Annotated in this window: 192 protein-coding genes, 5 tRNA genes and 2 pseudogenes (2 of these 199 running past the window's edge); 124 read left to right on the top strand and 75 right to left on the bottom strand. The window is 46.5% G+C overall.

Features of this window, described 5'->3' with window-relative positions:
* From H1A11_RS03925 to rplT, 12 genes are all read left to right on the top strand, one after another.
* Window positions 1–18 carry the 3' portion of a site-specific integrase gene (locus H1A11_RS03925; RefSeq protein WP_005827858.1) on the top strand. Its footprint begins 1,122 nt before the window's first position, so 18 of the gene's 1,140 nt are visible here — the last part of the coding sequence; its start codon lies off the left edge, out of view; the stop codon is at window positions 16–18.
* A 342-nt stretch (window positions 19–360) separates the two neighbouring features.
* Window positions 361–1,608 (top strand): hypothetical protein, encoded by a 1,248-nt coding sequence (locus H1A11_RS03930; RefSeq protein WP_005836064.1) that lies wholly within the window; start codon window positions 361–363, stop codon window positions 1,606–1,608.
* Window positions 1,609–1,621: 13 nt separating this feature from the next.
* Window positions 1,622–2,500 carry a DUF3869 domain-containing protein gene (locus H1A11_RS03935; protein WP_181757746.1) on the top strand — a complete coding sequence of 293 codons (879 nt, stop codon included), beginning with the start codon at window positions 1,622–1,624 and terminating at the stop codon, window positions 2,498–2,500.
* A 40-nt stretch (window positions 2,501–2,540) separates the two neighbouring features.
* Window positions 2,541–3,680: an OmpA family protein gene (locus H1A11_RS03940; RefSeq protein WP_005836065.1), complete on the top strand. Its 1,140-nt coding sequence runs from the start codon at window positions 2,541–2,543 to the stop codon at window positions 3,678–3,680.
* Between the two features lie 127 nt (window positions 3,681–3,807).
* Window positions 3,808–4,560: a YjbH domain-containing protein gene (locus H1A11_RS03945; protein WP_034523133.1), complete on the top strand. Its 753-nt coding sequence runs from the start codon at window positions 3,808–3,810 to the stop codon at window positions 4,558–4,560.
* A gap of 117 nt (window positions 4,561–4,677) precedes the next feature.
* Window positions 4,678–5,103 carry a Holliday junction resolvase RuvX gene (gene ruvX / locus H1A11_RS03950; RefSeq protein ID WP_181757747.1) on the top strand — a complete coding sequence of 142 codons (426 nt, stop codon included), beginning with the start codon at window positions 4,678–4,680 and terminating at the stop codon, window positions 5,101–5,103.
* Window positions 5,104–5,146: 43 nt separating this feature from the next.
* A complete protein-coding gene (gene def, locus H1A11_RS03955; protein WP_022402114.1) occupies window positions 5,147–5,704 on the top strand; it encodes a peptide deformylase in 558 nt (185 codons plus the stop codon).
* Between the two features lie 116 nt (window positions 5,705–5,820).
* Complete coding sequence (locus H1A11_RS03960) at window positions 5,821–7,881, top strand: tetratricopeptide repeat protein (RefSeq protein WP_181757748.1); 2,061 nt, start codon at window positions 5,821–5,823, stop codon at window positions 7,879–7,881.
* A 79-nt stretch (window positions 7,882–7,960) separates the two neighbouring features.
* On the top strand, window positions 7,961–9,901 hold the full coding sequence (gene thrS / locus H1A11_RS03965; protein ID WP_005836068.1) for a threonine--tRNA ligase: 1,941 nt from the start codon (window positions 7,961–7,963) through the stop codon (window positions 9,899–9,901).
* A 121-nt stretch (window positions 9,902–10,022) separates the two neighbouring features.
* Window positions 10,023–10,625 (top strand): translation initiation factor IF-3, encoded by a 603-nt coding sequence (gene infC, locus H1A11_RS03970; protein WP_119961672.1) that lies wholly within the window; start codon window positions 10,023–10,025, stop codon window positions 10,623–10,625.
* Between the two features lie 65 nt (window positions 10,626–10,690).
* Window positions 10,691–10,888 (top strand): 50S ribosomal protein L35, encoded by a 198-nt coding sequence (gene rpmI, locus H1A11_RS03975; protein WP_005827880.1) that lies wholly within the window; start codon window positions 10,691–10,693, stop codon window positions 10,886–10,888.
* A gap of 100 nt (window positions 10,889–10,988) precedes the next feature.
* A complete protein-coding gene (rplT, locus tag H1A11_RS03980) occupies window positions 10,989–11,339 on the top strand; it encodes a 50S ribosomal protein L20 (protein ID WP_004289896.1) in 351 nt (116 codons plus the stop codon).
* A 546-nt stretch (window positions 11,340–11,885) separates the two neighbouring features.
* Here rplT and H1A11_RS03985 read toward each other — a convergent pair.
* The 7 genes from H1A11_RS03985 to H1A11_RS04015 form a co-directional block, all read right to left on the bottom strand.
* Window positions 11,886–13,193: a phenylacetate--CoA ligase family protein gene (locus H1A11_RS03985; RefSeq protein ID WP_138346209.1), complete on the bottom strand. Its 1,308-nt coding sequence runs from the start codon at window positions 13,191–13,193 to the stop codon at window positions 11,886–11,888.
* 30 nt (window positions 13,194–13,223) lie between these two features.
* Entirely contained in the window at window positions 13,224–13,805 is a 582-nt protein-coding gene (locus H1A11_RS03990) for an indolepyruvate oxidoreductase subunit beta (RefSeq protein ID WP_117601463.1), read from the bottom strand.
* A gap of 4 nt (window positions 13,806–13,809) precedes the next feature.
* Window positions 13,810–15,402 (bottom strand): thiamine pyrophosphate-dependent enzyme, encoded by a 1,593-nt coding sequence (locus tag H1A11_RS03995; RefSeq protein ID WP_117966620.1) that lies wholly within the window; start codon window positions 15,400–15,402, stop codon window positions 13,810–13,812.
* Between the two features lie 76 nt (window positions 15,403–15,478).
* Window positions 15,479–16,516, bottom strand: coding sequence for an endolytic transglycosylase MltG (gene mltG, locus H1A11_RS04000; RefSeq protein ID WP_174646121.1), 1,038 nt, complete (start codon window positions 16,514–16,516; stop codon window positions 15,479–15,481).
* A gap of 66 nt (window positions 16,517–16,582) precedes the next feature.
* Window positions 16,583–17,494, bottom strand: coding sequence for a TolB family protein (locus tag H1A11_RS04005; protein ID WP_117601466.1), 912 nt, complete (start codon window positions 17,492–17,494; stop codon window positions 16,583–16,585).
* A gap of 168 nt (window positions 17,495–17,662) precedes the next feature.
* On the bottom strand, window positions 17,663–19,174 hold the full coding sequence (locus H1A11_RS04010; protein ID WP_117601467.1) for a glycoside hydrolase family 43 protein: 1,512 nt from the start codon (window positions 19,172–19,174) through the stop codon (window positions 17,663–17,665).
* 373 nt (window positions 19,175–19,547) lie between these two features.
* Window positions 19,548–19,620, bottom strand: a tRNA-Thr gene (locus tag H1A11_RS04015).
* 198 nt (window positions 19,621–19,818) lie between these two features.
* Between H1A11_RS04015 and H1A11_RS04020 the strand changes: the two genes are divergently transcribed.
* From H1A11_RS04020 to H1A11_RS04040, 5 genes are all read left to right on the top strand, one after another.
* Window positions 19,819–21,519 carry an SDR family NAD(P)-dependent oxidoreductase gene (locus H1A11_RS04020; protein ID WP_119961676.1) on the top strand — a complete coding sequence of 567 codons (1,701 nt, stop codon included), beginning with the start codon at window positions 19,819–19,821 and terminating at the stop codon, window positions 21,517–21,519.
* Window positions 21,520–21,631: 112 nt separating this feature from the next.
* Window positions 21,632–24,100: an SLBB domain-containing protein gene (locus tag H1A11_RS04025; RefSeq protein ID WP_117601469.1), complete on the top strand. Its 2,469-nt coding sequence runs from the start codon at window positions 21,632–21,634 to the stop codon at window positions 24,098–24,100.
* An 8-nt stretch (window positions 24,101–24,108) separates the two neighbouring features.
* Window positions 24,109–25,215 carry a Wzz/FepE/Etk N-terminal domain-containing protein gene (locus H1A11_RS04030; RefSeq protein ID WP_181757749.1) on the top strand — a complete coding sequence of 369 codons (1,107 nt, stop codon included), beginning with the start codon at window positions 24,109–24,111 and terminating at the stop codon, window positions 25,213–25,215.
* Complete coding sequence (locus tag H1A11_RS04035; RefSeq protein WP_005836079.1) at window positions 25,194–25,541, top strand: UpxY family transcription antiterminator; 348 nt, start codon at window positions 25,194–25,196, stop codon at window positions 25,539–25,541. The genes H1A11_RS04030 and H1A11_RS04035 overlap by 22 nt, the downstream gene beginning before the upstream one ends.
* Complete coding sequence (locus H1A11_RS04040; RefSeq protein ID WP_117601470.1) at window positions 25,538–25,999, top strand: WbuC family cupin fold metalloprotein; 462 nt, start codon at window positions 25,538–25,540, stop codon at window positions 25,997–25,999. Before H1A11_RS04035 ends, H1A11_RS04040 begins: the two co-directional genes overlap by 4 nt.
* Window positions 26,000–26,073: 74 nt before the next feature.
* Here H1A11_RS04040 and dnaJ read toward each other — a convergent pair whose 3' ends face one another.
* Both dnaJ and H1A11_RS04050 read right to left on the bottom strand, forming a co-directional pair.
* Window positions 26,074–27,246, bottom strand: coding sequence for a molecular chaperone DnaJ (dnaJ, locus tag H1A11_RS04045; protein ID WP_117601471.1), 1,173 nt, complete (start codon window positions 27,244–27,246; stop codon window positions 26,074–26,076).
* 11 nt (window positions 27,247–27,257) lie between these two features.
* A complete protein-coding gene (locus H1A11_RS04050; protein ID WP_117601472.1) occupies window positions 27,258–27,890 on the bottom strand; it encodes a nucleotide exchange factor GrpE in 633 nt (210 codons plus the stop codon).
* A 221-nt stretch (window positions 27,891–28,111) separates the two neighbouring features.
* On the opposite strand from H1A11_RS04050, the gene H1A11_RS04055 reads away from it, so the two are divergent.
* The gene (locus H1A11_RS04055) at window positions 28,112–29,731 is read left to right on the top strand and encodes an ABC-F family ATP-binding cassette domain-containing protein (protein WP_005827934.1); all 1,620 of its coding nucleotides are present in this window, start codon (window positions 28,112–28,114) and stop codon (window positions 29,729–29,731) included.
* A 116-nt stretch (window positions 29,732–29,847) separates the two neighbouring features.
* Here H1A11_RS04055 and H1A11_RS04060 read toward each other — a convergent pair whose 3' ends face one another.
* Both H1A11_RS04060 and H1A11_RS04065 read right to left on the bottom strand, forming a co-directional pair.
* Complete coding sequence (locus H1A11_RS04060; protein ID WP_181757750.1) at window positions 29,848–31,509, bottom strand: IS1182 family transposase; 1,662 nt, start codon at window positions 31,507–31,509, stop codon at window positions 29,848–29,850.
* A 310-nt stretch (window positions 31,510–31,819) separates the two neighbouring features.
* Window positions 31,820–32,872 (bottom strand): leucine-rich repeat domain-containing protein, encoded by a 1,053-nt coding sequence (locus H1A11_RS04065; protein ID WP_181757751.1) that lies wholly within the window; start codon window positions 32,870–32,872, stop codon window positions 31,820–31,822.
* A gap of 113 nt (window positions 32,873–32,985) precedes the next feature.
* On the opposite strand from H1A11_RS04065, the gene H1A11_RS04070 reads away from it, so the two are divergent.
* Window positions 32,986–33,882, top strand: a complete 897-nt coding sequence (locus H1A11_RS04070) for a CPBP family intramembrane glutamic endopeptidase (RefSeq protein ID WP_117601474.1) — start codon at window positions 32,986–32,988, stop codon at window positions 33,880–33,882.
* 39 nt (window positions 33,883–33,921) lie between these two features.
* Here H1A11_RS04070 and H1A11_RS04075 read toward each other — a convergent pair whose 3' ends face one another.
* Entirely contained in the window at window positions 33,922–36,057 is a 2,136-nt protein-coding gene (locus H1A11_RS04075) for a Tex family protein (protein WP_119961698.1), read from the bottom strand.
* Between the two features lie 120 nt (window positions 36,058–36,177).
* Between H1A11_RS04075 and H1A11_RS04080 the strand changes: the two genes are divergently transcribed.
* From H1A11_RS04080 to H1A11_RS04105, 6 genes are all read left to right on the top strand, one after another.
* Window positions 36,178–38,088, top strand: a complete 1,911-nt coding sequence (locus H1A11_RS04080; protein ID WP_181757752.1) for a HAMP domain-containing sensor histidine kinase — start codon at window positions 36,178–36,180, stop codon at window positions 38,086–38,088.
* Between the two features lie 26 nt (window positions 38,089–38,114).
* A complete protein-coding gene (locus tag H1A11_RS04085) occupies window positions 38,115–39,860 on the top strand; it encodes a bifunctional UDP-sugar hydrolase/5'-nucleotidase (RefSeq protein WP_181757753.1) in 1,746 nt (581 codons plus the stop codon).
* A gap of 45 nt (window positions 39,861–39,905) precedes the next feature.
* Entirely contained in the window at window positions 39,906–40,244 is a 339-nt protein-coding gene (locus tag H1A11_RS04090) for a hypothetical protein (protein WP_034525598.1), read from the top strand.
* A 151-nt stretch (window positions 40,245–40,395) separates the two neighbouring features.
* Complete coding sequence (locus H1A11_RS04095) at window positions 40,396–42,720, top strand: TonB-dependent receptor (RefSeq protein ID WP_057258986.1); 2,325 nt, start codon at window positions 40,396–40,398, stop codon at window positions 42,718–42,720.
* 74 nt (window positions 42,721–42,794) lie between these two features.
* Window positions 42,795–43,673, top strand: a complete 879-nt coding sequence (locus H1A11_RS04100) for an AraC family transcriptional regulator (RefSeq protein ID WP_005827957.1) — start codon at window positions 42,795–42,797, stop codon at window positions 43,671–43,673.
* Window positions 43,674–43,735: 62 nt separating this feature from the next.
* Window positions 43,736–44,497, top strand: a complete 762-nt coding sequence (locus H1A11_RS04105; RefSeq protein WP_117966601.1) for a creatininase family protein — start codon at window positions 43,736–43,738, stop codon at window positions 44,495–44,497.
* Between the two features lie 187 nt (window positions 44,498–44,684).
* Here H1A11_RS04105 and H1A11_RS04110 read toward each other — a convergent pair whose 3' ends face one another.
* From H1A11_RS04110 to H1A11_RS04125, 4 genes are all read right to left on the bottom strand, one after another.
* Window positions 44,685–45,107: a BT0820 family HAD-type phosphatase gene (locus tag H1A11_RS04110; RefSeq protein ID WP_181757754.1), complete on the bottom strand. Its 423-nt coding sequence runs from the start codon at window positions 45,105–45,107 to the stop codon at window positions 44,685–44,687.
* Window positions 45,108–45,129: 22 nt separating this feature from the next.
* A complete protein-coding gene (locus H1A11_RS04115) occupies window positions 45,130–45,363 on the bottom strand; it encodes a phage integrase SAM-like domain-containing protein (protein ID WP_117601480.1) in 234 nt (77 codons plus the stop codon).
* 144 nt (window positions 45,364–45,507) lie between these two features.
* Complete coding sequence (locus H1A11_RS04120) at window positions 45,508–46,092, bottom strand: Crp/Fnr family transcriptional regulator (protein WP_117966598.1); 585 nt, start codon at window positions 46,090–46,092, stop codon at window positions 45,508–45,510.
* An 87-nt stretch (window positions 46,093–46,179) separates the two neighbouring features.
* Window positions 46,180–47,529: an MATE family efflux transporter gene (locus tag H1A11_RS04125; protein ID WP_117601482.1), complete on the bottom strand. Its 1,350-nt coding sequence runs from the start codon at window positions 47,527–47,529 to the stop codon at window positions 46,180–46,182.
* Window positions 47,530–47,756: 227 nt separating this feature from the next.
* On the opposite strand from H1A11_RS04125, the gene H1A11_RS04130 reads away from it, so the two are divergent.
* The 8 genes from H1A11_RS04130 to H1A11_RS04160 all read left to right on the top strand — a co-directional run bounded on the left by H1A11_RS04130 (window position 47,757) and on the right by H1A11_RS04160 (window position 54,310).
* Window positions 47,757–47,846: transfer RNA gene (locus tag H1A11_RS04130), tRNA-Ser, on the top strand.
* 3 nt (window positions 47,847–47,849) lie between these two features.
* Window positions 47,850–47,922 (top strand) — tRNA-Lys (locus H1A11_RS04135).
* 15 nt (window positions 47,923–47,937) lie between these two features.
* Window positions 47,938–48,009: transfer RNA gene (locus tag H1A11_RS04140), tRNA-Glu, on the top strand.
* A gap of 648 nt (window positions 48,010–48,657) precedes the next feature.
* Window positions 48,658–48,786 carry a hypothetical protein gene (locus tag H1A11_RS19005; protein WP_255425209.1) on the top strand — a complete coding sequence of 43 codons (129 nt, stop codon included), beginning with the start codon at window positions 48,658–48,660 and terminating at the stop codon, window positions 48,784–48,786.
* Window positions 48,787–48,828: 42 nt separating this feature from the next.
* Entirely contained in the window at window positions 48,829–49,476 is a 648-nt protein-coding gene (locus H1A11_RS04145) for a DUF47 domain-containing protein (protein ID WP_119961682.1), read from the top strand.
* A gap of 12 nt (window positions 49,477–49,488) precedes the next feature.
* Window positions 49,489–50,502 (top strand): inorganic phosphate transporter, encoded by a 1,014-nt coding sequence (locus H1A11_RS04150; protein WP_117601485.1) that lies wholly within the window; start codon window positions 49,489–49,491, stop codon window positions 50,500–50,502.
* A gap of 93 nt (window positions 50,503–50,595) precedes the next feature.
* A complete protein-coding gene (locus H1A11_RS04155; RefSeq protein ID WP_117966592.1) occupies window positions 50,596–52,266 on the top strand; it encodes a putative transporter in 1,671 nt (556 codons plus the stop codon).
* Window positions 52,267–52,321: 55 nt separating this feature from the next.
* A complete protein-coding gene (locus H1A11_RS04160) occupies window positions 52,322–54,310 on the top strand; it encodes a fructose-1,6-bisphosphatase (protein ID WP_005828043.1) in 1,989 nt (662 codons plus the stop codon).
* A 1-nt stretch (window position 54,311) separates the two neighbouring features.
* Here H1A11_RS04160 and H1A11_RS04165 read toward each other — a convergent pair whose 3' ends face one another.
* The 6 genes from H1A11_RS04165 to H1A11_RS04190 form a co-directional block, all read right to left on the bottom strand.
* Entirely contained in the window at window positions 54,312–55,598 is a 1,287-nt protein-coding gene (locus H1A11_RS04165; protein ID WP_131226039.1) for an LA_2272 family surface repeat-containing protein, read from the bottom strand.
* A 21-nt stretch (window positions 55,599–55,619) separates the two neighbouring features.
* Window positions 55,620–57,278 (bottom strand): long-chain fatty acid--CoA ligase, encoded by a 1,659-nt coding sequence (locus tag H1A11_RS04170; RefSeq protein ID WP_131226041.1) that lies wholly within the window; start codon window positions 57,276–57,278, stop codon window positions 55,620–55,622.
* 101 nt (window positions 57,279–57,379) lie between these two features.
* Window positions 57,380–59,794: a TonB-dependent receptor gene (locus tag H1A11_RS04175; RefSeq protein ID WP_181757755.1), complete on the bottom strand. Its 2,415-nt coding sequence runs from the start codon at window positions 59,792–59,794 to the stop codon at window positions 57,380–57,382.
* 20 nt (window positions 59,795–59,814) lie between these two features.
* The gene (locus H1A11_RS04180; RefSeq protein WP_138346231.1) at window positions 59,815–60,891 is read right to left on the bottom strand and encodes a GDP-L-fucose synthase; all 1,077 of its coding nucleotides are present in this window, start codon (window positions 60,889–60,891) and stop codon (window positions 59,815–59,817) included.
* 26 nt (window positions 60,892–60,917) lie between these two features.
* Window positions 60,918–61,994 (bottom strand): GDP-mannose 4,6-dehydratase, encoded by a 1,077-nt coding sequence (gene gmd, locus H1A11_RS04185; RefSeq protein ID WP_131226046.1) that lies wholly within the window; start codon window positions 61,992–61,994, stop codon window positions 60,918–60,920.
* Between the two features lie 74 nt (window positions 61,995–62,068).
* Window positions 62,069–63,229 (bottom strand): dicarboxylate/amino acid:cation symporter, encoded by a 1,161-nt coding sequence (locus H1A11_RS04190; protein ID WP_131226048.1) that lies wholly within the window; start codon window positions 63,227–63,229, stop codon window positions 62,069–62,071.
* 128 nt (window positions 63,230–63,357) lie between these two features.
* On the opposite strand from H1A11_RS04190, the gene gnd reads away from it, so the two are divergent.
* Genes gnd through pgl form a run of 3 tightly spaced genes read left to right on the top strand, consistent with a single transcriptional unit; the run spans window position 63,358 to window position 67,059 of the window.
* Window positions 63,358–64,833: a decarboxylating NADP(+)-dependent phosphogluconate dehydrogenase gene (gnd, locus tag H1A11_RS04195; protein WP_131226050.1), complete on the top strand. Its 1,476-nt coding sequence runs from the start codon at window positions 63,358–63,360 to the stop codon at window positions 64,831–64,833.
* A 16-nt stretch (window positions 64,834–64,849) separates the two neighbouring features.
* Window positions 64,850–66,346 carry a glucose-6-phosphate dehydrogenase gene (zwf, locus tag H1A11_RS04200; protein WP_131226439.1) on the top strand — a complete coding sequence of 499 codons (1,497 nt, stop codon included), beginning with the start codon at window positions 64,850–64,852 and terminating at the stop codon, window positions 66,344–66,346.
* Window positions 66,343–67,059, top strand: a complete 717-nt coding sequence (gene pgl / locus H1A11_RS04205; protein WP_117966574.1) for a 6-phosphogluconolactonase — start codon at window positions 66,343–66,345, stop codon at window positions 67,057–67,059. The genes zwf and pgl overlap by 4 nt, the downstream gene beginning before the upstream one ends.
* Here the strand turns inward: pgl and H1A11_RS04210 are convergent.
* From H1A11_RS04210 to H1A11_RS04220, 3 genes are all read right to left on the bottom strand, one after another.
* Window positions 67,052–68,095, bottom strand: coding sequence for a DUF2776 family protein (locus H1A11_RS04210; RefSeq protein WP_131226051.1), 1,044 nt, complete (start codon window positions 68,093–68,095; stop codon window positions 67,052–67,054). The genes pgl and H1A11_RS04210 overlap by 8 nt on opposite strands.
* A 99-nt stretch (window positions 68,096–68,194) precedes the next feature.
* Entirely contained in the window at window positions 68,195–68,839 is a 645-nt protein-coding gene (gene pdxH, locus H1A11_RS04215; protein WP_117601492.1) for a pyridoxamine 5'-phosphate oxidase, read from the bottom strand.
* A gap of 212 nt (window positions 68,840–69,051) precedes the next feature.
* On the bottom strand, window positions 69,052–69,738 hold the full coding sequence (locus H1A11_RS04220; protein WP_117966565.1) for an energy transducer TonB: 687 nt from the start codon (window positions 69,736–69,738) through the stop codon (window positions 69,052–69,054).
* A 437-nt stretch (window positions 69,739–70,175) separates the two neighbouring features.
* Here H1A11_RS04220 and H1A11_RS04225 point away from each other — a divergent pair, with 437 nt between their 5' ends.
* The 3 genes from H1A11_RS04225 (at window position 70,176) to H1A11_RS04235 (ending at window position 72,602) form a co-directional block, all read left to right on the top strand.
* The gene (locus tag H1A11_RS04225; protein ID WP_117601494.1) at window positions 70,176–71,024 is read left to right on the top strand and encodes a mechanosensitive ion channel family protein; all 849 of its coding nucleotides are present in this window, start codon (window positions 70,176–70,178) and stop codon (window positions 71,022–71,024) included.
* 313 nt (window positions 71,025–71,337) lie between these two features.
* A complete protein-coding gene (locus tag H1A11_RS04230) occupies window positions 71,338–71,976 on the top strand; it encodes a porin family protein (protein WP_117601499.1) in 639 nt (212 codons plus the stop codon).
* A 110-nt stretch (window positions 71,977–72,086) separates the two neighbouring features.
* Complete coding sequence (locus tag H1A11_RS04235; RefSeq protein WP_117589281.1) at window positions 72,087–72,602, top strand: porin family protein; 516 nt, start codon at window positions 72,087–72,089, stop codon at window positions 72,600–72,602.
* A gap of 107 nt (window positions 72,603–72,709) precedes the next feature.
* Here H1A11_RS04235 and H1A11_RS04240 read toward each other — a convergent pair whose 3' ends face one another.
* Both H1A11_RS04240 and H1A11_RS04245 read right to left on the bottom strand, forming a co-directional pair.
* Entirely contained in the window at window positions 72,710–73,237 is a 528-nt protein-coding gene (locus H1A11_RS04240) for a hypothetical protein (RefSeq protein WP_117601496.1), read from the bottom strand.
* Window positions 73,234–73,485 (bottom strand): YtxH domain-containing protein, encoded by a 252-nt coding sequence (locus tag H1A11_RS04245; RefSeq protein ID WP_174646083.1) that lies wholly within the window; start codon window positions 73,483–73,485, stop codon window positions 73,234–73,236. The genes H1A11_RS04240 and H1A11_RS04245 overlap by 4 nt, the downstream gene beginning before the upstream one ends.
* A gap of 1,053 nt (window positions 73,486–74,538) precedes the next feature.
* Between H1A11_RS04245 and H1A11_RS04250 the strand changes: the two genes are divergently transcribed.
* The 6 genes from H1A11_RS04250 (at window position 74,539) to H1A11_RS04275 (ending at window position 81,191) form a co-directional block, all read left to right on the top strand.
* Entirely contained in the window at window positions 74,539–77,496 is a 2,958-nt protein-coding gene (locus H1A11_RS04250) for an AsmA-like C-terminal region-containing protein (protein WP_174646082.1), read from the top strand.
* A gap of 23 nt (window positions 77,497–77,519) precedes the next feature.
* Entirely contained in the window at window positions 77,520–77,657 is a 138-nt protein-coding gene (locus H1A11_RS04255; RefSeq protein ID WP_158562861.1) for a hypothetical protein, read from the top strand.
* A gap of 665 nt (window positions 77,658–78,322) precedes the next feature.
* Complete coding sequence (locus tag H1A11_RS04260) at window positions 78,323–78,649, top strand: hypothetical protein (protein WP_117600670.1); 327 nt, start codon at window positions 78,323–78,325, stop codon at window positions 78,647–78,649.
* Window positions 78,650–79,283: 634 nt separating this feature from the next.
* Window positions 79,284–79,565, top strand: a complete 282-nt coding sequence (locus tag H1A11_RS04265; RefSeq protein WP_117966556.1) for a hypothetical protein — start codon at window positions 79,284–79,286, stop codon at window positions 79,563–79,565.
* A gap of 1,181 nt (window positions 79,566–80,746) precedes the next feature.
* Window positions 80,747–80,929 (top strand): hypothetical protein, encoded by a 183-nt coding sequence (locus H1A11_RS04270; protein ID WP_117600658.1) that lies wholly within the window; start codon window positions 80,747–80,749, stop codon window positions 80,927–80,929.
* 19 nt (window positions 80,930–80,948) lie between these two features.
* Complete coding sequence (locus H1A11_RS04275) at window positions 80,949–81,191, top strand: hypothetical protein (protein WP_117600657.1); 243 nt, start codon at window positions 80,949–80,951, stop codon at window positions 81,189–81,191.
* 732 nt (window positions 81,192–81,923) lie between these two features.
* On the opposite strand, the gene H1A11_RS04280 is transcribed toward H1A11_RS04275, so the two are convergent.
* From H1A11_RS04280 to H1A11_RS04305, 6 genes are all read right to left on the bottom strand, one after another.
* Complete coding sequence (locus H1A11_RS04280) at window positions 81,924–82,625, bottom strand: LytTR family DNA-binding domain-containing protein (protein ID WP_117600602.1); 702 nt, start codon at window positions 82,623–82,625, stop codon at window positions 81,924–81,926.
* A complete protein-coding gene (locus tag H1A11_RS04285; protein ID WP_181757756.1) occupies window positions 82,622–83,689 on the bottom strand; it encodes a sensor histidine kinase in 1,068 nt (355 codons plus the stop codon). The genes H1A11_RS04280 and H1A11_RS04285 overlap by 4 nt, the downstream gene beginning before the upstream one ends.
* Window positions 83,690–83,957: 268 nt before the next feature.
* Window positions 83,958–85,178 carry an ABC transporter permease gene (locus H1A11_RS04290; RefSeq protein WP_117966550.1) on the bottom strand — a complete coding sequence of 407 codons (1,221 nt, stop codon included), beginning with the start codon at window positions 85,176–85,178 and terminating at the stop codon, window positions 83,958–83,960.
* 53 nt (window positions 85,179–85,231) lie between these two features.
* Window positions 85,232–85,978, bottom strand: a complete 747-nt coding sequence (locus H1A11_RS04295; protein ID WP_005828066.1) for an ABC transporter ATP-binding protein — start codon at window positions 85,976–85,978, stop codon at window positions 85,232–85,234.
* A gap of 16 nt (window positions 85,979–85,994) precedes the next feature.
* Window positions 85,995–87,224, bottom strand: coding sequence for an efflux RND transporter periplasmic adaptor subunit (locus H1A11_RS04300; protein WP_117966547.1), 1,230 nt, complete (start codon window positions 87,222–87,224; stop codon window positions 85,995–85,997).
* Window positions 87,225–87,236: 12 nt separating this feature from the next.
* Window positions 87,237–88,637, bottom strand: a complete 1,401-nt coding sequence (locus tag H1A11_RS04305) for a TolC family protein (protein ID WP_117600598.1) — start codon at window positions 88,635–88,637, stop codon at window positions 87,237–87,239.
* A 211-nt stretch (window positions 88,638–88,848) separates the two neighbouring features.
* Here H1A11_RS04305 and H1A11_RS04310 point away from each other — a divergent pair, with 211 nt between their 5' ends.
* From H1A11_RS04310 to H1A11_RS04320, 3 genes are all read left to right on the top strand, one after another.
* Window positions 88,849–89,070: a DUF4492 domain-containing protein gene (locus H1A11_RS04310; RefSeq protein ID WP_181757757.1), complete on the top strand. Its 222-nt coding sequence runs from the start codon at window positions 88,849–88,851 to the stop codon at window positions 89,068–89,070.
* Window positions 89,071–89,202: 132 nt separating this feature from the next.
* The gene (locus H1A11_RS04315; RefSeq protein ID WP_035449218.1) at window positions 89,203–90,765 is read left to right on the top strand and encodes a cytochrome ubiquinol oxidase subunit I; all 1,563 of its coding nucleotides are present in this window, start codon (window positions 89,203–89,205) and stop codon (window positions 90,763–90,765) included.
* Between the two features lie 32 nt (window positions 90,766–90,797).
* Window positions 90,798–91,946: a cytochrome d ubiquinol oxidase subunit II gene (locus H1A11_RS04320; RefSeq protein ID WP_117600596.1), complete on the top strand. Its 1,149-nt coding sequence runs from the start codon at window positions 90,798–90,800 to the stop codon at window positions 91,944–91,946.
* Between the two features lie 109 nt (window positions 91,947–92,055).
* Here H1A11_RS04320 and mtgA read toward each other — a convergent pair whose 3' ends face one another.
* The 7 genes from mtgA to H1A11_RS04355 form a co-directional block, all read right to left on the bottom strand.
* Window positions 92,056–92,760, bottom strand: a complete 705-nt coding sequence (gene mtgA, locus H1A11_RS04325) for a monofunctional biosynthetic peptidoglycan transglycosylase (RefSeq protein ID WP_117600595.1) — start codon at window positions 92,758–92,760, stop codon at window positions 92,056–92,058.
* 97 nt (window positions 92,761–92,857) lie between these two features.
* Window positions 92,858–93,532, bottom strand: coding sequence for an OmpA family protein (locus tag H1A11_RS04330; RefSeq protein ID WP_117600594.1), 675 nt, complete (start codon window positions 93,530–93,532; stop codon window positions 92,858–92,860).
* A gap of 100 nt (window positions 93,533–93,632) precedes the next feature.
* Complete coding sequence (locus H1A11_RS04335; protein ID WP_117964495.1) at window positions 93,633–94,961, bottom strand: MATE family efflux transporter; 1,329 nt, start codon at window positions 94,959–94,961, stop codon at window positions 93,633–93,635.
* Between the two features lie 32 nt (window positions 94,962–94,993).
* Window positions 94,994–96,331 carry an ABC transporter substrate-binding protein gene (locus H1A11_RS04340; RefSeq protein ID WP_181758073.1) on the bottom strand — a complete coding sequence of 446 codons (1,338 nt, stop codon included), beginning with the start codon at window positions 96,329–96,331 and terminating at the stop codon, window positions 94,994–94,996.
* Between the two features lie 44 nt (window positions 96,332–96,375).
* Window positions 96,376–97,167, bottom strand: coding sequence for an ABC transporter permease (locus tag H1A11_RS04345; RefSeq protein ID WP_005828082.1), 792 nt, complete (start codon window positions 97,165–97,167; stop codon window positions 96,376–96,378).
* Complete coding sequence (locus H1A11_RS04350; RefSeq protein WP_131226440.1) at window positions 97,164–97,937, bottom strand: ABC transporter permease; 774 nt, start codon at window positions 97,935–97,937, stop codon at window positions 97,164–97,166. Before H1A11_RS04350 ends, H1A11_RS04345 begins: the two co-directional genes overlap by 4 nt.
* A 115-nt stretch (window positions 97,938–98,052) precedes the next feature.
* Entirely contained in the window at window positions 98,053–99,438 is a 1,386-nt protein-coding gene (locus H1A11_RS04355) for an ABC transporter ATP-binding protein (RefSeq protein ID WP_181757758.1), read from the bottom strand.
* Window positions 99,439–99,781: 343 nt separating this feature from the next.
* Here H1A11_RS04355 and H1A11_RS19690 point away from each other — a divergent pair.
* The 5 genes and pseudogenes from H1A11_RS19690 to H1A11_RS04385 all read left to right on the top strand — a co-directional run.
* Window positions 99,782–99,933, top strand: a pseudogene (locus H1A11_RS19690) (mobilization protein); the annotation flags it as partial.
* A 274-nt stretch (window positions 99,934–100,207) separates the two neighbouring features.
* Entirely contained in the window at window positions 100,208–101,098 is an 891-nt protein-coding gene (locus H1A11_RS04370; RefSeq protein WP_181757759.1) for a DUF4377 domain-containing protein, read from the top strand.
* 99 nt (window positions 101,099–101,197) lie between these two features.
* Window positions 101,198–102,328, top strand: a complete 1,131-nt coding sequence (locus tag H1A11_RS04375; RefSeq protein WP_229135093.1) for a DUF4852 domain-containing protein — start codon at window positions 101,198–101,200, stop codon at window positions 102,326–102,328.
* Window positions 102,329–102,709: 381 nt separating this feature from the next.
* Entirely contained in the window at window positions 102,710–103,471 is a 762-nt protein-coding gene (locus tag H1A11_RS04380; RefSeq protein ID WP_117600585.1) for an SDR family oxidoreductase, read from the top strand.
* A 100-nt stretch (window positions 103,472–103,571) separates the two neighbouring features.
* Entirely contained in the window at window positions 103,572–105,776 is a 2,205-nt protein-coding gene (locus H1A11_RS04385; RefSeq protein WP_117600584.1) for an alpha-galactosidase, read from the top strand.
* 324 nt (window positions 105,777–106,100) lie between these two features.
* On the opposite strand, the gene H1A11_RS04390 is transcribed toward H1A11_RS04385, so the two are convergent.
* A tRNA-Lys gene (locus H1A11_RS04390) sits at window positions 106,101–106,173 on the bottom strand.
* 139 nt (window positions 106,174–106,312) lie between these two features.
* Between H1A11_RS04390 and ettA the strand changes: the two genes are divergently transcribed.
* The 12 genes from ettA to H1A11_RS04450 all read left to right on the top strand — a co-directional run bounded on the left by ettA (window position 106,313) and on the right by H1A11_RS04450 (window position 122,862).
* Entirely contained in the window at window positions 106,313–108,010 is a 1,698-nt protein-coding gene (ettA, locus tag H1A11_RS04395; protein ID WP_005828098.1) for an energy-dependent translational throttle protein EttA, read from the top strand.
* A gap of 224 nt (window positions 108,011–108,234) precedes the next feature.
* Complete coding sequence (locus H1A11_RS04400; RefSeq protein ID WP_005828100.1) at window positions 108,235–110,982, top strand: TonB-dependent receptor; 2,748 nt, start codon at window positions 108,235–108,237, stop codon at window positions 110,980–110,982.
* A 12-nt stretch (window positions 110,983–110,994) separates the two neighbouring features.
* Window positions 110,995–113,487, top strand: a complete 2,493-nt coding sequence (locus tag H1A11_RS04405) for a choice-of-anchor J domain-containing protein (RefSeq protein ID WP_226791141.1) — start codon at window positions 110,995–110,997, stop codon at window positions 113,485–113,487.
* Between the two features lie 97 nt (window positions 113,488–113,584).
* Window positions 113,585–114,874 carry a DNA/RNA non-specific endonuclease gene (locus tag H1A11_RS04410; RefSeq protein WP_005828102.1) on the top strand — a complete coding sequence of 430 codons (1,290 nt, stop codon included), beginning with the start codon at window positions 113,585–113,587 and terminating at the stop codon, window positions 114,872–114,874.
* 147 nt (window positions 114,875–115,021) lie between these two features.
* Entirely contained in the window at window positions 115,022–116,359 is a 1,338-nt protein-coding gene (locus H1A11_RS04415) for a DEAD/DEAH box helicase (protein ID WP_117600582.1), read from the top strand.
* A gap of 274 nt (window positions 116,360–116,633) precedes the next feature.
* A complete protein-coding gene (serC, locus tag H1A11_RS04420; protein WP_005828105.1) occupies window positions 116,634–117,701 on the top strand; it encodes a 3-phosphoserine/phosphohydroxythreonine transaminase in 1,068 nt (355 codons plus the stop codon).
* 110 nt (window positions 117,702–117,811) lie between these two features.
* Window positions 117,812–118,735: an NAD(P)-dependent oxidoreductase gene (locus H1A11_RS04425; protein ID WP_117600581.1), complete on the top strand. Its 924-nt coding sequence runs from the start codon at window positions 117,812–117,814 to the stop codon at window positions 118,733–118,735.
* 47 nt (window positions 118,736–118,782) lie between these two features.
* A complete protein-coding gene (locus tag H1A11_RS04430; protein ID WP_181757760.1) occupies window positions 118,783–120,030 on the top strand; it encodes a DUF1015 domain-containing protein in 1,248 nt (415 codons plus the stop codon).
* 130 nt (window positions 120,031–120,160) lie between these two features.
* Window positions 120,161–120,736 carry a flavodoxin family protein gene (locus H1A11_RS04435; RefSeq protein ID WP_117964488.1) on the top strand — a complete coding sequence of 192 codons (576 nt, stop codon included), beginning with the start codon at window positions 120,161–120,163 and terminating at the stop codon, window positions 120,734–120,736.
* Between the two features lie 18 nt (window positions 120,737–120,754).
* Window positions 120,755–121,156: an FKBP-type peptidyl-prolyl cis-trans isomerase gene (locus H1A11_RS04440; protein WP_022401504.1), complete on the top strand. Its 402-nt coding sequence runs from the start codon at window positions 120,755–120,757 to the stop codon at window positions 121,154–121,156.
* 64 nt (window positions 121,157–121,220) lie between these two features.
* Window positions 121,221–121,403, top strand: a complete 183-nt coding sequence (locus tag H1A11_RS04445; protein ID WP_181757761.1) for a hypothetical protein — start codon at window positions 121,221–121,223, stop codon at window positions 121,401–121,403.
* Between the two features lie 109 nt (window positions 121,404–121,512).
* Window positions 121,513–122,862 carry an MATE family efflux transporter gene (locus H1A11_RS04450; RefSeq protein WP_174646076.1) on the top strand — a complete coding sequence of 450 codons (1,350 nt, stop codon included), beginning with the start codon at window positions 121,513–121,515 and terminating at the stop codon, window positions 122,860–122,862.
* Here H1A11_RS04450 and H1A11_RS04455 read toward each other — a convergent pair.
* The 3 genes from H1A11_RS04455 to H1A11_RS04465 all read right to left on the bottom strand — a co-directional run bounded on the left by H1A11_RS04455 (window position 122,852) and on the right by H1A11_RS04465 (window position 125,569).
* Window positions 122,852–124,003 carry a glycerate kinase gene (locus tag H1A11_RS04455; protein WP_181757762.1) on the bottom strand — a complete coding sequence of 384 codons (1,152 nt, stop codon included), beginning with the start codon at window positions 124,001–124,003 and terminating at the stop codon, window positions 122,852–122,854. The genes H1A11_RS04450 and H1A11_RS04455 overlap by 11 nt on opposite strands.
* A 9-nt stretch (window positions 124,004–124,012) precedes the next feature.
* Entirely contained in the window at window positions 124,013–124,591 is a 579-nt protein-coding gene (locus H1A11_RS04460; RefSeq protein WP_181757763.1) for a DapH/DapD/GlmU-related protein, read from the bottom strand.
* 135 nt (window positions 124,592–124,726) lie between these two features.
* Window positions 124,727–125,569 (bottom strand): AraC family transcriptional regulator, encoded by an 843-nt coding sequence (locus H1A11_RS04465; protein WP_181757764.1) that lies wholly within the window; start codon window positions 125,567–125,569, stop codon window positions 124,727–124,729.
* Between the two features lie 184 nt (window positions 125,570–125,753).
* On the opposite strand from H1A11_RS04465, the gene H1A11_RS04470 reads away from it, so the two are divergent.
* The 3 genes from H1A11_RS04470 (at window position 125,754) to H1A11_RS04480 (ending at window position 128,256) form a co-directional block, all read left to right on the top strand.
* Entirely contained in the window at window positions 125,754–126,350 is a 597-nt protein-coding gene (locus H1A11_RS04470; protein WP_117990878.1) for a YigZ family protein, read from the top strand.
* A 157-nt stretch (window positions 126,351–126,507) separates the two neighbouring features.
* Window positions 126,508–127,632: an HpaII family restriction endonuclease gene (locus H1A11_RS04475; protein ID WP_181757765.1), complete on the top strand. Its 1,125-nt coding sequence runs from the start codon at window positions 126,508–126,510 to the stop codon at window positions 127,630–127,632.
* 60 nt (window positions 127,633–127,692) lie between these two features.
* On the top strand, window positions 127,693–128,256 hold the full coding sequence (locus H1A11_RS04480) for a nitroreductase (protein WP_117951893.1): 564 nt from the start codon (window positions 127,693–127,695) through the stop codon (window positions 128,254–128,256).
* 111 nt (window positions 128,257–128,367) lie between these two features.
* Here H1A11_RS04480 and H1A11_RS04485 read toward each other — a convergent pair whose 3' ends face one another.
* The 9 genes from H1A11_RS04485 to H1A11_RS04525 form a co-directional block, all read right to left on the bottom strand.
* Entirely contained in the window at window positions 128,368–130,698 is a 2,331-nt protein-coding gene (locus H1A11_RS04485; RefSeq protein ID WP_117880816.1) for a TonB-dependent receptor, read from the bottom strand.
* Between the two features lie 230 nt (window positions 130,699–130,928).
* Window positions 130,929–131,297 carry a GntR family transcriptional regulator gene (locus H1A11_RS04490; RefSeq protein WP_057097945.1) on the bottom strand — a complete coding sequence of 123 codons (369 nt, stop codon included), beginning with the start codon at window positions 131,295–131,297 and terminating at the stop codon, window positions 130,929–130,931.
* A gap of 3 nt (window positions 131,298–131,300) precedes the next feature.
* Window positions 131,301–132,095: a hypothetical protein gene (locus H1A11_RS04495; RefSeq protein WP_181757766.1), complete on the bottom strand. Its 795-nt coding sequence runs from the start codon at window positions 132,093–132,095 to the stop codon at window positions 131,301–131,303.
* On the bottom strand, window positions 132,092–132,916 hold the full coding sequence (locus tag H1A11_RS04500) for an ABC transporter ATP-binding protein (RefSeq protein WP_181757767.1): 825 nt from the start codon (window positions 132,914–132,916) through the stop codon (window positions 132,092–132,094). Before H1A11_RS04500 ends, H1A11_RS04495 begins: the two co-directional genes overlap by 4 nt.
* Before the next feature lie 117 nt (window positions 132,917–133,033).
* Window positions 133,034–133,696, bottom strand: coding sequence for a hemolysin III family protein (locus tag H1A11_RS04505; protein WP_225982616.1), 663 nt, complete (start codon window positions 133,694–133,696; stop codon window positions 133,034–133,036).
* Complete coding sequence (gcvP, locus tag H1A11_RS04510) at window positions 133,696–136,545, bottom strand: aminomethyl-transferring glycine dehydrogenase (RefSeq protein WP_181757768.1); 2,850 nt, start codon at window positions 136,543–136,545, stop codon at window positions 133,696–133,698. The genes H1A11_RS04505 and gcvP overlap by 1 nt, the downstream gene beginning before the upstream one ends.
* Window positions 136,546–136,576: 31 nt before the next feature.
* On the bottom strand, window positions 136,577–137,215 hold the full coding sequence (locus H1A11_RS04515; RefSeq protein WP_117600573.1) for an MBL fold metallo-hydrolase: 639 nt from the start codon (window positions 137,213–137,215) through the stop codon (window positions 136,577–136,579).
* A 35-nt stretch (window positions 137,216–137,250) separates the two neighbouring features.
* The gene (gene rsmG, locus H1A11_RS04520) at window positions 137,251–137,871 is read right to left on the bottom strand and encodes a 16S rRNA (guanine(527)-N(7))-methyltransferase RsmG (RefSeq protein ID WP_117880804.1); all 621 of its coding nucleotides are present in this window, start codon (window positions 137,869–137,871) and stop codon (window positions 137,251–137,253) included.
* Between the two features lie 37 nt (window positions 137,872–137,908).
* The gene (locus H1A11_RS04525) at window positions 137,909–138,775 is read right to left on the bottom strand and encodes a DUF3298 and DUF4163 domain-containing protein (protein ID WP_117600571.1); all 867 of its coding nucleotides are present in this window, start codon (window positions 138,773–138,775) and stop codon (window positions 137,909–137,911) included.
* 138 nt (window positions 138,776–138,913) lie between these two features.
* Here H1A11_RS04525 and H1A11_RS04530 point away from each other — a divergent pair, with 138 nt between their 5' ends.
* The 4 genes from H1A11_RS04530 (at window position 138,914) to H1A11_RS04545 (ending at window position 143,717) form a co-directional block, all read left to right on the top strand.
* Complete coding sequence (locus H1A11_RS04530; protein ID WP_057253292.1) at window positions 138,914–139,312, top strand: hypothetical protein; 399 nt, start codon at window positions 138,914–138,916, stop codon at window positions 139,310–139,312.
* An 83-nt stretch (window positions 139,313–139,395) separates the two neighbouring features.
* On the top strand, window positions 139,396–141,612 hold the full coding sequence (locus H1A11_RS04535; protein ID WP_181757769.1) for a TonB-dependent receptor domain-containing protein: 2,217 nt from the start codon (window positions 139,396–139,398) through the stop codon (window positions 141,610–141,612).
* 28 nt (window positions 141,613–141,640) lie between these two features.
* Window positions 141,641–141,952, top strand: coding sequence for a heavy-metal-associated domain-containing protein (locus tag H1A11_RS04540; RefSeq protein WP_035457917.1), 312 nt, complete (start codon window positions 141,641–141,643; stop codon window positions 141,950–141,952).
* A 70-nt stretch (window positions 141,953–142,022) separates the two neighbouring features.
* Window positions 142,023–143,717 (top strand): heavy metal translocating P-type ATPase, encoded by a 1,695-nt coding sequence (locus H1A11_RS04545; RefSeq protein WP_181757770.1) that lies wholly within the window; start codon window positions 142,023–142,025, stop codon window positions 143,715–143,717.
* A gap of 5 nt (window positions 143,718–143,722) precedes the next feature.
* Here H1A11_RS04545 and H1A11_RS04550 read toward each other — a convergent pair whose 3' ends face one another.
* Entirely contained in the window at window positions 143,723–144,556 is an 834-nt protein-coding gene (locus tag H1A11_RS04550) for an AraC family transcriptional regulator (RefSeq protein ID WP_181757771.1), read from the bottom strand.
* Between the two features lie 111 nt (window positions 144,557–144,667).
* Here H1A11_RS04550 and lipB point away from each other — a divergent pair, with 111 nt between their 5' ends.
* On the top strand, window positions 144,668–145,339 hold the full coding sequence (lipB, locus tag H1A11_RS04555) for a lipoyl(octanoyl) transferase LipB (protein ID WP_370528734.1): 672 nt from the start codon (window positions 144,668–144,670) through the stop codon (window positions 145,337–145,339).
* Complete coding sequence (locus tag H1A11_RS04560) at window positions 145,336–145,932, top strand: ACP phosphodiesterase (protein ID WP_181757773.1); 597 nt, start codon at window positions 145,336–145,338, stop codon at window positions 145,930–145,932. The genes lipB and H1A11_RS04560 overlap by 4 nt, the downstream gene beginning before the upstream one ends.
* Before the next feature lie 127 nt (window positions 145,933–146,059).
* Here the strand turns inward: H1A11_RS04560 and H1A11_RS04565 are convergent, their stop codons facing one another.
* Both H1A11_RS04565 and H1A11_RS04570 read right to left on the bottom strand, forming a co-directional pair.
* Window positions 146,060–146,899 (bottom strand): DUF4373 domain-containing protein, encoded by an 840-nt coding sequence (locus tag H1A11_RS04565; RefSeq protein ID WP_181757774.1) that lies wholly within the window; start codon window positions 146,897–146,899, stop codon window positions 146,060–146,062.
* A gap of 40 nt (window positions 146,900–146,939) precedes the next feature.
* Entirely contained in the window at window positions 146,940–147,287 is a 348-nt protein-coding gene (locus H1A11_RS04570) for an SH3 beta-barrel fold-containing protein (protein ID WP_120137090.1), read from the bottom strand.
* A 1,163-nt stretch (window positions 147,288–148,450) separates the two neighbouring features.
* Here H1A11_RS04570 and H1A11_RS04575 point away from each other — a divergent pair.
* Together H1A11_RS04575 and H1A11_RS04580 are read left to right on the top strand one after the other, a co-directional pair.
* On the top strand, window positions 148,451–148,987 hold the full coding sequence (locus H1A11_RS04575; RefSeq protein ID WP_181757775.1) for a UpxY family transcription antiterminator: 537 nt from the start codon (window positions 148,451–148,453) through the stop codon (window positions 148,985–148,987).
* 72 nt (window positions 148,988–149,059) lie between these two features.
* Window positions 149,060–149,545: a UpxZ family transcription anti-terminator antagonist gene (locus H1A11_RS04580; protein WP_181757776.1), complete on the top strand. Its 486-nt coding sequence runs from the start codon at window positions 149,060–149,062 to the stop codon at window positions 149,543–149,545.
* A gap of 10 nt (window positions 149,546–149,555) precedes the next feature.
* On the opposite strand, the gene H1A11_RS04585 is transcribed toward H1A11_RS04580, so the two are convergent.
* Entirely contained in the window at window positions 149,556–149,891 is a 336-nt protein-coding gene (locus tag H1A11_RS04585; RefSeq protein ID WP_227212729.1) for a hypothetical protein, read from the bottom strand.
* Window positions 149,892–149,946: 55 nt separating this feature from the next.
* Here H1A11_RS04585 and H1A11_RS04590 point away from each other — a divergent pair, with 55 nt between their 5' ends.
* The 32 genes and pseudogenes from H1A11_RS04590 to H1A11_RS04740 all read left to right on the top strand — a co-directional run bounded on the left by H1A11_RS04590 (window position 149,947) and on the right by H1A11_RS04740 (window position 186,601).
* Window positions 149,947–150,270, top strand: a complete 324-nt coding sequence (locus H1A11_RS04590; protein ID WP_008663197.1) for a UDP-N-acetylglucosamine 2-epimerase — start codon at window positions 149,947–149,949, stop codon at window positions 150,268–150,270.
* Complete coding sequence (locus tag H1A11_RS04595) at window positions 150,236–151,678, top strand: flippase (protein ID WP_181757777.1); 1,443 nt, start codon at window positions 150,236–150,238, stop codon at window positions 151,676–151,678. The genes H1A11_RS04590 and H1A11_RS04595 overlap by 35 nt, the downstream gene beginning before the upstream one ends.
* Window positions 151,675–152,811: a UDP-galactopyranose mutase gene (gene glf, locus H1A11_RS04600; RefSeq protein ID WP_008663203.1), complete on the top strand. Its 1,137-nt coding sequence runs from the start codon at window positions 151,675–151,677 to the stop codon at window positions 152,809–152,811. The genes H1A11_RS04595 and glf overlap by 4 nt, the downstream gene beginning before the upstream one ends.
* Window positions 152,808–154,010 (top strand): glycosyltransferase family 4 protein, encoded by a 1,203-nt coding sequence (locus H1A11_RS04605; protein ID WP_181757778.1) that lies wholly within the window; start codon window positions 152,808–152,810, stop codon window positions 154,008–154,010. The genes glf and H1A11_RS04605 overlap by 4 nt, the downstream gene beginning before the upstream one ends.
* Before the next feature lie 15 nt (window positions 154,011–154,025).
* On the top strand, window positions 154,026–155,225 hold the full coding sequence (locus H1A11_RS04610) for an EpsG family protein (protein ID WP_138298235.1): 1,200 nt from the start codon (window positions 154,026–154,028) through the stop codon (window positions 155,223–155,225).
* Window positions 155,226–155,395: 170 nt separating this feature from the next.
* Window positions 155,396–156,559 (top strand): IS4 family transposase, encoded by a 1,164-nt coding sequence (locus H1A11_RS04615; protein WP_181757779.1) that lies wholly within the window; start codon window positions 155,396–155,398, stop codon window positions 156,557–156,559.
* Window positions 156,560–156,652: 93 nt separating this feature from the next.
* Window positions 156,653–157,123 carry a hypothetical protein gene (locus tag H1A11_RS04620; RefSeq protein ID WP_181757780.1) on the top strand — a complete coding sequence of 157 codons (471 nt, stop codon included), beginning with the start codon at window positions 156,653–156,655 and terminating at the stop codon, window positions 157,121–157,123.
* A 21-nt stretch (window positions 157,124–157,144) separates the two neighbouring features.
* Window positions 157,145–158,305, top strand: a complete 1,161-nt coding sequence (locus H1A11_RS04625; protein ID WP_181757781.1) for a glycosyltransferase — start codon at window positions 157,145–157,147, stop codon at window positions 158,303–158,305.
* A gap of 17 nt (window positions 158,306–158,322) precedes the next feature.
* Window positions 158,323–159,339: a hypothetical protein gene (locus tag H1A11_RS04630; protein ID WP_009036924.1), complete on the top strand. Its 1,017-nt coding sequence runs from the start codon at window positions 158,323–158,325 to the stop codon at window positions 159,337–159,339.
* 2 nt (window positions 159,340–159,341) lie between these two features.
* Complete coding sequence (locus H1A11_RS04635) at window positions 159,342–160,154, top strand: glycosyltransferase (RefSeq protein WP_009036925.1); 813 nt, start codon at window positions 159,342–159,344, stop codon at window positions 160,152–160,154.
* A 2-nt stretch (window positions 160,155–160,156) separates the two neighbouring features.
* On the top strand, window positions 160,157–161,503 hold the full coding sequence (locus H1A11_RS04640; protein ID WP_181757782.1) for a UDP-glucose/GDP-mannose dehydrogenase family protein: 1,347 nt from the start codon (window positions 160,157–160,159) through the stop codon (window positions 161,501–161,503).
* A gap of 165 nt (window positions 161,504–161,668) precedes the next feature.
* Window positions 161,669–161,859: pseudogene (locus tag H1A11_RS19695) on the top strand (hypothetical protein); the annotation flags it as partial.
* 176 nt (window positions 161,860–162,035) lie between these two features.
* Window positions 162,036–162,881 (top strand): hypothetical protein, encoded by an 846-nt coding sequence (locus H1A11_RS04645; protein ID WP_133303531.1) that lies wholly within the window; start codon window positions 162,036–162,038, stop codon window positions 162,879–162,881.
* Window positions 162,881–163,750 carry an NTP transferase domain-containing protein gene (locus H1A11_RS04650; RefSeq protein ID WP_009036928.1) on the top strand — a complete coding sequence of 290 codons (870 nt, stop codon included), beginning with the start codon at window positions 162,881–162,883 and terminating at the stop codon, window positions 163,748–163,750. The genes H1A11_RS04645 and H1A11_RS04650 overlap by 1 nt, the downstream gene beginning before the upstream one ends.
* Entirely contained in the window at window positions 163,747–165,327 is a 1,581-nt protein-coding gene (locus H1A11_RS04655; RefSeq protein WP_009036929.1) for a phosphotransferase, read from the top strand. Before H1A11_RS04650 ends, H1A11_RS04655 begins: the two co-directional genes overlap by 4 nt.
* Before the next feature lie 43 nt (window positions 165,328–165,370).
* Complete coding sequence (locus H1A11_RS04660) at window positions 165,371–166,846, top strand: BCCT family transporter (RefSeq protein ID WP_227212733.1); 1,476 nt, start codon at window positions 165,371–165,373, stop codon at window positions 166,844–166,846.
* 20 nt (window positions 166,847–166,866) lie between these two features.
* The gene (locus H1A11_RS04665) at window positions 166,867–167,988 is read left to right on the top strand and encodes a glycosyltransferase family 4 protein (protein ID WP_009036931.1); all 1,122 of its coding nucleotides are present in this window, start codon (window positions 166,867–166,869) and stop codon (window positions 167,986–167,988) included.
* An 8-nt stretch (window positions 167,989–167,996) separates the two neighbouring features.
* A complete protein-coding gene (locus H1A11_RS04670; protein ID WP_009036932.1) occupies window positions 167,997–168,902 on the top strand; it encodes an NAD-dependent epimerase/dehydratase family protein in 906 nt (301 codons plus the stop codon).
* An 18-nt stretch (window positions 168,903–168,920) separates the two neighbouring features.
* Window positions 168,921–169,871: a glycosyltransferase family 4 protein gene (locus tag H1A11_RS04675; protein WP_181757784.1), complete on the top strand. Its 951-nt coding sequence runs from the start codon at window positions 168,921–168,923 to the stop codon at window positions 169,869–169,871.
* Window positions 169,872–170,077: 206 nt separating this feature from the next.
* The gene (locus H1A11_RS04680) at window positions 170,078–170,578 is read left to right on the top strand and encodes an HU family DNA-binding protein (protein WP_119979531.1); all 501 of its coding nucleotides are present in this window, start codon (window positions 170,078–170,080) and stop codon (window positions 170,576–170,578) included.
* Between the two features lie 32 nt (window positions 170,579–170,610).
* Window positions 170,611–170,706 (top strand): smalltalk protein, encoded by a 96-nt coding sequence (locus H1A11_RS04685; RefSeq protein WP_005828262.1) that lies wholly within the window; start codon window positions 170,611–170,613, stop codon window positions 170,704–170,706.
* A gap of 152 nt (window positions 170,707–170,858) precedes the next feature.
* Window positions 170,859–173,321, top strand: coding sequence for a phenylalanine--tRNA ligase subunit beta (pheT, locus tag H1A11_RS04690; protein ID WP_181757785.1), 2,463 nt, complete (start codon window positions 170,859–170,861; stop codon window positions 173,319–173,321).
* A gap of 45 nt (window positions 173,322–173,366) precedes the next feature.
* Window positions 173,367–174,104 (top strand): YebC/PmpR family DNA-binding transcriptional regulator, encoded by a 738-nt coding sequence (locus H1A11_RS04695; protein ID WP_117600561.1) that lies wholly within the window; start codon window positions 173,367–173,369, stop codon window positions 174,102–174,104.
* Window positions 174,104–174,349 (top strand): TIGR03905 family TSCPD domain-containing protein, encoded by a 246-nt coding sequence (locus H1A11_RS04700; RefSeq protein ID WP_005828266.1) that lies wholly within the window; start codon window positions 174,104–174,106, stop codon window positions 174,347–174,349. Before H1A11_RS04695 ends, H1A11_RS04700 begins: the two co-directional genes overlap by 1 nt.
* 126 nt (window positions 174,350–174,475) lie before the next feature.
* On the top strand, window positions 174,476–175,741 hold the full coding sequence (locus tag H1A11_RS04705) for an Nramp family divalent metal transporter (protein ID WP_008663224.1): 1,266 nt from the start codon (window positions 174,476–174,478) through the stop codon (window positions 175,739–175,741).
* 32 nt (window positions 175,742–175,773) lie between these two features.
* Window positions 175,774–176,538: an exodeoxyribonuclease III gene (locus H1A11_RS04710; protein ID WP_005828268.1), complete on the top strand. Its 765-nt coding sequence runs from the start codon at window positions 175,774–175,776 to the stop codon at window positions 176,536–176,538.
* On the top strand, window positions 176,538–177,008 hold the full coding sequence (locus tag H1A11_RS04715) for a C-GCAxxG-C-C family protein (protein WP_034532774.1): 471 nt from the start codon (window positions 176,538–176,540) through the stop codon (window positions 177,006–177,008). Before H1A11_RS04710 ends, H1A11_RS04715 begins: the two co-directional genes overlap by 1 nt.
* Before the next feature lie 150 nt (window positions 177,009–177,158).
* Window positions 177,159–177,359 (top strand): winged helix-turn-helix domain-containing protein, encoded by a 201-nt coding sequence (locus H1A11_RS04720; protein ID WP_005828272.1) that lies wholly within the window; start codon window positions 177,159–177,161, stop codon window positions 177,357–177,359.
* 124 nt (window positions 177,360–177,483) lie between these two features.
* The gene (gene lepA, locus H1A11_RS04725) at window positions 177,484–179,265 is read left to right on the top strand and encodes a translation elongation factor 4 (protein ID WP_117600558.1); all 1,782 of its coding nucleotides are present in this window, start codon (window positions 177,484–177,486) and stop codon (window positions 179,263–179,265) included.
* 39 nt (window positions 179,266–179,304) lie between these two features.
* The gene (gene nhaA, locus H1A11_RS04730) at window positions 179,305–180,624 is read left to right on the top strand and encodes a Na+/H+ antiporter NhaA (RefSeq protein WP_117600557.1); all 1,320 of its coding nucleotides are present in this window, start codon (window positions 179,305–179,307) and stop codon (window positions 180,622–180,624) included.
* A gap of 190 nt (window positions 180,625–180,814) precedes the next feature.
* Window positions 180,815–183,091 (top strand): PAS domain-containing sensor histidine kinase, encoded by a 2,277-nt coding sequence (locus H1A11_RS04735; RefSeq protein WP_181757786.1) that lies wholly within the window; start codon window positions 180,815–180,817, stop codon window positions 183,089–183,091.
* Window positions 183,092–183,199: 108 nt separating this feature from the next.
* Entirely contained in the window at window positions 183,200–186,601 is a 3,402-nt protein-coding gene (locus tag H1A11_RS04740; RefSeq protein ID WP_117600555.1) for a TonB-dependent receptor, read from the top strand.
* Window positions 186,602–186,700: 99 nt separating this feature from the next.
* Here the strand turns inward: H1A11_RS04740 and H1A11_RS04745 are convergent, their stop codons facing one another.
* From H1A11_RS04745 to H1A11_RS04765, 5 genes are all read right to left on the bottom strand, one after another.
* A complete protein-coding gene (locus tag H1A11_RS04745) occupies window positions 186,701–187,783 on the bottom strand; it encodes an endonuclease/exonuclease/phosphatase family protein (RefSeq protein ID WP_181757787.1) in 1,083 nt (360 codons plus the stop codon).
* A 100-nt stretch (window positions 187,784–187,883) separates the two neighbouring features.
* Entirely contained in the window at window positions 187,884–188,840 is a 957-nt protein-coding gene (locus tag H1A11_RS04750) for a D-2-hydroxyacid dehydrogenase (protein ID WP_117964449.1), read from the bottom strand.
* A 76-nt stretch (window positions 188,841–188,916) separates the two neighbouring features.
* Window positions 188,917–190,188 carry a replication-associated recombination protein A gene (locus tag H1A11_RS04755; RefSeq protein ID WP_117600552.1) on the bottom strand — a complete coding sequence of 424 codons (1,272 nt, stop codon included), beginning with the start codon at window positions 190,186–190,188 and terminating at the stop codon, window positions 188,917–188,919.
* A gap of 12 nt (window positions 190,189–190,200) precedes the next feature.
* Entirely contained in the window at window positions 190,201–192,786 is a 2,586-nt protein-coding gene (locus H1A11_RS04760) for a DUF5686 and carboxypeptidase-like regulatory domain-containing protein (RefSeq protein WP_117600551.1), read from the bottom strand.
* Between the two features lie 299 nt (window positions 192,787–193,085).
* On the bottom strand, window positions 193,086–194,180 hold the full coding sequence (locus H1A11_RS04765) for a UDP-N-acetyl glucosamine 2-epimerase (protein WP_117600550.1): 1,095 nt from the start codon (window positions 194,178–194,180) through the stop codon (window positions 193,086–193,088).
* 189 nt (window positions 194,181–194,369) lie between these two features.
* Between H1A11_RS04765 and H1A11_RS04770 the strand changes: the two genes are divergently transcribed.
* Window positions 194,370–194,996 (top strand): trimeric intracellular cation channel family protein, encoded by a 627-nt coding sequence (locus H1A11_RS04770; RefSeq protein ID WP_034528739.1) that lies wholly within the window; start codon window positions 194,370–194,372, stop codon window positions 194,994–194,996.
* Between the two features lie 191 nt (window positions 194,997–195,187).
* Here H1A11_RS04770 and H1A11_RS04775 read toward each other — a convergent pair whose 3' ends face one another.
* On the bottom strand, window positions 195,188–198,091 hold the full coding sequence (locus H1A11_RS04775; protein ID WP_117964446.1) for a pitrilysin family protein: 2,904 nt from the start codon (window positions 198,089–198,091) through the stop codon (window positions 195,188–195,190).
* 271 nt (window positions 198,092–198,362) lie between these two features.
* Between H1A11_RS04775 and H1A11_RS04780 the strand changes: the two genes are divergently transcribed.
* Both H1A11_RS04780 and H1A11_RS04785 read left to right on the top strand, forming a co-directional pair.
* Window positions 198,363–198,866 (top strand): RNA polymerase sigma factor, encoded by a 504-nt coding sequence (locus H1A11_RS04780; protein WP_117600548.1) that lies wholly within the window; start codon window positions 198,363–198,365, stop codon window positions 198,864–198,866.
* Between the two features lie 145 nt (window positions 198,867–199,011).
* Window positions 199,012–200,787, top strand: coding sequence for a biotin/lipoyl-binding protein (locus H1A11_RS04785; protein WP_117600662.1), 1,776 nt, complete (start codon window positions 199,012–199,014; stop codon window positions 200,785–200,787).
* Window positions 200,788–200,876: 89 nt separating this feature from the next.
* Here the strand turns inward: H1A11_RS04785 and H1A11_RS04790 are convergent, their stop codons facing one another.
* From H1A11_RS04790 to H1A11_RS04800, 3 genes are all read right to left on the bottom strand, one after another.
* Window positions 200,877–203,567: an ATP-binding protein gene (locus H1A11_RS04790; RefSeq protein WP_181757788.1), complete on the bottom strand. Its 2,691-nt coding sequence runs from the start codon at window positions 203,565–203,567 to the stop codon at window positions 200,877–200,879.
* 16 nt (window positions 203,568–203,583) lie between these two features.
* Window positions 203,584–204,774 carry a glycosyltransferase family 2 protein gene (locus H1A11_RS04795; protein ID WP_117600546.1) on the bottom strand — a complete coding sequence of 397 codons (1,191 nt, stop codon included), beginning with the start codon at window positions 204,772–204,774 and terminating at the stop codon, window positions 203,584–203,586.
* 204 nt (window positions 204,775–204,978) lie between these two features.
* Window positions 204,979–206,181: a BamA/TamA family outer membrane protein gene (locus H1A11_RS04800; protein ID WP_098032475.1), complete on the bottom strand. Its 1,203-nt coding sequence runs from the start codon at window positions 206,179–206,181 to the stop codon at window positions 204,979–204,981.
* 159 nt (window positions 206,182–206,340) lie between these two features.
* Between H1A11_RS04800 and H1A11_RS04805 the strand changes: the two genes are divergently transcribed.
* The 7 genes from H1A11_RS04805 (at window position 206,341) to nqrF (ending at window position 213,917) form a co-directional block, all read left to right on the top strand.
* Entirely contained in the window at window positions 206,341–207,741 is a 1,401-nt protein-coding gene (locus H1A11_RS04805) for a C1 family peptidase (protein WP_181757789.1), read from the top strand.
* Window positions 207,742–207,962: 221 nt separating this feature from the next.
* Window positions 207,963–209,312 (top strand): Na(+)-translocating NADH-quinone reductase subunit A, encoded by a 1,350-nt coding sequence (locus tag H1A11_RS04810; RefSeq protein ID WP_117600543.1) that lies wholly within the window; start codon window positions 207,963–207,965, stop codon window positions 209,310–209,312.
* Window positions 209,313–209,365: 53 nt separating this feature from the next.
* Window positions 209,366–210,535, top strand: coding sequence for an NADH:ubiquinone reductase (Na(+)-transporting) subunit B (locus H1A11_RS04815; protein WP_117600542.1), 1,170 nt, complete (start codon window positions 209,366–209,368; stop codon window positions 210,533–210,535).
* A 17-nt stretch (window positions 210,536–210,552) separates the two neighbouring features.
* The gene (locus H1A11_RS04820) at window positions 210,553–211,242 is read left to right on the top strand and encodes a Na(+)-translocating NADH-quinone reductase subunit C (RefSeq protein WP_117964443.1); all 690 of its coding nucleotides are present in this window, start codon (window positions 210,553–210,555) and stop codon (window positions 211,240–211,242) included.
* Window positions 211,243–211,246: 4 nt separating this feature from the next.
* Window positions 211,247–211,885, top strand: a complete 639-nt coding sequence (locus tag H1A11_RS04825; protein ID WP_117600540.1) for an NADH:ubiquinone reductase (Na(+)-transporting) subunit D — start codon at window positions 211,247–211,249, stop codon at window positions 211,883–211,885.
* A 113-nt stretch (window positions 211,886–211,998) separates the two neighbouring features.
* A complete protein-coding gene (gene nqrE, locus H1A11_RS04830) occupies window positions 211,999–212,625 on the top strand; it encodes an NADH:ubiquinone reductase (Na(+)-transporting) subunit E (protein WP_005828321.1) in 627 nt (208 codons plus the stop codon).
* Between the two features lie 17 nt (window positions 212,626–212,642).
* Complete coding sequence (nqrF, locus tag H1A11_RS04835; RefSeq protein WP_117600539.1) at window positions 212,643–213,917, top strand: NADH:ubiquinone reductase (Na(+)-transporting) subunit F; 1,275 nt, start codon at window positions 212,643–212,645, stop codon at window positions 213,915–213,917.
* Between the two features lie 127 nt (window positions 213,918–214,044).
* Here nqrF and H1A11_RS04840 read toward each other — a convergent pair whose 3' ends face one another.
* The 7 genes from H1A11_RS04840 to H1A11_RS04870 all read right to left on the bottom strand — a co-directional run bounded on the left by H1A11_RS04840 (window position 214,045) and on the right by H1A11_RS04870 (window position 223,488).
* Window positions 214,045–215,379 carry a nucleobase:cation symporter-2 family protein gene (locus H1A11_RS04840; RefSeq protein WP_131226106.1) on the bottom strand — a complete coding sequence of 445 codons (1,335 nt, stop codon included), beginning with the start codon at window positions 215,377–215,379 and terminating at the stop codon, window positions 214,045–214,047.
* Window positions 215,380–215,391: 12 nt separating this feature from the next.
* On the bottom strand, window positions 215,392–215,958 hold the full coding sequence (xpt, locus tag H1A11_RS04845) for a xanthine phosphoribosyltransferase (protein ID WP_117600538.1): 567 nt from the start codon (window positions 215,956–215,958) through the stop codon (window positions 215,392–215,394).
* Between the two features lie 13 nt (window positions 215,959–215,971).
* Window positions 215,972–217,204 (bottom strand): DNA recombination protein RmuC, encoded by a 1,233-nt coding sequence (locus H1A11_RS04850; protein ID WP_181757790.1) that lies wholly within the window; start codon window positions 217,202–217,204, stop codon window positions 215,972–215,974.
* A gap of 21 nt (window positions 217,205–217,225) precedes the next feature.
* Window positions 217,226–218,080, bottom strand: coding sequence for a type I methionyl aminopeptidase (gene map, locus H1A11_RS04855; protein ID WP_181757791.1), 855 nt, complete (start codon window positions 218,078–218,080; stop codon window positions 217,226–217,228).
* Window positions 218,081–218,181: 101 nt separating this feature from the next.
* On the bottom strand, window positions 218,182–221,604 hold the full coding sequence (locus H1A11_RS04860; protein ID WP_181757792.1) for an AAA family ATPase: 3,423 nt from the start codon (window positions 221,602–221,604) through the stop codon (window positions 218,182–218,184).
* A 15-nt stretch (window positions 221,605–221,619) separates the two neighbouring features.
* The gene (locus H1A11_RS04865; RefSeq protein ID WP_120178085.1) at window positions 221,620–222,831 is read right to left on the bottom strand and encodes an exonuclease SbcCD subunit D C-terminal domain-containing protein; all 1,212 of its coding nucleotides are present in this window, start codon (window positions 222,829–222,831) and stop codon (window positions 221,620–221,622) included.
* 27 nt (window positions 222,832–222,858) lie between these two features.
* Window positions 222,859–223,488, bottom strand: coding sequence for an HU family DNA-binding protein (locus tag H1A11_RS04870; protein WP_005836463.1), 630 nt, complete (start codon window positions 223,486–223,488; stop codon window positions 222,859–222,861).
* A 270-nt stretch (window positions 223,489–223,758) separates the two neighbouring features.
* Here H1A11_RS04870 and H1A11_RS04875 point away from each other — a divergent pair, with 270 nt between their 5' ends.
* From H1A11_RS04875 to H1A11_RS04900, 6 genes are all read left to right on the top strand, one after another.
* Window positions 223,759–224,841 (top strand): hypothetical protein, encoded by a 1,083-nt coding sequence (locus H1A11_RS04875; RefSeq protein WP_117600534.1) that lies wholly within the window; start codon window positions 223,759–223,761, stop codon window positions 224,839–224,841.
* A 93-nt stretch (window positions 224,842–224,934) separates the two neighbouring features.
* Window positions 224,935–225,264 carry a PAS domain-containing protein gene (locus tag H1A11_RS04880; protein ID WP_119961875.1) on the top strand — a complete coding sequence of 110 codons (330 nt, stop codon included), beginning with the start codon at window positions 224,935–224,937 and terminating at the stop codon, window positions 225,262–225,264.
* 16 nt (window positions 225,265–225,280) lie between these two features.
* Entirely contained in the window at window positions 225,281–226,150 is an 870-nt protein-coding gene (locus tag H1A11_RS04885) for an aldose 1-epimerase family protein (RefSeq protein WP_117600661.1), read from the top strand.
* A gap of 104 nt (window positions 226,151–226,254) precedes the next feature.
* Window positions 226,255–227,397 carry an MFS transporter AraJ gene (gene araJ, locus H1A11_RS04890; RefSeq protein WP_118936601.1) on the top strand — a complete coding sequence of 381 codons (1,143 nt, stop codon included), beginning with the start codon at window positions 226,255–226,257 and terminating at the stop codon, window positions 227,395–227,397.
* 57 nt (window positions 227,398–227,454) lie between these two features.
* On the top strand, window positions 227,455–227,874 hold the full coding sequence (locus H1A11_RS04895) for a hypothetical protein (RefSeq protein ID WP_117703950.1): 420 nt from the start codon (window positions 227,455–227,457) through the stop codon (window positions 227,872–227,874).
* Between the two features lie 5 nt (window positions 227,875–227,879).
* A complete protein-coding gene (locus H1A11_RS04900; RefSeq protein ID WP_131226110.1) occupies window positions 227,880–228,284 on the top strand; it encodes a hypothetical protein in 405 nt (134 codons plus the stop codon).
* Between the two features lie 66 nt (window positions 228,285–228,350).
* On the opposite strand, the gene H1A11_RS04905 is transcribed toward H1A11_RS04900, so the two are convergent.
* Window positions 228,351–229,262 carry an RluA family pseudouridine synthase gene (locus tag H1A11_RS04905; RefSeq protein ID WP_117600531.1) on the bottom strand — a complete coding sequence of 304 codons (912 nt, stop codon included), beginning with the start codon at window positions 229,260–229,262 and terminating at the stop codon, window positions 228,351–228,353.
* Between the two features lie 60 nt (window positions 229,263–229,322).
* A protein-coding gene (gene rlmD, locus H1A11_RS04910; protein ID WP_008663284.1) for a 23S rRNA (uracil(1939)-C(5))-methyltransferase RlmD crosses the window boundary here: on the bottom strand, window positions 229,323–230,686 show its 3' portion. Its footprint extends 58 nt past the window's final position; 1,364 of the gene's 1,422 nt are visible here — the last part of the coding sequence; the start codon falls outside the window, past its right edge — the gene reads right to left on this strand; it ends in the stop codon at window positions 229,323–229,325.

Below are 230,686 nucleotides of genomic sequence, written 5' to 3' on the forward strand. Positions count from 1 at the left end.
ATTCCTAATATATCATAGGGGTTGGTTAAATGCGAAGTGCAATTTGTCATTCTCTTTAATTCTTGCAGATATTTCTTCTATTTATCCTTTTTCAGAGAAAAGTGAATTAGCAAAAACATCTGAAAAATGACTATTTGGCACAAAAAACAACATTCTGTATAGTAATTATGCACAGCTATATTAAGGATTTTAAGATAGCTAATATACTTCATATAAACATTCTGAGTATTTGTTGGGGGCTTTTGAAGAAAAAACAACATTATTTCATTTTTTCATATAAAAATCTTTGGTATTATTAAAAATGTGTCTATTTTTGCAGCATATTTTGTGTTATACGAACACAAAAAATGGTTGAAAAAGATGAGGTATAAAAACTCTAACATAAGAAAGTGCCTAAATACTAAAACAATAGCACTGTGTGCAGCGTTCTTTTTATACTGTTTGCTCCCTTTAAAAGGGATTTGCCAAACGGGGGAAAGTACTGTAGATGCTTTAGTGGAAATGGGATTTGAAAATGTTGGATGGACAGAAGATGGCAATGAACGTGTGTATGTTCTGCAGAACTCTGCATATCGTTTGCAAGGCGTAGGCATAGGCAAAGCGGTGGATGTTATTCAAAAGATGGGTTTACCGGAAGAAAAGTCATGCCGGATAATAGTTCTGGACAATAATGTACCTCAGATTTCTCTTTATTATCATCCCATAAAGGGGGATTCGGTGCTCCAAGCAGAACGTGATGACTGGAATGTAAGCTATGAATTGGGTGATACTTGGAAAAATGCACGGAAAATAAAGTTGAAAAATAGTTCTTTGTTCAAGATTGATGTATTGGTGTATCCTCAATTAGCTTTCAAGAATCTGGTGATTACACAGATTTACCAGGTCTTGTTTGATTTGAGTCCTGCGATAGAAGTTTCGTTATGGAAAGGTATGAAATTAACGGCACAGTTGAAAATACCGGTTTATAATGATGGGTATGGAAGGTTTGAAGATAAAGTTCATCCAGGACATATTACAATTTCACAGCGTTTTAGATTACCGTATAATGTGTTTGGTAAAGTGACTGTGGGATGTTTTAGTGCTGACCAATATGGAGTGGACGCCGAATTTTATCGCCCTTTTAAGGATGAACGCTTTTCCTTAATGGCTCGGATTGGGTATACAGGAATGGGATATTGGAGCGGATTTCGCTATGTATATGATCCTTCGACAGCACTTGTTACTTGGTCTTTGGGCGGTAGCTTTTATTGGCCGCAATTTAACACTCAGTTTAATCTGAAAGCAGAACAGTATTTATTGAAGGAGAAAGGTGTTAAATTTGAAATGATTCGTCATTTTCGCTATTGTTCGATTGGTTTCTATGCAATGAAAGCAGAACATGCAAAGATGAATGGAGGCTTCCGATTTCAAGTGGCATTACCTCCTTATAAATATAAAAGGAAAGGATATATACCTCGTGTGAATACCTCTGCTAATATGGGCATTGTTTATAATGCAGGTAATGAAAGGTACTATTATAGACAGTATAAAGCGGAAGTTAGTGACAATATAATGGAAGAAAATAGTTTTAACCCATATTTTATTAAGTCAGAATTGTTAAATTTTTAATTAATTAATTGAGATGAAAAAGATTAAATTCTTAAACGGCATAAGTGCAGTATTTGCGTTAGCCGTAGTAGCTTTAGCTACAACTTTAACTTCTTGTGAGAAGGAAGAGTTCAACGTTAATGTAACTCCTACTAATGCACAAGCTGTTATTAGTCCGATTGTGCTTGCTATAGAGGATGGTGTTACTACAGATGTAACTGGCCAAGCCACTATCGCACCTGCAGAGTTGACATTTACTGGTAATCCTACTCTGGCTGCTAAGAGTGTTGATGTTACAGCTTCTTATAATGGTTTGAGTGCAACTGTTACAGTTAAGGTTCCTGCTTTGCAAGCTGGGCAATTTGCTACTCTGACTCCGACTATCATTCTTCAGGAAGAAGATGCTGAGACTAAGATTGTAGCAGTACCCACTACATCTACAGATGAAAAAACAAAAGAAAAAGTGTGGGATAATTATGAACTTTATTGGTATTCTATCCCTTCATTTACTTATGTAGAAAAGAGCGGTGCCAAAGTTGTAGAAGGTTCAAAAAAAATCAACACAGACGATCTTATTGAACGTGCTGCTATTGAATCTTTCTTCAATACGCTTGAAAATACCTATACGGAACATATTGAATCAACAAAAGATGGTGAATATTCTGTTTATGCTAACTCAAGAACAACGGCTTCTATAACTTATACAATTGTAACGACTGAGTATAATGTTGTGAAACAAGCTGTGACTAAGGCTGATGTTGATGCTTTGGGTTCTATTAAGGTTGATGATTATACTACTTCTAAATTGAGTGTCTCTGAAAATCAGGATATTCCTGGTCACGGTCATAGCCACGGTCATGGTCATGGTCATGGTGAAGGCAATGCCGGTGGTGGTGTTGGTGAACTTGATTAATAGAAGTTTTAGTTGTTATTTATCTTAAACTCAAGAGAAAATGAAAAGTAAATTAATGATAGCCTCCTTACTATTGGCAGGCGCTTGTGCAGCAAATCTGAATGCACAGGAAAAAACGAACTACTACACTCCGAAATGGAGCGATAATATTTTTGTCAGTGTAGGTGGTGGTATCCACGCCATCAACAATGACGGTTTCAATAAGATTGCTCCGCATTTCAGCGTGTCAGTTGGTAAGCTGATTACTCCGACTTGGGGGGTACGTGCTCAGGTAAACGGTATTACTCAGCATTTGTGTTTGGATGATGCATACTGGGAACACAACAAAACTTATGTAGGTGGTAACATTGATGCAATGATCAATCTTTCTACATTGTTTGCCGGTGCTAATCCTAACCGTTTCTTCGAAGTTTACGGTTTCTTGGGACCTCAAATTTCTGTAGCAAAATCTCAAAATGTGGATGTTACAATTAGTGCTGATGGTACTTCGCAGTCTATGGCTCCTGCCGGTGAAGCAGAAATGCGTGCACGTATCGGCGCTTCTGCCGGTTTGGGCTTGAAGTTCAATATCAACACCAAGTGGGCCATTGACGTAGAAGCTCGCGGTGCCATCGCTCCGTCCATTTTCGGTAATATCAGCAGCCATCGCAAGGCTGAAGGTACAGGTATGCTGACCGCAGGTGTTAGCTACATCTTCGGCGGTAAGAAGTTCGTTCCGGTTTCTAAGATTGACGAAGACGCAGTCAATGCGGAAATCAACAGATATAGAAGTGAACTGGCTCAGGCTCAGGCTGACCTGGCTAACTGCAAGAATGCACTGGCCAACGCTAAACCTGAAGTTAAGGAAGTGACCAAGGAAGTTGAAGTTGCCGGTCCGCGTGCCATCTTCTTCAAGATTGGCAGCGCCCGTCTGGACGACTATGGCAAGGTTAACATCGAACTGGCTGCCAAGATTCTGAAGGCTAATCCGGACAAGAAGTACAAAGTTGCAGGTTATGCTGACAAGGCTACCGGTAGCGCTTCTTGGAACCAGAAGCTGTCCGAAAAGCGTGCCCAGGTTGTTTACGACGCTTTGATTGCTCAAGGTGTTGACAAGGACCAGCTCGAACTCGTAGGATTCGGTGGTACTGAAAACATGTTCGGTAAGAACTTCCTGAACCGCGTAGTTATCCTGGAATAATACACTCCAAGTGACAAATAGACTCTAAAAATGAAGGCGTCTGGGACTCAGACGCCTTTTTTTGGTACTATGTCCGATGCATGTTATAAAGCAACCCATTTTTTATCAGCGACTGAATTTATATGTGATGATGAAGTTTAAGCTATTCTTTATTGTTCTGTTTTGCAGCCTTTCCCTTTCGGCCTTTTCCCAGTTGACGTATGGTACAACCGGGCTGTTGCATGCGCCCTCTGCGGAGATGCAGCGCGACAAGACTTTCATGGTCGGCGGCAACTTCCTGAACAAGGAGCTCACACCGCCCACCTGGTACTATCATACCTACAACTATTTCCTGAACGTCACCATCTTCCCCTTTCTGGAAGTGGCCTACACGTGTACGCTCTTCAAGGCGGAGGCGTTGGGATTGAAGCCATACGGGTACAGCGGATTCACGAACCAGGACCGCTACTTTTCCGCCCGTCTGCGTGTGTTGAAGGAGGGGCAGTTCTGGAAATACATGCCGGCTGTCGTGCTGGGGACGTCCGACCCGTTCACTTCTTCCGGCGGCGGCCAGGTAGGCACCACGGAAGGTAACGGCTATTACAGCCGTTTCTATATTGCCGCCTCCAAGCATATACCCGTTGTGGGTAAGGAGGAGATCGGTGTCCATCTTTCCTACCTTTACAACAACCGCAAGGAGTACAAACTGAATGGCTTTGCACTGGGTGTCACCTACAATCCCTCCTTCCATCCGCAGTTGAGGGTGATAGCGGAGTACGACTCCAAGGACTTTGCTTTGGGAGCCACTTATCTGCTGTTCAAGCATCTGCATGTGCAGGTCGAAATGCAGAGGATGAAATATTTCACGGGAGGGCTGACATACAAAATTCATTTGAAATAATTAATGAAAAAATCAGAAAAAGGGATGTTTGATACTATCAGACATCCCTTTTTTCTGTATTATATATGTAAGATTAACGGCGGAATTCAAATTTTAATCGTAATTTTGTAGCCCATTATGAGTAGAATAATAGCCATAGACTACGGTCGGAAACGTACGGGAATAGCCGTGAGTGATACATTGCAGATGATTGCGAATGGACTGACAACTGTGCCTACACACCAATTGTTGCAGTTTCTTCTTGATTATGTAGCTAAGGAGTCGGTAGAGCGTATCTTGGTAGGCCTTCCTAAGCAGATGAATAATGAGGCTTCGGAAAACATGAAGAATATCGAACCTTTTGTCCGTTCGCTGAAGAAGAAACTGCCTGACATGCCGGTTGAATATGTAGACGAGCGTTTTACTTCTGTTCTGGCTCATCGGACGATGCTTGAGGCTGGATTGAAAAAGAAAGACCGCCAAAATAAAGCACTGGTGGATGAAATCAGTGCAACTATTATTCTGCAAACTTATTTGGAGAACAAACGTTTCTCCTTTTTATAATGTATAGAAAATAATTTGTAATTAGTAATTTGTAGTAAAGGAAATGATTTTACCCATTTATGTGTACGGTCAGCCCGTATTGAGAAAGGTAGCAGAGGATATTGCCCCGGACTATCCGAATTTGAAAGAGCTTATTGAGAATATGTTTGAAACGATGGACCATGCCGAAGGCGTAGGACTTGCAGCACCGCAGATTGGGCTTCCCATCCGCGTGGTGGTAATCGATTTGGATGTACTTTCCGAAGATATGCCAGAATATAAAGATTTCCGCAAGGCGTATATCAATGCCCATATTTTGGAGGTGTCCGGTGAGGAGGTTTCTATGGACGAGGGGTGCTTGAGCCTTCCCGGTATTCATGAGTCGGTGAAGCGTGGCAACAAAATACGTGTGCAGTACCTGGACGAGAATCTGGAACCGCACGATGAGATTATCGAAGGCTACCTGGCACGCGTGATGCAGCACGAGTTCGACCATCTGGAAGGAAAGATGTTCATCGACCATTTGTCTCCGTTGCGCAAGCAGATGATTAAAGGAAAACTGAATGCCATGTTGAAGGGCAAGGCACACTGCACTTATAAGGTGAAAACCGTAAAGAAATAAGTCAACCATATAATATGGTATAAAAGGCTCAAAAAATATAAAAAGTGTTCCGCTAATCCCGACAAGTAAACGAAAAACGTTACTTTTGTTTCGTTTACAAGCATTTATAAAACAAGATGATAAGAAAAATACTGACAGCTATTTTGCTGTTACCCACATTGTTGTATGCGCAAATCAATACGGAACGGGTGATGACCATTGCTCGGAATGCATTGTATTTTGAGGATTACGTGCTTTCTATCCAATATTTTAATCAGGTAATCAACGCGAAACCTTATTTATATGAGCCTTATTTCTTCCGTGGACTGGCAAAAATCAATTTGGATGACTATCAGGGAGCGGAGAGTGATTGTGATGCTGCGATTCAAAGAAATCCTTTTGTGGTAGGTGCTTACCAGATCAGAGGATTGGCACGTATCCGTCAGAACAAGTTTGACGAGGCGATTGAAGATTATAAAACCGCTATCAAATACGATCCGGAGAATGTGGTGCTTTGGCATAATCTTTCCCTTTGCCATATTCAGAAAGAAGATTATGAGGCGGCTAAGGAAGATTTGGGTACGCTTCTGACAATTGCCCCCAAATATACGCGTGCCTATCTGATGCGCGGGGAAGTCTCCCTGAAACAGAACGATACGATACAAGCTTTGCGTGATTTTGACAAAGCTATTGATATGGACCGTTATGACCCGGACGGATGGGGGGCAAGAGCCATTGTACGTCTCCAGCAGGGAAAGTATAAAGAGGCTGAAGCTGATTTGGACCAGTCTATCCATCTGAGTGCAAAGAATGCCGGTAACTATATCAACCGTGCCTTGGCGCGTTTCCATCAGAATAATTTGAGAGGCGCCATGAGTGACTATGATTTGGCTTTGGATATTGATCCGAATAATTTTCTCGGGCACTACAACCGCGGTCTGCTGCGTGCCCAGGTAGGCGATGACAACCGGGCGATAGAGGATTTTGATTTTGTGTTGAAGATGGAACCGGATAATATGATGGCCACTTTCAATCGTGGTTTGTTACGTGCGCAGACGGGGGATTACCGGGGAGCTATCAGTGACTATTCCAAAGTGATTGCAGAATATCCTAACTTTATGGCCGGCTATTATCAGCGTGCCGAAGCCCGTAAAAAGATTGGCGACCGTAAAGGAGCCGAGCAGGATGAGTTCAAAATCATGAAGATGCAGATAGACAAGCGTAACGGTGTTTCTTCCGGTGACAAAAAGGAAGGTGGCGACAGTAAGGATGTTGCGGATAATTCTTCGGGGAACTCCAATGGAGATGGCGGGAAGACCCGTAAGAAATCCGACAAGAATATGGAAAATTATCGGAAAATTGTAATAGCGGACGATTCGGAAGTTGACCAGCGTTATAAGAGCGATTATCGTGGACGTGTACAAGACCGGAATGTGACCATCAAGCTTGAGCCGATGTATGCTTTGACTTATTATGAGAAACTGAGCGATGTGAAGCGTATCGTACATTATCATAAGTATATTGAGGAACTGAACCATTCGAAACTGTTCCCGAAGCCACTGCGCATCGCCAATATGGAAGCTCCGCTGACGGAGGAACAAGTACGCTTCCACTTTGCTTTGATAGACGCTCATACGTCTGATGTGGTGGCTGACGAGAAGAACGCCAAGAAACGTTTCATGAGAGGTCTGGACTTCTATCTGGTTCAGGATTTTGCCAGTTCCATAGATGACTTTACAAAGAGTATCTTGTTGGACGACACTTTCTTTCCGGCATACTTTATGCGTGCTTTGGTGCGTTATAAGCAACTGGAATATAAAAAGGCCGAAGCCACAATGAGTGAAGGCGCCACTTCGGGTACAACGGAAATGAAGAAGCCTGAAGTGACGGCCATCGATTATGAAGTTGTGAAGAATGACCTGGACCACGTTATCCAATTGGCTCCTGATTTTGTTTATGGCTATTATAACCGTGGCAATGTGTCTTCGTTGCTGAAGGATTACCGTGCCGCCTTGGCGGATTATGACAAGGCGATTGAGCTGAGCCCCGATTTTGCTGAAGCATACTTTAACCGTGGGTTGACGCACATCTTCCTGGGGAATAACAAACAAGGTATTGCTGATTTGAGTAAAGCCGGAGAGTTGGGCATTGTGTCGGCCTATAATATCATAAAGAGGTTTACAGATACACGGGAATAACATTTTTTTGCTAAAAAATAGAATATCAAAAAGAATTAGCTATTTTTGCGTTCTGAAAAATGAAATATACATATAAACTATGATAAAGATAACATTTCCAGACGGCTCTGTTCGTGAATATAACGAAGGAGTAACGGGACTGCAGATTGCAGAAAGCATCAGTTCGCGATTGGCACAAGACGTGCTGGCTTGTGGCGTGAACGGAGAAATTTATGATTTGGGGCGTCCTATCATGCAAGACGCTGAAGTGGTTCTTTATAAATGGGAGGATGAGCAGGGTAAGCATGCCTTTTGGCATACCAGTGCCCACCTGCTGGCCGAAGCTTTGCAGGAACTCTATCCGGGCATCCAGTTCGGTATAGGTCCTGCTATCGAAAACGGTTTCTACTATGATGTGGACCCGGGTGAAACGACTATCAAGGAAGCTGACCTGCCGGCCATTGAGAAAAAAATGGCTGAACTGGTGGCTAAGAAAGAAGCGGTTGTCAGACAAGACATTGCCAAGGCAGATGCTTTGAAGATGTTTGGTGACCGTGGAGAAACTTATAAATGCGAGCTGATTTCCGAATTGGAAGACGGTCACATCACAACTTATACGCAGGGTGCATTTACTGATTTGTGCCGTGGCCCTCACTTGATGACCACAGCTCCTATCAAGGCTATTAAGCTGACTTCCGTCGCCGGTGCTTATTGGCGTGGACAAGAAGACCGTAAGATGATGACCCGTATCTATGGTATCACCTTCCCGAAGAAGAAGATGCTGGATGAGTATCTTGTTCTGCTGGAAGAGGCAAAGAAGCGCGATCACCGTAAAATCGGTAAGGAGATGGACTTGTTCATGTTCTCCGACACCGTAGGTAAGGGACTCCCGATGTGGCTGCCCAAAGGTACTGCACTGCGTATCCGCTTGCAGGACTTCTTACGTCGCATCCAGGCCCGTTACGATTATCAGGAAGTAATGTGTCCGCCCATCGGCAACAAATTGCTTTACATCACTTCCGGACACTATGCAAAATATGGTAAGGACTCCTTTCAGCCCATACATACACCGGAAGAAGGGGAAGAGTACTTCTTGAAACCGATGAACTGCCCTCACCACTGTATGATTTACAAGAACTCACCCCGTTCTTACAAAGACCTGCCTTTGCGTTTGGCAGAGTTCGGTACGGTTTGCCGTTACGAGCAGAGTGGTGAGCTGCACGGGCTGACACGTGTACGTAGCTTTACGCAGGATGATGCGCACATCTTCTGTCGTCCGGACCAGGTGAAGGATGAGTTCCTCCGTGTAATGGACATTATCTCCATCGTGTTCGAATCTATGGACTTCGAGAACTTCGAGGCACAGATTTCCTTGCGCGACAAGGTGAACCGCGAAAAATATATCGGTAGTGACGAGAACTGGGAAAAAGCAGAACGTGCCATTATCGAAGCTTGTGAAGAAAAGGGGTTGAAGGCAAAAATAGAATATGGAGAAGCTGCTTTCTATGGTCCTAAACTGGATTTCATGGTGAAGGATGCCATTGGTCGCCGTTGGCAGCTGGGTACCATCCAGGTGGACTACAACCTGCCGGAACGTTTCCAACTGGAATATACCGGTGCCGACAATCAGAAGCACCGTCCCGTAATGGTTCACCGTGCTCCGTTCGGCTCCATGGAACGTTTCGTGGCTGTGCTTATTGAGCATACAGCTGGTAAATTCCCGTTGTGGCTGACTCCTGATCAGGTCGCTATTCTGCCTATCAGCGAGAAGTTCAACGACTATGCGCATGAAGTGAAACAATACTTGAAGCGATATGACATCCGTGCCATTGTGGATGAACGCAATGAAAAGATTGGTCGTAAGATTCGTGACAATGAGATGAAGCGTATTCCGTACATGCTGGTTGTAGGTGAAAAGGAGGCTGAAAACAAGGAAGTTGCTGTCCGCAAGCAGGGAGAAGGTGATAAGGGAACCATGAAATTTGAAGAATTTGCCAAAAAAATGAACGAAGAAGTTCAGAATATGATAAATAAATGGTAACTTTGCGCCCAATTGTAGAAGCATAGCATATATTAGATGTTCTAAAGATCGCTTTTACTTAACATAAAACATTAATTTGGGAATAGTAAATAAGAAACAAACTGGAAGTAAACGTTATTTAATGAAGAATGACAGCTTAAAAGGGCAACATCGGATTAACGAACAAATCCGGGCCAAAGAAGTCCGCATAGTGGGCGATGAAGTAGAACCAAAAGTGTATCCGATAGCGCAGGCTTTAAGACTTGCTGAAGAACATGAAGCGGATCTCGTGGAGATTTCTCCAAATGCACAACCCCCTGTTTGTCGTATTATTGATTATTCTAAATTTCTTTATCAGTTAAAGAAGCGTCAGAAAGAGCAAAAGGCAAAGCAGGTGAAGGTAAACGTGAAGGAAATACGTTTTGGACCTCAGACTGATGACCATGACTATAATTTCAAGTTGAAGCATGCCAAAGGCTTTTTGGAAGATGGCGATAAGGTGAAAGCCTACGTATTCTTTAAAGGTCGTTCTATCTTGTTCAAAGAGCAAGGAGAAGTGCTGCTGCTCCGTTTTGCCAATGACTTGGAAGATTATGCGAAGGTAGACCAGATGCCGGTTCTGGAAGGAAAGAGAATGACAATCCAGCTCTCTCCGAAGAAAGCGGCGGCATCGAAGAAGAACGTGGCTCCCAAGCCTGCAGAAGATGCGCCAAAGGCCGCGTCGGCTGAAACCGAAGGAGAATAAAGAATGAGTAACGCCATAGGTATAGTGCGTTGCCATATAATTTAATAATTAAAAAGTTAAAAAAGATGCCAAAGATGAAGACTAACTCCGGTTCTAAAAAGAGATTTACTCTTACCGGAACAGGTAAAATCAAAAGAAAGCACGCTTTTCATAGTCACATCCTGACTAAGAAAACTAAGAAGCAGAAAAGAAACTTGTGCTACTCTACACTTGTAAGTACAACAGATGTAAGCCAGGTGAAAGAGCTTTTAGCAATGAAGTAATTGAAAAGCGTACAAAAGTATTAAAGTTATTAACCGAATGCATTAGCTTTAAGTCCGCTGCGTGAAGTAACGGCGCTAACATTCAAAAACAAGTAAAACTATGCCAAGATCAGTAAATCATGTTGCTTCTAAAGCAAGAAGAAAGAAAATTTTGAAATTGACCAGAGGTTACTTTGGTGCAAGAAAGAACGTTTGGACCGTTGCCAAGAATACTTGGGAGAAAGGTTTGACTTATGCGTTCCGTGACCGTAAGAACAAGAAGAGAAACTTCCGTGCTTTGTGGATTCAGCGTATCAATGCTGCCGCTCGTCTGGAAGGTATGTCTTACTCTAAGCTGATGGGCGCTTTGCACAAAGCCGGTATCGAAATCAACCGCAAGGTGTTGGCTGATTTAGCGATGAACCATCCGGAAGCTTTCAAGGCTATCGTTGCTAAAGCAAAGGCTGCATAAAAACAGTTAGCAGATAAACTACGAGGTGCTGATTACTCTTTTGGTAGTCAGCACTTTTTGTTTTCTGATAGTCTTGGGAGGGGTTAAAACATTAAAAGGGCTTGAAACAATTTGCTGATTTTACTTGTTTCTTTCATAGAAACTCATTACCTTTGTTATAGAAAAAATAGCCGCATTGATTGGATCGGGAAACTCATCAATTTTTATGAAATACCGAGACAAGCTTCGCTTCTCAATGGCGGGCCACGCCCTTCGGGGTAACTCTTGAGTCGGTGGATTACAAAGAGGAGGAGCACTCAAATCATGTCATACGGAGTTTCATCACATCATCGGTGCGGCTTTCTATAAAAGAGGAACGGTAATCTGTCTGGATAACCCGTTCCTCTTTCTTTTTATGCGGATGTGGGTGATTGTGAAACAAATGATACGTGATGCTGAAACAGATGATGTATCAAGGGAAGATAGATGATACGTTTATACAAAACAGACCATCTGTATAGGGTGAACAGGAACAGATGGTCTGTTTTGAACAGAGGTTTTTACGGTTTATTTGTTGTTCCTCAGGTCTTTTACCCTGACGGCTTTTCCTTCGCTCTGCGGTAGGGAGCCTTTCTTCACCAACCGCAATTTCGGGGTTACTAGAATCTCGTCTTTCAACTGACGGGTGATTGCTTTGCGAATCTTCTCCAGCTCGATATAGTTATCGGTAGAGAGGTCGCTGAGTTCAACTTCTACAATCATTTCATCTTGATTATTAACCGTTTCAAGTGTGATGAGGTAATTACTGCCCAATTCGGGGAATTGTACCAGCACCTTTTCCACCTGCATGGGGAAGATGTTGACTCCCTTGATGATGAACATGTCGTCACTACGGCCTTTGATGCGGTCTATACGGATGTGGGTACGTCCGCAAGGGCACTTGCCAGGCAGAATGCGGGTAAGGTCGCGCGTGCGATAACGGATAAGCGGCATCATTTCTCTGTCTAAGGTTGTCAGTACCAGTTCGCCGATTTCACCTTCCGGTACGGGGTCGCCGGTTTCCGGATTAATGATTTCGACCAGGTAGCAATCTTCCCAGAAGTGCATGCCGTCTTGTTCGGTACATTCGAAGGCTACGCCGGGACCGTTCATTTCAGTCATACCGAAGCTGTTGTAGGCTTTGACACCAAGCATGCGCTCAATCTTTCTACGTTGCTCGTCTGTGTGGGGTTCGGCACCGATAACAAGCGTTTTCAAGCTTGTACTGGTAGGGTCTATACCTTCTTCCTGGAATACTTCGGCCAGACGGATGGCATAGCTGGGAATGGCATGTAGGGCAGTAGTCTTGAAATCGGTGATGAACTTAATCTGGCGCTTGCTGTTGCCGGCAGCGGCAGGAACAGTCAGTGCACCCAGACGTTCGGCTCCATACTGAAAGCCCAGTCCTCCGGTGAACATACCGTAGCCGGAGCTGTTTTGGAAAACATCCGTCTTACGGATGCCTACCATATAGAGGCAGCGTGCCACTAAGTTTGCCCAAGAGTCCAAATCGTGTTGGGAGTGTACGATGACCGTCGGCGTGCCCGTAGTGCCACTGGAAGAATGGATACGTACTCCGTCCTCACGCATATCGCCTGCTACTAATCCAAAAGGATAATTGGCGCGCATATCAGCCTTGGTGGTAAACGGTATCTTACGTATGTCTTCTATAGACCGGATGCTGCCGGCAGTGATGCCATGCTCTTGGAATACTTTTTTATAGTAGGGAGAGTTGGCGGCAATGCTGACAGTCTTTTTTAACCGTTGCAGTTGTAGTTCGCGCAACTGCTCACGGGGCATCGTTTCAATCTCTTCTTCCCAGTATTTGTTATTCATGGTATGTTGAAATTTAGAGTCAATTATAGTTTACATCAGTTTTTCAGCAATCTCTTTGCCGGCAGCCAACGCTTTGAGGTTCAACTCTACAATGGCGTCTCCCTTGCGTTGGAAGATTTCGCGGATGCTGTCTTGCACCTTTGCATAGTCAATGCCGAGAAAGGGGATGGTGGCGCCCAGCAGTACGATGTTCGCTACGCGGGGAGAGCCGACTTCTTTTGCCACCTCGTTTACGTTCAGCATGATTTTATGCGGCAGCTTGTTGATTTCGGCCTTGATGTCTTCTTCTGCCGGATAGTTGGGAATGTTGATGAAGGGAGCTTCATTGGTCACCAGCCAACCCTCAGGGCTGAGGAAGGGGAGGTAGCGCAACGCCTCCATCGGTTCCAAGGAGATGATGAGGTCGCATTTTCCTGTGGGGATAAGGTCCGAGGCGATGGGTTGGTCGCTGATGCGCAAGTTGGACTGCACGTCACCGCCTCGCTGGCTCATGCCGTGTACTTCTGCCTGCTTCATGTAGAGTCCGCCCTTGAGGGCTGCTTTGCCGATTACGGTGGCGATGGAGAGGATACCTTGTCCTCCTACGCCGGAAAGTATGATGTCTTTTTTCATGGCTTTACTTGTTTCTTTTTTTGCGTGCTAATGTTTGGATACATTCTCTGCGGGGGATGATGACGGATACGCCGTGGTATTCGATTTCTTCCCGGATGATTTGCTTCATCTCTTCGTAGTTCTTCTTCAAAGGAACTACGACGCGGATGTGTTCGGGAGCTACACCGATGCCGGCGCAGATGGCTTCCAAACGTCCGGTGCCGGCAGAGTCTTGTCCTCCGGTCATGGCGGTGGTTTCGTTGTCGGAGATGACGATGGTGACGTCGGCGTTTTCGTTGACGCAATCCAGCAGTCCTGTCATGCCCGAGTGGGTGAAGGTGGAGTCGCCGATAACGGCTACGGCAGGATGCAGACCGGCATCCGAAGCACCCTTCGCCATGGTGATGGAGGCGCCCATATCCACGCAAGAGTTAATGGCGTTGAACGGAGCGTTGGCTCCCAGCGTGTAGCAACCAATGTCGCTGAACACCTTATAAGTGGGATATTCTTCTTTCAATACTTGGGTCAGCACCGTGTACATGTCGCGATGGCCGCAACCCTCGCACAAAGCGGGCGGGCGCATCTCTACCAGAGAAGGAACGCTGAATTCAGCCTTGTTCTCTTTGCCTACGGCATGTGCCACGCTGTCCGGGTTCAGCTCTCCGTCTTGTGAAAGAGTGCCGTCCAAACGGCCTTTTACTTTGATGCCGATGCCCAGATAGCCTTTCAGCTGTTTTTCTACGAACGGTTGTCCGTCTTCCAGTACCAGAATCTCGTCACATGCTTCTACCAGCTGCATCAGCTGTTTCTTGGGCAACGGGTATTGTCCGATTTTCAGTACCGGATATTCGCAGCCTTCGGGATAGTTTTCCATCAGGTAGTTGTAGCCGATGCCGCATGCCACGATACCCAGCTTTTTGTTGGGACCGTCGGTATATTTGTTGTAAGCGGAGTTTTCAGAAGCTTTGATAAATTCGTCCTGGCGTTGCAGCAATGCTTTGTAACGTTTGCGTGCATTACCCGGCAGGAGGATGAACTGCCGTGGGTCTTCGCTGAAGGAAATCTCATTCTGCGGTTGTTGCTCCTTGCGCTCTACACCGGAACGGGAGTGTGCCAGGCGCGTAACCATGCGCATCAGGATGGGTTCGCCGGTCTGTTCGGAGAAGCTGAATCCGTTGTATACCATGTCGTATGCTTCCTGCTGGTTGCTTGGTTCGTACATCGGGATGAGGGAGAAGTCGCCATAGAAACGGCTGTCCTGCTCGTTCTGCGAGGAATGCATGCTGGGATCGTCGGCAGCTATGACTATCAGACCACCTTTTACGCCGGTAATGGCAGAGTTGATGAAACAGTCGGCAGCCACGTTCATACCCACGTGCTTCATGCACACTAGTGAACGCTTGCCTGCAAAGGACATGCCCAGGGCAGCCTCCATCGCAGTTTTTTCGTTAGAGCACCAGCGGTTATGAATGTTCTTTTCAGCAGTAACCGGTGCCATCTGAATATATTCGGTGATTTCCGTAGAAGGAGTGCCGGGATAGGCATATACGCCCGAAAGTCCGGCATCTAATGCAGCTTGTGCAATGGCTTCATCGCCAAGTAAGAGTTGCTTGCTCATATCTGAATATTTAAGTGTTAGTCATGGATTAATATTTGACGCAAATATAGGATTTTGCTTTTATTTTATCAGCAGATTACTTGAAAATCTTTCTTTCGTTTAATGCATCCCAATATCTTCTTGCATTTTTTATGTGCTCGGCATAATTGGATGCAAAGTTATGGGTGCCCGAGAAGTCCTCTTTGGCACACATGTAGAGGTAGTTGTGTTTCGTATAATTCAGCACGGCATCCAGCCCGCTGGGTGAGGGGATGCGTATGGGGCCGGGAGGCAATCCGGTATTGAGGTAGGTGTTGTAGGGGGATTCTACCGCCAGATGGCCATTCGTAATTCTCCGCAAGCCGAAGGCCTGCAAGGCAAATTTGATGGTAGGGTCGGCTTGCAGGGGCATGCCGGCGTGCAGGCGGTTGATATATAACCCTGCTACCATCGGTTTTTCAGGATTGTTGTTTGTCTCTTCCTCGACGATGGAGGCAAGGGTGCAGATTTCCGTCGGGGTCATTCCGATGGCGGTGGCTTTGCCTAGGCGTTCCTGGTTCCAGAACCTTTGGTGCTCTTTCTGCATTCTTTCGAAGAACTCTTCCACACTCATGTCCCAATAGACTTGGTAGGTTTCGGGGATGAAGAGGCAGGGCAAGGTCTCTTTGGTGTATCCCAGTTTTTGTTGGAATGCGGAGTCGTTCATCAGTCCGGCTATTTCGGCGGAGTCTATCATGAGCTGTTTGCTTATGCTGCGTGCCAGGCGGTCCAGCGTGCGTACGCTGCCGACGGTGAGGTTCATAGGTTCTTGATATCCGCGGTACAGACGGCTGAATACGTGATATACGTTTTCTCCCGGCCGGATAGCGTAGCGTCCGGTGTGTATGTTTTCGGAATATTTCTTGTATTGGGCCATCCAGCGGAAGCCGGTGAAGCTTCGGGGATGGCCTTGTTGTTTCACTTTATTATATATGGAGTCAGCGGTGTCGTCGCGGTCTATATAGATATAGACTGTCTTTTGCGGATGGAATTGCGGGGCAAACAGATAGTAGTATACTGTTCCTGCACAAGCTGCTCCAATAAGAATTAGTGTAACGAATGTTCCGATAATGATTTTCTTCTTTTTCTTTTCCATTTTGTTTTACTGCATCTTTAGTCGGGCAAAGTTAGTAAAAAATGGAGTGAAAATCATCAAGTCATATCAGTTAATTCGATAGCTGACAAAGGCTATGCGTTTGCTGTCCGGTGCCCATGAGTTGACATTGATGGTGCCTTGTCCGCCGAAAATCTTTAACAAAGTTTTGGGCTCTCCACCGTTTGCGGGCATTAGGCGCAGTTCTACGTTCTTGTTTGCCAGATGCTCTCCCGGTTCCAGGTCACCTTTGTAGTAGGTGATGAATACAACGGATTTTCCGTCGGGAGAGATGTGGGGGAACCAGGAGTTGCGGGTTTCGTCAAAGGTCATCTGGGTCTGTTCGGAGCCGTCTGCCTTCATGCGCCAGACTTGCATGAGTCCGGTGCGTACGGAGTTGAACCAGATGTATTGTCCACAGGGGGAATATTCCGGTCCGTCATCCAGACCCTCGGCAGTGGTCAGGCGGGTTTCTTCACCTCCTTCCACGGGGATGGTATAAATATCATAGTTGCCGTTTCGTTCGGCGCAATAGGCAAGTTCTTTACCGTCGGGACTCCAACCGTGGAGGTAGCTGGGAGCCATAGGCGTTATTAAACGGGGAGTGCCGCCCGTGATGGGAAGTGTATAAATGCGCGATTTATAGTCCTCTTTCGTCCCGTGGCTGATGGCTATCTGCTGTCCGTCGGCCGAGAGGACGTGGTCGTTGTTGCAGTTTTGGGCAAATCCGGTGTTTATCAGTTCCGGTTTGGCAGGCGAGGTGGGGGAAAGGCGGTAAAGCTTTCCTTCGCTGTTGTATAGCAGCCATTGCCCGTCGGGCGTCCAATTGGGGGCTTCAATCCGGTAGGGAAATTCTTTGACGACGGTCCGGTTACCATTGGTTACATCCAGTATTTCGAGGACGCTGGTAATCTCGTTTTTTTGTTGAGCGGTTGCGGTCAGTGCAACAGTTGCAAAGAAGGGGATTAAATAGGGTTTCATGTTTATATCGTATTTAATAAATCTCCGCAAGATACATTTTTTATTGGAAACTACATAGTCGGAGCATTTTTTTCATTAAAATCTGTAGTGCTGACCGAATGCGTAGTGCTTATCATATAAATAATTATTGCAATGAATATTTTTGAGGGCTACGGTAGATTATGCTTTTCAAAATCTCTCAAATATCCATTCATCTACCTTCAGTTCTTTGCCTTTAAATACGAAATAAAGGTTGTGAATACCGTCTTTGTCTGTGTTTATCTTTGTAGAGACAGTCTGTAAAGAGTCTGAATTGAAGGAGGTGGAAGCCAGTACTTCACCATCGGGGCGGTCAAGGTGCACTTCCAGAGTGCCGTGTCCTGCTGCTGTGGCACGGAATAGAGAGGGAAAGCCGGAGAAGAATACGCCACGTACGGATATAACTGATTTCTTTTGTTCACTGCCCACTGCAAGCATGTTGCCGGGTGTGGCTGTAGGCTCAAAGTGTATGCCTAGCGTAGCGGCTGTTGTTTCTGCTTGCTGATGAATGAACGGGTTCACTGGCTTTATCTGGTCCACACCCTTCAGTGTGGCTTCTCCCATTTCCAGCTTCACGTTTTTTTCGTCTACCTTCAGCTTGTTGACGCAAAGGCTGCGGAAACCGCCATTGGTGCCTTTGTGTTCTTGCAAGCACATGTTGTGATAAAATAGGTAATAGTCTCCTTTGTATTTTTGCAGATGGGTATGATTGTTGCTGAACCCCATACCATAGTCTCCGGGATTCTTGAAATAATTGTCCACATACTTCCAGCTGTCGGTGTCGAGAGGCGTGTGTGAAGTCATGTACGACATGCAGCAGATGCTGGGTTTGTCCACTCCCTCGTGGGGCCATTCGGTGCGCTTGTTCCAGTCGGTATTGTAGGTATAAATCCATGTGCCGTTCCAGTAGTTCAGCTCATTGGCTTCGAAGTGATAGGGAGCTTTTATCTCTACTATCTCGCTGTCCAGACTAATCAGGTCTTTGCCCAAGCGGACAATGCGGGCATCTCCAGGCATGTAGTCGGTGCCGACTTCCCCCTTTCCGCCTCCACCGAATGATAACCATCCTATACCTTCGTCATCTATCACGGCACCCGGGTCGAAGGGAGCTTTGCAGTGGCCTAATCCTTGGGTGAACTGGCTCACCAGCATACGCCCCAGCGGGTCGGTCCACGGGCCTACGGGAGAGGTGGAGGTTAGTACGCCTACGCCCGCACCGCTGTTGGAGTAGTAGAGGTAGAAGTGGGTTTTACCGTCCGATTCTATCCGCGATACAATGGATGGAGCCCATGAGGCTATACCCCATGGTGAGAGGGCCTTTACGTCAATCAGTCCGTGATAAGTCCAGTTTACCATGTCATCGGTAGACAACATAACCAGCGAATGGATGTATTGGTATGTGTTTTTGCCATCTTTCCCCACACTGTCCAGTTGCTGGGTGTCATTGGTTCCATACACATAGAGCCTTCCGTTGTATTCCATCGATGTCGGGTCGGCCACAAAAATGAAATCCGACAGTGGGTTGGCGTTTCCACTGAAGAATTTGGGTGATTCTACCGGATGCGTGTCTTTCTTTCCTGAAGTGGAAAGCGCCCACATATCGTTTCCTGCGGACATAGCCGCCAGCAGCAAAGCTGCTGTAAATAACTTGATTCTTTTCATTTTCTTATAGTATATTATAGAAATCTATGGTAACCTTTTGATTTTAGCTTGTGTTTTTTCGTCATCTCAATACTTCATTTAAGATTGAAAAATTTGGTTATTGAAAAGTTGCCACAAATATTGGGAATTACTATATATAATATAGGTGTATTATGTTTTTAATAGTGTATCTATATGTTTCAAGTTATCATTTTAGACTGTGGATGTAATCAGATGGTGCTGTTTTAAACCTATTTTGAGATAATCATGCGGCTATAGATTAAACTGTTTGAAAGGGCATTGTGTTTTATGCAAATATACTCGTAGAAGAGCGTTTTTTATTTTAGAAAAGAAAAAGCACTGATTATCTGGAATAATCAGTGCTTTAATATTGAGCCGCTAGCCAGACTTGAACTGGCGACCTACGCGTTACGAATGCGTTGCTCTACCAACTGAGCTATAGCGGCAATAAACTTTTGTTTACGGGGTGCAAAGGTACATCTTTATTTGAAAAGGCAAAAAGAATCCTTGTTTTTTTTAGAAATATTTTAGTAGAATAATTTTCTGTTTGAATGTTCTGAACTTTATTGCCTTAAAAATTGGATAATAAAACGAAAAGAAGCATCTTTGTCGTAGGTCCTATAGCAAAAAGTCTGATACTGATTATGAATTTTAGAACATATTATAAATATCTTTCTTCACGCATAGCGTCCAAATGGGTGGTGTTGTCGGTAGATGTAATTATCGTTGTGATTTCCATACTTTCTGCATGTTTTTTGCAATATAGGCTTTCGTCCGTATCTTATGAAATTTCTTTGTATGTATGGCTGACCATTTGGGCTGTATTGTGTAATGTCTGTTTCTTTCATATTTTCCGTACTTATGTAGGTGTCATCCGTTTTTCTTCTTTTGTAGATATTTATCGTGTGTTTTGGAGCCTTACGATAAGCTATGTTGTACTGTTTTTGGGGAATTTCTGTTGGTCTGTTTTGGGGCTTGAAGAAACTTTGCCGAACAGCATTCTGTTTATGGCATATATGTTTACTTTCTCTCTGATGGTTTGTATGCGCATTGCTGTGAAGATGCTTTATGAAGCTATTGCTTTTGATGCACGTCATTGCGTGAATGTTTTTATTTATGGATTCCATGGGACTGGAGTCGATGTTGCAAAATCCTTGAGAGTTAGTCGTAATAATCATTATCGCCTGCGTGGCTTTATTTCGGACGAACTTGATATGATAGGTAAACATACGATGGGATGCAGGGTATATCCCAACGATGAACAGCTGTTTGATCGTCTAAAGAAAAAGAAAGTGGATACAATCATTATCTCTCCAAGCAAGGTATCGGATTTGGAAAATTCCGGAATGCTGGATAAACTGTTCTCTCATGATATTCATGTAATGACCGTTCCTCCCTTAAGCGATTGTATGGATGATGGACTGATAAAGGACATTCAAATAGAAGATTGGCTTCGTGGAGAACCGGTACAAGTTGACATGCGTAAAATTGCGGCCCATATTGAGGGGCGTAGAGTAATGGTTACGGGAGCAGCGGGAGCTGTAGGAAGGGAAATCGTCCGCCAGTTGGCTACACTGAATCCTTATCAGTTGATTCTGGTAGATCAGGCAGAGTCCCCATTGTATGATGTACAGTTGGAATTGTCTGATCATTGGAAGAATCTGGAGGTCCGCGTATTGGTTGCAGATGTTGCTAACCGTACGCGTATGGAGGCTATATTTGAAGGAACACGTCCTCAACTTGTTTTTCATTCTGCTGCTTATAAACATGTACAACTGATGGATGATTTTGTGTCAGAGGCAATTCAAACGAATATATCGGGAACAGTGAATATTGCGGACCTGGCGGTAAAGTATAGAGTGTCCCGTATGGTTATGATGTCTGTAACTAATGCACGTCATCCGGAGAATGCTATGGAATATAGTAAGCGTGTGGCGGAAATGTATGTGCAGTCATCTTATTGCAGGTTGAAACGCGACAAAGGGGAAACTGATATGTTCATAGTACGTTTGGGTGAGATGTATCCGATGAATGCGCATTGTTTGATGACCTTGTCTGAAGCTTGTATGCTCACCCTGGAAGTGGGAGTCATGGGGGATGGAGGAGAAGTGTACATTGTAGGAGGGCCTGGGGATGGGCTTTTGGATTCTGTAATCAGTGAAAAGATAAAGCGTGAAAAGGCATCTGTTGATGATTATGAACATGTGCGGGAAGAAGTGCTGGCCTTGGTGCAACATAGTTATACCGAAAAAAAGGCTATTTTGATTGGACTAATGAAAAAAATAGTGCCAATTTTCTCACTTTCTTCTACCCAAGGAAAAGACGTGAAAATGACAGCTTTTTAATGCTTTTTCTGAAACTTAGAAGTGGAATAAATGTATATTATAAAATAATATATTACCTTTGTGCCCGATTTATATTTATTACAAGAACTCAAAAGATTAATCAGAATATTTTATGCGTAGATTAATAACACTATTCTTTTTGGTATTTACTTTGTCAGGAGTAGCTTTTGCTCAGCAGATGTCAGATGATCAGGTTGTTCAGTATGTAAAAAGCGCTCAGCAGATGGGTAAAAATCAAAAGCAGATTACTACTGAATTAATGCGGCGGGGAGTGACAAGGGAACAAGTTGAAAGAATTCAGAAAAAGTATGAAAATTCTAAATCTGGAAGTCCGCAGAGCAATACCCAAGATGAGAAACGTTCTCGTCAACGTGGTGAAATGAGTGGCGTAGTCAAAGGGTTGCGTACAACTTCGGAAACGTATTCTGCCAGGCAAACGGATGTTGCAGGGGATTCTTTACAAATGATGGATAATCGTTCCTTGTCTCAAGAGAAAGGGGCGGGGGATCCGACTTCGCAAATTTATGGTCATAATATTTTTACTAACGATAATTTGACTTTCGAACCTAATGTGAATGTTGCTACTCCCGAGAATTATCGTCTGGGACCTGGTGATGAGGTGATTATTGATGTGTGGGGAGCTTCTGAAACAACAATCCGACAAACAATATCTCCGGAAGGAAGTATTCTTGTGAATAATTTAGGACCGGTTTATCTGAGTGGTAAAACAGTAAGTGAAGCCAATAATTATTTGAAACAAGAATTTGCCAGAATATATTCTGGAGTAACTGGAAATGTTCCCTCTACCCAAGTTAAATTGACATTAGGAGAAATACGTTCTATTCAAGTAAACGTTATGGGTGAAGTTATGGTGCCCGGAACTTATACCCTCTCATCATTTGCTTCCGTATTCCATGCTTTATATCGTGCAGGTGGTGTGAATCCGATTGGTAGTTTACGCAGTATTAAAGTGATTCGCAATGGAAATACAATAGCAGATTTGGATGTTTACGATTTACTTATGAAAGGAAAAATGAAGGATGACATCCGTCTGCAGGATGGTGATGTAATTCTTGTGGATCCTTACCAGTCATTGGTACAGATATTGGGTAAGGTAAAACGTCCGATGTTTTATGAAATGAAACCCACTGAAACCGTAGGCACATTATTGAAGTATTCAGGTGGTTTTACGGGTGATGCTTATAAAAAAGCATTACGTATAATCCGTAAAAGTGGACGTGAGCATCAAATTTATAATGTGGATGAGATGGATTATTCTGTATTCCGCGTAGATGACGGTGATAAGATAACGGTTGATTCCGTTTTACAACGTTTTGAGAATCGTGTGGAAGTCCGCGGTGCTGTATATCGTGAAGGCTTGTATCAGTTGGACGGTACGATGAATACAGTGAAACAGCTGATTAAGAAAGCAGAAGGACTTCGCGGAGATGCATTCTTAAACCGTGCTATAATCGATCGTGAGCTTGAAGACTTGTCGCATGAGATTATACAAGTAGATGTGAAAGGTTTGCTGAACGGGACGGCTGCAGATATTCCTTTGCAGAAGAATGATATTTTATATATCCCAAGTATTCATGATTTGAAGGAAGAAGCTACACTTACCATCCATGGTGAAGTTGCCAATCCGGGTACATATCTCTATTCTGATAAAATGACAGTAGAGGATTTGGTGTTGCAGGCTGGTGGCTTGTTGGAGGCAGCGGCTACGACGAAAGTTGAAGTGGCACGGCGTATGAAAGATACGAAGAGTACATCTTTCAGTACTACAGTAGGCCAGAATTTCTCTTTTGATTTGAAAGATGGCTTATTGGTGGGAGAAGGAAGCCAGGATTTCCATCTTGAACCTTTTGATGAAGTTTATATTCGTAAGAGTCCGTCTTATTTTAAACAACAGAATGTTATGGTGGGAGGAGAAGTTCTTTTTAGCGGTAATTATGCACTATCGAAAAAAAATGAACGTTTGAGTGACTTGATAGCTAAGGCTGGTGGAGTGACTCCCGATGCTTATGTAAAAGGAGCGCGTCTTATTCGTAGGATGACCGAAGAAGAATTTCGCCGTAAAGAAGATGCCCTGCGTATGGCGCAAGCGGGAGGTGGAGATTCCATATCTGTAAAAAAATTGGATTTGTCTGATACCTATTCTGTAGGTATAAATCTGGGAGAGGCTTTGAAGAATCCCGGTTCAGATGCTGATATGGTGCTTCGTGAGGGAGATGTGTTATTTGTTCCGGAGTACGTAAGTACAGTGAAAATCAACGGTGCTGTAATGTATCCGAATACAGTTTTATATAAAAAGGGTGAAAGCTTGAAATATTACATCAATCAAGCTGGTGGTTTTGGTAATGATGCCAAGAAACGTAAGGTCTATGTAATATACATGAATGGTACAGTTTCTCGTTTAAAAGCAGGGAACAAGAAAGCCATTGAACCTGGTTGTGAAATAATTGTTCCAAGTAAAGAACAGAAAAAGAAGATGACTACTGCTGAAATTCTGGGAATGGGAAGTACGACAGCTTCTATTGCAGCGATGATTGCGACTATGGTTAATCTCTTTAAGTAATTTGAATTATGAGCGAAGAAAGAATACAAAACATAACCTCTCCACAACCTGAGGAACAAGAAATAGATTTGATAGAACTGGCCCAGAAAGTATGGGCTAGTCGCAAATTGGTTTTTAAGGCGTGTGGTATCGCTGCTCTTGTAGGACTGGTTGTTGCATTTAGTATTCCTAAGGAGTACTCTACAAGTGTGACATTGGCTCCGGAGAGTGGTGGTAAATCTGGTGGTGGAAGTATGGGAGCCCTTGCAGCCATGGCGGGTATCAATTTGGGCACTTCTTCTGGTGAGGATGCTTTGTCACCCGAACTTTATCCTGATATTGTAAGTTCTACTCCTTTTCTGATTGAACTGTTCGATGTTAAAGTCAAGGATCAGAAAGCAAAAGTAGACACGACTTTATATGCTTATTTGAAAGAAGAACAGCGTTCTCCTTGGTGGAGTGCAATTTTCTCCGCTCCTTTTAAGGTGTTAGGATGGACATTGTCTTTGTTTAAGGATGAACAGGAAGAGGGGGACGCAAAGCTGGATCCTTTTCGTCTTACTAGAGATGAGTCTGCCATTGCAGATGCTTTAAGTAAACGTATCTCTGTTTCCGTAGACAAAAAGACAGGTGTGACAACCTTGTCTGTTACTATGCAGGATCCTTTGATATCTGCTTCGCTGACGGATACCGTGATGCATTGCCTGCAGAACTACATCACAGATTATCGGACTAATAAGGCTCGTCATGATTTGGCATTTACCGAAAAACTTTATGGAGAAGCAAAGGCCAGTTATGAGGATGCCCAGAAGAAATACGCAAATTTTGTAGATGCAAACCAGAATATAATATTACTGAGTTATCGCGCAGAGCAAGAGCGTTTACAGAATGAAATGAATTTAGCCTATCAAGTATATACACAAGTGTCTCAACAATTGCAGATGGCAAGAGCTAAGGTGCAGGAGATTACCCCGGTATATACGGTTGTCCAGCCGGCTACGGTACCTTTGAAGCCTGCAAAGCCCAATAAATTGATGATTTTGATCGGCTTCATGTTCTTGGCAGGTGTCGGCAGTGTGGGATGGATATTATTTGTAAAAGATTTATTAAAGGGATGGAAAAAGCAAACAATATGATGACGGATAATGATATGATGTGCTGGCATGCATTGTACACAGCACCCAAGTCTGAACATAAGTTGATGCAGCGTTTGAATGCTGCGGGATATACTACATATTGCCCGATGCAGGCTGTGTTTGTAAAATGGAAAGGGCATACCCGGAAGGTGATTACCCCTCTTTTCTCCGGATGCTTGTTTGTTGCTGGTAATGTGGCGGAAGTTGCCTCATTGGCTTCCTCGCAGAAGGCTGCTATATTACTAGATAAAGAAGGAAAAAGTTTGTCTATTGAAGCGGGTAAAGCAGAACTTCCTGCCAAGTTTGCTCAATTGCTGAGGTTATGATGAAGCTGATAACAGAAGAGCTGCTGGATACCGTTACTTCACAAGCCAAGGAGAATTCCCGTTTACGTATGAATTATAATTTTCATGCGTCTATGGATGCCCCTATTCATCGGTTGCTGAATGCTTTGGAACCAGGAACTTATCTTCCTCCTCACCGTCATACAGATAAGGAAGAAACTTATCTGGTTTTGCGTGGAAGTCTGCTGGTATTTTTTTATGATGATGCCGGTAATGTAACAGATAAGGTATGCCTCAATCCTTCGGAAGGTAAATATGGTCTGGAGATTCCTTCTAATACGTGGCATAGTATTATTGCCTTGGAGTCAGGCACCGTTATTTTTGAAATTAAAAAAGGCCCATATCAGCCTCTACCCTCAGAGGATTTGGCTTCATGGGCTCCTCAGACTTCTGATGTGGAGGGAATAAAGGCTTTTATGAAGCGGATGTTGGAACTTTAATATTTTTTTGATAAAACAAAGAAGCCTCCCGATATTTTATTGTATATCGGGAGGCTTCTTTATGTACCATGTTATTAGTCAAACAGGTTCTTGAACTTCTTGAATATTTTCTCCTTAATCGAAGTGTTTGGCTTGAAGTTATCAGATTCTTCCATTTCCTCCAATGTTTTCTTCTCATCCTTGCTCAGCGTTTCGGGTACATATACGCTGACATTTACTAGCAAATCTCCCGTGCCGTATCCATTCACGTTGGGCAAACCTTTGCCGCGTAGGCGGAGTACTTTTCCCGGTTGCGTACCTGAGTCAATTTTTACTTTCACCTTTCCATCAATCGTGGGAATTTCTACCGCACCACCCAAGGCAGCTGTCGGGAAGCTGAGGAGCAGGTTGTAAATCAAGTCATTTTCGTCGCGTATCAGGTTCGGGTCTTGTTCTTCCTCTACAAGAATCAGCAGGTCACCCGGCACACCGTTGTGCTTGCCTGCATTTCCTTTTCCCCCCATAGAGAGCTGCATACCTTCTGCGACACCTTTCGGGATTTTTACGGTTACTACTTCTTCACCGTATACAATACCTTCACCGGCACATTCCTTACACTTGTTTTTGATGATTTTGCCTTCACCGCCACAAGTTGGGCAAGTGGTTCTTGTTTGCATGGTGCCGAGTATGGTTTGCTGGTTACGGATTACCGTGCCGCTACCGTTACAGGTCGGGCAGGTTTCGGCGCCGCCGTCGCCTTCGGCTCCCGTGCCATGACAGTGGGTACAAGGCACGTATTTCTTCAGCTTGAATTTCTTTTCCACACCGGTAGAGATCTCCTTGAGGTTCAGTTTTACCTTGACGCGCAAGTCCGAACCACGGTAACGGCGTTGTTGTGTGCCGCCACTTCCACCGAAACCTCCAAAACCGCCAAAACCTCCTCCACTGTGTCCACCAAAGATATCACCGAACATGGAGAAGATGTCGTCCATGGACATGCCTCCACTGAAGCCGCCGAACGGACCACCATTACCGGCGGCACCACCCAGTCCGGCATGGCCAAACTGATCGTAGCGGGCACGCTTGTCCGGATTGCTTAGTACGTCGTATGCCTCTGCCGCTTCCTTGAATTTCTCTTCGGCTGTTTTGTCGCCCGGATTCTTGTCCGGATGATATTGGATGGCTTTTTTGCGATAGGCTTTCTTTATTTCTTCTACCGTTGCTGTCTTTTCGACTTCCAATACTTCGTAGTAATCTCTTTTTTCCATACAGTTTTATGTTATTCTCCGACTACCACTTTGGCATGACGGATCACTTTGTCGTTTAGGATGTAACCGGTTTGTACGCAGTCCAGAATTTTGCCTTTCAGTGCTTCATTGGGTGCCGGAATCACGGCGATGGCTTCGTGATAGTCTGTGTCGAGCGGTTGTTCCTTTGTCTCTATCACCTTAACGCCGTTTTGTCCCAATACAGACATGAATTTGTTGTAGATAAGTTCAACGCCTTCTTTTACGGCAGCTACATCGGTAGCTGTCTCCATGTTTTTGAGGGCGCGTTCAAAGTCATCCACAATGGGTAGGATACTGCTGATACTCTTTTCACCACCGTTCAGGATGAGTTCTGCCTTCTCCTTCATGGTACGTTTGCGGTAATTGTCAAACTCGGCAGACAAGCGCAGATATTTGTCTTTCTGCTCTTCAATCTGTTCATTGGCCTTTTCCAGTTCCTGGGCGAGCTTTTCTTCTTCTGTTAGGGGAGCTTCGTTTTCTTGTGAAACTTCTTGTCCTACGGTTTCTTCGTCACATTCGTTAGGAGTAGCTTGAGTTTTCAGCTCCTCTTCCTGGTTGTTTTCTTTTTCTTTCGGATTCATATTGTTATGCTTATTATTCTTGTAAAATGATTTTGCTTTCATTGCTGTTAAGGGTTTAAGTTAATACGATATCAGTGCTCCAGCAAAAACTTTGCCAAAACGGATGTTTTTGCCGAAAACGCTGCAAAGGTAATACTTTTATGTCAGATTGACAGCGCTTCTCTGTGTCTATTCATGGAAAAATAACTATCTTTGCACTCGCAATTCGCAGACTAATAGGTATTAAATAGTAAATTGTAAATAAATAAATCGTAAATATAAAGATGATTACAGTCTCTAATGTCTCAGTACAGTTTGGTAAAAGAGTGTTGTTCAATGACGTAAACCTGAAGTTTACAAGTGGTAACTGTTACGGTATCATCGGTGCCAACGGTGCCGGAAAATCTACTTTCCTGAAAACGATTTCCGGGGAGCTGGACCCTACGACGGGTTCCATCATGCTGGCTCCGGGAGAGCGTCTTTCCGTTTTGAGCCAGGACCACTTTAAGTGGGATGCTTTTACGGTAATGGACACGGTGATGATGGGACACACGGTGTTGTGGGACATCATGAAGCAGCGTGAAGTGCTGTATGCCAAAGAGGATTTCACAGACGAGGATGGACTGAAGGTTTCCGAATTGGAAGAGAAATTTGCCGAGCTGGACGGCTGGAATGCCGAAAGCGATGCTGCCGCCTTGTTGAGTGGTTTGGGTATCAAGGAGGACAAGCATTATCTGTTGATGGGTGAGTTGAACAACAAGGAAAAGGTGCGTGTCATGCTGGCGCAAGCTCTCTATGGAAATCCTGATAACTTGCTGCTGGACGAGCCTACCAATGACTTGGATATGGAGACCGTGACTTGGCTGGAAGAGTACCTCTCCAACTTTGAGCATACGGTGCTGGTGGTAAGCCACGACCGTCACTTCCTCGACTCCGTTTGTACGCATACGGTGGACATCGACTACGGAAAGATTAACCTCTTTGCCGGTAACTATAGCTTCTGGTACGAGTCCAGCCAGCTGGCGCTCCGTCAGCAGCAGAACCAGAAGGCAAAGGCCGAGGAGAAGAAGAAAGAGCTGGAAGAGTTTATCCGCCGATTCAGTGCCAATGTGGCAAAGAGCAAGCAGACTACCAGCCGCAAGAAGATGTTGGAGAAACTGAATGTAGAAGAAATCAAGCCGTCATCACGTAAGTATCCGGGCATTATCTTTACGCCCGAACGCGAACCGGGTAATCAGATTCTGGAAGTTTCCGGTTTGACGAAAACGCTGGAAGATGGTACGGTGCTGTTCCGCGACGTCAACTTCAATGTAGAGAAGGGAGACAAGATTGTATTCCTTTCGCACGACCCGCGTGCCATGACCGCCCTGTTCGAGATTATCAACGAGAATATGAAACCGGATGCGGGTACCTTCAACTGGGGTGTGACTATCACCACCGCTTACCTGCCGCTGGACAATACTGCATTCTTTAATACAGACCTGAATCTGGTGGACTGGTTGAGCCAGTTCGGCGAAGGCAATGAAGTCTACATGAAGAGTTTTCTGGGACGTATGCTGTTCTCCGGTGAGGAGGTGCTGAAGAAAGCAAGCGTATTGTCGGGAGGTGAGAAGATGCGTTGCATGATTGCACGTATGCAGCTGCGCAATGCCAATTGCTTGATTCTGGATACACCTACCAATCACCTCGACTTGGAGTCTATCCAGGCATTCAACAATAATCTAAAGACCTATAAGGGCAATATCCTTTTCTCATCCCACGACCACGAGTTCATTCAGACGGTTGCCAACCGTATCATCGAATTGACTCCGAACGGTATTATCGACAAGATGATGGAGTATGACGAATACATCACTTCAGACCACATCAAGGAGTTGCGTGCACGTATGTACGCAACAAAGTGATAACGGAAGCTAAGGACTAAATAAGCATATTTTAAATCGTTCCATCATGATGAGGTTGTGTCAAAACGTTGGCACAACCTCTTTTATATTTTAAGTTCTGCTATATTTTCTTTTGGCTATGCTACTTTTTCCTCATGCATTTGGCAGCAAGTTGCTATATTCCAATTATATCGGGTTATAAATAGTCCCATAAACAAATATTTGGCAACTGTAATGAGCCCCTTTCCTTCTTTTATCAGTTTAGCACACATTTTTTTGATATTAAAGGCTATAGCAAAGAAAGCAAAGTCCATTGTAACCTTGTCTTCTCCCACATGCCGGAATCTTCTGTATGCCATGTTGTATTTCATTTGTCCAAACACAGCTTCTGGTTCTATACACCTCCTGCCTCTATGCTTGATACCTTCTTCTGAGAGCAACCTTTCCCGTGCCTGCCGTTTGTATTGATTTAATCGGTGGTTGACTTCTATAATACGGTTCCCCCGAGCTTTAAAACAACTGCCACGCAAAGGGCAACCTTCGCATCTTTTTGCTTTATACCGGGCACTTTCGGTGATGTATCCGCTCGCTGTCTTGTCACGTTTGGTTCCTATACGGTTCATGTGCTGTCCCATAGGACAAACGTAATAATCCTCTTGGGCATTGTAATGGAGACTTTCGGCATGGAACGGGTTGGGAGTATAACGGGGACGCTGTTCTTTATGGAAGTAATTGTACTTGATGAAGGCTTCTATCCCATTCTCCTGCATGAACCGGTAATTTTCTTCCGAACCGTAACCGGAGTCTGCCACGCAGATATTCGGTAAACGGTTATAGCGGTACTGGAAAGAGTGGAAAAAAGGTATGAGGGTCAGTGTATCGGTAGGGTTGGGAAACAGACGGAAGTCTGTGATAAATTGGTTTTCAGTACCTATTCGCAGATTATATCCGGGTTTGGTCTGCCCGTTCTTCATGGCATCTTCTTTCATGCGCATGAATGTGGCACCAGGATCGGTCTTGGAATAGGAGTTACGTTCTCCAAGGGTATCAAGGTGATTGTCATATTCTATCAGCTTGTCACGATACCCTTCAAGTTCCCTGACCTGCTTCTTCTTTTTGCGCAGGGCTTTCTTTTCTTCCTTATCCTTTGTTGCAGGCTGGCGTTCCAGGGCTTCTTTAAGTTCATCCACTATGTCAGAGAGCCTGCAGGAAGTAAACTCCACGGATGTGTCTTTTATAGAGTTCTCCTGTGCAATGGTTTCATCCACCTGCTCCAAGAGAATACGGATTTTATCCATTAGTCTCGTACGGTTCCGTTCGACTGTCTTGCGCCAGACAAAAGTATATTTGTTGGCTTTGGATTCAATCTTGGTGCCGTCAATATACTCCACATCAAGGCTGATGAAACCTTTATCGGCAAGGACAAAAATCAACTGGGTAAATACATTATTTATTTCCTCCTTTACACGGTTACGAAAACGGTTGATCGTGATAAAATCCGGATGCTCATTACCGGCAAGCCAAATATAATGAATGTCACGAAGGAGGTGCTTCTCTATTTTACGGCAAGAATAGATATTATTCATGTAGGCGTAGATTATCACCTTAAGCATCATTTTAGGATGATAAGGACAACGGCCCGTTTCCTTATAAAGCTTCTTGAAACTCTCAAGATTGAGGTTGTCAATAACAGCATTCACGATGCGGACCGGGTCGTTCGCAGCTATGTTTTCATCAATTCTTTGTGGAAAAAGAACGGTTTGGTTGGGAATGTAAGGACGAAAATGTAACTTTGCCATAACGAAAAACTTTATGCCTAAAGATACGAAAACTTTGGGTAATAACAAAGCCCGGGCTTGAGAAAGTCTGGGCTTTGCGCATAAAAAAAGGCTGTGTCAGCATTTTGACACAACCTCACCACGGTGGAACAATATTTCTGCCATGATGGAACGATTCTTCTTTCATATCTTTTTTGTTTAATAAAGGCTTGTGCGATATTGAAAAAAAGAAGAAGGTGTGTTAGAATGATTTTTAGCTATCATTCTGACACACCTTCTTTTGCTATTAAAAGAGTCTCTTTGTTCTTATTAAGGCGGGGAATAGTCTGGGTTATTGTTTCTCCTTATATATAATTTTGCCTTGGCTTTCGCCGAAAAGGTTGTCGCCCAGCGTGGTAATCTTATTCCCCGTGGCAAGCACATAGCGCAGGTTGTCGCATCCCATAAATGCTCCGTACTCAATGGCGGTTACACTAGCAGGAAGCACCAGCGTGCCGCACAAACGACCGCAGCCACTGAATGCACGCTGTCCGATGCTTCTAAGCTCTTGCGGGAGCCGTACGTTCAGCAGATACTTCTTTTGGGTGAAAGTATAGTCGGGAATTGCAGTGGCATTACTGTTGGTCATGTCGATGGAAACCAGATTGGGCATATAGTCGCGTATCAATGTGAAGTCGGCTTCGTCCATTTTACCTTCAACGGTCAGAAAGTTAACGTCTTTGGGCTGAAATCCGGCTCTTAGCAGTTCGCTGGCAAGGCTGCCCATTTTACCAATCTGCACATTTACTGTCAGTGGTTCTCCTTCAATGAATGCAAAGGTCTCCCATTTCTTTTTGGTACGGTAGGAGTCACTGCATCCCAATGGAACAAATATGGCTGTAACGCTATCAGCCAATGCTTCGGACAACAGATTGGGAGCCGTTTTCTTCCGTATCTGGCATATCTTGAGATTTTTGCATCCCTTAAAGGCAGCATCTTCGATGTTCTTGGTCTTGTCGGAAAGGATAACCCTAGTTAGTGTCTCCTTGCCAATGAAGGTACTGTCGTCCATTTGCTTGCAGAAGGCATATGCCGGAATGCAATTGGCAGGATATACGTAAAAACGGTTTGGATAAGTTCCGTTCTTGCCTGCATACGTGCTGATAGATGCGTTCGAGATGTCCAACTGCTGCAGATTCTTGAATTCATCTCTTAGATGCCTGAAGTCTATGGCATTCAGTTTGCCCAGCAGGGTTAGTTGGGTAATTTCATTAGCTTCCGCTTCAGTCATCAGCTCCACCAAGGTACCGGGTTTGGCTACGTAGTATCTTTTGGATTTTTGTGCCGAGGCATTCAGCATTAACGCCAGTCCGGCAATGGCTAAAAGTATTTTTCTTAGTTTCATGTTTATTGATTCTAGATTGATTTTTCAAATATAGGAAGAAAACGGCAGGAATACATGAGGTTTTTTCTTTTTATTATTATTTTTGTCGGATATTAATCAATATTGAGATACAAATGGAGACAGAAGAGACGGTAAAGGAAGGGCTTGTTACAGCAAGTAAAGCAAAAAGTATTTGGTTGGCATTCGTTGATATAGTACTGTTTGCTGTACTTTCAATGATTTTTCTGTTTTTGTTTGCCATACCTTTTGCATTAGTTTTTCCGGAGTTGAAGACGGAAGTTGGTGAAACAAACATTTACTTTCAGATGCTGAATGAAGTCTTGATGCTGGTCAGTGGGCTGATTGCCGCTTGTATGGTGTTGGGCTTTAGGAAGCTTCCTTTTTCGGGTTTGGGCTTGTCTTTGAAGGGATGGGGCAGGAGCCTGCTGAGAGGAGCTTTGTTTGTCGTGTTCTTGTATGTAGTCGGTTTTGGCTTGTCTTTGCTGTTAGGGGCAGTGGAGGTGGTAGGGTTCTTGTTTTCTCCCATATCTCTGCTGGTCAGTCTTTTGCTTTATTTTTTTGTGGCGGTTACGGAAGAAGTTATCGGACGCGGTTTTATTTTAGGGCGTATGCTGGATGGAGGCATCAATAAGTTTGTGGCATTGTTTATCTCTGCGGTGTTATTTTCGTTGATGCACCTTTTCAATCCTAACTTTGCCTTTGTCCCGTTTCTGAATATCATGCTGGCAGGTTGTTTCTTGGGGGCTTCCTATATATATACGCGTAACCTCTGTTTCCCCATTGCCTTGCATTGGTTCTGGAACTGGATTCAAGGTTCCGTTTTGGGATATAAAGTCAGTGGAAATGAATTCAGCAATGAGAATCTGCTGATTCTTCACTTTCCGGAAGAAAATTTGATAAATGGAGGAACCTTCGGGTTCGAAGGCTCCATTCTGTGTTCACTACTTTTAGTGCTTGGTACAGTAATTATCTTAAGACACTATTATAAGGGATTAGAGATTAAGGATTAATACGGAAACCATTAACCATTAATCCCTAATCCTTAATCCCTAATTCTGTTCCACTCCTTTCATTGTCAGCTGTATGCGTTTCCGGTCCATATCTATGCTGAGTACCTTTACGCGTATATGCTGGTGAATGGACACTACTTCATTAGGGTCTGATATGAATCTGTCGGCGAGTTGGGAGAGGTGTACCAGTCCGTTTTCCTTGATGCCTATATCGACAAATGCGCCGAAGTTGGTGATGTTTCCTACGATGCCGGGCAGTTCCATGCCTTCGCGCAGGTCGTTGATGGTGCGCACGTTCTTATCAAATTCAAATATCTTTATCGGTCCGCGCGGGTCACGTCCGGGCTTGTCCAGCTCTTGCAGGATGTCTTTCAGTGTCGGCATGCCCACGGTGGGGGAGAGGTAGCGTTCCGGATTAATCTTCAGACGCAGCTCCCGGCTGGCTATCAGTTCGGCTACGCTGCAATCCAAGTCCTTTGCCATCTGTTCTACGATGCAATAGCTTTCCGGGTGCACGGCAGTGTTGTCCAGCGGGTTCTTTGCCTGCGGAATGCGTAGGAAGCCGGCACATTGCTCAAATGCCTTGGCGCCCATGCGCGGCACTTTCATCAATTCTTTACGGGAGGTGAAGGCACCGTTTTCGGCGCGATAGTTCACAATGTTCTGTGCCAGTTGAGGACCCAATCCCGAGATATAGGTCAGCAGGTGGCTGCTTGCGGTGTTTAGGTTGACACCTACCAGGTTTACGCAGTTCTCTACAGTTTGGTCCAGCGACTTTTTCAGTTTTGTCTGGTCCACGTCATGCTGGTATTGCCCCACACCAATAGATTTCGGGTCAATCTTTACCAACTCTGCCAGTGGGTCCATCAGTCGTCTGCCTATGGACACGGCACCACGCACGGTGACGTCGTAGTCGGGAAACTCGTCCCGTGCAATTTTAGAGGCCGAATAGATGGAAGCTCCCTGCTCGCTGACGATAAATATCTGCACATCGCGGTTGAAGCGCTGATGCTTCAAGAACTCTTCCGTCTCGCGGCTGGCAGTTCCGTTACCTATGGCTACGGCATCTATTTTATAGGACTCCATCATCATTTGCAGTTTGGCGAATGCCTCCTTCTGCTTGCTGACTGGAGGGTGGGGGTAGATGTTCTCATTATGGAGTAGATTTCCTTGTGCATCGAGGCACACAACTTTACAACCAGTACGAAATCCGGGGTCTATACCCATCACACGCTTTTGCCCCAATGGTGAGGCCAGTAGCAATTGACGAAGATTTTCCGCAAACACTTTGATGGCTTCCTCGTCGGCGCGCTCCTTGCTTTGGGTCGCGAATTCCGTTTCTATGGACGGTTTTAACAGGCGTTTGTAAGCATCTTGCACAGCTTCTGCTACTTGCTGTCCACAGGCGTTGTTGCTCCGTACGAACTGCCGTTCTAGGCGCTCCGCACACTCTTCGTCATTGGGGCTGATGCTGACTTTCAGCAAACCTTCCGCTTCAGCGCGCCGGATGGCGAGCAGACGGTGGGAACTGCATCGCCGCAAGGATTCGGAGTAGTCGAAATAGTCGCGATATTTGGCCGCTTCTTCTTCTTTGCCTTTCACCACCTTGGCGGTCAGTGTGCCTTGGCGGACAAAGGAACTCCGGACGCTGTTTCTAGCCCGTTCATCTTCACTTACATGCTCGGCTATGATGTCACGGGCACCTTTCAGTGCATCTTCCACGTTCTTCACGTCTCCTTTCACATAACCGGCGGCGCGTTCCTCCGGATGGGGCTCACGTTGCAGCATCAGCAGGGTGGCGAGGGGTTCCAGTCCTTTTTGGCGGGCTGCTTCGGCACGTGTTTTCCGTTTGGGTTTGTAGGGAAGGTAGATGTCCTCCAGTAGGGTGTTCTCCCAGGTCTCCTCGATACGCTTCTGAAGTTCGGCGGTCAGTTTGCCTTGTTCTTGAATGGTGCTGAGGATGGTTTCTTTACGTTTGGCGGTTTCGCTCAGCTTTTCGTAGTGGGTCTTTATGGATTCAATCTGCACTTCGTCCAGTCCTCCCGTCACTTCCTTTCGGTAGCGGCTGATGAAAGGGATTGTCGCTCCGTTTTCCAGCAAGCCGAGGGTCTGTCTTATTTGTTTTTCTGATATGCCGAGAACGGCAGATATCATTCGATGAAAATCTTGTATCATTTTGTATCTCATTTTATAAATAGGGATCAAAAGTACAAAAAACAATTGTTGTTTTTCCTTTAGATTCCAACTTTTATCTATATTTGTCAAAGCTATGGAGCAATTAAACGAATCAATCAATTGAAACACATATATCGTACAATATTACCATGCGTGGTAGCGCTTTTCTGCTGCCTTTTGCCTGTTTTCTCAATTACGGGAGAGCATCCGGTATTGATTATCAGCTCCTATAATCCGGATGCCGGTCGGACTTCCAGCAATATCTCTGACTTTATGGAGGAATTCCAACGTTTAGGAGGGACAAATACCGTTGCATTGGAAAACATGAATTGCAAAAGTTTTTCCGAAGCTCCTTTTTGGGAAAAGAGAATGGCAGGGCTATTATCCAAATACCAGAATGATAAAAGTCCGGCATTGATTGTTCTTATTGGGCAGGAAGCTTGGGCTGCCTACCTTTCTTTGGAAGACTCTGTACGCGGCAATACTCCGGTAGTGAGTGCGCTATCCAGCCGGAACGCCATATTGTTGCCGGGAGATACCATCGATTTGAAAACTTGGATGCCTGAATCCGTAGATTTTTTCACGGATTTTCCGGATTCGCCTATCAAGGCCGGTTTCGTTTATGAGTATGATGTGGAGGCGAATATCAACATGGTAAAGCAGATGTATCCTGACACCGAGAATATCGCTTTTATATCAGACAACAGTTATGGTGGTGTTGCTATGCAAGCCTATGTAGTGAAGGAAATGAAGAAATTTCCCGAATTGGATCTGATACTGCTTGACGGACGTGTCAATACAATATATACTATTTGTGATAGGTTGCATGAACTGCCGGAACATACGGCAGTATTAATGGGGACGTGGCGCGTGGATATGAATGATGGCTATTTTATGCGTAATGCTACTTATGCCATGATGGAAGCTGCTCCAGCCTTGCCCACATTCTCTTTGAGTTCTGCAGGTTTGGGATACTGGGCTGTGGCAGGCATCGTTCCTGCCTACCGTGCTTTGGGCAAGGAGATGGCAAGGCAATCTTATCGTCTGCTGACTGACCCACAGGATGGGAATACTCATATGGAAGTCATTCCGAATGAGACCATACTGGACGGCAAGCTCGTGAAGGAAAAGGAACTGAATATTGCCAACCTTCCGGAACCGGTAAAGATGCTGAATGTAACCCCTTCTTTCTATGAACAGTACAAGTATCATATCTGGTCTGTCTGTGCTGTGCTATTGGTGCTGTTGGGCGGTTTGTTCGTTTCCCTTTATTTTTATTATCATACAAAGAAGTTGAAGGATGAACTGGAGGTATCCGAAGGTGCTTTGCGAGAGGCAAAGGACCGTGCTGAAGAATCCAGCCGCCTGAAGAGTGCTTTCCTTGCCAATATGAGCCACGAAATCCGTACGCCATTGAATGCGATTGTGGGCTTCTCGGACGTGCTGTCTGCCGGAGGAGCCTCGGAAGAAGAACAGCGTGGCTATTTTGAAATTATCAGGACCAACTCTGATTTGCTGCTTCGGCTGATTAATGACATATTGGATGTGTCCCGTTTGGAGGCCGACCGCGTCATCCTTTCTTTGGAGAGCTGCAATGTAGTGCAGATATGCCAGCAGGTAGTAGCTTCCGTGGCCCAGGCACGTAGGTCGACCAATCAATTCCTATTTGAGTGTGAACGTGAGGTGGTGGAGATGCGGACGGACGTGCAGCGTTTACAGCAGGTTGTGATAAATCTGCTTTCCAATGCGGACAAGTTTACAAAGGAAGGTACGATAACCTTGAAGCTGGAACTGGATACAGCAGGGAATGTAGCAGTATTTTCGGTGACTGACACCGGTTGCGGCATTCCTTTGGACAAACAGAAACGGGTGTTCGAACGTTTCGAGAAGCTGAACGAATATGTGCAGGGAACCGGCTTGGGCTTGTCCATCTGTAAGCTGACCGTTGAGAAGTGGGGCGGTGAAATTTGGATAGATTCTGCCTATACGGATGGAGCGCGGTTTGTATTTACCCATCCCATGAATTTATAAGGACTGACAAGAAATAAGGAAATATAATGAAAAGATTTAGTTGTTTTTTTATCTGGATTTTTGTCCTGACAAGCATACTGCCTGCGCAGGAAAGAGAGGTGAAACTGAAAGTCGTACAGACCAGTGATATACACGGAAACTACTATCCCTACGACTTTATACGCCGCCGGGAGGCAACCGGCAGTCTGGCACGCGTGCATGCTTTGGTGCAAAAAGAGCGTGAGACTTATGGCGAAAACCTGATTCTCTTGGACAATGGCGACATTCTGCAGGGACAGCCCACTGCCTACTACTATAATTACATAGATACTGTTGCTCCCCATCTGACTGCAGAGATGATGAATTTCATGGGGTATGATGCCGGTAATATGGGTAACCATGATGTAGAGACCGGTCGTGCCGTTTTCGACCGTTGGGCAGGTGATTGCCGTTTTCCGATATTGGGTGCCAATATTGTGGATATTGCTACCGGAGAAACCCATTTCAAACCCTATGAGGTGCTGGAACGTGACGGAGTGAAAATTGTGGTTCTCGGTATGATAACTCCTGCCATTCCCGTATGGCTTTCAGAGAATCTGTGGAAAGGGTTGCGTTTCGACGATATGGAGGAGACTGCCCGCAAATGGATGAAGATTATCCGTGAGCAGGAAAAGCCGGATTTGGTTATCGGTATGTTCCATGCCGGTCAGGATGCCCAGCTGATGGGAGGCAAGTTTCGCGAAAACGCTTCGGTGGAAGTGGCATGCAATGTGCCGGGATTCGATATTGTCCTGATGGGCCATGACCATGCTCGCGAATGCAAGAGGGTGTGCAACATAGTTGGTGACTCGGTACTGGTGATGGACCCTGCCAGCAACGGTGTCGTTGTAAGTAATGTGGATATAACCTTGAAATTGCGTGACGGCAAGGTTGTTGGCAAGAAGATAGACGGCATACTGTCCGATACGAAAGACTACGGTGTCAGCGAAGAGTTCATGCAGCGCTTTGCCCCCGAATATGCAGCTGTGCAGAATTTTGTTTCCAAGAAAATAGGTTCTTTTACCGAGACCATCTCCACACGTCCTGCCTATTTCGGCTCTTCCGCTTTTATAGACCTTATTCATGAGTTGCAGTTGGCAATCAGCGGAGCGGATATTTCTTTTGTGGCTCCTTTGTCCTATGATACGGAAATCCGTAAAGGAGACATTTTTGTGAACGATATGTTCAATCTGTATAAGTATGAAAATATGCTTTACACCATGCGTCTGACGGGAAAGGAGATACGCGATGCCTTGGAGATGTCGTATGATTTGTGGACCAATCGGATGAAGTCTCCGGACGACCATATCCTTCTCTTCCGTGAGAAGCGCCGCGAAGGTGCTACGGATAGGGCCTCATTCAAGAATTTCAGCTTCAACTTCGATTCTGCGGCGGGTATTATCTACACGGTGGATGTGACCAAGCCGGATGGCGAGAAGGTAGCCATTCTCAGTATGGCAGACGGTACTCCGTTCGATATGGATAAAATGTATAAGGTAGCGGTGAATTCTTATCGCGGAAACGGTGGCGGCGAATTGCTGACAAAGGGGGCCGGCATCTCGCAGGATGAATTGAAGGAGCGCATCATCCACTCTACGGATAAGGACTTACGCTATTATCTGATGCAGTACATTGAGCAGAAGAAGGTGATTGAACCGCGTGCGCTGAATCAGTGGAAGTTTATTCCCGAAGAGTGGGCGGCTCCGGCTTCCAAACGTGATTATGAGTTCTTGTTTGGCAAAGTTAAAGAATAATTCACTATCTTTGCGGCTCAAAATCTATAGTATAAGTTTTTGGACGTGAAGCAGAAGAAAAAAATTATAGGTGCATTGAGTTTGCTGGTACTGTTTATCATGTACCAGGCAAGTATCACTGCGTTCACTCACGTCCATTATGTGAATGGGGTGATGATAACGCACTCGCACCCTTTTCATGGCACACACTCTCACTCTCAGACTTCCCTTCTGGTTATCGGGCATCTGTCGGTATTCCACTCTTCCGGGGTGGATGTGTATGAGGTTCAGCACCCGATGCGTCCTTTGCTGTCCATGCTCAGAGCCAAACCGGCAACGCCTACTGTAAAGGGGGAAGTTATACGTACTCTTTCCCTTCGCGCTCCTCCCGCTCTTTTTTCATAGTCATTAGGTTTAAAAACGCCTGGATTTTTTGCATGTAGATACCAGGTGTTTTAGTCTCGAATGTCCGGTATTTCAGTGAAAGAAGTGCGGTATGTCGGATTATTATCTTTTTTCAGACTTGAATTATTTTTTTATTTAGAGCGCTAATTTGATGAAACAATACATTTTGGCGTTGGTACTTGCAGTGGTAAGTGCCAGCGTAGCTTTTGCCGTAAATCCTATAAAGGAAGGCAATATGATTTCCGGCCATGTGATAGTGAAAGGTACGGAGGAAAATATACCGTATGCCACGGTTTTGATTATCGGCAGCGGTCAGGGAACGGTTTCCAATGAAGAAGGACAATTTGAGTTCCGCAAGCTTCCGGCGGGAAAATACAAGCTCCGTGTGTCTGCCGTGGGCTATAAGACCCAAGAGAAGGAAGTGACGGTGAGCAAGGACTTTACTGCCGTCATACATTTCCCGATGGAAGAGGAGAGTTTTATGACCGATGAAGTGGTGGTATCTGCCAACCGCAACGAGGTAAGCCGCAAGGCAGCTCCGGTAGTCGTGAATGTGATGAGTACCAAATTGTTCGAGATGGTCAACTCCACCGACCTTGCCAAGACACTGAACTACCAGTCGGGCTTGCGTGTGGAGAACAACTGCCAGAACTGTGGTTTCCCCCAGGTGCGCATCAATGGCTTGGAAGGTCCGTATTCGCAGATATTGATAAACAGCCGTCCCATCATCAGTGCATTGAGCGGTGTGTACGGATTGGAGCAAATCCCCGTGAACATGATTGAACGGGTAGAAGTGGTGCGTGGCGGAGGCTCTGCCTTGTTTGGAGCTAATGCTGTGGGAGGCACCATCAACATCATAACCAAAGATCCCATCAACAATTCCTTCCAGGTATCGAGTATGTTCTCCAATATGGACGGCAAGTCCTGGGAGCAATATATGGGTGGCAATGTATCGCTGGTTGCCAAAGATAACTCCTACGGCATTGCCCTTTATGAGAGTTACCGCAACCGTAACCCCTACGACCGCGATGGCGATGGCTTTTCCGAGCTGGGCAAGCTGAACATGAATACCTTCGGTTTCCGTGCCTATTACCGTCCTACGCATTTCAGCCGCATCAATCTGGAATACCATACTACTAACGAACTTCGTCGCGGAGGTAATAAATTTGATTTGCAGCCGCATGAGACGGACATTACCGAGCAGACCAAGCATATCATCAATAGCGGAGGCGTGAGCTACGATTTATTCTGGAAAGAGTACAAGCATAAGATTTCAGCTTACACCTCCATCCAGCACACCGATCGCAACAGTTACTATGGTGCCCAAAAGGACATGAATGCCTACGGCAAGACGAAAGACTTGACTTGGGTTGCCGGTGGCATGTATGTAGGCAATATGGACAACTGTTTCTTTGCTCCCGCTACCTTCACCGGCGGACTGGAATATCAGAACAACTCCCTGCATGACATTATGACCGGCTATCATCGTGACATGGAGCAGGATGTCCGCATTGCCAGTGCTTTCGTGCAGAATGAGTGGAAAATGAATGTACTGACCATGTTGGTCGGCGCCCGTCTGGACAAGCACAACCTGATTGACAAGCTTATTTTCAGTCCTCGCGTCAACCTGCTCTACAAGCCGACAGATGATTTTCAGGCACGCTTGACTTATTCTACCGGTTTCCGTGCTCCGCAGGCATACGATGAGGACTTGCACGTAACGGCAGTAGGCGGTAAGGGTGTCCAAATCAAACTGTCCGACAATCTGCGTGAAGAGCGTTCCAACAGTTACAGCGGTTCGGTAGACTGGACTGCCCATTTGGGGCACTGGCAGGCAAACATTCTGGTGGAAGGTTTCTATACAGACCTGCGCCATGTCTTTGTGCTCGAAGATATCGGCAAGAACGAAGTAGGGGATGTTATTAAGGAGCGCCGCAACGGAAACGGTGCACGTGTATATGGTGCCAATCTGGATGCGAGGATTGCCCATGGTAAGGAGGCGCAGTTCCAACTCGGATTTACGGCACAGCGCAGCCGCTATACCCATGAGGAAGCTTGGACAAAGGTGGACGGAAAAGACCTTACCACTAAGCGCATGCCCCGTACACCGGATTATTACGGGTACTTCACTTTCTCTTCCGCACCGGTAAAGAATTTTGATTTCTCTCTTTCCGGCACTTATACGGGAAAGATGATTGTTCCGCACTACGCACCGGAAGATGCTCCCGAGGGTGCCTTCTGTAATATCACTTCAGACCGCATGGAGCATACTCCCCAATTTCTGGATCTGAATGTGAAGTTGAACTATACGTTTGTGCTTCACGACCATATCAAGCTTCAGTTGAATACGGGTGTACAGAATATCTTTAACAGTTTCCAGAAAGACCTGGATAAAGGGGAATTCCGCGATGCGGGTTATTTCTACGGACCGACGCAGCCGAGAACCTTTTTTATCGGTTTCAAGATAATGAACTAAAAGTTTCCATTTAAGAATTTTTAGAGCTAAATTCCGCAAAATAGTCCTACATTTGTCGCCAAAGCACAAAAACCATGGATACTAAGAGAATACGGAATGTAGACATTTCCCAGATACATCATTTGCCGATGATTGATTTCATCGGCAATGATTTTGCTATTTTTAATGACATCAAGGATATGCCTTTGAGCTCTTATCCCACCCGTTTGAATGCTGCTTGCCTGACTGTCTGTTTGAAAGGGTGGTGCAAACTGGAACTCAACCTGCAGCAATGTGAAATGCGGGAAGGTATGTTGGGCATTATTCTTCCCGACCAGATTGTTCTGCAACGGGAACGCTCCGAAGATTTTTCCGGACTTTTCATTGCTGTTTCAAAGGACTTTATGGATATGGTGATACCTACCATGCAGCAGCTTTTCCCTATGTTCTTTATGATTAAGGAACGGCCTTTTGTCCACATCACTCCGGAGGAATCCCAATCATTTCAGGAGTATCACTCTTTTCTTTGGAGCAAGGTGAAGCTGAAAGACAACCCTTTTCGTAAGGAAATCACTCAGGGGCTGCTGTTGGCCCTTTTTTATGAGATATATAACATTTATCAAGGACATGTCGTTCAGGAACGCATTCCCAAAAGCAGGAAGGAAGACTTGTTCGAGCGCTTTATCCGTGCCGTTTCAGAGTCTTATAAAGAAGAGCGAAGTGTGTCCTATTATGCCGATAAGATGTTTCTCACCGCCAAGCACCTCTCCACCGTAGTGAAAGAAATCAGTGGAAAGACGGCAGGCGAATGGATTGATAGTCTTGTAGTTTTGGAAGCCAAAGCCTTGTTGAAGTCTTCCGAAATGAGCATTCAGGAAATTGCGGACGAGCTGCATTTTGCCAACCAGTCCTTCTTTGGTAAGTATTTCAAGCATCACACTGGCATGTCACCTAAAGAATATCGCCGGCAATAGGTTCAATGTGACGGAATAATGTTTATTTTTGCGGTAAAGATTTACCCCCAAAATAAACTATCATGGAAAAAAGAGAAATTGACCTTACTGTTTCCTGCTATGGAAAGGTGAAAGGAGTGAAGTATGACGTTGTCATCTTGCCGTGGGGAGCTACGGAGCCCCATAATCTGCATCTGCCTTATCTCACTGATTGTATTTTGCCGCATGACATTGCTGTAGACGCGGCTGCGCTGGCTTTGCAGAATTCCGGTGTACGCTGCATGGTGATGCCTCCCGTACCTTTCGGTGCACACAATCCGGGGCAGCGCGAACTTCCGTTCTGCATTCATACGCGCTACTCCACCCAGCAGGCCATTTTGGAAGACATAGTTGCCTCCCTCTATGCACAAGGCATGCGCAAGCTGATTATTCTCAGCGGTCATGGCGGCAACAACTTCAAGGGAATGATTCGTGACCTGGCGTTTGTATATCCCGATTTTCTGATTATCGCTGCCGACTGGTTCAGCATCGTCTCTCCCAAAGACTACTTTGAGGCTGCTGTCGACGACCATGCCGGCGAGTCTGAGACTTCCGTCATGATGCATTACCATCCCGAGCTGGTGAATCTGGCTGAGGCCGGTGACGGAGAATCCCACCCATTTGCCATTCCTTCCTTGAATGAAAAGGTTGGCTGGGCTCCCCGCCATTGGGATAAGGCTACAGTCGACAGCGGGGTAGGGAACCCCAAAAAAGCTTCTGCCGAGAAAGGAGAACGTTATATGAAGCCGGTGGTGGAGAAGTTGGCGAAGCTCTTTAAGGAAGTCGGTCAGGGAAGTTTGTATTGATATACTTGGCTTCCGGCTATATATAAAAATAGGCAATAACCGTTGTGGATATTGCCTATTTTTTAAGTGCACCCTAAAAACTAATCTCTTTACTCTTACAAAAACTAATCTTTCTCTATTTCGAGTACAAAATTAGAAGGTTTTTACGGGTTATGAATTGACATAAGTCAAAAATCTCCTTTGGATATTATTTTTTCAAACGTGCCCAAAAGCCTTTCTTTTTCTGCCGGACCGGTTCACTGTTTTCGCGAAACAGTTCTTCGTAGGTCAGTCGGTCATGTATCATGCGGTAAATGCTTCCCCAGTCAGGCAGTCCGCCCAGGTTGCGGTCATCGATAAAGAAATCGGCTTTTACTTTGCGTGAAAAACCGGTGTGTGCGATGTCTTCTTCCGGATAGTCCCGGTTGACGGCATAGAATTCCACACCCCGTTCCCTGCACCATTCCACAGCTTCCTCCAGGAGCTTCCCTTCACGTACCGACCATAAAATCAGCCGGTGACGCTCGTTTATCAGCATCTTCAGCGTAGCGGTGGCAAAGGGAATTTCTTCTCCTATCCGGGGGTAGCGGTGTTCTACAATGGTACCGTCAAAATCAACGGCTATGGTCATAAATGAATAGCTTTTATTGGTTTCAGACTGTGGAGAAAATTATCCTTGACCGCCTGTGGCGCCGCCCTTCGCCGAGCAACCGGTCTTCGTATTGCTTGATGAGGTTGGGGGTAAGCTCTTCAAAGGTGATGGAACGGTTGCCGGTGAAGCGGAGAAAACTGTTCAGTGTACTGGTGTATATGCCGGAGGTGCTATAGCGTCCGGTTTGCCTTATGCTTCGTATCAGTGAACTTGTAAATGTATATATAGAAGTCATAATCTGAATTTTAAGTTTTAGAATTGCATATAAACGCTTCCGGGACTGAAAAGATTTCGTCCCGGTGGAACTTTTCTTCAGGAAGAAAAGAGGGGTTTCCGTATAAAACTCAGATATGTGGCCTTCGGGCAGACAGGAGGAGGGTTACAGTATGCCCGAACGTACCCGGCTCAGTGTTTCGGGGGTCATCAGCAGATAGGACGCAATATGCGACAAAGGAGCCCGCTTGATGACCTCGGGCTGTTGTTCCATGAGTTGGGTGTAGCGTTCGCGTGCAGTCTCAAATCGCCAGGAATCAGCCTTTATTTGTGAGACAATCAGGGAATATTCCAGAATCTTTCGGTAGAACATGTTTATTTCCCATGAAATTTCGGTGAGCGTCAACAGCTTGTTGTACGGCAACAGATATACGACGCTCGGCTCAAGCGCCTCAATCATGAGATGGGTGGGTTCCTGCTTCAGAGTACTTTCGATGCAGATGATGATGCAGCCTTCATAGGAAAAGTGCTCGGTGACGTCTTTGCCATTCTTATAATAGAATTGGCGCAGCATACCTTTTCCTACAAGTACGATATTATGGCTTACCTGCCCTTCATTGAGTAACAATGCGCCTTTCTCGACTTCCTTGCGGATGAGGATTTTCTCTATCAGCTTTCTTCCTTCGGGGGCCATACTCGGATAACGGGAATTGACAGTGGCGTCTACGGTTTCTTTCAATAATGCATCCATAAGACCATGATTTATTTGTTCGGTAAGCAAGACCGGTAAAGTTCGGTCCGCTTCTGCTTTCGGGGAGCAAAGATAGGACTTTTGGAATTAAAAACAATTTCGGATGAAGCTTTTGTTTACCCATTTCATGCCATACCAACGGCGGACGAAAATGAATCCACGGATATTCTCGTCCAATAGGAAGGCTACCCACATGCCGCAGATGCCCCATCCGAGGGGGATTCCGAAAAGGTATCCCGCTCCTACAGCCACGCTCCACTGCACTACCAGGCCTACATAGAAAGGATAGTTGACGTCGCCTGCCGCACGAAGGGCGTTGGTGGCGAAAATGTTGATGGGGCGTCCAATTTCGAGGAGGATATCTATAATAAGGATGGTGGCCCCCATGCGTATGATGTCGGGATTGGAAGTGAGCCAGCCAAAGATGGCATGTCCCGAAAGGGCGAGGATGCAAGACAACATGACGGTTATCATGACGGATTTCTTCATGACGTATTTCCCCATAAGGAAGGCTGCGTGAGGTTTCTTCTCGCCTATCAGATGCCCGATACAGATGGCGCCGCCCTGGGCCATGGAGATGCTGAACAGATAAGCGAACATGATGATGTTGACACAATAGGTACGGGTGGCGAGCGCTTCCACTCCCAGCATGTTGATGAAGTAGGTGATGACGACTTGCGACGAGCTGTACGACAATTGTTCGCCGGCGGAGGGCAGGCCTACCTTCATCAGATTCTTTAGTTCTATCCATGGGAAAGGGCGGAAGTATGCCACTGGGAAACGGTGGATGTGCTTGCGGAACAGTATGAGGAACAGGATAATCATGGAGACGCCCCGGCTGAAGGCTGTAGAGATGGCGGCGCCTTCTACGCCCAGTTCCGGAAAGCCGAAGCGGCCGAAGATGAGGGAGTAGTTGCCGATGATGTTGAGGATGTTGACCACAACGGTGACCATCATCGGGTAGATGGCTTTGTTGGCGCTGCGCAGGGAGGCGGAGAGAGTGAGGGATAATGCCTGGAAGAAGGCGAAAGCGCCTACGATACGCATATAGTCCGTGCCGTCCTGCATCAATTCGGCGGTGAGGCCCATCAGCCGGAGGATGGGACGGGCGCAGGAGAACAGTACCAGGCTGACCGTGATACCTACCGCCAGGTTGACGAGGATGGATACGCCGACCACTTGCACTACTTTCTTGTGTAGTTTCGCACCGAGATACTGGGAACACAGAACGGACGTTCCGAGATTGATGACTTCGAAAACGAGGAAAGTGAGCATGATAATCTGGTTGACTACCCCTACGGCGGCAACACTGTTGTCCGAGTGGCGGCTCAGCATGATGGTGTCCACCGCACCGAGCATCATGATGAGAAGTGTCTCTATAAAGATGGGGGCGGCCAGCTTGGCAAGCCGCTTTTTCAGGCTTTCTTGTTGTATCATTGTCCGTGTATGTGCACTATACTTTAAAAATCGCGCAAAGATAAGGAAAGGTTGAAAAGGACGGTTTGATATGTATCAAATTTTTTTTCTTGTTTTAGGGTTTGAGTGTTAACGTGTTATCTCAAATTGCATGAAAACGGTGAAAAAAATATGTAGGAAAGATTTGCACAGTCCAAAAGTTTGCCCTACATTTGCACCGCATTTGAAAAGAATGCTGGTTATAAAAAGGAAGTTTGGGTGAGTGGCTGAAACCACCAGTTTGCTAAACTGACGTACGGGTAACCGTACCGGGGGTTCGAATCCCCCAGCTTCCGCCAGATGCACTCTTAGCTCAGTTGGTAGAGCAACTGACTCTTAATCAGTGGGTCCAGGGTTCGAATCCCTGAGGGTGTACAAGACAAATGCGAGGGTGGGTTCATCTAACGGTTAGGATACATGCCTCTCACGCATGGTATACGAGTTCGATTCTCGTACCCACTACAAAAACAAGAAAGCGGTTGACTGATGAAACGGTTGACCGCTTTTTGTTTTTTATTTTTCTGTTGTAATCCGAAAATAGTTTCTATATTTGCACCCGCTATGGCGAAATGTATATTCTATATCTTGTTAGGGTTGTTCCTCATATCGAAGTTCACTTCCGTTTCTGATGATATGGAGGGATGTAAGACACTCCCTACCGCGGATGTGCATTATTTCTCCGGAACCCGGTACAACTTGTCGGGGGCAGATGGCAGACAATGCCAGGGAAAAGGGGAGGACGCGAATTACAATTGCCTGGCAGATGCCGGTTGCATAGGAAATACCTTCTCATTGCGGCATGTCTCTTGCTCGAAATTATTGAGGCTTAATCCTGACTTCATTGCTGTCAAGGTCGCGAGAACCCTGAAAACTCTGCTTCCGGAAGAAAAGACAACTTCTTTCCCTTTTACTTTCCATCCTCATAAGATTTCATATAGATATTATGTATATATGCTGAGGCGTATTCTTATTTAGTGCTTTTCCCCCTCTCTTTCGGGAGCCGGAGAGATTTCCCGTCTCCCCATGCCGAGTTTTTCTCTATTTTTAAGTACTGATAATCAATATATAATGGAATTTCTATTGGATTTTATTCTCCATATTGATCAGTATATGATTGATATAGTGCAGGAATATCATATGTGGGCGTATGTCATATTGTTTCTGCTGATTGTGGTCATTATTATGATTTCCATACTGCCGGCCGTGGTAGAAGTGCTGCGTGCAAGACTGAAACAATGAAAACAAAAATAAATTAATATACTTAGTACATTTTTATCCGTTATGAAGAATTCTTTTTTTAGCCGGTTCACACCGAAAGAACCGAAATTCTTTCCTTTGCTGAAGCAATTGTCTGAGATTTTATTGTCCTCGTCGGCTCTGTTGATAGAAATATTGGGCCATGACTCGCCTGAGAAGAGGGCGGAAGATTATAAACGAATCAAAGATTTGGAGCGCGAGGGCGATAAGCTGACCAATCTGATTCTGGATGAACTGGGCACTACTTTCATTACTCCTTTTGACCGGGAGGATATCCACGACCTGGCTTCGGGCATGGATGATGTGATTGATGGAATAAACAGCTGTGCCAAGCGTATCACTATCTATAATCCGCATCCTATTTCGGACAAGGGGAAAGAGCTGGGACATATGGTCCAACAGGAAGCGGCCCTCATTGACCAGGCCATGGATGAACTGGAGGCATTCCGCAAGAGTCCGGATAAGCTGCGCGCATACTGTAACCAAATGCATGACATAGAGAACCGGGCGGATGATGTCTATGAATTTTTCATCACCAGGCTTTTTGAAGAAGAGAAGGACTGCATTGAACTCATCAAAATCAAGGAGATTATGTATGAGCTGGAGAAAACGACGGATGCAGCCGAACACGTGGGCAAGATTTTGAGGAGCCTGATTGTGAAATACGCATAAACGGACGGACGTATGGAACTATTAGTGATTATCATTGTGCTGGCTCTGATATTCGATTATATCAACGGTTTTCATGATGCGGCCAATTCTATTGCCACCATTGTGTCTACCAAAGTGCTTACACCGTTTCAGGCGGTGATATGGGCGGCTTTCTTCAATTTTGTGGCCTTTTTTATTGCCAAGTGTGTCATCGGCGGTTTCGGCATTGCCAACACCGTATCGAAAACGGTGATGGAGCCTTACATTACTTTGCCTATTATTCTGGCCGGTGTGATTGCAGCCATTGCCTGGAATCTGTTTACTTGGTGGAAGGGGATTCCTTCCTCTTCTTCGCACACGCTTATCGGAGGTTTTGCCGGAGCTGCCATCATGGCACACGGTTTTGAGGCCATCCAGCTGAGTATCATTCTGAAGATTGCGGCATTCATTTTTCTGGCTCCCTTGATTGGTATGGTGGTGGCATTCGGTTTTACGTTGTTGGTCTTGTATATTTGCCGCAGGGCGCATCCTCATACGGCCGAGTTGTGGTTCAAGAAACTGCAGCTGGTGTCTTCGGCTTTGTTCAGCATCGGGCACGGTCTGAATGATTCACAGAAGGTGATGGGTATCATTGCTGCGGCCATGATAGCCGGGCATTCGGAAGGATTGGGAATGGGGATAAACAGTATTGATGACCTGCCGGACTGGGTGGCATTCTCTTGTTTTACGGCCATTTCACTCGGTACCATGTCCGGTGGGTGGAAGATTGTGAAGACCATGGGAACCAAAATTACGAAGGTGACGCCGCTGGAAGGGGTGGTTGCGGAAACTGCCGGTGCGTTTACACTCTATCTGACGGAGTATCTGAAGATTCCGGTGAGTACGACACACACCATTACGGGAGCCATTATCGGGGTAGGGGCCACGAAGCGGCTTTCGGCCGTACGCTGGGGAGTTACGAAGAGTCTGATGACCGCCTGGGTGCTGACTATCCCCGTCAGTGCTTTGCTGGCAGCAGGGATTTATTGTATCGTATCTCTTTTTTAGAAGTGCTGCCGCATAAAAAATAGACGGGTTCGTTTTATTTTGCATTAGGTTTGCACTATCTTTGCAGCTTGAAACTGTAAAATAGAATGCACATTGGACTGGCTATATAGTTTATTCGTTGAACACTCCGCCTTGCAGGCGGTTGTGGTACTCTCGTTGATTTCCGCTATCGGATTGGGATTGGGAAAGATACATGTTTGCGGCATTTCATTGGGAGTGACGTTTGTATTCTTTGCCGGCATCATTGCCGGGCATTTCGGGTTGTCCATAGACCCGCAGATGCTGAATTATGCGGAAAGCTTCGGGCTGGTGATATTTGTGTATGCTTTGGGCTTGCAGGTGGGACCGGGCTTTTTCAGTTCTTTCCGTAAAGGAGGGGTACAGCTGAATATGCTCGCCACGGGTGTAGTGCTCATCGGCACCCTGCTGACTGTAGTGGGCAGCTATGGATTGGGAGTATCCCTGCCGGATATGGTGGGCATACTTTGCGGTGCCACGACAAATACACCGGCACTCGGTGCGGCACAGCAGACATTGAAACAGATGGGATTGGAGACCAGTACACCTGCTTTGGGGTGTGCGGTGGCATATCCGCTGGGGGTGGTAGGGGTCATTCTGGCCGTACTGTTCATCCGTAAGACGCTGGCGCATAAGGAAGACCTGGAATTGAAAGAGAAGGATGATGTGAACAAGCCTTATATTGTTGCGTTCCAGGTGCACAATCCTGCCATCTTCAACAAGAGTATCAAGGAAATAGGCGGGCTGAACAGCTATCCGAAGTTTGTGATTTCCCGCTTGTGGCGGGATGGGAATGTGAGTATTCCTACTTCGGAAAAGATTATAAAGGAAGGTGACCGCCTGCTGGTGATTACCTCGGAGAAAAATACACCGGCACTGACCGTGCTCTTCGGCGAGCAGGAGCATACCGACTGGAACAAGGAAGATATAGACTGGAATGCCATTGACAGCCAGCTGATTTCGCAACGTATCGTGGTGACACGTCCGGAGCTGAACGGCAAGAAGCTGGGCTCTCTCCATCTGCGTAATCATTACGGTATCAATATCAGCCGGGTTTATCGCAGTGGCGTGCAGTTGTTGGCCACAGCGGAACTGACCTTGCAATTGGGTGACCGCCTGACCGTAGTGGGCGAAGCCGCTGCCATACAAAATGTGGAGAAGGTGCTGGGCAATGCAGTGAAAAGCCTGAAGGAACCGAACCTGGTGGCGGTATTTATCGGCATTGTCATCGGTCTGGCTTTGGGAGCGATTCCTATTTCCATTCCCGGCATCAGCGCTCCCGTACGGCTCGGATTGGCAGGAGGTCCTATCATCGTAGGTATTCTTATCGGGACATTCGGTCCGAGGATGCACATGGTGACTTATACTACGCGCAGTGCGAACCTGATGCTCCGCGCATTGGGGTTGTCTCTTTATCTGGCTTGCCTGGGACTGGATGCGGGTGCCCATTTCTTCGATACGGTATTCCGGCCGGAAGGACTGTTATGGATTGCCATAGGTTTTGCGCTGACTGTGGTTCCGGTATTGATTATGGGTATCGTTACCTTCAAGTGGCTGAAGATAGATTTCGGAACAATGGCAGGTATGCTGTGCGGAAGCATGGCAAACCCCATGGCGCTGAACTACGCCAACGACACCATCCCGGGAGACAATCCGTCTGTAGCGTACGCTACGGTCTATCCGCTGTGTATGTTTCTACGGGTAATCATAGCCCAAGTGCTGCTCATGTTCTTCATTAATGGATAATGGGGAATGGAGGGCACTATTAATTATCAACTATCAATTATTCAATTAAATAACTATGGGAAATATAACTCCGGAAAGTATTGTCAATGACTTGCGTTATTTGCAATTATTATCACGCAGTTTTCCTACCATTGCTGATGCCAGTACGGAAATCATCAATCTGGAGGCTATTCTAAATCTGCCGAAAGGTACAGAGCATTTTCTGACGGATATTCATGGCGAGTATGAGGCTTTTCAGCATGTGCTGAAGAATGCATCGGGGGCAGTGAAACGTAAGGTGAACGAAATATTCGGGCATACGCTGCGCGAAAGTGAGAAGAAGGAAATCTGTACGTTAATTTATTATCCGGAAGAGAAGCTGCAACTTATCAAGGAGCAGGAAACGGACCTGGATGACTGGTATTTGATAACACTGAACCAGTTGGTAAAAGTATGCCAGAACGTTTCGTCCAAATATACCCGTTCGAAAGTACGCAAGGCACTTCCGGCAGAGTTCTCGTATATCATTCAAGAGCTGTTGCACGAATCGAGCATCGAACCCAACAAACATGCCTATATCAATGTCATAATCAGTACCATTATCTCTACGAAGCGTGCGGATGACTTTATTGTGGCGATGTGCAACCTTATCCAGCGTCTGACCATCGACTCGCTGCATATCGTGGGCGATATATACGACCGCGGACCGGGTGCGCATATTATCATGGATACTCTCTGCGATTATCATAATTTCGACATCCAATGGGGTAACCACGATATTCTGTGGATGGGTGCCGCATCGGGTAATGATGCTTGTATAGCCAACGTAATCCGTATGTCGATGCGCTATGCCAATTTAGCAACACTGGAGGATGGTTATGGCATCAATCTGTTGCCGCTTGCGACGTTTGCCATGGATACCTATGCGGATGACCCTTGCACTATCTTTGCGCCGAAAATGAACTTTGCCGATGCGGAATACAATGAGAAGACCTTGCGGCTGATTACACAGATGCACAAGGCGATTACGGTTATCCAGTTGAAACTGGAGGCGGAAATCATCAGCCGTCGTCCAGAGTTCGGTATGGAGAACCGGAAACTGCTGCATCTGGTGGATTTCGAACGTGGTGTGTTTGTATACGAAGGTAAGGAATATCCTTTGCGCGATGTGAATTTTCCCACCGTAGACCCGGCGGACCCGTATCGTCTGTCGGACGAAGAGCGTGAATTGATGCATCGGATTCATTCTTCTTTCATGAACAGCGAGAAGATGAAGAAGCACATGCGCTGTTTGTTTACGTATGGCGGCATGTATCTGGTGTGCAACAGTAACCTGCTTTATCATGCTTCCGTGCCTCTGAATGCGGACGGCAGTTTCAAACATGTCCGCATCGGCCAAAAGGAATACTGGGGACGTAAGTTGCTGAAAAAGACCGACCAGCTGATACGTACCGCTTACTTTGACGAGGACGGTTCGGACGAGAAACAGTTTGCACTGGATTATGTCTGGTACATGTGGTGCGGACCGGATGCCCCTTCCTTCGATAAAGACAAGATGGCTACTTTTGAACGCTATTTTGTGGCCGACAAAACATTGCATAAGGAGACGAAAGGGCATTATTATGCTTTGCGCAACGAGGCTGAGGTGTGTGACCGCATTCTTGAAGAGTTCGGCGTGAAGCCGGGGCCACATTCGCATATCATCAACGGACATGTACCGGTAAAGACCATTAAAGGTGAGAAACCCATCAAAGCGGATGGTAAGCTGCTGGTGATTGACGGTGGTTTTTCAAAAGCCTATCAGCCGGAAACGGGAATTGCGGGATATACGCTGGTATATCATTCCCATGGCTTGCAACTGGTACAGCATGAGCCGTTCCAGAGCCGTCAGAAAGCCATTGAAGAAGGGCAAGACATCAAGTCTACAACCCTGGTTGTCGAATTCAATTCGCAGCGTATGATGGTGAAGGATACGGACAAAGGAAGTGAACTCGTTACGCAGATTCAGGATTTGATGAAACTGCTGGTGGCGTATAGGACGGGGCTGATTAAGGAGAAACAATAATTTATAATTTCAGTATCGTCACTCCGCCCTCTACAATGATGCCTTTGTCATAGGTTTTCCCTTGGGTGTAGTAGCGGCTGCCGCCATAACCGCCGGTGAGGAATATGCCAAAGCGCTCGGTCAGGTGGTATTCCAGATTGACACGTGCCTGGAGGGCATAGAGACGTGCCGGAATGCCGTAGTCCTTGTTCTTGAAGGTTTCTATATGTTGGTATCCCAGATCTCCGCTGATGAACAGCTGTTTGTAGAGTGGTAATTCAAGACCGGCACGGTAGAAGAGGGCAGCGGAAAACTTATCGCCAAAATCCAGATAATGGGTACCGCCACCGAGGATGGTATAGAAGAACCGGTTCTTGAAACGGGCACCTACATTCAGCTTGGTGGCATTACCACCGAAAAACATCAGTTGAACTTTTGTTTGGGGATTGGCATTGACTAATCCCAACTGGAAACCGTCTAATTTTTCTTTGTAGTAGTTGAATAGACCTATTTGAAGCCCTTTGGCGCGTATAGCCATATTGGCAGCACCTATTTGTAATCCTCGGGCTGTACCACCCACCACATTGCCCAGGCCGGAAACCTGAACACCGGTCATATCTCCGGCAGTGATGTTGGCAAGGGCGGACATCTGCATGCCATTCAAGTCTTCACCGATTACGCTTAGCAGGCCGGCTCCTGAAAAACCTTTGAAATTTCCACCGGAAATATTGGCGAGTCCGGCAAAGTGTATGCCGGAAGCACCTTCTCCGCTGATATTCAACAAGCCGCCTATGGAAGCGCCACGATTATAGTCTCCACTGATGTTTGCCAGACCGGAAATAATGATGCCTTGCGCATGATTTCCGTTGATACCTACCAGTCCCGAAACGGATACTCCGATAAGGTTGTTACCATTGATGTTGGTAATTCCTGCTATCTGCACGCCTCGCATGCTTCCCCCCACCATATTTGACAGACCTGCCATCTGTACACCGTTCACATCCCTGCCGGTTACACTGCCAAGAATATTCATGCCGAGACCATTCAGACGGTTCATGGAGGAGAACACACCCAGATTGAAGCAGGTGCTTCCTACGGTGTCAGTCCGCTGTGTGGAGATGTTTTTCCATAAGGAGATATTGATACCTACCGGGCCATGGTCTGTTCGTGGAGAGTGTTGTTTCCGGAAAGTATTTTCGGAGGATTTCTGAATCGTGTCCGGCTGTACGCTGCCCGGATTATGTTCTTGGGCAAGAGTTGTCCCTGCAATGAGCAGGGATGTAAAGAAGAATAAAAGGAGTTGTTTCATATTGGTTGAACCCTATTGGCTTTATCCTTTGGCCTCCTGATACAAGAAGCGCTTGATAGATTTCTTCGGCGTTTTTTCAAATTCTTCAGGATAGATTTTCATTTTGAATATCTGGCTGTATGCGGGCAGTTCTGCATTCAGTGCCACACGGTTTTCCTCCATGACGCGTTCGATGTCGTCATTGTTCAGCCCATGGGCAAAGGCATCATCGAAGTCGGGATAAACCAGACCTACCAGTTTCTCGTTCTGCTGCACGATGATGCTTTCGGCTACGTACGGCATATTGTTCAGTTTGTCTTCTATCTCTTCCGGGTAGATATTCTGACCGCTCGGGCCGAGTAGCATGTTCTTGCTGCGTCCCTTGATGCTAACGTTGCCTTCGGCATCCATCAGGGCAAGGTCTCCGGTGTGCAGCCAGCCGTCTTTGTCGAGTACCTGCACGGTGGCTTCATCGTTCTTGTAGTAACCCAGCATGATATTGGGACCACGGCAGACAATCTCTCCCGGAATGTTTTCGGGATCGGATGATAGGATTTTCACCTCCATACGCGGTGCGGCCTTTCCGCAAGAACCGGGTTTGAAGCGGGTCCAATCCTCGTAACAGATGATGGGGCCGCATTCCGTCATTCCATAGCCTACCGTATAGGGGAAATCTATCATCTTTAAGAACTGCTCCACTTCCTGGTTGAAGGCAGCTCCTCCTACAATGATTTCTGTAAAGTTTCCGCCAAAGGCTTGAATCATCTGGTCGCGTACGGTCGCTTTTATCTTGTCGTTAATGATGGGTACTTTCAGCAACAGCTTCATGGCGGGAGTTTCCAGCTTGGGCAGTACGCTCTTCTTTATAATCTTTTCGATAATGAGCGGAACAGCCACAATCAGGTTAGGCTTCACTTCGGTGAAAGCCTGGAAAATGATTTTGGGGCTGGGCATGCGAGTGAGGAAGAATATGTGGCAACCTACGGCGAATTCATACAGAAACTCGAATGCAAGTCCGTACATATGTGCCATTGGCAGCATGGAGACAATCTTGTCACCGGCTTTCAGCGGCAATACTTCGAAAGCAAAAGTGGTGTTTGACCAAAGGCTGCGGTAGGGCAGCATCACTCCTTTGGAGTAACTGGTGGTGCCGGATGTATAGTTGATGACCGCCAGTTCGTCGGGCTGGTCTTTGTGATAACTGACATGTTCCTTGCGGAAGTTCTTGGGGTATTTCTTACCGAACATTTCGTTGAGATGTTCGCGGGCATAGTCCAACTTTTCGCTGCGGGAGACAAGAATGTAGAAGTCTGCCATCATCATGATGCCCTCCAGCAGCGGCATGGCACTTTCGTTGAGGTTTTCCCAAACCTGGTCGCCTACGAAAAGCAGTTTGGCTTCGGAATGGTTCACGATGTTGTGTACATTGTCTGCCTTGAACTCGTGAAGGATGGGGACGATTACCGCACCGTAGGTCAATGTCGCGAGGAATGTTACGCCCCAGTGGGAACTGTTGCGGCCACAGACGGCAATCTTATCGCCTTTCTTGATGCCGCTTGCCTCGAAAATGATATGCAACTTTTCTATTTTGCGGGCTACGTCCTTATATTGTAGGGTTGCTCCCTTGTAGTCGGTCAGAGCGTCTAAATCCCAATTTTCCTTTATGCTATTCTCTATATAGGCGATAAAACTTTGTTCCATGATATTTAATTGCACATTTGATTGAAAATTGTGCAAATATAAGGGTTTATATATAGAAAGCAAACTTTTATAAGGAAAATAGTTTTTATGGCGGCTATTTGCTAAAACTCGACAGTTATACCTAAAGTAGGCAGGATAGTGCCGCTTTCCTGCTTGAGGTATTTCATTTTATAGCGCTGTTCGGCAACAGGAGCGGACGGATTTTCGATGATGCCCGTACTCATTATCACATCCGGCTGTTTCAGTTTGTTGCCGGTGATATTCTGTATGTCCAGGTAGATTCCTATCATGCAGTGATGGAAGTAGAAGGACTTGTCCACACGCAAGTCTAACTGGGCAAAGTTGGGCAGCCGCCCGGTATTATAGTACGCATAGTCGTAGTAGGGCTGTCCTTTGGCATCCCATGCTTCTACGAGTGATGATTTGTCTTCATCATAGGGAGTGTAGGGGCTGCCGCCTATATAGCTTAGCTTGCCTCCTATGCTCCAGCGCCGGGGCAGGTTGTATGTACCGCTCATGTTGAGTATGAAACGGTTGTCCCAGGCAGATGGAATGAAGTCTTCATTTGAACGGTTGCGGTATTCGCTGCGGTATAAGGTGAAGGAGGATACGAGATTGAACTTGCCGGATGCCTGCCAGCGGAACATGGTTTCCAGTCCGTAGGCCCTGCCGCTGGCTGTAGGGACGAGTGCTTCATTGCCGGTGACACCGTAATCGTTTCCTTTGCATGCCAACGGAATGTTGTCTTGAAGGGAAAGTGGCATACGGCTGTAACGCTTGAAGAAACCTTCTGCAGAAACCATGAACCGGTCTTGCAGGTGCCAGTCCAGACCGAGGCTATTTTCAAAGACCTGCATGTACTTCAGGCCTTTGTTGAGATATTGCTCTTCATTGTCTTTATATCCCAAAGCGGTGTAGGGAGGCAATTGGTGGTAGAGGCCGGTACTTCCGCTCAGGGTCCATTGTTCCGAGAGTTTGTAGGATGCAGAGAGGCGTGGGGAGAACTGTTTCCATAGCTGCCGCATCTTTCGGTTGTAAGTGTTGCCGTCCATACGGATACCGGCGGAAAGGGCGAGACGCTTGTCGGCGGTGGTATAGTCGGAAGAGAAGAAAGCACCCCAGCCGAAGATGTTGAGTGAGGTTTCGTAGATGGAAAGCGTACCCGAATGACTGCCGTATAGTCTTTGCCGGCTGTGGTTTGTATAGATGGAGTTGTTCAGTTCTGCTCCTTCTTTTAGGGTCCATGCTCCCAAGCGCGTCTGGTTTTCAAAACGCAGGGTGGTCTTTTGCTCTGTGGAGCGTAGGCGCAGGGTCAGGTTGTCTTCGGAAGAGTCATCGTTGTTGCGGTATTTCAGATTGCGGTTGTTCAGGTAGTTATGGCTCAGTATAAGGGATTGCACGTGTCTTCCATTGTAGTGTCTGTAAGAGGCTCCGAGAGTGAATGTTTCCTGATGGATGGTGGGGAGATAGCTGAGCAGATATTCGGCATCTTCTCCTTTTTCATCGGTATTCAGTTTCATCTTGTCAATGCCTACGAGACCAAGCAGGGTCAGCTCGCTGTGCTTGTTGAAACGGGTTTTTGTTTTGAATTGTCCGTCAATGAAATTGGGCAGGAAGGGCAGTCCCAAAGCCTTGAACAAAAGTTGCAGGTAGGACTGGCGTGCAGAGAACAGATAAGTGGTGCGTTGTCCCAGGTGTCCTGCTCCGCTGAGCGAGACTTCTGATGCACCGATGGTGGCTTTGAACGCCTGCTTGTCCGGATTGCCGTCCTTGAGGCGGAAGTCGAGGACGGAACTCAAGGCTCCGGAGCGGTTGGCGGGGAAGGCGCCCGTATAAAATGTAATCTCGCGTATCAGGTCGGCATTGACAATGCTTACCGGTCCTCCGGATGCACCTTGAGTGGCAAAGTGGTTGATGTTGGGAATTTCGATGCCATCCATATAAAAGCGGTTTTCGGAAGGAGAACCGCCCCGAACAATCAAGTCGTTTCGATAGCCGATGGGAGAGAAAGAGACACCGGGATAGGAGCGTACGATGCGCGAGACATCCCGGTTGGCTCCGGGACTTTTCTCTATTTCCTGCAGGCCGATGATACGCATGCTGACCGGGCTTTCGATACTTCGCCGGAAGGGGAAAGGCATCACCACTACTGTGTTCAGCAGATTGGCATCCTCTTCCATCTCTATCTCAATGAACGGAGTTGAGGCTGAAACGATATATTCGGGGGTGGAAACAGTCTGGTATCCTATGCAGGATGCCTCAAGGCTATAAATGCCTGGAGGCACCTGCTCTATCTTGAATGTGCCGAGTGAATCGGTGGAAGCCCCTTTCCCGGGGATACCGGCAACGAAAACGTTGGCGTAGGCCACGGGTTGTCTGGACTGTCTGTCGATGACTTTGCCGCGAACGGAATAGGTCACGGGAACCATCATGGCATGTACGGTTGGGCTGATACCTGATAAAAGTATCAGCAATATAAACAATACAGCTCCCACCTTGTGCCGCATGACATTCATGGCTAATCAGACGTCACTAATTACTTTCCCAAGTACCATCGGTACATGCGTTGCACACCTTCCTCGATATCAATCTTATGATGCCATCCCAATGCATGTAACTTGCCGGGATCGGTCAGTTTGCGCATGGTGCCGTCGGGTTTGGAAGTGTCGAAGGTCAGCCGGCCTTGATAACCTACGGTGTTGACAATCAGTTCTGCCAACTGGCGGATAGTGATTTCCTTGCCCGTACCGATATTGATGTGGCAGTTGCGGATTTCCTTGTCGTCCGGCTTGAAGGTATCTTTGAAGTCGACGTGTTCCATGACGAAGACGCTGGCATCTGCCATCTCCTCGCTCCAGAGGAATTCGCGCAAGGGGGTGCCGGTACCCCATAATCTCACTTCTTCTTCGCTGATGCCGTATTTCCGGAGGATATTCAGAATGTCCTCTTTGCTGCTGTCGCCGTTGATGCCTTCTACCGGACGCAGGTTCATGTCGTGGCGTACGGCATTCCAGTCGCCTTGTTTCAGGCAGTGGGCAAGGTGTATCTTGCGTATCATGGCGGGGAGCACGTGGCTGCGTTCCAGGTCGAAGTTGTCGTTGGGGCCGTAAAGGTTGGTGGGCATCACGGCAATGTAGTTCGTACCATATTGAAGATTGAAGCTTTCGCACATTTTCAGTCCGGCTATTTTGGCGATGGCATAGGGCTCGTTAGTGTATTCCAGCGGAGAAGTGAGGAGTGCGTCTTCTTGCATCGGCTGTTCGGCATTACGGGGATAAATGCAAGTACTGCCAAGAAAGAGAAGTTTTTTCACTCCGTGGCGGAAGCTTTCACCGATGACGTTCTGTTGTATCTGCAGGTTCTTGTAGATGAAATCGGCACGGTAGATACTGTTGGCCATAATGCCACCCACAAAAGCGGCGGCAAGGAATACATATTCAGGCTGCTCCTCATCGAAGAAGCGGCGTACAGCAACTCCGTCGAGCAGATCGAGTTCTTTGTGGGTCTTGCCGATGAGATTGGTGTATCCTTTCTCCTGAAGATTTTTCCAGATGGCAGAACCTACCAGTCCCCGGTGGCCTGCTACATATATTTTGGCATTTTTGTCTAACATTATTGTCTGAAAGTTTAATAGTTCATTCAAAGCTCTTTGCTTCTTAAATACAGTTTCTTCACAAATTTCATGTCGTGCTCTGCCATGATGCGTACCAACTCTTCAAAACTGGTCTGCCTCGGATTCCATCCCAGCAGTGTTTTTGCTTTGGTGGGGTCGCCCAGCAATTGTTCCACTTCGGCAGGCCGGAAATATTTGGGGTCGACTTCCACGAGGACTTTTCCGGTCTGTGTGTCGATACCCTTCTCATCCACTCCCTGGCCTTCCCAGCGCAGAGTGATGCCTACCTCCCGGAATGCCAGTGTCGCAAATTCGCGTACGGTATGCATTTCTCCGGTGGCAATGACGAAGTCTTCGGGGGTGTCGTGCTGCAGAATGAGCCACATGCACTCGATGTAGTCTTTGGCATATCCCCAGTCGCGCCGGGCATTCAGATTGCCCAGATACAGCTTGTCCTGGAAGCCTTGGGCGATGCGGGCGGCCGCCAGTGTGATTTTTCTTGTCACGAAGGTTTCACCTCGGCGTTCGCTCTCGTGGTTGAAGAGTATGCCGTTTACGGCAAACATGCCATAGCTTTCGCGGTAGTTCTTTGTAATCCAAAAGCCATACTGTTTGGCTACGCCATAGGGGCTGCGGGGATAGAACGGGGTTGTCTCGCTTTGCGGCACTTCCTGCACTTTTCCGAAGAGCTCGGAAGTGGAGGCCTGGTAAATGCGTGTCTTCTTTTCCATACCGAGAATGCGTACGGCTTCGAGCATGCGCAGGGTGCCTACGGCATCGGTTTCGGCGGTATATTCGGGCACGTCGAAGGATACTTTGACATGGCTTTGGGCGGCAAGGTTATATATTTCGTCCGGCTGCACACTCTGGATGATACGGATGAGAGAGCTGGAGTCTGTCATGTCTCCATAGTGCAGGTTAATGGTACGTTTCTGTTTCATGTCGCGTACCCACTCATCGAAGTAGAGGTGTTCGATGCGGCCGGTGTTGAAAGAGGAAGAGCGACGCAGGATACCGTGCACTTCATATCCTTTCTGCAGGAGGAATTCGGCAAGGAACGAGCCGTCCTGCCCGGTAATGCCGGAGATAAGGGCTTTCTTCATAATGTATGCTTTTTGTTATTATGTCTTTTCGGACTGCAATATTCGTTATTTTCCACGAGATGGCAAAATATAAACTATTTCTTTCCCATCACTTTGTCGATAATCAGTGCGATTGCCCCGTCGCCCGTCACATTGCAGGCAGTGCCGAAGCTGTCCATCGCTATGTATAGTGCGATCATCAGCGCTTGTGCCGACTCGTCGAAGCCCAGCATGGATTGCAGGATGCCCAGTGATGCCATGATGGCGCCTCCCGGTACCCCGGGAGCGGCCACCATAGTGATGCCCAGCATGAAGATGAATCCTGCAAATAGAGGGAAATCATGGGGCATGCCTTGCATTATCATCAGTGCCAGGGCGCATGCCACAATCTTCAATGTGCTGCCCGACAGATGGATGGTGGCGCAAAGTGGGATGACGAATCCGGCAATATCGGCAGAGACGCCGTTCTTCCGACTCTGCTCCAATGTTACGGGGATAGTGGCGGCACTGGATTGAGTGCCCAAAGCCGTGAAGTAGGCAGGTATCATCCGTCCCAGTAGTTTGAGAGGGTTCTTGCGGACAAACAGTGCCGCAATGCTGTATTGGAATACCAGGAGAAAGATGTGAAGCAGGAAGATTACACCGATAATCTTAATAAAGACCATCAAGATGCCGAATACTTGTCCACTGTGCGTCATGTTGAGGAAAATGCCGAAAATATAGATGGGAAGCAGCGGCAATATCACTGCACTGATCATGCGGATGACAATCTCTTGAAAATCGCGTGCCGCATTTTTCAGTACCTCACTTTTCAGATGAGCCAGACCCAGCCCCAGTGTGAAGGCAAGTACGAGTGCGGTCATAACATTCATCAAGGGCGGGATGCCCACGGAAAAATAGGGAAGAATGCCTTGAGATTCACTGACTTTTTCTAACGGTACCCCGGTTTCTATGAGGGAAGGAAATACCGCCATACCGGTGAAGTAGGAGAGAAAGCCGGAGAATAGGGTAGCTCCGTAAGCAATGAGTGCCGTAACGACCAGCATCCGTCCTGCTCCTTTGCCGATGTCAGCAATGGCAATCGTGACAAGTCCCACAATGATGAGGGGGATGGAGAAGTTCAGGAATTCACTGAAAATGGCATTGAATGTTACGAACAGCCGTACCAGCGAAGCCGGTAGGAAATTTCCGAAAAGTATACCTAAGATAATGGCAATGATGATGCGTGGCAATAATCCGATGTGGAAGTTCTTCATGAGCATTGGTTTTCTTTCTGGTTGAAAAATAGGCTTTCGCTGACAAAAGTACTATTTTATTTTCGTAATTCATACGAACAAATGCTGTTAGCATTTTGTTTCCATATAAAGACAAAATTTACATGAATATGAAGAATTTAAATAAAACAGACATTGGACTTATCGGTCTGGCAGTTATGGGCGAGAATTTGGCCCTCAATATGGCAGATAAGGGATGGAATGTTTCGGTATATAATCGTACGGTTCCGGGAGTGGAAGAAGGGGTGGTGGAACGTTTTGTGAACGGCCGCGCCAAAGGGAAAAAAATTGAAGGCTATACAGATATAGCCGAATTTGTAACTTCCATTGCCATACCCCGCAAAATAATGATGATGGTTCGTGCTGGCAGTGCGGTGGATGAGCTGATGGAACAGCTGTTTCCCCATTTGTCCGAAGGGGATATCCTGATTGACGGTGGCAATTCCAATTATGAGGACACCAACCGGCGTGTGGCATTGGCCGAAAAGAAAGGCTTCCGTTTTGTGGGAGCCGGAGTTTCCGGTGGAGAGGAAGGAGCACTGAACGGCGCGTCTATCATGCCCGGAGGCTCTGAAAGTGCCTGGCCTGAGGTGAAGCCTATCCTGCAGAGTATTGCGGCAAAAGCATCTGACGGTACTCCGTGCTGCCAGTGGATTGGTCCTGCCGGTTCCGGTCATTTCGTCAAGATGATACATAACGGTATCGAATATGGAGATATGCAGCTTATTGCCGAAGCTTATTGGGTGATGAAGAATCTGCTGGGTCTGGACAATGGACAGATGGCGGAAATCTTTGCTGATTGGAATGAGGGCAAGTTGCGTAGCTATCTCATTGAAATTACCGTCAACATACTGCGTCATAAGGACAAATCAGAAGGTTACCTGATAGATAAGATATTGGATACTGCCGGACAGAAAGGTACGGGCAAGTGGTCCGTTATCAATGCGATGGAGCTGGGCATGCCGCTGGGGTTGATTGCTACGGCTGTGTTCGAACGTAGTTTGTCGGCACAGAAGGGCTTGCGTGAAACGGCTTCCAAGCAATTTGTATGCCGACGCTCGCAGGCAGTGTACAACAAGTCGGAGATGGTGAAGGATATCTATTCCGCACTCTATGCTTCCAAATTAGTGTCATATGCTCAGGGATTCGCTGTGTTGCAGCGTGCATCCGACGCTTTTGCCTGGAACCTCGATTTGGCATCCATCGCCCGCATGTGGCGGGGTGGCTGCATCATCCGTAGTATTTTCCTGAACGACATAGCTACGGCTTTCGAGGCTAAAGACAAGCCCAAACATCTGCTGTTGGCACCTTATTTCAAAAATGAAATGCAGCTGCTGCTTTCCGGCTGGAAACATCTGGTGGCACAATCCATGAAAGAGGAACTTCCGGTACCTGCATTCTCGTCCGCCTTGAATTATTTCTATTCGCTGGTGTCTGCCAAGTTGCCTGCCAATATGATTCAGGCGCAACGTGACTATTTTGGTGCGCATACCTTTGAAAGGACAGACGAGTTGCGTGGACAGTTTTTCCATGAAAATTGGACGGGACACGGAGGAGATACGAAATCGGGTACATACAATGTGTGAGAAAGGGGAGAAGATGATGAAGAAATTAGTGATTGTTATATTCGGTGCTTCGGGTGACTTGACGAAGCGCAAACTGATGCCGGCGCTCTATACTTTATATAGTGGCGGGCGGTTGCCGGAAGGATTCTCCATTCTGGGGATAGGACGCACCGAGTATACGGATGCCCGTTACCAAGAATATATAATGGGTGAATTGGGTAAGTTTGTAGCTTCCAAAGAGCAGGTGGAAGATAAAATGGAGGATTTTTGCAGCCATCTGCATTACCAGACTTTGGACCCTGCCGAGGTTGAAGGCTATCATCTGCTGGACGGACGTTTACAAGAGTTTACCGGTGAGAAGAAACCGGACAACCTGCTGTTCTATCTGGCTACTCCACCTTCCTTGTACGGTGTCATTCCCTTGCACTTGAAGGCGGCCGGTCTGAACCGTCCTGATACGCGTATCATCGTTGAAAAGCCGTTCGGTTACGATTTGGAGTCGGCCAGAAAGCTGAATAGCATTTATGCTTCCGTTTTCAAGGAGCATCAGATTTACCGCATCGACCATTTTCTGGGTAAGGAAACGGCGCAGAACATTCTCGCTTTCCGTTTTGCCAATGGAATCTTCGAACCGCTATGGAACCGTAATTATATAGACTATGTGGAGATTACAGCCGTAGAGAATCTGGGTATCGAAGGACGTGGCGGATTCTATGAAGGTGCCGGAGCCCTGCGCGATATGGTACAAAACCACCTCATACAGCTTGTGGCGCTCACTGCATTGGAACCGCCTGCCGTTTTCAATGCCGATAATTTCCGCAACGAGGTGGTGAAGGTCTATGAGTCATTGGCCCCCTTGAAAGAGGAGGATTTGGAGGAACACATTGTCCGCGGACAATATACGGCTTCGGGCTCGAAAGCCGGGTATAGGGAAGAGAAGAACGTGGCACCTGATTCGCGTACCGAAACGTATATTGCCATGAAAATCGGTATTAACAACTGGCGGTGGAAGGGTGTTCCTTTCTATATCCGTACCGGCAAACAAATGCCGACAAAGGTGACTGAGATTGTTGTACATTTCCGTGAGACGCCCCATCAGATGTTCCGTTGCGAGGGTGGACATTGTCCCCGCGCGAATAAGCTGATTCTCCGCTTGCAACCTAATGAAGGCATTGTGCTGAAATTCGGCATGAAGACTCCCGGACCGGGATTTGACGTGAAGCAGGTGATGATGGACTTCAGTTATGACCAGTTGGGCGGGTTGCCTACCGGCGATGCCTATGCCCGTCTGATAGAGGACTGCATACAAGGTGATCCTACACTCTTTACCCGCAGCGACGCGGTAGAGGCTTCATGGCGCTTTTTCGATCCCGTGTTGCGTTATTGGAAAGAGCATACGGATGCTCCTTTATATGGGTATCCCGTAGGTACGTGGGGACCTTTGGAAAGTGAAGCAATGATGCACGAACATGGTGCTGAGTGGACCAATCCGTGTAAGAATTTGACTAATACAGATGAATATTGCGAGTTATGAAAAGTTATGTTTACCATTCGGCTACAGCTACGGCGCATGCGTTGATTGAACATTTGATTGCGATGATGGAGCGTGAACCGGAAAAGACCTTTTATTTTGCATTCAGTGGGGGAAGTACTCCTTCGCTGATGTTTGACATTTGGGCTAACGAATACAAGGAGGTGACTCCTTGGATGCGGATGCGGATTTATTGGGTGGACGAACGGTGTGTGCCGGCAGAGGATTATGAGAGCAATTATGGTACCATGCGCCGTTTGCTGTTGGATGAAGTAGGCATGCCCGATGAATACGTTTACCCTATTTATGGAGTGAACCGCCCGGAGATTGAAGCAAAGAACTATTCGACGCTGGTTTGCCGCACGGTTCCGCTTTGGGGTGGCTTCCCGGCCTTCGATGTCGTTTTGCTCGGTGCTGGAGACGACGGGCATACCTCCTCTATCTTTCCGGGGCAGGAGTATCTGCTTTCTTCCTTTCATCCTTATGAGGTGAGTGTCAATCCCTATAATGGGCAGAAACGCATAGCCATGACCGGCTGCCTTTTGTTTGCTGCGAAGAATCTTATTTTCTTTGTTACCGGCAAGAATAAGGCGGATGTGGTCCGCGATATTCTTGATTCCGGGGATACCGGTCCGGCAGCTTATGTGGCCCACCATGCCGAGCGTGTGGAATTGTTCCTCGATGCTCAGGCCAATGGCGGGAAAATGTTTACTTAGATGTGCCGCTCTCCAGAATGCTTACGATGGAGAATAATGTAAAGCAGATGCCTCCCAAACCAGCCAGTACACGTGCAGGTACAAAATAGGCATTGTGCAGGTTTGCCATCTCAAACAGAAAGGCGGAGAGAAACAGACAAGCCAGGGCCGTGAAGACCGGAATCAGCGGGATGCGGTTGGCCAGCTTGAAAGTGTTCCGCCAGATGGCGGCAAGCAGGATGACTTTGCTGGAAATGCTGTAGCATACCAGTCCCAGACCTATCATAATATATCCTGTGGAGGAGAGTGCCGGATTGCTGTTGGCTAAGACCAGAAGTCCCCAGAGAATGCTGATGCTGCCCATTATCAAAACAAGGGCCGGCCACCGTTTCCGTTCAGCCTTTGTATAGTTGTTGCGTATCTGGCGGACGATGGTTGCAACCAGCGCCACCAGGCTGGAACAGATACAAGCAAGTCCTGCCATGACATGGCCTGCTACATAATATGCATTGTGCCCGCTGCTTTTTGACAATAGCCAGAAGGCCCATATCCATGCCATTACTGCCATAAGGGTGGCAACTGCTATTAGGATATATCCCTGGGAGGAATTGAATGCATCGGCAGGTTGTAGCTGGTCGGTACGTTCCGAGTTGGCGGGAATGAGGGTGAAGCGGGTGGAGGCTGTGGCTGTGGTAGCTACACAAGCTGTGATGAAACCGACTCCGCAAATCACGTGTCCTGCTACGAAATTGCTTGCCGTGGCAGCTTCGTGCATATAATTCCAACCATAGATTACTGTGAGTACGGCTGCCAGGTAACCGATAACCGGAAGTGCGTATCTGACTATCGGATTGTAGGTATGAATAATTTGTCTAATGATTGTTGCCGCTGTGGCGAACAAGGTAATGCAAATCATCCCTAAGGAAAATACTACCGGACCGGCCACAAATTTTGCCGAGTCCACTCCTTCGTGGAGCACAAAGGCTCCGTAGCCGAAACAGAAAAGGGCCATCAACAAGGGTATGGCCCTGAAAAGAATACTGATACCGTAATTCATAACTGTTGTTTTTAGAGTTTCCCCTTCAAACAGCGTTTCTGCGGCTTTGTTCCTCCTTTTAAGATTTATTTGTGATGAGAAGTGCTTGTCTGTCCGTATTTAGGGAGCCAGCCTCTCCTTTTTCCAGCTGCCATCCGCTTGTTGGGAATAGAGGAAACGGTCGTGTAGCCTGCTTTCCCGTCCTTGCCAGAATTCAAAACGGAAAGGGGTGACGGCAAAACCTCCCCAGTTGTCGGGACGTTTGATACTTTGCCCTACCCATGTTGCCGCTTCGCGGACGAACGCGCGCATTATCTCCATACGGCTGCCAATGACGTGACTTTGGGGTGAAATCCTCGCCCCGATTTTACTTTTGTAAGGTCTGCTTGCAAAATAGGTGTCAGAATCGGCAGGAGCGCATCTTTCAGCTTTTCCTTCAATGTGTATTTGCCTTTCCAGTTTGTGCCATACGAAAGATAAGGATATATACGGATTTGCAGTCAGTTGCCGGCCTTTCCTGCTTTCGTAGTTGGTGAAGAAGATGAACCGGCCATTTTCCACCCCTTTCAGCAACACTGTGCGTGTAGAGGGATGCCCGTCTGTCGAGGCTGTAGCTACCGTCATGGCGGTGGGCTCGTACTCATCACTATGGATAGCATCGTTCAGCCAATGGTCGAATTGCTCAAGGGGATTGTCGTTGAGGTTACCCGGCGTCAGTCTGCCTTTCTTATATTCTCTTCTGATGTCAAAGAGTTGTGATTTCATTATCGTGTGGTTTTATCAAGAATGATGTTTTTCTATGTAACAGTCTGAGAGGGCTGAATGTTTTTGTTTCTCTGCGGAAAGAAAATATGGAAGAAGGAAATGGTTGTGTTGATACTTAAAAAAATGGCATCCCGATTGTGGTGGCTATCGGGATGCCGGATATTGGAGATTACTTTATGGAGACAAGTGGGAAGTGGACACTGGCATGTCTGCTATTGTAATTTAAACATTACGGGAACTGTGAATTTACAACGGACCGGTTTGCCTCGTTGCTCACCGGGTTTCCATTTGGGCATGGTGGAAATCACACGGATAGCTTCTTTATCCAGGTAGGGATCTACGCCTCTTACTACTTTTACATCTACGATGCTGCCGTCTTTGTTGACAACGAATTGTACTATTACGCGCCCTTGGGTTCCGGTTTCTTGTGCAATAGTCGGGTATTTTATGCTCTTACCCAGATATTGCATCAGACTCATGCCATTATAAGAAAACTCAGGATTCTTCTCTACAACTTCAAAAATCTCGTCCTCTACCGGAATCTCTTCATCTACGGTTGGAGATATGGGTTTGATGATTACAGCTTCACCGATTTCTTCGGAAGAGGCAATGGCTGTTTCTTTCACATTGTCATTATCATCCACAATTGTCAATACCTCGGCAATTGCAGGAGCTTGAGGGGGTGGCGGAGCTGCTAATTCGGGTTGCTCTGTGATAGGAATTTCAATTTCCTGCTCAAATACGTTCTCGGTAATAGCACCGCTCATGTCAATCCTAACATCACGCTTCGACCATTCAAATGCAACGAACATGAAGACCAGCACAATTACATAACCTACAAGTAGCCAATTTGACTTCTTGTTTTCCAGGCTTGCTTTGGATGTTTTCTTGATTTCCATAATTTATAAGATTATTACTGTATAATGGTTGTCGCGAAACTAATATTATACAGATGTGATTAGTAAAATCATAAAACATGCGTGCCCACTTGTTTCTGCATTAAAGATAAGAAAATGAATGTTATGTTGTTGTTTGATATATGGTTATATATAGTTTTTTAAATTTGCTTTGATAATTTTTCCGCTTATGAATTAAATAGTGTTGAGGTGCAAAAAAGCGCTTCCAATGTTCGCTTATGGAGAAAGGCTTCACACAAAAACAAATTGTATTTATAGTATTGAAATGCGGTTATAGCTTTTGTATCAATTCTTTAGTATGTTGGTTGGAATCAGATGCTGGCAATAAATATAGATTATATATGATAGCCATTTGAATTTGACTATCTTTGTACGCTGAATTTAACCCTATTTTATAATCTTATTTTATTTATACGGAAATGATTTTGTTTTTATTGAACACGTCTGCCGCTGGAGGTAAACTTGAACAGGCATTGGAAAAATTGGTGGATTTTGGTATGGATGCCGGTAAGGATATATTAATCGCTATTTTAATCTATGTAATCGGGCGTTTCATCATCAAACAGATAAGTGCATTAGTAGCTAGGATACTTGAAAAACGGAAGATTGAAACCAGTGTACAGACTTTTTTGAAGAGTCTGATAAAGATACTGCTGAACATGATTCTTGCTTTTGCCATAATCGGCAAACTCGGTGTGGAGACCACCAGTTTTGCGGCGTTACTCGCATCTGCCGGTGTAGCTGTGGGTATGGCGCTGTCCGGTAATCTCTCAAATTTTGCCGGTGGACTGATTATACTTATTTTCAAACCGTTTAAAGTAGGTGACTACATAGACGGTCCGGGAGTAAGTGGTACGATAAAGGAAATACAGATATTTCACACTATACTTTCCACTCTTGATAACCGCATGATTTATGTACCTAATGGAAGTCTCAGTGGTAATGCCGTCACTAATTACAGTAAGCAGGACAAGCGTCGTGTTGAATGGGTATTCGGTGTTGAATACGGTGAGGATGTAAAGAGAGTCAGAGCCGTTTTACAGCGCATAATCAATGCAGACAGCCGTATATTGGATACACCGGCTCCCCTTATTGTCTTAGGTTCATTGAGTGCAAGCAGCATCGATATTACAGTCCGTGTCTGGGTAAAAAGTGTGGACTACTGGAATGTGCTGTATGATATCAATGAAATAGTTTATACTACATTTAATGAAGAAGGAATAGGATTTCCCTTCCCGCAGCTCACTCTACATCACGCAAAAGATTGAGCTTATTATCTATAACAGTTTCCATTTATCAAGAATTTGAAGCTTTATGTTTGCTCTGAAAAGTATGCTATACTGTTCATTAATTCCGAAAAAGAAATCATAAACTCCTTTTGTTTGCTTTTAAACATTATCGGTTGCTAATTTATTGAAGCTTTATATATAGATTTGCAAGTATTTCTTAATTAGGATATGATATAAAAAGATTATTTTAACTGTTTCAGCTTTTATAGCTGTTAGTGGTGTTTATGACAAAAAAGCGGTAGAAGGTTTTGACAAGAATAACAACCTAATATTTTTTTAATTTGTAATTATGATGAAAAAAAGTTTCTTGACTGTTCTATTTGCGCTGTTCTGCACGATGGGATTTGCGCAATTGTCTTTCAATGTAAAGGCCGGTCTTAATCTCAGCAGTTACATCGGTGAAAACTCTGACCATTCCAAATTTAAACCAGGAGCACGCATTGGAGTGGGAATGGAATACCAATTCAGCGACCTTGTTTCCTTACAGCCCTCGCTATTCTTCTCACAGAAAGGTGCGAAATATTCAAGTGGATATAGCGGTAGCGTCGTAGATGCGGATGCAGATGTGAAGATCAACCAGCTTTATTTGGAATTGCCCATCAATGTACAATTCCGTTTCAATATTGCAGACAATACTAACCTGGTCATTGCGACAGGGCCGTATCTTGCCTGTGGGGTAGGTGGTAAAGCCAAGTTCGATGGCAAGGCATCTGTTGGAGGTATCAATATCAATGGAGATGAGAAAGTCGATACATTCAGTGATGACGGCTTGAATTACAATAGGTTCGATGCCGGTTGGAACATCGGTCTTGGGGTAGAGTTTGGCCGAATTCTTGTGGGGGTTGACACACAGCTTGGCTTCTGCAAGATTATGGATGGGGATGCTCCGCACAATGCGAATATCGGTATTACTCTGGGGTATAAATTTTAAATAGTTCCCTTACGATCCCTTGATTGAGTATATTTTTATTAATAGTTTAACTTTTTTATTGTAGACAATCTATAAATTATTTTATCTGTTTTAAAATAAAACGGTGTAGTATGAAAAAATTATTCATTTTATTAGGAACTCTTTTTTTGTTGTCAGTAGGTGCTTATGCGCAGAAAGGGAAACAAGCCATAGGTTTCGGTCTTGGTTATGGTACAGAAATTGAAAGTATCGGATTGGGAATCAAGTATCAGTATAATATAACCAATCCTATACGTATCGAGCCCTCTCTTAATTATTTTTTTGAAAATGACAATGTAAGCATGCTGGATGTGAACGTGAATTTTCATTATCTGTGTCCGGTAGCTAGCAATGTCAAGCTTTATCCACTGTTTGGGTTGACTTTGTCCAACTGGATGTTTGATATGTATGATGTTGACTGGGATGGGGATCATGTTCATGTGGATGGCGATGGGAATCATAATGAATGTCGTTTCGGTGTAAACTTGGGAGTTGGAGCCGAATTTGCATTGAGCCGTAATTGGGCCATGAATCTTGAATTTAAGTACCAGTTGGTCAGTGATTTTGATCAGGGTGTCATCAACATCGGGGCTGCGTACAGATTTTGAAGAAAATATCGGAACAGAAATCTCATTGATATAAAAGAGGGGATAGGCATAGTTTAATGCTTATCCCCTCTTTTTTAGTGTTTCAATGCTTGGATTTCAAAGCCAAATCAATCGTCATCATCATCATCATCGTCATCATCATCGTAATATCGATAGTGCTTCTTGTGGTGTCTCTTCGGTTTTTTATATTTGTGTTTCTTATGGTGAAATTTATCATGGCGCTCACAGTATGAATTATAGTATTCATGCCAGCAGTCACTATGGTGATGGACTCTGTCATAGAAAGGGGTATAATATACACTTCCCGGATTTATGCCAATCTCCACAAGAATACGGTTCCATCCGTAACGTTGATACCGGTTGTAATAATCGCATACATCATGCATCTTTTTTCCGGAAGTTCTGGCTACCTCAAGTGCAATCCCCACATTTCCCCAGTCTTTTCCACAGCGTTTGTAGTAATCGTCCAAGGAACGGCTTGAAATGTTGTATTCCAGACATAGCCGTTTCTTATAATCAGAAAGCTCCACGGCTGCGTAGCGGTTGGCTCTGCCAATAAAGATGGAAATACCATCCTGGGCAGACAAGGTGCAGGCTAATAGGAGGAAAAGCAGTAGTAAATTAATTTTTTTCATAATGTTTCTAAGTTAAATGGGTTCTTGTCTTTTGCTTTTTCAATTTCATCTCCAGCTTCATTCAGAGCCTTCTTTACATCATCTGTCTTTTCTTCAATCTGTTTCTGTGTCTTTTCAAGGTTTTCTTCGACGGATTCCTTTACATTTTCCAGATGCTCTTTAACTTTGTCTTTAGCCTTTTTCTCTCTGCATGATGCAAAGACAAGTGTAGCTGTACATGCCAACATGACAAATAATAACTTTTTCATATCCTTATATTTAGTGATACTATATAATTGGTTAAAATTCAAATGTAGAAATAAATATTGTTTTTAGCAAATTAGGGAAAAGCTTTTGAACATAATGTTGGGGTAAAATATCTTGTTTGTTAATGTATCCTATACTGGAAGTCTTTTCAAATCATCGGATGAATTAGAGATAAACCTGACTTTGAAATGTTGTTTGTGAATATATACAAAAAAGGCTATCTATCCCAGACAGCCAATCTTAGTTTAACCTTATATCTAATACTATGAAAAACACATTGCAAATGTACGGAATTGCAAGGACTGTGCAAATTTTCAACCTTTTCATTGCCATCTTATAACAAGGTTTAGCTGGTAAATATATTCGTTAACGATTTAATAGTGCAAATGTTAAATTTAAGCTCCAGATACGTTAAGGTATTGCTTTCTCAATTGCGGCACTGTAGAGCGATTCTGCAATATTGTGGAATATTCCGCACAATTCCACACTGGAGTAAAAAATAAAATTGTTTTATGTTGTTGAAAATGAGAATAATGTCGATGCGCTGATATTTTGGCATCAATTTTGTACTATGATTTATGTCCTAAAATTTATCAGTAACTTATAGTTGTTATGGTTAGACAATAGGTATTAGTTGCATTAAGGTTTAAAGCTATTTTGTTCATATTGATTTTCATTCGGAAACTCTCTTTGTTTAGTATTGCATCCCGGTCTGTGAAGCATCGGGATGTTTTTCATTTTGGAGGATTACAGTTTTCGACTGAATGCTGCAATCTTGTATAGTTAGTCAATACTGCTTTCATTATTCTTTGGGGGAATAATGAAAGCAGGCTTAGTCTATGAGGATTGGATACACTTTATTTAAAGGCTTTATATTTCTAATGAGGCAAGATATAAAAAATCAATCTGTGTTTATCTACTCTGAGAAGTATGCAGTACTGTTCATTAATTCCGAAAAAAAAATCATAAACTCTTTTTATTTGCTTTTAGACATTGTCGGCTGCTGATTTATCGATGCTTTATATGTAGATTTGCAAGTGTCTTTTTATCAAGATATGGAAAAACAAACTAGAAAAATTTTAAAAATATCCGGCATTATATCAGGAGGGCTGATTATAGCCGCCTTTATAGTAATTGCAATTGCTCTGAATTTTGTGTTTACTTCTGAAAAGTTAACTCCGGTGGTATTGAAAACTGCCAATCAGAATTTGAATGCAAAATTGGATATAAAAGATGTAGAACTTACTTTCTTTTCCACCTTTCCACGGCTCGGATTGAAACTGAAAGACGGAACATTGGTTTCAAAGGTTATCCGTGACACCATGTGGCAAAGGACTGACACATTATTGTCTTTCAAGAAAGCCGTATTGGTAATTGATGTAATGGATTATTTGCAACAGCAAAAGGTAAATATCCATCAGCTTGCCTTAGATAGTGCCAATATCTATGCATACAAGGACGGGACTGGAGCTGCAAATTGGGACATTTTGTTCCCCGACACGACAAATATAGCTTCATCATCAACAGATACGGCCAGGCATGTGAATGAACTTAATGTCGAACAGGTTGCCATAAAACATGCTACGGTAACCATGGATGACCGAGACACACATATCTTTGCCAATCTATGGGACATGAATCTGGACTTGAAGGCAAACATGAAAAAGGAACATTCTGTATTGGCTTTGGATTTCAAGAACAAGAATGTCCTTTTCTGGCAAAATGGGCAACTGATAACTAATCGTGTCGGCATTCATCTGAGGACTGACATTGAACTGGATGCCGTTCATCGCACTCTCCTTCTGCGTGACGCTCTAATCAATATAAACGGTACTAAATTAGGGGTAAAGGGAACATTGCGTCATGATGCAATAGCCCAAACCCTTGATTTAGACCTGCAATATGGGTTGCACGCTCCTTCGTTGGAAACCGTATTGCACATGATTCCAGAAAGTATTCTGCAAAAGAAAGAGGTATCTGTCAAAGGAGAGGTTGCTTTCAAAGGAGAGCTGAAAGGAACCTATGGAAAACAAAAATTACCATTGGCCACATTGGACATCAAAATTAAGGATGCCTCTGCCCGGTATGCCGGATTGCCTTATGGCATAGACAAATTAGAAGCCGATTTTTTTGCTCAAATAGATCTGATGCACGATAGCCCCTCCTATCTGAATCTGAAGGCATTCCATTTTAAAGGGGCAAATACCAGCATACAGGCTGATATGAAAGTAGAGAATCTGTTGGCTGATCCCGATATCACTTTCCATGCTGAATCAACCATAGACCTGAATGCGCTGAAGCATGCTTTTCCATTACAAGAAAGCATCAGTATGGAAGGGGAAATGGAAACCGATTTGGGAGTACGCTGCCGTATGTCCTCTATAAAGAAGCGGGATTGGGGACGTATCACGGCTGAAGGAAAACTCAAGACTGATAAATTCATGCTACGTGATACTCAGAGGAATTTTGAGTTCATAAGTAACGCATCTTTGGCCTTTGCCGGCAATGAATGGTTAGGGGGGCATGCCCAAATCAAGGATATGATTCTCCGTTCTCCTCAATTAGACTCTGATATGAAAAGTCTTGTGGCTACCGTCAGGACCATTCCTTCCAAAGACACAACCCGAATGGCTCAGGTAGAATGTAAAATGGAAATGCACAAGCTAAAAGTTGCTTTAGGGGATTCTCTTGGTTTGTTTTGCGGAAAATCCTCTGCTACATTGAAAGTACAGCCGGGGGAACATAATCCAAGCAAGCCCCAAATAGGACTTGTTATGGAGACAGACACCTTGTTTTGTCGCATGGGAGGAGTCAAAGCTGGAATGAACAAAGCAGGTATAGGAATCACCGCAGAAAAAATACGTGATTCATTGTGGATGCCCGATGGCATCGTGGGGTTTAATCATATGGCTGTCTGTATTCCGGAATGTGCACTTCCCATACATATGCAAAAAACCGCTGTAACAGTGGGAAACCGTACTGTCACCTTACGTAACGCTACCATGCGTATAGGTAGATCTGACATTACGGCAAGTGGGGTAATCCATGATTTGTATGGAGCTGCGAAACATCACAAAGTTTTACGTGCCAAGCTGAATGTTTCGTCAGAGCATTTAGACTGCAACCAGCTGATACATTCAATATCCTTTCCCTCGGATACAATTATGGCAGAAACAGATACAATTTCTACGAATCTCAAATTGTTTGTCATACCACCGAAGTTAGACTTTGAATTGCAAACCCATTTCCGACAAGTATTTTATGAAAAAGTGATCTTCAATGATGTCCACGGGGCCGTAGATATTCGTAACCAATCTGTGTACCTGAAGGAGCTTAGCATGAAGGGTATGGGTTCGGAAATGAACACTACGCTTGTTTATCAGGCAAAACGTCCGGAACAAGGATTTGCGGGTTTTGATTTCCGCTTGCATAACATTAACATAGGAAAGTTGGTCGACCTTGCACCCTCTTTGGATACAATCGTGCCCATGTTACGTTCATTCGAAGGAACTGTGGATTTCAATATGGCGGCAGCTGCGGCATTAGATTCCAACCTTAACATCAAGATACCGACCTTGCGCTCGGCCATTCATGTAAAAGGGGACAGTCTTGTACTGATGGACGGTGAGACTTTCGCTGAAATCTCAAAGAAATTCTTTTTCAAGAACAAAAAGAAGAATTTAATCGATAGTATTTCAGCAAATATTAGTATCAGAGACGGTAAAGTGACAATCTATCCTTTTGAAGTTTCGATGGACCGTTACAAAGCGGCGGTAGGGGGTACGCAAGGATTGGATATGAACTTTGACTATCATATTTCCATCTTGAAATCACCGGTACCGTTCAAATTAGGTTTGAACATATCGGGGACTTTGGACGACATGAAATTCAAGTTGGGCAAAGCCAGATACAAGGACGCTGTTACACCGGCAGAAATACATAAGGTGGATAGTGCTATAGTAAACATGGGACGACAAATTGAAATTGATTTCAAGAAAATAATGAAAAGATAACATAGACAAATTATCAAGTGGATATGGCGGTAATATCATTGATGTGGATGGCGAGGAGTTCAAGGCGGGAGTGCAACATGTTCATTCAGAAGTGGGTTTCAGAGAAGAAATGGCGATTTGTGAAACAGCTTGAACGGCTTCGTAAGGCGCAGGATGAATAATTGATGTTGAAAAAACTAATCTGGATTTAAAAATGGAGTTGGAGCTGAAACAGTGAGAGAAGAAGAAGCGTAGTGACAAAGAATCGCAAGATGGGTAATGATACGTGGAAAGGGATTGAAAAAAACACCTTCCTCTTGCGCTCAAAAGGAAGGTGGCCTTAAACGAAACATACAAAGCTTAAAAAAATGCGTTTTTTTGAAACTGCTACAGATAAAGGTGCTTTGATATGAAATTTTAGGCTAAAGTAGCTCTCTTTTTTCTTTTTCTCAAATATAGGCATAGAAAAATTGTTTTAATGTCCGTTTTATGTATCTTATTGTCTCTTTTTTGTAATTTTGTTCAGTCTTATGGAGGGAATAAGGCATAAGAAAGTTCCTTTTCCTTAGTCCAGACTTTCCCAAGTACGGACTTTATTGTTATCCAAGGTTTATGTAACTTTTAATGTCATCTCTCATTTCAGGAAATTAAAGCTATTCTACTGTGGTATTATTCCCCTTATGTGGTATTCTGTTCTACACATTTCTACACATGATAATTCCTTGCTTCTTTATTAAAACCCTATTTAATAGGTTATTATATTCTCATTTCTGTTTTGGCATTTGTTTTGTTCTATAATTACTGTAATGAAAGGCATAAAATTAATATCCATTTAAAAATTACGATTATGAAAAAAGTATTAGTAGCATTAGCAGTGGTTGTGGGATTAGGTAGTTCAGTAGCATTTGCTCACGTTACATCAGAAGTACAGTCTGTAATTCAGGCTTTGCAAGATCCCCAAGATGAATTTACAAAAATCGAAGTGAAAGATCTTCCCCAGGCTGTAGTAAACACATTGGCAAAGGACTATGAGAGGGCTACAATAAAAGAAGTGTTTGTTGCAGAGAAAGAAATCGGCAAGGTTTATAAAGTCGTATTGGTTCTTACTAAAGATGACCAGTCCGCTGAAGAGGTAACGGTTCTTCTGAACGAAAAAGGTGAATCTGTTGAATGACAATTTTCTTTTTCCCTATTGGGGAAAATTACATAATTGATGGAAATGAATGTCAATAAGTAATTGATATGAAAAATCGGTACCATTCATAAGATTGTGTAAATGATAACTCGGATATAAGATATCCGAGTTGTTTTTTACCTTTATAATTGAAAAAACGATGGATACTGGGTTAAAGAACACAAAGCTGTTTCTGCAGAACTATTGAGTAAAGAGTTTTAAGCCAGTTTAAGACTGAGTAGGAAGGCAGGCTATTGTCATAAATATTTGCAAGTCAGATATGTTAGAGAAGATGTTTGAGGGAAAGTTGGATGCTTATCTTGGTTACTTTCAGCCATTATTGTGTGCTTTAATTGATTGTATATATTGAAAGGAACATGCTGGACCTCAGCTTTTGTGTGGCTGAGGTTTTGTCGGAGATAAGAGAGCGTTGTTAAACGTGCGATAGTAGATATATGTTTTACTGATGATTAGTGGATATTTGTTGACTGTTTATGGAAAAGGCGACTGAATAGTCACTCTTTGGGTTTATAATTGTAATAATAGTTTGTTTCTTATTTGTCAGATATTTCTGTTATAGAGGGGTGTCTTATATAAATAATGTTTATATTTGTATTCTAATCTCTATTATGTTATGAATGACAAACAACGACTTCTAATTGATTGTATTTCCCTTCTTCCCGTTATAGGCATTCTGGTTTTGATAACTGTTGCCAATGACCAGTTTGTTACTATGGTTGCTGCCTATGTGCTTTGCGGAGAACTCTTATGTGTATTGGTTAGCAGGATATTAAATTTGTATTATATTGATGTGGCTTTTGTTTGGTTGGGTGGAGTTATGCTTTGGTTGTGGTATTGGTTCTGGTTGGAGTCAAGCCATGTAGTGATGGAAATTGTGGAAAAGACAGTTGGATGAATTGCTTCTTTTCATTGAAAAATCCCCGTAGCTTTCTGCATGTATTTGTTTATAATTTCTTTGGTTTACAGTGGGATAGAGAGTGCGGTTTTACTTTCACCGCTTTTGTTTCAAAGAAACAAATCTCATACAAGACATGCTGAGAAATAGAAAGTCAATGGCTTGTTTGAATTCTCTTGTAACCCGTCCAAGCCGTCACGGATAGAACGGGTAAAATACTTTTTGTCAATGCTGTCCGTTCATGGGGCAGACAACATAAAACCTAAACACTTAACTGGAATAATTGGCGGCATTACCCACCAAAAGCATCCGACCCTCACAGGCTGAGAATACTTTCATTATTCCAAAGAATAAAATAGTATTATATCGGCTAACTATACAAAGTTATAGTATTTAGTCGAAAACCGCAATCCTCCAAGGTAAAAACATCCCGATACTTCACAGACCGGGATGCAATACTAAACAAAGAGAGTTTCCGAATGAAAATCAATATGAACAAAATAACTTTAAACCTTAATGAAACTAATACCTATTGTCTAACCATAACAACTATAAGTTACTGATAAATTTTAGGACATAAACCATAGTACAAAATTGATGCCAAAATGGCAATGTAACAATGTTGCATTCATTTTCAGCAATATAAAGCAAACTCTTTTTTACTTCCTTGTGGAATATCGTGGCGCATTCCACAGTATTGTAGAATAACTCCACAGTTTTAAGTAAGAGCTACTGACTCCCATTCGCTCCAAGTAAACGCACGAAAGTTCTTATACCTCCGTTTCCTCCCATTGTACTCATAATTTGAGTTATCCAAGCAGGGGAATAACTGGTTGTCGCTATGAAGCTATATCCATTTGGAATTGGGCATTTAACAAGTTTATGACAAATGCGGTATTTTTTTATTGTATAGTGTGCCTCGGCTTATGTCGAGGCTTTTTGTTTCATAATGAAAGCCTTCTCTTCTTTAGATTGAGGAGGGAAGGCTTTATACAGCTAAACAAGAATCATAAGCCTCACGGCTTCATGTGTACAAATATAATGCCTGCTTTTATCTTTTTAAAGGATGAGTGTTCTGAATTTATAGTCAAGTCCTCTGTTTTTTTACTATGGAAATCACACTGATATTTTTTTATATTCCGAATCTCCTTACCTTTGTGTAATTATATCTGCTTATTTCAATGAAAACTGAATTGATAGAGAATATAGCTTTTACAAAGGAAGACTATATTCAAAAGACAACGAATGAGAGCATGCCTTCCTTTGATGAGCTCTTGGATACCATAGTTGCATTTGTGGAGGAGAACGGCGGTAGTCTGGAGGATGCCGTTGATATGGCGAACGATACGTATTTTCAATTATAAATGATTAGATAAAGCAATTATGGCAGAAGAGAGTAAATATGCATACGACGAGGAATCCGTCAAGGTAATAATTGAATGGGCACAAACAGCCCAATTACCCAAAAAGGTGATGCTAAGTGAGGCGGAACATATCTTTGACACCTCTCTGTATGTTAATGCGAATATCTGCGATATTAAGCAACATTATCCGGATGCATTCTATAATCCGGCCATTGATAGATTGTGTCGGTTGAAGGAAATAATAGAAGGAGCGGCTAAATAGTCGCTCTTTTCATATCTTAAGTATAATAAAAGTCATCCTCTCTTTTCGCTAAAAGAGAGGATGATACAAACAAAACAAACATTTTTTGTGTCTTCACAGACACAAAAGAATAAAAATGTAAAATGTTCAGGAGAACATTTATATATGCAAAAGTATGACATGTTTTTTTATAAAACAGGACAAAATATATAAAAGTCTACAAATAATATTTAAGTAAGGTAGAGCTGTGCATAGATTTTATTGCTTTTGAATAAATTATACAATTTATCAGCCTGATGTGCTACATTGAGAGATGGCCATTATGGATAACTGGGAGCTGATATTGGGTAATTGATATAAAAATCCCAGGTACGCTCGAATGGTCTAATTCCACTTCTGCAAATCGCCCTCATACTTTACAAATGTTTTTGATGCAGGTCTATATAGCTTTTCTGATTTATTTTTGTTTTTGCAATTTTTCGGCAATTATTTAGCCCCAAAAGTGAAACTATTTTTAATTTGCTTGTTTTTCGTAAGTACTTGTTGCACCTAAAAAAGCACTTCCAACGTTCGCTTACGGAGGAAGTGCTTCACACAAAAACTAAACTAGACTTAACTAAACTATTCTATTGGGGGAGTTTCACAACTCCTATCTGTTCAGCGCAAAGATAAAAAAACATATTTTAATCTGCAAAAGGATTCTATAATAAATCGACGGCTTTTCCGATTTTATCGACGGATTGGTCGATTTTTTTAGCTTCTTTGGTCTAAAAATTCTTGAAAAGCTTGTTTGTAGCTGTCGCTTATCGGGATGTAATTCTTTCCGAATACGATGCGACCACGGTCTATAATACGTATTTTATCCTTTTGGACAATGTAGGAACGGTGAACGCGCATGAAACGCGAGGTGGGCAGGAGTTCCTCCATAGCCTTCATGCTCATTAAAGACAAGATGGGCTTGGGGGAATCTTCCTCGTAGATTTTAAGATAGTCTTTCAGCCCCTCTATGTACAGAATTTTACTTAGTTCGATTTGTACCAGCTTATACTCGCTCTTTACGAAAATACTCTGAATTTCTTCCTTTGGCTGTTGCAGCAGTTCGAACCATTGTACAGCCTTGTTGGCAGCCTGCAGAAAGTCGATGTAGGAGATGGGTTTCAGCAAGTAGTCCAGCGCATTGACTTTGTAACCGTCTATGGCGTATTGGTCGAAGGCGGTGGTGAAGACTATGCGGGTATTGAAATCGACCATCTTTGAAAATTCGAGTCCGTTCAGTTCGGGCATCTGGATGTCGAGGAAAAGCAGGTCGATGTGCTTTTCGGGCAACTCCTTGATGGCTTGCACGGCACTGGAGTATTTACCGGCCAACTCCAGAAACGGGGTTTTGTTGACGTAGCTTTCCAGAAGCCCCAAAGCAAGGGGCTCGTCGTCTACAATGGCACACTTCAGATTCATATCTTTATGATTAAAACAGATTTATACTCTTTCATGTTTTCGCTCACTCCTTGCTTCCAGTCATAATGACCGGGATAGGTCAGCTCCAGGCGTTTGCGCACTTGCTCCAGACCGATGCCGCTTCCGCTTTTGTCCGCCATGCTTTTGGGATGGTAACTGTTGGTTATTTCACAGTATATCTCTCCGGGGCTTTCACTGAAATGGATGCGGATAAAGCTGGGCTCGGTGGGAGAGATGCCATGTTTGAAAGCATTCTCTATGAGGGAAATAAAGATGAGCGGAGCTATTTCCGTACGGCTGTCCGGTCGAACGTCTATCTTTGTTTCCACAGTGACGTTGGCGGAGAGGCGGATGCGCATCAGTTCGATGTAGTTGCGGATGAAGTCCATCTCCTTGTCTAGGGTAACGAAGTTCTGCTGATTGTCATACAGCACATGGCGTAGCAACCGGCTCAGTTCCTGCACGGCAGTCTGTGCCTTGTCAGTGTCAAAGGCGATGAGGGCGTAGATGTTGTTCAGCGTATTGAGCAGAAAATGCGGGTTGAGCTGGTTGCGCAGGTTCTTCAACTCGGCTTCCGTGCGGCTTTTCTCGGCTTCGCGGCGGGCGGCGTCCATCTGCGCCCAGCGGCGGCTCAGCTTGATGGCAGCGCTGAGGCCGGCGGTGAGAATCATGGTCGAGACATCGCGCAAGATGAATATCCATTTGGGAGGACCCATGTGCTGACCGTCATCATCGCCGCGCAGATGGTTCTGGAATGTGTATTCTTGCCAAAGGTGGGCGCCGGTGGTAATGCAGATGATGAGCAGTGTGTTCAGCAGGAGGTACTGCCGGATGCGTCCTTCGAACAAGTAGCGGGGAATGAGGAGACAGTAGTTGATGTAGAATACAAGGAAGAACGAGAGGGTACTGCTGCTACCGTGGCGCAGATAGTCCGCAAGGCTGATGTTGAAGCCACTGCGTGTCATCATCAGAAAGGGGAAACCGATGACGATACCCCAGACGATGATGTGTATCAGGATTTCGATGCCGCGGTGGCGTGGGTTAGGGAGCTGTTGTTTCATCATAATACAAAGATAGCGATTTTAGATGGATATTGGAAATATCCACCGCCTGCGAAGCAAATCTCTGTTCGCAGGTTGCGGATAAGCGTTTCCAGGTTGCGGATATGTATCCCAAGCTTGCGGATGTCTATCCCAAAGCTTGGGATAGACATTATCCTTAATTCGGCATAACTTTTCTCTTTATTGGCAGAAAGTTTTTTCTTAATACTTAGAAAGTTTTTCTTTAATACTTAGGACGTGTTTTGATAACTTCTGGCAAGAGAGAGATAGGTTATTCGTAGCGTATGGCCTCTATCGGGTCGAGGTCGGCAGCTTTCTTGGCGGGATACCAACCGAAGAACACTCCGGTGACGGTACATACGGCGAAGGAGAGGAATACGCTCCACGGCTGGATGAAGATGGGCCAGTGGGCAACGCTCTTCACTATCCAGCTGGCTCCGCATCCTATGATGACGCCGATGATGCCTCCGGTGATGCTGATAAGGATGGCTTCGATAAGGAACTGGCTCAAGATGTCGACACCGCGTGCGCCTACACTCATGCGCAGACCGATTTCGCGTGTACGCTCCGTCACCGATACGTACATGATGTTCATAATGCCGATGCCGCCCACTACGAGCGATATGCCGGCGATGCAGGCAAGCAGCGTGGTCATCAGGTCGGTAGTGGAGTTCAGCATGGTGCTGAGCTCCTGCTGGCTGCGGATAGTGAAGTCGTCATCGTCACTCTCCTTCAGCTTGTGGTTGCGGCGCAGTATCTCGGTGATTTCGTCGGTGGCATTGTCCGTCATGTCCTCGGTGAGGGCGGAGGCGAAGATGCCGCTAAGGTAGGTCTGTGCCAGCAGGCGTTTCATCACGGTGCTGTAAGGGGCAAGTACGACGTCATCCTGGTCCATGCCCATGGAGTTGTAGCCTTTAGATTTCAGTACGCCCACCACGCGGAAAGGAATTTGGTTGAAACGTATGATACGTCCTACGGGGTCTTCTCCACCGGGGAAAAGGTTGTCTTGGATGGTCTTTCCGATGACACACACCTTGGCGGAGGTCTGTATGTCGGTTTCGGTAAACATCTCGCCGTTCTCCACGCTGAGCTGCCGGATTTCGAGATAGTCCGTGCCCACGCCGCTCACGGAGGAGGGGTAGTTGTTGTTGCCTGCGATGAGCTGTCCGCTGGAGGAGACATTGGGGCTGACGGCAGCCAGGAAGTTGGTTTCATTACGCAAAGCTTCATAGTCGGTCAGCTTCAGTGTCTGCATGGCGCTGGGGTCTTGGCGGACACCGCCGCGCATGTCGGCACCGGGGTGAATCATAATCATGTTGGAGCCCATCTCGGAGATTTGCGCTTGGATGCTTTTCTTCGAACCTTGTCCGATGGCAAGCATCGTGATGACGGACGCCACACCGATGATGATGCCCAGCATGGTGAGGAATGCGCGCAGCTTGTTGTTGTTCAAGGCTCGCAAGGCTATTTTGAAAAGGTTTGTTCCGTTCATATCGTTTTAATGGAAAGTTTAAAATTAATCCCTAATCCTTAATCCCTTATCCCTCATTCCTCCTCTTGTTTAGGCAATGCTGCCAGGGCTTCGGCTGCATTCTGGATTTGGGTGTTGATGGTATCGTCCTTGATTTGTCCGTCGCGCAGCACGATGTTGCGGCTGCTGTACTGGGCTATTTCGGGGTTGTGGGTGACGAAGATGATGGTGCGTCCTTCGGCATGCAGCTTTTGGAACAGTACCAGAATCTCGAAAGAGGTGCGGGTGTCCAGGTTACCCGTGGCTTCGTCTGCCAGGATAACGGCGGGATTGTTCACCAAGGCGCGGGCGATGGCTACGCGTTGCATCTGACCGCCGGACATTTGATTGGATTTATGTTCCAGCCGGTCTCCCAGCCCCACGGCTTGCAGGGCTTCGATGGCACGTCTCCGCCTTTCGGAAGCCGAGACGGAGGAGTTGTACATCAGCGGTAGCTCTACATTCTCCACGGCAGTGGTTTTAGGCAACAGGTTGTAGCTCTGGAATACGAACCCGATTTTACGGTTGCGCAATACGGCACGTTGAGGCTTGCTCATGGTGCGTACGGAGATGCCGTCCAGCAGGTACTCTCCGCTGGTGGGCGTGTCCAGGCAGCCGAGCGTATTCAGCAAGGTCGACTTCCCGGAGCCCGATGTACCCATGATGGTGACAAACTCACCTTCACGGATGGTGAACGAGACGCCGCGTAGGGCATGTACAGTTTCGTCCCCCACCTGGAAGTTGCGTTTGATATTTTGAAGTTCAATGACTGCTTTATTCATAATTCTTTTCTTTGTATTATTTTCCGTTCTTCTTCTTACTTCCCGGAGGGCCAGGCATGAACGGACTCTTCTCGCCGCCGGGAGCTTCCTGACTCATGTCCGGAGCGCCGCTGCCGGGCATGCTGCCGATGGTGGCTTCGGTCACCACTACGGTACCTTCGTTAATGCCGCTGATGATTTCCGTGTTGACTCCGTTGGAGATACCGATTTTCACCGGATGGGCGGTAAAGGTGTTGCCTTCGCGGGTCCAGAGTTTATGCTCCCCTTCGCAATCCTTCACAATATCGTTGTCTCCGATAAGCGGTTTTTCGGGGTTGAAGCGCAGGGCACGGGCAGGAGCGCACAGTACGTCTTTGCGGTCGAGGGTGAAGATGGTGACGTTAGCTGTCAGGCGTGGTTTCAGTTTCAGGTCCGGGTTGTGGGCGGAGATGACTACTTCGTAGGTCACAACCGTGCTGGTGCTGGCGCTCGACGTGCTGCTTGAGCTGGCATCTCCTAGACGGATTTGTGTGACCACTCCTTCGAACACGTCATTCGGGTAGGCGTCTACGGTAAACGTGGCGCGCTGTCCCTCTTCCACACCGCCTATGTCGGCTTCATCCACGTCGGCCACAACCTGCATCTGCGTCAGGTCGGCAGCGATGGTGAACAGTGTCGGCGTCTCGAAGCCGGAAGCTACGGTCTGTCCTGCTTCCACGTCGCGGCTGATGACCACGCCGTCGATGGGAGAGGTGATAGTGGCGTAGGAGAGGTTGCGTTCCGCCTTTGCCAAAGATGCCTGGCTGCTTTCGTAGTTGCTCTTGGCCTTCTCATAATTATAGACGGACTGCTCATAGTCCGTGGCGGCGATGAGCTGCTTTTCGTTCAGCGTCTTGTTGCGTTCGTAGAGTTTCTTCTGGTACTCGTATTCGGCCTTTGCACCGTTGTAGGCGGCGCGTTGCGAAGCGAGTTCGCTTTGCAGTGTCACGCGGTCCATCTCGGCAATGAGCTGGCCTTTGGTTACTACAGAATTGTAGTCTACATGAATCTTGTCAATGATACCGCTCACCTGGGTACCCACTTCCACTTCCGTCACCGGTTCGATGGTTCCCGTGGCGGTTACGGATTCGGAAATCTCGCCTTTATGGATGGTTGCTGTGGCGTAGGTCACCTTGTGCTTGGCCTTGGCACCACCGAAGAGCCATACGCCTCCGCCCACTATGACAACGGCAGCTATGGCAATGAGGATGATTCTTTTTTTGTTCATATATATAAGGTATTATAATTCGATTTTTTCTCCTTGATAGAATTTCAGCAGTTGCATGTTCAGTATCGCCATGTATTTGGCTTGCAGTGTCTCCTGCTGTGCGCTGAGCAGATTGCTTTTTTCCGTCAGCAGTTCTACGGTATTCTTCATGCCTAGGTTGAACTGCTCCTGAATCAGTTCATAGCTGGTTTGTGTGCTTTTCAGCTTCTCCGTGGCAGCGGCGTAGCGCTGCTGGGCGCTGTTGGCATCGAGCCAGAGGGTTTCGATGGTCTTGTACAGCGTTTTTTGGTTGTCCAGCAGGTCCAGTTCGCTGGTCTGTTTCTGAATCTTGGCTTTCTCTACGGCACTCTTGGTCTGCCGGTTGCTGAAGATGGGCACGCTTACGGTGAAGCCCAGCGAGTTGTTCCAGTTCTGTTTGACTTGCTCGCTGAAGGTGAAGTCATTACCGTTGGCATGGCTGGTTCCGATACCAGCACTGAGGCTCAGTGTGGGCAGATAGCCAGCACGGGCAATTTTGATGTCGAGGTCGGATGTCTGTATGTTCAGCTTGCCGGCTTCTATTTCCGGACGGAGCACGAGAGCGGATCGGTAAACGTCCGTTTTGGTGGGCAGGGGTGCCAGTACATTTTCCGTGCCGAGGGCGGGGATGTAGAGGTTCATCTCGGATTCGCCGTCCAGTTCCAGGAGTTGTTTCAGTTGCAGTTTGTAATCTTGTAGGGTGGCTTGCGCTGTCACCAGTTGGTACTTGTCGGTGCTTACCTGCGCTTCCAGTTGTGCCAGGTCGCTTTTGGCGATGCTTCCTGCTTCAAGAAGTTGGCGGGCACGTTCGCATTCGGCCTGGCTCACTTCCAGAGTCGATTCATTCACTTTCACGGCTTCGGAGGCATAGAGTATCTGTACGTAGGTCTGTGCGATGCTTTCCTTAATGCTGTTTTCGCTTTGGGCCACGTTGAGCTCGGCAACGCGGTTGTTCAGTTGCTGCTGTTTGATGGTGTTGAGGCGCTTTCCGCCGTTGTAGAGGGTCCAATTGGCATCGATGCCGTAGCTGCCGTTGTAGGAAGTCTTGCTCTGGCTGCTGGTGATGTTGTCGCCGTCAATGATGGTGTTTGTCTTGCTCTTCGGGCGATTTACGACACGCTGGCTCACACTGGCTGAAAGATTGGGGAAGAGGGCGGCTCGGGCGGTCTTTACATCTACCTGGGCACTTTCCGCGCTGAGGCGGTTCTTGCGGATGGTGATGTTTTGTTGCAAAGCATAGTCGATGCAGGTCTGCAAATCCCATTGGGCGGGCAGGCTGTCGGCAAGCTGCCCGGAGCTGCCGGGCGTTTGCGCGGAAGTGTCGTTTTGGGCGGCCACTCCCATGCAGCTTGCCACACATAGCGCTATCACTGTCAATCTCTTTACGTTCGTCATATCTTCGTTATTCTATGGTTTTACATTGGCAAATGTAGTGGGGGGGGAGAGAGGATTGCAAAAGTGATAGACGTTGGGGGAATTTTCCTCGCCTAAAATCTTTTTTGTACCGATGAATGGGAGAAGTCTTTTTTCTGTTCAACTTTTCACCTTTTTATTTGTTCTTTATATAAAAGTATTTTATATTTGTAATCATTATAATTTTATCAGCATGAAACGAACTGCGGTAAACATTTGGCGTTTTTATCTGGAAGGTTTTCGAAGTATGACGTTAGGGCGTACTTTGTGGCTTATCATCCTTGTGAAGTTATTCATCACGTTTTTTATTCTCCGTCTTTTCTTCTTCCCACGGTTTCTGAATACTCCCGTGGTGGGTGACGACAAAGAAGGCTATGTTAGTAATGAACTTATCCACCGGAGCCTGGGTGACTAAATACGGAGACACAGAGCCACAGAGTTTATGTCCTTGCCTTTATAAATTCTCCGTGTCTCTGTGTTCTTACTCGACAACCCAATAACTTAGTAACTCAATAACTCATAACTTATAACTCATAACTTGATTCTTATGCTTGGACACATTGACACTTCTCTGATTGACTGGTCGAGAGCCCAATTTGCCTTGACCGCCATCTATCACTGGATTTTTGTGCCGCTGACACTTGGACTGGCGGTAATTATGGGCATCATGGAAACGGCGTACTACCGTACGGGTGACGAATTTTGGAAACGTACTGCTAAATTCTGGATGAAGATTTTCGGTATCAACTTTGCCATTGGTGTAGCAACCGGTATCATTCTGGAATTTGAATTCGGTACGAACTGGAGTAATTACAGTTGGTTTGTGGGCGATATCTTTGGTGCACCGCTTGCCATCGAGGGTATTTTGGCTTTTTTTATGGAAGCAACGTTTATCGCCGTCATGTTCTTCGGCTGGGATAAGGTGAGCAAGCGTTTCCACCTAGCATCTACCTGGCTTACGGGGCTGGGCGCCACGATTTCCGCCTGGTGGATTCTGGTTGCCAATGCGTGGATGCAGAATCCCGTAGGCATGGAGTTCAATCCCGATACGGCACGCAACGAGATGGTGGACTTCTGGGCTGTGGCCACTTCGCCGATGGCTGTCAACAAGTTCTTCCACAGTGTGCTGTCCGGCTGGGTACTGGCTGCCGTGTTTGTAGTGGGGGTGAGCTGCTGGTATCTGTGGAAGAAGCGCGAGAAGAAATTTGCGCTGGCAAGTGTAAAGATTGCCGCATGGGTAGGTCTGTGTGCCGCCGTGCTGTCTGCCTGGACGGGCGATGGCTCCGGCTATCAAGTGGCGCAAAAGCAGCCGATGAAGTTGGCTGCTATGGAAGGTTATTATGAAGGGCGGCAAGGTGCCGGATTGGTAGCGTTCGGGCTGCTGAATCCTGCCAAGCAGACGCCGCAAGACGGAGTAGACCCATTCCTTTTCCGTGTGGAAATCCCTAAGATGTTGTCGTTGCTTGCCGAACGGAAGACGGATGCCTTTGTTCCCGGCATCAATGACCTGCTGAAAGGCGGATACCCGTTGAAGGACGGTACTGTGGCGCTTTCGGCAGAAGAGAAAATAGAAAAAGGGAAAACGGCCATCAGTGCGTTTGCCGCCTATCGTGCAGCCAAGGCTGCGGGCAATGAGGCGGATGCGGAGGTGGCTGCCAAAGTGTTGAAAGATAATGTAGCCTATTTCGGTTACGGTTATATCAAGGATGTGAACGAATTGGTGCCGAATGTGCCTCTTACGTTCTACATGTTCCGTGTGATGGTGATGTTGGGTGGATATTTCATCCTCTTCTTTATCGTGGTGCTGTTCCTGGCCTATAAGAAAGACTTGTCGCGGATGCCGTGGATGCATTGGGTGGCCATGCTCACCATTCCGCTGGGCTATCTGGCCGGACAAGCCGGATGGGTGGTTGCCGAATGTGGTCGCCAGCCGTGGGCCATCCAAGACATGCTGCCCACAAGTGCCGCCATTTCCAAGTTGGATGTCGGTTCCGTGCAGACCACGTTCTTTATCTTTCTGGTACTTTTCACTGTCATGCTGATTGCCGAGGTGGGAATTATGCTGAAGGCCATTCGCAAAGGCCCGGAAACAGAAACGCATAATTCATAACATAACTCATAACTTATAATTCATAATTCACAATGAATACCTATATTTTTCTTCAACACTATTGGTGGTTCGTAGTCTCCTTGCTGGGAGCACTGCTGGTATTCCTGCTGTTTGTGCAGGGAGGTAATTCGCTTCTGTTCTGTCTGGGGAAGACGGAGGAGCAAAAGAAGATGATGATTAATTCTACGGGACGGAAATGGGAGTTTACGTTTACAACGCTCGTCACGTTTGGAGGCGCGTTCTTTGCTTCGTTTCCGTTGTTCTATAGTACGAGTTTCGGAGGAGCCTATTGGTTGTGGATGATTATTCTGTTCAGCTTTGTGTTGCAGGCTGTCAGCTACGAGTTCCAGTCGAAGGCGGGAAATCTGCTGGGCAAGACAACGTATCGCACGTTCCTGGTGATAAACGGAGTGGTAGGTCCGGTATTGCTGGGTGGGGCAGTGGCCACGTTCTTCACGGGGTCCGAATTTTACATCAATAAAGGGAATATGGCAGATACGGTGATGCCGGTCATCAGTCAGTGGGCCAATGCAGGACACGGGCTGGATGCGCTGCTCAATCCGTGGAATGTGGTGCTCGGGCTGGCTGTGTTCTTCCTGGCGCGCATCTTGGGGGCGCTCTATTTTATTAATAACATCAATGAGGACGACTTGGTGAGACGCTGCCGCCGGGCACTCTGGGGAAATACGGCATTGTTCCTGGTGTTCTTCCTGGCCTTCGTCATCCGTACACTGGTGGCCGACGGCTACGCTGTCCGTCCGGAAACGGGAGAGGTGTTCATGGAACCTTACAAGTATCTGACGAACTTCTTGCAGATGCCGGTAGTGCTGTTTGTATTCCTGATTGGTGTGGTGGCTGTGCTTTGGGGCATCATCCGTACGCTGTGGAAGCCGACGTTCGACAAGGGAATCTGGTTTGCCGGTGCAGGGACGGTGCTTGCGGTATTGGCATTGCTGCTTGTGGCAGGCTATAACAATACAGCCTATTATCCTTCCACCCACGACTTACAAAGCTCGCTGACGTTGGCAAACAGTTGTTCGAGCCAGTTCACACTGAAGGTTATGGCTTATGTCTCTATCCTTGTTCCTTTCGTTCTTGCCTATATCTTCTATGCATGGCGCAGCATTGATAATCGTAAGATTGATGCGAAGGAGATGGGAGAGGGAGGCCATGCGTATTAATTAAAAATTAAAGGGGATGTATCAACCCCCTTTGAACGCTTTTTTTTAGGCGCGGATTACGCAGAATAACATTATGAAAGTGCTCATGTACTTTGGGCACGTCCTATTTTTATTCTTTTGTCTGTTTCTCATTTAGCTGGAATTTGGGTATCAGTTTCATCAATCGTAGAATCTGTCCTTGCCTTTTCTTTATGTAAGGGGAGGGGTGTGCTGAGTCGAAGCGTATGGGGTTGGGTAGTGTGGCTGCTATCAGTGCACATTGTCCGGCAGAGAGTTTGGCTGCTGTAGTCTTGAACTTGTATTTGGCGGCGGCTTGTGCGCCATAGATGCCTTTCCCCATTTCGATGGAGTTGAGATAGACCTCCATGATACGTTCTTTGGACCAGAAGAATTCTATCAGTACGGTGAAGTAGGCTTCCAGTCCTTTGCGTACCCAGGAAGATTGGGGCCATAGGAATACATTCTTTGCCGTCTGCTGGCTGATAGTACTGGCGCCCCGTTTCCGTTTTCTTGTTTCATTCTCCTTTATCGCTTTCTGTATCTCAATGAAATCGAACCCGTTGTGTGTGGCAAACCGGTTGTCTTCCGAAGCAATGACGGCCATCGGCAGGTGAGGGGATATCTTGTCGGAAGATACCCAAGTATGGTGCCAACGGGGACTTTCGCCCTTGAAGACTTGCTGCACGCTGCGGATAACCATCAATGGCGTGATGTAGACGGGTACAAAACGATAAACCACTACCGCCAGGATAGTGGAAATAAAGAAGAATAATATGATGTTGCGGAGGAACCGCAAAGGTTTCGGGAGTTTCATGGAGAGAGTGCCAGTGTGATTAATGTACTAATATGTCAATGTGATTAATGTGTCAATATGCCAATTAGCACATTGGCACATTGATCACATTAGCACATTAATTATTCGCCTCCGCATTCTTAATCATCTGTTCGCTGGCATACATATATACCTCTACGCGTCGGTTCTGGTCGGCAGACAGACTTTCATCGTATTCGTTGTATCCCACGCCTTCCACTTTCTTGAACTGGGCAGGAGATACACCGCAATCCTGCAAATAGTTTTCTACAGCATAGGCGCGGTTCTTGGAAACCTTCATGTTGGCTTCGTAGGTACCCACCTTGTCGGTATGGCCGATGATGGCAATGTCCGTTGTCGGGTCTTCCTTCAGAATCTGTGCAAGTTCGCGCAGGGAGGCCTTTGCCTCGTTGCTCAGTGCTGCGGAGTTGAAGCCGAACAGAATACCTGCCGCAAAGGATACTTTGACAGCCGGCAAGCCGTTGGCATCCGTTACCTGCTCCACTTGGGCACCTTCAATCTTGGCAGCTTCGGCAGCCTTCTTGTCCATTTTGTGTCCGATGGCAACACCGGCACCTGTACCTACTGCCGCGCCTACTGCCGCGCCAATGGCTGCCCCCTTGCCTTTACCTATCAGTCCGCCGATAATGGCACCTGCCGCTGCGCCGGAACCACCACCGATTATTCCACCTTTTGCCTTGTTGTTCATGGTGCCGCAACTGCCCAGCAGCAATGCACTGCATAAAAACAATACTGTAAATTTCATTTTCTTCATAACTCTTTTTTCTTTAAAAGTTGATCTTATCTTTAATGTTGCAAATTTATGTATATATAACCATATTTCTCTTCCTAAAGTTCGTCAGTTCTGTTCTTTTTTAGAGAATTTTCCTTTTGATGGATATGAACCAGGCTGTCAGTATCAGACCTTTGGCAATGGTGGTTCCACTCACTGCCCACCAGATGGCGTCCACTCCCATACCCATATGTACCAGTAGCAATGCTACCGGAATGCGCATATAGTTGCATCCGATACTGACAATAGCAGGCGGTACCGTCCGTCCCAGTCCGTAGAACACACCTTGCATGGTGATTTCCATCATCATGAACATTTGTGAATAACCGTCGATGCGGAGAAAGTCACCTCCCACACGGTAGGCTTCGGCTTCGGGCACGAAGATAGAGAACACTTCACTGCCAAAGAAGATAAAGAGCAGTGAGCAGAGACTTCCGAATACGCCCGTCATCCATAGGGTGGTGTGCCATGCCTGCTTCACGCGCGACTTTTGCCCGGCAGCATAGTTCTGTGCAATGAATGTACTCAGTCCTGTAGAGAATCCTTGTGAAGTGTTCCAGGTGATGGCCTCGATTTGTCCTCCGGTAGTGAATGCCATCAGTCCGATGTGCCCTCCCTGCTCCGAAGCGGTGCGCGAGAGGAACATGTTGACGAAAGCAAAGAGTGTGTTCAGTGTGGCCACGGGCAGGCCGAGCTTGAAGATACGCCGGGTGTACTTCTTCTTCAGACGGACGAGGAAGGAGAATCCGCCGAGTACAGCGCTTTTCCCTCGGAGTTTGTAGACGAAGATGCCGAAGACCATGGCTTCGGACAGCCAGGTGGCAAGTGCAGCCCCTACCGTCCCCCAGCCAAAGCCGAAGATGAAAAGAGGGTCGAGGAGGATATTCATAATCAGTCCCGTCCCGCTGATGTAGAACGGAATCTTGCTACGTCCTGCCGCGTTGTAGATGCCCGTGAAGGCAGCGGAGAGAAAGACGAACGGCAGTCCCGTCGACACGATGCGCAGATAGGTCACGGCGGCGTCTGTGATATGCTGTTTCAGTTCGAAGATGTTCAGGATGGGGCGGGCGAAAAGAAACAGCAGTCCTCCCCAGCAGACGGAGATGAGCAGGGCAATTGTAATGTTGTGTGAAGCAAAACTGCGTGCATCCTCTTCGCTGCGTGCACCGATGGACTGGCCTACGCTGACTTCGGCACCTACCTTGTTCAACAAGGCGATGGAACCGGACATCCACGTCAGTATGCCTACCGCACCTACTGCAGCCACGGACTCACTGCCCAGACGTCCTACCCATGCCATGTCTGTCAGGCTGTAGGCCATTTGGATGAATGAGGTGGCCATGATGGGCATTGCCAGCGTGAATAGCTGGCGGTTGATGGGGCCTTGTGTCAAATTCTTAGTTCCTTGCACGTTGACGTTTTTTTAGATAAACAATGTATTAATCATCTCCTTTTTCGCTTTCTGCGGAGGCGGTGGCGGCGTTTCTGCTTGTACTTTCGTATCTTGGTATATACCAGCCAGATGAAGAGCAGACCGAAGACGGCGAAGATGAGCAGTACGATGCCCGTATTGAGATTGTCACCTTTCACGCGGCTCCACATTTCGAGCACCAGTTCCGTGCGGTCGCCGAAGTCGCGTATCATGGCGCAGCGCTCCACTACGCGGCGGTCGGGGTACTGGACCGGGTCTATCTGTAGGCTGTCGGCTCCGGACAAGGGACCGAAGAAGTAGCTGAGGTCGGAATGCACGTCAAGCGTGGTGTCGGTCTTCGCCTCCATGATTTCCGGTGTGGCGACGGCGCTGACGTAACCGATGGCATCCATGTTGCGCAGCGCCACGGAGGGCTGGCAGAGGTAGTTGATGAAATAGCTTGCTGCCTTCACGTTGCGGGCGTAGCGGGGGATTACCCAGCCGTCATACCAGATGTTGCTGCCTTCGCGGGGGACGGTGTAGTCCAGTTCCACACCCACGGCATCGGCCTCCTCGATGGCCCAGACGGCGTCGCCGCTCCAGGTGAAGTTGATCCACGCCTTGTTCTTGGTCATCATTTCCTTGCCGAAGTCGGCTTCCCAGCCGGCGATGTTGGGTTTCATCTCCTTGAGGTATTTCTCGGCAAGGGCGATGGCCTGCGGGGAGTTGTCGTTCATCAGTTGCTCTACGGTGACGGTGCTGTCGGCAAGTTCCCGGGCATGGGCGTAAATGATGGCAGTGCCGTAGGCGTCGCGGTAGCTGTCCTTCATCAGTATCTTGCTACGGTTTTTGGGAGTCCAGAGGATATTCCACGTGCTTGCCTCTTCGGGAGTAATGAACTTCTTGTTGAAGAGGATGCCGGCGGTGCCCCACATATAGGGCACGGCATAGTCCTCGGTCAGGCGTTCCGGTTGCGAGGTCTTGTTCAGCTCGTGGCGGATGTAGGGCGACACGTTGGGGATGTAGTCCGGTGTGCGGTCGAAGTTGCGGTCGATGGGTAGCAGGAGGTCTTTGCGGAGCATACGTTCGATGATGTACTCCGAGGGGCATACGACGTCGAAGTCCTCGTGCCCGCGCTCAATTTTGGTGAGCATGATTTCGTTGATATCGAACACCTGGTAGATGATACGGAGGTCTTCGCCCGTCTGCTGCTTGTACCAGTCGGGAAATTCGGCAAGCACATCTTCATCGATGTAGTCCGCCCAGTTGTATATCTTCAGTACACGGCTGCGCTCTTCTGTAGAGTTTCCACAAGAGGAGAGGGATGCGATACAGCACAGTAGAATCAGTATGTTTATTATCCTTTTCATCATCTTGTTTTTGACAATTGATAACTTATAACTCATCACTCACATCAATCGTTTTTTGTCCGTTCGGCCCGCTTGTTGATTACAATCAGCAACACCAGCACCGTCACGAAGATGATGGTGGAGAGTGGCCGCAGTTCCGGCGTCAGTCCACCCTTGCGCGCATCGGCGTAGATGTAGGTGGAGAGCGTTTCCAGCCCCTGGTTGCCGATGGTGAAGATGGTCACGGCAAAGTCGTCGATGGAGAGCGTGAAGGCAAGGATGAAGCCGCTTATCATACCCGGAAATATCTCCGGAAGAATAACCTTGCGCAGTGCTTGGAACGGTGTGGCGCCCAGGTCGAGTGCCGCCTCGTAGACATTCTGGTTCATCTTCTTGAGCCGGGGCATTACGCTGAGCACCACGTAGGGTGTGCAGAAGGTGATGTGTGCCAGTACCACTGTGGTAAATCCTTGCGATATGCCGAAGCTGACGAACAGCAGGAACAGCGACACACCGGTGATAATGTCTGCATTCATCATCGGGATGGCATTGGCGAAGTTCATTACCTGCCGTGTGCGCGAGCGCAGGTTGAAGATGCCGATGGCTGCAATGCTGCCCAGTGCCGTGCTGGCGGTGGCGGCAAGCAGGGCAATGGCGAATGTGTTCCAGATAGCGTTCATCAACGAGTGGTGCATCCCGCCCGTGAACAGCGAGCTGTACAGCTTGGTGGAGAACCCCGTCCAGTTGCCCAGCACCTTTGCTTCGGTGAAGGAGAATATCATGATTATCAGGATAGGCGAATAGAGCAACGCCAACAGCAGCCACAAGTAGCCGCGGGTCAAGATTCGTGTCATCATATCATACCTCCGCTTTCATTCGATGCGCCGTCTTCCTCGTTGGTGAAGAGGACGGTGATGCCTATCAGCAGCAGCATGATGAGCGAGAGGGCGGCACCGTAGTTCCACATTCCATTGTAAATATTCTCTTGTACCGTGGTACCGAAAAGCTTGATGTTGTTCATCGTCAGCAGCTCGGCGATGGCGAAGGTGGATACCGTAGGCATAAACACCATTACTATACCACTCATCACACCCGGCATGGACAGCGGTAGAATCACCTTGCCGAATACGTGCGTGGGGGAGGCTCCCAAGTCTTGCGCAGCCTCAATCAAATTGTGGTCCATCTTCTGAAGGGTGTTGTAAATGGGGTATATCATGAACGGCAGGAAGTTGTAGACCATACCGAACACAAGTGCGCCTTCACCCAGCGGCAGGTTCAGGAAGTCGAACAGCGCTACTGTGGCAAGCGTACGTATCAAGATGTTCACCCACATGGGCAGGATGAACAGTACCACCATGGTGCGCGAGGCGTTGAATTGCTTCTGACTCAGGATATACGCCGCCGGATAGCCCAGCAGCAGGCAGATCAGCGTAGTGATAACGGCTATTCCGATGGAGTAGACAAACGTGTTCATCGCTTCGGGGTGCATCATGAACTTGCGGAAGTTGGCAAGCGTGAACGCTCCTCCGTCGTCCGTAAAGGCGTAGAGCACGATGAGCAGCAGCGGTACTATAACAAATACAAGCAGAAATAGCGCGTAGGGTACCGTCCAGTTGCGCCGACGCATAAAGAAAGTTATCATCTTTATTAAGGATTAAGGGATTAGGGATTAAGGATTAGGGATTAGGGATTAAGGGTGGAGGATAAAGAATTTATAATAGCTAACCCTTAATCCCTAATCCCTATTCTTTATTCCTTATTCTCACGTTTTCGGGTGCGATGATGATACCTACACGGTCGCCGTCGTCCCACACGTCGTTGGTGTCGACAAAGATGTCTTCGTCCCAGTCTGTAAACACGGTCAGGTGGTAATGGTTTCCTTTGTAGAGGATGAATTTCACTTCACCCGTCAGACGGCCGTCCTCTTCGTTGTCTTCGAGGATGACGTCCTGGAAGTCCACTTCCACTTGCACGCTGCTGCCCGGTTCGATGCCTTGCACGGGCAGGCATTCGAAGTTACAGCCCAGGCATTCTACGTGCGTTTTGTCCACCAGTTTTCCTTCGAAGGTGTTGCAGGTGCGTTCTTTCTTCATCACATGGATGTCGAAGGGTTTTACCAGCAGACCGACTTCGCGTCCTGCCTCGAAGGCATGGTAGTCCTGCACCATCAGCTCGTAGCCTTCGCGCGTTTGCACCAGCATTTCATAGTGTACGCCTTTGAAGATACAGCTGGTTACGGTGCCCGTCAGCTGTGCGGCGTCGGATACATCGAAGATGTAGATGTCTTCGGGGCGAATTACTACGTCCACCTGCATCTGTTCACCAAATTCCGTGTCTACGCATTCAAATTCGTGCCCGCAGAAGGTAACGGCCTTATCTTTTATCATGACTCCGTTCAAGATGTTGCTTTCGCCGATGAAGTCGGCTACAAAGGAGTTGATGGGCTCGTTGTAGATGTCGGTCGGCACACCTATCTGCTGGATGCGTCCTTCGCTCATCACAACGATGGTGTCGCTCAGGGTGAGTGCCTCTTCCTGGTCGTGGGTCACGTATACGAAGGTGATACCCAGCTTCTGGTGCATTTCCTTCAGTTCCATCTGCATGTCTTTGCGCATTTTGAGGTCCAAGGCAGCGAGAGGCTCGTCCAGCAGCAGTACTTCGGGTTCGTTGACGATAGCTCGGGCGATGGCTACGCGCTGTTGCTGTCCGCCGGAGAGGGAGTCCACGTCGCGGTCCTCATAGTCTGTCATGCCCACCATGCGCAGGGCTTGTTTCACTTTCTTCTCGATAGTGGCACCGGGCAGCTTCTTCAGCTTCAGCCCGAAGGCTATGTTGTTGAATACGTTGAGGTGGGGGAAGAGGGCGTACTTCTGGAACACGGTGTTCACCGGACGCTTGTGCGGCGGTGTCTGTGTGATGTCCTTTCCGGCAATGGTTATCACTCCTTCCGAGGCTGTCTGAAAGCCTGCAATGAGGCGTAACAGTGTTGTCTTTCCGCAGCCGGACGGTCCCAGTATTGTTACAAACTCGCCCTTACGGACAGACAAATTCACATCATTCAGCACGGCCTTGTCTCCGAAGAATTTCGATACATGTTCCACACCGATGATGCAATCGGACTTTTGCATAAGCGTCTTTTACTTTATCCAAACGAATTAAACGAATTTCGGGCTTTCAAAAAAGCGAGTGCAAAGTTACATAATTTATCGGGAATTTTCGCTTTACTCTAAAATTCATTATCCCTATGAAGTTAAAATAAACACATAGCGAAAAAGTAATTTTTGGTAAAGTGTAGATAATCAGCTGATATATCGTTTGTTACTTCCGAGCCGCAATACTCCGTATCGCTGAAAATTCCCCAATAAGGCAAGGGGCAAGCCCCTCTGCACACCCCGTCGAGGACGGTATTTCGCCGCCCTCAAAGATAGTTAGATTTATTGTTTCACAAGCCAAAAAAGAAAGGAAGGATATATGGATTTCGTAGTTTTACACATGGAAAGGCGCACGGCAGCGACAGCGGAACGACCGCACATATCGAGCGTTTCATCATTCCGAAGAACGCCGACCCCACACGCACCCTCCTAAACCGCAGTCTCATCGAATACCCCGACGGGGTGAAAGACCCCACGGACGGGACGAGACTGGTTCTTGCCATTGACCGAAAGCCCATTGTCGAGTGGTTCAAAGAGCAATTCGACAAGCTACGGCAGAGCATACACCGACCTATACAGCCGCAAAGGAAAGGCAGGGGAATGAAGATATAACCGTTTTATCTTGCTGGAAAACAATAAAAAGTGCTGTTCATAATGCCTTATGAATGGCACTTTTTATATATTTGCACACAAAATAAGGATAGAGCAAATAAAAGTAAATACAGAATCGTAAAATTTGACAGATATGAAAACACAAAAATTAGAAATACTGATATTATTCCTCTGTATATTCGGCTTTATAGGCTGTGATAACAAAGATGAAGAGGGTGAGAAAGTGACAGACTACAAGGAATATTCTCTAACCATTGCATCAAAGAAGATACCCGGTGTTTGTTGGTCAGACGGATTGAATCATTTATCTGATGTATATGCTGTAAAGAAAGAAAATGCCCAAGAATGGGAGAGCCTTGGAGTCATTGATAAATTTGAGTTTGAGAAAGGATATGAATATAAGGTAAAAATCAGTGAAACAAATTATTTGGATTATAGCATGGAAAATCCCGCATGGACGGAATATGAACTACTTGAAATAATATCTAAAAATAGGAAAGATTCAGAAAATTTGCCTTTACATTTTATCCCTAAATCATACTACGAGAATGTACAGCTTCCTAAATACAAATATGTAGTAGATGCAGATAATAATCAAAAACTTATTGAAGAAGAATTGGAAAAAGAATCTCTTATTCCTTTGGATTTTCACTATATATTTTGGCGGAGCGAAGACAAATTCCTAAGATGTATTGCAATAAAAGACGATAATAATACACTGGGACCGTGTATTATAAAAAACGAAAACAAAGCTCCGGAAGAAATGCCAGAATCTTACAAATTACTTCCTCCAGAGGGAAATGTGTTTGGTTATGGAAAATGGACTTTTTCAGATGAACAGGGAAATGAAACGAATTATCTTTCATTTGATGTGTTTATGGGTCGTTCTGCTAAATCAAGAAACGTAGATTTAACTCCCGATGTAGCTTATCTTTATAAAGACCTTTCTGAATACTACAAAAATAAATATCCGCAAGCCGGAGTAAAAACAGTTGTGGTTTCTTATGCCGTTTCTATTAAATAACATAAAATCCTCAGCGAGCATCAATTATCCTAATTATCATTGCAACTATTATAAGAATCTATTAATATGAGAACTATAGAATTAAGCATAAAAAAACGTATGAAAAGAATGAATTTGACCGCTTTATTGTTAAGCAGTGTCTGTTTGTTATGCCAACCCCTTCAAGCCCAACAGAGCATTGATGCTTGTGACGGTCGTACTTATAAAGTAGGCGACACGCTCCGTATTGGCGAACCATTGCCTTCGGGCTATCTATTTATTAGGCAGCTAAACGCCAATAATCAATTCGACAGTCTGGATCCGAAAAACTCAACCGGACGGACTGCCGTCATTACCGACATACCTACTTACCAGCCCGAACTCTATCAACAGTTCGGCATTTACCAACAGCCGGAAACGCCCCAAATAGTCTTTGCCGAACAAGGGGATTTCAAGATCGGCGTATATCTAAACATGGCTTTAAGCAAAGGAAACATCATGTCCGGACATCATGTTTCCCTTATGAATGGAGCTGTTGACCTTACCCCAGCTATCTTGTTCGCCTACGCACATAAGCTTTACGGCAAACCTATCGACACAACATCAGTTGAAACCTATGCCTCTCTCCGTGCTCCCAAACAATATGCAGAAGCAGCCAATGACCCGTTTGTACTGGAAGAACTCCGTACAACATACCGGAAAGAACTGGAACAAGCTGTAGCAAAGGCAGATTTCAATAAAGTGTTCCGCATCAAATGTTTCTCGGAACTCCAAATGTATGACATTAATCAACAGCATTTTCCGATTTCGGGCTTAACGTGTGTCGATGTGGAAACCAAGCAGAACAGAGAATTATCCCAACAAGGTTATTGCTTATGGGGAACTTGTGCCTTTCATTTCACTAACGCTCCGTCATTTACCACCCTGCCTTGCAAAAAAAACATTGCCCAAGGCATCTATACCATGCGTAAAATGACCTCGGCGACCTTGCCACCAACAGCTACCCTATATGTATATGTGCGCATCCTCCAACAGCCAGTATCACTTCCTGATAAACGTACCATGGTGATGCGTCCCGGAACCTCATTCGATTTCGAGTGGTCAACACTCCGTAAAGCATACGGTCAAAAAGCTTTGAACATGGAAATTGTACAAACAGACGGTTATTATAATGTCTTCCCTTATAACATACAAGAAGTGACATACAATTATCTTGGTACACAAACGTTACCTGAAAAGAACAATAAATAGTAATATGAAACTAAAAAATATCATTCTGACTACATTGGTAACAATCGCCCTGACATCATGTTATACATCCAGTCGAATAAGTAAATTCAGCTCTGAAAATATAAAATTGGTATAGATAAAATCTTTTCATAAAAAGATATGGAAAGCCTTTTAATAAGGAAATATCCTATATACAAGACAATCAAGAGAAAGAAAAATCTTCTATAAAGAAGAATTAAACAAAGGTACATGGTATATTATAACAACAGCTTTTACTTTTATTGATGATAAACTTATAAAGCAAGAGGTTGTAAAAGAAGAAAGGACTTTTCAAAAATGTGATTGTAATAAATAATAAGTAATACCTTTGCTGACAGTATTGATATAAAAAACTATTACACGATGGAAAAGAAAATTGTACTCATCACCGGAGCCTCCTCCGGAATAGGGGAAGGCTGTGCTCGCAAGTTTGCCATGAACGGTTACCGGCTTATACTCAATGGTCGTAATGTGGAGAAACTGAATGCTGTAAAGAAAGAATTGGAAGAAAAATTCGGAGCCGATGTGTATCTGCTTCCTTTTGATGTCCGCGATAGGCAGGCTGCTTGTGCCGCCCTCGAATCCCTTCCGGTGGAGTGGAAAGCGATAGACATACTGATTAACAATGCCGGACTCGTCATCGGAGTAGACAAGGAGCACGAGGGTAATCTCGACGAATGGGATGTGGTGATTGATACAGACGTGAAAGCGCTTCTCGCTATGACCCGCCTCGTAGTTCCCGGCATGGTGGAGCGCGGACGCGGTCATGTCATCAACATGGGGTCTATTGCCGGAGACTACGCTTATCCGGGCGGCAGTGTGTACTGTGCCTGCAAAGCCGCCGTCAAGGCCCTTTCCGACGGACTCCGCATCGACTTGGTGGATACTCCGGTACGCGTGACGAACGTCAAGCCCGGACTGGTGGAAACCAATTTCTCTGTCATCCGTTTCCGTGGCGACCGGGAGGCGGCTGACAATGTATATAAAGGTATACGCCCGCTAACCGGTGACGATATAGCCGAAGTGGTTTATTTTGCCGCTGCCGTCCCCGAGCATATCCAGATTGCAGAAGTGCTGGTGATGCCTGCCAACCAGGCTACCGGGACAATTGTCAGCCGGAAATAGAATTTGTATAAGAATATGATAAAATGATACTATTTTATCTTCGGGGAAACGTCTACATTTGCCCACAGCTAAATGATTATAGAATCTAAACAAGAAAAGCATGAATTTTAAGAAACGAACAAATTTCCTTTTTGGAGCACTGCTGCTGACCGGCAGTTTGTTGGCTCAAAACGTATGTGTATCCACTCCGAAAACTTCTTTGGTGCTTTCGGCTCCTGAAGGCGGTACACTGAGACACTTGTATTATGGTAACAGACTTTCTGAAACCGATTTGCTGAATATTGCCACGGCAGAAGCAGGCCACACGGCCTATCCCGAATATGGATTGAATACCCCCGTGGAGACGGCTCTTGCTGTGAAGCATGCTGACGGTAACATGACCCTCCAGCTTGAAGTGCTGAATGTGACTACCGAGAAGGAAGGAAATGCCGTGACGACTGTCGTGGCGCTGAAAGACAAAGTGTATCCCTTTTTTGTCAATGTCTGCTACCGAGCCTGGCAAGATGCCGACGTGATAGAATCCTGGACTGAAATTTCTCATCAGGAGAAGAAGCCGGTAGTGCTCAATCAGTTTGCCTCCGGCTATCTGCCCATCCGCCGCGGTGATGTGTGGCTCTCCCATCTCTCCGGTTCCTGGGCCAATGAGGGCTTTTTGACGCAGGAACCTCTCACTCCGGGCATGAAGGTTATCAAGAATAAGGACGGTGTGCGAAATTCTCATACCGACCATGCGGAAGTGATGTTCTCCCTTGACGGCCGTCCGCAGGAGAACACGGGCAACGTGATTGGCGCAGCCCTCTGTTACAGTGGTAACTACAAACTCCGCATCGAGACGCATGATGATGAATATCACCATTTCTTTGCCGGAATCAACGAAGAGAACTCTGCTTATTCCTTGAAGAAAGACGAGCTTTTCCGCACTCCCGAACTTGCCCTGACCTATAGTAACGAGGGATTGAGTGGCAGCAGCCGTAACTTCCACCGCTGGGCGCGTCTGCACAAGTTGGCGCACGGCACTACTCCCCGTAAGATTTTATTGAACAGTTGGGAAGGCGTGTATTTCGACATCAACCAGCAGGGTATGGACCAAATGATGGCGGACATCGCCTCCATGGGCGGCGAATTGTTCGTGATGGACGATGGCTGGTTTGGCGACAAATATCCCCGTAAGAACGACAGTTCATCACTCGGCGACTGGGTGGTGGACAAGAACAAGCTTCCGGACGGTGTCAAAGGGCTGTTGAGTGATGCCAAAAAGCGCGGCATCAAGTTCGGTATCTGGATTGAGCCGGAGATGGCAAACACCACTAGCGAACTTTACGAACAACATCCGGATTGGGTGCTCAAAGCTCCCGAACGCGACCTCGTACTGGGACGCGGCGGTACGCAGGTGGTGCTCGACCTTGCCAATCCTGCCGTACAGGACTTCGTGTTCGGTGTTGTTGACAATCTGATGACTTCTTATCCTGAGATAGACTATATCAAATGGGATGCCAATATGGCTGTCATGAACCACGGTTCCCAATACCTGACCAAAGAAAATCAGAGCCACATGTATATAGAGTATCATCGCGGCTTTGAGAAGGTGTGCCAGCGCATCCGTGCCAAATACCCCGACCTTACCATCCAGGCATGTGCCAGTGGCGGTGGCCGTGCCAACTACGGAGTGCTGCCTTACTTCGACGAGTTCTGGGTGAGCGACAATACCGATGCCCTGCAACGTGTCTATATGCAGTGGGGAACTTCCTATTTCTTCCCCGCCATAGCCATGGCATCGCACATCAGTGCCGCCCCTAACCATCAGACATTCCGTACCATCCCTCTGAAGTACCGCATCGATGTGGCTATGAGTGGCCGTCTGGGTATGGAAATCCAACCCAAGAACATGACAGAAGAGGAAAAGGCGCTTTGCAAGAATGCCATTGCCGAGTACAAGACCATTCGTCCCGTGGTACAATTGGGAGATATCTACCGCTTGATATCCCCTTATGACAAGCAGGGTGTGGCTTCATTAATGTACGTGGCTCCAGAGAAGGATAGGGCAGTCTTCTATTGGTGGAAGACGGAACACTTCTGTAACCAGCATCTGCCGCGTGTGAAGATGGCCGGTCTCTGTGCCGACAAGCAATACCGAGTACATGAGCTGAACCGCATAGATAATGTTCCCTTGAACTACGAAGGAAAGGTCTTCAGTGGTGCCTACCTTATGGCAAACGGGCTGGAGATTCCATACAACCATAGGGTGGACTACCACAAGCAGAACGACTATTCGAGCCGTGTGCTTTATCTGGAAGAGGTGAAATGACGTGAACAAAGGTGAGGTTTAGTCGCGTAAAGGTGAACTTGAGCAGTGTAAAGGTGAGGTTGATGGGTACAGTTGGTACAGTGGGTACAGCGGTCCTTTTGCCTCACACACGCATGTATATAAATAATGTACGCGTTATAAAGCAATGTACATAAGCGCATGTGTGTGAAGCAGAAGAGACGCTGTACCTACTGTACCAATTGTACCACTGTTTGGATGTCCAATCTTTTCTTTTCGTGGTAAGATGGAAACATAAAAAAGTCCTACAATACGTTGATATTGTAGGACTTTTTTATGTTTGTAGCCTTCTGGCTTTTTTCTCTGTGAACCGCTTGGGGCTCGAACCCAAGACCCCAACATTAAAAGTGTTGTGCTCTACCTGCTGAGCTAGCGATTCAATCCTTTAGTGCTGTTAAGCGGGTGCAAAGATAGATACTTTTTTGAAATTTGCAAAATAATACCATCTTTTTTCTTATCTTTGTCCCCATTAACCCTTGATATTAATCATTAATCACTGAACGTTAATCATTAAATACATGGCAACAGTAGACGATAAAAAGATTATCTTTTCTATGGTTGGGCTGAATAAAACCATTCAGCAGAACAACAAGCAGGTACTGAAGAACATTTACCTCTCGTTCTTCTACGGGGCAAAAATCGGTATCATCGGTCTGAACGGTTCGGGTAAATCGACCCTGCTGAAGATTATCGCCGGATTGGATAAGTCCTATCAGGGCGAAGTGGTGTTCTCGCCGGGATATTCTGTGGGATATCTGGCTCAGGAACCGTACCTCGACCCCACCAAGACCGTGAAGGAAATTGTTATGGAAGGTGTGCAACCCATTGTGGATGCGCTGGCAGAATACGAGGAAATCAACCAGAAGTTCGGCTTGCCCGAATATTATGAGGATCAGGACAAGATGGACAAGCTTTTCTCCCGCCAGGCCGAATTGCAGGACATCATCGACGCGACCGATGCCTGGAACCTCGACAGCAAGCTGGAGCGCGCCATGGACGCCCTTCGTTGTCCGCCCGAAGATCAGTCCGTAGAACATCTTTCCGGTGGTGAGCGTCGCCGTGTGGCCCTTTGCCGCCTATTGTTGCAGAAGCCCGACGTGCTTCTCCTCGACGAGCCCACCAATCACCTCGATGCCGAATCCATTGACTGGCTGGAACAACACTTGCAGCAGTACGAGGGTACGGTGATTGCCGTAACGCACGACCGCTACTTCCTCGACCACGTTGCCGGCTGGATTCTTGAGCTGGACCGTGGCGAAGGTATTCCCTGGAAAGGTAACTACTCCAGCTGGCTGGAACAGAAGACCAAGCGTATGGAGCAGGAGGAAAAGACTGCCAGCAAGCGCCGCAAGACGCTGGAACGTGAGTTGGAGTGGGTGCGCATGGCTCCCAAGGCCCGCCAGGCAAAGGGGAAGGCACGTCTGAACTCCTACGACAAATTGCTGAATGAGGACGTGAAGGAGAAGGAAGAGAAGCTGGAAATCTTTATCCCGAACGGTCCCCGTCTGGGTAATAAAGTGATTGAAGCCAAGCATGTGGCAAAGGCGTTTGGCGACAAACTGCTGTTTGATGATCTCAACTTCATGCTTCCGCCCAACGGAATCGTGGGTATCATCGGCCCTAACGGTGCCGGTAAGACCACGCTTTTCCGCCTTATCATGGGGCTGGAAAAGGCAGATAAAGGCGAGTTTGAGGTAGGGGAGACCGTAAAGGTGGCCTACGTGGACCAGCAGCATAAGGATATCGACCCCAACAAGAGCGTGTATCAGGTCATTTCCGGCGGAAACGATTTGATCCGCATGGGTGGACGCGACATCAATGCACGCGCCTATCTGTCCCGTTTCAACTTTTCCGGTGCCGACCAGGAGAAGCTCTGCGGAGTGCTTTCCGGTGGTGAGCGCAACCGTCTGCATCTGGCGCTCTGCCTGAAGGAAGAAGGTAATGTGCTGTTGCTGGACGAACCCACCAACGACATCGATGTGAACACGCTCCGTGCTCTCGAAGAAGGTCTGGAAGACTTTGCCGGATGTGCCGTGGTCATCAGTCACGACCGTTGGTTCCTCGACCGTATCTGTACGCATATCCTCGCTTTCGAAGGAGACTCCAATGTGTTCTTCTTTGAGGGCTCTTATTCCGAATATGAGGAAAATAAACAGAAACGTCTTGGGAAAGAAGAACCCACCCGTGTACGTTATAGAAAGCTTATGAATGACTGATTTCGGTGCGAATTTGAAAGTATATTCTTTTACTTGTTGACAATACGAAAGCTCTGCTGTAGAATGCAGGGCTTTTTTTGTTTAAAAATATCTCAAAAAAGCCTTTCTACCTTCAAAAAATGTAACATAAATATAACATTAATCTCGTTTTTATTAGTTATATTTGCGACTTAAAACATAAATTAATGTTTAATTAACACTATCTATTAACAAAAAACAGAATTATGAGAAAACATCTAATTCAATTCCTGTTGGTTGCAGTGTTGTCGGTATTTAGTGCCGCTGCATTTGCTCAGACTACAGTGAGAGGTCAGCTTGTTGATTCAGAAACAGGTGAACCGTTAGTGGGTGCTGCCGTCATGGTGGAAGGTACTACACAAGGATCGGTGACCGACATTGATGGCTATTTCAAGCAAAGCGTTGCTTCGAATGCGACATTACTATTCAAGTACGTGGGTTATAAAGACCAGAAGAAGAAGATCACGCAGAAGGGCGCTTCTGTGGATTTGGGTGCTATTCCAATGGAACCGGATGCTGTGATGCTGAAGGACGTAGTGATTACATCGTCTATTGCTGTGGCACGCAAGACTCCGGTTGCTGTATCTACTGTCGACCCCGTATTTATTGAAGATAAGATAGGTTCTCAGGAGTTACCGCAAATCTTGAAATCTACTCCGGGTGTTTATGCTTCTAATGAGGGAGGTGGCTTTGGTGATTCCAACATAAAGATTCGTGGTTTTAAGTCAGAATATGTGGCTATGATGATTAACGGTGTACCCATGAACGGAATGGAAAACCAGAAAGTATACATGAGTAACTGGGGTGGTTTGATTGATGTGGCCAGCAGTATTCAGGTACAACGTGGACTTGGTGCCAGCAAGGTGTCAACTCCTTCAGTAGGTGGCTCACAAAACATTATAACCAAGACTACTGATGCCAAGAAAGGCGGCTTCATCTCTTACGGCATGGGTAATGACGGCTACAGTAAAGTGATGTTCAGTGTCTCTTCCGGTCTGACAAAAGATGGTTGGGCCTTTACTTTATTGGGTGCCAGAGATAAACGCGACGGTTATATTCAAGGTACGGAATCCGAGGCCTACACTTGGTTCATGAGTATTGCAAAACGTATCAATGACAACCATCAACTTTCATTTACAGCTTTTGGAGCACCTCAGTGGCATAATCAGCGTAATATGGCAAATGGTTTGAATATCAAGGAGTATCAGCGTGTAAAACAATGGATGGGTGAGGAAAGTCCCTATCGTTACAATTCTACTTTCGGTTATCGCAATGGACAAGTGATGAACTCTTCACGTAACGAATACCATAAGCCCCAGATGTCTCTTAATCATTTGTGGCAAATCAACCATAAGTCAAGCCTCAGTACAGCAGCTTATATGTCTATCGGTACTGGTGCGGGCTATAGTGGTACGGGGGTAACGGGGTACACCAGCTCTTGGTACGGTACGGCCAGTGATGGTACGGTGAACACTCAGTTCCGTTGTCCTGATGGTACTTTTGATTATGATGCTGTGGATAAGCTTAATGCAGATAACTATACTAATCCGGTGAATGTGAGTGGAATGCCCGGTTATAAAGGTTCGCTGATGATTATGAACAAAGCCTCGAACGACCATTTCTGGACAGGATTGATTTCTACTTATACCACTAAGTTTGGTGATTACTTTGATTTCTATGGTGGTATTGACTTCCGCTATTATAAAGGTTTGCACAAGAATGTCATTACCGATCTTTTTGGAGGGCAGTATTATGTAGACTCTTATAACCGTAAGAGTGTATTGGCTGAGAATAGTGTGAATGGTGGAGTCACCTCCTGGGTAAACCAGAAGTTGGGAGTAGGAGATGTGATTCGTCGTGACTACGACGGTTTTGTGATGTACGAAGGTGGTTTTGCCCAATTGGAGTATAATAAAGATAAAGTGAGTGCATTTGTTTCAGGTGGTCTTACAAATACCAGTTATTGGCGTAAAGACCGTTTCTATTATAGTGGTGACAAACAGCTGTCTTCGAAGAAGCATTATTTGGGAGGCAATGTGAAAGCTGGTTTGAATTACAACCTTGATGATTACAATAACGTATTCTTCAATACCGGATTTATCAGCCGTGCTCCTATTTTTGATAATACCTTCATCAATTCTCAGAGTTCACATGAGCGTAATCCTGATGCTAAGAATGAGAAAGTTTACTCTTTCGAATTAGGTTATGGATATCGTAGCCAGTATTTCTCAGCCAATGTAAACGCCTATTATACTATGTGGAAAGACAAGGCTTTATATGATACCGGATCCTATGAAGACGTAAACGGGGCTTCTCAGCGTTGGACAATGAACATGACCGGTGCGCAGGCTAACCACATGGGTATAGAGCTTGACTTTATTGCCAAGCCTTTCCGCTGGATGGAAGTTAACGGTATGTTCTCTTGGGGAGACTGGCGCTGGAATGGGACAGCGAAAGGCTTCATGATGAATACTGAAGGCCAAATTATGGCGAATAGCCGTGGTGAAGTGGTGACAGATATGAGTAATGTAGATCAGTACAAGTATACCATTGAAATGGATAATGTACAGGTGGGCGGTTCTGCTCAGACTACAGCTGCTTTGGGAGTGACATTCCGCCCAATGAAAGGCTTGCGTCTTAATGCAGACTGGAACTTCTTTGCACGCAATTATGCCGATTATGACATTGATGCGAGCCAAGCCACTCAAAAAGAGGCTTACGTGGTGGAAAAACCTTGGGAGATTCCTTCATGGAGCACATTTGATGTAAGTGCAGGATATACCTTTGACTTCGGTAAGATTCGTGCTACACTGAGCGGCAATGTGAACAACTTGTTCAACCAAGAGTATATAGCCGATGCACGCGACGGAAGTAACCATGACTGGGAGACGGCCACACGTGTTATCTATGGTTGGGGACGTACTTATACTGTAAGATTGAAGTTGAATTTCTAAGCGAACATATTTATGAAAAAACATATATTATTAGGAACCGCATTGGCTTCGCTGTTTGCACTCGGGGCCTGCGATTATAACGAGGATAATTTCCCCGGATTTGATGAAAAAGAAACCATCACGGATGTCAGTACCGATACCCTCGTATTGGCTGATGCCCATTATGGCAAAATAGCTTCTATGCCGAAGAACCAAGGGATAGCTCTCGCCAAGGATCCCGAGGGGCAGACTTATCTTACGGCATTGAACCAGCTGGGTAAAACCAAGATGTTTACTGATATGGTAGCTCCCGAAGACTATCTGCCTGCATTTGTCGATTCGCTCTACGCATATCTGTCAGATGGTTCCAAGGTGCTGGTACAGTACAATATCGGCAAGGAGCAACCTGAATATCTCTCGAAGATAAACGAAGCTCAGACTTTCGACCTTACTTCTGACAATTATGCTACAGTATGGGGGGAAAGCATGGTAGTGAAATATCTCACCCCTTCTACGTTGAAGAAGCTTCCTGCTTTGTTGAAGGAAGGTATCAAGAACCCGAAGACGGGAGATGTGTGCCAAGTGAATTACGCTTGGTCGGAGACCGAGCCCAGTACAGGCGGCGGTGCAGTGAAAATGGTATACCAGAAAGTAACTTCTATTGATGCCGAAGGAGGTAATTATGTCATTGTGGCTCCGACGAAGGACAATACTTGGATTCCTTTCGGTCAGTTCAAAGACCCGGATAAGACGTATGGTTATATGGAGGGTGAACCGGTAGAGATTGCGGATGGTTTCATCACCAGCGATGTGTCCAATCATATCATGACACTTACTCCTACGGAAAAAGGTTTCACTATGCAACGCCCGGATGGCAAGTTCATCTATCAGAGTGGTACGTTTAACAGCTTCAACATCGGTACTTCCATACCCGAGGGTGGGGATTGGAGCTTTGCTTACAACTATGACCGTAAGGCATTTGATGTGAAAAATGTGGAAAAGGACAAAATCATCAAGCTGAATTTCTATGAAAAAGGAAACTCTTATTCATACGGTTCTTATCCGAATGCTACGTTGGGCATTTATATGAATGAGTCGTTCAATGGAAACGAGGGCGGTTTCACTACTCAGAATGTGAAACTTACCGGCACGTTGTCCAATGTATGGAAGGTGGATGGCAAATATGGTTGGAAGGGTAGTGCCCATGTGGGAGATAGCGATTTTGAATCGGAAGCATGGGTGGTTTCTCCTATTATAGATTTAGCAAAAGCGAAGGCTCCTCTTCTTAAGGTAGATATTGCCATTAATTTCTTGAATGGTAACAATCGTGCTGATTTTATTGAACTGCTGGCTTCGGAAGATTATGTGGATGATGTGGCTGCTGCTGAATGGAAGGCTCTGAATGTACCTCAATGGCCGGAAGGCAAGAATTGGAATTATGTAAATTCCGGTGATATTGACCTGAGTGCTTACGAGGGCAAGAAGATAACCATTGCTTTCCGTTATAAGAGTACTACAGAGTGTGCGCCTACTGTAGAGTTTAAGAACATGTCACTTACAAGTACCGTATCAGGGTATTATGAGGGTGTGGATATTTATAAGGAGATTCCTGAATCAGAAGCTGAAATGCCTGCTCGTGCCGTTACCCGTGCATCAGACGTGAAGCCAAATGCTTCTGCTCTCTATCAGTATGACGGTTCGGCTTGGACTGCCTACGAAGAAAGCGCAAGTATCGGTATCCGTGTGATGCAACCTGCCGATTATGTTTCTACCGGTTCGGACTATTTGAGCGATGCTGATGCCGTATTGCCCGTTTATCTGAAGAATGCATTCCCTTACGCACAGAGCGGGGATGTCAAGGCAGTAGTTTATTTCGGAAATAAGGAGTATGATGTGATGGCCGATGAATATGGCTTCGATGGCACTGCATGGGCGAAGAAGAATACCGAAACGGAAACTGCAGAAATGGCATTCCTGAAGACTGACGGCAAATGGATGGAAGCAAAAGAGTATTATAGCAATGACTTTGCTGGTGAACTTCATAACGATGCTCAGATTGTGAATGTGAAGCTTGATGGCATGAATTATGTATGGAGTGCAGGTGCAGGTTATACCCGTATCAAGGCAAGCGGTTATTATCAGCGTAACCGCGATACGGAGGCATGGCTTGTAACCGGTGAGGTAGACCTTACCGAAGCTATTGCCCCACAGATGGTATTCACTGCTTCGGCAGACTATTTGTATGGAGGCAAAATTGAGGATGCAGTGTCTGTACATGTATCCGAAAATTATATCCCTGCGGCTTCTACTGCTACTGATGAAGAGAAGATTGCAGCATTGCAAGGAGCGGCTTGGAGTGATCCGTTGTCGTTCGAGTGGCCTACAAGCTCTAAAGAGATCGAAATGCGTACTTCCATGGCCGACTATGTGGGCAAGAAAGTATATGTGGCATTCCGTTATGCAAGTAATACTGACCCTGGATTTGCTCCTACATTCTACATGAGTAACTTTGTGGTGAAGGAATAATTCCTGAGGTTGTGCAATAGACAATGTGGTAATGGACAGTAAAGTCCATTACCACATTTGCATTCTTAGTATCGTAAAATCAAATTTAGAAACATAGATGAAAAAACTGTCTTACTTATTTCTTTTGCTGGTCGGAATTTGGCTGGCTGGATGTGATGATTCTTCAGAGGCTTCGCTCATTCCCGAGATAATACCTACCGAGCAAGGTTCGGATACTTACGTGATGAAGGGCTATGAGTCGAGCGACAATGGTTTCAACGTGTATAAGCCCAAGGCTATCGGCACCCCTTTCTATATCCAGTCCAAAGCTTTTACCGGGCGTAATTACGCATTTGCTCCTGTTAATAGTGAGTCGCTGGAAGGGCTTACTGTTGTTCCGTCTGCCGATGCTTTCAGCGAAAGCGTTGAGGTGAAACCCTCTACGTGCTATTGGGTGCGTTTCAACCGCTACAATCATTATCAGATGGGCAAGCTCCGCGTGGCCTATATTCACGGTAATGAAGTGGGCATAGAGTATGTGGCTTCTGAGGATATAGATGTGAAAAATGCCAATATTGCTGATAACAATAAAGCAGACAATCTTGAAATCCCAGCTCTCAATGCAACCAATCAATATATTGAATACTATGCAGGCGTGTCTGATGAGGAAGGTGCCGGGCAGGTACTCAATTTCTCTTTGGAATACATCGCTTCCAAGAAGCATTCGGCTTGGGTGGCATTCAGTTTCGACCCGATTACTGCGCAAGACAACGTGAAGCGTGCCAACGAGTGGAATCAAGACGACCCCAATATTGACAACAGCGTGGAGGTGACTGAATCCATGCATAAGAGCGATGGGTACGACAAGGGGCATCTTTGTGCCAGCGAAGACCGTGTGTACAGTAAAAGTGCCAATAAGCAGACCTTCTACTACAGTAATATCTCGCCACAGATAGGGAGTTTCAATCAAAAGTATTGGGCGGCTCTTGAGAAGCAGGTGCAGACTTGGGGACGTTCCACCATCAATGGCACATACGACAAACTTTATGTCGTGAAAGGTGGTACTACTGACCGTTTGCTTACCAATTTCACAGGTGTGAAGAAAGCCAATGACGGGCTTTATCCCACCACCAATGCCGACGGGCTGACACTTGGCGGACTCATTTGCCCCAGCTATTATTACATGGCTCTGTTGAGCGAGAAGGCAGGGGTTTATCATACTATCGCTTTTTTAGTCCCTCATTCTGAATTATTGCCAGAAAAACCTGGAAAAGATGAATTTATGGTTTATGCCGTTTCTATTAAAAATTTGGAGTACGAAACTGGTATCGACTTCTTCTGTAACCTGCCTAATGAGATAGAGAAGACTGTAGAAGCTACTTATAGTGCTGACGATTGGGCTTGGTAAAAGCTTCAGAAACTATAAGGAGAGTCTCCCCTTTTAGTATGACGGGCATGCCATGATTTAGGTAGCTTTCTTAAAAGCTGTTTTCGTTTTGATGGAAACTGACTTCTTATCTGTATCTTTGCATATTGATTAAAAAAAGAGATATTCATGGAACTTTCGGATATACTTCATAATTTGAAGATACAAGAACTTACTCCGATGCAGGAGGCTGCTAAGGAAGCCTATCAATCAGCCCAAGATTTAGTGCTTCTTTCGCCTACCGGTTCGGGTAAGACACTGGCTTTTCTCCTTCCGCTGGTACAGACCTTGAAAGCGGATATACAAGGTGTGCAGGCTCTTGTACTAGTACCTTCACGCGAATTGGCTTTGCAGATAGAAACTGTGTTCAAGTCTATGGGAACTCCTTTCAAGGCTATGAGCTGCTATGGCGGACGCCCTGCTATGGAAGAACACCGGACAATGAAAGGCATTCATCCCGCCGTCATTATCGGTACTCCGGGACGTATGAGCGACCATTTGAGGAAAGAGAATTTCAATGCCGCCACTGTCGTCACTCTGGTGATAGATGAATTCGACAAGTGTCTTGAGTTCGGTTTCCATGACGAGATGGCAGAGGTTATCGGGCAGCTTCCCTCACTGAAAAAGCGTGTGCTTCTCTCGGCCACCGATGCAGAGGAAATACCGCAATTTGCCGGAGTAGGAGGTGATTCCCCGTCTTCCGGCTCCCGGCTCATGAAGCTTGATTTTCTTGCTCCGGAAGCCCTTGCTCCGCGTCTGCGGCTGCATAAGGTCGTTTCTCCGGAGAAGGACAAACTGGAAACCCTCTATAACCTGCTTTGTACCCTCGGCTATCATTCCACTTTGGTATTCTGCAATTATCGTGAAAGCGTGGAGCGTGTTGCCGGGTACCTGCAAGCCAGGAAGTTCCCTTGCGACATGTTCCATGGCGGTATGGAGCAGCCCGACCGCGAACGTGCGCTTTACAAGTTCCGCAATGGCAGTTGCGCCGTACTGATATCTACAGACCTTGCCGCCCGCGGACTGGATATTCCGGGTATTGAGAATGTGGTGCATTACCATCCTCCCGTAAACGAGGAAGCCTATACACACCGTAATGGACGTACTGCCCGCTGGGAGGCATCGGGAAATGCATATCTTGTTCTGCATGTCGAGGAGCGGGTACCCGAGTACATTTCTGAAGACATCGCAATGTACGAGTTTCCGGAGACGCTTCCCAAACCGGCCAAGCCCCGATGGGCTACCTTATATATAGGTAAAGGGAAAAAGGATAAGTTGAACAAGATAGATATTGTCGGCTTCTTGTATAAAAAAGGAGGGATGGCGCGTGAAGACGTCGGGCAGGTGGATGTAAAGGAACACTATGCCTTTGTAGCCGTGCGCCGCAGTAAAATGAAACAATTGTTGACGCTGGTACGCGGTGAAAAAATCAAGGGAATGAAAACTGTTATCGAGGAAGCAAAGTGATTTATCTTATAAATATTCATTTTATTTGCGCTTATTCTTTTGAATATGAAGTAATGAAACCGCCTTGCTTTTAGTTTCTCTAAAAGTATTATCCTTGATAAGTAAAGATAACAAAATGGTGCATATATCTTGTATAAACCATTAAAAAGTAAGCTAAATGCGGCTTAAAAATAGAATTTCATCAGGAAAGGTTTGTTTTGAAGAAATATTTCCGTAATTTCGCAAAGTCGAAAGACATTAATGAACGAAATTGTATAACCAAAACAAACTTCAAATGAAAAAGCATAATTTCAATGCAGGACCTTCTATCCTTCCTCGTGAGGTGATTGAGAATACGGCACAGGCTATTCTTGATTTCAATGGCTCAGGCCTCTCACTGATGGAAATCAGCCACCGTGCCAAAGACTTCCAACCCGTTGTGGACGAAGCTGTGGCATTATTCAAAGAATTGCTCAATATCCCCGAAGGATATTCGGTACTGTTCTTGGGCGGTGGTGCCAGTTTGGAATTCTGCATGGTACCCTTCAACTTCCTTGAAAAGAAAGCTGCTTACCTGAATACGGGTGTATGGGCCAAAAAAGCCATGAAAGAAGCTAAGGCATTCGGTGAAGTAGTTGAAGTCGCTTCTTCCGCTGAATCTACTTATACTTATATTCCGAAGGACTATACAGTGCCTGCTGATGCAGACTATTTCCACATCACTACCAACAATACAATCTACGGTACGGAACTGAAAGAGGATTTGGACGTAAACGTTCCGATGGTGGCCGATATGTCTTCTGATATTTTCTCCCGTCCTATCGACGTATCCAAATATATCTGTATCTATGGTGGTGCGCAGAAGAATCTGGCTCCTTCCGGTGTTACATTCGTCATCGTGAAGAATGACGCGCTGGGTAAGGTATCCCGCTATATCCCGACCATGCTGAACTATCAGACGCATGTGGATAGCGGCTCTATGTTCAATACTCCTCCCGTTGTCCCCATCTATGCAGCCCTGCAGACATTGCGCTGGATTAAGGCAGAGGGTGGCGTGAAGGAAATGGAACGCCGTGCCATCGAAAAGGCCGATATGCTGTATGCTGAAATTGACCGTAACAAAATGTTTGTGGGTACGGCTGCCAAAGAAGACCGTTCACGCATGAACATCTGCTTTGTGATGGCTCCCGAATACAAGGAATTGGAAGCTGACTTCTTGAAGTTCGCTACCGAAAGAGGTATGGTAGGTATCAAGGGACACCGTTCTGTAGGTGGATTCCGTGCATCCTGCTATAATGCCATGCCAAAGGAAAGCGTGCAGGCTTTGATTGACTGCATGCAGGAATTTGAGAAACTTCATTAATAATATTGTTTTTCACCACAGATTACGCAGATTTGCACAGATTGTTTTTATGATTAAACTCTGTGATAATCTGTGTCATCTGTGGTGAGTCTTTTTAATATCATGAAATTATGAAAGTATTAGTTGCAACAGACAAACCGTTTGCCAAAGTGGCAGTAGACGGTATCCGTAAAGAAATAGAAGCAGCAGGTTACGAACTCGTGTTGCTGGAAAAATATGGTGAAAAAGCCAAGCTGCTGGAGGCTGTGAAAGATGCCAACGCTATCATTATCCGCAGTGACATCATTGATGCTGAAGTGCTGGATGCCGCCAAGGAACTGAAGATTGTGGTGCGTGCCGGTGCCGGTTATGACAATGTGGACCTGGAAGCAGCTACTGCCCACAATGTATGTGTAATGAATACTCCGGGACAGAACTCCAATGCTGTGGCCGAGTTGGCTTTCGGCTTGATGGTGATGGCTGTCCGTAATATGTATAACGGTACTTCCGGTACGGAACTGATGGGCAAGAAACTGGGTATCCACGCTTATGGTAACGTGGGGCGCAACGTAGCCCGTATTGCCAAAGGCTTCGGTATGGAGATTTATGCGTTCGACGCTTTCTGCCCGAAAGAAGTAATCGAGAAGGATGGAGTGAAGGCTGTGGGTTCTGCCGAAGAGCTTTACTCTACTTGCGATGTCGTTTCCCTGCATATTCCTGCAACTGCCGAAACGAAGAATTCCATCAATTATGCATTGGTGAACAAAATGCCGAAAGGTGGCCTGCTGGTGAACACAGCCCGTAAGGAAGTCATCAATGAAGCCGAGCTTATCCAGCTGATGGAAGAGCGCACCGACTTGAAATACATGACCGACATTATGCCTGCTGCCAATGAAACATTTGCAGCCAAGTTTGCCGGACGTTATTTCTCTACACCGAAAAAGATGGGGGCCCAGACTGCCGAAGCCAATATCAACGCAGGTATTGCCGCTGCCAAGCAGATTGTAGGCTTCCTGAAAGACGGTTGCGAGAAGTTCCGCGTAAATAAGAAATGAGATGAATAGTAAGACTATTCTCAATAATCCATATAAAACACTCTCTTATGGCTATAATAAAACCCTTTAAGGGGATTCGTCCCCCTCAGGATTTGGTGGAACAAGTAGCGTCCCGTCCTTACGACGTATTGAATTCTGCAGAAGCACGTGCAGAAGCGGAAGGTAATGAGAAGTCCTTATATCATATCATCAAGCCAGAAATAGATTTTCCCGTCGGTACGGATGAACATGACGAACGTGTTTATCGGAAAGCTGCAGAGAACTTTCGTATGTTCCAAGAGAAAGGCTGGCTGGTGCAAGATGATAAAGAAAACTATTACGTCTATGCCCAGACCATGAACGGCAAGACACAGTACGGTCTTGTTGTTGGTGCCTATGTTCCCGATTATATGAACGGCGTTATCAAGAAACACGAGTTGACTCGTCGTGACAAAGAAGAGGACCGTATGAAACATGTTCGGGTGAACAATGCCAATATTGAACCCGTGTTCTTTGCCTATCCCGATAATGCTGCGCTGGATGCCATCATTTCCCGTTATACAGCCGGGAAACCGGTATACGACTTTATCGCTCCGGGTGACGGTTTCGGTCATACCTTCTGGATTATAGACAAGCAGGAGGACATTGATGCCATTACCCAAGAGTTTGCCCAAATGCCCGCCCTCTACATTGCCGATGGGCATCATCGCAGCGCCGCTGCCGCTTTGGTGGGTGCAGAGAAAGCCGAGCAAAACCCCAATCACCGTGGTGACGAAGAGTACAATTACTTCATGGCCGTGTGCTTCCCTGCCAACCAGTTGACTATTATTGACTATAACCGGGTGGTGAAGGACTTGAACGGCATGACTCCCGAAGAGTTCCTGGCCGCTGTGGGCAAGAATTTCATCGTGGAGGAGAAAGGTGAGGACATCTATAAGCCGTCCGGACTGCATAACTTTTCCCTCTATCTGGACGGAAAGTGGTACAGCCTTACTGCCAAACCGGGTACTTATAATGATAACGACCCCATTGGTGTACTGGATGTAACCATCTCCTCCAATCTGATACTGGATGAAGTGCTTGGCATCAAAGACCTCCGTTCCGACAAGCGTATCGACTTTGTAGGTGGCATCCGTGGTTTGGAAGAGTTGAAGAAGCGGGTGGACAGCGGTGAGATGAAAGTGGCATTGGCCCTCTATCCCGTTTCCATGAAGCAGCTGATGGACATCGCCGATACGGGCAACATCATGCCTCCCAAGACAACTTGGTTTGAGCCGAAGTTGCGTTCGGGGTTGGTGATTCATAAACTGGACTAAATGAATTGATATAAACTGAAACGGGGATGTCTTCCACTAAAAGACATCCCCGTTTTTTTCGGATTAAAACAGAATAATAAGGTTATTATGTAGAAAATGCCGACCTTTGCCGAAAAATTGAGAGTATACAATGAAGGTATTGATTCTTAACGGTAGTCCCCGCCGTCATGGCAACATGTCGAAAATGTTGGAGCTGATGAAGCAGGAACTTGAAGGTTGTGGAGCTGAGACTGTTTATATAGACGTTCCGCGGTTGCAGGTACATCCCTGCATCGGTTGCATGAAGTGTCGCAGTTCATTGAAGTGTTGTCTGCCCGAGGATGGGGCACAGAGAGTGTTGCAGTCTATGAAGGAAGTCGATGCACTGATAATCGGTGCTCCTTGCTATTGGGGAAACATGCCGGGAGAAGTGAAAGTGCTTTTCGACCGTATGGTTTACGGCATGATGGGGGAGAACTCCTGGGGAATGCCCCTTCCGCTTCATAAGGGTAAGAAAGCGATTGTGGTAAGCACTTGTACTACCCCTTATCCTTTCAATATTCTCTATAATCAGACGCACGGTGTGGTGAAAGCTTTCAGGGAGATTCTGAAATGGAGTGGTTTCAAGATTGTGAAAACCATTGAGAGGGGAGGTACTAAGAAGCATCCTGAGCTGACGGAAAAGGATATGCGGAACTGCAAAAAAGCAGTGCACAAATTATTGTAAAGCATTGAAAAAGTCAATATGAGTAGAAAAGAAGAATATAAATTGCAGAACGAACAGTTTCTGGAGCAGTTGCGTACGGCAGAAGGAATCAAGGAATTGCCTTGCGGCATACTTTATCGGGTATTGGAGGAAGGCAGAGACGGTCTGACACCACGTCTCAACAGTGTAGTATCTGTACATTATAAAGGCACGCTTATCAATGGGCGTGAGTTCGATAATTCGTGGAAACGGAATTGTCCGGAGGCTTTTCGTCTGAATGAAGTGATTGAGGGCTGGCAGATTGCCTTGCTACGAATGCATCCCGGAAGTCGTTGGATTGTATATATCCCTTACACCATGGGATACGGTACACGTACCAGTGGACCCATTCCGGCGTATTCCACACTGATATTTGAAGTGGAATTACTAAATATCTCGTGACACTGCTGAACAATTTGCTTTTTTATCTTGTTCTCATATAAGAATTTAGAAAAACTCAATAGGTATGAATATAGATAAGAAAGCAGAGCATATTGACCCGAAAGTAGCATTGTCCCAGGCAGAACATGAAAAGGGAACAGTACCCGGACAACAGATTGGCCTTTACGGTAATGCAGACAAGAGAGATGTTCGTCAGGTCGTAAAGATTCTGAATCCTGACAAAAACAGTATGGAGAGCAGAGGTTAACCCTCTGCTTTTTTTATTACATGCCTCTTTCTTCGTCGAGTCCAGATGATTTGTTGGAGGGTTTTGTATCTTTGTACCCGGAAATGAAACTCTTAAAAACAAAAGCAGGATGCTACGGAAAGGAGACCTCACTCAAGGAGGCATAACCGGTACTTTATTACGTTTTACCCTACCCATGATGGTAGGGTCTTTTTTGCAGCAATGCTACAACATTGCAGATACGCTCATTGTAGGCCAATGCATTGGTGCAGGGGCGTTGGCGGCGGTCGGTTCGGCATACACATTGATGGTTTTCCTTATATCCGTTTTGCTGGGACTGGCGATGGGCAGTGGCACTGTGTTCTCTTTACATTATGGTGCCGGAAACCATGTAGCACTGCGTCGTAGCATATTCAGTTCGTTTGTACTGATAGGTATCGTGACACTGATACTGAATGTAGCCGTTTTTATCTGGCTCGATCCTATTCTCCGGCTGTTGCAGGTTCCGCAAGACATATACGGCATGATGCGCAGTTACTTGTGGATAATCTTCTGCGGTATAGTTTTCACTTTTATCTATAACTTCTACGCATCTCTGCTGCGTGCAGTAGGGGATTCTGTCACTCCGCTTTGGTTTCTGGCAGTTTCTGTCGTTCTGAATATAGCGCTCGACTTGTTTTTTATCCTACAACTGGATTGGGGAATTCAGGGTGCGGCTGCGGCCACTGTCCTCGCTCAAGGAGTAGCTGCTCTGGGTATCATCATTTATACTTACAGAAGGCGTCCGGAACTGCGATGGCATCATGAAGACATGTGTTTTGACCGTACTTGCTTGAAGGAAATAGCTTCCTTCTCTACACTGACTTGCATCCAACAGTCGGTGATGAATCTGGGAATCCTGATGGTACAGGGACTTGTCAACAGCTTTGGAACAGCGGTAATGGCAGCTTTTGCGGCAGCTGTGAAGATTGACTCTTTCGCCTATATGCCCGTGCAGGAATTTGGGAACGCCTTTTCCACCTTTATTGCACAGAACTTTGGGGCAGCACGTTACGACCGTATCCGCCGGGGTGTTTGCAGTGCATTTGTCACAGCGGTTGTTTTCTCACTCCTCGTGTCCGTGCTGGTTTTCGTGTTTGCCGAGCCACTGATGCTTATCTTTGTCCGTCCGGACGAGACGGAGATTATTGCGGTGGGAGTGGCGTACCTACGCATCGAAGGGGCTTTCTACTGTGGCATCGGCATCTTATTTTTGCTGTACGGATACTACCGGGCCATCCGTATGCCGGGCATGTCTGTTGTGCTGACTGTGCTGTCGCTGGGTACCCGTGTCGTTCTTTCCTACTGGCTGGCCTCGATGCCCGAGGTTGGGGTGACGGGCATCTGGTGGTCCATCCCCATCGGCTGGCTGATTGCCGACGTGGTCGGCATCTGGTACTATCGGTACAAGAAGTTCCGTTTTCAGGAATCTAAGGCATGATGCGGCAAATTTGCTCCACTGTCCTTCGGATATTTTCTTGAGCAAATTCAGGCTGCATGGCCTGCTCTAAAGAGATGGGAGAGGGGGGAATGGAGAATACGCCCCGGAATCCGGCTGCATTCAGTATCCCGGCATCCTCTATCGCTCCTGCCAGCAGGATGACGGGAATATGTTGCCTCCTTGCTTCCTGCAAGATGCCCGAAGGTACTTTCCCCATAAGAGTCTGCCGGTCCGATTTCCCTTCTCCGGTGATGAGGAGGTCGGCATCCTTAATCTTTTCTGCAAAGTCCAGAGTTTCCAAAAGAAGCTCTATGCCGGGTTTCAACTGTGCATCCAGAAATGCGTGGAGACCGCCCCCCATACCGCCTGCCGCACCAGCACCGGGATGCAAGGATACGTCTTTGCCGGTAGTGCGGAATATGACGTCCGAAAGATGCTGCATAGCAACATCCAGTTCCTTCACCATATCCGCGTCTGCTCCTTTTTGGGGAGCGAATACGTGGGCTGCTCCATTGGGACCGAAGAAAGGATTGCGTACATCACACGCCGCCGTGAAACATGCCTTTTTCAGTGTGGGATGGGCAGAAGAGCTGTCTATGGAGCTGATTTCCGATAGAAGGGCACCGCATAGGGCGATGCCTTTTTCCATGCTTCCCACTTCGTGTCCTTCTTTATCGAAGAAACGGAATCCCAATGCTTGCAGCATTCCCAGACCGGCATCGTTCGTGGCGCTCCCTCCAAGTCCGATGACGAAACGGAGGCATCCCCGTTTCAAGGCATCGCGTATCAGTTCGCCCGTTCCGAAGGTGGTGGTTTTCATCGGATTCCTTTTGTCGGCAGGAACCAGTGGCAGGCCGCTGATGGCAGCCATTTCTACGAATGCGGTATTGCCGTCTCCGGAGATGCCGTAACTGGCATCGCACGGTTGCATCAACGGGTCGTGGGCACGGACGGTGATACGTTTTCCGTTACTGGCTGCAAGTAGGACGTCGAGCATGCCTTCTCCACCGTCGGCCACGGGGAGCACGATGGTCTGGCATTCGGGACATGCGGCATGTACCCCTTGGGCGGCAGCTTCTCCGGCTTCTGCCGAGGTGAGGCATCCTTTGAAGGAATCGATGGCAATCACTATCTTTTTCATGAATTTGCTTTAATCTTTTTGGTGTGGTTTATTGATTTTTTTGATAAATCTGGCTGGATTCCCGGCTACCACAGTCATAGGAGGAACGTCTTTGGTCACTACACTGCCCGCTCCGATAATTGCGCCGTAGCCAATACGTACTCCGGGGAGGACGGTCGAATTGATTCCTATCCATACCTTATCCTCAATGGTAATCGGACGGCCATAGGTAGCGCTGCGATTCTCCGGATCGGGGTCGTGGTTGATTGTAATCAGATTGACTTTCGGTCCGATAAATACCTCATCGCCAATCGTTATGCCGCCGCGACCGAAGAAAGTGCAGCATTGCTGGATGAAGCACCCTTTTCCGATGGTGATAGGCTTACCGTAGTCGATGTAGAGTGGCGGCAGCACCGTCGTACTTTCTTCAAGCGGTTTACCGAGAATCTTGCCCATATATCCGTGTACCTCCTCGGGGGTACGGTAACCCATATTCATTTCTGTGGCCACCTTGATGGTAGCGAAAATGTCGTCAATTAATGCATCGTAGCCCGGCTCGTTGGGTGAAACCATCTCTCCCGACAAATCTTTCTCGAAAATACTTTTCATGATCGTTTGATTTAATTTGTTATACACTCTAATCATTTTTCGGGTACAAATGTAAGGAGGCTATGCTACAATGGCTTTGTTGTACGGTTCAATATGCTTTGCCGTGCAGTCCACGGATAGAAAAAGTTCCGCAATCTATGTGAGACTCACTTCCTGCCGTATGTCTTCTGTCGGAGGAATACCGTAGGTGGCTTTATAAGCTTTCGAGAAATGGGAGAGGTTCTTGAAGCCTACTTCAAAACAGATTTCCGATACTTTGCGCCCTCCTTTCCGTATCAGCTCACGGGCGGCTTCGAGCCGGCGCTGTATCAGCCATTCCCGTGGGGAGAGTGTGCTGCATTTTTTGAAATCGCGTTTAAACGTGGATAGGCTGCGGCCGGTATAATTGGCCATTTCTTCCATGGATATGTCGTTCATGTAATTGTGTTCCAGAAAGTCCAATATGTCTATTTTCCACGGGTCTGCAAAATCAAAAACGGAAGCATACAGGTTTTTACTCGTATTGAGCAACACGTATATCCCCTCCATCCTTTTCAGTTGCAGCAACTCCTCAGTCGGGTGGATGCTCGAATCGAAATAGGGTGTCATGGATTCGAACAGACTTACAATGTCGGGGCGGTTGGAAGGTAGCTTGTACAAGCTTATTTTATCTCGTTTGGCATCTTTAGGCAGGATGTCCCGGTTCAGCCTGCTGTAAAAGTCACGCAGGAACTTGGGAGTGAACATCAGGAAAATGGCTTTGAACTGCTCTCTATTCCAGGCTTGTTTGGTCATTTGCACACTAAAGTCCTTACGGATAAAGGCACAGTCTCCTTTATGCAGCCGAGTGATTTTGCCTCTTTCATCGATAACCATTTCACCGGAGTACATATATACTAACACGTGCGAATGATTCCGGTGCGTGCAGCTTCTCCCTCCCTCGAAATACATTGTCAGGAAGAGGTCCGAATAGTGCAATGTCTTGATTCCGTCTGTCATTTTTTCTGTTTGATTATAAATCTGATTCTTCGTACAAAGATAACTCTTTTCGGCAGAAATCAGCTTGCTTATTTCTGCTGCTTTTGATTTTGCATTATCTTTAGATAAGATAAGCTGCACTTCAACATAACTTTTTTCATGCAAGCATGAAAGTTCTCTCTTCAGTTTGCATTATCTTTGCAGCATGAGCGAAGATACGTATAAAACCATCGTTGCCCTTTCCGAGGGCATTTACACTGAAAAGCGCAGCAAGTTCATTGCTATTGCCCTGCCGGTGCGTACAGTAGAGGAGGTGAAGGCGCATCTGGAAACTTACCAGAAGAAATACTACGACGCCCGCCACGTGTGCTATGCCTACATGCTGGGCCATGAGCGGAAGGACTTCCGTGCCAACGACAACGGGGAGCCTTCGGGCACGGCAGGCAAGCCGATTCTGGGACAAATCAATTCCAACGAACTGACGGATATTCTCGTCATCGTAGTGCGCTACTTCGGCGGTATCAAATTGGGTACGAGCGGACTGATTGTAGCCTATAAGGCTGCCGCTGCCGAAGCCATTGCCGCTGCCACCATCATTGAAAAGACGGTAGATGAGGCAGTGACTTTTCTCTTCGAATACCCCTTCATGAACGATGTGATGCGGGTGGTGAAGGAGGAGGAGCCGGAAATTCTGGAACAGTCGTATGATATGGACTGCCGTATGACGCTCCGCATCCGTCAGTCCATGATGCCGAAGTTGCGGGCACGGTTGGAGAAAGTAGAAACATTAAGGTTTGAATAATACAACAAATGGGATAAGAGCCCCTTTTAATAGGGAAATTGTTCGTTTCCTTTAACGGAACAAGTTGTTTTGTCCTTCGGAACAGACTGTTTTCTTTGCGGAAACGGCATCACTCCTTATGAAAGGCTGACTCCCTCCTTTAAACAAAAGAAAATTTATGGCATTTAGTGCAACAAAAAGAGAACTGGGTGAGCTCTACACCTTCTTTCGCCTGCTGGCGGATGGAGCCGTGTCATTGGGTACACCGAAAGCTGAAAAAGACGAAACTCTGCGCTGGCCCGTTGCCTTGATACAGAGGGAAGAGCATGACGGTACGCGCCGTTACTATATCGAAGCGCAGGAAGTGCGCATTGTCAGCGGAACTACCGGGAAGGACGGTTCGTTTGTTCCGGGCGAGAAGGAGGAACTGTGTTTCCCCCGCGAAGACTTTGGTGATGCGGCAGAGTTGGTTCTGCATCTGTTGAAGAACGTTTCGGGCGAGGAAGTGGAAGTGTCCGAAGGTTTGGAAGCCTTTTTGGATGCTGTCAACATCTTCGACCTGGAAGCAAAGACGGAGGACCGTACCGACTTCTCCGTTGCCTTCTGGCATCCCGAAGCACCTCTGACGGGCTTCAATGTCCGTTGTCGTCTCGCCCCGATGAATCCGTTGCTGGACGGAGGACGCACGGCGAATCTGAAGCTGGAGCAAAGCGGTGTCAAGTTTGCCGTGCCCATGGTGAACAAGGTGAATGCCCTGCCGGAATCTCCTACGGAAGTGGCAGAACGCATGATGATGATTGAGCGACTGGGTGGCGTGCTGAAGTATGCCGACGTTGCCGACCGCGTGTTCCGTTGCAACTTGCTGATGATAGACCTCCACTTCCCTCGCATGCTTGCCGAGATGGTGCGCTTGATGCACTTGGACGGTATCACCCGCATCAGCGAATTGACGGAGCGCATCAAGGAGATGAATCCGTTGAAGATAAAGGACGAGTTGATAAACAAGCACCGCTTCTACGAGTTCAAGATGAAGCAGTTCTTGCTGGCGCTTGCCCTCGGCATGCGTCCTGCCAAAATTTATAACGGTACGGACTCTGCCGTCGAAGGTATCTTCTTGACGGACGGCAACGGGCAGATACTCTGCTACCACAAATCCCGTCCGCAAGTCTTTGCAGACTTCCTTTATCAGAACACGCGTTTGGAGAAAGGTGCCGTAGAGAAAGATAAATACGGCTTCTTGGAGCGCGAGAACGGCCTCTGGTACTTCAAGCTGAATGTAAAGATTGGGCTGGTGAAACGGTGAAACAGCCCCACTGAACACGTACTGATGTGCATTATCAACTATCAATTCTCAAATAAATAAATGAACGAGACATTACAAACCATCAAGGCACGCCGCAGCGTCCGTGCCTATACGGAACAGCAAGTTTCCGCAGAAGATTTGAACCTTATCCTTGAGGCGGCTACCTATGCTCCCAGTGGTATGCATTTGGAGACGTGGCACTTTACCGCCATCCAGAATAAGGAGGTGCTGGAAGAGCTGAACGATAAAATCAAAGGTGTCTTTGCCAAGAATGACGACCTCCATACACGGGAGCGTGGACACAGCCAGACTTATTGTTGCTACTATCATGCCCCCACGTTGGTCATTGTCTCCAATGAGCCGGACAAGTGGTGGGCCGGTATGGATTGTGCCTGCGCCTTGGAGAACATTTTCCTTGCAGCCAAGTCCCTCGGCATCGGTTCCTGCTGGATTAACCAGTTGGGGCAGACCTGCGACGACCCCGATGTCCGCGCTTTCTTGACAAAGCTGGGTGTACCCGAGAGCCATAAGGTATATGGCTGCGCAGCCCTGGGATATGCTCCCGCCGATGCTCCGGTGAAGGAGAAAAAGGTGAAGGAAGGTACGGTGACCATCATCCGCTAAACAGAGATACCCGCAGGAGAGGTGGCGGTTAGGTAATTAATCATACATGAAGCAAAATAACGTATAATTCCGTCACTCTCCGTTGGGCTTCCTCTTCATAGAGGAAATGGGTTATCGCTGCATATTAATGATGCCGCTGTCCGTATCACTGTTGTTCAGCCCCTTGTTGCCTGCCTTGTGCTTGCGTCCGAACTCGAATGTATAGCCCATGCGCAGTACGACCATCTGTCCCGTCTCCCTGACGAATGTTTCGGAACGGAAAGGAGCCACTTCACTGATTCTTTCTTTTCCCACCTTATAGTTATTGGTGAAAGGAAACATAATACCGATTCCTGCTTGAAGGTTACGCCGGGTGTACATTGCCATGAATGCCGTCTGGTTTTCGTTCTTCTTGATGGTTTCGCCGAAGAAATTGTTCTGCACTTTCCGGAACTGCCCGAGCAGCGAGAAGTCTTTATATTGCATTTGCGCCATCACGCTGTAATAGAATTCATCGTACATATGGCTATAGTTCAGACCTTCCGACCAACTGCGCGTATATCCTCCCGAAGCATAAAGCGTCAGGAAATCCTTCAGCCCGAACAGCGTAGCGCCGTTAATGCCGACCATCAGTTCCGCATTCAGGCTTTGGAACGACCGCTGGTTTTCATCTTTCAGTATCAGTTTGCCGTCCTCCACGAAGATGCTTTCCATGATGGGATTGTCATAATACTGGTGGCGCACGCTCAGATTGGCGTTGAACTGCTTCTTCGAATAGCTGTAAGACAAGGAGTTCGTGAACTGTTGATACGTTTTCAGTAACGGGTTGCCGCGGACTATCTGTATCGTATCCATCGCCTGCTCCACATCCGTCAGCGAGCCGAGCGACGGTATGGCAGGACTGATGTTGAACCGGTAGCGCAGGAATCCCGCCTTCTTCAGATTATAGCTCAACCGCACGGTGGGCGTGAAGGTATAGTAAGCATGGTCTTCCTCACTCTCCTTGAACCAGGCACGTGTCATGCCTACGCTGCCCGCATAGCTGAAGTCCTTTACCTTGCCTTGCACCTCGAAGAAAGCGGATGTCTGCGACTGGTCCATCTTCGAAGTGGTAGGGTTGGAACCTTTATACTCATTCTCTGTCCGCATCTGATAGTGGCGGACACCGCCGCTCAGCTTCACCTCCTTGAAGTTCTTTTCATAAATGGCTTCGCCGATGACGGAGCGTTTGTCGCCGTCCACTAATGTCTGGATGTCTGCCAGCGGTGCGTTCTCGTCTTTGTACTCCTTATATTTCCGGTTGTTCTTGGTATGGATGAGCGTTCCCGTTACATTCACCTGGATGCTCTGCTGATGGGGCAGGGTATGCTGGAAGTAAAGGTCGAGTGCCGGAGAGTAGCTGGATGTGTGGTTGTTGACATACGAATAGATGGACTCCGTGCTGCCCGCTGCCCACATCTTGTTCAGCTCATTCTGGTAGGGGGCATTGCTGAGGTTGTTACGGAAGATGGCATTGAATACATATTTGTCCGCTTTCGTCAGATTGTACGTCAGATTCAGGTTGTTGATGAAGCTCAGGGAGGGAGACTCGTCTTCGATGCCTTCCTTGATGCGGTCGATGGTACGGTCGCCCAGATAGAAGGTTTCATGGGATTCGAGGCGGCTGTGATACTTGCCGTTCTTGTTGAAGTAGTCGATGCCCCATTCGGAGTTCTTGTAATTGAACTTCGCGCTCAGGAAATTCTCTCCCCATAGGGTGTGGGGCGAATCGGAGAGTTGGAAGTTCACAACACCGCCCGTTTCGCGGCGGCGCAGGATAATGTTGACTACGGCGCCCAGCTCATCGTCTCCGTACAGCTTGCCGGGGTCTTCGATGAACTCCACACGCAGTACGTCTTTGGCTCTGACGGCCGCTATCTCCTTGTCTGTCACTTTAATGCCGTTGATACGGGTTTGTACGGACCCGCCACCGCTGACGCTCATGCTGTTGCTCAGATTGTCCACTTGCAGACGGGCAATGCCGAGATTGTTCAGCAGGTCGTAGGTACCGAACGAGCGTTTCAGCTGGCTTTCGGAAGGCAGGATGATTTGCCGGTCTACCCGTTGCAGCACATTGCTGGCAGATACCGTCACTTCACCGAGGCTCACGGCATCTTCCTGCAACTGTACATCGCCCAGGTCGAGGCTTTTATTCAGTTTCAGCAGTATATTTTCACTTTGGAGGCCGATGAAGGAGATGGAAAGGCGGTAATCGCCTGCCTTGATTTTATGGAGGGCGAACTTGCCTTGTGCATCCGAGGTTACTCCGGTCACCAAAGTAGAGTCTATGGTCCATAATGACACATTGGCGGCTATAACTGCCTCTTGCGAAGCGTCCGTGACGCGTCCTTTGATGGAGAGGCTCTGTGCCTGCGTACGGAGTACGGAGAGGGCAAGCAATAGTAAAAAAAGTTGGTTTTTCATAATTATTTGTATTAGTCTGTTGCTGTTGGATAGGGACGTAAAAGTCACTCTTCCCGTTAAGGGAAGATGCTGAAGATTGTATATCAGTTGTTTATACTTTCCTCGTCTGTCCGATGAAAGTCAGGAATGCATGAAGGAATAAATCTCGTACATCAGTGTCGAAACTTTGACAATCGTAAGTCCGAAGAGGAGTCCGAAGGTAATCCATAATGCAGTCTTTGCGTATCTCTTCATGAACCGTCTTTTTTAAGTTTGTTATATCGTTCTGTTATTTCTTCTATACTGATGCCGAGTAGCTCCATGCTGCGGAACATGTCGGCAAGCTGGTTTTCAAAAAACTCTTTCTTCTGTATTCGCATCACTTTCTTCACCGCATCTTTGGAGAGGTAGAACCCCATTCCCCGTTCCGGGTAGATGATGTCCTCCGTCTGGAGGTATTCATAGGCCTTCAGCACGGTGCGCGAGTTCACTGCCAGTTGTGTGGAGAGCTCCCTCACGGATACCACCCGCTCTTCTGCCCGCCATTCGCGGGTGAGAATCTTGCTGAAACAGAAGTCTACAATCTGCTGGTATATCGGCTTGTTGGTCTTGAAGTCCATAGGCTACAGTTGTTTTTCTTTGAGCAGGAAGTAGCTCGATACCCATGAACCGAGCAGCACACTGATGGGAGCCGCATAATTGCAGAAAGTCACGATGGCTTGTGCACCGGCCGACAACGGATAGTTGGTGTTGGGCCATGTGGCAATGTTATCCATCCAATATCCGTCCGCTCTGGCTTCGGGCATGAGGGAGGCCACAAAAGTTACAATTCCTATGCAGACGGCAATGGAGCCTACAAAGATGGTGAAGCTTTTCAGCAGGACTTGCCGGCTGAAGGCGAAGTATCCGATGAAGGCGGAAGCATGCAGGATTACATAGGTCAGTATCTGGGTGTTGTGTATCCGGAACATCGTGATGTGCGTTGCGAAATACTGCAGGAACTCGCTGCCGCTTAAGGACAGCAGACCTTTGAGGCAGGCTATCAGCAGACTGCAGAATAGGGGAAGCAGCAGCAGGTATTTTATCCAGATATGCAGGAACTTCTCGAATGCCGATGCCGGCAGCAGTATATCGAGAGTGGAGCTGTGTTTGCTGAAATTTGTTTCCAGCAGGCAGGGGGCCATGAGGATAAACCATAGTACGTAGCGGGAGAATTCGGTGGCAGAGGTATGTTTGCCGTAGTAACTTCCACCGCGGTTTATGTCGTAGAGGATGCACAGGATGCAGATGAACGATACGACGGCTGCTGACCAAAGCAGGTGCCTGCCGGTCTCATTCCTTTTATATTGTTCCAGTAGCAGGAAGCGTTTCAGATTAAAAGTTGCGTTCATAGTTCTGTTTGTATGATGGATTTTCATTGAAACATGCTCTGTATCTTTTCCGGTTGTTGCAGCACCGCTTTATACAGCAGCTCGATGTCCGGTGTGTTCTCTTCTTCGTCCTCGTTGGGGAGAATGGAGAAATGGCCCGACAAGTCTTGTTCGCTGTAGATGCTTTCTGCCGGCAGAATGTCCGTACGGGCAAAGAGAAGCCGGTTACTGATTTCGTCCAGCGAACGGTTCAGTAATATTTCGCCTTTGCCAAGGATGACGAGATGGTCCAGCAGATTCTCGAAGTCGTGCGCCTGATGGGTGGAGATGAGCAGCGTGCTTTCATCGTCCATGCTGCGGCTGATGATACGTTTCAAGGCTTGGCGGGAGGTGATGTCCAGCCCGTTTGTCGGTTCGTCGAGCAGGATGTATGGAGTATGCAGGGCAAAGGCGTATGCCAGCATTGCCTTCTTCTGTTGTCCGTAGGAGACGGAAGAGAGTTTTTGTTTCCGGTTGATTTTCAGCTCTTCCAGGTTCAGCTTGAATTCTTCCCGATTGAAATGTGGATAGAATACGGAATGGCGTGCAGCGAAGCTGGCGATGCTTTCGGTAGGCATCTGCAACTCTTCGGGCAGGAAGAAGTAACGGGCCAACCCTTCGGACTGTCTCTCTGCCGTGTTTCTTCCGTCTATGCTGCACTTTCCGTTTTTGGGGAAGAGTAGTCCGCAGATGAGATGCATCAGCGTCGTTTTGCCTACGCCGTTTTCTCCCAGAAGTCCATATATACCGTTTCCTATTTCCAAAGATATGTTGTTGAAAATAAGTGGATTGGACTTGTAACCGTAGCTCGTATTCTCTATCGTTATCATAATTTTATTAGTGTTGCACTGATGTACAACACTGCAAACGTAGGGTAAGTTATGGAGAAAAGCAAGGGAAAGAGATACTTATTAACTTCTTTTAGCGGTTGTGCGCTTGCCGTTTGCTTACAGCATCTTCACCAGTATGTCCCATACAGCCACCATGTGGCAGGCTGAACCGCCCAATACAAAGAAATGGAAAACCGAATGCATGTACCGTGCTTTGCGCAAGGAGTAGAAGGCGGCTCCCGTGATGTAGCATACCCCCTCGGCAATAATCCAGTAGCAGGCTGTGGGGGAGAGGGCGAAAAGCTGCTTGAATACTACCAGTACGGACAGCCCCATCAGGATGTAGCACACTGTTTCCACGTAACTGTGCTCCTCCATCTTGCGGAAGCTGACAACAGTACCGATGATGGCGCATAGCCAGACGAAGCCGAAAAGTCCCCAGCCCCAACCGCCGTCCTCTCTCAATGCAATGAGTATGATGGGGGAGTAACTGCCTGCAATGTGCCAATAGATGGCTGCATGGTCCCAATGCCGCAAGCGCCGTTTCCACGGATTATGATGTTTCAGGGAGTGGTAGAGTGTGGAGGCAAGATAGGAGCCTCCCATGCCGAACAGATAGAGCCATACGCCGCATGCTGCCCAAAGATTCTGCGCCTGGTAGCATTTTATCAGGAATAGTGTACTTACAATTACTCCCATGGCAATGCCGATGCCATGGGAGATGGAATTGATGGTTTCTTCTTTTTTACTATAAAATAGTCCGTTACGCTTTCTTTTCATCAGTCGAAGCATCCATAGCATGTGGGCAACAGTTTACGGTCTCCCAACGTGTTGTCTACACGTGCCACGTTCACCCAGAACTTGTTTTCGCGCACGCTTTCTATCGGGTAGGCTGCCTTTTGGCGGGTATAGCTGTGCTCCCACGTGTCGGCTACCACTTCGTATTCGGGATGTGGGGCATTCACCAGCACGTTGTCCGTCTTGTCGGCTTCGCCGTTCTTTACCTCTTGAATCTCGTCCCAAATGGTCAGCATCACGTGGACAAAGTTGTCCAGTTCGGCAAGGCTTTCGCTTTCCGTCGGTTCAATCATCAGCGTGCCGTGTACCGGGAAGGAGAGGGTGGGGGCATGATAGCCGTAGTCCATCAGACGTTTGGCGATGTCGTTTTCACTGATGCCCGTCTCTTCGTGCACCTTGCGGCATTCCAATATCATTTCGTGTCCTACGAAGCCGGTAGCACCGCGATAAACAATGCCGTACGTATCCTTGAGGCTGGCTGCCAGGTAGTTGGCGCTGAGGATAGCTATCTTCGTGGCACGCGTCAGTCCTTCCATTCCCATCATGCGGATGTAGCCGTAAGTGATGGGCAGGATACCTGCGCTGCCGAAGGGAGCTCCGGACACCTGGTTGGCTGCATTGCCGAACAATTTGTGTCCCGGAAGGAACGGAACCAGATGCTCTGCCACGCAGATGGGGCCTACGCCCGGTCCGCCGCCGCCGTGAGGAGAGGCGAACGTTTTGTGCAGATTCAAGTGGCAGACGTCCGCACCGATAAAGCCGGGATTCGTCAAGCCTACTTGGGCATTCATATTGGCGCCGTCCATATATACCTGCGCACCGCAGGCATGTATGATGTGGCAGATTTCCACAATTTCCGTTTCAAAGATACCGTGTGTGGAAGGGTAGGTAATCATCAGGGCGGCGAGGTCATCCTTGTTTTCTTCCGCTTTGGCACGCAAGTCGGCCATATCCACATTGCCTTGTGCGTCGCAGGCGCAGGTCACAGTGGTAAAGCCTGCCTGGATGGCAGAAGCCGGGTTGGTGCCGTGTGCGGATGCCGGTATCAGCACCTTATTGCGGTGTCCTTGCCCGATGCTTTCCAGATAGGCGCGGATGACGCGGAGTCCGGCATATTCGCCTGCCGCACCGGAGTTGGGTTGCAGGCTGACGCCGGCAAAGCCGGTAATTATCTTCAGTTCTTCACTGAGGTTGCTTATCAGTTCGCGGTAACCTTCGGCCTGGTCTTCGGGCACCAGGGGATGCATGTTCATGAATTCCGGGCGGCTGAGCGGAAGCATCTCTGCGGCAGCGTTCAGCTTCATGGTGCACGAGCCGAGGGAAATCATGGAGTGTGCCAGTGAGATGTCCTTGCGGTCGAGACGCTTGATATAGCGCATCATCTCCGTTTCCGTATGGTATTTGTTGAATACTTCGTGTGTCAGATAGGCGCTTTGGCGTTTCATCTCCGCGCTGATGCTGCTTGCCATGGGTATGTCGCTTGCCTTTTCCCAATCCCTTCCGGCGGCAATGGCAAAGATGGAGAGCAGTACGTTGACGGCAGTGATGTCCGTAGTCTCATCGATGCTCATACCTACGTCCCCATTCTTGAAATAACGCAGGTTCACTTCCTTGCTCAAGGCGATGGTACGTATCTGCTGTGCCGAAATGGTGTCGGGCAGTGCAAAGCGGAGCGTGTCGAAATATTGTGCATTGACCTGCTTGTATCCCAGTCTGTTGATGCTCTTTTCCAGGAATACGGCAATGCTGTGGATGCGTTCCGCAATGGTGCGGATGCCTTCCGGACCGTGATATACGGCATAGAAGCCTGCCATTGTAGCCAGCAGTGCCTGCGCGGTACAGATGTTGGAAGTCGCCTTTTCACGCTTGATATGTTGCTCGCGGGTTTGCAGCGCCATGCGGTAGCACAGCTTGCCGTATTTGTCTTTCGACCAGCCGATGATGCGTCCCGGCATATTGCGCTTGTACTCGTCGCGGGTGGCAAAGTAGGCTGCCGACGGCCCGCCGTAGAACATCGGTGTACCGAGCCGTTGTGTGGTTCCGAAGACGATGTCAGCCCCCCATTCTCCCGGAGGGGTGAGCAGGGCGAGGCTCAGAATGTCGGCGGCAATGGCCACTTTGCAGTTGGCTGCATGGGCTTTTTCCACGAAGGCGCGATAATCTTCCACGTTGCCGGCGGCGTTGGGATATTGCAGTACGCAGGCGAAGATGTCCGGTGTGAATTCCATTTCATGGTATTTTCCTATACGCAGCTCGATACCTTGCGGAATGGCACGGGTAGTCATTACTGCCAGTGTCTGCGGGAAGACGGCTTCGTCAACAAATACCACGTTGGCACCCGATTTCTGCATGTCGCGCGGACGCAGGGCATACATCATCGTCACGGCTTCGGCTGCGGCAGTCGCTTCGTCCAGCAGGGAGCAGTTGGCAAGGGGCATGCCGGTGAGGTCGCATACGGCAGTCTGGAAGTTCATCAAGGCTTCCAGGCGTCCTTGTGAGACTTCGGTCTGATAGGGGGTATAGGAAGTGTACCAAACGGGGTTCTCGAATACATTCCGTTGGATAACGGCAGGAGTGATGGTGTTGTACCATCCCATACCGATATAGGTTGTGTAAAGTTTGTTTTTGGCAGCCAGCCCTGCAATATGTTGTCCGAATTCGTACTCTGTCATTGTCTTGGGCAGAGCCAGCGGTTCTTTCAAGCGGATGTTGGCAGGAATGGTTTTATCAATCAGCTCGTCCAGGCTTTTCACTCCTATTTTTTGGAGCATCTTCTCCTCGTCTTTTTCGCTGATGCCGATGTGGCGGTAGGCCAATAGGTCGTTTTTCATGGCTGTAATGATTTAAAAGTTTGCTGTATATTTACCGAAAGAACGGATTCTCCGCTTTCTCTATTCCTATGGTAGTCGGCGCTCCGTGTCCGGGATAGACAATCGTGTCGTTGGGCAGGATGAACAGACGGCTGCAAATATGTTCTATCAGTTCGTCGAAGTTGCCACCGGTGAGGTCGGCACGGCCGATGCTGCCTTGAAACAACACATCCCCCGAGAACATGCAGTGGTCTGCCGCGCAATAATACACCAGACTGCCCGGCGAGTGTCCCGGTACATGGATGGCTTCCAGTTTCGTATTGCCGAAGGTGATGATGTCTCCGTCGTGCAGATAAGTGCCCAGGGGCACGGGGGCTTCCTGCAGCTGGAAGCCGAACATGCGGCTTTGTTTCGGCGCTTCGTCAATCCAGAACTCATCGGCCTGGTTGGCTTCGGCCTTCAGACCGAACTCTTTCAGCATGAAAGGATTGCCGAAGATATGGTCCAGATGCAGATGGGTATTCAGCAGATGTTTCACATTCAGCCCATTCTTGGTAATGAAGTTTTTCAAGGCCTGCTTTTCTTCCTCATAAAAGCAGCCCGGGTCAATGACGACCGCTTCATTGGTTTCGTCCCAAAGCACATAACAGTTCTCCGGGAACATATTAAATTCGAATCTCTTTATTTTCATATTATGTATTTAGATTTCTAAACCTCAACTATCTCTCAACACCCTACGTACACTACTTTTTTTGTCTCGAAGAACTCCTCTTCAAAGAACTCCTTCAGGTCCCACAACGTGGTCTTGTTCTTGACGGGCATGGTTTCGTTCCCCAATTCGCCCCCCTTGAGGCAAATCAGTCCGTTGGGCAATGCGTTCTGCTGTTTTGGGGAGATGTTCTTACGGATAATCTTCAGCAGGTCTGTCAGCGGCATCACGGCACGGCTCACCACAAAGTCGAACTTCCCTTTTTCCTCTTCTGCACGGGCATGACGGAAGGTGGCGTTTTTCAGCCCGATGCTGTTGGCTATTTCGGAGGCTACGCGTATTTTCTTTCCGATGCTGTCCACCAGATGGAACTGTACTTCGGGGAAAAGGATGGCAAGCGGGATTCCCGGAAAGCCTCCTCCCGTGCCGAGGTCCATAATCTGTGTCCCCGGTCTGAAGCGGATTACCTTGGCTATGCCCAGAGAATGCAGCACATGGTGTTCGTACAAGTTCTCTATATCTTTGCGTGAAATGACATTAATCTTAGAATTCCAGTCCATGTAGAGGTCGTAGAGGGCGGCAAACTGCCGTTTCTGTTCTTCCGTCAGGTCCGGGAAATATTTGAGTATTAAATCCATTGTGAATTTTATGTTGATAGACAATTGATTACGGTTCCTATTGGTCGCCTGCTTTTATCGTATTGCTCAAGGTGACGAATTCGCTGTTCATCAGATGGGTTATGTCCTCATAAGACAACGTGATTTTGGTTGCTCCCATTACGTATGGGGCAATTTCATATACATTATAATAGAAGGTGATTCCCGTTGGGTCCAGATAGAAATTCTCGATAGGCTCCAGGTCACCGGTGGTGGCGTAGCCCATGTCCTCCAGCTCTTGGCGGGTGCTGACGTTGTTGTCTGCCATCAGCTGTTTCCAAAGCAAGTCGGTCAGCGCTTCCTTATAGTCGCCTTCAAAGAGGTCGCCTAGGTGGATGGGGCTTAGGGTCTTTAGGTCGAGGTTGAGGAAGGTGGACATATAGATGCCGTGTGCGCCGCCGGTATATTCGTTGTAATCTATACGGTAGGTCAGTATTAAGGTATTGCACAACTGCACATGGCTTTCGATTCCTTTATAATAGGAATACCAGGCTCCTATGCTCTGCTCGTCCTGTTTGTCCTCCTCGTCTTTCTTGTACATCGGCTCCAGGTCATTGCGGTAGTCGCCGACATATTTCTCCGTATATTTCTTGACAGCTTCTTCGGGTGTCATCGCCATGTACTTGTCGCCGAAGCAGGCAGATAGGAAGAAGGTGTTCAGACTGTCTTTCAGCCTTACGTCGGATGACTGGCTGGCGTAGGCAACGTTGAGGATGAGGTTGCAGGCCGGCTTGGCTGTGTCTCCGAAGAGATGTACGGTTTCGTTTACTTGTATACTGTCGAACTCCAACGCGTATGCGTTTTTGTTCACGGTGTTACCGCAGGAAAAGAAAAAGCCGCTTGCCGCAAGCAGAAGGACAAGTAGGCTGACAGTTTGCTTTTTCATATTGAGTTTCGTTTATAAATCAACATATCAATCAAAAAACTTTATCGACAAATATAGAACTTATTAACGAACTGCAGGCATAAAAAAGGAAAAATTAATTCCGGCAAACGGTTAAAACTTTCTATCTTTGCAGCGCTTATGAAGGAACTCCGTTACATACTGGCTGTACTCTTTTCCTCTCTTATCATTATAAGCGGAGTGGGGATTTCTGTAGTTCAGTATTGCTGTGCCGGATGCGAGACGACACAAAGTTGTTGCACCTCCGGCTGTTCCAAATGCCATCATGCACATCGTGGTTCACAAAAAACGTGCAAGGATACCGGTTGTACAGCCGTCTACTACAAGGTGGATTTCGTGAAACATGCACACGAGTCTGCTTCGTTCGTGCCATCCCTTACACTGTTTTGTGAGCAACTGCCGCTGTTTGATTACTCCTTGCCGCAAGTGGCCTGCACTCCGGAAGTGCATTTCGGGGCACCGCCATATGTCGTCGGCTCGCGTCATTATCTGGCGCTCTATTCCACGCTTCTCATTTAGTGTTGTTTTATACGGGGCAATGACATGAATTGTCCGGAGGGAATTGTTTGTTTTTTAATCACTTCTTTAAGTATAAAACAGAAATGAAATATAGTTTGATAGCCATCCTTCTGTTCTCTTTCATCCCCTTGCAGGCGCAGGTAAAGGGAACGGTAAAGGATAATTTGGGCGACCCGATTGCGGGTGCCAACCTCTTCTGGCAGGGAACCACTCAAGGAACCACCACTTCGGCAGACGGTACCTTCTCCTTGTCCAAACCCAATGACAAGCATATGCTTGTAGTCAGCTTTATCGGTTTTGAGAATGATACGATACACGTCAGTAACCGCAATGAGACGCTCGACATTGTCTTGCGCGAAGGGGTGGAACTGAGCGAGGTGAATGTGGTCAGCCGTAAGTTGGGCACCATGAAGTTGCGCAACAGTGTGATGAACGAAGATATGATAAGCAGCGCCGAGCTGAGCCGTGCCGCCTGCTGTAACCTGGGAGAAAGTTTTGTGACCAATCCTTCGGTGGACGTCACTTACTCTGACGCCGCCACCGGTGCCAAGCAAATCAAGCTTCTGGGCTTGTCCGGTACGTATGTGCAGATGATGACGGAGAATGTCCCCAACTACCGCGGCTCTGCTGCCCCCTACGGCTTGGGCTATGTCCCTGGGCCGTGGATGCAGAGCATTCAGGTGAGCAAGGGCAGTTCGTCCGTGAAGAACGGCTATGAGGCCATCACGGGACAAATCAATGTGGAATTCAAGAAACCCCAGTTGCCCGAAGCGGACTGGTTTTCGGCCAACCTTTTTGCCAGCAGCACCAACCGTTATGAAGCCAATGCCGATGCCACGGTGAAACTCTCCAAACGCTGGAGCACCTCTTTGCTGGCACATTACGAGAATGAGACCAAAGCTCACGACAGCAACGACGACGGCTTTGCCGACATCCCCCGCGTGGAGCAGTACAACCTCTGGAACCGCTGGGCATACATGGGCGACCGCTACGTTTTCCAAGCAGGCATCAAAGTGCTTACGGAAGACCGCAACAGCGGACAAGTCGGTCATGGCAAAATGCCTCTGACAGACCCTTATAAGATAAGTATAGGCACCGACCGCTACGAAGCTTTCACCAAGAACGCCTATATATTCAACAAGGAGAAGAACACTAACCTGGCATTGATCCTCTCCGGCTCCCTGCATAAGCAGGATGCCTTGTACGGACGGAAAATCTACGACGTAGACCAGCACAATGCTTATGCCTCCTTGTTGTTCGAGACGGAACTGACCAAGCGTCAAAGCCTTTCTGCCGGACTGAGCTTCAACTATGACTCCTATGACCAGCACTACCGCCTGGACAATGACGCCGCACAGCCTTTGACGAAGAAATTCACCAAAGAAGCCGTCCCCGGCGCCTACGTGCAGTACACCTACAACTGGGACGATAAACTGGTGCTGATGGGTGGCATCCGCGGCGACCATAGCAGCGAGTACGGCTATTTCGTCACCCCGCGTTTCCATGTGAAGTACAATCCCAACGAGTATGTACATTTCCGTCTTTCGGCAGGAAAAGGATACCGCACGAACCATGTGCTGGCCGAGAATAACTACCTGCTGGCAAGTAGCCGCCGGATAGACATCGCCAAACGTCTTGACCAGGATGAGGCCTGGAACTATGGCGCAAGCACTTCCGCCTATATTCCCTTGTTCGGCAAAACCTTGAACCTGAATGCGGAATACTATTACACGGATTTCAGCAAGCAGGTGGTGGTAGACATGGATACGGACCCACATGCCGTTCTGTTTTACAACCTTCACGGCCGTTCCTATTCGCAGGTAGTGCAGGTGGAGGCAAGCTATCCGTTCTTCCCGGGTTTCACCTTTACCGCGGCTTACCGTTGGACGGATGCCAAAACGAATTACAACGGAGAGCTGATGGAGAAACCCCTTACCAGCAAGTATAAAGGTTTGCTGACGGCTTCTTATCAGACACCTTTGGGATTGTGGCAGTTTGATGTGACTTTGCAACTGAACGGTGGCGGGCGCATGCCGGCTCCATACGAACTGACAGACGGCAACTGGTCGTGGGAAAGGCGCTATGGCGGCTTCGAGCAGTTGAGTGCCCAGGTGACGCGTTATTTCCGTCGCTGGTCTATATACGTCGGTGGCGAGAACCTGACAAACTTCAAGCAGAAAAACCCCATCATTGATGCTTCCAATCCCTGGGGAAGCAACTTTGACGCTACGATGGTGTGGGGACCGATGCATGGGGCAAAAGCCTATGTAGGTGTCCGTTTTAACTTGCCGAGAATATAATATTATTTATTAAATCAATAGCGAAACAATGAAAACAAGAAGATTTTTAATGACTTTGGCAGTTGTACTCTTCTGTGCATCTGCCGCAATGGCGAAAGACATCCGTACAGCCGTGTTCAAGGTAGCACAGATGAAGTGTGAGAACTGTGTAAGGAAGATAAACAATAACATCCGTTTTGAGAAGGGACTGAAGGACTTCCACACAGACCTGAAGACAAAGACGGTAACCATCACGTATGATGCCGACAAGACCAATGTGGAAAAGTTGAAAGAAGGTTTCCAAAAGTTCCATTATGAAGCGGAGTTTGTCAAGGAAACCAAGCAGGACGATAAGAAGTAATTGAACAAACTGCTCATTCCGGTTGTTGCTTTATTAAAGCGGAACAACAACCATCTAAAAAATAAATCGAATGAGCAATATAATTACTAAGGCACATCCCGTGCCGGATATGCACAGCACGGGATTGCGCGTCGTCGGTGCATGGCTTTTTGCCATCGTACTGATACTGTTTTCTACAGTCTTTGTGCATGTACCCTATACCCGTGAAATACAGATGGTACTGGCAATTCCGGTACTGCTGTTTTTCGGCGCTCCTTTTTATGCCGGTGCCTGGAAGGGAACCCGGTCGGGCCGCAACAATATAGACCGTCTGGTGGCGCTTACCACCTCTGTGGCTTTTCTGTTCAGTGTGTTCAACACTTTCTTCCCGGATTATTGGCTGGGCATCGGGCTGGAACCGCATGTCTATTATGGGGTTGCCGCCGTCATCATCGCCTTTTCCCTGACCGGCGAGTTTATGGAGGAACGTGCCCGGCGAAATGTGTCGGCGGCTATCTGCCGGTTGGGAGGCTGGCAGCATAACGCAGCCCGCGTACTGCCGGAGAAGCAACGCATTGACGACCGCGTTGCCGAGCTTTTTGTCCCGGTCATTCTCATCATTTCCCTGCTGACCTTTTTTATATGGGTGTTCTTCGGAGGCATAGATGTAGTGTCACACGGTCTGTTTGCCGCTTTGTCCGTATTGGTGGTGGCTTGTCCGTGTGCGGTAGGGCTGGCCACTCCAGTAGCTTTGGCGGCGGGCCTTAATAAAGCTGCCCGCAATCATATCCTTATCAGGGACACTTCCGCTTTAGAGCAGATGCGCAATGTGGATGTGGTGGTATTCGACAAGACCGGGACCTTGACAGAAGGACATCCTACGGTAATAGGCTGGCTGTGGGCGCAAGGGCAGGAGGAGCATTATAAAGATGTACTGCTTGCTGCCGAGTCTACTTCGGACCATCCTCTGGCAGAAGCAATCGTTACGGCCCTGGAAGGGGAGGAGCAGGTTATCCCTGCCCACCTGGACGGTTTCGAAAGCATTACCGGAAAAGGTGTCAGAGTGGCCTATCAGGGTGCGGAATATTGGGTAGGAAGCCATAAACTGCTGAAAGATTATCAAGCCAATTTGTCGGATATCCTGGCCGATATGCTGACACAATATGAATCGGACGGAAACAGTATTGTCTACTTTGGGCGTGAGAACGATTTACTTGCCGTTATTGCCATCAAGGACCAGTTGCGGGTGACTTCTATGGAAGCTATCCGGGAACTGCGTATCCAGGACATCGAGATATGCATGCTTACGGGAGACGGTGAGCGTACAGCTTCTTCCGTGGCCGGCAGTTTGGGGATCATGCGTTTTGTGGCCGATGCTATGCCCGATGACAAAGAGGATTTCATCCATAAGCTACAGCTTCAGGGTAAAACGGTCGCCATGGTAGGTGATGGCGTGAACGATGCGCAAGCCTTGAGCTGTGCTGATGTAAGCATTGCCATGGGAAAGGGGACCGATACGTTGATGGACACCGCCATGATTACTCTCAGGACTTCAGACCTGCTGCTGTTGCCCAAAGTTTTCCGGTTGTCTCACCAGACTGTGGGCCTCATGTACCGGAATCTGTTCTGGGCTTTCATCTATAATACAGTGGGTATCTTTGTCGCGGCCGGAGTACTCTATCCCGTCTATGACATCCTGCTGAGTCCTGCGCTGGCAGGTGCTGCCATGGCTCTTTCCTGTGTATCCGTGGCTTTGAGCAGCCTTCGTCTGAGTTCCAGGTTCTGATGTTCTCAGCTGTTCCTATACTCCAGCGGACTCATGCCCATGTGCCTCTTGAAGTATTTTCCAAAGAAGGAAGCACTGGGGAAATTCAGGGAATAGGCAATCTCCTGAATGGTCATATTGGTTGATTTCAGTTTGGCTTTCACGTCTACGATGACGACGTGGGCGATGATGTCCAATACATTTCTGCCGGTCACCTGTCTCACGGTGGTGCTGAGGTGTTGCAGGGAGATGCCCAGTTTATCGGCATAGAATTGCGCGCGGCGTTCGCGGGTATAGTTTTCGATGACGAGCTGCACCAGTTCGTGGCATATTTCCTCTTTCCGGCTCTTGTTCCCTTTTTGCATTTGCGGACGGTGGCAATACATCTTGTCCACCCCACTGAGGAGCATGCTTAGAGCGCTCTGTGCCATTTTGGTGTCAGGAGGGTAGGGGCCGGTCGTGATGCGTGCCCATAAGGCAAAATAGTCCTTGAAATAGGAGGCGACGGTAGGGTTGACAGCCAGTACCGGATACTCCAGTATGTTGGAGAAAGAGCTCAATGTAGACTGGATGAGGTTGACCCCATTGAGGCAATGGGAGGAAAACCCCACGAATCCCAGGCATACTTTTCCCTTTTGTTCGTAAAACTGTATGATGGTTCCGGGAAGCAGGGTAATGAAATCCCCTTGCTTGATTTCTGTATCCATCAGGTTAATGGATACGGTGATGGAACCTTCTATGCATAGTGCAAAAATGCACGCTTTCAGACGGCACGACTGTTTGTATATGTTTAGAATGTCTTCCGTTACTTCAGTCCATGCAATCATGTCTACTGGCAGGTCGACTTGGGGAAATTCCATACGCTTTGTCGTTTAGAGTTCGCACAAAGGTAATTCTTTTCCGGGAAAAAAGTAACGGAAGACATTCTGTTTTTAAAATGAAATGTTCTTTTTAGAATTCAAAAAAGTACTATATTTGCTTGCATGAAACTGGAAATATCAGATTGGAACATGATTCCTTATGCCGGAGCATGGAGCCGGCAGACGGAATGGTTTGACGCACTTGTACATGCCAAGCAGACAGGAGAGTGCTATGTCAATCATATTGTGCTCTGCGAGCATCCCCATGTCTATACATTGGGGCGTAGCGGAAAAGAAAGGAATATGCTGCTGGGAGAAGAACAACTGCGCAGGATAGGGGCTACGCTCTATCATATTGACCGTGGCGGAGACATTACGTATCATGGTCCGGGACAGTTGGTCTGCTATCCTATTCTGAACCTCGAGGACTTTTCTTTGGGGTTGAAGGAGTATGTGCATCTGCTGGAAGAGGCGGTAATCCGTGTTTGTGCTTCGTTTGGCATCGCGGCCGGACGCCTGGAGAAGGCAACGGGCGTATGGCTGGAGGGCGATACTTCCCGTGCCCGTAAGATTTGTGCCATCGGCGTGCGCAGCAGCCATTTTGTCACCATGCATGGATTGGCACTGAATGTGAATACCGATTTACGTTATTTCAGCTATATCAATCCCTGCGGATTCATAGACAAGGGTGTCACTTCTTTGCAGAAAGAGCTGGGACACGAGGTGCCGATGGAAGAGGTGAAGGAGTGTCTTTGCAAGGAGCTGGTAAATCTTTTGTCATGAACTACCTGGCACATATATTCCTTTCCGGTTCGAACAGAAAAGTACAGTTGGGAAATTTTGTAGGCGATGCCGTAAAGGGAAGCTCCTATAAGAATTATCCGCCGGATATAGCCAAGGGTATTCAGCTTCACCGCGCTATTGACGACTATACCGACCGTCATCCGGCTGTCTGCGAGGTGGTACATAGGCTTCAACCTGAATTCGGACGCTATTCGGGGGTATTGCTGGATATTTATTTCGATTATTTGCTGGCTTCCCGTTTCGAGTCGTTCTTCGGAGTTTCCTTGAGGAGGTATACCCGGACTTTCTATCTTTCCCTCCTCATCAATTACCGCTATCTTCCGCTACGGTTCAAACGTTTTATCTGGCATTTTATCCTGACCGACCGTTTGCGGAAATACGCCACTCTGAACGGAATAAGAGAATCTTTGAACATCATGGTGGAATATCATCATATTGATATATCCGTAGATAAGGCAATTTGTTACCTTAAAGAGCACGATGAGGAACTGTTTGCTGTGTTCCAGCCATTTTTTATTGAATTGCAGAGGTTTTGCGCTGAATATCAGCATAATTATAAGTCACAATTTTAAGGACGAAGAAGGAATGAATATCGTGTCGGCAAGGAGTTAATATCCTGCCGACACGATATTTGTTTTTTGTATCACACGTTGTTGATTTCCTGCATGACATGTTATTGATAGCTTGTGTCCTGTGGAATCAGCTTCCCGTACTCCGCTTCTCCCTTGCCAGTACCGAGATGATGTACCCTCCTTTGCTGTTCACCTTGTTCCAGTTCGTCCCATTGAATATTTTCCAGACGTAGTTTCCCAGCCTGCCGTAGTCCGATAACTTCAGAATCTTCCTGATTTCCTCCCGGTCGGTGATGTAGAGCTTTTCCAGATTCAGCATGAGGCATTCCAGGTTGTGCGTATTCCTGTTGTAGGCATATCCGGGAATGTCTAAATCAGGATTTCCCTGCGCTCCTCCGCTTTCCCCGGGGGGAGTAAGAGGGGGAAGTGCTCTACTTTCTTTTGCTTTGCTTTCTTTTACTTTGCTTTCTTTGCTTTGTTTGGAATTACATGCATTTTCGGGGAAAATGTCTGCATCCTGCGTGCAATTTTCCCGTTTTTGCGTACAAGTCTTGTCCTTGTCCGGCTTGTCCTCTTCCGTCTCTACCAGCAGATAGGGCAAGGTGGTGAGGTCTCTTTTCCTCCGTTTGGTGGCTTCCAGCCATACCTTCTGTATTTCGGTAGAGGTCAGCACCCCTTGTTCCCTATAGGTTTTGGGGTCGAAAAAGACTTTCTCCACCAGGATGTCCACGATTCCCTGCATCTCCTGCTCGTTGATGTCCTTTCCCGCCTTGTTTGTGAACAGTGTGCATTGCTCCGCGTTCCATTTCAGGTAATATCCGTTTTCCTTGTGTATCTTGCACAGCAGTTTCATTACCGCCGCTGTGCCTTTCAGTCCGAACCTGGCTTCCACCAGTTCCACTGCTATCTCTTCGAATAGATTTACTTTGAGGGGGAAGTATAGCATTCCCCCGTACATCATGGCCATTGTTTTTAGTGTTTAATGATTAGTGATTAATGGTTAATGATTAGCATATGGGGCTCCATTCGAGGAAGTTCTCCAGCTGGAAAGTTTTCCATGCCTGCGGTTCCACGTCCCAGAAGGCTATGGTGCTTGTCACTCTTGTGATGTCATAATCTCTTCTGAAGTCAGCCTTGTAGGGCAGTAAGGTGGCTTTCGCCAGCCTGAATGTCCCGTCCTGCTTGTGGTAGGCTATGAGTGCGTGTCCGTATTGCATGTGGTCTATCAGGCTTTCTATTCGTCGGGCCATCCATGTGGCGCATGTTTCCGTGTAGTTCTTTTCCAGCATGATACGTATTTTCCATAGGTTTCTCAGTGCTTCGTGAAGTGAAGCGTTCTTTGTCGACTTTCTCATCTTGTTGTCTTTAAAATTAATAATTGTATTAGTTTGGCAGGAGGTACGCTTGTATATAAAAAAAGATGCCGCATTCATTGAGAAAGCGGCATCTGTAGGTGGTGTGGCTTCATCCTTACCAAAGTGGCGGCAAAGATAAGTGGTTTATTCCTTAAGTTGTTTATATTTAATTATTGTCAATAAGTTTCGTGGTTTCTGCCCTTTTTTGTTTTATTCCCTATATCTCTCCTGCTACCTTCATTTCCCGCCACACTTCACCGAACTCTTGTATTATAGTGTTTTCTGACAGTCTTTTATAGTCTGGCGTTCTGAAGTCGAAATGTGAGTATGCCCATTGTGCCAATGCCTTGTTGCTTGTCGGCTTTTCTTCTATAAAGTATCTTGATTTTTTCCATAGGATGATGTCTTTAATGACTTCTTTCCTATATTGTGGCAGTATTCCTATAACCTCCCCGCTTGAGGGACGTCCTACTCCTGCTTTCGGAGCTGATATGCCGTGCTTTACATCCGTTTTAAGGGTGTCTCTTTTTGTTTTTTTTCCTTACTTTGGAGTGTCTTTTTTGCCTTCATTTTCTAATGTTTTTGGGTTAATAATTAAAATTACTGTAGTTTGTAAAATAAATGCAAAGGTATATCAAGTTTTTTGTTTTTGTGGAGTAAGGATGGAGATAAAAAGCTGGGTTTTATCTTTATGATGGGTTAATGCGTTGATATATAAATGGAAATGACTTTGACTTGGAAGTGTTTTTTAAACGTTCGTTTAATGGACGTCAAATTTCAGGAAATGAAATAGGGAATGAGTTAATAAAAGGGAATGGAAATTTTAAATATTAAATAAGATACTTAACATACTGAATTACTGTAAATTAAACTGAGACACGATGGGTTTTCCAAAATATTTTTATTAAACATTTTGAGGATATAAAAAACAGTCTTATCTTTGTGTCCATTAAACGAACGTTTAAAAAACGCTTTTTGTTTGTAATCCGTTCGTTTATAGTCTCTTACCAGAAGGTAATGACGAACTGCAAAAAAACTGTTGGCAAGAAGGGCACAATGCTTGCTGTATTTTACATAAGGTGCTCGCAAATGATTGGATACCAGGTATATACCGAGGGTTCAAAGCCCCAGAGGAACACTCTTTTGTGAACAAAACAACGAAAATGGAAACGGATAACGAGGTTGAAGTTTGGCATGCCATGCGTGCCACATACCGCAGAGAGCTTGATGCGGTGCATCTTCTCGAGAAGGAGAACCTCGGCTGTTTTGTCCCCATGCAATATAAGGTAAGTATCCGTAAGGGTAAGAAAGTCCGTACTTTGGTTCCCGTCATCCGTAATCTGGTTTTTGTCCATGCACGTCCTTCCGACGTACAGCGTGTTAAGTCTCAAATTACTTATTTGCAATATATAACCGATACTCGCAGTGGTCAGAAGATAATTATTCCCGACCATGAGATGCAGCGCTTCATCGCCGTTGCCGGAACCTATAACGACCATTTGCTTTATTTCCAGCCCGAAGAGTTGAATCTGTCGAAGGGAACTAGAGTCCGTATTACGGGTGGTGACTTTGCAGGTCAGGAGGGTATTTTTCTGAAAGTAAAGGGGGCACGTGACCGCCGTGTGGTTATAGAGATACAAGGTGTCATTGCTCTTGCCATGGCCACTATTCATCCGGACCTTATAGAAGTGATCAAATAACGATCACTATGTAGGATGTGGCGAAGTATCTTTTTTCCTCTTTAGAATCTAAAATCATAAATCTGAAATAATATGTCTCTTTTAGAAGAAGCACTCCTCCTTCAGCGTGCTGCGCACGATCTGATGTATTTGGGTATGGACGGGAGTCCTATTTATAGTGATGACTTGTCGCGTCGTAATAGTGAAGTTTATCGTTTGACTACAACTTTATATAATTCCGGCACTTGGGGCACTACAGTGGAGGAACAAGCCAATGTATGTCTCGCTCTTTTAATGGGTTACAGTGCCTCTTTTGTCGACCACGGTGAGAAACAGCAGCATGTGCAGGAGGTTCTGAACCGTTGTTGGGATATTCTGGATACTCTTCCCGCATCTTTGCTGAAGCTCCGTCTGCTCACTGCTTGTTATGGAGAGGTTTTCGATGAGCCTTTGGCAGATGAAGCTCACTCCATCATTGCCTCTTGGAATGCTGCATTGCTGACCGCCGAACAGCAGGAAGCTGTTGATGAGTTTCAGAACGTGATGGAGAATCCTTATCCGTGGGAGGAAGTGGAATGAAAAAGAATTTCTAATATGTCAATCCAACAATCCATAATGGTAATTTTTTGACCGTATTATATTCTATATTGTCGGCAAGAATAAAGAAATTAGGTAAATCGGCAATTAGCTTAAAGGTTTTATAGGCTTTTCCCACTTCAAAAGTATATTTATGGTCTACCAAGAAATCTCCTTGCGTCTTTCCATACTCCATTGCATGATTTACGGAGAGCTGGTTTACGACAAACGTTTCTCTTGCTGTACTTATATGTACGGGTATGGAAGCGATGGCATAAAGCTGTTCGGGGGGAGTAGATAAATCTTGTGGGGCTTCTGTATTCCACGAAGTCTTTGGCGAAGACCTCACCCGTCCTAACTTCTTCTTCGTTGAGCTCCTTCAGTGTCTCGAGTTCGTTAACCTTATGTCAAAGGTCACCATCGTTCTTACTGACTTAGGCGGCATTCAGAAAGAAGTCCCAAGCCTTGGCAAACCCGTTCTTGTGATGCGCGATACCATTGAACGTCTTGAAGCTCTCGCATCTGGTACTGTTCACCTCGTTGGGATTGACTACGATAAGATTATGCTCGAAGTCTGTATCCTCCTTGACGATGGTGTAGCTTACGAGAAGATGTACCATGCTGTCAACCCTTATGGGACGGACAAGTTTATCGTTGCATTGCAGATGTGCTTGCTGAAAAGATTCTTTAAAGATGGCAAAATCTGTAAAAGTAAATTTCGTATTTAATCTGATTAATACTATCAGTGGGTTATTATTCCCTCTGATAACTTTTCCTTATGCCTCGCGTGTAATTATGTCTGAAGGCATAGGACAGGTAAATTTCTATACTTCTATCATTAATTACATTGCTTTATTTTCATGCATTGGTATTCCTCTCTATGGTATTAGAGAGATTGCTCGTGTGAGAGATAGTCAAGTTGATTTAAGTAGAACAACTGTTGAGATACTTTTACTTAACTTATTGTTGAATGTTATTGGATATTTTGCAGTTGCAATTATCTGCTTGACTGTGGCTCGTGTACAGGCAAATATTCCACTTTTCTTAGTGTTAAGTGCTATAATAGCTCTTACAACAATAGGATGTTCCTGGTTCTATAATGGTATTGAGGAATTTAAGTACATAACAATACGAAATCTAATTGTTAAGATAATTGCGGTAATATATCTATTTTATGCAGTAAAGACACAGGATGATCTATTGCAGTATGGTATCTATACAGTCCTTGGTACAATAGGCAATAATATTTTTAATTTTTTAAGACTAAGGAAACATATAGACTTGTCATTATTTGGACTGCGAGACTTGAATATTGGGCGTCATTTCAAACCTGCAATAGCAATATTCGCATTTAATCTTGTTACAAGCATATATCTGAATTTAGATAAGGTAATGCTTGGCTTTATTCAAAATGATCAAGCTGTTGGTTATTATACTGCTGCAACTAATATATCTCACATCCTTCTGTACGCTGTTACATCATTGGGAGCCGTGCTTCTTCCCAGAACTTCCAATCTAATTAAAAATGATAGGATGGATGAGTTTAAAGTTTTATCGCAAAAGGCGTACCGTTTTGTGCTCATATTAGCATATCCAATTATGATGGGGACAATTTGCCTTGCTGAACCACTCATTCATTTATTCTGCGGAAGAGATTTTGAATCGGCTATATTTACTTTACAAATTATCAGCCCGATTATTATCTTTATTGGAATTTCGAATATCGTAGGAATGCAAGTATTGTATCCTTTGGGCAAGATAAAGATTGTTACATTTAGCGCATGTGTTGGTGCTGCATTTAATTTTACATGTAATATTATAAGTATACCTCTGTTTTCTCAAAACGGTGCTGCATTTTCAACTGTTCTGGCAGAGTTGAGTGTTACTATAACCCAAATTATATTTGCACGTAAGTATATTCCGTTCAAAGTCATTGATAGAATTAGTATAAAATATCTAATGCTGTCATTAGTTATGTTTGGAATATGCGTGCTCATAGCAAAACAAATTTCGTCAGACATTCTAAAAATAACTTTAGTACCGATTGTTGGTGGAACAAGTTACTTTATGTTGCTTTTCATCTCTAAAGACTCATTTGTACTTGAAATTTTAAATCAAATGAAAATGAAATTATGACACATTACGATTATCTTATAGTAGGCTCCGGTCTTTACGGAGCTACATTTGCATACAAAGCCAAACTAGCAAGCAAGAAGGTGCTGGTAATTGATAAACGTTCACATCTCGGTGGCAACATCTACTGCGAAGAACTGGAAGGCATCAATGTGCACAAGTATGGTGCACATATTTTCCATACCAATAACAAGAAGGTGTGGGATTTCGTGAACTCTATCGTGGAATTCAATCGTTACACTAATTGTCCTGTAGCTAACTATAAAGGAGAACTTTATAATTTGCCTTTCAATATGAATACCTTTAATCGTATGTGGCCAGAGGTACATACCCCTGCTCAGGCTCAAGCAAAGATTGACGAGCAAAAGGTAGAGGCTGTTGCAGCTCTTGGTGGACGTGAGCCTCAGAACCTTGAAGAGCAGGCATTATGCCTTGTTGGAAAGGATATCTTCTACAAACTTATCAAAGAATATACAGAAAAGCAGTGGGGACGTGATTGTAAGGATCTTCCGGCATTCATCATTAAGCGTCTTCCTGTACGCATGATATTTGATAATAACTATTTTAATGACCGCTATCAAGGCATTCCTATTGGTGGTTATAACAAACTTATAGAAGGTCTACTTGAAGGGGTTGAGTGTAAGACTGGTATTGACTTCTTCAATTCGGAATATAAAGATTGGAAGAAGTATGCATACAAGCTCGTTTATACAGGTGCCATAGATGAGTATTTTGACTACAAATTGGGTAGGCTCGATTGGCGTACTGTCATTTTCAAGACTCGTGTGAAGGATATTCCTAACTATCAAGGTAATGCTGTGGTGAATTATACTAGTCATAATGAACCTTATACTCGTGTGATTGAGCACAAACATTTCGAGATGTTCGGTCAGGAAGTTTATGATTGTCCTAAGACTGTTATCTCAGAGGAGTATTCAGTAGAATACAAGGAGGGGATGGAACCATACTATCCTATAAACGACGGTCGTAACAATGCTCTTGCTGAAGAATATCGCAAGTTGGCGGAGAATGAGGAAGACGTTATCTTTGGTGGTCGTCTTGGTCAGTATAAGTATTTTGATATGGCTCCTATGATAGAGCAAGTTTTGAATCTAACTATGAACAAATATTTATGAAAGTATTAGTGTATTTACCCGAAGAAAAATTAGCCCCTAAGGGTGGTCCTTTTGCAGTTGGTTATTATTACTACGAAGAGATGAAGCGAAGGGGAGATAATATTTTGGAGTTCACTCACGTTGATGCACATTATGAAGATGTTCATAAGAAAGGTCGTTTTGTAACCAGTAAATTACCTAAATGGTTTAATAACGCCCATCGGACAATTCGTCACATTATAAATAGAAGAAAATATTTGTCAGGAAGACAGTTCGCTCCTAAGCAGGATTTTTCTAAATATGATATAATACATTTCCATCAGTCTAACCATATGTACTTGGAACGTGAAAATTTGAAGAACTTTAAGGGTATTGTATTGTATCAGTCACATTCACCTCTCCCTTACGGGCAAGAACAATGTACTGATATTCCGAGTATCTATGATTTCTGTATTCCTAAAATGAGAGAAAAATATGAGGAAATAGATAGGTATTGTTTAGAACGTGCAGACTATATCATCTTTCCATGCGAAGAAGCAGAAGAATCTTATTATAATAATTGGTATTACTTTACACAATATAAGAAGAAACATCCGGAGAATTTTCGCTATGTACTCACTGGAATACCCGCGTGTAAAGCAGAAAAAACAAGGACTGAAGTCTTAAAAGAATATGGTGTCCCAGAAAATGGTTTTGTAATATCTTATGTGGGTCGTCACAATACCGTAAAAGGATACGACTTATTAAAAGAAATTGCCTCTGATTTCTTTAATAGGGAGGAGGAGGCATGGGTCATTTCTGCAGGACTAGAGTCTCCTTTTAAACGATTGGAACATCTGCGCTGGAAAGAAATAGGTTTTACCAACGATCCTCATTCTCTTATTTCTGCAAGTGATGTATTTGTACTTCCTAATCGTGTAACATATTTTGATATTGTAATGCTCGAAATACTTGCATTAGGGAAAATAGTTGTTGCAAGTAAAACTGGAGGTAACCGATATTTTGATAAAATGGGAGTCGAAGGTGTCTTACTATATGACACAAAAGAAGAAGCCATAAAACAACTATCTCGTGTAAAGAACATGACTATAGAAGAACGAAATGTACTAGGTGCCAAGAATAAGGATTTTTTTGATAAATATTTATCTTCGAGAGTAATGTATGATAATTACATTGAGTTGATAAGGAGTTTTCAAGATAGAAACAAGCATAGTATATAAATAATAGGTTTATTGATGCTTTTTGATATTTATCGAAAGACATTTGAGGCTGACAATGATGCGTTTTGGTGGGGAGGAGAAACACATTATAGATCATGGGATGATGGTACTATGTATCTATATCTCTTCATCGTGTTTATATCTTTCCTTGCTGCATGGTGGTGTGATAAGCGCAGGTTCGTTACTAATGCAAGTAGATGTGGCAGTAAGTATAAAATAAGTAGATGTTTTCTGATTATCCACATGATATTATTATTATTCATGGGGTTAAGAGGGTCATGGGTAGGGATAGATACCATTGTATATTCACAGACATTTGAAAATGCAACGTCATTATCAGCTGTATTCAATGATGATTCAACTACAGAGCCACTGTATAAAATCTTCATGTTTATATTAAGAACTATCTTTTTTTCAAGGCATGTTGCTATCTTTATATTTTCTGCACTTATTATGTATTTTGTGTTTAAGACGTTAAAAAAATATTATAATAGTCTATGTCTTGCAGTAGCAATTCCCGCGTTTGTCTGTATCTATTATTTCCATAGCTTTAATTTAATCCGGATTACTCTTGCTGCTTCTTTTCTTCTTTGGAGTACTCCATTACTTGTGAATGAGAAATACAAACAATACTCAATACGTATATTAGTCACAACATTTATGCACTATTCATCAATAGTGCTATTTTTACCTTTAGGTCTATTAATCGTATATAAAAAGAATAGAACCTTAGCTTATTTTAGTGCATTAGGCGTAATACTTTTAATCGTTGCAGGAACAAGAATGCTTGGTGACTATATTGTCTTACTGAATAGATATGAGGATTATATCTTAGGAAATGAATCGTCTGGTCAAATAGGTTTGGCGTTATTTATAGACTATCTTCCATGTCTTTTTACAAGTTGCTATATATTAAGAAAAAAAATACATAGTCATTGGGGGGACATGATGGTGTGTTTTACAATGGCGGCTTTTATAATTCGCTTACTTGCATATTTTATTACAGCGACCGGTCGCTTACACATACATTTTATGCCATTAACGCTTATATTCTTGCCTTATTGGCTTAATTACATTCGTCAAAAGAACAAATCATTATATAATATAGCTATTCAACTGTGTGTGATGTGGCTTTTACTTAGGCTTCATATATACTTTATAGGATATTTATCCACAGATGGAATTATGCCGTATAATTTTTTTTGGAGTGAATAGATAAATTGCAATGAGTGCTTACGATAATGTTTAATATTTATGAAACACTACTGTCCCGTAAAAGTGGATAAATAGTTCTTTGAAATTATTGAAATATAGTCGATTACACGGTTTTTTGAAATGAAACGGACTTGATTTTGCAACTTTGCAGTCTAATACAAATAGCTGCTATGTTCCAAGACAAATACGTATTCTCTCAATTAACCGCTTTTCTGAACAGGACTCAGTTCAACAACTATGTTCGCAAGTATGATGGCAACAGATATGTGAAACATTTCACTTGCTGGAATCAGATGCTCGCGATGATGTTTGGACAACTGAGTAACCGTGAGAGCCTGCGAGACTTAATCGTTGCTTTCGAGGCTCATAGGGCCAAGCAATATCATCTTGGTTTAGGTCGTGAACCGATAGCCAAGACAACTCTTGCGACAGCCAACCAGAACCGTGATTACAGAATCTTCGAAGACTTTGCATTCTATATGATGAAGGAAGCCTGCGAGAAGCGGACGACCAACATCCTTGACATTTCCGGAAAGAAATATGCGTTTGATTCAACAACGATTCCGTTGTGTCTTGCAACATTCCCATGGGCAAAGTTCCGAAGCAAGAAAGGAGGGGTGAAAGCTCATGTCTTATACGACATTGAAGCACAAGTTCCTGCCTTCTATACTGTAACCACTGCATCAAAGCATGATTCCACAGCGATGTCTTCAATCCATTATGAACCAAATGCTTATTATATATTCGACAGGGCTTATGACTCCTTTAAAGAACTCTATAGGATACATCTTACAGACTCTTTCTTTGTTGTCAGAGCCAAGACGAACTTAAAGTATAAGACAGTCAAATGGAAGCGAAGAATGCCAAAGAACATAATGACAGATGCGGAAGTGAAACTGACCGGATATCTCTCCGAGAAAAAATATCCTGAGTCATTCAGACTCGTCCGATATTACGACGAAGAGGATGACCGTGAGTTCACTTTCTTGACGCATGCAAAACAACTTTCGGCACTGGATGTCGCCAATCTTTATAAGAAAAGATGGTTAATCGAGCTGTTCTTCAAATGGCTCAAGCAGCATCTCAAGATAAAGAAATTCTGGGGCACAACAGAGAACGCTGTTCGCATACAAATCAGTGTGGCTATTATCACGTACTGTCTTGTGGCTATTGTCCAACATGATATGAAGTTGAAACGTTCAACCTATGAAGTTTTGCAAATTCTCAGCATATCATTGACTGACAAAACCCACTTGCGTGACCTGTTCGACAAGACTAATTTCAATGATGTCAAAGATCTAAATGATCCCCTGATTCCGGGGCTATTTGATTAATTGTTTAACTCGTCCCATTTTTAACGGGACACTAATGATTTATTTGTCAATCCTCTTATTGCTCAGAAGTTTGAATATTATCAAGGTTTGGGCATGAACATTAATGGGAAAATATTACGGTTTGTTGAGTATGTATTATTTCCATTTATTTTAGTTTATTACAATAGAAAGAAGTTGCTTGGCAAAATAGATAAATATGACCCCATTTATATGCTTTATTTTTTCATTGCTACAACAATGGTTGCCAATACTGCTATTGCGGGACGTATGATAAATTATATCGTTTTTTATATGTTACTTTATTATGTTGATGCTTTATACCGTTTACGCTTGCCGCAAAACTTATTGGCTTTTGTCTTTTTTTTCACCCTTCCTATATTGCCTAATGCCAATTATTATGCAGGAGATTTGTCTTATGTGAGAAGTGGATTGAAATGTTATCATCGTTGGTATCCATATACTGATATATTTCATCGTTTTGACAAAAATCAGAAAAACATAGTGGAGCAGCGTATAGAAGATGCGGATAGGGCTATGGAGTTAGAAACATCTTTTCGGAAATAATATTTAGTAAATTTAGATGAAATGAAAATTGCTTTTGTTTTTGATTCTATGTTTTATGGAGGCATTCAGCGCGTGGGGATAGATTATATCCATTTATTAAAATCACGTGGCTATGAAGTGGATGTTTATATTCTGAATCCTAAAAAAACGGATGAAATAGTCAATGAATTGCCTGAAGATTGTGAAATAAAAAATATGCCGTTGCCTTTGGCACTTTGCCCTGAAGCGTATTGGAGGGTTGCCAAGCAATATTGGTGGGGGAAATATGCTTTTCCTATAATCTTTTTATTGTTGAGGATTATTTTGTTTGGTTATAAATGCATCATAACACCTAGAAGAAAATATGATGTGGCAATTGCTTTCTCTGGTCATTTGAATGATCTGTCTTTTGTTGCATATGACTTTCTGAAAGCGAAAAAGAAGTGTTGTTGGTTGCATGGGGGGCTTTATTCTTATATGGTAATTGTACCAGGTTTTGAAAGGTTATATATGAAAATAAAGAATCTGGTGGTGTTGACCGATGTTTGTCAAAAAGAGGTCTTGTTTTTCAATAAGTTCCTTCATCTGAATATTGAAAAAATTTATAATCCTTCTTTTATAAGACAGAAACCTTTGAATGAACAGAAGATAAGTGAATTGAGAGATAAATATGGTGATTTTGTATTGATGGTAGCAAGGTTATCTCCTCCAAAAAACCATAAAAGCCTCATCAAGGCCATGGCATATATTAGAGAAAAATACCATTATTCGTGTAATTTGTTGATGGTAGGTGAAGGGGAACTTGAAGAGGAACTTAAAATTTTTGCTGTAGAGAATGGAATGGCAGATGTTTGCTTTTTCGAGGGTAACCAGCCAGAACCTCAGAATTATTATGCAGCAGCACATTTGTTCGCTTTTTCCAGTTTTTCAGAAGGATTACCTACCGTATTGATTGAAGCGGGTAGTTTTGGACTTCCATTAGTGTCATCGGACACATCGGTACGTGAGATATTGGGTAATAGTGAGTATGGGCTTGTTTCTCCTATTGATGATTTCGAGGCATTGGGAGAAAATATATATCGCATACTTTCCGATAAAGAAATGTATCGAAAATATTCAGATTTGGCATTGGAGAAAAGTAAACAGTTTGTTCCGGAAGTGATATTAGAAAGAGTGGAAGCCTTTTTACTGAATCTATATTAATATAAAATGTAGTGTTAATGAAAGATTACAAAATAGTATCGTGCGCTAGCTTTGGAAGTTCAGGGTCGGGTGTAGTGACCGATTATTTATCAGAATTTGAGAATATTAATAATTTCGGTGATTTTGAGTTTAGATTTCTTCAAGATTTTGGTGGAGTAACTTCGTTGGAAGATACATTGGTGAATAGTTATCATCGATTGAATTCTGATATTGCTATTCAGAATTTCATCAATTATGTGGAATGGCAAGCGGGCGATATTTTTAATAAGAGATATGAACAATTTTTCCATGGGCAATTTAAAAAAATATCTTATGATTTCCTATCGAAACTGTTGGATGTAACATGGGATGGTTTTTGGGGAGAATATTTGGTGATGGCGCCTCGATGGAAGTCTTATCTTTTATATAAAATCTATCCTCATTTCATGAGATTATTAGGTGGAAACCGTAAGTATATTGCGCACTATATTCCGCATCGAGATATGTATTTTTCTTCTCCAACAAAAGTATATTTCTGTGAATGTGTGAAATGGTATCTCACAGCATTGTGTGAAGTAATAGATCCGTCTAATAAATATGATTATATTTATTTTGATCAATTGCTACCGCCTACTGGCATCAACCGTTATTTCGATTATTTTGAAAAGATGAAAGCAATAGTGGTTGATCGTGATCCTCGTGATTATTATTTGGAAAATGTTGTGCGCTGGGGTGAGGGTTGGGTACCTAAGGATGTAAATAAATTTGTGGTGTTATATCGTAAACAGCGTGAACAAATCAATCGAGAAAAAGATTCGGAAAATGTATTGAGAATTCGTTTCGAAGACGCTATTTATCATTACGATGAATTTTCAAAGCGTGTAAATCATTTTTTGAATCTTGATGAGAAACTGCATAGTAAAGATCCCAAGTTCATGCCTTCAAGATCGATTAACAATACAATGCTTTGGAAGAAATCTATGTATGTTAAGGAACTTGAGAAAATAAAATTTATAGAATCAGAATTGGAAGAGTATTTATATCCTTTCGAATAGTTATGAATGAACCATTAGTGAGTGTAATTGTCACAACACACAACCGTGAGGATAATGTGATAAGAGCCGTTAATTCTGTTATAAACCAATCTTATCGAAATATAGAGATTATCGTGGTGGATGACCATTCTTCTGATGATACTGCAAAAAAAATCGGGCAGTTGATAGAGAAGAATGATAATCTTTTTTATTATGCATTGCCAGATCCTAATCGGGGAGCTTGTGCTGCTCGTAATTATGGAATAAGCCAAGCTCATGGAATGTATATTGCAGGGTTGGATGATGATGATGAATTTGTGCCGGAGAGAATTGAGAAAATGATGGCTGCGATGTCGGATGAGGTGGCTTTTGTATGTTCTGCCGGGGTAATTTGTGATGAGAAAAATAGAAAGAAGATTGTTCGCTATTTTTTTAAAGATCGGTGTTTCTCTCTATATGATTTGTTGTGGTGTAATGTGGTGGGAAATCAAGTTTTGGTAAAAAAAGAATTGATACTTCAAGCAAATGGTTTTGATGTAGAGATGCCTTGTAATCAAGATTGGGATATGTGGACACGTTTGCTTAAAGTTAAACCAAAGGCTATATATCTGACGGATATTCTTCAGATTATACATGTGGATAAAGAAGCTCCTTCTATTACGAAATTGGCAAATAGGAAACTGGGACTTTATAAATTCTATTGTAAAAATGGTGAGAATATGACATTTTGGCAAAAGCATTTCTTCCGTTATAGAGAATATCGGTTTGGATTGAGAAATTTTTCTTTTTGGATGTTTTTTTCTTGTATAAGGTATTTTTTTTATAAAATAATGTAATTATGAATATAGCAGTTGTAGGCACAGGCTATGTAGGATTGGTTTCCGGTACATGTTTTGCGGAAATGGGTGTTCGGGTAACATGTATTGATGTTGATATAGATAAAATAGAAAAGTTGAAGAATGGTGAGATGCCCATTTATGAACCTGGATTAGAAGAGTTGGTACGACGTAATGTAGAATATGGACGTCTGAACTTCTCGACAAATTTATCAGATGTCATTGATGAGGCGGCAGTTGTTTTTTCAGCAGTGGGAACGCCACCTGACGAAGATGGTTCTGCTGATTTGCAATATGTATTGGCGGTAGCTCGTGAATTTGGAAGGAATATTAATAAATACACTATACTTGTAACAAAGTCCACAGTTCCTGTAGGCACTGCTCAAAAAGTAAAAATGGCTATTCAAGGAGAATTGGACAAGCGAGGTTTGCAAATTCCATTTGATGTAGCAAGTAATCCGGAATTTTTGAAAGAGGGTGCTGCCATTAAGGATTTTATGAGTCCGGATCGCATAGTTATTGGAATAGAAAGTAAGCGGGCGGAAGAGATCTTGACTAAGCTTTATAAACCCTTTCTGCTTCAGAATTTTCGGGTGATTTTTATGGATATTCCCAGTGCAGAAATGACTAAATATGCAGCCAATGCAATGCTTGCAACACGCATTTCATTTATGAATGATATTGCAAACCTTTGTGAAAGGGTAGGGGCTGATGTGGATAGTGTGCGTAAAGGAATTGGAGCAGATGCCCGTATTGGACAAAAATTTCTTTATGCAGGTTGTGGATATGGTGGAAGTTGTTTCCCAAAAGATGTTAAAGCATTGATACATACAGGTGTTGAGAATGGTTACCACATGGAAATAATTGAAGCTGTAGAACGAGTTAATGAGAAGCAGAAGAGTATCGTATATGAAAAACTTGTAGCTTTAATATCCGCTGAAGATTCCTTGAAACAGGTTTCTGAAAGTTGTTTGAAAGGAAAGACTATTGCACTTTTAGGTCTTGCGTTTAAACCGGAAACTGATGATATGCGGGAAGCACCGGCATTGGTCGTGATTGATAAATTATTGAAAATCGGAGCTCAAGTTAGAGTATTTGATCCCATTGCCATGGATGAATGTAAACGCAGAATAGGTGATTCAGTGACTTATACTTCTAATATTTATGATTGTGCGGACGGAGCAGATGCATTATTATTAATGACAGAATGGAGACAGTTCCGTTTACCTGCTTGGAATGTTATTGATAAAGTGATGAAGGGGAAAGTGATTGTGGATGGTCGAAATATTTGGAATAGAGTTGATATAGAGAAAATGGGATATAAATATACCAAAATAGGGGAGAAATAATATTTCTTTTTTAGAGCCTGTTTGGATATATGCCGTCTATGTAGAGTATTGCAATTATGAAAATGTTAATCATTTGTTTTTTAAGTGCTTAAAATAGGCTGACATATATATTTAAGTAAGCACTCAAATTAGGGCTTCAAAATGCTATCTATATCTTTGTAGGAAATAAAATCTAACACTTATGTATATAGCGAAGCTCTTGAAAGATTTTATTTTCAGTACCAAACTGAGGCCGTCCCTCATGGAATGTTTCTTCACTCATTCTGTTCAAAGAATAACGTCTCTTACAACATTTTTATAAATGGTATAAGGGTACCTGCAGAAAAATAGTGGAAGTTCAGGTAAAGAGTGTTCCCTTTGGATTATTTTGGCGTTTTTTTTACTGGAATTGTTCTAAATAGAGTCTTGACAGATAATATCGTAATAAATGAAAAGGCAATGCGAAGCAAAAAAACTTATTCTATTGAACGACCACTTAGTAATCAGGAAATATTGAAAATAATATAATTAGTGATAAATATTTACAGTAGAAATGAGAAAGTTTTTTCTTACATTATCATTGCTAACAATTTCGATTGCTTCTTTCGCACAGGAAGTCGTGTACGTTCATGATACAGTCTATATCGCACAGGTTGTTGTTAAGGAAACCGTATCAACTCCAGTAGCAAAGGCTGGGCTTCCTGCAAGGAACAACTGGAGCGCAAAGCTAAAGGCTTCGAACTTCCACTTGGGCCTTGATCTTCAGACCAAGTATATGTGGAGAGGTATGGAGATGATTCCTGAGGAGTCTGCACCTGTGCTTTTCCCTTGTGTGAACTATAGTTGGAATGGTCTTTATGTATACGCCATGGGTGGTTATGCTTTTAATGGTAAATATGCAGAGGTTGACCTTGGTTTGAGCTATACTTGGAAGGGCTTGACCGTTGCCTTCAACGACTATTATTACCCTACTATTGGAAGTAAGGGCGATGAGTACTTTGGCGGTAAGCACAATGGTCACTGGTTAGAGGCTTGCATCACCTATACTCCTGAGAGAGTACCTCTTTGGATTACTGCCAGTAATTTTTTTGCAGGCGATGATGACAAATACGAGGATGCCGATGGCAATCTGAAGCAGGCATACTCTACCTATCTGGAGATTGGTACTTATTACGATTTCCTCAATAACAACCGCATCTCGCTGGCTGTTGGTATGACACCAACTAGGTCTTGTTACACCAATTACGAAAAGAAATTCGCAGTCTGCAACATCGACCTGAAATATACTTATAATGTAAACTTCAAAAATGGATGGACGCTTCCTCTGAGTGCAGAGTATATCTACAATCCGGTTTTTGATAAGCCATACATCAACTTCATTGCAAATATCTCATTCTAATGACAAAACGTAATGCCATCATTATGGCTGCGGGTACTTCATCGCGCTTTGTACCACTCTCTGTTGAACGTCCAAAAGGATTGCTGGAGGTGAAAGGTGAGGTGCTCATTGAGCGCCAGATTTGTCAGTTGAAAGAGGCTGGCATTGAAGACATCACTCTCGTTGTGGGGTATAAGGCAGAAATGTTTGCCTATCTCAAGAAGAAGTATGGCGTCAGCATTGTGTGCAACGAAGATTATGCTTGTTACAACAATACTTCGTCAGTAATACGTGTAATCGAAAAACTGGATAATACGTTCGTGTGTAGTTCAGATAACTATTTCCCAGATAATGTATTCGTAAAGGAATCGGCTGAAAGTTATTATTCTGCTCTCTATGCAGAAGGCGAAACTGGTGAATATTGTCTGACCACCAATGACAACGGTCAGATTACCGAAGTAAAGATTGGCGGTCGTGATGCTTGGTATATGGTAGGGCATGTGTTTTTCAATCATGAGTTCTCGGAGGCTTTCCGTAAGATTATGATTGAGGAATACAAGAACGAAGAAACCAAGCAAGGCTATTGGGAGGATGTCTATATCCGTTATATAGACCAACTGCCAAAGATGAGAATCAACCGCTATAAGGAAGGGGAGATTCTTGAGTTTGATTCGCTTGACGAATTGCGCCAGTTTGACGAAAGCTATAAAGATGATACATGTTCGTCGGTAGTTAAGCAGATTTGCCAACAGCTTGAGGTGAAAGAGGCAGATGTTTATGCCTTTAAGAATATCAGGCACAAGGGCGACTACCTGCACTTCCGGTTTATGGTAGGTGAAATCCCATACGAATACAATTCCGAAAAAGGTGTAGAGATTAAGAGAATATGAAAACTGCCGTAATACTTGCAGCCAGACGTGAGAAGGATTCTGAAATACCCTATCCTCTGATGCCGTTTGCCGAAGGTCTTTGCTTGCTTGACAGAACTTTGGGAATCCTTCGCGACCTCCATTTCAGTAATATTGTGTTAGTGGTGGGCTACAAAGCTGAAATGTTCCAGAAATATGCAGCTGAAGATGTAAAACTCATCAAAAATGAGGACTATGAGTTTACGGCATCTATGGGTTCGCTGGCATTGGCAAAAGATGATATCCAAGAGGATTTTCTGCTTATAGAAAGCGATACTTTCTATGGCAGAAGAGTTCTGGAGGAACTCGCTGCCAGAACCGAAGGCAATTGTCTCTCAATGACTGAGGAAAGTGGTTCGGGCGACGAGTGCTTTATGGAAACAAAGAATGGTTTTGCTACCAAGATAACAAAAGATCGCCATCGTGTGTGCCATTTTGAGGGTGAGATGATAGGTGTGAGCCGTATCAGCCTGGACACTTATAAGCATCTGATTGAAGCCTGGGAGCATGCCAGCAATCCGTATCTTAACTATGAGTATCTGCTGATGGATGTGACCGATCCGCTTGATCGTCCTGTCATAATGTTCAAGAATCTCATTTGGGGCGATGTGGATTGTGAAGAGGATTTTAAGAAGTTACAGAACGATATTTATCCTCGTCTCAGAAGACGCGAAGATCCGTTTGATTACGATAACCTGATGATGCATCTGCAGAGCATCTTCTCAGGAGAAGATGTCAGCAAGGTTGAAATCATACAGATTGGCGGTATGAGCAATAAGAACTTCCGAGTGAATTTCGAAGGTAAGAGTTATGTACTTCGTGTTCCAGGAAATGGTTCGGAGGGAATGGTGGAGCGTGCTAACGAAGAATTTAATGCTATCGAAGCCTGCAAGATGGGTGTGACTCCGGAGATTCGCTATTTCAATGCAAAGACCGGAATTAAACTGGCAGACTTTGTAGAGAATGCTGAAACCCTCAATGCCGCTACTATCCAGCGTCATGACAATATGAAGAAGATAGCCAAGATTTATCAGACGGTTCATGGTTCGCATATTCGGCTGAAGAACGAGTTCAATATTTTTCAGGAGATAGAAAAGTACGACCTGTTGATACAAAAGGCAGAGGCTATAATGTATGAAGGATGGGAGGAGGTTCGTCCGCAGGTGATGGCACTTGAAGGCTATTTAAATGAATTGGGTGTAGAACTTTGCCCATGTCACAATGATGCTCTCTACGAGAACTTCATCAAGGCAATGGATGGAACAATCTACCTCATTGATTGGGAGTACTCAGGTATGAACGACCCGATGGCAGATTTTGCAGCTCTATTTATAGAAGCAGACTTTACGAAAGAAAATCAGGATTACATTCTTGACAAGTATTTTAACGGAAATGTACCGAAGAATTCCTTTAAAAAGATTCTCTGTTATATGATTCTTTGGGATTACCTCTGGGCACAATGGACAATCATCAAGGAGGCAAAGGGAGATAACTTTGGGACCTACGGATACGACCGTTACAATCGCGCGATAAGGAACTTAAAGAACATCAAAAGATAGTATACAGATGGAAGTCAAAAATAGAAAAATTGATTGGAGCACGATGCTAATCCCCTTTGCTATAGTTATAGCATTGATGGCAGTATTTATGATAGTGCCCGATAAGTCAAAATCAGTAGTCGATATAATGAGGGGATTTTTGGGTGATACCATCGGACTCTATTATCCTATACTTGCTATTGGTAGTGTGGCTTGTGCACTCTATGTAGCTCTTAAGCCAAAGTATGGAAACATCAGATTTGGAAATCTAAACAAGCCTGCTTACAGTAACTTCAAGTGGGGTACAATGATCTTCACTTCCACTATGGCAGCCGACATCATGTTTTACTCACTTATTGAGTGGGCACTCTATGGCGCAGAAACTCATGTAGTAGAAAAGGGCTCTATGCAGATGTGGGCTCCTACTTTCACTTTATTTCATTGGGGACCTTTGGCTTGGGGCTTTTATGTGATTCTTGCTGTTTGTTTTGGCTTCATGATGCATGTTCGCAAGCGTGAACGACAGCGTTTCTCAGAGGCTTGCCGTCCGCTCCTTGGCGATAAAGTGGATGGTATCTGGGGTAAGATGATTGATGTGATTGCCATCTTTGCTGTGGTATGTGCTACTGCTACTACCTTCTCGTTGGCAACTCCTCTGCTTACCAAAGCTATGGGTTCGGTATTCGGTTTTGAGGTCAATACAGCCATCACCATCTGTGTGCTTCTGCTTATCTGCTCTATCTACACGATTACCGTACTCTTCGGTGTGACTGGTATCAGCAAACTTGCAGGCATCTGTTCATATCTGTTTTTCGGTATCTTGTTTTACTTCCTTTTCTTGGGTGGTGAAACTCGTTATATCGTTGAAACAGGCTTCCAATCATTGGGCAACCTCATTCAGAACTTCATCGGTCTCTCTACTTATATGGATCCTCTTCGTGAAAACGGTTTTGCTCAGAACTGGACTGTCTATTATTGGGCATACTGGCTTGTTTGGTGTGTGGCAACTCCTTTCTTCATCGCTTTGATTTCAAAGGGTCGTACTATCCGCAACACGGTCTTCGGTTCGTTTGGTTGGGGGCTCGCAGGAACCTACATGTCGTTTATTATTCTTGGTAACTACGGGCTTGCTCAGCAAATGAAGTATGGTCTTAATGTGACTGGCTTCATTAGCAATGGTGGTGAGATGTACGATGCCATTCTGATGATTTTTGACACGCTCCCTCTTCCTGCAGTTGCCTTGATATTGCTTGTGATTACTATGATTGCTTTCTATAGTACTACACTTGATGGCATCACATATGTCACTTCATCTTACAGTTACAAACAGATTGCTGCCGATGAAGAACCTTCACGCAAGATTCGTGGATTTTGGGCGCTTTTGCTCATTTTTCTTCCTATCGGTCTTCTCTTTGCTGAGAATTCCCTCTATAGTCTTCAGGGCGTAACCATTATTGCGGCTTTCCCTGTAGGGATTCTTCTCACAATGATTGTCATTAGCTTCTTCAAGGATTGTAGAAAGTGGCAAGAAGGTAAGTAAAAATATGTTGCTTTATAAAAATGAATATTCTACATGTAGTAAATATTTATTTCGTTCTTCCATATTTCATCGGAGATCAGTTCAAATACTTCAAAGAAAAGGGTTATAATATGAATGTAGCTTGCAGTCCGAGTGAGTATTTGGCAGACTTTGCTAAGGAGCAAGGATTCGCGTATATTGAGACTCCTGTGAATAGAAGTATCTCGATAAAAGAGGATTTTACTTCGATACGGAATATCTGCAAGTTTATCAAAAAACAAAAGATTGATATCATTGTTGGGCATACGCCTAAAGGTGGGTTACTAGCTATGATTTCGGGTTGGTTGATGCGTGTGCCTAATCGCATTTACTTTCGTCATGGATTGGTGTATGAGACTAGTTATGGATTGAAACGTTTCATACTGATGACGGTGGACAGATTGGCTTCGTTTTGTTCAACTAAGGTGGTGTGTGTAAGTCCATCTGTGCTTAGAAGGAGTATTGAAAATCATTTGGCTCCTGCAAAAAAGCAAATCATTTTAGGTAAGGGTACATGCAATGGAGTGGATACTGTCAATCACTTCAATCCCGCTATTATTGATCAGACGAAGGTTGCTGCATTGAGAGCAAAGTATGGCATTGAGGAGGGTAACTTTGTAATTGGTTATTCAGGTCGTTTGGTACGTGATAAGGGCATTATTGAACTGGTACGTGCTTTTGACCGGTTGCAGGATGCGGATAACTGCAAGTTGTTGCTTGTAGGCATGTTTGAGGTGAGGGATGCTTTGCCTAAGGACATTCAGGAACGGATTAAGAATGATAAGCGTATTATTTTCACAGGCTTTATCAATGGCGGTATGGAGTATTACTATTCGTTGATGAATGTGTATGTACTCGCATCTTATCGTGAGGGATTTCCTACGGGTGTGTTGGAGGCGCAGGCGATGGAGAAACCTGTCATTACGACTCGTGTAACAGGTTGTTGTGACTCGATTATTGACGGTAGGACAGGTTTGTTCGTGGATATTGCTCCTGAGGATTTGGTGAGAAAGCTTGATATGATTCGTAAGGAAAATGTCATTGATGGAAGAAATGGACGAAAGTGGGTCGTTGAGAACTTTGACAGCCGATTGGTTTGGAAAGAAATAGAGAAACTCTACTAATTGAACGAATGAAGAAAATATTAATAACTGGCGCTGGTAGCTATGTGGGCGAGAGCGTCAGAAAATATATATTGTCTAAGGACTCATCGTATCAGATTGATGCGGTGGATACGATGGACGACAACTGGAAGAAGGCTGATTATACAAAGTATGATGTGGTCTTTCATGTGGCTGGTATTGCACATGTAAATGCAGATCCGAAAATGGAGCCGCTTTATTATAAGGTGAATCGTGACTTAACGATTGAGATTGCAAAACATGCTAAGGCTACGGGCGTGAAGCAGTTTATCTTTATGTCGAGCCAGATAGTGTTTCATGAAAGCCGGTCGCTTAAGGCTGAAGTCTTGACGGCAGAAACGAAACCGGCTCCGAATGGGTTCTATGGTGACTCGAAGTTACAGGCAGAGAATGGACTGTGGGATCTTGTTAAAAATCAGGAGGAAGATTCTGCTAAAACTAAAGGTGGAAATCAGATGAAAATCTGTATCCTTCGTCCTTGTATGATTTATGGTCCAAATGCGAAGGGGAATTTCCCTCGTTTGGCGAAGTTGGCTTGTAAGACTCCGGTATTTCCAGAGTGGCACAATAAGCGTTCGATGCTCTATATTGACAATTTGGCTGAGTTTGTGAAGCAGGCGATTGAACGTGAGTTGGAGGGTACGTTTTATCCGCAAAATCGCGAGTTGGCTGATACGGTGGAGATTGTCCGTTACTTCGCTAAGGTTGCTGGTCACAAGGTTTGGATAACCAAGTTGCTGAACCCGTTTGTGTGGTTGGGTAGCTTTGTGTTGCAGCCTATAAATAAGATGTTTGCGACCTACTATTACAATCCAAAGATGAGTAAGATGGAATTTGATTATCAGCTGGTAAGCTTTGAAGAGTCTTTAAAACAGGTTGCAGACAGTTTGAAGTAGTAAAATAAGTTTGTATTTATGTATTATCTGATAATTTTAGTTCTGTTATTCGTGGCAGAACTTTTTTATTTTAGGGTGGCTGATAGGTGCAATATCATCGACAAGCCCAATGAGCGCAGTTCCCATACGAAAGTGACTTTACGCGGTGGTGGGATTATCTTTTATTTCGGGGCGTTGGCCTATTTCCTGACGAGTGGCTTTGAATATCCCTGGTTCCTGCTTGCCTTGACACTGGTGACGTTCATCAGCTTCGTGGACGATATAAAATCCACCGGACAGATGACAAGGCTGCTTTTTCATTTCTCTGCCATGGCTATGATGTTTTATCAGTGGGGACTGTTCTCCTTGTCTTGGTGGTGGATAGTCATAGCCTTGATAGTCTGTACGGGCATCATCAATGCCTACAACTTTATGGATGGCATTAACGGCATAACCGGCGGTTACTCTCTGGTTATTCTTGCTGCGTTGGCTTATATCAATAAGGAGGTGGTTACTTTTGTGGAAGCGGATTTCATATATACCGTTATCTGTTCTGTTCTTGTCTTCTGCTTCTTCAACTTCCGCAAGCGTGCCAAATGCTTTGCGGGTGATGTGGGTTCTGTGAGCATCGCTTTTATCCTTCTTTTCCTGATAGGCAGGCTCATCATTGAAACGGAAGATTTCAGTTGGATTGTCCTTTTATCCGTTTATGGTGTTGACAGTGTACTGACTATCATTCACCGCCTAATGCTTCATGAGAATATCGGGCTGCCGCATCGCAAACATCTGTATCAGATTATGGCAAATGAGCTGAAGGTTCCTCATGTAATGGTTTCTTCTATTTACATGGCAGTGCAGGCAATCATAGTCGTAGGATATATAATGTGTTTGGATTCAGGCTACTGGTATCTGCTATGTACCATCCTCTTGTTAAGTCTTATTTATATCTGTTTCATGAAGAGGTATTTTGGATTACATCAATCAATTTGAAATAAGCTTTCCTTTTCTTGATTAAGTTGGCTTGCCTAATCTGTCAGCTTGTAAATCAATACTTTATGAACTTATCTCAGAAAACAGCTTCAGCGAGGCTGTTTTCTTTGTTTACAGGCAAATATATCCTCACCTTTGCATTGTTGATCAACAATACGAGATTAAAAACCATGTTGAATTAAAAATGTAAAAAGGAGAAAGAAAGTATGCCTTTATTTTATTATGCAAGACAGTCGTCTCTGGCGACGAAAGAAGGTGCCAAACTTTGGCATCTGAGTTTGAAGAAAGTGGGAAGAGCCGTGGATGCACAACAGCTGGCTGAGGTGATTGCCGAGAAGTCTTCCCTGACTCCGGGTGACGTACATAATGTAATCCGTAACCTGATGACGGTAATGAGGAGCCAGTTGCTGAACAGCCGTACGGTGCGTCTGGATGGCCTGGGCACATTCACCATGAAGGCCCGTACGCGAGGTAAGGGAGTGGCCCAATCTGAAGACGTGAATCCCAATCAGGTGACTGCTTTGCGCTGCCAGTTTACTCCGGAATATACGCGCCCGGCTGCCATCGGCACTACGCGTGCCCTGCTCCAGGGTGTGGAGTTTGAGAAATGGACGGGAGTGGTTACTGATGGTAAGGATGATGCCGGTGATGGTGGTAATTCCGGTGGCGGTTCCGACGGTGACCAGGGAGAGAACCCGTTAGGATAAGATGTATTTACTAATTTTGAAAGATTAAAACTATGAAAAAGAACGTTTGGGACAAGATTTTGAAGGTAGTGATAGCTGTTGCTTCCGCCATATTGGGAGCTTTAGGCGCCAATGCAATGAATGTATAAATTGTAGATTTATATAGAATATTAGGAGAAAGGCGGTGAAGGAAAAGCACTTCATCGCCTTTTTGTTATTTTCTTTATTTATAATTCCCTGCCAACCAAAAAATCTTATTACCTTTGCAGGTCACTTTTGGAAACAATAAAAATATAATGATATGAATATCTCTTATAATTGGTTGAAAGAGTATGTCGATTTCGATTTGACACCGGATGAAGTTGCTGCGGCACTGACCTCCATCGGACTGGAAACGGGAAGTGTGGAAGAGGTGCAAACCATTAAAGGCGGACTGGAAGGACTGGTCATCGGCGAAGTGCTGACATGCGAAGCTCATCCCAACTCGGACCATATGCACGTCACTACGGTGAACCTGGGACAAGGTGAACCCGTGCAGATTGTATGCGGCGCTCCGAATGTAGCTGCCGGACAGAAAGTGGTAGTAGCCACGTTGGGTACAAAACTGTATGACGGTGACGAATGTTTTACCATCAAGAAATCAAAACTTCGTGGCGTGGAATCTGTCGGCATGATTTGTGCTGAAGATGAAATCGGTATCGGTACGGACCACGCAGGCATCATCGTACTGCCGGAGACAGCTGTTCCGGGTACGCTTGCCAAGGACTACTATAACATCAAGAGCGATTACGTGCTGGAAGTGGACATCACTCCCAACCGTGCCGATGCGTGCTCACATTATGGGGTGGCACGCGACTTGTATGCCTACTTGATACAGAACGGTAAGCCGGCTACTTTAAAGAAACCTTCGGTAGACGCTTTTGCGGTAGAAAATCACGACTTGGATATTAAAGTAACTGTAGAGAACAGCGAGGCATGTCCCCGATATGCCGGCGTTACGGTGAAAGGGGTTACAGTGAAAGAAAGCCCCGAATGGTTGCAGAACAAGTTGCGTATTATCGGCCTGCGTCCTATCAATAATGTGGTGGATATTACCAACTATATCGTCCATGCTTTCGGCCAGCCGCTGCACTGCTTCGATGCAGATAAGATTAAAGGCGGTGAGGTGATTGTAAAGACCATGCCGGAAGGTACTCCGTTTGTAACTCTTGATGGCGTGGAACGTAAATTGAACGAACGCGACCTGATGATTTGCAACAAGGAAGAGGCGATGTGTATTGCCGGTGTATTCGGCGGTCTGGATTCCGGTTCTACGGAAACCACCAAGGATGTGTTCCTTGAAAGTGCCTACTTCCATCCGACATGGGTGCGCAAGACAGCCCGTCGCCATGCGTTGAACACAGACGCTTCTTTCCGTTTTGAAAGAGGTATTGACCCGAATGCCACTATTTACTGCCTGAAGCTGGCAGCTTTGATGGTAAAGGAACTTGCCGGAGGTACCATTTCTTCTGAAATAAAAGATGTGTGCGCCGCTCCTGCCAAGGATTTCCGTGTGGAACTTGCCTATGAGAAAGTGAACTCACTGATTGGTAAAGTTATTCCGGTGGATACCATCAAGAGCATCGTGACAAGTCTGGAAATGAAGATTGTAGACGAGACAGCCGAAGGGCTTACACTGGATGTTCCTCCTTACCGTGTGGACGTGCAGCGCGATTGCGATGTAATAGAGGATATCCTGCGTATCTACGGATATAATAATGTGGAGATTCCGACTACCTTGAAGTCTTGTCTGACTACCAAGGGTGAATATGATAAATCCAACAAACTGCAGAACCTGGTTGCCGAGCAGCTGGTGGGCTGTGGTTTTAATGAGATTCTGAACAACTCGTTGACCCGTGCTGCTTACTATGACAACCTGGAGTCTTATCCGTCAAAGAATCTGGTAATGTTGCTGAATCCGTTGAGTGCAGACTTGAATGCCATGCGTCAGACACTGCTTTTCGGTGGATTGGAAAGCATCTCGCACAACGCCAACCGTAAGAATGCAGACCTGAAATTCTTTGAATTCGGTAATTGTTATCACTTCAACGAGGAAAAGAAGAATCCGGAGAAAGTGCTTGCCGCTTATTCCGAAGACTATCATCTTGGTTTGTGGGTGACTGGCAAGAGGGTGACCAACTCATGGGCTCATCCGGATGAGAACAGCTCGGTATATGAGCTGAAGGCATACGTTGAGAATGTCTTTGCCAGATTGGGGCTGCACACGCATGATTTGGTTGTCGGCAATCTGACTGATGACATCTATGCTGCCGGTTTATCCGTACAGACAAGGGGGGGAAAGCGGTTGGCTACTTTCGGTATTGTAACAAAGAAGCTGCTGAAGGCATTCGATATTGACAACGAGGTTTACTATGCCGATTTCAACTGGAAAGAATTGCTGAAGGCCATCCGCAATGTGAAGGTGAGCTATACGGAAATCTCCAAGTTCCCTGCCGTGAAACGCGACTTGGCGTTACTGCTCGACAAGAAAGTGCAATTTGCGGAAATCGAGAAGATTGCCTACGAGACGGAGAAAAAGCTGCTGAAGGAGGTTTCTCTCTTCGACGTTTACGAGGGTAAGAATCTGGAAGCCGGTAAGAAGAGTTACGCGGTGAGCTTCCTGCTGCAGGATGAGAATGCCACGTTGAACGATAAGCAGATTGACAAGATTATGTCCAAACTAGTGAAGAACCTGGAGGACAAGTTGAATGCCAAGCTGCGTTGATTCATTATTCAGAATTTATAATTCATAATTTAAAATACAGTTCCAATGGGAAGAGCGTTTGAATATAGAAAAGCTGCCAAATTGAAAAGATGGGGTCACATGGCAAAGACCTTTACAAGACTGGGTAAACAAATTGCTATTGCGGTGAAGGCCGGTGGTCCGGAGCCGGAAAACAACCCGACACTGCGTTCGGTAATCGCTACTTGTAAGCGTGAAAACATGCCGAAGGATAATATTGAACGTGCTATCAAGAATGCGATGGGTAAGGACCAGAGCGACTATAAGGGGATGACTTATGAAGGATACGGTCCTCACGGTGTAGCTGTTTTTGTGGATACGCTGACTGATAATACTACCCGTACAGTAGCCGATGTGCGTTCCGTGTTCAACAAGTTCGGCGGTAACTTGGGAACAATGGGTTCACTGGCTTTCTTGTTTGACCACAAGTGCGTGTTCACTTTCAAGAAGAAAGACGGTATCGATATGGAGGAGCTCATTCTTGACTTGATAGACTATGACGTAGAGGAAGACTACGAAGAGGATGAAGAAGAAGGTACTATCACTATTTATGGTGACCCGAAAAGCTATGCAGCTATCCAGAAACATTTGGAAGAGTGCGGTTTTGAAGATGTCGGCGGTGAGTTTACCTATATCCCGAACGATATGAAGGATGTGACTTCCGAGCAACGCGAAACTATCGACAAGATGATAGAGCGTCTCGAAGAGTTTGATGATGTACAGACGGTTTATACTAACATGAAACCGGAAGAAGGCGGAGAATAATGACATATACATACAAGACGCAAGGTACGTGTAGCAGTAACATCGAACTGGATGTGGAAGATGGTATTGTGAAAGAAGTGGCATTTTGGGGTGGATGTAATGGAAACCTGCAAGGACTTTCACGTTTGGTGAAAGGCATGCCGGTAGATGCGGTGATTGCTCGTTTGGAAGGAATTCGCTGCGGAAGACGTTCCACTTCCTGCCCCGACCAATTGTGCAAGGCATTGCACGAGATGGGGTATTGAGCCTCCTGCCTGAAAGAATGGATGAGAGCCCCTGACATTGAAAGATGCCAGGGGCTTTTTTTGAACCTAACATGGAGGTATTTGTTATTATTTGAGTATTTTTACGCTCTTAATTGAACAGACACAATGAAGAATATTTTTAAAGACTTGAAACGGAGAGACCACAAACGCTATCTGGGCGGTCTGGACGTTTTTAAATATATAGGTCCCGGACTGCTGGTGACTGTGGGCTTTATTGACCCGGGGAACTGGGCATCTAATTTTGCGGCAGGGTCTGAATTTGGCTATTCATTGCTGTGGGTCGTGACTTTATCCACTATCATGCTGATTGTATTGCAGCATAATGTGGCGCATCTTGGCATTGTAACCGGCTTGTGCTTGTCCGAAGCCGCTACCAAATATACTCCTTCCTGGGTGTCGCGTCCCATATTGGGTACAGCAGTGCTGGCTTCCATCTCGACTTCGCTGGCAGAGATATTGGGAGGTGCCATCGCTTTGCAGATGCTGTTTGACATTCCCATCATATGGGGCTCTATCTTGACTACCGTATTTGTAGTCGTCATGCTTTTCACTAATTCCTACAAGAAGATAGAACGTTCCATCATTGCTTTTGTTTCGGTCATCGGGCTCTCCTTTATCTATGAGCTGTTTCTGGTGAAGATAGATTGGCCGCTGGCTGCACAAGGGTGGGTGACACCTTCGTTCCCGCATGGGAGTATGCTGATTATCATGAGTGTACTCGGTGCGGTGGTGATGCCGCATAATCTGTTTCTGCATTCGGAAGTGATACAGAGCCATGAATATAATAAGAAAGATGATGCGTCCATCCGTAAGGTGTTGAAATATGAATTGTTCGACACGCTGTTCTCTATGATTGTGGGATGGGCCATCAACAGTGCCATGATACTGCTGGCAGCGGCAACTTTCTTTAAAAGCGGTATTCAGGTGGAAGAGTTGCAGCAGGCCAAATCCTTGCTGGAGCCGTTGCTGGGGAGCAGTGCTGCCGTGGTTTTTGCATTGGCATTACTGATGGCGGGTATATCTTCTACGATAACCAGCGGTATGGCGGCAGGTTCTATCTTTGCCGGTATTTTCGGAGAATCCTATCATATCAAAGATAGTCACTCGCAGGTGGGTGTGATTCTGTCGCTGGGCATTGCACTGCTGCTGATTTTCTTTATCGGAGACCCGTTCAAAGGACTGCTGATTTCACAGATGATACTGAGCATCCAGCTGCCGTTCACGGTTTTCCTGCAAGTAGGATTGACTTCTTCGCGCAAAGTGATGGGGCAGTATGTAAACAGCAAATGGAGTACATTTGTACTTTATGCCATTGCTGCGGTGGTCACTGTGCTGAATATCATGCTGCTGGTATCCGAGTTGACATCTTGAATAATTCATTTTTAAGAAATCAAATAAGTAGTATGAAGATTATTACATATAACGTAAATGGGCTGAGGGCTGCCGTGACAAAAGGTTTTCCCGAGTGGCTGGCACAAGAGCAGCCGGATGTGCTTTGTTTGCAGGAAACAAAGCTGCAACCGGAACAGTATCCGGCAGAGGCGCTGGATGCTTTGGGGTATAAGCATTACCTATATTCTGCACAGAAGAAGGGGTATAGCGGAGTCGCTATTCTGAGCAAGCAAGAACCGGACCATGTGGAATATGGTATGGGTATTGAAGAATACGATAACGAAGGGCGCTTTATCCGTGCCGACTTCGGCGATGTGTCCGTTGTAAGTGTTTATCATCCTTCCGGTACCAGCGGTGATGAACGCCAGGCCTTTAAGATGGTCTGGTTGGAGAAATTCCAGGAATATGTATTGGAGCTGGAACGTACGCGTCCTAAACTCATTCTTTGCGGCGATTATAATATCTGCCATGAGGCAATAGACATTCACGACCCTATCAGGAATGCCACCAACAGTGGCTTCCTGCCTGAAGAGCGGGAGTGGATGACGCGCTTTCTCAATGCGGGATTCATAGATTCCTTCCGTTGGCTTCATCCCGACAAGCAGGAATATACGTGGTGGAGCTATCGCTTTAATTCACGTGCCAAGAACAAAGGGTGGCGCATTGATTATTGCATGGTGAGTGAACCGGTGCGCCCGATGTTGAAGGAGGCGAGAATATTGGGTGACGTTGTTCATTCGGACCATTGTCCGATGTTGTTGGAAATTACAGAATAATGATGATGGAAACAAAAGACAGAATCGAAAAAGCAGTGGAGCTTTTCAAGAGTGGCTATAACTGTTCGCAATCGGTAGTGGGAGCTTTTGCAGATATGTATGGTTTTACAGAAGAGCAGGCTTTCCGGATGTCCGCCTCTTTTGGTGGTGGCATAGGTCGTATGAGGCAGACATGCGGTGCTGCATGCGGCATGTTCCTATTGGCCGGATTGGAAAAAGGAGCTGTGGAAGGCAAGGACCGTGAAGGTAAGGCGGCAAACTATGCGTTGGTGCAGGAGCTGGCTGCTGAATTCAAGAAACGAAATGGCTCTTTGATATGTGCTGAATTGTTGGGGTTGAGAAAACCGGAAGGTTCGTCCGTTCCGGAAGCCCGTACCGAGCAGTATTATGCTAAACGCCCGTGTGCCAGGATGGTAGAGGTAGCTGCCCAAATTTGGACCGAATACCTGGAAAAAACGTCCTCAAAGTAAGAAAAAAGAACTTTTTTACCCCTTAGTAAGAAAAAAAGTGCCTAATAACGTGTTGTATAACATAAATATACCTATCTTTGCAGCGATATAAAAACACCGACATCTCTATCTTTGGAGATGAGGATAACGTTTAACTAAAAGCAAATAGAAATGTTAAAAGAAAAAGCTGGTAATGTTGCAGGACAGATTTGGACTGCACTGAATGGCACAGATGGCTTGACTCACAAGCAAATCAAGAAAGCAACTAAACTGATCGACAAGGACTTCTTCCTGGGATTGGGCTGGTTGTTAAGAGAAGACAAGGTCTCTACTTCTGAAGTGGAAGGCGAATTGTTTGTAAAGCTGAACTAAGCGAGGAATTGATTGGAATGTTATAAAAAGATGCGTTGGTACATGAATATGTTATCAACGCATTTTTTTTATTTGCTCTGTTTTCACTATCTTTGCGCACCCAATTAATAGATAGTTATTGACAATGAAGAATATACGAAATTTTTGCATTATTGCCCATATCGACCACGGTAAATCAACTTTGGCAGACCGTCTGCTGGAATTTACCAATACTATACAAGTAACTAACGGACAGATGCTGGATGACATGGACCTTGAGAAGGAAAGAGGTATCACCATCAAGAGCCATGCCATACAAATGGAGTATACATATAAAGGCGAAAAGTATATTCTGAACTTGATAGACACTCCGGGACACGTTGACTTCTCGTACGAGGTGTCACGTTCCATCGCCGCTTGTGAAGGAGCCTTGCTTATTGTAGATGCTTCGCAAGGAGTGCAGGCGCAGACCATTTCAAACCTCTATATGGCGATTGAGCATGATTTGGAGATTATTCCCGTCATCAACAAATGTGACATGGCAAGCGCCATGCCCGAGGAAGTGGAGGATGAGATCGTCGAACTGTTGGGCTGCAAGCGTGATGAGATTATCCGTGCTTCCGGCAAAACAGGCATGGGAGTGGAAGAGATTCTGGCTGCGGTCATTGAGCGTATCCCTCATCCGGAGGGTGACGAGGAAGCTCCGTTGCAGGCGTTGATTTTCGATTCTGTCTTCAATTCTTTCCGTGGTATCATTGCATATTTCAAGATAGTGAACGGTGTGATTCGTAAAGGGGATAAAGTGAAATTCTTCAATACAGGCAAGGAATATGATGCGGATGAAATCGGAGTGCTCAAAATGGAAATGATGCCACGTCCGGAGTTGCGTACGGGGGATGTGGGCTATATCATCTCGGGTATCAAAACCTCTAAGGAAGTGAAAGTAGGCGATACGATTACGCATATTGCCCGTCCTTGCGAAGAGGCCATCGCCGGTTTTGAGGAGGTGAAGCCGATGGTTTTTGCCGGTGTGTACCCCATCGAGGCAGAAGATTTCGAGGACTTGCGTTCTTCTTTGGAGAAGTTGCAGTTGAATGATGCTTCGCTGACTTTCCAGCCTGAGTCTTCATTAGCTTTGGGCTTTGGTTTCCGTTGCGGTTTCCTTGGGCTGCTCCATATGGAGATTGTGCAGGAACGCCTTGACCGTGAATTTGACATGAACGTTATCACCACCGTGCCCAACGTTTCCTACAATATCTATGACAAGCAGGGAAATATGACTGAAGTGCATAACCCCGGCAGCATGCCCGACCCTACCATGATAGACCGTATTGAGGAGCCCTATATCCGTGCCTCGGTGATTACCGCCACTGATTACATCGGCCCTATCATGACTCTTTGTTTGGGCAAGCGTGGCGAGCTGGTGAAGCAGGAATATATTTCAGGTAACCGTGTAGAAATATACTATGATATGCCTCTTGGCGAAATAGTTATCGATTTCTATGATAAATTGAAGAGTATCTCTAAGGGATATGCCTCTTTTGACTATCATCCCAACGGTTTTCGTCCTTCCAAACTGGTGAAGCTGGATATTTTGCTGAACGGTGAGCCGGTGGATGCTCTTTCTACCTTGACACACTTTGACAATGCCTACGAATTGGGACGCCGGATGTGCGAAAAGTTGAAAGACCTGATTCCGAGACAGCAGTTCGATATCGCCATTCAGGCTGCTATCGGTGCCAAGATTATTTCCCGGGAAACGATTAAGGCTGTGCGTAAGGACGTAACGGCCAAATGTTATGGAGGTGACGTGAGCCGTAAACGAAAATTGCTTGAGAAACAGAAGAGAGGTAAGAAGCGTATGAAACAGATTGGTAATGTGGAAGTACCTCAGAAAGCGTTCCTTGCAGTCTTGAAGCTGGATTGATGTCGAAAGGATGAAATCTTAAATCAAATATACTTCTTTATGATTATTTTGCGTACTGTGAAAAACTTCTCGTCGCTGAATATAGCGGCGAGCATCTTGCTGTTTTTGATGGCTATTTTGGCGGCCGTTATTGCTAATTCGCCGATGGCTCCGTTGTATCAGGGCTTTCTTTTGCAGGAACTGCATCTGCGCATCGGAGACTTTAATTTGTTCTCCCATGGCGGTCATCCGTTGAAAATGATTGAGTTTATAAACGACTGCCTGATGACTGTTTTCTTTCTGGCTGTGGGGTTGGAGATAAAGCGGGAACTGCTGGTGGGTGAACTTTCTTCCTTTCGTAAGGCTTCTTTACCCTTTGTAGCGGCATGTGGCGGCATGTTGGTGCCGGTCATTGTCTATTCACTTTTGGTCGTTCAGGGTACTCCGGAAACGCGCGGTATGGCTATACCGATGGCTACGGATATTGCTTTTTCATTGGGCGTACTCAGTCTGTTGGGTAAGCGGGTGCCTTTGAGTTTGAAAATTTTCCTGACGGCATTTGCAGTAGTCGATGATATTGGCGGTATTCTGGTTATTGCTATTTTCTATAGTTCCGAAGTGGCTTACGGATACCTTATTGTAGCTGCTGTCCTTTATTTCTTCCTTTACTATATGGGGAAATTCGGTATGACACAGAAGATATTTTTCCTACTTATCGGGCTGATTATTTGGTATTTGTTCCTTCAGTCGGGCATTCATAGCACTATTTCCGGAGTGATACTGGCTTTTGTGATACCGGCTCGTCCCCGTTTGGATGCCGGGAAATACATTAAGCGTATCCGCGATATCATCGGTGATTTTCCGGTTTCCAAATCGGATAATATTATATTGACCAATGAGCAGATTGCCACTCTAAAACAAGTAGAACGCGCTTCTGATTATGTGATTAGTCCTTTGCAATCCTTGGAAGATAATTTGCATGGTACGGTAAACTTTGTGATACTGCCGCTTTTTGCTTTTGCCAATGCTGGTGTGGTGTTCAGTGGAGGCGGTGGTGTTGTTGGAGCTGTTAGTATAGCGGTGGCTGCAGGATTGCTTCTTGGCAAGTTTATCGGTATTTTTCTATTCACCTGGCTGGCGGTCAAGAGTGGTTTGTCCTCAATGCCTCCGGGAATGAATTGGAGAAGTGTTGCCGGAGTATCCTTGTTGGGGGGGATTGGTTTTACGGTATCTTTATTTATTGCCAACCTTTCTTTTGCAGGAGAATATCCGGATCTGCTGAACCAGGCGAAGTTTGGTGTATTGCTGGGAACGATTGTTGCCGGTATGTTGGGATATATGGTACTGAATGCGGTGTTGCCGAAGGTTAATAACAAATAGATCTCTACTTTGGATACTGGACGAAGAATCGGTTCTCCAGGGATATTCAGTAAATCCTTTGAAAGATAAGTTGGCATGTGTCAATGATTTAAGAAAACGTATTCTCTGTTACAGAAACAGAAGAAATAGCCCATTATTCTTAAAAAACATTCGTATCTTTGCTGATACAAGTCGAAAGGACCTTCCGGATATGAAACACATAAAGGCAGTTGCCGGATACATATTGATTCTTTCTCTCTGCCTCGTGTGTGCGCACCCTGCCCATGCGGAGACACGGCGCATTGCGCTGATACACTCTTTCGAGCCGGGCTATCCGCCTGCTGCGAAGGCTTTGGAACTGTTGCAAAAAGAGTTCAGCCTTCTCGGCTTGGACTGCGATGTACGCGAATACTATCTGGACTGCGACCGCTACATGGAGGAGGCAGAAAACCTCCGTATGGCCGGTTTCGTGGACGACCTCTCTGCCTGGGGAGCCGAGTTGATAGCTGTGCTCGACGACCAGGCTGCCTATGCGCTGATGGCATGCAGACACCCGTTGGCGCATGAAATACCCGTTGTGTTCAGCGGTGTGAACTATCCCAACATATCTCTGCTCCTGCAATACCCCAACATCACGGGCTATGCCGACACGCCCGATTACTTGCGTACCATACGCATGATAGAGAGTATCATGGGAAAGTCGCGCATCTGCCTGATGAACGGACAAGTGTTTCTGGACCGCAAGATATGGCATGCGTTGAATGAGCAGTGCCGTGGGCAGGGGTTCGCCATCGTGACCTCTACCGAGGGTGCTTACTTTGCCGGTTCCTCCTATCACCGTGTGCGCGAGAGGGAGACTATCAGCCCTATACTGAAACGGCAGAACATAGACGTGTTGCTGGACACCACGAAGATTGTGCGCATGACGAGCGACTCCATAGCGATACGCCATCTGATGTGGCTGGGACGCGGCGACAATACGTTGCTGCTCTACACCAAGCGAGACTATACCACCAAGCGTGTGGGCATGCTCTTCGACAATCCCACGTTTCAGACCATTAACGAGGGCTTCGGCTTTGCCGACTACTTGCTGGGAGGATATTTCACTCCACTGGAAAGCCAGATAAGATACATGGCGACCGGTATCAAGGAACGCCTCGAAGGGCGGATGCCCCGGCAGCAGGTGACGGAATGCGCCAAGCAGTACGTGCTGAACTGGCATGTGCTGCAGAAGTATGGTATCCCGCTCGAGAGCATTCCGGCAGAGTACACTGTGATGTATATCCCTTTTTCGGAGCGCTATCGCTATCCTATACTTATCGGTTCCATCTTGGGCGCTGTCTTCGTGCTGACGGTGATAGTCTTGCTCTCCTTTAGCCTGCTGCGCGAACGCAGGCGCAAGCGTGAGGCATTGCGAAACCTCCTCTACGAGCATGAGACCCTCTGCCTGGCCATCGAAGGAAATTCTACCTACGCCTGGCGACTGGAGGGAGATTCCGTGTCCTGCGACTCGCAGTTTTGCGAGCTTATTCATCATCGCCCCGGCCGTCTTCTGCTCGATGAAATCACTCCCTACATCCATCCCGACGACTTACCCGCCTTCCGCAAGAACATAGCGGCAAGGCATGAACGCACGCACCACAAGGGGCAGTATCGCTGTAACTTCACCGGTGAGTTCCAGTGGTGGGAGTTCAGCTACAATACCATCCACACCCCCGGACACGCACCCATCATAGCCGGATTGCTGCAGAATATCCAGGAACTGAAAGACCACGAGCAGGAGCTGATAGAATCCCGCGAGCTGGCGGAGCAGGCCGAACTGAAACAGTCGTTCCTCAACAACATGAGCCACGAGATCCGCACTCCGCTCAATGCCATTGTCGGCTTCTCGGACATGCTGGCCAATGAGCCGGAGTTTTCAAACGAAGAGCGGCAGGAGTTTGTGGACATTATCAACACCAATACCAAACTGCTGCTGAAGCTGGTGGGCGATGTGCTGGAACTGTCGCGCATCGAGTCGGGTAACCTCTCGTTCACCTTTCAGCGGGAGAGCGTGTGCCGGTTGCTCGATGACGTCTATCAGACGCATAGCCTGCTTATCCGGCCGCCGTTACAGTTCCTCAAGGATTTCCCTCCCGAAGATGTGCAGGTGAATGTAGACCCCATGCGACTGACACAGGTACTCACCAACTTCCTGAACAATGCCAACAAGTTTACGAAAGAAGGCAGCATCCGGCTGGGGTATTGCTGTCCGTCCGGCATGAGCGAGGTACATCTTTATGTGGAAGACACCGGCATAGGCATTCCGCACAGCGAGCAGAAGATGATTTTCGAGCGTTTCTACAAGCGCAGCGAGTTTTCCCAAGGCGTCGGGCTGGGCTTGTCCATCTGTGTGCTCATTGTCGAAAAGATGGGAGGACGCATCGAACTCCAGTCCGAGGAAGGCCGTGGAAGCCGTTTCACAGTGGTACTGCCTTGTATTGAATAAATCCTTAAAAAATGTAATCGCGTTGTAATGCCTTTATATATAATTTTGCGTATCTTTGCCAATGTTTTAAGAAATATAACGTTTTAAGAAACTAATTTAAAAGACATTATGTTAAAGAGAGTAAGAATTATACTGACGGTGCTGCTGCTACTGGCCACCGTGGGTGTAGATGCGCAGGTCACCACAGCTTCTATGGCGGGTAAGGTGGCGGATGCAAGTAATGAGCCCATTATTGGTGCCACTGTCCAGGCGGTGCACCAGCCTTCCGGTTCGCGCTACGGAACCGTGACCAATGTCGACGGACGCTATTCCATCCAGGGTATGCGCACCGGTGGTCCCTATCGGGTGGAGATTTCCTATATCGGCTATCAGACAGTTATTTATAAGGACATCACTCTCCAACTGGGCGAGGTGTATAACCTGAACGTAGAGATGAGCGAATCTTCTGAGCTGCTGAACGAAGTGATTGTGACGGCGGCCAAGACCAAGTTCACCGCCGAAAAGACAGGTGCCACTACCAACATCTCTTCTGCACAGATAACGCAGCTCCCTACCGTGAACCGTAGTATCAGCGACATCGCCCGCCTTTCTCCCTACGCCAATGGCATGAGCTTTGCCGGAGGTGACGGACGTTCCACGAACTTCACCATCGACGGTGCCAACTTCAACAACAACTTTGGACTGAGTTCCAACCTTCCCGGTGGCGGCAATCCCATCTCGATGGATGCCATCGAAGAAGTGCAGGTAGTTGTCGCCCCGTTCGACGTGCGCCAGACGAACTTCATCGGCGGTGGCATCAATGCCATCACCAAGAGCGGTACGAACACATTCAGAGGTACTGCCTATACCTATTACCGCAACCAGGACATGCGTGGTAACCGCATCAACGGCGAGGACCTGGGAGCACGTTCCGATGAGTCCAAGACTACCTACGGCTTTACGCTGGGTGGTCCCATCATCAAGAACAAGTTGTTCTTCTTTGTGAACTACGAAAAAGAGAAGACTCCGGGAGAGGTTATAAAATATCGCGCGCGCGAGGACGGCGAAGATGCGAAAGGTATGGTGTCCCGTACACTGAAGTCGGACATGGAGAAGGTGTACAACCATCTGAAGGACAAATACGGCTATGATGCAGGCTCCTACACCAATTTCCCTGCCGACGAGGAGAACACCAAGCTGCTGGCCCGCATCGACTGGAACATCACGGACCGCCATCGCTTGAGTCTCCGCTACAACAATACGAAGAATACGGCTTGGAATGCACCGAACGGTAACTCTTCCGATACAGGATACCGTTTGAACAATACTTACCGCGTAGGTACGCAGTCTATGGCGTTTGCCAACAGCATGTATTCTATGGACAACAAGGTGCAGTCTTGGGCGGCAGATTTGAATAGTCGTTTCACCGATAAGATTTCCAATCAGTTGCTGTTTACCTACACCAATATTGAGGACATGCGCGGCACCAATTCTTCTCCTTTCCCCTTCATTGACATCATGGCAGGCAAGGACGAGAATGGAAACCAGATTCTGGAACCGTATATGAGCGCCGGTTACGAGCTGTTCACTTACAACAATGGTGTGAAGAACAAGATTACGAACATTACCGATAACTTCACTTTCTTCACCGGTAACCACAAGCTGACGGCAGGCCTTAGCTACGAGCACCAGTTTGCCAATAACGCCTATATGCGTAACGGTACGGGATACTATCGCTACAACAGTCTGGAAGATTTCCTGAGTGGCGCAGCTCCCGAATCATTCGCTTTGACTTATGGTTTCAACGGCGTGGCTAACCCCAATGCCCAGGTTACCTTCAACCAGCTTGGCTTCTATGCCCAAGATGAATGGAATCTCGGCAACAGTCTGAAACTGACCTACGGTATCCGTTTCGACAACTTGATGTTCGACAACGACGACCTCCAGAGAAACGATGCCATCTATGAGCTTGACTTCGACGGGCAGCACATCGACACCGGCAAGTGGCCGGATTCCAGATGGCAGATTTCTCCCCGTGTAGGTTTCGTTTGGGATGTGTTCAAGGACAAGTCGCTGAAAGTACGTGGAGGTACGGGTGTGTTTACGGGACGTCTGCCGTTGGTTTTCTTCACCAATATGCCGACCAATGCTTCTATGGTACAGAACTCCGTTACCTTTAAGACCCAATATGACAATGGAAAAGTGGTGGGCCACGATTCCCGTCTGGATCAGTTGGCAGGTGGCATGATTACGGACATGAACCAGATAATCGACAAGTTCAACCTCCCCACCACGATTGAGAAACACGTGGCGGGGAGTAAGATTTCGGGTGTGGCCAAGGACTTCAAGATGCCACAGGTGTGGAAGTCGTCTATTGCGGTGGATTATCAGGTACCCGTATCTTTCCCCTTGACCGTGACGGGAGAGTTCATGTTTACAAAGAATGTGAATGCCGTTACCATCAACAATATCAATATCAAGAACCCCGACGAATGGAAATACAATAAGCTGACCACCGTCAAGGGCGCTGATGGAAAAGAGGTGACAACTACGGAACTGCTGCATACAGGTATGCAACGTTTCAATGGTGCGGATAACCGCATGGTGTACTCTTATTCTCTTTATGACAACCCCGATAAGAATGTGAAATATGCAGGCGACTTCGTGCATTACAATGGCAAGAATGCCGTGGTGCTCGACAATACATCCAAAGGCTACGGCTATACGGCAAACATCACGGTGAATGCCCAGCCGTTGGACGACCTGATGCTGATGCTGGCCTATACGCACACGGAGTCCAAAGAAGTTTCCGGTCTTCCAGGCAGCGACCCCATCTCTACCTGGCAGGGACTGAACACGATTGACGGTTCCAATTATGTGGATGCACAACGTTCACAGTATGTGGTTCCCGACAAGGTGATTGCTTCCGTGGGCTACTACATTCCCTTCAGACACAAAGGCCTGCTTCGCGGCACACACCTGAATCTGTTCTATTCCGGTTATTCTTCCGGCGGTTACAGCTTCTGCTACACCAATGACATGAATGGTGACGGCATCAACAACGACCTGATGTACATTCCGAAGGACGATAGTGAAATCAACTTCAAGACAGAGGAAGACCGCGTTGCTTTCTGGAAATTCGTAGAGCAGGATTCGTACCTGAAGAATCACAAAGGACAGTATGCCGAGGCTTATGCTGCCCGTGCTCCGTGGGTGCACCGCTTTGACTTCCGTCTGCTGGAGGATTTTGAATTCAAGATTGGCAAGACCAAGCATTGCTTCCAGTTGAGTTTCGACATCATGAACGTGGGTAATCTTATCAACTCCAAATGGGGTATCTCCAAGACCAACACCGTTTCCAACAGCAACCGAATCCTGAAGTATGAAGGGGTGAAGAGCGTCACTGATCTGACTCCGGTATTCTCCATGTATAAGGTGAACGGTGAATATCCTACCAAGACTTACGACACCTATCAGAACTACAGCGAATGCTGGAAGTTGCAAGTCGGCATCCGTTACGTGTTCAACTAACCGGATGCAGACAACCTCCGCTGAATGGCGGAATATGATAAGGCAAGGGCTGTCCCGGAAATCCCGGGATAGCCCTTGCTGTTTTGGGCTTTCTTTACTTTATTGTATTTCAACCTCCATAATCACTGGATTGTGGTCGCTGCACAAATCCAGGTCCGGAGAGTAGTATGCAATACCCTTCAGACTGGGGGAGTGGAAGATGTAGTCAATACGCAACATGCGTTTGGTATAGCGGTAGGTGTACATGTATCCGTTTCCGGCAGTGCGGAATCCGTCTTTGAGGGTTTTCCTCAAATGGTGGTAGGTGTAGGAGGAAGGTATCGAGTTGAAGTCACCGCATAACAGCACGGGATAGGGGCTGGCCTTGGCGTAGTGGCTGATGACGTAAGCCTGTGTGGCCCGTTTCACGAAGTTTTCGTGCAGGGTGCCTGCGGCATCTTTGGCTGCCTGGACTTCGCGGCGGGTGTCGTCGGTGGCCAGCTCGCGTTCCCACTTCCTGCGCTTCTGGCTGACGCTGGTGGTCTGCAGGTGGTTGTTTATCAGACGTATGGTATCCGTATCCATCGCTACATCGCACATCATGCTACAGTTGGAGCTGCGCTGGTAAGTGATGAAACGGTGGTTCGCCAATGGATAGCGGCTGAATACGGCGATAGGCAGTACGCCCTTGGAGTCTTCGGAAGGGATGAGCGCGTGTGACCAATGCGAGAGTATGCGCCGTATGCTGTCCGTGGGGAAGTCGCTGTTGTCTCCGAACTCCTGGAAGCACAGCACATCCACGCCCTCCTGCTGCATGTACCGGGCTATCTCCTTGCAGGAATAACCGGTAATCTCACCTCCAAAGTTGTGTATGTTGTAGGTGGCTATCTTCAGATACTTGCCTGCCGGGGTTTTGTCTTTCGGCAGGTGGAGCTGGAAGACAGACGTCAGATATCCCCAGTTGCAGAAGAATGCCGCCAGCGGAACCAGTGCCCAGCGCTTATGGGCCAATGCCCAGCAGAGTGCCGTTATCAGATTGACAATCAGGAGTACGGGCACTGCCAGCCCCAGTAATGGCATGATGGCGGAATCGACCGGAGCCACGTTTCCTGAGAAGGCTGCCACTATGGTGATGGTGGCCAAAACGAATGTTGCTGCTATCAGGCAGATGTAGAACAGACCTTTTACGGCGGACTTTCCCATGTTGTTTGCTTGTTTGTTTTGTTATGGTACCCTGCCATACAGAGCTTGTTACAGCATCTCTTCCACCGGGATATACAGCGAAGAGATGCTGTAATGTCTGTTATTTATTCACTACGTTCACCGGCTTGCCGTCTTGGTAGGCTTTGATGTTTTCGAGCATAATCAGCATGAGGCGTTCGCGCGCGGCCGTGCTTGCCCAGGCAATGTGCGGAGTGATGTAGCAGTTACGGGCAGAGAGCAATGGATTGTCGGCACGGGGAGGCTCCTGCGAGAGTACGTCTACGCCGGCGGCATAGATGGTGCCGTTGTTAAGTGCATTGGCAAGGTCTTGTTCGTTGATGAGCGGGCCGCGTCCGGTATTGATGAGGATGGCGGTGGGCTTCATCAGCCGGAGCCGTTCTGCATTCACCATCTCGCGGGTGGAGTCGGTGAGGGGACAGTGCAGGCTGATGATGTCACATTCGCGGAACAACTCGTCCAGCTCCATCTTGCGGATTTCGGGAGGAAGCTGGAAGTTGGTCTTGGAGGTGTAGGCACATACCTTCATACCGAAGCCGATGGCGATGCGGGCGGTGGTGAAGCCGGTGTGCCCCAGGCCTACGATTCCGAGCTTTTTTTCGCGCAGTTCGATGAGCGGCGTGTCCCAGAAGCAGAAGTCCTTGCTTGCTGTCCAGCGGCCTCGGTGCACCTCTTCAGAGTGGTGTTGCACTTGCTGGGTGATGTTCAGAATATGGGCAAAGACCATCTGGGCAACGGAGTCGGTGCTGTAGGCGGGAATATTGGTGACAATGATGCCGCGTTCTTTGGCAGCGGCGGTGTCTACGATGTTGTATCCGGTAGCCAGCACACCGATGTATTTCAGTTCGGGCAGTGCCGCCATGTGCTCAGCGGTGAGCACGGTTTTGTTGGTCAGCAGGATTTCTGCACCAGCGGCGCGTTCCAATACTTCCGCAGGGGCGGTGCGGTCGTAGATGGTGCACTCGCCCAAGGCTTGCAATTCGTCCCAGCAAAGGTCGCCGGGGTTGGCGGCATAGCCGTCTAATACTACTATATTCATGGAGTTATAAGTTATTTGTTGTGGGGATTTTCTGTATCCGAGTTTTAATCTCTAACTTTTAATTTTAATTGATAGTTTACCATTTCTTTTCCTCTCCCCAGAGTTGCTGCATCCGTTCCTTGTGCTTCTGCTCGGCAGGGTTGAGTTGTGGCTCCCAGATACGGCGGTCTTTCAATTCGTCGGGCAGGAATTGCTGCTTGACGAAGTTGCCGGGGTAGTCGTGAGCGTACTTGTACTTCTCGCCGTAGCCCAACTGCTTCATCAGCTTGGTAGGGGCGTTGCGCAGGTGCAGAGGGACGGGGAGGTTGCCCGTTTCACGTACCAGTTCCAGGGCATTGTTGATGGCCATATAGGCGGAGTTGCTCTTGGGGCTGGTGGCAAGGTATATGGTGGCTTCTGCCAGTGGGATACGTCCTTCGGGCCATCCCACTTTCATCAGCGTGTCGAAGCAGGCGTTGGCAAGCAGCAGTGCGTTGGGGTTGGCCAGTCCGATGTCTTCGGAGGCGGAGATGACGAGGCGGCGGGCTATGAAGGCAGGGTCTTCACCTCCTTCGACCATGCGCGCCAGCCAGTAGATGGCGCCATCCGGGTCGCTGCCGCGAATGGATTTGATAAAGGCGGAGATGATGTCGTAGTGCATCTCGCCGTCCTTATCGTAGGCAAGAGGGTTCTGTTGCAGGCGTTCGGTCACCATGTCGTCGGTGATGAGGACAGGGTCTGCGGCTTCGGAGTCTACCACCAGTTCGAGGATGTTGAGCAGCTTGCGGGCGTCTCCTCCGCTGAAGCGGAGCATGGCGGTGGTTTCTTCCAGTTCTATCTTCCGTTCCTTCAGCACGGTGTCTGTGGTGATGGCACGTTGCAGCAGTTCCAGCAGGTCGTCCTTCTCCAGTGACTTCAAGGTATAGAGCTGGCAGCGGGACAGCAGCGGGCGGATGACCTCGAACGAAGGGTTCTCCGTGGTGGCGCCTATCAGCGTCACGGTGCCTTGCTCCACGGCTCCCAGCAGTGAGTCTTGCTGCGATTTGCTGAAGCGGTGTATCTCGTCAATGAAGAGGATGGGACTGGCTTGCGAGAAGAAACGGTTGCTCTTGGCGCGCTCTATCACGTCGCGCACGTCCTTCACGCCGCTGGTCACGGCACTGAGCGTATAGAAAGGAGTTTCCAGCTTGTTGGCGATAATCTGCGCCAAGGTTGTCTTTCCCACTCCCGGAGGACCCCATAGGATAAACGAAGAGATACGTCCTGCATCAATCATCTTACGCAGCACTGCACCTGGTCCCACTAAATGTTTCTGACCGATATATTCATCTAATGTTCTTGGTCTAAGCCGTTCTGCTAATGGTTGCATAGTATGTAACTCTTAAAATATCATTAATATCATGAAGCGTATACCGCCCTTCTTCACTCCCGGTATGTCCGTATAGGTCAGCCTACGTACATATTCTATGTGGAGCAGTTTGAAGATATTGTAGATACCTACGCTGGCTTCCACATAGGGAGTCTTGCCCATGACGTGGCTGGTGGGTACACCGTCGCGCATGGGGAAGAGGAATAAGTCGGGATTGTTGCTCTTGTACGGGTTGTTCTTGTCCGTCAGCGTGCCCCACAAGCCACGGATGCGGAACATCTCGCGCCACTTCAGCTTCTTGATGAGCGGGATGCGGTTGAAGAGTTTTCCGTTCATGTCGTAGCTTAGGTTGAGGGAGGCGTAGCGGTCGTTCAGGAACTCCATGTTGTTGATGAGGTTGAAGGACTCGTTGTTCTGCGTGATGTACGAGAGGTTCGCCATCGGCAGGTTCAGCAGGGGGAAGGGAACGGTGTTCCATTGCGCACCGGCACGTGCCGTTACGTCCAGCTTGCCCCACGAGCCGAGCCAGAAGCGCTTGCGGATGCTGGCTTCCGTCAGGTTGAAGTTATACTCTCCACCCAGCACGCCCTTGAATCCGGCGGTGTGGGAGAGGGTGAAGGTGGGCGCATCCAACGATACGGGCACGCGGCGTTGCTTGGTGTTGACGAAGGTCTCACCGGGAGCGTAACGCAAAGTCACACCCAGCTCGGTGGTGGTGATGTCGTGCACCAACGTATTTTTTTCGTCCCATTGTCCGGGTGTTCCTCCGTTGTTCTTCCAGTATTGCAATTGTCCGGCAGGCTGGTCGTTACGATGGCGCGCCATGGCCTGTACGGAGAAGCCGGTATTGGTCTCCAGCTCGTAAGTCAGCGTGGCGTCGCGCATGTAGGACATCTGGTCCACCGTCGTCCATTTCCAGCCGACAAACAAGTTGTCCTTGTCCGTGGCGAGATACTTGTCCATGGGAGACATCACGTCGTAGGTGTACTTGAAGGCGATATAGTGTTTCGGGAACTCCCACAATACGTATTCGCGCTTGTTGAAGGAGTAGGCCACCTGTCCGGAGTAGAACCATTTCTTGTCCTTGGTTCCGTAGGCACCGTAGCCGCTCAGGCTCCAATGCGGGTCAAGGTTACCTGTTGTCATACCGCTCAGACGGAAGCGCGTGCCGTTGACGTAGTTGCTGGTTATCATCGTGTTGATGGGACCGAAGTCGAACTTGCTGGGATGCTTCTTGCCACCCGTCTCCACGAAGTTCTCAATCAAGGCTTTCGCCCCGAAGATAACGTACTTGAAGCCGGGAATCTGCTCGATGCGGTTCATGAATACGTCCATCGTGCTCTCTTTCTTGGTGAGGGGTACTTGGCGGACTTTCGCCCAGTATTCGTCGCTCTTGGCAAGCATGTTCGCTTCCTTGATGACGTTTCCTTTCAGACGGAAGAGGCGGGGCTCTATTTCCGTGAATTGATAGTCGCTGTATTTGGTGGTCCGTTGCACTTCCAGGCCTTGGATACCTTTCACGAAGTGTAGTTCCACGGTCATGTCGTCGTCGGTCAACACCCAGTTGCTGTCGGGCAGTTGTTCGAACTGCTGCACGATGTCGAGGTTTTCCACGAAGTTGACACCCGTCTTCTTGGGTAGGTTCATGGTACATTTCTTCACGGCATAGGTGGAGTCCTTCACCACGTAAAGGTGCCCCGTGAAACCGAAGTCCTGCGGGTTCTGCGGAACGAAAGTCAGATGGACGCACTCCTGCTTGTCCACCATGAGTGTGTCCATCAGATAGTACTTATAGAAGCTGATGGCTCCGCGACCGATGGGGCTGACGAAGCGGCGTTGCAGCAGCCGGATGTCGTCGTCGTAGATGTTGATGTCGGAGAATACGTCCGTAAGGATGGTCCCCAGCATGTCTCCGGTGTTGAAGAACTCTTCGATACCAGTGGAGTTCATGCCTTCGATGATGGTCTTTTCGCTCTTGGGGCTTTTACGGAAAATGGTCTTGCTCGCCGTCTCCTTGATGGAGATGGGTAGAATCATCTTGTTGGTCTTGGGCGATACCTCCACCTGGTCTTTGAAGAAGGAGAATTTCTTGTAAATACCTTTCTCCATTTTGTCGGGGGTAACGTCGTTGAGCGACATCTTCATCTTTTCATATTTCTGATACTGATAGTAGTCGTTCTCTTCCAGTTTCAAGGCCTTCTTGTTCTCGATGACCTTCTTCATAAACTCCACGGCGGGGTTGTTCTTGCGGGAATATTTCTCCTTCTTGGGTTTCACGACGACCTCGGAGAGCATGATGTCGTCCGGTTGCAACTTGACGTTCAGCACCCGGGTACCGGGATTCAGTTTCACTTTCTTGGTGATATAACCTACAGCGGAGAATGTCAGCTCATCCCAGCCTTTGTGGGTTTCAACCTGGTATTCACCGTTTGCGTTGGAGATGCCGCCTACACCTTTCCCTTCATACTGTACGGTGATATACATCAGCGGTTCGTTCGTGAGAGAGTCTGTGATGACACCCTTAATTTGGGCGGATGCGCTGATGGAGACAAACAGTGACAGCAGGAAAAGGGCATAAATTATATATCTTTGCTTCATAAGTTACAGATAATTCGGGCACAAAGTTAACAAATTAAGGTTAATCAAGAAGCAAATATAGACTAAAGAAACGGGAGATATGGTTAAATGAACGTGAAAGTCGTATGTCTTGTTTGCTGGATACAGATAAAAAATGTACGGAATCCTTGTAGAGAAGTTGCCGGATATAAAGGATAAAGTTGCGCAATGTATGGAGAAAGCTCTATCCCAAGCCTTGGGATAGAAAGACCCAAGCTTGGGATAAGCGTCCGTAGGTTTGGGATAGACGTTTGCAAGCTTGGGATAGAATTTATGGAGGATTATGAATTGTTGCCGTTCAGTAGTGTCTGTACGATGCGTTCCGCCGTCCGTCCGTCCCAGCGGTCGGGTAGGATGGCGTGCTTCCATTCTCCGTGCAGCAGCTTGTCGAGCGAGGCGGAGAGGGCGAAGGAGTTTTCGCCGACCAGCTCGTTGGTACCGATACGCCAGGTTTCGGGATGCTCGGCGTAGGTGTTGAGGGTGATGCAGGGGACGTCAAGGAAGGTGGCTTCTTCGGCAATGTTGCCCGAGTCGGTGACGATGCCCCGTGCCTGATTGATGAGGAACCCGAAGTGCAGGTAGCTCTGTGGAGGCAGGATGTGCAGGTTAGGGGCATCCAGTCCCAGTGACTTCACTGCCTTTTGTACGTAGGGGTGCAGAGGGGCGACGATAGGCATGCCGTCGGCTTTTTCGATGACGGTTTGGAGCAGGGAGTGCAGCACGGCCTTCTTTGCCAGCAGGTCACGGCGGTTGAGGGTTAGTAGCAAGTAGTTTCCTTTCCGCAGGCCGAGGCTGGAGAACCACATGGGCTGCACCAGGCGGTGGCGGTTGAAGCGGATGGTGTCAATCAGTATGTTGCCCACGTAGTGGATATAGTCGGGTATCATACCCTCTTGGTTGAGATTGCGGTTGGCCACCATGCCGGCAGTGAAGAGATAGTCGGAGATGGCGTCCACGATGGTTCGGTTCACTTCGCGGGGCATGTTCATGTCGAAGGAGCGCGTGCCTGCTATGACGTGCGCCACCTTCAGCCCGCGCTTCTTGGCGACGATGGAGCAACTCATGGTGGCGGTCATGTCATCTACCACCAGTACGACTTGTGCTGGGTGCCCGTCCAACTCGCGCTCGAAGGCAAGCATGATGGAGGCTGCCACCTGCGAGTGGTCATGTCCGGTGACGCCGAGGCAGGCATCCGGTTTCCTCATAGAGAGGTCGGAGAAGAGCGAGGCATCCAGGCTGGTGTCATCCTGCGGACCGGTGTAGACGATGCGGTAGGAGATGTTCTTTCCTGCCTCTCTGGCGGCGTCGATGGCGCGGCAGATGGGGGCTATTTTCATGAAGTTGGGGCGTGCGCCCGATACGATTGTTATTTTCATTGTCGTAATTGGTAAAAAAATGTCGATACAAAAATACGCTTTCTTAGGGAAATTATTTGTTACTTTGCCTATTATTTTCAGAGTGTCTGTTGAAATATGTATTATCTTTTTCGGTTTTGGATACTCGGATTTAATTTTGGATACTCGAAGCACTTGTTTAATTTTTAATTTTTAATTCTCAAAGTGATAATGCCAACATTTGTTCAGATACTCGATTTCATTGGCACATTTGCCTTTGCCATTAGTGGCATACGTCTGGCCTCGGCCAAGCGGTTCGACTGGTTTGGAGCGTATGTGGTGGGTTTTGTGACGGCCATCGGAGGCGGTACGATACGCGACCTGCTGCTGGACGTCACCCCGGGTTGGATGACGGACCCTATTTATTTGATTTGTACCGGACTGGCCTTGTTGTGGGTCATCCTCTTCGGTAAGCATCTCATCCATCTGCACAATACATTCTTCATATTCGACAGTATCGGCCTGGCACTGTTCACGGTCGTTGGTGTGGGCAAGAGCATCGCGCTGGGCTATCCCTTCTGGGTGGCCATCATCATGGGCAGCATTACCGGGGCTGCGGGAGGTGTGATACGTGACGTATTCATCAACGAAATTCCGCTGATATTCCGGAAGGAGATTTATGCGATGGCTTGTGTGGTGGGAGGAACCTTCTACTGGATGTGCCACCTTCTGGGGATGGAGTCTTTCGTGTGCCAGATTGTGGGTGGTGTGACGGTGTTCGTTACCCGTATACTGGCAGTAAAGTATAGGATTTGCCTTCCTATCCTTTCGGGTAATGAAGAGGAGCAGGAAATGTAGTCCGTTGTTTGCAGTCTGAAAACCTCAGGGATTTTCCGGTGAAACTCGGACATTCCGGAGAAGCACTTCCCAGATGTTTTAAAATAAGATTCCCCGGCATTTTCAAACCGAAATGTCGGGGAATTTTTCATATGTCTCGTTCCCCTTATTAAAGGGAGCGAGGATAGGATTGCTAAAGAGATAAGACTAGGTTAGAACAATGCATCCTTCGTGTTGAAGAGCTTGCGTTCGTTCAGTTTCACTACCTTGCCGAATTTCTCCAGCCGCTTCAGGTCGATGTCCTTCGGGTTGCCCATGATGGAGATGCAGTAAGGTTTGCCTTTGATGTTCTCTTCGTAGAACTTCACGATGTCGTCAAAGGTCAGTGCATCTACTTTCGGCAGGTTTTCTTTGGCTGGGTCGTCCGTGTAGCCTCTGTAGCCCAAGTCTACCAGTTCCATAGCTTTGTTGCGGAAGCTGGGGTGGCTGGTCAGCATGGCTTGGCGGAGGTAGCTCTTGATGTTGCCGATACGTTCCGGATTCTTCGGCATGTCATTGACGAGACTCATCAGTACGTCCAATGCATCGTTTGCCTTGTCGTTCTGGGTACCGATGTAGCCGCGCAGGTAGCTTGCTTTTCCGGCTATGCCTTGCGTGCCGACGAATGCGTAGGCTGTATAGGCCATGGAGCGTTTTTCGCGTATTTCGTTCAGAACGATGCCGGTGAAGTCGAGACCGAAGTACTGGTTGAATGCGCTACGCAGCACGTCGTCCTTCTTGTCAGCCTTCTGCATCGGGATGTAGAGGTGGATTTGGGCTTGTTCTGCATCGTTGTTAGGCAGGAAGTAGACGGTGTTTTCGGTTACCGGCATCATCTCCTTTGCCTGCGGGGAGTTGGACGGGCGTTCGTTGGCTACCAACGGGAGGTTCTTGCTCAGGATGTCGTATACTTGGTCGAAGGGGAGTGTTCCGGTAAAGAATACCTTTGCCTCGTAGTTGGAGGCACGGTTGATGTCGCCCGTCAGTTCTGAAATCTGCAATTCGTAAATCTCCTTGTCGGTCAGCTCCTTGATGTAGTCTGATTTCTCTCCGTAGAGCATGTACTGGCGCAGCGCTTCGTTCAGGATGCTGACGTTGTCTTTACGCTGCTGGCGCATACCCATTGCCGAACCTTTCAGACGTGCTAGTTGCTTTTCGTCCAATTTCGGCATCAGAATCTGGCGTGAAAGTAGCTGGCAGGCTTGCGGCAGGGTGGCTTCGTAGCCCTCCATGATGATGTAGAGGTTGTCTTCATCGGCTGTCACGTGGCAGGTTGCGTTCAGCTTGCTGAGTTCTTCTTTCAGCTCTTGCGGTTCGTAGGCTCCCATGATACCTGCGTTGTTCATCAGTTGGGCGGCATAGCCCAGTTTCGGGAATTCGCGTTCACCGGCTCCGTATTGTACAATCAGCTGGAATACGTTGTTCTCCTTGTTGGGCGTGTAGTACATCTTGGAACGGTCGTTCAGCTGCTTGATTTGCACTTCGCCGTAGTCTGCGAATTTCTCTTCCATCTGTCCGATGGGCAGGTTCTTGAATTGCGTTGCATAAAGCGATTCCTTGCCTACCGGAGGTTCTACGGGTTTGTACCCCGGCTTCTCAATCTTGGCGTTTTTGTCAGGTTTCCCTTTTTCGATATATAGGGCCAGGTAGTTGTCCGACAGGTATTTCTTGGCTACCCGCTTGATGTCGTCAGTAGTGATGGCCATAATCTTGTCCTTGTAGTTGAGTATGTCGCCCAAATCCTGCTCGTTGTAGAAGGCGTTCATCAGTATCATGGCCTTGTCCTCGTTCGACTCCATTTCCAGGTCGAACTGGCGGCATTTCTCGGCTTTGATGGCATCAATTTTCCAGTCCTCGAATTCTCCGTTGGCGATTTGCTGGATGGCTTTCAAGGCTTTCTTTTCGGCGCTTTTGGTAGACTCGAAACGGCGCTGGTTTTCGTCGTAGAGGGGAATGGCCGCTACGATGGCGCGCCCTTGTTCACGGAAAGTACGGGTGTAGGCTCCGGCGCTGGTCAGCTCACCGTCCAGTACCAGCTTGTCCATGGTTCCGGTCTGGCTGTTGTTGTTCAGCAGTGCCAGGGCGATGTCCAGAGCATCTTCGTCGGGATGTCCGGCAGGCACTCCGTTGAATACCATTGCCACTTGCGGGTAGAATCCCACTTTGGCCGAATATTGTTTGCGGCCTTTTATTTCGAGGTTCTGGTAGACCTTGCGCTCGGGTGCGGGCTTTGCAGCCAGACGCCCGAAGGCGGCATTGATGCGTCCGCTGATTTGTTGGGCTTTGATGTTTCCTACGAGTACCAGTACCATGTTTTCGGGTACATACCATTGTTCGTAGAATTCAATCAGCTTGCTCAGGCGGGGATTCTTCAGATGTTCGGGCAGGCCGATGATGGAACGGGAGTAAGGATGTCCCTCAAAAGCTTTCTCCATCACGAACTGGTTCTGTGCACGTCCCTGGTCATCTTGTGAACGGTTATATTCTTCGTACACGTTTTCCAGCTCCGACTGGAAGGAACGGAATACGGGATGCAGGAAACGTTGTGAGGAAATCTCCAGCCATTTGTTTATCTGATAGGCAGGGAAGGAGCTGTGATAGAAGGTCCAGTCATAGTAGGTTCCTGCATTTACCCCTTTGGCGCCCATGCTTTCCATCAGGTTGGAGTATTCATTGGGAAGCCCCAGCTTTCCGGCCTTGACGGTCAGCTCATTGATTTCCTTGCTGATGGCTTCTTTTTTTACCGGGTCGGCTTCTTCGGCCATCTGGTCGTACTTGGCGATGATTTCCTTGTAGATCGGTTCTTCTTCCGTCCAGTTCAGCGCGCCTATCTTGTCTGTTCCTTTAAACATGACGTGCTCCAGGTAGTGTGCAAGTCCCGTGTACTCTTCGGGGTCGTTGATGGAACCGGCACGTACGCCTACCAGTCCGAATACGTCCGATTTGGATTCGTCTTCCCATATATATACGGAAAGACCGTTCTTCAGCTTGAACGCTTTCAGTCCTTGTCCAAAGGAGGGCAGGGAGATGATGACGGCAGCCAGCAGAAGAAGTGACTTTAATTGAAATGATTTCATAAAATAAAGTGTTTTTATATAATAAAAGTGTTTCCCTATATGTAGGCAAAGCTATAAAAAAATCACGTAACATTTACGAAATCTTCGGAAAAATGATGATTTTCAGTACATGATATCACCCGTAAACTATCATAGAGGGGGTGGAAACTGTCAAATGATAGTTTTTACCCCTAATAAAAACCGTATTCCGTCCCCCGGAGCTTCAAATCTTCCTTATACTTGCAACCGTAAAACCTAAACCATTATTAACTATTTAAAAATTGAGCAAAGTATGAATACTTACAGTTTTAGAAAAGATTTACTTGCAGTGCAAGAAGAACTGCTTCGCTTTGCATACAAGTTGACAGCCGACCGGGAAGAAGCGAATGATTTGTTGCAAGAGACGTCTCTCAAGGCTTTGGATAACGAAGACAAATTTGAACCCGACACCAATTTCAAAGGTTGGATGTATACCATTATGCGCAACATCTTTATCAATAATTACCGGAAAATAGTTCGCGAACAGACTTTTGTAGACCAGACGGACAATCAGTATCACCTCAGCATGCCCCAGGACTCTGGTTTTGCCAGTACCGAAGGTGCCTACGACCTAAAAGAAATGCACCGCATCGTCAATGCCCTTCCACGCGACTATAAAGTCCCTTTCTCCATGCACGTGTCTGGTTTCAAGTACCGTGAGATTGCCGAACGTCTCGGTCTTCCACTCGGAACAGTGAAAAGCCGCATCTTCTTTACACGTCAGAAGTTGCAGGATGAACTGAAAGATTTCATCTGATAATAGTTTGGTAGTAGCAATATGATATATAACATATTGATTGCGATGAATTTTTAAGGATTATTCTTGACTATATGTCAGAATAATCCTTTATATTTGTATATGTTAAGTTAACCGAAGAAAAAATCTCTTATTACTGACTATGATGAAAAAGGAAATTAAATTCAGTCTTGTTTACCGGGACATGTGGCAGTCGTCCGGTAAGTATCAACCCCGGGTAGACCAGTTGGTACGCATTGCTCCGTTGATAGTAGAAATGGGCTGTTTTGCACGTGTCGAAACGAACGGAGGAGCTTTTGAGCAGGTAAACCTTCTGTACGGCGAAAATCCCAATAAGGCTGTACGCGCCTTTACCGCGCCTTTCAGGGAAGCAGGTATACAGACGCATATGCTTGATCGCGGGCTGAATGCACTGCGCATGTATCCCGTTCCGGCAGATGTGCGCCGGCTGATGTACAAGGTGAAGCATGCCCAGGGTGTGGACATTACCCGTATCTTCTGCGGACTGAACGAGACGCGGAACATAATTCCTTCTATCAAATATGCCCTGGAAGCGGGCATGATACCGCAGGCTACGCTCTGTATCACCTATTCTCCTGTCCATACGGTGGAATACTATGCCGGTATTGCCGACCGGTTGATTGAAGCCGGGGCACCCGAAATCTGCTTGAAGGATATGGCTGGCATCGGACGTCCGGGTATGCTGGGACAGCTTGTCAGAACCATTAAGGAGAAGCATCCCGATGTGCTGATACAATACCACGGGCATAGCGGTCCCGGACTTTCCATGGCTTCCATTCTCGAAGTCTGCGAGAACGGTGCCGACATCATCGATGTGGCGATGGAACCCATGTCGTGGGGCAAGGTTCATCCGGACATCATCTCCGTGCAGGCCATGCTGAAAGATCTGGGTTTTCAGGTGCCCGACATAAACATGAAAGCCTACATGAAAGCCCGTGCCATGACGCAGGAGTTCATTGACGATTTCTTGGGTTATTTCATGGATCCCACCAATAAACATATGTCCTCACTCTTGCTGAAGTGCGGTTTGCCGGGTGGCATGATGGGCTCCATGATGGCCGACTTGAAGGGAGTGCATTCCGGCATCAACATGATACTGCGCGGCAAGAATGAGCCGGAACTCAGTCTGGACGACTTACTCGTCATGCTGTTCGACGAAGTGGAATATGTATGGCCCAAACTGGGCTATCCTCCTTTGGTGACTCCTTTCAGCCAGTATGTGAAGAATGTGGCTCTGATGAACCTCATGCAGCAAGTAAAGGGAGAGGAGCGCTGGACGATGATAGACAACCATACGTGGGACATGATTCTGGGCAAGAGCGGACGCCTGCCCGGTACTTTGGCGCCCGAGATAGTGGAACTGGCCAAGTCCAAGGGTTTTGAGTTCGTGGATACGGACCCGCAGCTGAACTACCCGGATGCTCTGGATACATACCGGAAAGAGATGGACGAAAACGGTTGGGAATATGGCGATGATGACGAGGAACTCTTCGAGCTTGCCATGCACGACCGGCAGTATCGCGACTATAAATCCGGCGTTGCCAAGAAACGTTTTGAGGATGACCTGCAGCGTGCCAAGGATGCGGCGATGGCCAAAAACGGATACTCGGAAGAGGAAATCAAGAAGCTGAAGCGTGCAAAGGCAGACCCGATAATCGCGCCTTCCAAAGGGCAAGTGCTTTGGGAGGTTTCTGTCGAAGGTCCTTCTTCTGCTCCTTTCATTGGACGCAAGTACCAGCATGATGAGGTGTTCTGCTACATCTCTACGCCGTGGGGTGAATACGAGAAGATATGGACCGGATTTACCGGACGTGTGGTGGAAGTCTGTGCCAAGCAAGGGGATGTGGTCAATAAAGGCGATGTGATAGCCTATATCCAGCGGAGTGATATCTTTGCATAAATGAGAACTTGAAAAAGTGGAATTTCACTGAAAGTTGATAACGTAGTAGGGTGATAATGCGATAGTTTATCACCCTACAGTCCTTTCAGTCATCCTTTATTGTCCAACCATTTCTTGATGGTTTCCTTCAGTACTTCTTGGGTGAAGGGTTTGGTAAGGAAGTCGTTGCAACCTGCTTCCAGGGCAGCCTGCTTGTCGTGTTCGTAGGCATAGGCTGTAAGGGCGATGATGGGGATGTCCGGCGCCAGTTCACGGATGATGCGTGTGGCGTCGATTCCGTCAAGGTTGGGCATTTTCATGTCCATCAGGATGAGGTCGGGATGGACTTCCTCGAACATAGTTACGGCTTCCATGCCGTCTTTGGCATGTTTCAACCGATAGAGCCGGCCTAAAATGGCGTTAATTAGGATGAAATTGCTTTCTGTATCTTCGGCAATCAGGATGGTTTTGGAAGGAGGGGTAGGGAGTGTTCCGGCTTCTTCATTCTTCGGGGAAGTTCCGGGGGCTGTATTTCTGCTCCTCTGCTCTGTGGAATGTGCCTTTGCTGTCGTTTCCCGGTTGTTCTCTTCCTTCTTTTCCATCTCTGTTTTGCTGGAGGATTCCAGTGGGAGGACAAAAATAAATGTGGTGCCTTTACCCACTTCCGAAGTGACGGATATGTTGCCGCCCAGGCGTTCGATGATAGTCTTGCAGATGGAAAGTCCCAATCCGGTGCCTTGGGCAAAGTTGTTCACCTTGACAAAACGTTCGAATATCCGGTCCACTTTGTCCGGTGCAATTCCCATACCCGTATCGGTGACGTGGAATGCTACATACTTGCCTTCCCGGTGATACCCGTAACTGATGTACCCGGCGGGGGTGAACTTGAAGGCATTGCCTATCAGATTGGAAATGACCTGGAAAATCCGGTTCTTGTCTCCGTCAATCACGATATTCTCGTCAGAGGGTTCGTATATCAGCTCCACTCCTTTGGGACAGCGGAAAATATGTGTGTCGTGTATCTCCTTGCAGAGCGGATGGAGGCGTACGGGCGTGATGGTGAACTCCACGATACCCGATTCGATTTTTGATAAGTCGAGAATTTCGTTAATGAGCTGGAGCAGGCGTTCGTTGTTCGATTCTACTATTTCGTAATAGCCTAGCCGTTCCTTCTCGTCGGTGCTTTCGGCAATGATGCGCGAGAAGCCTACAATGGCATTGAGCGGTGTGCGTATCTCATGGCTCATGTTGGCGAGGAAAGCGGATTTGAGCTGGTCGGAAGTCTCGGCTTTCTCCTTGGCTACGAGCAATTCCCGTTTCATCTGTTCCATTTCCGTGATGTCCCATTCGATGTTCAGCAGGATGGGGGAGAAGTCGTTGCTTTCAATCTTCATCTTTCGCTTGTCCAGATAGATGGGGGGTCCGTTTCCGTCGCGTTCTTCCGCAATCCAGTGCATCTCTTTGCCGGTCCTGGCTATTTCAATGTCTTGTGCTCTTTTTTCCTGGGCAGTCTCCAGGGGATAAAAGTCGAAGTCGTCTTTCCCCAATGCCTCTTGTATGGGGATTTCGCGGTTGTACGATTCGCGGTTGCGGTAGAGGTACTTGAAGTTGTTGTTGATGTCCTTCACGACAATGCCTGCCGGGAGGTTTTCGATGATTTTGTCCAGAATCAGGTTGAACTGTTTGATTTGTTGCTCATGCCGGATGCGTGTGGATACATCCCTTCCGAAAGTCCAGACCGTCCCTTCGCCTTTGTCACTCGTTACCCAATAGGCGTTTCCTTCTATGGCGAGTACTTCCGGACGCAGTGGCAACGGATTGTGAACAATATAGCCTTGGGAGGTTTCTCCGCGTTTGACACATTCTGCAAATTCTTTCCACGATTTTTTGTCTCTTCCATACGAAGGCAAGTCGTATATTTTCAGTTTCGTGATGTCTTGGGTATTGCCGATGCCATGTCGCTCCTTGAAGCAGCGGTTGCCGAATATCAGTGTACCGTCTTCGTGTGCCGAGTAAATATCTTCGGTGGAGTTGTTGATGGCATGTGTCAGCAAGTTGATATCGTTGCGCCGTTGCTGAATGTCGGTGATATTCTGTATATATCCTTCCAGAATGGTATTTTTGTCTTTATGATATTCGCGTGCAAAGGCCTTGAGCCGTATATAGAAAATCTTTTCCTGAAGCAAGATGCGGTAGTCCACACTGTTTTCCATTTTCCCTTTTAGGTTTTCTTTCAGCCAGTTGGTGAAAGATTTCCGGTCTTCGGGAAGTATCAGTTTCAGATAGTCGTTCAGATTGATTTCTTGTGTCTCCTCTGTGCATAGGATATCGGTGTGTCCGGCATATTTGAAGCTTTGGGTGTCTGAATCGTATTGCCAGTTTCCGATAAGCGCAGCTTTTTGGATTTCATTCAACTCTTGGTTTTTTCTTTCGAGTTCCAGCTTGCGCTGGCTACGTTCCGTGATGTCGCGGTATTGGCAGAGCACCATTCCGTCAAAGGGGGACATGATACACTTGAAGAAATAAGTGGTGCCGTTCAAGGCCATTTCGTAGTTATGGGTAGAGCGTATTTTGTGCGTCAGTACTCTTTTAAAGTCCGGATAGATTTGGTTATAAGTGGATAAGGGAATTAGTTGGAACAGATTCTTGCCCAGTAACCGGTCTTCCTTCAAGAACCAGAGATTGATGTTGTAAACTGCAATGTCCACACAAATACCGTCTTTGTCCAGAAGAATCATGGTGTCGGATGTCTGCTTTAACAGTCTTTCGGCGTTTTCAGCTTGTTTTAAAATGTTTTTCATTCTTATAGTATTAGTTTCATGCCCTTCTGGCCTTCTCCCATGCGCCGCTTGCATTGTCTTTACGTTTGCGCAGGTAGTTGAATCCTCGTATGACGTTGACGTTCATAAAAAGGAAATAGTAGGGGATGAAAAGTATCTTGTTCTTTATATGCTTCGTTGAAAGGTAGTACCCCCAACTTCCCATGAGGTAGAAAAAAGCTTGTAACAGCCAGATGATGGCATACAGTAATGGCGTGCTTGTCGTAAAGATGAGAATTGTGTTGAGGGGAAGCAATAGAAACAATAGGATAGGAGTGAGCGACCAGCGCAGCACCCGGTGGGAAATATATTGGAAACAGAATGTGCCGTAACGGAACGGGTTGAGCAGCGGACGTAGCCGCCAGATAGACTGCAAGCCACCGGCAGCGATGCGCACCTTGCGCTTTTCTTCCTCGCGCATATCTGCCGAGCCGCTTTCTACGGCATAGGCATTGGCACAATAGGCAATGGTGTGTCCCTGCATGACGATGTGCAGGGAGAGTGTGAAGTCGTCGAGCAACGTGTCTGTTTGCATTTCTTCGAACAGATTGCGGCGCACGGCAAACAACTCACCCGCTGCTCCTACTGCTGAATAGAGGCGTGCGTCGAGCGCTTTGAGGGTGGATTCGTATTTCCAGTACAACCCTTCTCCCCCAGAGGCAGCATTGTCCTTACTTTGCACAGCAATACGTTTTTCGCCTGCCACGCATCCCACTTTAGGGTCGGTGAAGGCGTGCACTATCTCCCGTAGGGCTTTTCGGTTGAGGTGCGTATTGGCATCGGTGAATACGACAAGGGGCGTTCCTACGAAATGTATACCGCGGTTCAGGGCGGCTGTCTTGCCTTGGCGTTGGGGTTGGTGGAGGACGGTGGCTTGCGGCCAGCGGGAGAGGCGTTCGTTGGTACGGTCGTTGCTGCCGTCGGTCACCCAAAGAATGCGTAGCTTGTCGGCAGGATAGTCCAGCTCCAGACAGTTGCGCATTTTTTCGTCCACTACATCTTCTTCATTATAGGCGGCGATAAACAGAGTCAATGGGGGCAATGCGTTGTCGGTGGGCATAGGCCAGAGGGTAGGTGTGTGGAAGCACTCTTTTATCTTGACCAGAATATATAATAATATACCATAGCCTATATAGGTATAGAACACTATGAATAAACTTATCCAGAAGAGTATCTCAAGAACTTTCATGCTTCTGTTTTGTTTGCTATCTTTTTGAGGAAAAAGAAATGTGATTGCCAAAAGTATGGATAATCTTTTACTGATGCAAGAAAAAGAAAAGAAAAATGAAATGTTTGTGTCTCAAGAGGTAAAGTTTGGTTTTCAGGGCATTTTGATGTTATAATCATTCTCCATAGGAGGGAGACGGGCAGATACGGCAAGGTAAGGCGTTACTCAAAACGCTTCTGTCATATTGAAGTAAAACAACATCTGGTTGTTTACCGTGTTTTTGCCTAAATCCAGGCGGACGTTCATGCGTGGCTGTACCTCAATGCGTAGACCTACACCATAGTTGGGCAGTACGCCCTCTATCTTGCCAGGAGTGGGGCCCATGAAGCCGCACCCGGTCCAGGCTACAAAACCTATGTGGTTGAGCATCCGCTTCAGCCAGGTGCTGCGGTCGGTATTGAGCATCTGCCGGTATTCTGCCATGACCACGTGCGAGGACTTGTCGCGATACTGCCCCATGTAGTAGCCGCGCAGGTCGAAAGGCGTTCCGGTGAGGGCGTATTGCGTCAGTGGGACGTCGCCGAACACGTTCTTGGTCTGTGCCGTCCACGCAAGCACCCTGCGCTTGCCCAGTGACTTGTATTGGCGGTAGTCTATCTCCAGGCGGTAGAAGGTCTGGTCGCTTCCGATGAATTTGGTGTACATCATGCCGCGGAAATCCAGATACATGCCGCGGTAGGCGTTGGCGGGAACGTCACGGCTGTCGTATGTCAGCAGGAAGCCGAGGCCGGAGTTGAAGTTGTTGTAGCCGTTGGCCGTACCGCCTGCCTCTTTGTACGAAGGTTCGTTCACCAAGAACTTGCCGGGCTCCGTCAGGTGGTCATAATTGATGTCTATTTGAGGTCCGGCAAAGATATTGCTGTTGCCCAGCCGGAAGAGGAACCAGGGGTTGATTTGCACGCCGCTGTATCGGTATTTGCTGGTACTGTCGCTTCGTACGTAATCTTTATTGGTATTATAGCCGATGCCGTAAAAGTTTTCTTCCGTATTTTTATAGCTAAACTTTCCGAAGATACGGAAACGGTCACCCTTGAAGAAGAGTTGAGGCTTGGAGAAAAGATTGATGCCACCGTTGAACATGAAGGCGATGGCCATGGGCACTACGGAGCGCAACTGCGTGGTGTCGCTGGGGTTTATGCGGAAGGTCATCAGGGCGCTTCCTCCCAGCACGGCACCGAAGTCGGGAGTGTAGCTGGGTCCACCCAGAATATTGTAATGCAGATTCCGGCGCGCTACCTTTTGCTTGCGTAGTTCTTTTTTTGTCAGTGCGGGAACGCTGTCGTTTGTGGCGGCCGCAGTCTGTTCCTGGGCATAAAGGGTGGTGGCGAACAGCACCAGTGCGATAATGCTTAGTATATATCTTTTCATGTCGTACGAAATGTGGGTGCAAAGGAAACTATTTTATTCCGAATAGTTTTCACTGTAATAGATAATAAATCTAAAGATGTCACTAAAATTATCAAAAAAGACATTACTTTTGTCTGCTTCACGAAGCAAGACATCAATAACTAAAAACACATAATCTGAATGAAGAAACGATTTTTATCTGTAATTGTTCTGAGTGCCGCACTGCTTTCTGTGCAGGCACAAGAAGGAAAAGGCGGCATCAGCCCCGAAATGCTTGGGCAAATCAAGCAAAGTTATCAAGGCACGGCTGCCGACAAGGCTCTCCGCAATGCCATAGGCAATAATGACATCCGTAAACTGGCACTCAACCAGGAGAATATGCAGGGCATGGATACCCACTTCTCCGTCAAGGTAGAGTCCAGAGGCATCACCGACCAGAAGTCGTCCGGCCGTTGCTGGTTGTTCACCGGGTTCAACGTGATGCGGGCCAAGACCCTTGCCGAATACGGTTTCCAGTCTTTTGAGTTCTCCGAAGTCTATCCTTTCTTCTGGGACCAGTTGGAGAAGGCAAACCTCTTCTTGCAAGGCATCATCGACACCTCCAAGAGTCCCCTGACTGATAAAACCGTAGAATGGCTCTTCCAGCATCCGCTGAGCGATGGGGGTACCTTTACCGGTGTGGCCGACATTGTTTCCAAATACGGCCTTGTTCCTAAAGATGCCATGCCTGAAACAAACAGCAGTGAAAATACCTCCCGCATGGCCAACCTCATCTCTCTGAAGCTGAAAGAGTATGGTCTGCAACTACGTGATATGGCTGCCGCCGGTGCCAAGCCCGCAGCTCTGGAGAAGGAGAAAACCACAATGCTCGGAACCATCTACCGCATGTTGGTGCTGAACCTTGGTGTACCTCCCACGGAGTTCGACTATGTCTGCCACGATGCTAAGGGTAATCCCGTGGAGATAGAGCATCACACTCCCATGTCTTTCCTTGAGAAGTATGGAGACAAACAACTGCTGACCAACTACGTAATGCTGATGAACGATCCCAGTCGTGAGTATTATAAGTGCTATGAAATAGACTACGACCGTCACCGTTACGACGGTAAAAACTGGACTTATGTCAACCTGCCCGTAGAGGATATTAAGGAGATGGCCATCGCCTCCTTGAAGGACAGCACCATGATGTACTTCTCTTGCGATGTGGGCAAGTTCCTGAACTCTGAACGCGGTCTGCTTGATGTGAAAAATTATGACTACGAGTCACTGATGGGTACTACCTTCGGAATGGATAAAAAACAACGCATTCAGACCTTCTCCAGCGGCTCGTCCCACGCCATGACCTTGATGGCTGTTGACTTGAACAAAGACGGAAAGCCCGTAAAATGGATGGTAGAGAATAGCTGGGGAGCTGCTTCCGGTTACCAGGGACATCTCATCATGACCGACGAGTGGTTCAATGAATACATGTTCCGCTTGGTGGTGGAGACAAAGTATGTTCCTGCCAAAGTGATGGAATTGTTCAAACAAAAACCTATCCGCCTGCCGGCATGGGACCCGATGTTTGCTGAAGAAAAGTGATGATAAGGATTAGAGGTTAAGGATTAGTGATTAGTGGGGCTGCGCTATGATTCCGCAGGGTATTAATCCCTAATCCTTAACCCCTAATCCTTGTTCTCGTGTTCGTTAACGAAAGGGATTACGGAAATTTCTCCGTAATTCCTTTCTTTTTTGCTCTTTATTCACGTTCTTTTTTGCTACTTTTGCGGCAAATTAATGAAACCATTATTTTAAATAAACGCATGGCAAATGTAATTAAGTTACGTAGAGGCCTTGACATCAACCTGAAAGGCGCTGCTGCCCAGGAACTTGTGTCTGTTAAGGAACCAGGATTTTATTCGCTGATTCCCGATGATTATACAGGCATCACTCCGAAAGTGGTGGTCAAAGAGCAGGAATATGTGATGGCCGGGGGACCCTTGTTTATCGACAAGAATCATCCTGAATTGAAATTTGTTTCGCCCGTCAGTGGCGTAGTGACAAGCGTGGAGCGTGGTGCGCGCCGTAAGGTGCTGAACATCGTTGTAGAGGCTGCCACTGAACAAGACTATGAGGAATTTGGCAAGATGGACCCGTCCAAGATGAGCGGCCAGCAGGTAAAAGAAGCTCTTTTGCAGGCAGGTATGTTCGCTTTCATCCGCCAACGTCCGTACGACGTTATCGCTGACCCGACGGTGACTCCGAAAGCTATTTTCATTTCGGCTTTCGACAGTAATCCTCTGGCTCCCGATTTCGAATTCGCTCTGAAAGGAGAAGAAGCAAACTTCCAGACGGGACTCGACGCTTTGTCAAAGATGGCAAAGACGTATCTGGGTATTAGTGTAAAACAAAAGGCTGCTGCCCTTGTGCAGGCAAAGAACGTTACCGTAACAGCTTTCGACGGACCGCATCCGGCAGGCAACGTGGGTGTACAGATTAACCACATCTCTCCGGTAGTGAAAGGTGAAACGGTCTGGACTATCAGTGCCGAAGCCGTACTTTTCATCGGACGTCTGATGAATACCGGTCATGTAGACTTGACCCGTACGGTAGCTGTAACGGGTTCCGAAGTGTTGAAACCCGCTTATTGCAAGCTGAAAGTCGGCGCTCTGCTGACGAACGTTTTCAAAGGTAACGTGACTACCGACAAGGACCTCCGCTACATCAGCGGTAACGTGCTGACCGGTAAGAAAATTTCTCCGAACGGCTTCCTCGGCTCTTTCGACAGCCAGCTGACCGTTATTCCCGAAGGAGATGAAATCCATGAAATGTTGGGTTGGATTATGCCGCGCTTTAATCAGTTCAGCGTCAACCGCTCTTACTTCAGCTGGCTGATGGGCAAGAAGGAATATGTGATAGATGCCCGTATCAAGGGTGGCGAACGTCACATGATTATGTCCAACGAATACGACCGCGTATTTCCAATGGACATCTTCCCCGAATATCTGGTGAAAGCAATCATTGCAGGTGATATTGACCGTATGGAGGCTCTGGGTATCTACGAAGTAGCTCCTGAAGATTTCGCTCTCTGCGAATTCGTATGTTCTTCCAAAGTGGAAGTGCAGCGCATCGTACGTGCAGGACTCGATATGCTTCGTGCCGAAATGGCATAATCGGGGCGTATGGCAAATCGTAAATTGTAAATCGTAAAATCGTAAATATATTAATGAAAGCGTTAAGAAATTATCTCGACAAGATAAAGCCGAACTTTGAAGAAGGCGGCAAATTCCACGCATTTCGTTCGGTGTTCGACGGCTTCGAAACATTCTTGTTCGTGCCTAATGCCACTTCGAAATCGGGAACGCATATTCACGACTCCATTGACAGCAAACGCATCATGTCGATGGTGGTTATTGCGTTAGTACCGGCACTGCTGTTCGGTATGTATAACGTAGGTTACCAGCATTTCCATGCTACCGGTGCCACCGGCGGCTTCTGGGAAATGTTCATCTACGGTTTCTTGGCTGTATTGCCAAAAATCATTGTATCTTATGTAGTAGGTCTCGGCATTGAGTTCGTAGTGGCTCAGTGGAAGAAGGAGGAGATTCAGGAAGGCTTCCTGGTTTCCGGTATCTTGATTCCGATGATTGTTCCGGTAGACTGCCCGTTGTGGATTCTAGCGGTGGCTACTGCATTCTCTGTAATTTTTGCTAAGGAAGTATTCGGTGGTACGGGTATGAACGTGTTCAACGTAGCTTTGATTACCCGTGCATTCTTGTTCTTTGCTTATCCTACGAAGATGTCCGGTGATGCCGTTTGGGTATCGGGCGACAGCATCTTTGGTCTGGGGCAGTCGGTAGACGGACTGACGGTAGCTACTCCGCTGGGTGCAGCCGCTACTTCGGGCGCCGTTCCGGAATTCTCTTGGGACATGGTGACCGGCCTTATTCCGGGTTCTATCGGTGAGACAAGCGTAATTGCCATCGCTCTGGGTGCCATTTTGCTGTTGTGGACGGGCATTGCAAGCTGGAAGACGATGTTTTCCGTATTCGTAGGTGGCGCCTTCATGGCATGGGTATTCAATACAATCGGTCCCGACACCCCGATGGCACAGATGCCTTGGTACGAACACCTCGTGCTGGGTGGTTTCTGCTTCGGTGCCGTGTTCATGGCTACCGACCCCGTTACATCGGCACGTACAGAGACCGGTAAGTATATCTTCGGATTCCTGATTGGTGTCATGGCTATCATTATCCGTGTGCTCAACCCTGGTTATCCCGAAGGTATGATGCTTGCCATTCTGCTGATGAATATCTTCGCTCCGCTGATTGACTATTGTGTGGTACAGGGCAACATCAGCCGTCGCGAGAAACGTGCAATCAAGTCTAACAATTAATAAATACCGGAAAAGAAATGAATACCAATAGTAATAGTTATACTATCATTTATGCTTCGGTAATGGTTGTTATCGTTGCATTCCTGCTGGCATTCGTAAGTTCTTCCTTGCGCGAGACGCAGAACAAGAACGTGGAACTTGACACGAAGAAGCAGATTCTTGCTGCACTCAACATCAAGGACGTAAAGGATGCCGAAGCTGAATATAATAAATATGTAAAGGGCGATATGCTGATGAACGTTGACGGTAAGCTGACTGAGAATACCGGTGCATTTGCTACCGCTTACGAGAAAGAAGCCAAAGAAAATAACCGTCTGCATGTATTCGTGGCAGAGGTTGACGGTGAGAAGAAATATGTATTTCCCGTTTACGGCGCCGGTCTTTGGGGTGCTATCTGGGGATATGTTGCACTGAATAGCGACAAGGATACCGTTTACGGTGTTTACTTCTCCCATGCCAGTGAGACTCCGGGTCTGGGTGCCGAAATTGCAACTCCCCAGTTTCAGGGTGAATTCACTGGAAAGAAAACATTGGAGAACGGCGAGGTGGCCCTCGGTGTTGTGAAGAACGGCAAGGTAGAGAAACCTGACTATCAGGTGGACGGCATTTCCGGTGGTACCATCACTTCTGTTGGTGTGGATGCTATGTTGAAGGCTTGTCTGAGCAGCTACAAGAACTTTTTAACTAATAATAATGAGGAGGAATAAGAATATGGGACAATTGTTTTCAAAGAAGAATAAAGAAATATTCTCTACTCCGCTGGGACTGAACAATCCTGTTACCGTGCAGGTATTGGGTATCTGTTCTGCTTTGGCTGTTACTGCCAAGCTGGAGCCCGCCATTGTGATGGGTCTTTCAGTGACGGTGATTACGGCATTCTCCAATGTAGTGATTTCACTGCTGCGTAAGACGATACCCAACCGTATCCGTATCATCGTTCAGCTGGTGGTTGTTGCCGCGTTGGTAACTATTGTAAGTGAGATTCTGAAAGCTTTTGCTTACGATGTAAGTGTGCAGCTTTCTGTATATGTAGGTCTGATTATTACCAACTGTATCCTGATGGGGCGCTTGGAAGCATTTGCCATGCAGAACGGTCCCTGGGAGTCTTTCCTTGACGGTGTGGGTAATGGTTTGGGATATGCCAAGATTCTGGTAATCGTAGCTTTCTTCCGCGAGCTTCTGGGTTCGGGAACGTTGCTCGGTTTCAACATCTTGAACTATGAACCTCTGCAGAAGTTGGGCTATGTGAACAACGGCTTGATGCTGATGCCGCCAATGGCATTGATTCTTTGCGCTTGCATCATCTGGTATCAGCGTGCACGTCACAAAGAATTGCAGGAAAAGCAGTAATAAATAAATGAAGAATGAAAAATGAAAGAATGAAAAATGGGCTGCTCTGCTGCAGTACAAGTTCTCATTGCTTTAATTCTTTAATTCTTTAATTCTTAATTTATCGAAGAGATATGGAACATTTAATAAGTTTATTCGTCCGCTCTATCTTTGTGGACAACATGATATTCGCGTTCTTCCTCGGTATGTGTTCTTACCTTGCCGTATCGAAGAATGTGAAGACTGCCGTGGGACTGGGTATCGCCGTAACTTTCGTGTTGGTAGTTACGCTTCCGGTCAACTATTTATTGCAGACAAAGGTGCTGGCTGCCAACGCAATCATTGAAGGCGTTGACCTCAGCTTCCTGAGCTTTATTCTTTTCATTGCTGTAATCGCAGCTATCGTTCAGTTGGTGGAAATGATTGTAGAGCGTTTCAGCCCTTCGCTGTATGCTTCACTCGGTATCTTCCTGCCGTTGATTGCTGTAAACTGTGCCATCATGGGTGCTTCTCTTTTCATGCAGCAGCGCATCACGCTGGGTGAGAGCGACCCGAAATTCATCGGTGGCATTGCTGATGCTGTCTCTTATGCGTTGGGCTCCGGTATCGGTTGGTTGCTGGCTATCGTAGGCTTGGCTGCCATCCGTGAAAAAATGGCCTATTCTGACGTTCCGGCTCCACTGAAAGGACTGGGCATCACGTTTATCACTGTAGGTCTGATGGCAATGGCATTTATGTGTTTCTCTGGTTTGAACATCTAAAAGAAAGGAATAAAACAATGGATATGAATATGATATTAGCAAGCATTGGAGTATTCCTCGTGGTTGTCATCCTGCTTGTTGTTATCCTGCTGGTTGCCAAGAATTTCTTGGTGCCTTCGGGTAATGTAAAACTGACTATCAATGGTGATAAGGAACTGGACGTAGCTTCCGGTTCTACATTGCTGAATACGCTGTCTGTAAACGGTGTGTTCCTTTCCTCCGCTTGCGGTGGTAAAGGTTCCTGCGGACAGTGCAAATGCCAGGTAATGGAAGGTGGGGGTGAAATCTTGCCTTCTGAGACTCCGCACTTCAGCCGTAAGCAAATACAAGATCACTGGCGTCTGGGTTGCCAGGTGAAGGTAAAAGGCGATATGGCTATCAAGGTTCCCGAAAGCGTACTGGGCGTAAAAGAGTGGGAGTGCGAGGTTATCTCCAACAAGAATGTGGCTACGTTCATCAAAGAGTTCATCGTTGCTTTGCCCAAAGGCGAGCACATGGATTTCGTTCCGGGTTCTTATGCGCAGATTAAGATTCCTAAATATTCGATGGATTATGATAAGGACATCGATAAGGAACTTATCGGTAAGGAATACTTGCCTGCATGGGAGAAATTCGGTCTGTTGGGCTTGAAGTGCCGCAATGACGAAGAAACCATCCGTGCTTACTCCATGGCCAACTATCCTGCCGAAGGCGACCGCATCATGCTGACGGTACGTATCGCTACGCCTCCGTTTAAGCCGAAAGACCAGGGACCGGGCTTCATGGATGTAATGCCGGGTATCGCTTCTTCTTATATCTTTACCCTGAAACCGGGTGATAAGGTAACCATGAGTGGTCCTTACGGAGACTTCCATCCGATATTCGACTCTAAGAAGGAGATGATGTGGATCGGTGGTGGTGCCGGTATGGCTCCGTTGCGTGCACAGATTATGCATATGACGAAGACACTGCACACTACAGATCGCGTGATGAATTACTTCTACGGTGCACGTGCATTGAATGAAGTGTTCTATCTGGAAGACTTCCTGCAGATTGAAAAGGATTTCCCCAACTTCAAGTTCCATCTTGCACTGGACCGTCCCGATCCGGCAGCCGATGCAGCGGGCGTGAAGTACACTCCGGGTTTCGTACACAATGTAATTTACGAGACTTATTTGAAAGACCACGAAGCTCCCGAAGACATCGAATACTACATGTGCGGTCCCGGCCCGATGTCGAAGGCTGTTGAGAAGATGCTCGACGACCTCGGCGTTCCGGCTCAGAACCTGATGTTCGATAACTTTGGCGGATAACCTTCCTTATCCGTCTTGAGATAAAAAACTCCGGCTTGGCCTTCAGGGTCTTGCCGGAGTTTTTTTGTTCGAGGTATTTTCCTCTCTAATGAAAGAAAGTGGAGTGGATTCTTCGCAGTTTTTTCTTTTATTCCTTGATATGAATCAGTGCATTTGCCAGAATGGCTGTTACTCCTCCGGTGGTAATTCCCGAAGAGAAGATATTTCTTAGTATTTCGGGAAGTTGGCATAATATTTCCGGAACCAGTTCTACGCTTAGTCCCAAAGAGAAACTGATAGCCATGACTAATGTTGCCTTACGGTTGATTTCCTGTGCGGCGATGATGCGTATGCCTGCCGCTGCCACTGTTCCGAACATAAGCAGGGTAGCGCCGCCCAATACCGGTTCCGGCATCAATGAAAATACCAGGCCTACGGCGGGGAAAAGCCCGAGTATTACCAGGAATCCTGCTATATAGTAACCTACATAACGGCTTGCCACTCCCGTCAGTTGTATCATCCCGTTGTTTTGGGCAAATACGGAGTTGGGAAAAGAGTTGAGCATACCTGCCAGCATGGAGTTGAAGCCGTCGGCAAGGATACCGCCCGAAGCGCGTTTTACGAATGTTTCTCCTTCCACCGGTTCGCCGGATATGAGCGAATTGGCTGTGATGTCACCGTATGCTTCGATAGCGGTAATCATGAAAATAAGTCCTAAGGCAATGATGGTTGAGATGCTGAAGTCCAATCCGTAACGGAACGGCATCGGGAGATTGAAACCGCCATAGCTTTGTATGGATGTAAAATCTACTATCCCCATGAACCATGCCACGATATAGCCTATAACCAATCCGATGACAATGGAACTCATCCTCATATACCGGTTGGAACTACGGTTGAAGGCAATGATGAGTAGCAACACCAGGGCCGCCAGTCCCACATGGCGCAGACTGCCGAAACTACCGTCTGCTTGCGCTGCCGCACCGCCTCCGCAAGCAGTAATTCCCACTTTTATCAGACTCATTCCAATGAGAGTGACAACGATTCCCGAAATGAGGGGCGTAATGATTCTCTTGGTATATTTCAAGATTCGGCTGATGAACATTTCCACGGTAGATGCTGCGATGCAAGAACCGAAGATAAGCGGAAGCCCGCCCATCGTTCCGGCAGCAATAATGGGTCCGATAAAGGAAAAACTGGTTCCTTGGATGCATAGCAGCCCCGTACCCAATCCTCCGAACCTGCGGCACTGGATGAACGTTGAAATGCCCGAAGCGAACAATGCCATGGATACCAGATAACCGGTGGTCTCGGCATCGAGTTTCAGTGCTCCGGCAATAATGAGGGGAGGTGTGATGATGGCAACGAATATGGCAAGCAGATGTTGCAGGGCGGCGAAGAATGCTTCCTTGAAAGGTGGCTTGTCATTCAGTCCGTATATCAGTCCGTTTTTTAACTTTTCTCCTTCTTGATTGTCCTCCATGTGTGCAGCGGTTTATCTGATTTTAATCTCACAATTGTCCAGACTCTCGATGATGGCAAGTGATTCCACATGGATGCCTTGTTCGCGCAATTCGTCGCCACCATGCTGGAAAGCCTTCTCGATGATGAATCCCATACCGGCCAGTTCGGCACCTGCCTGCTTCACAAGGTCAATCATGCCTTTGGCTGCATTGCCATTGGCCAGAAAGTCGTCAATGAACAGTACCTTGTCACCCGGACAAAGGAAGTCCTTGCTGACACAGACCTCGTACGAACGGTTCTTGGTGAAGGAAAATACGGTGGTGGTCAGCATGTTTTCCATGGTACTCGGTTTCTTCTTCTTGGCAAATACTACGGGCAGTTCCAGCAGATAACCTACCATGATGGCAGGGGCAATTCCGCTCGCCTCTACTGTAATGACCTTGTTGATGGAGGTGGAAGCGAACCGTCTGACAAATTCCACGCCGATGGATTTCATCAGGATGGGGTCCATTTGGTGATTAATGAAGTTGTCTACTTTCAGAATGCCTCCGGGGAAGCATTTTCCGTCTTTGAGAATGCGGTCTTTCAGAGTTTTCATGTTGGATGATGTTTTATTGAATGTTATCGTTTTCCTCTTCTGTTTCTTCTTGAATGGTATCTTTGGGCAGCAATCTTGGAGAAATGCGTTTCTTGGGAGTGAGGCTCATGCCTTTCAGCATTTCGGCCTGGCGCACTACGCTGCCGTTACCGTCCGAGAGCTGGTTGAAGGCTTTGTCGTAATCCCTTTGCAGGCTGGCCAGTCGGTCGCCGATACCGAGGAAGGTGTCGGTAAAGCCTGCAATCTTTTCATATAAGATGGTGCCGCGCTTGATGATGGCCTGCACATTCTTTACCTGGTTCTCCTTCTTCCAAAGGTCGAGCGAGAGGCGCAGGGCGCTAATCAGGTTGGTGGGGCTCATCAGTACCACCTTTTTGTTGTAGGCATATTCCCAGAGGTGGGTATCGCTTTGGATGGCGAGGAGGTAGGCACCTTCGGTGGGGATGAACATCATGACGAAATCCGGCGATTGGGCGTCATAATGCGAGTAGTCTTTATGGCTGAGCTCGTCGATGTGGGCGCGGACGGATTGCAGGTGTGCTTTCAGGAAGTGTGCCTGCTCCTCCTTGTTTTCGGCAGAGGTGTAGGCAGCATAGGCAGTCAGCGACACTTTGGAGTCGATAATCATTTCCCGTTCGTCGGGGTATTTCACGATGATGTCGGGCTGCATCTTCTGCCCGCTTTCCTCGTTGATGATGGCTTCGCCCCGTTCGTCTTTTAGAAACTCCTGGCGGAAGTAGTGTTCGCCTTCAATCAGTCCGGAGGCTTGCAACAGACGTTCCAGAATCATTTCGCCCCAGTTGCCTTGCATCTTGGAGTCTCCTTTCAAGGCACGAGTCAGGTTGTTGGCATCTTCGCTGAGGCGGTTGTTCAGCTTCACCAGTTCCTTGATGCGTTCACCCAGCGAGAAACGTTCTTTGGCTTCGGTGCTGTATACTTGTTCCACCTTTTGGCGGAAGTCCTTCAGGTTATCGCCCAGCGGACGGAGCAGATTGCCCAGGTGTTCGGCATTCAGCCTGGTAAAGTCTTCGGCTTTGCTCTGGAAGATACGGTTGGAGAGATTCTCGAACTCGGTGTTCATGCGCTTGTGCAACGCTTCGGCTTCTTCCTTCTGCAGCTTCAATAATTCTATTTCCTTCTTTGTCCCGCTGATTTCCGCCCTCAGTGCGGCTGACTTGCGGTCTGCCGCCAGATAGCCGACTACGGTTCCAATGATTATCCCTATAATCAGTAATAATATTTCCATAGATGTTTTGAAGTGTCCGCCTTATTGTGTCAATATTTCGTTTCCGTCTTCAGTAATCAGGATTTGGCTTTCCCATTGGGCAGAAGGCAGTCCGTCGTCTGTGCAGACGGTCCATCCGTCGGCTTCGTCGATAAAGACTTCGTAGCTTCCCATGTTAATCATCGGCTCGATGGTGAACGTCATGCCGGGTACTATCAGCATGCCCGTACCACGTTTACCGAAGTGTTCCACATCCGGTTCTTCGTGGAACTTGACGCCGCAGCCGTGTCCGCAGAGGTCGCGTACCACGCTGTATCCGTTCTTTTCCGCATGCTCCTGGATGGCGGCGCCTACGTCACCGAGGCGTGCCCAGGGCTGTGCGGTCTGTATGCCTATGTCACGGCATTCTTTGGTGACTTGCACCAGCCTCTGTATGTCGGGGCTGACTTCGCCAATCATGAACATGCGTGATGCGTCGGCAAAGTAACCTTTGTAAATGGTGGATACATCGACATTTACAATGTCACCGCTTTTCAAGAATTCCCTGGTGCTGGGAATGCCGTGGCACACTACATCGTTGATGCTGGTGCACACACTTTTGGGGAAGCCTTCGTACATGAAGGGGGCGGGGATGGCGTCGTGGTCTGTGGTGAAGCAATACACCATATGGTCAATTTCGGCTGTGGACATGTCTTCGCGAATGTTCTCGGAGAGATAATCCAGCAGGGCCGTGTTGATTTTGGCGCTTGCGCGGATACCGGCCAACTGTTCCTCGGTACGGAGTGCGCTTCGCATCGGCAGTTTATATCCTTCTTTCTTATAATGTTGAATTTTGGCTTCTACTTCGTCGGAATAGTTTTTAGGAGTAAACCGGACTCCTTTCATGAACTTTTTCATTGTCTTTTCTTTTTTATGAGACTGCAAAAATACACAATAATGCAGGTGCTTGTACTATCAAGAGCCGAAAAAACATTCGTTTTCTTTATCCCGATGCCGGCTTAGAGGGTATTCACTACTTCTATTTCGCTTCTTGAACTGTCTATTCTCCGTACTTGTATCTGGGTCTTTATACGCTCTTTCAGTCCTTCCACGTGGCTGATGATGCCTACCTTCTTGCCACCCATCCGGTGCAGTTTTTCCAATGTGTCCATCACGGTGTTCAGGTAGTCGCTGCTCAGTGTGCCGAAACCTTCGTCGATGAACAGTGTGTCTACCGAGAGGCTTTGGCGGCTGAGGGAAGAAAGCCCGAGGGCAAGCGACAGAGATACCAGGAAGCTTTCGCCGCCCGATAAGGTGCATGCCGGACGTGCCGAGCCTCCTTGATGGAAGTCGCGCAGCAGGATGGTGAGCGAACCGGCCTGGCACTCCAGTTCGTAGCGGTCGGTCAAGCGTTGCAGATAGAAATTGGCGCCTGCCAGCAGTTCTTTCAAGACGAAGCTCTGGGCTATGTTGCGGAAGTTCTTTCCCCGTTCGTCACCGAAGTGACGGCAGAGGCGGTCCCACTTCAGATACTCTTCGCGTAACCGGTCGGCACGTTCCTTTTCTTCCTTTATCCGGTCGATGTTACGGGTGTTTTCTTCCAGGCGTAACTTCTGTTGGCCGATGGATTGGTTGCCGACGGTTATCTTTTCTTCGAGATTCGCGATGAGTGCATCCAGGGTTTCGAGGTTTTCGTTTTCTTCTATTTCGGGCTTCCGGCCGATGTGCTCTTCCACTTGTCCGGTGGCCAGATGAAAGGCGGTCGATGCAGCTACTTCTTCCTCTTTAAGTGTCTGCAATGAGGCACGCAATGCTTCTATCCGGGAGCCGGACCAAGCGGATAGGACGGTGATACGCTCCTCGTCGAGAGTGGGGTTGGCGGCATAGAACCCGGTTAAATCCTTTTGCAGCCTTGCCATTTGTTCTGCGGTGGAGGATATGCTTTGTTTCAGTCCGCTTGCTTGTGTATTCAGATTATTCCAGGCAATCCCCAGGTCCTTGATTTCTATTTCCTGTGTTGCTGCAGGTGCGTTGCGCCAGTCGGGGAATGCGGCATCGATGCTTTCCTTGTTGATGTTTATCCCTTCCAGCTCTTTGTGGATAAGGGCAATGGTGGATTTCAGTTCTTTTTGTTTTTCCTGCGCCAGCTGGTAGTTGCGCGTAGCTTGTGTCAGGCGGTCAATGAAGGAGAGGGGGGAGTTCTCCCATTCCGTGTTCCATCCTTCCCAGAGGATGTGGGGAGTGACGCGGTCCATGGTGGCACGTATGTTCTCCTTTTCGTTGGCGGTGAGCGACTCGTAATTGACGATGCTATTTTTCAGCTCATTCAGCACTCTGTCGGCAGAGTTGAAGGCTTGGCGTGCAGCGTCCACATGTTTTTGGCATTCGTCCTTTTGCCGTTGCAGAGCTATGATTTGTGCGCTGAGCTTTTGAACTTCCGTGAGCTTTTCGTTCAGTTTGTCTGCTTCCAGCTTGTTCTCTTCCAGTAGCTTCTTCAGGGTTTCGCCGGTGGTTGTGGAGAGGCCGATGCCGTTGCATTGGGCGCATTTGGCTTGTGCGTCAGTACGGGCAAGGTTGTAGCTCCGGAGCGCTCTTGCTGTGGACTGACGGGCATTCTCTGCCAGCGTTCCGTAGGTCTTGGATTCTGTCAGGTTGTTGTTCAATGCCTGCTCGGCTTCCTTGTATTCTTTTTCTTTTGTTTCCAGGGAGGTGCGTATGGGAGCAAGGACAGACTGGAAATCTTCATCTTTGCAAAGCGATTTTATTTCTTGTCCGCACACGGGGCAAGTATCCCCGACGACAAGCCGGGAGCGTGCTTCCTTTGCCCACTCTTCTACGGCTTCCTTTTGCTTGTCGTAGAGGGTGCGGATGTCATCATAACTTGTTTTCCTGCTGTCGAATGCCGTTTGCAGGAGGACGTATTGCTTTTGGCACGCCTCCACTTTGGCGTTCAAAGCCTTTTCGTTTTCCTTCGCCTCGTTCAGTGTCCTTTCCGTTTCAGCCAGTAAAGACAAGGCGCTCAAGGCTTGTAGCAGGTTCTCCCGTCCGGCATCGAGTTTGTTTTTCTTGTCTTGCAGGGCAGGGCGGTCCATGGTTTCAAGCTGCTTGTTCCGGAGGTTTATTTCGTTTTGCAATGTATGGTTCTCTTGTTCTTTCCGGGTGAGGGCAGCTTCCTTGTCGGTACGCTCCTTGACTTTTACGGGTTGTTGCGCGGCAAGTCTTTCAAGGTGCGCGTTGTAGGTGCCGATGCGTGTTTGGGCATCGAGTGCGGATTTTAGGCCGGTAATGATGGATTGGCTTTGCTCGAACATGGGCAGTAAGGGCGAATGCTCTTGCAAGTACTTCTCGGCACGATGCAGCTTGTCTTCTTGCTCTTTCAGGAAACCGCATAGCCACTTGCTTCCTCCGTCCAGCCGGGCAAAGGATGCTCTCAGTATCCCGGCTTGTGCATGGTTCTGTTGTTGCTGCTGTTGCTGCTGTTTCAAGGTAGAGAGCCAGTTGCGGGCGTCGGCGGTGGCATTCCATTCTTTAATCAGGAGTTCTTTCTGTTTGAATTCGTCCGATTGCAGTTGCGCTTGCTTCCCTTCCCACATCTTCTTTTGCTGTTCACGGGTGAGGAGGAGTTCGGAGTGTTTCTTCAGCCAGTCCCGTTTTGCGAGGGCGGTAGTTTTCTGCTCATTGGCTTCCTTGACTCCGGCATTTTGTGTGGCTATGGCTTCCTTGATTGTGGCGACTTCTTCTTCTGCCAGGATGTGGATGCCTTCCAGCTTCCGGTTCTGGTTTTCGTATTCCGTCCGTCTTTCCTTGGTGGCGGCATATATTTCGGCTCCTATTTCGGAGTAGATACTTGTACCGGTCAGCTTTTCCAGAATATCCGATTTTTCGCTTTCCTTGCTTTGCAGGAACTTGGTGAAGTCGCCTTGCGCCAGCATGGTGGTGCGGCAGAATTGTTCGAAGGTCAACCCCACTGCAGCTTGTATTTCCGCCTTTATCTCATTCTTTTTGTTGAGCTGTGCGCCGCTTTTCTTGTTTTCCAGTGTCCAGCGCACATCTTGCACGGCTCCTGAAATCTTGCGGTGTGCCCGTGCCACGTACCATCGGGCGGTGTAGGGCGTTTCGTTCGAGCCGGTAAACTCCAGCTCCGTCCATGCTTCACTGGTGTTACGGCGCATCAGTTGCCGGCTGTCGTTGATGGCAACATCTTCCTTTTTGGCAGAGAAAGTCTGGCTCAGGTCTTTGTATTTTTCGTTCTCGGCATGGTCCATGCGGGGCGTTTCGTTGTAGAGTGCCAGGCAGATGGCGTCGAGAATGGTTGTCTTCCCTGCACCCGTCTCGCCGCAGATAAGGAAAAGGGATTCCTCGCTTAGCGGTCCGTTCTCAAAGTCGATGACGGCATCTTCTATGGAGGCAAGGTTCTTTATGGTGAGTTTCTGGAGTTTCATGTTCCGGACAAATGATTAGGAGTTGTTCTTGCTTTTCACTTTTTGCATGACAGTCTCCATCAGCTGGCAAAGTTCTGGGTCCATCTCTTCTCCTTCGGTTTCGCGGTAGTAGAGTCTGGCTATTTCCAGGGGAGACATTTCCTGCATCTCTTGGATGGAGATAGGCTTGCTCTCGTCAGTGTCGGTCTGCCGCTCTCGGGTCGTCTTGATGTAGCAATATTTGCATGCCTTGCCTTTGGCGGCGTTCGAGGCTTTTTCGTTGCAGTCGGGGGGCAGGTAGCCTTTTGTCAGCACGTTCAGACGGAGGTATGCAGGTTTCTCTTCCGGATATTCTTCCAGTAATTTCAAGGCGTCTTCGAAAGGTGTCGGGTCATGGGGAAGTGTGACGAGCGGAATCGGATTTTCAATTTCCCTTGTACTGATTTGTGGTTCTGCCCCTTTCTCCAACTCGATGATGGAGATGGAGTGCGGATAGGTTTCGTCGAAGCTGACGGGGAGGGGAGTGCCGCAATAGCGTGCGTGGTGATGACTACCTTTGATGTCCTGAGGGCAATGGATGTGTCCGAGTGCCAGGTAGTCGTATCCTTCTCCCATAGCGCTGAGGGGAACATACTCTATTCCGCCAATACTCTCATCGTGCCCGCTACGGTCGCTGCCTTCAATGGAGAGATGGGCCATGAGGACGACGGGAAGCTGTGCCGTATTCCGTTTCTTCACTTCGTCCAGCAGTGCCTGGAAGAAGCGTGCCTGCCGTTGGTCGCGCGGTGTTTCAGTGTCCAGCAGGGGGAAGTTTTGCGGATAGACGTGGGGCACGGCAATGACGTAGCCTATTGTCTTTTTTTCATTGTTTATCTCGATGATATGCTTGTTCAGATTCACTTCCTCGGCTGTACGTTCGATGTTTCCCACGACATTCAGGCCGAAGTGCTGCCAGAGGCTGCTGTCTATCTCCAGTTTCGAGCTGCTGTCGTGGTTTCCGGCGGTGACTACGATGGCCATTCCGGGGCAGGCTTGATGGATGTTCAGCATGGCGTCGGTGTACATCTTCTGCGTGGCGGCAGCGGGAGAGGAGTAGTGGTAGATATCTCCGCTTACCACCATGGCGTCGGGCTGCTCTTCGGTTACTATGCGGGTGAGTTGCCGTAGGAAGGATTGCTGCTCGGCGGTGCGGTCGTAGTTGTAGAGGGTGTGTCCCAGGTGCCAGTCGCTGGTATGTAGTATTTTCATTGTTTTTGTTACTTCAATGGATGTGGGTTATGGTTTCCTTAGAATATAAATCTTGTGTGTTCCTCGTCCTTTGTAGTCGATGCCCGATTCGGGATTGGCTATCCATTCGCGCAACTCGCGGGAGGCGGCGGACTTCAATAAGCCGGTCAGTTGGCAATAGTCGGCTTGGGTCATGAAGCTGTTCTTTTCCAGGTATTTTTTTGCCCGTTCCAGCCGTTCCTGCGGAGAAAACACTTGTGAGGAGCGTTGGAATTTGTCGGTGGAACGTTTCAGGTGGCAATGGCGAGCGGTACGGTACAGTAGTTCCTTGTCCACCTTGAAATGTATGTCCTTCAGGCAGATGCTGACGGCGTTTCGCTTGGTGTCTCCTTCTTCGCCCGTCTCCCGTTCACGGTCTTGCCGCAGACCGAGGGCAGGGGTGAATACTCCTAAGTTGTCAATCTTCACGGAGTAACCTTGCCCCATTTGGTAGGCTATTTCGTCGGTGATGGCTTGCACCAGTCCGATGATGTCTCCTCGTGTGAAGGATGAGGCGTATGCTATCTTTTCGGTGATGGTTTCCAAGTCCACCTGCCCGTATAGTTTCATTCGTGGGTAGAGAATGCGTTTGCCGTCTTCTCCCGGCAGGTTCAGTTCCTGCATGTTGTATTCTGCCATGATGGTAGCGTTGTTATGAGGTTCGTTTGTTTATTGGGGCTTACAAAGTTTGTCCCAAGGTTGCGGATGTGTATGCCAAGGTTGGGGATTTCTATCCCAAGGCTTGGGATAGACAAACCAAGGGCGAAGGTAATTCTTTATCTCTATACTTGCAAACTTTACTATTAGTAGTTAGGAAGTTTTTTATTGGTAGTCGGGAAGTTTTTTGTTATAGGTTTGAGAGAGGAATTGAAAAAAACGTTATCTTTGTTACATAAGAGAAGTGCATGAATGATGAACAAAACTAAAATTAAGCGATATATGAAACATTATCCGGACTTATTATTGTTGTTTACCTTATTGTCCGTTACCACAATGATTAAAGCACAAATATCGATAAGACCTTATAGCGAATGGGAAGCAACCCAGTTTGTTGCAGTGAACGGACATCAGCCCGAAGACTATGTAACGCCAGATAATAATTGGGAAATACTATACAATTTACGGACTCCACGTACTCAAGCCGAACTTCGTGAAATGGGTATTAAATGCTCTGATAGCCAATTATTGTTATTGGAAGTAGGTGGACTTGTCAGTAAAACAAAAGGGAAATGGGAAACTACTATACCCATTCTCGACAAAGAACAGACCAATTCTCTAAGAAGCTTAAGTAAGGAGATTGCTGAATCCATGTATGTCAAAACAAAGGCAGACTTTATATCATTGGCACAAACTATCAGTGAAATGGGATTCAAGAACAATGTACTCTCACTTGTTTTTTCATACCTTCTGGATGGAAAAATGTGGACAAAGTTAGTCTTGTTTGAGGATGTTGACAATTATACAAGCTGGAGTGGCTGTTACTGGGTATTATACGAATCAAGAAATGGCTTTGCATGCGGTACGAATGGTTTCGGAGAACAGAATTTGATTTTGACTTACATCAATAGCGGCATTGCTCCTGACAACGACATTATGGACCATTGTGCTGATGAAATAGCACAATTTGGAAAAGTAACAGATGCCAAACTCGTTTCTCAGTTAAAACCTTATGGGCTGGTAGATGATAATGGAGATGTATTATTTCCTATTATAAAGAAACGGCAAGACCGCTTTCATCAAATAACTGAAAAATTGGTAAACTCTATCAGTGCGGAACTAAAGAATAATTGTGGCTCCTTAGCAAGCCAATATGGTATTGACAATGAAAAAGTGGCAATGGTGATGCTGTACCATGAAGTCATGTGGGATTTGGTAGATAATCTGATTCAAGATAGGATAATCTTCACTCCAGCTATTTTTAAAGATGAAGAATCGAATAAAGAACGATTGAATGAAGTCGTTTTCTTCATAGAAGGAGGATTAATGCAATAATAATTCGATAGAGGAAAGGACATTTGACTTTGAAGAGTTTTCTGTAAATGTATTTCAAGTGCATAGAAAATAGCCAATTAAAAATAAAGAATTATGTACGAATGGGTCAATGAAATGAACTGTGCCGTAACTGTATGCGACACAAAGGGAATCATCCTATATATGAACGAGAAAGCATGCCGTACGTTTGCCAAACACGGTGACTTGATAGGCAAGAATCTCTTTGATTGCCACAACCCGCAATCGCAAGCCAAGATACGCGAACTGCTGGAAACGGGGGGAGTGAATGCCTACACCATTGAGAAGAACGGCGTTAAGAAAATGATTTATCAGACAGCATGGAAGCAGGACGGAGTGGTCGGTGGTCTGGTGGAGATTTCGATGGAAATACCCGGAGAGATGCCACACTATATGAGAAAATAACAAAATGATATATGATATGAAAACACTTTCTAATTCAGAACTGACAATTAAAGTCTCCCCGCATGGGGCCGAGTTATGCAGTATCTTGCGTGATGGAAAAGAATATCTTTGGCAGGCAGACCCTGCTTTCTGGAAACGGCATTCTCCGGTGCTTTTTCCCATTGTAGGCAGCGTTTGGGAGAATGAATACCGCCACGAAGGTGTTTCCTATGCATTGACGCAACACGGTTTTGCCCGCGATATGGATTTTGAATTGATATTTGAACAGGAAGATGAGGTACGCTATCGACTGGTTGACAGTGAGGAAACACGCAAGAAATATCCTTTCCCGTTTTGCCTTGAGATAGGCTATCGGATAGAGGGAAAGAAGATTGAGGTGCTTTGGAAAGTCATCAATACCGGAACATGCGAAATGCACTTCCAGATAGGAGCCCATCCGGCTTTCTATTACCCGGACTATGATACGGAGACAACGGACCGTGGATATTTCGGCTTTGATAAGACGGAAGGTTTGCACTATATCCTTATCTCCGAGAAAGGATGTGCCGCTCCGGATAAGGAATATTTGCTTGAGTTGACAGATGGCCTGCTGCCTTTGGACATCCACTCCTTTGATAAAGATGCCCTGATTCTGGAAAACAGTCAAGTGAAAGAAGTTACATTATATAACAAGGAGAAGAAACCCTATCTCAGTCTGTATTTCGACACTCCGGTGGTGGGGTTGTGGTCGCCTCCGGCCAAGAATGCTCCGTTTGTCTGCATCGAGCCGTGGTACGGGCGTTGTGACCGTGCCCATTATAAGGGCGAATATAAGGATAAGGACTGGATGCAGCACTTGGCGCCGGGAGGAGTCTTTAAAGGTGGGTATACAATTGATATAAGATAAAAAATGAAGAAGGATACTGAAAATAATTCGGTATCCTTTTTATTTGGAGAATGCAATGTCATTATCTTTGCGCCCGGTAAAAAATATAGGTTGTTTTTTAAGGTATGAAGAAGAGTCTTATTGCATTGGCGTTCGGCACATTGGGGCTAGGGATTGCCGAATTTACGATGATGGGTATTTTGCCCTATGTGGCTACTGATTTGGGAATCAGCATTCCCGTGGCCGGTCATTTCATTTCTGCGTATGCGTTGGGTGTTTGTTTTGGTGCGCCCATGCTGCTCCTGGCCCGTAAACGCCCGTTGAAGCAGATTCTGCTGGTCTTGATGGCATTAATGATTGTGGGTAATATTTGTGCGTCTATGGCACCCAATTATTGGGTCTTGCTGTTGGGACGTTTTGTTTCCGGACTTCCTCATGGCGCTTATTTTGGGGTGGCTTCCATTGTTGCGGGAAAATTGGCTGATAAGGGGAAAAGCTCGGAGGCGGTTTCAATTATGATAGCGGGAATGACTGTGGCCAATCTGTTTGGGGTGCCGTTGGGTACTTCGTTGAGCCATACACTGTCTTGGCGTGCCACGTTTCTGCTGGTAGGTGCCTGGGGATTGATAACATTGTACTACATTTGGCGTTGGGTACCGCAGGTCGAAGGACTGAAAGACACGGGATTTAAAGGACAGTTCCGTTTTTTGAAGAAGCCGGCGCCGTGGCTCATATTGGGAGCTACGGCTTTGGGCAACGGTGGCGTATTCTGCTGGTATAGCTACATCACCCCGTTGCTGACCGAGGTTTCCGGTTTTAGTGCGGACAGCATTACGGCACTGATGGTACTGGCAGGATTCGGAATGGTTGTCGGTAATCTGGTCAGTGGGCGCATGTCCGACCGGTACACTCCGGGGAAGGTCGGTACGGTGGTGCAAGGGATGATATGTGTTATTTTATTATTGATATTTTTACTCTCGCCCCATCCGTGGTGTTCGGCAATATTGATGACACTCTGTACGGCAGGTTTGTTTGCCGTCTCCAGTCCGGAGCAGGTGTTGATGATTCGTGTGGCCCCTGGAGGAGAAATGTTGGGAGGCGCTTGTGTGCAGATGGCCTTCAATTTGGGGAATGCTATCGGAGCCTATATCGGAGGTCTTGCCTTGAGTGGAGGATACCGTTATCCCGCATTGGCAGGCGTACCGTTTGCACTGATGGGATTTATTTTATTCCTTGTCTTCTACAAGAAATTCCAGGCTAAGTATTAAGTGTTTCATTTTTTTTGTGTATGTTTGTCCACAAGTATTAACTAAACTCGATAACTTATGAAGACTTTGAATTATGTGAAGATATTGCTGTTGTGTGTATTTACGATTGGACTGGCGTCTTGTGGGGATGATGTGTATTATACTATGCAGAATAGTGACGACAAATTGTGTGAAAGAACATGGGTTGAAGATTACGAAAGTGATGGTGTTGTGACTGGTGCGTATCAACTAAGATTTTATAAGAAAGATAACAAGGGGCAGGAAGTATCCACAACTTACACTACGGACGGTAAAGTGACTTATGATCGGGAGTTTAATTGGCGTTGGACAGATGATAGCAAAGAGACTTTGAAGTTGACTTTTGCAGATGGTAAAGTGAAATACTTTGAGAATGTATGGGTGCGTGACCATTATCTTTCCGGTAAGATAGAAGGAAAAGTTGTGATGTTGACAGATGCAAATTATATAAATAAATGAAGGTTATGAAGTTTTTGGTGCAGTTGTTCTTGCTGTCTGTCCTATGTATAGGCTTGTCTTCTTGTGAAGACGATCAAGATGTAGTGGATTCTACTATTATCGGTCGTTCATGGACAGGCGATGTAGGCATGTTGGATGACTTTGGTATGTCGGTGATTAGTACATTTTCTTTCGGGGCAGATGGTTTCGGAGAAGAAGTTCAACGTTATCGCAATGGGGAATATTGTGATTCATTCCGTTTTCAATGGTGGTGGGAAGATAGTTATAGTAGAAACCTTGTATTAGATTATGGCAGATATGGTGGCATTTCTTATATGGATGATGTCAGAGTCAGTGGTAATCAGCTATGGGGTACATTCTTCTTTTCGGATGATTCTCCGGGTTTTAATTTCACATTATATATGGAATAAAAAAATAGGATTATTTGTATGTTCCCTATACTCATTGTATAGGGAACATTTTTTATAAGAAATCTTCTACTTATTCTTCAAGACCAGCTTCTTGAACTCTCCCGGATAAGGTGTTTCAAACCGCATCAGTTCTCCCGTGACGGGATGATAGAAACAGAGTTTGAAAGCATGCAGAGCCAAGCGTCCGATAGGATTTACGTCTTCCAGTCCATAGCGTCCGTCGCCGATAATGGGATGCCCCAAATCCTGCATGTGTACACGTATCTGGTTTTTTCGTCCCGTTTCCAGGTTCAGTTCAACGAGAGAGTATCCATTGGCTCGTTTGATGGTACGGTAATGCGTAATGGATTCTTGTCCCCCGTCATCTGTCGGACTTGAATATACATACAACTTGCGGTCCGTCAACCAAGAAACCACGGTTCCTGCATCTTTTTCCATCTCGCCGACCACTACGGCTACGTATCGCCGGTCTGTTACAATGTCATGCCAGTTATCGCGTAGTGTACGTTGGGTCTTCTCGTCTTTGGCAAACATCATCAAGCCGGAGGTGTCACGGTCCAGGCGGTGCACGATGTGTACACGGTGCTGCTTGCCCGAGCGTTGCACGTATTCATTCAAGATGGTATAGGCGGTACGTTCCTTTTGCCGGTCAGTGTTGACGGACAGCAAACCCTGCATCTTCTCTATCACGATGATATAGGCATCTTCGTATACAATCTTCATCAGTTTATGGTTGAACTCTTTACGTCCCTTCTCACGGCTGATTTGTACTTTCATACCCGGTTTCAGGGGAAAATTGTATTGTGTAGTGATAACGCTGTCCACATATATAATGCGTTTGCTCAGCAATGATTTCAGCTTGGTGCGGCTGGCATCCGGCATTTTAGCTGCCAGAAACTCCATGAGCTCCATCGGTTCCTTCACCATGTAGTCCGTATATTGTGCACGGGCCCTTGCTGTAATTTTTTCTTTTGCCACGACTGGTTTTTATTTACGATTAGACAATTTACAATTTAGGATTGAAAACGACTTGGACTTTCAATCTTTTAATTCCAATAATACTACGTTTTCCACATGGTGGGTGTGCGGGAACATATCTACCGGTTGAACGGCCTTTACTTTATATTTCGCATCGAGCAGTTGCAGGTCGCGCGCCTGCGTAGCCGGATTACAACTGACATATACGATGCGTTTGGGCTCGGCAAACAGAATGACATCCACTACATCCTGGTGCATTCCGGCACGGGGAGGGTCGGTGATGATGACATCGGGACGGCCGTATTGGTTGATGAAGTCTTGTGTCAGCATGTCTTTCATATCTCCGGCAAAGAACAATGTATTTTTAATTCCGTTAATCTCGGCATTGACCTTGGCGTCTTCAATGGCTTCGGGCACATATTCTATGCCGATTACCTGGCGTGCGTGCTTGGATACGAAATTGGCAATGGTACCCGTGCCGGTATAAAGGTCATAAACAAGCTCGTTACCGGTCAGTCCGGCAAAGTTGCGCGCTACTTTGTAGAGGTTGTAGGCTTGTTCGGAGTTGGTCTGATAGAAAGATTTGGGACCTACCTTGAAGCGCAGTCCCTCCATTTCCTCGAAGATGTGGTCTTTTCCCTTGAAGGTGTGTACCTCGAGGTCGGTGATGGTATCGTTGCACTTATTATTAATAATGTATAGCAGGGAAGTGATTTCGGGGAATGTATCTGCTATGTATTGCAGCATTTGCTTGAACAGAGCCATTTCCTCCTCTTTCTCTATCTTGCAGATGAGGATTACCATCAGTTCGCCGGTGGTAGAGGTACGCACAATCATATTGCGTAGCATTCCTTCGTGCGTGCGCAGGTTGATAAAGGAATAGTTGTGCTGGTAGGCATAGTCGCGTACTGCATTGCGGATGCGGTTGGATATATCGTCCTGCAGCCAGCACTTCTCTATGGCAAGCACTTTATCGAAAGCATTGGGAATATGGAAGCCTACGGCATTCATCTGTTCGTACACTACATTCTGCTGAACCTCTTCTGTCGTCAGCCAACGTTTGTTGGAAAAAGTGTACTCCAGTTTATTCCGGTAGAACTGAGTTTTTTCTGAACCTAATATCGGAGAAATTTCCGGTAATTCTATTTTGCCGATGCGGGTGAGGTTGTCCGTTACTTGTTTTTGCTTATACTTGATTTGCTCGGAATAGGGGAGAACCTGCCATTTACAACCGCCGCATACACCATAATGTTGGCAGAATGGAACTGCCCGTACTGCCGAATATTCATGGAATTTCACAGCTTCGGCTTCAGCATAATGATGCTTTTTTCTCTTAATTTGCAGGTCAACTACATCGCCGGGGACGACATATGGTACGAAAATCACCAAATCATTGACTTTTGCGATGGCTTTTCCTTCGGCAG

Origin of the sequence: Bacteroides sp. CACC 737, assembly GCF_013874375.1 — a bacterium.
Lineage (GTDB): Bacteria > Bacteroidota > Bacteroidia > Bacteroidales > Bacteroidaceae > Bacteroides > Bacteroides uniformis.

Excerpts from the sequence above, each read along its gene's own strand:
- H1A11_RS03930 (WP_005836064.1), top strand. The coding sequence starts at position 361 with ATGAGGTATAAAAACTCTAACATAAGAAAGTGCCTAAATACTAAAACA.
- H1A11_RS03935 (WP_181757746.1), top strand. The coding sequence starts at position 1,622 with ATGAAAAAGATTAAATTCTTAAACGGCATAAGTGCAGTATTTGCGTTA.
- H1A11_RS03940 (WP_005836065.1), top strand. The coding sequence starts at position 2,541 with ATGAAAAGTAAATTAATGATAGCCTCCTTACTATTGGCAGGCGCTTGT.
- H1A11_RS03945 (WP_034523133.1), top strand. The coding sequence starts at position 3,808 with ATGATGAAGTTTAAGCTATTCTTTATTGTTCTGTTTTGCAGCCTTTCC.
- ruvX (WP_181757747.1), top strand. The coding sequence starts at position 4,678 with ATGAGTAGAATAATAGCCATAGACTACGGTCGGAAACGTACGGGAATA.
- def (WP_022402114.1), top strand. The coding sequence starts at position 5,147 with ATGATTTTACCCATTTATGTGTACGGTCAGCCCGTATTGAGAAAGGTA.
- H1A11_RS03960 (WP_181757748.1), top strand. The coding sequence starts at position 5,821 with ATGATAAGAAAAATACTGACAGCTATTTTGCTGTTACCCACATTGTTG.
- thrS (WP_005836068.1), top strand. The coding sequence starts at position 7,961 with ATGATAAAGATAACATTTCCAGACGGCTCTGTTCGTGAATATAACGAA.
- infC (WP_119961672.1), top strand. The coding sequence starts at position 10,023 with ATGAAGAATGACAGCTTAAAAGGGCAACATCGGATTAACGAACAAATC.
- rpmI (WP_005827880.1), top strand. The coding sequence starts at position 10,691 with ATGCCAAAGATGAAGACTAACTCCGGTTCTAAAAAGAGATTTACTCTT.
- rplT (WP_004289896.1), top strand. The coding sequence starts at position 10,989 with ATGCCAAGATCAGTAAATCATGTTGCTTCTAAAGCAAGAAGAAAGAAA.
- H1A11_RS03985 (WP_138346209.1), bottom strand. The coding sequence starts at position 13,193 with ATGAATAACAAATACTGGGAAGAAGAGATTGAAACGATGCCCCGTGAG.
- H1A11_RS03990 (WP_117601463.1), bottom strand. The coding sequence starts at position 13,805 with ATGAAAAAAGACATCATACTTTCCGGCGTAGGAGGACAAGGTATCCTC.
- H1A11_RS03995 (WP_117966620.1), bottom strand. The coding sequence starts at position 15,402 with ATGAGCAAGCAACTCTTACTTGGCGATGAAGCCATTGCACAAGCTGCA.
- mltG (WP_174646121.1), bottom strand. The coding sequence starts at position 16,516 with ATGGAAAAGAAAAAGAAGAAAATCATTATCGGAACATTCGTTACACTA.
- H1A11_RS04005 (WP_117601466.1), bottom strand. The coding sequence starts at position 17,494 with ATGAAACCCTATTTAATCCCCTTCTTTGCAACTGTTGCACTGACCGCA.
- H1A11_RS04010 (WP_117601467.1), bottom strand. The coding sequence starts at position 19,174 with ATGAAAAGAATCAAGTTATTTACAGCAGCTTTGCTGCTGGCGGCTATG.
- H1A11_RS04020 (WP_119961676.1), top strand. The coding sequence starts at position 19,819 with ATGAATTTTAGAACATATTATAAATATCTTTCTTCACGCATAGCGTCC.
- H1A11_RS04025 (WP_117601469.1), top strand. The coding sequence starts at position 21,632 with ATGCGTAGATTAATAACACTATTCTTTTTGGTATTTACTTTGTCAGGA.
- H1A11_RS04030 (WP_181757749.1), top strand. The coding sequence starts at position 24,109 with ATGAGCGAAGAAAGAATACAAAACATAACCTCTCCACAACCTGAGGAA.
- H1A11_RS04035 (WP_005836079.1), top strand. The coding sequence starts at position 25,194 with ATGGAAAAAGCAAACAATATGATGACGGATAATGATATGATGTGCTGG.
- H1A11_RS04040 (WP_117601470.1), top strand. The coding sequence starts at position 25,538 with ATGATGAAGCTGATAACAGAAGAGCTGCTGGATACCGTTACTTCACAA.
- dnaJ (WP_117601471.1), bottom strand. The coding sequence starts at position 27,246 with ATGGAAAAAAGAGATTACTACGAAGTATTGGAAGTCGAAAAGACAGCA.
- H1A11_RS04050 (WP_117601472.1), bottom strand. The coding sequence starts at position 27,890 with ATGAAAGCAAAATCATTTTACAAGAATAATAAGCATAACAATATGAAT.
- H1A11_RS04055 (WP_005827934.1), top strand. The coding sequence starts at position 28,112 with ATGATTACAGTCTCTAATGTCTCAGTACAGTTTGGTAAAAGAGTGTTG.
- H1A11_RS04060 (WP_181757750.1), bottom strand. The coding sequence starts at position 31,509 with ATGGCAAAGTTACATTTTCGTCCTTACATTCCCAACCAAACCGTTCTT.
- H1A11_RS04065 (WP_181757751.1), bottom strand. The coding sequence starts at position 32,872 with ATGAAACTAAGAAAAATACTTTTAGCCATTGCCGGACTGGCGTTAATG.
- H1A11_RS04070 (WP_117601474.1), top strand. The coding sequence starts at position 32,986 with ATGGAGACAGAAGAGACGGTAAAGGAAGGGCTTGTTACAGCAAGTAAA.
- H1A11_RS04075 (WP_119961698.1), bottom strand. The coding sequence starts at position 36,057 with ATGATACAAGATTTTCATCGAATGATATCTGCCGTTCTCGGCATATCA.
- H1A11_RS04085 (WP_181757753.1), top strand. The coding sequence starts at position 38,115 with ATGAAAAGATTTAGTTGTTTTTTTATCTGGATTTTTGTCCTGACAAGC.
- H1A11_RS04095 (WP_057258986.1), top strand. The coding sequence starts at position 40,396 with ATGAAACAATACATTTTGGCGTTGGTACTTGCAGTGGTAAGTGCCAGC.
- H1A11_RS04100 (WP_005827957.1), top strand. The coding sequence starts at position 42,795 with ATGGATACTAAGAGAATACGGAATGTAGACATTTCCCAGATACATCAT.
- H1A11_RS04105 (WP_117966601.1), top strand. The coding sequence starts at position 43,736 with ATGGAAAAAAGAGAAATTGACCTTACTGTTTCCTGCTATGGAAAGGTG.
- H1A11_RS04110 (WP_181757754.1), bottom strand. The coding sequence starts at position 45,107 with ATGACCATAGCCGTTGATTTTGACGGTACCATTGTAGAACACCGCTAC.
- H1A11_RS04115 (WP_117601480.1), bottom strand. The coding sequence starts at position 45,363 with ATGACTTCTATATATACATTTACAAGTTCACTGATACGAAGCATAAGG.
- H1A11_RS04120 (WP_117966598.1), bottom strand. The coding sequence starts at position 46,092 with ATGGATGCATTATTGAAAGAAACCGTAGACGCCACTGTCAATTCCCGT.
- H1A11_RS04125 (WP_117601482.1), bottom strand. The coding sequence starts at position 47,529 with ATGATACAACAAGAAAGCCTGAAAAAGCGGCTTGCCAAGCTGGCCGCC.
- H1A11_RS19005 (WP_255425209.1), top strand. The coding sequence starts at position 48,658 with ATGATTGATATAGTGCAGGAATATCATATGTGGGCGTATGTCATATTG.
- H1A11_RS04145 (WP_119961682.1), top strand. The coding sequence starts at position 48,829 with ATGAAGAATTCTTTTTTTAGCCGGTTCACACCGAAAGAACCGAAATTC.
- H1A11_RS04150 (WP_117601485.1), top strand. The coding sequence starts at position 49,489 with ATGGAACTATTAGTGATTATCATTGTGCTGGCTCTGATATTCGATTAT.
- H1A11_RS04160 (WP_005828043.1), top strand. The coding sequence starts at position 52,322 with ATGGGAAATATAACTCCGGAAAGTATTGTCAATGACTTGCGTTATTTG.
- H1A11_RS04165 (WP_131226039.1), bottom strand. The coding sequence starts at position 55,598 with ATGAAACAACTCCTTTTATTCTTCTTTACATCCCTGCTCATTGCAGGG.
- H1A11_RS04170 (WP_131226041.1), bottom strand. The coding sequence starts at position 57,278 with ATGGAACAAAGTTTTATCGCCTATATAGAGAATAGCATAAAGGAAAAT.
- H1A11_RS04175 (WP_181757755.1), bottom strand. The coding sequence starts at position 59,794 with ATGAATGTCATGCGGCACAAGGTGGGAGCTGTATTGTTTATATTGCTG.
- H1A11_RS04180 (WP_138346231.1), bottom strand. The coding sequence starts at position 60,891 with ATGTTAGACAAAAATGCCAAAATATATGTAGCAGGCCACCGGGGACTG.
- gmd (WP_131226046.1), bottom strand. The coding sequence starts at position 61,994 with ATGAAGAAAGCCCTTATCTCCGGCATTACCGGGCAGGACGGCTCGTTC.
- H1A11_RS04190 (WP_131226048.1), bottom strand. The coding sequence starts at position 63,229 with ATGAAGAACTTCCACATCGGATTATTGCCACGCATCATCATTGCCATT.
- gnd (WP_131226050.1), top strand. The coding sequence starts at position 63,358 with ATGAAGAATTTAAATAAAACAGACATTGGACTTATCGGTCTGGCAGTT.
- zwf (WP_131226439.1), top strand. The coding sequence starts at position 64,850 with ATGAAGAAATTAGTGATTGTTATATTCGGTGCTTCGGGTGACTTGACG.
- pgl (WP_117966574.1), top strand. The coding sequence starts at position 66,343 with ATGAAAAGTTATGTTTACCATTCGGCTACAGCTACGGCGCATGCGTTG.
- H1A11_RS04210 (WP_131226051.1), bottom strand. The coding sequence starts at position 68,095 with ATGAATTACGGTATCAGTATTCTTTTCAGGGCCATACCCTTGTTGATG.
- pdxH (WP_117601492.1), bottom strand. The coding sequence starts at position 68,839 with ATGAAATCACAACTCTTTGACATCAGAAGAGAATATAAGAAAGGCAGA.
- H1A11_RS04220 (WP_117966565.1), bottom strand. The coding sequence starts at position 69,738 with ATGGAAATCAAGAAAACATCCAAAGCAAGCCTGGAAAACAAGAAGTCA.
- H1A11_RS04225 (WP_117601494.1), top strand. The coding sequence starts at position 70,176 with ATGATTTTGTTTTTATTGAACACGTCTGCCGCTGGAGGTAAACTTGAA.
- H1A11_RS04230 (WP_117601499.1), top strand. The coding sequence starts at position 71,338 with ATGAAAAAAAGTTTCTTGACTGTTCTATTTGCGCTGTTCTGCACGATG.
- H1A11_RS04235 (WP_117589281.1), top strand. The coding sequence starts at position 72,087 with ATGAAAAAATTATTCATTTTATTAGGAACTCTTTTTTTGTTGTCAGTA.
- H1A11_RS04240 (WP_117601496.1), bottom strand. The coding sequence starts at position 73,237 with ATGAAAAAAATTAATTTACTACTGCTTTTCCTCCTATTAGCCTGCACC.
- H1A11_RS04245 (WP_174646083.1), bottom strand. The coding sequence starts at position 73,485 with ATGAAAAAGTTATTATTTGTCATGTTGGCATGTACAGCTACACTTGTC.
- H1A11_RS04250 (WP_174646082.1), top strand. The coding sequence starts at position 74,539 with ATGGAAAAACAAACTAGAAAAATTTTAAAAATATCCGGCATTATATCA.
- H1A11_RS04255 (WP_158562861.1), top strand. The coding sequence starts at position 77,520 with ATGGCGGTAATATCATTGATGTGGATGGCGAGGAGTTCAAGGCGGGAG.
- H1A11_RS04260 (WP_117600670.1), top strand. The coding sequence starts at position 78,323 with ATGAAAAAAGTATTAGTAGCATTAGCAGTGGTTGTGGGATTAGGTAGT.
- H1A11_RS04265 (WP_117966556.1), top strand. The coding sequence starts at position 79,284 with ATGAATGACAAACAACGACTTCTAATTGATTGTATTTCCCTTCTTCCC.
- H1A11_RS04270 (WP_117600658.1), top strand. The coding sequence starts at position 80,747 with ATGAAAACTGAATTGATAGAGAATATAGCTTTTACAAAGGAAGACTAT.
- H1A11_RS04275 (WP_117600657.1), top strand. The coding sequence starts at position 80,949 with ATGGCAGAAGAGAGTAAATATGCATACGACGAGGAATCCGTCAAGGTA.
- H1A11_RS04280 (WP_117600602.1), bottom strand. The coding sequence starts at position 82,625 with ATGAATCTGAAGTGTGCCATTGTAGACGACGAGCCCCTTGCTTTGGGG.
- H1A11_RS04285 (WP_181757756.1), bottom strand. The coding sequence starts at position 83,689 with ATGATGAAACAACAGCTCCCTAACCCACGCCACCGCGGCATCGAAATC.
- H1A11_RS04290 (WP_117966550.1), bottom strand. The coding sequence starts at position 85,178 with ATGAACGGAACAAACCTTTTCAAAATAGCCTTGCGAGCCTTGAACAAC.
- H1A11_RS04295 (WP_005828066.1), bottom strand. The coding sequence starts at position 85,978 with ATGAATAAAGCAGTCATTGAACTTCAAAATATCAAACGCAACTTCCAG.
- H1A11_RS04300 (WP_117966547.1), bottom strand. The coding sequence starts at position 87,224 with ATGAACAAAAAAAGAATCATCCTCATTGCCATAGCTGCCGTTGTCATA.
- H1A11_RS04305 (WP_117600598.1), bottom strand. The coding sequence starts at position 88,637 with ATGACGAACGTAAAGAGATTGACAGTGATAGCGCTATGTGTGGCAAGC.
- H1A11_RS04310 (WP_181757757.1), top strand. The coding sequence starts at position 88,849 with ATGAAACGAACTGCGGTAAACATTTGGCGTTTTTATCTGGAAGGTTTT.
- H1A11_RS04315 (WP_035449218.1), top strand. The coding sequence starts at position 89,203 with ATGCTTGGACACATTGACACTTCTCTGATTGACTGGTCGAGAGCCCAA.
- H1A11_RS04320 (WP_117600596.1), top strand. The coding sequence starts at position 90,798 with ATGAATACCTATATTTTTCTTCAACACTATTGGTGGTTCGTAGTCTCC.
- mtgA (WP_117600595.1), bottom strand. The coding sequence starts at position 92,760 with ATGAAACTCCCGAAACCTTTGCGGTTCCTCCGCAACATCATATTATTC.
- H1A11_RS04330 (WP_117600594.1), bottom strand. The coding sequence starts at position 93,532 with ATGAAGAAAATGAAATTTACAGTATTGTTTTTATGCAGTGCATTGCTG.
- H1A11_RS04340 (WP_181758073.1), bottom strand. The coding sequence starts at position 96,331 with ATGAAAAGGATAATAAACATACTGATTCTACTGTGCTGTATCGCATCC.
- H1A11_RS04345 (WP_005828082.1), bottom strand. The coding sequence starts at position 97,167 with ATGATGACACGAATCTTGACCCGCGGCTACTTGTGGCTGCTGTTGGCG.
- H1A11_RS04350 (WP_131226440.1), bottom strand. The coding sequence starts at position 97,937 with ATGCGTCGGCGCAACTGGACGGTACCCTACGCGCTATTTCTGCTTGTA.
- H1A11_RS04355 (WP_181757758.1), bottom strand. The coding sequence starts at position 99,438 with ATGCAAAAGTCCGATTGCATCATCGGTGTGGAACATGTATCGAAATTC.
- H1A11_RS04370 (WP_181757759.1), top strand. The coding sequence starts at position 100,208 with ATGAAAACACAAAAATTAGAAATACTGATATTATTCCTCTGTATATTC.
- H1A11_RS04375 (WP_229135093.1), top strand. The coding sequence starts at position 101,198 with ATGAAAAGAATGAATTTGACCGCTTTATTGTTAAGCAGTGTCTGTTTG.
- H1A11_RS04380 (WP_117600585.1), top strand. The coding sequence starts at position 102,710 with ATGGAAAAGAAAATTGTACTCATCACCGGAGCCTCCTCCGGAATAGGG.
- H1A11_RS04385 (WP_117600584.1), top strand. The coding sequence starts at position 103,572 with ATGAATTTTAAGAAACGAACAAATTTCCTTTTTGGAGCACTGCTGCTG.
- ettA (WP_005828098.1), top strand. The coding sequence starts at position 106,313 with ATGGCAACAGTAGACGATAAAAAGATTATCTTTTCTATGGTTGGGCTG.
- H1A11_RS04400 (WP_005828100.1), top strand. The coding sequence starts at position 108,235 with ATGAGAAAACATCTAATTCAATTCCTGTTGGTTGCAGTGTTGTCGGTA.
- H1A11_RS04405 (WP_226791141.1), top strand. The coding sequence starts at position 110,995 with ATGAAAAAACATATATTATTAGGAACCGCATTGGCTTCGCTGTTTGCA.
- H1A11_RS04410 (WP_005828102.1), top strand. The coding sequence starts at position 113,585 with ATGAAAAAACTGTCTTACTTATTTCTTTTGCTGGTCGGAATTTGGCTG.
- H1A11_RS04415 (WP_117600582.1), top strand. The coding sequence starts at position 115,022 with ATGGAACTTTCGGATATACTTCATAATTTGAAGATACAAGAACTTACT.
- serC (WP_005828105.1), top strand. The coding sequence starts at position 116,634 with ATGAAAAAGCATAATTTCAATGCAGGACCTTCTATCCTTCCTCGTGAG.
- H1A11_RS04425 (WP_117600581.1), top strand. The coding sequence starts at position 117,812 with ATGAAAGTATTAGTTGCAACAGACAAACCGTTTGCCAAAGTGGCAGTA.
- H1A11_RS04430 (WP_181757760.1), top strand. The coding sequence starts at position 118,783 with ATGGCTATAATAAAACCCTTTAAGGGGATTCGTCCCCCTCAGGATTTG.
- H1A11_RS04435 (WP_117964488.1), top strand. The coding sequence starts at position 120,161 with ATGAAGGTATTGATTCTTAACGGTAGTCCCCGCCGTCATGGCAACATG.
- H1A11_RS04440 (WP_022401504.1), top strand. The coding sequence starts at position 120,755 with ATGAGTAGAAAAGAAGAATATAAATTGCAGAACGAACAGTTTCTGGAG.
- H1A11_RS04445 (WP_181757761.1), top strand. The coding sequence starts at position 121,221 with ATGAATATAGATAAGAAAGCAGAGCATATTGACCCGAAAGTAGCATTG.
- H1A11_RS04450 (WP_174646076.1), top strand. The coding sequence starts at position 121,513 with ATGCTACGGAAAGGAGACCTCACTCAAGGAGGCATAACCGGTACTTTA.
- H1A11_RS04455 (WP_181757762.1), bottom strand. The coding sequence starts at position 124,003 with ATGAAAAAGATAGTGATTGCCATCGATTCCTTCAAAGGATGCCTCACC.
- H1A11_RS04460 (WP_181757763.1), bottom strand. The coding sequence starts at position 124,591 with ATGAAAAGTATTTTCGAGAAAGATTTGTCGGGAGAGATGGTTTCACCC.
- H1A11_RS04465 (WP_181757764.1), bottom strand. The coding sequence starts at position 125,569 with ATGACAGACGGAATCAAGACATTGCACTATTCGGACCTCTTCCTGACA.
- H1A11_RS04470 (WP_117990878.1), top strand. The coding sequence starts at position 125,754 with ATGAGCGAAGATACGTATAAAACCATCGTTGCCCTTTCCGAGGGCATT.
- H1A11_RS04475 (WP_181757765.1), top strand. The coding sequence starts at position 126,508 with ATGGCATTTAGTGCAACAAAAAGAGAACTGGGTGAGCTCTACACCTTC.
- H1A11_RS04480 (WP_117951893.1), top strand. The coding sequence starts at position 127,693 with ATGAACGAGACATTACAAACCATCAAGGCACGCCGCAGCGTCCGTGCC.
- H1A11_RS04485 (WP_117880816.1), bottom strand. The coding sequence starts at position 130,698 with ATGAAAAACCAACTTTTTTTACTATTGCTTGCCCTCTCCGTACTCCGT.
- H1A11_RS04490 (WP_057097945.1), bottom strand. The coding sequence starts at position 131,297 with ATGGACTTCAAGACCAACAAGCCGATATACCAGCAGATTGTAGACTTC.
- H1A11_RS04495 (WP_181757766.1), bottom strand. The coding sequence starts at position 132,095 with ATGAAAATCCATCATACAAACAGAACTATGAACGCAACTTTTAATCTG.
- H1A11_RS04500 (WP_181757767.1), bottom strand. The coding sequence starts at position 132,916 with ATGATAACGATAGAGAATACGAGCTACGGTTACAAGTCCAATCCACTT.
- H1A11_RS04505 (WP_225982616.1), bottom strand. The coding sequence starts at position 133,696 with ATGAAAAGAAAGCGTAACGGACTATTTTATAGTAAAAAAGAAGAAACC.
- gcvP (WP_181757768.1), bottom strand. The coding sequence starts at position 136,545 with ATGAAAAACGACCTATTGGCCTACCGCCACATCGGCATCAGCGAAAAA.
- H1A11_RS04515 (WP_117600573.1), bottom strand. The coding sequence starts at position 137,215 with ATGAAAATAAAGAGATTCGAATTTAATATGTTCCCGGAGAACTGTTAT.
- rsmG (WP_117880804.1), bottom strand. The coding sequence starts at position 137,871 with ATGGATTTAATACTCAAATATTTCCCGGACCTGACGGAAGAACAGAAA.
- H1A11_RS04525 (WP_117600571.1), bottom strand. The coding sequence starts at position 138,775 with ATGAAAAAGCAAACTGTCAGCCTACTTGTCCTTCTGCTTGCGGCAAGC.
- H1A11_RS04530 (WP_057253292.1), top strand. The coding sequence starts at position 138,914 with ATGAAGGAACTCCGTTACATACTGGCTGTACTCTTTTCCTCTCTTATC.
- H1A11_RS04535 (WP_181757769.1), top strand. The coding sequence starts at position 139,396 with ATGAAATATAGTTTGATAGCCATCCTTCTGTTCTCTTTCATCCCCTTG.
- H1A11_RS04540 (WP_035457917.1), top strand. The coding sequence starts at position 141,641 with ATGAAAACAAGAAGATTTTTAATGACTTTGGCAGTTGTACTCTTCTGT.
- H1A11_RS04545 (WP_181757770.1), top strand. The coding sequence starts at position 142,023 with ATGAGCAATATAATTACTAAGGCACATCCCGTGCCGGATATGCACAGC.
- H1A11_RS04550 (WP_181757771.1), bottom strand. The coding sequence starts at position 144,556 with ATGGAATTTCCCCAAGTCGACCTGCCAGTAGACATGATTGCATGGACT.
- H1A11_RS04560 (WP_181757773.1), top strand. The coding sequence starts at position 145,336 with ATGAACTACCTGGCACATATATTCCTTTCCGGTTCGAACAGAAAAGTA.
- H1A11_RS04565 (WP_181757774.1), bottom strand. The coding sequence starts at position 146,899 with ATGGCCATGATGTACGGGGGAATGCTATACTTCCCCCTCAAAGTAAAT.
- H1A11_RS04570 (WP_120137090.1), bottom strand. The coding sequence starts at position 147,287 with ATGAGAAAGTCGACAAAGAACGCTTCACTTCACGAAGCACTGAGAAAC.
- H1A11_RS04575 (WP_181757775.1), top strand. The coding sequence starts at position 148,451 with ATGGAAACGGATAACGAGGTTGAAGTTTGGCATGCCATGCGTGCCACA.
- H1A11_RS04580 (WP_181757776.1), top strand. The coding sequence starts at position 149,060 with ATGTCTCTTTTAGAAGAAGCACTCCTCCTTCAGCGTGCTGCGCACGAT.
- H1A11_RS04590 (WP_008663197.1), top strand. The coding sequence starts at position 149,947 with ATGTCAAAGGTCACCATCGTTCTTACTGACTTAGGCGGCATTCAGAAA.
- H1A11_RS04595 (WP_181757777.1), top strand. The coding sequence starts at position 150,236 with ATGGCAAAATCTGTAAAAGTAAATTTCGTATTTAATCTGATTAATACT.
- glf (WP_008663203.1), top strand. The coding sequence starts at position 151,675 with ATGACACATTACGATTATCTTATAGTAGGCTCCGGTCTTTACGGAGCT.
- H1A11_RS04605 (WP_181757778.1), top strand. The coding sequence starts at position 152,808 with ATGAAAGTATTAGTGTATTTACCCGAAGAAAAATTAGCCCCTAAGGGT.
- H1A11_RS04610 (WP_138298235.1), top strand. The coding sequence starts at position 154,026 with ATGCTTTTTGATATTTATCGAAAGACATTTGAGGCTGACAATGATGCG.
- H1A11_RS04615 (WP_181757779.1), top strand. The coding sequence starts at position 155,396 with ATGTTCCAAGACAAATACGTATTCTCTCAATTAACCGCTTTTCTGAAC.
- H1A11_RS04620 (WP_181757780.1), top strand. The coding sequence starts at position 156,653 with ATGAACATTAATGGGAAAATATTACGGTTTGTTGAGTATGTATTATTT.
- H1A11_RS04625 (WP_181757781.1), top strand. The coding sequence starts at position 157,145 with ATGAAAATTGCTTTTGTTTTTGATTCTATGTTTTATGGAGGCATTCAG.
- H1A11_RS04630 (WP_009036924.1), top strand. The coding sequence starts at position 158,323 with ATGAAAGATTACAAAATAGTATCGTGCGCTAGCTTTGGAAGTTCAGGG.
- H1A11_RS04635 (WP_009036925.1), top strand. The coding sequence starts at position 159,342 with ATGAATGAACCATTAGTGAGTGTAATTGTCACAACACACAACCGTGAG.
- H1A11_RS04640 (WP_181757782.1), top strand. The coding sequence starts at position 160,157 with ATGAATATAGCAGTTGTAGGCACAGGCTATGTAGGATTGGTTTCCGGT.
- H1A11_RS04645 (WP_133303531.1), top strand. The coding sequence starts at position 162,036 with ATGAGAAAGTTTTTTCTTACATTATCATTGCTAACAATTTCGATTGCT.
- H1A11_RS04650 (WP_009036928.1), top strand. The coding sequence starts at position 162,881 with ATGACAAAACGTAATGCCATCATTATGGCTGCGGGTACTTCATCGCGC.
- H1A11_RS04655 (WP_009036929.1), top strand. The coding sequence starts at position 163,747 with ATGAAAACTGCCGTAATACTTGCAGCCAGACGTGAGAAGGATTCTGAA.
- H1A11_RS04660 (WP_227212733.1), top strand. The coding sequence starts at position 165,371 with ATGCTAATCCCCTTTGCTATAGTTATAGCATTGATGGCAGTATTTATG.
- H1A11_RS04665 (WP_009036931.1), top strand. The coding sequence starts at position 166,867 with ATGAATATTCTACATGTAGTAAATATTTATTTCGTTCTTCCATATTTC.
- H1A11_RS04670 (WP_009036932.1), top strand. The coding sequence starts at position 167,997 with ATGAAGAAAATATTAATAACTGGCGCTGGTAGCTATGTGGGCGAGAGC.
- H1A11_RS04675 (WP_181757784.1), top strand. The coding sequence starts at position 168,921 with ATGTATTATCTGATAATTTTAGTTCTGTTATTCGTGGCAGAACTTTTT.
- H1A11_RS04680 (WP_119979531.1), top strand. The coding sequence starts at position 170,078 with ATGCCTTTATTTTATTATGCAAGACAGTCGTCTCTGGCGACGAAAGAA.
- H1A11_RS04685 (WP_005828262.1), top strand. The coding sequence starts at position 170,611 with ATGAAAAAGAACGTTTGGGACAAGATTTTGAAGGTAGTGATAGCTGTT.
- pheT (WP_181757785.1), top strand. The coding sequence starts at position 170,859 with ATGAATATCTCTTATAATTGGTTGAAAGAGTATGTCGATTTCGATTTG.
- H1A11_RS04695 (WP_117600561.1), top strand. The coding sequence starts at position 173,367 with ATGGGAAGAGCGTTTGAATATAGAAAAGCTGCCAAATTGAAAAGATGG.
- H1A11_RS04700 (WP_005828266.1), top strand. The coding sequence starts at position 174,104 with ATGACATATACATACAAGACGCAAGGTACGTGTAGCAGTAACATCGAA.
- H1A11_RS04705 (WP_008663224.1), top strand. The coding sequence starts at position 174,476 with ATGAAGAATATTTTTAAAGACTTGAAACGGAGAGACCACAAACGCTAT.
- H1A11_RS04710 (WP_005828268.1), top strand. The coding sequence starts at position 175,774 with ATGAAGATTATTACATATAACGTAAATGGGCTGAGGGCTGCCGTGACA.
- H1A11_RS04715 (WP_034532774.1), top strand. The coding sequence starts at position 176,538 with ATGATGATGGAAACAAAAGACAGAATCGAAAAAGCAGTGGAGCTTTTC.
- H1A11_RS04720 (WP_005828272.1), top strand. The coding sequence starts at position 177,159 with ATGTTAAAAGAAAAAGCTGGTAATGTTGCAGGACAGATTTGGACTGCA.
- lepA (WP_117600558.1), top strand. The coding sequence starts at position 177,484 with ATGAAGAATATACGAAATTTTTGCATTATTGCCCATATCGACCACGGT.
- nhaA (WP_117600557.1), top strand. The coding sequence starts at position 179,305 with ATGATTATTTTGCGTACTGTGAAAAACTTCTCGTCGCTGAATATAGCG.
- H1A11_RS04735 (WP_181757786.1), top strand. The coding sequence starts at position 180,815 with ATGAAACACATAAAGGCAGTTGCCGGATACATATTGATTCTTTCTCTC.
- H1A11_RS04740 (WP_117600555.1), top strand. The coding sequence starts at position 183,200 with ATGTTAAAGAGAGTAAGAATTATACTGACGGTGCTGCTGCTACTGGCC.
- H1A11_RS04745 (WP_181757787.1), bottom strand. The coding sequence starts at position 187,783 with ATGGGAAAGTCCGCCGTAAAAGGTCTGTTCTACATCTGCCTGATAGCA.
- H1A11_RS04750 (WP_117964449.1), bottom strand. The coding sequence starts at position 188,840 with ATGAATATAGTAGTATTAGACGGCTATGCCGCCAACCCCGGCGACCTT.
- H1A11_RS04755 (WP_117600552.1), bottom strand. The coding sequence starts at position 190,188 with ATGCAACCATTAGCAGAACGGCTTAGACCAAGAACATTAGATGAATAT.
- H1A11_RS04760 (WP_117600551.1), bottom strand. The coding sequence starts at position 192,786 with ATGAAGCAAAGATATATAATTTATGCCCTTTTCCTGCTGTCACTGTTT.
- H1A11_RS04765 (WP_117600550.1), bottom strand. The coding sequence starts at position 194,180 with ATGAAAATAACAATCGTATCGGGCGCACGCCCCAACTTCATGAAAATA.
- H1A11_RS04770 (WP_034528739.1), top strand. The coding sequence starts at position 194,370 with ATGCCAACATTTGTTCAGATACTCGATTTCATTGGCACATTTGCCTTT.
- H1A11_RS04775 (WP_117964446.1), bottom strand. The coding sequence starts at position 198,091 with ATGAAATCATTTCAATTAAAGTCACTTCTTCTGCTGGCTGCCGTCATC.
- H1A11_RS04780 (WP_117600548.1), top strand. The coding sequence starts at position 198,363 with ATGAATACTTACAGTTTTAGAAAAGATTTACTTGCAGTGCAAGAAGAA.
- H1A11_RS04785 (WP_117600662.1), top strand. The coding sequence starts at position 199,012 with ATGAAAAAGGAAATTAAATTCAGTCTTGTTTACCGGGACATGTGGCAG.
- H1A11_RS04790 (WP_181757788.1), bottom strand. The coding sequence starts at position 203,567 with ATGAAAAACATTTTAAAACAAGCTGAAAACGCCGAAAGACTGTTAAAG.
- H1A11_RS04795 (WP_117600546.1), bottom strand. The coding sequence starts at position 204,774 with ATGAAAGTTCTTGAGATACTCTTCTGGATAAGTTTATTCATAGTGTTC.
- H1A11_RS04800 (WP_098032475.1), bottom strand. The coding sequence starts at position 206,181 with ATGAAAAGATATATACTAAGCATTATCGCACTGGTGCTGTTCGCCACC.
- H1A11_RS04805 (WP_181757789.1), top strand. The coding sequence starts at position 206,341 with ATGAAGAAACGATTTTTATCTGTAATTGTTCTGAGTGCCGCACTGCTT.
- H1A11_RS04810 (WP_117600543.1), top strand. The coding sequence starts at position 207,963 with ATGGCAAATGTAATTAAGTTACGTAGAGGCCTTGACATCAACCTGAAA.
- H1A11_RS04815 (WP_117600542.1), top strand. The coding sequence starts at position 209,366 with ATGAAAGCGTTAAGAAATTATCTCGACAAGATAAAGCCGAACTTTGAA.
- H1A11_RS04820 (WP_117964443.1), top strand. The coding sequence starts at position 210,553 with ATGAATACCAATAGTAATAGTTATACTATCATTTATGCTTCGGTAATG.
- H1A11_RS04825 (WP_117600540.1), top strand. The coding sequence starts at position 211,247 with ATGGGACAATTGTTTTCAAAGAAGAATAAAGAAATATTCTCTACTCCG.
- nqrE (WP_005828321.1), top strand. The coding sequence starts at position 211,999 with ATGGAACATTTAATAAGTTTATTCGTCCGCTCTATCTTTGTGGACAAC.
- nqrF (WP_117600539.1), top strand. The coding sequence starts at position 212,643 with ATGGATATGAATATGATATTAGCAAGCATTGGAGTATTCCTCGTGGTT.
- H1A11_RS04840 (WP_131226106.1), bottom strand. The coding sequence starts at position 215,379 with ATGGAGGACAATCAAGAAGGAGAAAAGTTAAAAAACGGACTGATATAC.
- xpt (WP_117600538.1), bottom strand. The coding sequence starts at position 215,958 with ATGAAAACTCTGAAAGACCGCATTCTCAAAGACGGAAAATGCTTCCCC.
- H1A11_RS04850 (WP_181757790.1), bottom strand. The coding sequence starts at position 217,204 with ATGGAAATATTATTACTGATTATAGGGATAATCATTGGAACCGTAGTC.
- map (WP_181757791.1), bottom strand. The coding sequence starts at position 218,080 with ATGAAAAAGTTCATGAAAGGAGTCCGGTTTACTCCTAAAAACTATTCC.
- H1A11_RS04860 (WP_181757792.1), bottom strand. The coding sequence starts at position 221,604 with ATGAAACTCCAGAAACTCACCATAAAGAACCTTGCCTCCATAGAAGAT.
- H1A11_RS04865 (WP_120178085.1), bottom strand. The coding sequence starts at position 222,831 with ATGAAAATACTACATACCAGCGACTGGCACCTGGGACACACCCTCTAC.
- H1A11_RS04870 (WP_005836463.1), bottom strand. The coding sequence starts at position 223,488 with ATGGCAGAATACAACATGCAGGAACTGAACCTGCCGGGAGAAGACGGC.
- H1A11_RS04875 (WP_117600534.1), top strand. The coding sequence starts at position 223,759 with ATGATGAACAAAACTAAAATTAAGCGATATATGAAACATTATCCGGAC.
- H1A11_RS04880 (WP_119961875.1), top strand. The coding sequence starts at position 224,935 with ATGTACGAATGGGTCAATGAAATGAACTGTGCCGTAACTGTATGCGAC.
- H1A11_RS04885 (WP_117600661.1), top strand. The coding sequence starts at position 225,281 with ATGAAAACACTTTCTAATTCAGAACTGACAATTAAAGTCTCCCCGCAT.
- araJ (WP_118936601.1), top strand. The coding sequence starts at position 226,255 with ATGAAGAAGAGTCTTATTGCATTGGCGTTCGGCACATTGGGGCTAGGG.
- H1A11_RS04895 (WP_117703950.1), top strand. The coding sequence starts at position 227,455 with ATGAAGACTTTGAATTATGTGAAGATATTGCTGTTGTGTGTATTTACG.
- H1A11_RS04900 (WP_131226110.1), top strand. The coding sequence starts at position 227,880 with ATGAAGTTTTTGGTGCAGTTGTTCTTGCTGTCTGTCCTATGTATAGGC.